This window comes from Mycolicibacterium nivoides, from assembly GCF_003855255.1.
Taxonomy (GTDB): Bacteria; Actinomycetota; Actinomycetes; order Mycobacteriales; family Mycobacteriaceae; genus Mycobacterium; species Mycobacterium nivoides.
The window spans coordinates 2,595,906-2,824,808 of record NZ_CP034072.1; the positions used below are offsets into that span (position 1 = coordinate 2,595,906).

At 67.0% G+C, this 228,903-nt stretch carries 212 protein-coding genes, 1 tRNA gene, 3 rRNA genes and 6 pseudogenes; 87 read left to right on the plus strand and 135 right to left on the minus strand.

Annotated elements, in window-relative coordinates; translation table 11 throughout:
* Positions 1–10 precede the first annotated feature (10 nt).
* The 4 genes from rrf to murA form a co-directional block, all read right to left on the minus strand.
* Positions 11–124 (minus strand): 5S ribosomal RNA (gene rrf / locus EH231_RS12295).
* A gap of 155 nt (positions 125–279) precedes the next feature.
* Positions 280–3,400 (minus strand): 23S ribosomal RNA (locus EH231_RS12300).
* Between the two features lie 368 nt (positions 3,401–3,768).
* Positions 3,769–5,286: ribosomal RNA gene (locus EH231_RS12305) — 16S ribosomal RNA — on the minus strand.
* The 16S, 23S and 5S rRNA genes sit together here, the layout of an rRNA operon.
* A 462-nt stretch (positions 5,287–5,748) precedes the next feature.
* On the minus strand, positions 5,749–7,005 hold the full coding sequence (gene murA / locus EH231_RS12310) for a UDP-N-acetylglucosamine 1-carboxyvinyltransferase (protein WP_044519620.1): 1,257 nt from the start codon (positions 7,003–7,005) through the stop codon (positions 5,749–5,751).
* A 97-nt stretch (positions 7,006–7,102) separates the two neighbouring features.
* On the opposite strand from murA, the gene EH231_RS12315 reads away from it, so the two are divergent.
* Complete coding sequence (locus EH231_RS12315) at positions 7,103–7,675, plus strand: cob(I)yrinic acid a,c-diamide adenosyltransferase (protein ID WP_090428642.1); 573 nt, start codon at positions 7,103–7,105, stop codon at positions 7,673–7,675.
* Here the strand turns inward: EH231_RS12315 and EH231_RS12320 are convergent.
* The 16 genes from EH231_RS12320 to fadD1 form a co-directional block, all read right to left on the minus strand.
* A complete protein-coding gene (locus tag EH231_RS12320; RefSeq protein WP_164480865.1) occupies positions 7,669–8,115 on the minus strand; it encodes a DUF2550 domain-containing protein in 447 nt (148 codons plus the stop codon). The genes EH231_RS12315 and EH231_RS12320 overlap by 7 nt on opposite strands.
* 15 nt (positions 8,116–8,130) lie before the next feature.
* On the minus strand, positions 8,131–8,496 hold the full coding sequence (locus EH231_RS12325; RefSeq protein ID WP_090428637.1) for a F0F1 ATP synthase subunit epsilon: 366 nt from the start codon (positions 8,494–8,496) through the stop codon (positions 8,131–8,133).
* A gap of 27 nt (positions 8,497–8,523) precedes the next feature.
* On the minus strand, positions 8,524–9,951 hold the full coding sequence (atpD, locus tag EH231_RS12330; protein WP_090428634.1) for a F0F1 ATP synthase subunit beta: 1,428 nt from the start codon (positions 9,949–9,951) through the stop codon (positions 8,524–8,526).
* Positions 9,952–9,992: 41 nt separating this feature from the next.
* Positions 9,993–10,916, minus strand: a complete 924-nt coding sequence (locus tag EH231_RS12335; protein WP_090428631.1) for a F0F1 ATP synthase subunit gamma — start codon at positions 10,914–10,916, stop codon at positions 9,993–9,995.
* 7 nt (positions 10,917–10,923) lie between these two features.
* Complete coding sequence (atpA, locus tag EH231_RS12340) at positions 10,924–12,573, minus strand: F0F1 ATP synthase subunit alpha (RefSeq protein WP_124712496.1); 1,650 nt, start codon at positions 12,571–12,573, stop codon at positions 10,924–10,926.
* A gap of 58 nt (positions 12,574–12,631) precedes the next feature.
* On the minus strand, positions 12,632–13,966 hold the full coding sequence (locus tag EH231_RS12345) for a F0F1 ATP synthase subunit B/delta (protein WP_090428628.1): 1,335 nt from the start codon (positions 13,964–13,966) through the stop codon (positions 12,632–12,634).
* Complete coding sequence (locus EH231_RS12350) at positions 13,967–14,485, minus strand: F0F1 ATP synthase subunit B (RefSeq protein WP_090428625.1); 519 nt, start codon at positions 14,483–14,485, stop codon at positions 13,967–13,969.
* Between the two features lie 9 nt (positions 14,486–14,494).
* Positions 14,495–14,755: a F0F1 ATP synthase subunit C gene (locus EH231_RS12355; RefSeq protein ID WP_003888102.1), complete on the minus strand. Its 261-nt coding sequence runs from the start codon at positions 14,753–14,755 to the stop codon at positions 14,495–14,497.
* An 81-nt stretch (positions 14,756–14,836) separates the two neighbouring features.
* Positions 14,837–15,613 (minus strand): F0F1 ATP synthase subunit A, encoded by a 777-nt coding sequence (gene atpB / locus EH231_RS12360; protein WP_164480866.1) that lies wholly within the window; start codon positions 15,611–15,613, stop codon positions 14,837–14,839.
* Positions 15,614–15,623: 10 nt separating this feature from the next.
* Positions 15,624–16,070, minus strand: a complete 447-nt coding sequence (locus EH231_RS12365) for an ATP synthase subunit I (protein WP_090428622.1) — start codon at positions 16,068–16,070, stop codon at positions 15,624–15,626.
* Positions 16,071–16,363: 293 nt separating this feature from the next.
* Positions 16,364–17,584 carry a glycosyltransferase family 4 protein gene (locus tag EH231_RS12370; RefSeq protein WP_090428619.1) on the minus strand — a complete coding sequence of 407 codons (1,221 nt, stop codon included), beginning with the start codon at positions 17,582–17,584 and terminating at the stop codon, positions 16,364–16,366.
* A 7-nt stretch (positions 17,585–17,591) separates the two neighbouring features.
* On the minus strand, positions 17,592–18,254 hold the full coding sequence (locus tag EH231_RS12375) for an L-threonylcarbamoyladenylate synthase (protein ID WP_090428616.1): 663 nt from the start codon (positions 18,252–18,254) through the stop codon (positions 17,592–17,594).
* Between the two features lie 30 nt (positions 18,255–18,284).
* Positions 18,285–19,130, minus strand: coding sequence for a peptide chain release factor N(5)-glutamine methyltransferase (gene prmC / locus EH231_RS12380; protein WP_124712497.1), 846 nt, complete (start codon positions 19,128–19,130; stop codon positions 18,285–18,287).
* Positions 19,127–20,203, minus strand: coding sequence for a peptide chain release factor 1 (prfA, locus tag EH231_RS12385; RefSeq protein WP_090428608.1), 1,077 nt, complete (start codon positions 20,201–20,203; stop codon positions 19,127–19,129). Before prfA ends, prmC begins: the two co-directional genes overlap by 4 nt.
* Positions 20,204–20,287: 84 nt before the next feature.
* Positions 20,288–20,530 (minus strand): 50S ribosomal protein L31, encoded by a 243-nt coding sequence (rpmE, locus tag EH231_RS12390; RefSeq protein ID WP_003885332.1) that lies wholly within the window; start codon positions 20,528–20,530, stop codon positions 20,288–20,290.
* A gap of 136 nt (positions 20,531–20,666) precedes the next feature.
* The gene (gene fadD1, locus EH231_RS12395; RefSeq protein ID WP_124712498.1) at positions 20,667–22,220 is read right to left on the minus strand and encodes a fatty-acid--CoA ligase FadD1; all 1,554 of its coding nucleotides are present in this window, start codon (positions 22,218–22,220) and stop codon (positions 20,667–20,669) included.
* A gap of 85 nt (positions 22,221–22,305) precedes the next feature.
* Here fadD1 and EH231_RS12400 point away from each other — a divergent pair, with 85 nt between their 5' ends.
* Positions 22,306–22,950 carry a TetR/AcrR family transcriptional regulator gene (locus EH231_RS12400; RefSeq protein ID WP_090428602.1) on the plus strand — a complete coding sequence of 215 codons (645 nt, stop codon included), beginning with the start codon at positions 22,306–22,308 and terminating at the stop codon, positions 22,948–22,950.
* Between the two features lie 53 nt (positions 22,951–23,003).
* Here the strand turns inward: EH231_RS12400 and rho are convergent, their stop codons facing one another.
* The 6 genes from rho to argS form a co-directional block, all read right to left on the minus strand.
* Complete coding sequence (gene rho, locus EH231_RS12405) at positions 23,004–25,043, minus strand: transcription termination factor Rho (RefSeq protein WP_124712499.1); 2,040 nt, start codon at positions 25,041–25,043, stop codon at positions 23,004–23,006.
* Positions 25,044–25,354: 311 nt separating this feature from the next.
* Complete coding sequence (gene thrB, locus EH231_RS12410; RefSeq protein ID WP_090428596.1) at positions 25,355–26,302, minus strand: homoserine kinase; 948 nt, start codon at positions 26,300–26,302, stop codon at positions 25,355–25,357.
* Between the two features lie 5 nt (positions 26,303–26,307).
* Positions 26,308–27,408 (minus strand): threonine synthase, encoded by a 1,101-nt coding sequence (thrC, locus tag EH231_RS12415; protein ID WP_090428593.1) that lies wholly within the window; start codon positions 27,406–27,408, stop codon positions 26,308–26,310.
* A complete protein-coding gene (locus tag EH231_RS12420; RefSeq protein WP_090428590.1) occupies positions 27,405–28,724 on the minus strand; it encodes a homoserine dehydrogenase in 1,320 nt (439 codons plus the stop codon). Before EH231_RS12420 ends, thrC begins: the two co-directional genes overlap by 4 nt.
* The gene (gene lysA, locus EH231_RS12425) at positions 28,721–30,145 is read right to left on the minus strand and encodes a diaminopimelate decarboxylase (RefSeq protein WP_124712500.1); all 1,425 of its coding nucleotides are present in this window, start codon (positions 30,143–30,145) and stop codon (positions 28,721–28,723) included. Before lysA ends, EH231_RS12420 begins: the two co-directional genes overlap by 4 nt.
* A complete protein-coding gene (gene argS, locus EH231_RS12430; RefSeq protein WP_124712501.1) occupies positions 30,142–31,791 on the minus strand; it encodes an arginine--tRNA ligase in 1,650 nt (549 codons plus the stop codon). Before argS ends, lysA begins: the two co-directional genes overlap by 4 nt.
* A gap of 105 nt (positions 31,792–31,896) precedes the next feature.
* Between argS and EH231_RS12435 the strand changes: the two genes are divergently transcribed.
* Positions 31,897–31,969: transfer RNA gene (locus tag EH231_RS12435), tRNA-Arg, on the plus strand.
* Positions 31,970–32,003: 34 nt separating this feature from the next.
* Here EH231_RS12435 and EH231_RS12440 read toward each other — a convergent pair.
* On the minus strand, positions 32,004–32,417 hold the full coding sequence (locus EH231_RS12440; RefSeq protein ID WP_124712502.1) for a YybH family protein: 414 nt from the start codon (positions 32,415–32,417) through the stop codon (positions 32,004–32,006).
* A gap of 119 nt (positions 32,418–32,536) precedes the next feature.
* Here EH231_RS12440 and EH231_RS12445 point away from each other — a divergent pair, with 119 nt between their 5' ends.
* The 3 genes from EH231_RS12445 to EH231_RS12455 all read left to right on the plus strand — a co-directional run bounded on the left by EH231_RS12445 (position 32,537) and on the right by EH231_RS12455 (position 34,911).
* Complete coding sequence (locus tag EH231_RS12445) at positions 32,537–33,694, plus strand: acyl-CoA dehydrogenase family protein (protein WP_205264256.1); 1,158 nt, start codon at positions 32,537–32,539, stop codon at positions 33,692–33,694.
* Positions 33,695–33,702: 8 nt separating this feature from the next.
* Positions 33,703–34,374 carry a GntR family transcriptional regulator gene (locus EH231_RS12450; protein WP_124712503.1) on the plus strand — a complete coding sequence of 224 codons (672 nt, stop codon included), beginning with the start codon at positions 33,703–33,705 and terminating at the stop codon, positions 34,372–34,374.
* 198 nt (positions 34,375–34,572) lie between these two features.
* Positions 34,573–34,911 carry a hypothetical protein gene (locus tag EH231_RS12455; protein ID WP_124712504.1) on the plus strand — a complete coding sequence of 113 codons (339 nt, stop codon included), beginning with the start codon at positions 34,573–34,575 and terminating at the stop codon, positions 34,909–34,911.
* A 61-nt stretch (positions 34,912–34,972) separates the two neighbouring features.
* Here EH231_RS12455 and EH231_RS12460 read toward each other — a convergent pair whose 3' ends face one another.
* From EH231_RS12460 to EH231_RS12485, 6 genes are all read right to left on the minus strand, one after another.
* Positions 34,973–35,716 (minus strand): ABC transporter ATP-binding protein, encoded by a 744-nt coding sequence (locus tag EH231_RS12460; protein ID WP_124712505.1) that lies wholly within the window; start codon positions 35,714–35,716, stop codon positions 34,973–34,975.
* Complete coding sequence (locus EH231_RS12465; protein ID WP_124712506.1) at positions 35,692–36,573, minus strand: ABC transporter permease; 882 nt, start codon at positions 36,571–36,573, stop codon at positions 35,692–35,694. The genes EH231_RS12460 and EH231_RS12465 overlap by 25 nt, the downstream gene beginning before the upstream one ends.
* The gene (locus EH231_RS12470; RefSeq protein ID WP_241177947.1) at positions 36,570–37,628 is read right to left on the minus strand and encodes an ABC transporter substrate-binding protein; all 1,059 of its coding nucleotides are present in this window, start codon (positions 37,626–37,628) and stop codon (positions 36,570–36,572) included. The genes EH231_RS12465 and EH231_RS12470 overlap by 4 nt, the downstream gene beginning before the upstream one ends.
* A gap of 13 nt (positions 37,629–37,641) precedes the next feature.
* A complete protein-coding gene (locus EH231_RS12475) occupies positions 37,642–38,997 on the minus strand; it encodes an LLM class flavin-dependent oxidoreductase (RefSeq protein WP_090428567.1) in 1,356 nt (451 codons plus the stop codon).
* Positions 38,998–39,168: 171 nt separating this feature from the next.
* Positions 39,169–39,540 (minus strand): hypothetical protein, encoded by a 372-nt coding sequence (locus EH231_RS12480; protein ID WP_090428564.1) that lies wholly within the window; start codon positions 39,538–39,540, stop codon positions 39,169–39,171.
* Between the two features lie 383 nt (positions 39,541–39,923).
* Positions 39,924–40,805 (minus strand): LLM class flavin-dependent oxidoreductase, encoded by an 882-nt coding sequence (locus EH231_RS12485; RefSeq protein ID WP_124714263.1) that lies wholly within the window; start codon positions 40,803–40,805, stop codon positions 39,924–39,926.
* A gap of 42 nt (positions 40,806–40,847) precedes the next feature.
* On the opposite strand from EH231_RS12485, the gene EH231_RS12490 reads away from it, so the two are divergent.
* From EH231_RS12490 to EH231_RS12505, 4 genes are all read left to right on the plus strand, one after another.
* Positions 40,848–41,270 (plus strand): VOC family protein, encoded by a 423-nt coding sequence (locus tag EH231_RS12490; RefSeq protein WP_420891963.1) that lies wholly within the window; start codon positions 40,848–40,850, stop codon positions 41,268–41,270.
* A gap of 83 nt (positions 41,271–41,353) precedes the next feature.
* Positions 41,354–42,664, plus strand: coding sequence for a sensor histidine kinase (locus EH231_RS12495; RefSeq protein ID WP_164480867.1), 1,311 nt, complete (start codon positions 41,354–41,356; stop codon positions 42,662–42,664).
* The gene (locus EH231_RS12500; protein ID WP_090428555.1) at positions 42,652–43,296 is read left to right on the plus strand and encodes a response regulator transcription factor; all 645 of its coding nucleotides are present in this window, start codon (positions 42,652–42,654) and stop codon (positions 43,294–43,296) included. Before EH231_RS12495 ends, EH231_RS12500 begins: the two co-directional genes overlap by 13 nt.
* 32 nt (positions 43,297–43,328) lie before the next feature.
* A complete protein-coding gene (locus EH231_RS12505; protein ID WP_124712507.1) occupies positions 43,329–44,219 on the plus strand; it encodes a DUF4097 family beta strand repeat-containing protein in 891 nt (296 codons plus the stop codon).
* On the opposite strand, the gene EH231_RS12510 is transcribed toward EH231_RS12505, so the two are convergent.
* Together EH231_RS12510 and EH231_RS12515 are read right to left on the minus strand one after the other, a co-directional pair.
* Entirely contained in the window at positions 44,216–45,238 is a 1,023-nt protein-coding gene (locus tag EH231_RS12510; protein ID WP_164480868.1) for a nitronate monooxygenase, read from the minus strand. The genes EH231_RS12505 and EH231_RS12510 overlap by 4 nt on opposite strands.
* Positions 45,238–45,762 (minus strand): GNAT family N-acetyltransferase, encoded by a 525-nt coding sequence (locus tag EH231_RS12515; RefSeq protein ID WP_124712509.1) that lies wholly within the window; start codon positions 45,760–45,762, stop codon positions 45,238–45,240. Before EH231_RS12515 ends, EH231_RS12510 begins: the two co-directional genes overlap by 1 nt.
* Positions 45,763–45,817: 55 nt before the next feature.
* Between EH231_RS12515 and EH231_RS12520 the strand changes: the two genes are divergently transcribed.
* A complete protein-coding gene (locus EH231_RS12520) occupies positions 45,818–46,201 on the plus strand; it encodes a VOC family protein (protein WP_090428543.1) in 384 nt (127 codons plus the stop codon).
* Positions 46,202–46,210: 9 nt separating this feature from the next.
* On the opposite strand, the gene EH231_RS12525 is transcribed toward EH231_RS12520, so the two are convergent.
* From EH231_RS12525 to EH231_RS12550, 6 genes are all read right to left on the minus strand, one after another.
* Positions 46,211–46,681, minus strand: a complete 471-nt coding sequence (locus EH231_RS12525) for an Rrf2 family transcriptional regulator (protein ID WP_124712510.1) — start codon at positions 46,679–46,681, stop codon at positions 46,211–46,213.
* A gap of 71 nt (positions 46,682–46,752) precedes the next feature.
* Positions 46,753–47,349: a cysteine hydrolase family protein gene (locus tag EH231_RS12530; protein ID WP_090428538.1), complete on the minus strand. Its 597-nt coding sequence runs from the start codon at positions 47,347–47,349 to the stop codon at positions 46,753–46,755.
* 18 nt (positions 47,350–47,367) lie between these two features.
* Positions 47,368–48,111: a 3'(2'),5'-bisphosphate nucleotidase CysQ gene (locus EH231_RS12535; RefSeq protein ID WP_124712511.1), complete on the minus strand. Its 744-nt coding sequence runs from the start codon at positions 48,109–48,111 to the stop codon at positions 47,368–47,370.
* Positions 48,108–49,952, minus strand: a complete 1,845-nt coding sequence (cysC, locus tag EH231_RS12540) for a sulfate adenylyltransferase subunit CysN (RefSeq protein ID WP_124712512.1) — start codon at positions 49,950–49,952, stop codon at positions 48,108–48,110. The genes EH231_RS12535 and cysC overlap by 4 nt, the downstream gene beginning before the upstream one ends.
* Positions 49,952–50,890 carry a sulfate adenylyltransferase subunit CysD gene (gene cysD, locus EH231_RS12545; protein WP_090428529.1) on the minus strand — a complete coding sequence of 313 codons (939 nt, stop codon included), beginning with the start codon at positions 50,888–50,890 and terminating at the stop codon, positions 49,952–49,954. The genes cysC and cysD overlap by 1 nt, the downstream gene beginning before the upstream one ends.
* Before the next feature lie 93 nt (positions 50,891–50,983).
* A complete protein-coding gene (locus EH231_RS12550) occupies positions 50,984–52,318 on the minus strand; it encodes an MFS transporter (RefSeq protein ID WP_164481192.1) in 1,335 nt (444 codons plus the stop codon).
* Between the two features lie 122 nt (positions 52,319–52,440).
* Between EH231_RS12550 and EH231_RS12555 the strand changes: the two genes are divergently transcribed.
* Positions 52,441–52,854, plus strand: a complete 414-nt coding sequence (locus tag EH231_RS12555) for a PaaI family thioesterase (protein WP_090428526.1) — start codon at positions 52,441–52,443, stop codon at positions 52,852–52,854.
* Positions 52,855–52,857: 3 nt separating this feature from the next.
* On the opposite strand, the gene EH231_RS12560 is transcribed toward EH231_RS12555, so the two are convergent.
* From EH231_RS12560 to EH231_RS12585, 6 genes are all read right to left on the minus strand, one after another.
* Positions 52,858–53,349 carry a beta-class carbonic anhydrase gene (locus EH231_RS12560; RefSeq protein ID WP_044519667.1) on the minus strand — a complete coding sequence of 164 codons (492 nt, stop codon included), beginning with the start codon at positions 53,347–53,349 and terminating at the stop codon, positions 52,858–52,860.
* 125 nt (positions 53,350–53,474) lie between these two features.
* Positions 53,475–55,424 carry an ArnT family glycosyltransferase gene (locus EH231_RS12565; RefSeq protein ID WP_241177957.1) on the minus strand — a complete coding sequence of 650 codons (1,950 nt, stop codon included), beginning with the start codon at positions 55,422–55,424 and terminating at the stop codon, positions 53,475–53,477.
* The gene (locus EH231_RS12570) at positions 55,421–56,707 is read right to left on the minus strand and encodes a bifunctional glycosyltransferase family 2/GtrA family protein (protein ID WP_090428520.1); all 1,287 of its coding nucleotides are present in this window, start codon (positions 56,705–56,707) and stop codon (positions 55,421–55,423) included. Before EH231_RS12570 ends, EH231_RS12565 begins: the two co-directional genes overlap by 4 nt.
* Before the next feature lie 55 nt (positions 56,708–56,762).
* Positions 56,763–58,643 (minus strand): glycosyltransferase family 39 protein, encoded by a 1,881-nt coding sequence (locus EH231_RS12575; protein WP_090428516.1) that lies wholly within the window; start codon positions 58,641–58,643, stop codon positions 56,763–56,765.
* Between the two features lie 22 nt (positions 58,644–58,665).
* On the minus strand, positions 58,666–60,273 hold the full coding sequence (locus EH231_RS12580) for a sensor histidine kinase (RefSeq protein WP_090428513.1): 1,608 nt from the start codon (positions 60,271–60,273) through the stop codon (positions 58,666–58,668).
* The gene (locus EH231_RS12585; protein ID WP_164481193.1) at positions 60,251–60,955 is read right to left on the minus strand and encodes a response regulator transcription factor; all 705 of its coding nucleotides are present in this window, start codon (positions 60,953–60,955) and stop codon (positions 60,251–60,253) included. The genes EH231_RS12580 and EH231_RS12585 overlap by 23 nt, the downstream gene beginning before the upstream one ends.
* Positions 60,956–61,133: 178 nt before the next feature.
* Here EH231_RS12585 and EH231_RS12590 point away from each other — a divergent pair, with 178 nt between their 5' ends.
* On the plus strand, positions 61,134–61,550 hold the full coding sequence (locus EH231_RS12590; protein ID WP_090428505.1) for a hypothetical protein: 417 nt from the start codon (positions 61,134–61,136) through the stop codon (positions 61,548–61,550).
* Here the strand turns inward: EH231_RS12590 and EH231_RS12595 are convergent.
* From EH231_RS12595 to EH231_RS12605, 3 genes are all read right to left on the minus strand, one after another.
* Positions 61,547–61,783, minus strand: a complete 237-nt coding sequence (locus tag EH231_RS12595; protein ID WP_164480869.1) for a hypothetical protein — start codon at positions 61,781–61,783, stop codon at positions 61,547–61,549. The genes EH231_RS12590 and EH231_RS12595 overlap by 4 nt on opposite strands.
* 75 nt (positions 61,784–61,858) lie before the next feature.
* Positions 61,859–62,128: a hypothetical protein gene (locus EH231_RS12600; RefSeq protein ID WP_090428502.1), complete on the minus strand. Its 270-nt coding sequence runs from the start codon at positions 62,126–62,128 to the stop codon at positions 61,859–61,861.
* 66 nt (positions 62,129–62,194) lie between these two features.
* Entirely contained in the window at positions 62,195–62,449 is a 255-nt protein-coding gene (locus EH231_RS12605) for a hypothetical protein (protein WP_090428499.1), read from the minus strand.
* A 161-nt stretch (positions 62,450–62,610) separates the two neighbouring features.
* Here EH231_RS12605 and EH231_RS12610 point away from each other — a divergent pair, with 161 nt between their 5' ends.
* Genes EH231_RS12610 through EH231_RS12630 form a run of 5 tightly spaced genes read left to right on the plus strand, consistent with a single transcriptional unit; the run spans position 62,611 to position 68,623 of the window.
* Positions 62,611–63,588, plus strand: coding sequence for an oligopeptide ABC transporter permease OppB (locus EH231_RS12610; RefSeq protein WP_090428497.1), 978 nt, complete (start codon positions 62,611–62,613; stop codon positions 63,586–63,588).
* Positions 63,585–64,523: an oligopeptide ABC transporter permease OppC gene (locus EH231_RS12615; protein WP_090428495.1), complete on the plus strand. Its 939-nt coding sequence runs from the start codon at positions 63,585–63,587 to the stop codon at positions 64,521–64,523. The genes EH231_RS12610 and EH231_RS12615 overlap by 4 nt, the downstream gene beginning before the upstream one ends.
* Positions 64,520–66,364 (plus strand): oligopeptide ABC transporter ATP-binding protein OppD, encoded by a 1,845-nt coding sequence (locus EH231_RS12620; RefSeq protein ID WP_090428492.1) that lies wholly within the window; start codon positions 64,520–64,522, stop codon positions 66,362–66,364. Before EH231_RS12615 ends, EH231_RS12620 begins: the two co-directional genes overlap by 4 nt.
* Positions 66,365–66,406: 42 nt before the next feature.
* Positions 66,407–68,098, plus strand: a complete 1,692-nt coding sequence (locus tag EH231_RS12625; protein WP_090428489.1) for an oligopeptide ABC transporter substrate-binding protein OppA — start codon at positions 66,407–66,409, stop codon at positions 68,096–68,098.
* A 21-nt stretch (positions 68,099–68,119) separates the two neighbouring features.
* Positions 68,120–68,623, plus strand: a complete 504-nt coding sequence (locus EH231_RS12630) for a hypothetical protein (RefSeq protein ID WP_090428486.1) — start codon at positions 68,120–68,122, stop codon at positions 68,621–68,623.
* Positions 68,624–68,647: 24 nt separating this feature from the next.
* Here the strand turns inward: EH231_RS12630 and EH231_RS12635 are convergent, their stop codons facing one another.
* Genes EH231_RS12635 through EH231_RS12660 form a run of 6 tightly spaced genes read right to left on the minus strand, consistent with a single transcriptional unit; the run spans position 68,648 to position 72,567 of the window.
* Positions 68,648–68,920: a hypothetical protein gene (locus tag EH231_RS12635; protein ID WP_090428483.1), complete on the minus strand. Its 273-nt coding sequence runs from the start codon at positions 68,918–68,920 to the stop codon at positions 68,648–68,650.
* A complete protein-coding gene (locus EH231_RS12640; RefSeq protein WP_124712513.1) occupies positions 68,920–70,185 on the minus strand; it encodes an alpha/beta hydrolase in 1,266 nt (421 codons plus the stop codon). The genes EH231_RS12635 and EH231_RS12640 overlap by 1 nt, the downstream gene beginning before the upstream one ends.
* Positions 70,186–70,210: 25 nt before the next feature.
* Positions 70,211–70,477, minus strand: a complete 267-nt coding sequence (locus tag EH231_RS12645) for a cytochrome C oxidase subunit IV family protein (protein WP_090429020.1) — start codon at positions 70,475–70,477, stop codon at positions 70,211–70,213.
* A 2-nt stretch (positions 70,478–70,479) separates the two neighbouring features.
* Positions 70,480–71,076, minus strand: coding sequence for a cytochrome c oxidase subunit 3 (locus tag EH231_RS12650; protein ID WP_164480870.1), 597 nt, complete (start codon positions 71,074–71,076; stop codon positions 70,480–70,482).
* 4 nt (positions 71,077–71,080) lie between these two features.
* On the minus strand, positions 71,081–71,803 hold the full coding sequence (locus tag EH231_RS12655; RefSeq protein ID WP_090428475.1) for a hypothetical protein: 723 nt from the start codon (positions 71,801–71,803) through the stop codon (positions 71,081–71,083).
* Positions 71,800–72,567, minus strand: a complete 768-nt coding sequence (locus EH231_RS12660; RefSeq protein ID WP_090428473.1) for a hypothetical protein — start codon at positions 72,565–72,567, stop codon at positions 71,800–71,802. The genes EH231_RS12655 and EH231_RS12660 overlap by 4 nt, the downstream gene beginning before the upstream one ends.
* A 122-nt stretch (positions 72,568–72,689) precedes the next feature.
* Between EH231_RS12660 and EH231_RS12665 the strand changes: the two genes are divergently transcribed.
* Positions 72,690–73,286, plus strand: a complete 597-nt coding sequence (locus tag EH231_RS12665) for a TetR family transcriptional regulator (RefSeq protein ID WP_090428470.1) — start codon at positions 72,690–72,692, stop codon at positions 73,284–73,286.
* 66 nt (positions 73,287–73,352) lie between these two features.
* Positions 73,353–74,573: an acyl-CoA dehydrogenase family protein gene (locus EH231_RS12670; protein WP_124712514.1), complete on the plus strand. Its 1,221-nt coding sequence runs from the start codon at positions 73,353–73,355 to the stop codon at positions 74,571–74,573.
* Here the strand turns inward: EH231_RS12670 and EH231_RS12675 are convergent.
* Genes EH231_RS12675 through EH231_RS12685 form a run of 3 tightly spaced genes read right to left on the minus strand, consistent with a single transcriptional unit; the run spans position 74,564 to position 79,899 of the window.
* A complete protein-coding gene (locus EH231_RS12675; RefSeq protein ID WP_124712515.1) occupies positions 74,564–76,093 on the minus strand; it encodes a GMC family oxidoreductase in 1,530 nt (509 codons plus the stop codon). The genes EH231_RS12670 and EH231_RS12675 overlap by 10 nt on opposite strands.
* Positions 76,094–76,099: 6 nt before the next feature.
* Positions 76,100–78,742: an AAA family ATPase gene (locus EH231_RS12680; RefSeq protein ID WP_124712516.1), complete on the minus strand. Its 2,643-nt coding sequence runs from the start codon at positions 78,740–78,742 to the stop codon at positions 76,100–76,102.
* Positions 78,739–79,899, minus strand: coding sequence for a metallophosphoesterase family protein (locus EH231_RS12685; RefSeq protein WP_090428459.1), 1,161 nt, complete (start codon positions 79,897–79,899; stop codon positions 78,739–78,741). The genes EH231_RS12680 and EH231_RS12685 overlap by 4 nt, the downstream gene beginning before the upstream one ends.
* A gap of 128 nt (positions 79,900–80,027) precedes the next feature.
* On the opposite strand from EH231_RS12685, the gene EH231_RS12690 reads away from it, so the two are divergent.
* Positions 80,028–80,549 carry a SixA phosphatase family protein gene (locus tag EH231_RS12690; protein ID WP_175538006.1) on the plus strand — a complete coding sequence of 174 codons (522 nt, stop codon included), beginning with the start codon at positions 80,028–80,030 and terminating at the stop codon, positions 80,547–80,549.
* On the opposite strand, the gene EH231_RS12695 is transcribed toward EH231_RS12690, so the two are convergent.
* Both EH231_RS12695 and EH231_RS12700 read right to left on the minus strand, forming a co-directional pair.
* On the minus strand, positions 80,546–81,100 hold the full coding sequence (locus EH231_RS12695; protein WP_090428457.1) for a DUF3558 domain-containing protein: 555 nt from the start codon (positions 81,098–81,100) through the stop codon (positions 80,546–80,548). The two genes, EH231_RS12690 and EH231_RS12695, sit on opposite strands and share 4 nt — an antisense overlap.
* Positions 81,100–81,693, minus strand: coding sequence for a DUF3558 domain-containing protein (locus EH231_RS12700; protein ID WP_044519687.1), 594 nt, complete (start codon positions 81,691–81,693; stop codon positions 81,100–81,102). The genes EH231_RS12695 and EH231_RS12700 overlap by 1 nt, the downstream gene beginning before the upstream one ends.
* A gap of 116 nt (positions 81,694–81,809) precedes the next feature.
* On the opposite strand from EH231_RS12700, the gene EH231_RS12705 reads away from it, so the two are divergent.
* The 3 genes and pseudogenes from EH231_RS12705 to EH231_RS12715 all read left to right on the plus strand — a co-directional run.
* Complete coding sequence (locus tag EH231_RS12705) at positions 81,810–83,555, plus strand: ABC transporter ATP-binding protein (RefSeq protein ID WP_124712517.1); 1,746 nt, start codon at positions 81,810–81,812, stop codon at positions 83,553–83,555.
* Positions 83,552–85,444 carry an ABC transporter ATP-binding protein gene (locus EH231_RS12710; RefSeq protein WP_164480871.1) on the plus strand — a complete coding sequence of 631 codons (1,893 nt, stop codon included), beginning with the start codon at positions 83,552–83,554 and terminating at the stop codon, positions 85,442–85,444. The genes EH231_RS12705 and EH231_RS12710 overlap by 4 nt, the downstream gene beginning before the upstream one ends.
* An 83-nt stretch (positions 85,445–85,527) precedes the next feature.
* Positions 85,528–85,905 (plus strand): annotated as a pseudogene (locus EH231_RS12715) (molybdopterin dinucleotide binding domain-containing protein); the annotation flags it as partial.
* Here the strand turns inward: EH231_RS12715 and EH231_RS12720 are convergent.
* The 4 genes and pseudogenes from EH231_RS12720 to EH231_RS34780 all read right to left on the minus strand — a co-directional run.
* Positions 85,902–86,438, minus strand: coding sequence for an ATP-binding transcription factor AbmR (locus EH231_RS12720; protein WP_090428448.1), 537 nt, complete (start codon positions 86,436–86,438; stop codon positions 85,902–85,904). The pseudogene EH231_RS12715 and the gene EH231_RS12720 sit on opposite strands and share 4 nt — an antisense overlap.
* A gap of 77 nt (positions 86,439–86,515) precedes the next feature.
* Positions 86,516–86,719: a hypothetical protein gene (locus tag EH231_RS12725; RefSeq protein ID WP_090428445.1), complete on the minus strand. Its 204-nt coding sequence runs from the start codon at positions 86,717–86,719 to the stop codon at positions 86,516–86,518.
* A gap of 27 nt (positions 86,720–86,746) precedes the next feature.
* Positions 86,747–87,031, minus strand: a complete 285-nt coding sequence (locus EH231_RS34255) for an MDR/zinc-dependent alcohol dehydrogenase-like family protein (RefSeq protein WP_234927240.1) — start codon at positions 87,029–87,031, stop codon at positions 86,747–86,749.
* Between the two features lie 187 nt (positions 87,032–87,218).
* Positions 87,219–87,746: pseudogene (locus EH231_RS34780) on the minus strand (alcohol dehydrogenase catalytic domain-containing protein); the annotation flags it as partial.
* Between EH231_RS34780 and EH231_RS12735 the strand changes: the two are divergent.
* Positions 87,642–88,511 carry an AIM24 family protein gene (locus EH231_RS12735; RefSeq protein WP_170856308.1) on the plus strand — a complete coding sequence of 290 codons (870 nt, stop codon included), beginning with the start codon at positions 87,642–87,644 and terminating at the stop codon, positions 88,509–88,511. The pseudogene EH231_RS34780 and the gene EH231_RS12735 overlap by 105 nt on opposite strands.
* Here the strand turns inward: EH231_RS12735 and EH231_RS12740 are convergent.
* The 6 genes from EH231_RS12740 to EH231_RS12765 all read right to left on the minus strand — a co-directional run bounded on the left by EH231_RS12740 (position 88,492) and on the right by EH231_RS12765 (position 94,692).
* Entirely contained in the window at positions 88,492–89,754 is a 1,263-nt protein-coding gene (locus tag EH231_RS12740; protein ID WP_124712519.1) for an MFS transporter, read from the minus strand. The genes EH231_RS12735 and EH231_RS12740 overlap by 20 nt on opposite strands.
* Entirely contained in the window at positions 89,751–90,839 is a 1,089-nt protein-coding gene (locus tag EH231_RS12745) for a PLP-dependent cysteine synthase family protein (RefSeq protein ID WP_124712520.1), read from the minus strand. Before EH231_RS12745 ends, EH231_RS12740 begins: the two co-directional genes overlap by 4 nt.
* 99 nt (positions 90,840–90,938) lie before the next feature.
* Positions 90,939–91,331, minus strand: coding sequence for a putative copper homeostasis (lipo)protein LpqS (gene lpqS / locus EH231_RS12750; protein ID WP_124712521.1), 393 nt, complete (start codon positions 91,329–91,331; stop codon positions 90,939–90,941).
* A 100-nt stretch (positions 91,332–91,431) separates the two neighbouring features.
* Positions 91,432–93,606, minus strand: a complete 2,175-nt coding sequence (locus tag EH231_RS12755) for a heavy metal translocating P-type ATPase (protein WP_170856333.1) — start codon at positions 93,604–93,606, stop codon at positions 91,432–91,434.
* Between the two features lie 38 nt (positions 93,607–93,644).
* Complete coding sequence (locus tag EH231_RS12760; protein ID WP_090428426.1) at positions 93,645–94,472, minus strand: DUF8832 domain-containing protein; 828 nt, start codon at positions 94,470–94,472, stop codon at positions 93,645–93,647.
* Between the two features lie 13 nt (positions 94,473–94,485).
* The gene (locus EH231_RS12765; protein WP_090428424.1) at positions 94,486–94,692 is read right to left on the minus strand and encodes a heavy-metal-associated domain-containing protein; all 207 of its coding nucleotides are present in this window, start codon (positions 94,690–94,692) and stop codon (positions 94,486–94,488) included.
* Between the two features lie 99 nt (positions 94,693–94,791).
* On the opposite strand from EH231_RS12765, the gene EH231_RS12770 reads away from it, so the two are divergent.
* Positions 94,792–95,508: a response regulator gene (locus tag EH231_RS12770; RefSeq protein WP_090428421.1), complete on the plus strand. Its 717-nt coding sequence runs from the start codon at positions 94,792–94,794 to the stop codon at positions 95,506–95,508.
* Positions 95,505–96,593 carry a HAMP domain-containing sensor histidine kinase gene (locus EH231_RS12775; protein ID WP_090428418.1) on the plus strand — a complete coding sequence of 363 codons (1,089 nt, stop codon included), beginning with the start codon at positions 95,505–95,507 and terminating at the stop codon, positions 96,591–96,593. The genes EH231_RS12770 and EH231_RS12775 overlap by 4 nt, the downstream gene beginning before the upstream one ends.
* Here the strand turns inward: EH231_RS12775 and EH231_RS12780 are convergent.
* From EH231_RS12780 to EH231_RS12800, 5 genes are all read right to left on the minus strand, one after another.
* On the minus strand, positions 96,590–97,270 hold the full coding sequence (locus EH231_RS12780) for a DUF305 domain-containing protein (protein WP_090428415.1): 681 nt from the start codon (positions 97,268–97,270) through the stop codon (positions 96,590–96,592). The genes EH231_RS12775 and EH231_RS12780 overlap by 4 nt on opposite strands.
* Positions 97,271–97,333: 63 nt before the next feature.
* A complete protein-coding gene (locus EH231_RS12785; protein WP_090428412.1) occupies positions 97,334–98,440 on the minus strand; it encodes an adenylate/guanylate cyclase domain-containing protein in 1,107 nt (368 codons plus the stop codon).
* Positions 98,440–99,726: a GAF domain-containing protein gene (locus EH231_RS12790; protein WP_170856307.1), complete on the minus strand. Its 1,287-nt coding sequence runs from the start codon at positions 99,724–99,726 to the stop codon at positions 98,440–98,442. Before EH231_RS12790 ends, EH231_RS12785 begins: the two co-directional genes overlap by 1 nt.
* 45 nt (positions 99,727–99,771) lie before the next feature.
* Positions 99,772–100,551, minus strand: coding sequence for an acetoin reductase (locus EH231_RS12795; protein WP_090428408.1), 780 nt, complete (start codon positions 100,549–100,551; stop codon positions 99,772–99,774).
* Positions 100,548–101,603, minus strand: a complete 1,056-nt coding sequence (locus EH231_RS12800; RefSeq protein ID WP_090428405.1) for a 2,3-butanediol dehydrogenase — start codon at positions 101,601–101,603, stop codon at positions 100,548–100,550. The genes EH231_RS12795 and EH231_RS12800 overlap by 4 nt, the downstream gene beginning before the upstream one ends.
* A 128-nt stretch (positions 101,604–101,731) precedes the next feature.
* On the opposite strand from EH231_RS12800, the gene EH231_RS12805 reads away from it, so the two are divergent.
* From EH231_RS12805 to EH231_RS12815, 3 genes are all read left to right on the plus strand, one after another.
* Positions 101,732–103,561: a flavin-containing monooxygenase gene (locus EH231_RS12805; protein ID WP_090428402.1), complete on the plus strand. Its 1,830-nt coding sequence runs from the start codon at positions 101,732–101,734 to the stop codon at positions 103,559–103,561.
* Positions 103,562–103,648: 87 nt separating this feature from the next.
* Positions 103,649–104,353, plus strand: coding sequence for a polysaccharide deacetylase family protein (locus EH231_RS12810; RefSeq protein ID WP_090428399.1), 705 nt, complete (start codon positions 103,649–103,651; stop codon positions 104,351–104,353).
* Positions 104,350–104,838 carry a DNA-deoxyinosine glycosylase gene (locus EH231_RS12815; protein WP_090428396.1) on the plus strand — a complete coding sequence of 163 codons (489 nt, stop codon included), beginning with the start codon at positions 104,350–104,352 and terminating at the stop codon, positions 104,836–104,838. Before EH231_RS12810 ends, EH231_RS12815 begins: the two co-directional genes overlap by 4 nt.
* 24 nt (positions 104,839–104,862) lie before the next feature.
* Here EH231_RS12815 and EH231_RS12820 read toward each other — a convergent pair whose 3' ends face one another.
* Positions 104,863–105,138, minus strand: coding sequence for a ribosomal protein L7/L12 (locus EH231_RS12820; RefSeq protein WP_090428392.1), 276 nt, complete (start codon positions 105,136–105,138; stop codon positions 104,863–104,865).
* An 84-nt stretch (positions 105,139–105,222) separates the two neighbouring features.
* Between EH231_RS12820 and EH231_RS12825 the strand changes: the two genes are divergently transcribed.
* The 3 genes and pseudogenes from EH231_RS12825 to EH231_RS12835 all read left to right on the plus strand — a co-directional run bounded on the left by EH231_RS12825 (position 105,223) and on the right by EH231_RS12835 (position 110,375).
* Positions 105,223–108,390, plus strand: a complete 3,168-nt coding sequence (locus EH231_RS12825) for an ATP-binding protein (RefSeq protein ID WP_090428389.1) — start codon at positions 105,223–105,225, stop codon at positions 108,388–108,390.
* Between the two features lie 46 nt (positions 108,391–108,436).
* A pseudogene (locus EH231_RS12830) lies at positions 108,437–109,982 on the plus strand (HNH endonuclease signature motif containing protein).
* Positions 109,983–110,081: 99 nt separating this feature from the next.
* Positions 110,082–110,375, plus strand: a complete 294-nt coding sequence (locus EH231_RS12835; RefSeq protein ID WP_090428385.1) for a CDGP domain-containing protein — start codon at positions 110,082–110,084, stop codon at positions 110,373–110,375.
* On the opposite strand, the gene EH231_RS12840 is transcribed toward EH231_RS12835, so the two are convergent.
* Positions 110,344–111,201, minus strand: a complete 858-nt coding sequence (locus EH231_RS12840) for an AraC family transcriptional regulator (RefSeq protein WP_090428383.1) — start codon at positions 111,199–111,201, stop codon at positions 110,344–110,346. The genes EH231_RS12835 and EH231_RS12840 overlap by 32 nt on opposite strands.
* A gap of 26 nt (positions 111,202–111,227) precedes the next feature.
* Here EH231_RS12840 and EH231_RS12845 point away from each other — a divergent pair, with 26 nt between their 5' ends.
* From EH231_RS12845 to EH231_RS12855, 3 genes are read left to right on the plus strand one after another with little or no spacing between them, the layout of a single operon-like run.
* Positions 111,228–111,698, plus strand: a complete 471-nt coding sequence (locus EH231_RS12845) for a VOC family protein (RefSeq protein ID WP_090428381.1) — start codon at positions 111,228–111,230, stop codon at positions 111,696–111,698.
* Between the two features lie 9 nt (positions 111,699–111,707).
* Positions 111,708–112,145: an HIT family protein gene (locus EH231_RS12850; protein ID WP_044519724.1), complete on the plus strand. Its 438-nt coding sequence runs from the start codon at positions 111,708–111,710 to the stop codon at positions 112,143–112,145.
* Between the two features lie 10 nt (positions 112,146–112,155).
* Positions 112,156–112,599: a nitroreductase family deazaflavin-dependent oxidoreductase gene (locus EH231_RS12855; RefSeq protein ID WP_044521456.1), complete on the plus strand. Its 444-nt coding sequence runs from the start codon at positions 112,156–112,158 to the stop codon at positions 112,597–112,599.
* A 9-nt stretch (positions 112,600–112,608) separates the two neighbouring features.
* Here the strand turns inward: EH231_RS12855 and EH231_RS12860 are convergent, their stop codons facing one another.
* Together EH231_RS12860 and EH231_RS12865 are read right to left on the minus strand one after the other, a co-directional pair.
* Positions 112,609–113,670, minus strand: coding sequence for an LLM class flavin-dependent oxidoreductase (locus tag EH231_RS12860; RefSeq protein WP_090428378.1), 1,062 nt, complete (start codon positions 113,668–113,670; stop codon positions 112,609–112,611).
* Between the two features lie 16 nt (positions 113,671–113,686).
* A complete protein-coding gene (locus tag EH231_RS12865) occupies positions 113,687–114,517 on the minus strand; it encodes a uracil-DNA glycosylase (protein WP_241177959.1) in 831 nt (276 codons plus the stop codon).
* A gap of 68 nt (positions 114,518–114,585) precedes the next feature.
* Between EH231_RS12865 and tap the strand changes: the two genes are divergently transcribed.
* Complete coding sequence (gene tap, locus EH231_RS12870) at positions 114,586–115,812, plus strand: multidrug efflux MFS transporter Tap (protein ID WP_090428375.1); 1,227 nt, start codon at positions 114,586–114,588, stop codon at positions 115,810–115,812.
* Here tap and EH231_RS12875 read toward each other — a convergent pair.
* Positions 115,802–116,452, minus strand: coding sequence for an HxlR-like winged helix-turn-helix transcriptional regulator (locus EH231_RS12875; protein ID WP_090428372.1), 651 nt, complete (start codon positions 116,450–116,452; stop codon positions 115,802–115,804). The genes tap and EH231_RS12875 overlap by 11 nt on opposite strands.
* A gap of 76 nt (positions 116,453–116,528) precedes the next feature.
* On the opposite strand from EH231_RS12875, the gene EH231_RS12880 reads away from it, so the two are divergent.
* Genes EH231_RS12880 through EH231_RS12890 form a run of 3 tightly spaced genes read left to right on the plus strand, consistent with a single transcriptional unit; the run spans position 116,529 to position 119,096 of the window.
* Entirely contained in the window at positions 116,529–117,218 is a 690-nt protein-coding gene (locus tag EH231_RS12880) for a maleylpyruvate isomerase family mycothiol-dependent enzyme (protein WP_124712523.1), read from the plus strand.
* Between the two features lie 11 nt (positions 117,219–117,229).
* Positions 117,230–117,718, plus strand: a complete 489-nt coding sequence (locus EH231_RS12885) for a DUF3237 domain-containing protein (protein WP_090428368.1) — start codon at positions 117,230–117,232, stop codon at positions 117,716–117,718.
* A gap of 22 nt (positions 117,719–117,740) precedes the next feature.
* A complete protein-coding gene (locus tag EH231_RS12890) occupies positions 117,741–119,096 on the plus strand; it encodes an FAD-binding oxidoreductase (protein ID WP_090428365.1) in 1,356 nt (451 codons plus the stop codon).
* Between the two features lie 3 nt (positions 119,097–119,099).
* On the opposite strand, the gene EH231_RS12895 is transcribed toward EH231_RS12890, so the two are convergent.
* Positions 119,100–119,972 (minus strand): rhomboid family intramembrane serine protease, encoded by an 873-nt coding sequence (locus EH231_RS12895; RefSeq protein ID WP_164480873.1) that lies wholly within the window; start codon positions 119,970–119,972, stop codon positions 119,100–119,102.
* Between the two features lie 93 nt (positions 119,973–120,065).
* Between EH231_RS12895 and EH231_RS12900 the strand changes: the two genes are divergently transcribed.
* From EH231_RS12900 to EH231_RS12910, 3 genes are read left to right on the plus strand one after another with little or no spacing between them, the layout of a single operon-like run.
* Positions 120,066–121,304, plus strand: a complete 1,239-nt coding sequence (locus EH231_RS12900; RefSeq protein WP_090428359.1) for a cytochrome P450 — start codon at positions 120,066–120,068, stop codon at positions 121,302–121,304.
* Positions 121,304–121,894, plus strand: coding sequence for a TetR/AcrR family transcriptional regulator (locus EH231_RS12905; RefSeq protein WP_090428356.1), 591 nt, complete (start codon positions 121,304–121,306; stop codon positions 121,892–121,894). Before EH231_RS12900 ends, EH231_RS12905 begins: the two co-directional genes overlap by 1 nt.
* A 45-nt stretch (positions 121,895–121,939) precedes the next feature.
* Entirely contained in the window at positions 121,940–122,776 is an 837-nt protein-coding gene (locus EH231_RS12910; protein WP_090428352.1) for a DUF5995 family protein, read from the plus strand.
* A 10-nt stretch (positions 122,777–122,786) separates the two neighbouring features.
* On the opposite strand, the gene EH231_RS12915 is transcribed toward EH231_RS12910, so the two are convergent.
* The 3 genes from EH231_RS12915 to EH231_RS12925 are packed head-to-tail and all read right to left on the minus strand — an operon-like array spanning position 122,787 to position 126,475.
* Positions 122,787–123,497 carry a siderophore-interacting protein gene (locus tag EH231_RS12915; RefSeq protein ID WP_090428349.1) on the minus strand — a complete coding sequence of 237 codons (711 nt, stop codon included), beginning with the start codon at positions 123,495–123,497 and terminating at the stop codon, positions 122,787–122,789.
* A 51-nt stretch (positions 123,498–123,548) separates the two neighbouring features.
* Positions 123,549–124,709 (minus strand): acyltransferase family protein, encoded by a 1,161-nt coding sequence (locus EH231_RS12920; protein ID WP_090428346.1) that lies wholly within the window; start codon positions 124,707–124,709, stop codon positions 123,549–123,551.
* Complete coding sequence (locus EH231_RS12925) at positions 124,706–126,475, minus strand: DEAD/DEAH box helicase (protein ID WP_090428343.1); 1,770 nt, start codon at positions 126,473–126,475, stop codon at positions 124,706–124,708. Before EH231_RS12925 ends, EH231_RS12920 begins: the two co-directional genes overlap by 4 nt.
* A gap of 111 nt (positions 126,476–126,586) precedes the next feature.
* Between EH231_RS12925 and EH231_RS12930 the strand changes: the two genes are divergently transcribed.
* The 3 genes from EH231_RS12930 to EH231_RS12940 are packed head-to-tail and all read left to right on the plus strand — an operon-like array spanning position 126,587 to position 131,934.
* Positions 126,587–127,123, plus strand: coding sequence for an LppP/LprE family lipoprotein (locus EH231_RS12930; protein ID WP_090429002.1), 537 nt, complete (start codon positions 126,587–126,589; stop codon positions 127,121–127,123).
* A 40-nt stretch (positions 127,124–127,163) separates the two neighbouring features.
* The gene (locus EH231_RS12935) at positions 127,164–130,589 is read left to right on the plus strand and encodes a TM0106 family RecB-like putative nuclease (RefSeq protein ID WP_090428340.1); all 3,426 of its coding nucleotides are present in this window, start codon (positions 127,164–127,166) and stop codon (positions 130,587–130,589) included.
* Positions 130,582–131,934, plus strand: a complete 1,353-nt coding sequence (locus EH231_RS12940; protein WP_090428337.1) for an FAD-binding oxidoreductase — start codon at positions 130,582–130,584, stop codon at positions 131,932–131,934. The genes EH231_RS12935 and EH231_RS12940 overlap by 8 nt, the downstream gene beginning before the upstream one ends.
* Positions 131,935–132,018: 84 nt before the next feature.
* On the opposite strand, the gene EH231_RS12945 is transcribed toward EH231_RS12940, so the two are convergent.
* Both EH231_RS12945 and EH231_RS12950 read right to left on the minus strand, forming a co-directional pair.
* Complete coding sequence (locus tag EH231_RS12945; protein ID WP_090428334.1) at positions 132,019–133,722, minus strand: DHA2 family efflux MFS transporter permease subunit; 1,704 nt, start codon at positions 133,720–133,722, stop codon at positions 132,019–132,021.
* 79 nt (positions 133,723–133,801) lie between these two features.
* Positions 133,802–135,088 (minus strand): multidrug effflux MFS transporter, encoded by a 1,287-nt coding sequence (locus tag EH231_RS12950; protein WP_090428331.1) that lies wholly within the window; start codon positions 135,086–135,088, stop codon positions 133,802–133,804.
* A gap of 123 nt (positions 135,089–135,211) precedes the next feature.
* Between EH231_RS12950 and EH231_RS12955 the strand changes: the two genes are divergently transcribed.
* The 3 genes from EH231_RS12955 (at position 135,212) to EH231_RS12965 (ending at position 141,332) form a co-directional block, all read left to right on the plus strand.
* Positions 135,212–136,021: a hypothetical protein gene (locus EH231_RS12955; RefSeq protein WP_090428327.1), complete on the plus strand. Its 810-nt coding sequence runs from the start codon at positions 135,212–135,214 to the stop codon at positions 136,019–136,021.
* Between the two features lie 105 nt (positions 136,022–136,126).
* Complete coding sequence (locus tag EH231_RS12960; RefSeq protein ID WP_090428324.1) at positions 136,127–139,870, plus strand: multifunctional oxoglutarate decarboxylase/oxoglutarate dehydrogenase thiamine pyrophosphate-binding subunit/dihydrolipoyllysine-residue succinyltransferase subunit; 3,744 nt, start codon at positions 136,127–136,129, stop codon at positions 139,868–139,870.
* A 151-nt stretch (positions 139,871–140,021) separates the two neighbouring features.
* The gene (locus EH231_RS12965) at positions 140,022–141,332 is read left to right on the plus strand and encodes an MFS transporter (protein ID WP_090428321.1); all 1,311 of its coding nucleotides are present in this window, start codon (positions 140,022–140,024) and stop codon (positions 141,330–141,332) included.
* 15 nt (positions 141,333–141,347) lie between these two features.
* Here EH231_RS12965 and map read toward each other — a convergent pair whose 3' ends face one another.
* Complete coding sequence (gene map, locus EH231_RS12970; RefSeq protein ID WP_090428998.1) at positions 141,348–142,109, minus strand: type I methionyl aminopeptidase; 762 nt, start codon at positions 142,107–142,109, stop codon at positions 141,348–141,350.
* A gap of 69 nt (positions 142,110–142,178) precedes the next feature.
* On the opposite strand from map, the gene EH231_RS12975 reads away from it, so the two are divergent.
* On the plus strand, positions 142,179–142,466 hold the full coding sequence (locus EH231_RS12975; protein WP_090428318.1) for a helix-turn-helix domain-containing protein: 288 nt from the start codon (positions 142,179–142,181) through the stop codon (positions 142,464–142,466).
* Between the two features lie 43 nt (positions 142,467–142,509).
* A complete protein-coding gene (locus tag EH231_RS12980) occupies positions 142,510–143,334 on the plus strand; it encodes an SDR family NAD(P)-dependent oxidoreductase (protein ID WP_044519757.1) in 825 nt (274 codons plus the stop codon).
* Positions 143,335–143,415: 81 nt separating this feature from the next.
* Here the strand turns inward: EH231_RS12980 and EH231_RS12985 are convergent, their stop codons facing one another.
* Both EH231_RS12985 and EH231_RS12990 read right to left on the minus strand, forming a co-directional pair.
* Entirely contained in the window at positions 143,416–144,267 is an 852-nt protein-coding gene (locus tag EH231_RS12985; protein WP_090428315.1) for a glycine betaine ABC transporter substrate-binding protein, read from the minus strand.
* Positions 144,268–144,275: 8 nt separating this feature from the next.
* Complete coding sequence (locus EH231_RS12990; RefSeq protein ID WP_409544416.1) at positions 144,276–145,511, minus strand: NAD(P)-dependent malic enzyme; 1,236 nt, start codon at positions 145,509–145,511, stop codon at positions 144,276–144,278.
* Between the two features lie 109 nt (positions 145,512–145,620).
* Here EH231_RS12990 and corA point away from each other — a divergent pair, with 109 nt between their 5' ends.
* Positions 145,621–146,724: a magnesium/cobalt transporter CorA gene (gene corA / locus EH231_RS12995; protein ID WP_090428309.1), complete on the plus strand. Its 1,104-nt coding sequence runs from the start codon at positions 145,621–145,623 to the stop codon at positions 146,722–146,724.
* Between the two features lie 6 nt (positions 146,725–146,730).
* Here the strand turns inward: corA and EH231_RS13000 are convergent, their stop codons facing one another.
* The 6 genes from EH231_RS13000 to EH231_RS13025 form a co-directional block, all read right to left on the minus strand.
* Complete coding sequence (locus EH231_RS13000) at positions 146,731–147,351, minus strand: suppressor of fused domain protein (protein WP_124712524.1); 621 nt, start codon at positions 147,349–147,351, stop codon at positions 146,731–146,733.
* Positions 147,348–148,661, minus strand: coding sequence for an ABC transporter ATP-binding protein (locus EH231_RS13005; protein ID WP_090428303.1), 1,314 nt, complete (start codon positions 148,659–148,661; stop codon positions 147,348–147,350). The genes EH231_RS13000 and EH231_RS13005 overlap by 4 nt, the downstream gene beginning before the upstream one ends.
* Before the next feature lie 4 nt (positions 148,662–148,665).
* Positions 148,666–149,490, minus strand: coding sequence for a carbohydrate ABC transporter permease (locus EH231_RS13010; protein WP_170856331.1), 825 nt, complete (start codon positions 149,488–149,490; stop codon positions 148,666–148,668).
* Between the two features lie 37 nt (positions 149,491–149,527).
* Entirely contained in the window at positions 149,528–150,424 is an 897-nt protein-coding gene (locus EH231_RS13015) for a carbohydrate ABC transporter permease (protein ID WP_090428296.1), read from the minus strand.
* A complete protein-coding gene (locus tag EH231_RS13020; protein ID WP_090428293.1) occupies positions 150,421–151,818 on the minus strand; it encodes an ABC transporter substrate-binding protein in 1,398 nt (465 codons plus the stop codon). Before EH231_RS13020 ends, EH231_RS13015 begins: the two co-directional genes overlap by 4 nt.
* Positions 151,819–151,977: 159 nt before the next feature.
* A complete protein-coding gene (locus EH231_RS13025; protein WP_090428291.1) occupies positions 151,978–152,484 on the minus strand; it encodes a YflT domain-containing protein in 507 nt (168 codons plus the stop codon).
* A gap of 128 nt (positions 152,485–152,612) precedes the next feature.
* On the opposite strand from EH231_RS13025, the gene EH231_RS13030 reads away from it, so the two are divergent.
* Positions 152,613–153,230 carry a DUF4190 domain-containing protein gene (locus EH231_RS13030; RefSeq protein ID WP_090428286.1) on the plus strand — a complete coding sequence of 206 codons (618 nt, stop codon included), beginning with the start codon at positions 152,613–152,615 and terminating at the stop codon, positions 153,228–153,230.
* 41 nt (positions 153,231–153,271) lie between these two features.
* Here the strand turns inward: EH231_RS13030 and EH231_RS13035 are convergent, their stop codons facing one another.
* Complete coding sequence (locus EH231_RS13035; protein ID WP_090428995.1) at positions 153,272–154,237, minus strand: HpcH/HpaI aldolase/citrate lyase family protein; 966 nt, start codon at positions 154,235–154,237, stop codon at positions 153,272–153,274.
* 25 nt (positions 154,238–154,262) lie between these two features.
* Here EH231_RS13035 and EH231_RS13040 point away from each other — a divergent pair, with 25 nt between their 5' ends.
* From EH231_RS13040 to EH231_RS13055, 4 genes are all read left to right on the plus strand, one after another.
* Positions 154,263–155,549 carry a magnesium transporter MgtE N-terminal domain-containing protein gene (locus EH231_RS13040; RefSeq protein ID WP_090428283.1) on the plus strand — a complete coding sequence of 429 codons (1,287 nt, stop codon included), beginning with the start codon at positions 154,263–154,265 and terminating at the stop codon, positions 155,547–155,549.
* A 61-nt stretch (positions 155,550–155,610) separates the two neighbouring features.
* Positions 155,611–156,156, plus strand: a complete 546-nt coding sequence (locus tag EH231_RS13045) for a DUF1003 domain-containing protein (protein WP_090428279.1) — start codon at positions 155,611–155,613, stop codon at positions 156,154–156,156.
* Positions 156,157–156,295: 139 nt separating this feature from the next.
* Positions 156,296–157,618: a lytic transglycosylase domain-containing protein gene (locus EH231_RS13050; RefSeq protein ID WP_164480874.1), complete on the plus strand. Its 1,323-nt coding sequence runs from the start codon at positions 156,296–156,298 to the stop codon at positions 157,616–157,618.
* 61 nt (positions 157,619–157,679) lie between these two features.
* Positions 157,680–158,822: an Mrp/NBP35 family ATP-binding protein gene (locus EH231_RS13055; RefSeq protein WP_164480875.1), complete on the plus strand. Its 1,143-nt coding sequence runs from the start codon at positions 157,680–157,682 to the stop codon at positions 158,820–158,822.
* On the opposite strand, the gene tatB is transcribed toward EH231_RS13055, so the two are convergent.
* The 4 genes from tatB to sigE form a co-directional block, all read right to left on the minus strand.
* Positions 158,819–159,247, minus strand: coding sequence for a Sec-independent protein translocase protein TatB (gene tatB, locus EH231_RS13060; RefSeq protein ID WP_090428269.1), 429 nt, complete (start codon positions 159,245–159,247; stop codon positions 158,819–158,821). The two genes, EH231_RS13055 and tatB, sit on opposite strands and share 4 nt — an antisense overlap.
* A gap of 2 nt (positions 159,248–159,249) precedes the next feature.
* Positions 159,250–160,746: a serine protease HtrA gene (gene htrA / locus EH231_RS13065; RefSeq protein ID WP_124712526.1), complete on the minus strand. Its 1,497-nt coding sequence runs from the start codon at positions 160,744–160,746 to the stop codon at positions 159,250–159,252.
* A gap of 78 nt (positions 160,747–160,824) precedes the next feature.
* On the minus strand, positions 160,825–161,223 hold the full coding sequence (gene rseA / locus EH231_RS13070) for an anti-sigma E factor RseA (protein ID WP_090428263.1): 399 nt from the start codon (positions 161,221–161,223) through the stop codon (positions 160,825–160,827).
* A gap of 77 nt (positions 161,224–161,300) precedes the next feature.
* A complete protein-coding gene (sigE, locus tag EH231_RS13075; RefSeq protein WP_241177965.1) occupies positions 161,301–161,999 on the minus strand; it encodes an RNA polymerase sigma factor SigE in 699 nt (232 codons plus the stop codon).
* A 255-nt stretch (positions 162,000–162,254) separates the two neighbouring features.
* Between sigE and EH231_RS13080 the strand changes: the two genes are divergently transcribed.
* From EH231_RS13080 to EH231_RS13105, 6 genes are all read left to right on the plus strand, one after another.
* The gene (locus EH231_RS13080) at positions 162,255–162,899 is read left to right on the plus strand and encodes an O-methyltransferase (protein ID WP_090428257.1); all 645 of its coding nucleotides are present in this window, start codon (positions 162,255–162,257) and stop codon (positions 162,897–162,899) included.
* Positions 162,900–163,021: 122 nt separating this feature from the next.
* Positions 163,022–163,693 carry a TetR/AcrR family transcriptional regulator gene (locus tag EH231_RS13085; protein WP_090428254.1) on the plus strand — a complete coding sequence of 224 codons (672 nt, stop codon included), beginning with the start codon at positions 163,022–163,024 and terminating at the stop codon, positions 163,691–163,693.
* The gene (locus tag EH231_RS13090) at positions 163,690–164,583 is read left to right on the plus strand and encodes an ABC transporter ATP-binding protein (RefSeq protein ID WP_090428251.1); all 894 of its coding nucleotides are present in this window, start codon (positions 163,690–163,692) and stop codon (positions 164,581–164,583) included. The genes EH231_RS13085 and EH231_RS13090 overlap by 4 nt, the downstream gene beginning before the upstream one ends.
* Positions 164,580–166,196, plus strand: coding sequence for an ABC transporter permease (locus EH231_RS13095; protein ID WP_124712527.1), 1,617 nt, complete (start codon positions 164,580–164,582; stop codon positions 166,194–166,196). The genes EH231_RS13090 and EH231_RS13095 overlap by 4 nt, the downstream gene beginning before the upstream one ends.
* A 20-nt stretch (positions 166,197–166,216) precedes the next feature.
* The gene (locus EH231_RS13100) at positions 166,217–166,891 is read left to right on the plus strand and encodes a methyltransferase family protein (protein WP_124712528.1); all 675 of its coding nucleotides are present in this window, start codon (positions 166,217–166,219) and stop codon (positions 166,889–166,891) included.
* 10 nt (positions 166,892–166,901) lie between these two features.
* Positions 166,902–167,576, plus strand: coding sequence for a methyltransferase family protein (locus EH231_RS13105; protein WP_124712529.1), 675 nt, complete (start codon positions 166,902–166,904; stop codon positions 167,574–167,576).
* Here the strand turns inward: EH231_RS13105 and EH231_RS13110 are convergent.
* Positions 167,564–168,133: a TetR/AcrR family transcriptional regulator gene (locus EH231_RS13110; protein WP_090428238.1), complete on the minus strand. Its 570-nt coding sequence runs from the start codon at positions 168,131–168,133 to the stop codon at positions 167,564–167,566. The two genes, EH231_RS13105 and EH231_RS13110, sit on opposite strands and share 13 nt — an antisense overlap.
* Before the next feature lie 72 nt (positions 168,134–168,205).
* Here EH231_RS13110 and EH231_RS13115 point away from each other — a divergent pair, with 72 nt between their 5' ends.
* Together EH231_RS13115 and EH231_RS13120 are read left to right on the plus strand one after the other, a co-directional pair.
* Entirely contained in the window at positions 168,206–169,060 is an 855-nt protein-coding gene (locus tag EH231_RS13115) for a lysophospholipid acyltransferase family protein (RefSeq protein WP_090428236.1), read from the plus strand.
* Between the two features lie 46 nt (positions 169,061–169,106).
* On the plus strand, positions 169,107–169,751 hold the full coding sequence (locus EH231_RS13120; RefSeq protein WP_090428233.1) for a DUF4126 domain-containing protein: 645 nt from the start codon (positions 169,107–169,109) through the stop codon (positions 169,749–169,751).
* A 23-nt stretch (positions 169,752–169,774) separates the two neighbouring features.
* Here the strand turns inward: EH231_RS13120 and glgC are convergent, their stop codons facing one another.
* Positions 169,775–170,989: a glucose-1-phosphate adenylyltransferase gene (glgC, locus tag EH231_RS13125; RefSeq protein WP_044519796.1), complete on the minus strand. Its 1,215-nt coding sequence runs from the start codon at positions 170,987–170,989 to the stop codon at positions 169,775–169,777.
* Positions 170,990–171,089: 100 nt separating this feature from the next.
* Here glgC and glgA point away from each other — a divergent pair, with 100 nt between their 5' ends.
* Positions 171,090–172,253, plus strand: coding sequence for a glycogen synthase (glgA, locus tag EH231_RS13130; RefSeq protein WP_124712530.1), 1,164 nt, complete (start codon positions 171,090–171,092; stop codon positions 172,251–172,253).
* Positions 172,254–172,273: 20 nt separating this feature from the next.
* Here the strand turns inward: glgA and EH231_RS13135 are convergent, their stop codons facing one another.
* The 7 genes from EH231_RS13135 to EH231_RS13165 form a co-directional block, all read right to left on the minus strand.
* Positions 172,274–172,441 carry a DUF3117 domain-containing protein gene (locus EH231_RS13135; RefSeq protein ID WP_011211259.1) on the minus strand — a complete coding sequence of 56 codons (168 nt, stop codon included), beginning with the start codon at positions 172,439–172,441 and terminating at the stop codon, positions 172,274–172,276.
* A gap of 184 nt (positions 172,442–172,625) precedes the next feature.
* The gene (locus EH231_RS13140) at positions 172,626–173,192 is read right to left on the minus strand and encodes a DNA-3-methyladenine glycosylase I (RefSeq protein WP_090428226.1); all 567 of its coding nucleotides are present in this window, start codon (positions 173,190–173,192) and stop codon (positions 172,626–172,628) included.
* A complete protein-coding gene (locus EH231_RS13145; RefSeq protein WP_090428223.1) occupies positions 173,189–173,590 on the minus strand; it encodes a DivIVA domain-containing protein in 402 nt (133 codons plus the stop codon). The genes EH231_RS13140 and EH231_RS13145 overlap by 4 nt, the downstream gene beginning before the upstream one ends.
* A 30-nt stretch (positions 173,591–173,620) precedes the next feature.
* The gene (locus tag EH231_RS13150; RefSeq protein ID WP_090428220.1) at positions 173,621–174,571 is read right to left on the minus strand and encodes a glucosyl-3-phosphoglycerate synthase; all 951 of its coding nucleotides are present in this window, start codon (positions 174,569–174,571) and stop codon (positions 173,621–173,623) included.
* Entirely contained in the window at positions 174,568–175,392 is an 825-nt protein-coding gene (gene folP / locus EH231_RS13155) for a dihydropteroate synthase (RefSeq protein ID WP_090428992.1), read from the minus strand. The genes EH231_RS13150 and folP overlap by 4 nt, the downstream gene beginning before the upstream one ends.
* A gap of 133 nt (positions 175,393–175,525) precedes the next feature.
* Entirely contained in the window at positions 175,526–177,304 is a 1,779-nt protein-coding gene (gene fadD6 / locus EH231_RS13160) for a long-chain-acyl-CoA synthetase FadD6 (protein WP_124712531.1), read from the minus strand.
* 92 nt (positions 177,305–177,396) lie between these two features.
* Positions 177,397–177,957 carry a cytokinin riboside 5'-monophosphate phosphoribohydrolase gene (locus EH231_RS13165; RefSeq protein WP_090428988.1) on the minus strand — a complete coding sequence of 187 codons (561 nt, stop codon included), beginning with the start codon at positions 177,955–177,957 and terminating at the stop codon, positions 177,397–177,399.
* A 117-nt stretch (positions 177,958–178,074) separates the two neighbouring features.
* Between EH231_RS13165 and EH231_RS13170 the strand changes: the two genes are divergently transcribed.
* The 4 genes from EH231_RS13170 (at position 178,075) to EH231_RS13185 (ending at position 182,188) form a co-directional block, all read left to right on the plus strand.
* Complete coding sequence (locus tag EH231_RS13170; protein ID WP_338134356.1) at positions 178,075–178,764, plus strand: TetR/AcrR family transcriptional regulator; 690 nt, start codon at positions 178,075–178,077, stop codon at positions 178,762–178,764.
* Positions 178,765–178,809: 45 nt separating this feature from the next.
* A complete protein-coding gene (locus EH231_RS13175; RefSeq protein WP_090428214.1) occupies positions 178,810–179,199 on the plus strand; it encodes an STAS domain-containing protein in 390 nt (129 codons plus the stop codon).
* 10 nt (positions 179,200–179,209) lie between these two features.
* Complete coding sequence (locus EH231_RS13180; protein ID WP_124712532.1) at positions 179,210–181,285, plus strand: AAA family ATPase; 2,076 nt, start codon at positions 179,210–179,212, stop codon at positions 181,283–181,285.
* A 75-nt stretch (positions 181,286–181,360) separates the two neighbouring features.
* Positions 181,361–182,188, plus strand: a complete 828-nt coding sequence (locus tag EH231_RS13185) for a type VII secretion target (RefSeq protein WP_090428209.1) — start codon at positions 181,361–181,363, stop codon at positions 182,186–182,188.
* Here EH231_RS13185 and EH231_RS13190 read toward each other — a convergent pair.
* The 3 genes from EH231_RS13190 to dapE form a co-directional block, all read right to left on the minus strand.
* On the minus strand, positions 182,169–183,791 hold the full coding sequence (locus EH231_RS13190) for an ABC-F family ATP-binding cassette domain-containing protein (protein ID WP_124712533.1): 1,623 nt from the start codon (positions 183,789–183,791) through the stop codon (positions 182,169–182,171). The genes EH231_RS13185 and EH231_RS13190 overlap by 20 nt on opposite strands.
* A 184-nt stretch (positions 183,792–183,975) precedes the next feature.
* Complete coding sequence (locus EH231_RS13195; protein WP_090428204.1) at positions 183,976–184,341, minus strand: Hsp15 family ribosome-associated heat shock protein; 366 nt, start codon at positions 184,339–184,341, stop codon at positions 183,976–183,978.
* The gene (dapE, locus tag EH231_RS13200; protein ID WP_090428201.1) at positions 184,338–185,402 is read right to left on the minus strand and encodes a succinyl-diaminopimelate desuccinylase; all 1,065 of its coding nucleotides are present in this window, start codon (positions 185,400–185,402) and stop codon (positions 184,338–184,340) included. The genes EH231_RS13195 and dapE overlap by 4 nt, the downstream gene beginning before the upstream one ends.
* Before the next feature lie 34 nt (positions 185,403–185,436).
* On the opposite strand from dapE, the gene dapD reads away from it, so the two are divergent.
* Complete coding sequence (gene dapD, locus EH231_RS13205; RefSeq protein WP_124712534.1) at positions 185,437–186,381, plus strand: 2,3,4,5-tetrahydropyridine-2,6-dicarboxylate N-succinyltransferase; 945 nt, start codon at positions 185,437–185,439, stop codon at positions 186,379–186,381.
* 9 nt (positions 186,382–186,390) lie between these two features.
* On the opposite strand, the gene EH231_RS13210 is transcribed toward dapD, so the two are convergent.
* The 3 genes from EH231_RS13210 to EH231_RS13225 form a co-directional block, all read right to left on the minus strand.
* The gene (locus tag EH231_RS13210; RefSeq protein ID WP_124712535.1) at positions 186,391–187,647 is read right to left on the minus strand and encodes a glycoside hydrolase family 27 protein; all 1,257 of its coding nucleotides are present in this window, start codon (positions 187,645–187,647) and stop codon (positions 186,391–186,393) included.
* Between the two features lie 368 nt (positions 187,648–188,015).
* Complete coding sequence (locus tag EH231_RS13220) at positions 188,016–188,363, minus strand: VOC family protein (RefSeq protein WP_090428193.1); 348 nt, start codon at positions 188,361–188,363, stop codon at positions 188,016–188,018.
* On the minus strand, positions 188,354–189,760 hold the full coding sequence (locus tag EH231_RS13225; RefSeq protein WP_124712536.1) for an acyl-CoA synthetase: 1,407 nt from the start codon (positions 189,758–189,760) through the stop codon (positions 188,354–188,356). The genes EH231_RS13220 and EH231_RS13225 overlap by 10 nt, the downstream gene beginning before the upstream one ends.
* 78 nt (positions 189,761–189,838) lie before the next feature.
* Here EH231_RS13225 and EH231_RS13230 point away from each other — a divergent pair.
* From EH231_RS13230 to EH231_RS13240, 3 genes and pseudogenes are all read left to right on the plus strand, one after another.
* Positions 189,839–190,306 (plus strand): annotated as a pseudogene (locus EH231_RS13230) (DUF309 domain-containing protein); the annotation flags it as partial.
* Between the two features lie 3 nt (positions 190,307–190,309).
* On the plus strand, positions 190,310–190,864 hold the full coding sequence (locus EH231_RS13235) for an NUDIX domain-containing protein (RefSeq protein ID WP_124714268.1): 555 nt from the start codon (positions 190,310–190,312) through the stop codon (positions 190,862–190,864).
* 34 nt (positions 190,865–190,898) lie between these two features.
* Positions 190,899–191,930 carry an isopenicillin N synthase family dioxygenase gene (locus EH231_RS13240; protein ID WP_124712537.1) on the plus strand — a complete coding sequence of 344 codons (1,032 nt, stop codon included), beginning with the start codon at positions 190,899–190,901 and terminating at the stop codon, positions 191,928–191,930.
* Positions 191,931–191,939: 9 nt separating this feature from the next.
* Here the strand turns inward: EH231_RS13240 and EH231_RS13245 are convergent, their stop codons facing one another.
* Both EH231_RS13245 and pruA read right to left on the minus strand, forming a co-directional pair.
* Complete coding sequence (locus tag EH231_RS13245; RefSeq protein ID WP_124712538.1) at positions 191,940–192,899, minus strand: proline dehydrogenase family protein; 960 nt, start codon at positions 192,897–192,899, stop codon at positions 191,940–191,942.
* Between the two features lies 1 nt (position 192,900).
* Positions 192,901–194,529, minus strand: coding sequence for an L-glutamate gamma-semialdehyde dehydrogenase (gene pruA / locus EH231_RS13250; RefSeq protein WP_124712539.1), 1,629 nt, complete (start codon positions 194,527–194,529; stop codon positions 192,901–192,903).
* 83 nt (positions 194,530–194,612) lie between these two features.
* Here pruA and EH231_RS13255 point away from each other — a divergent pair, with 83 nt between their 5' ends.
* The 4 genes from EH231_RS13255 (at position 194,613) to EH231_RS13270 (ending at position 199,576) form a co-directional block, all read left to right on the plus strand.
* Entirely contained in the window at positions 194,613–196,184 is a 1,572-nt protein-coding gene (locus tag EH231_RS13255) for a PucR family transcriptional regulator (RefSeq protein ID WP_124712540.1), read from the plus strand.
* 87 nt (positions 196,185–196,271) lie between these two features.
* Complete coding sequence (locus tag EH231_RS13260) at positions 196,272–197,756, plus strand: carotenoid oxygenase family protein (RefSeq protein ID WP_124712541.1); 1,485 nt, start codon at positions 196,272–196,274, stop codon at positions 197,754–197,756.
* Between the two features lie 9 nt (positions 197,757–197,765).
* Positions 197,766–198,962, plus strand: coding sequence for a sensor histidine kinase (locus EH231_RS13265; RefSeq protein ID WP_241177967.1), 1,197 nt, complete (start codon positions 197,766–197,768; stop codon positions 198,960–198,962).
* Positions 198,959–199,576, plus strand: coding sequence for a response regulator (locus EH231_RS13270; protein WP_090428171.1), 618 nt, complete (start codon positions 198,959–198,961; stop codon positions 199,574–199,576). The genes EH231_RS13265 and EH231_RS13270 overlap by 4 nt, the downstream gene beginning before the upstream one ends.
* Positions 199,577–199,582: 6 nt before the next feature.
* Here EH231_RS13270 and dapC read toward each other — a convergent pair whose 3' ends face one another.
* A complete protein-coding gene (gene dapC, locus EH231_RS13275) occupies positions 199,583–200,683 on the minus strand; it encodes a succinyldiaminopimelate transaminase (RefSeq protein ID WP_090428168.1) in 1,101 nt (366 codons plus the stop codon).
* Positions 200,684–200,712: 29 nt separating this feature from the next.
* Positions 200,713–201,036 carry a ferredoxin gene (gene fdxA / locus EH231_RS13280; RefSeq protein ID WP_044519824.1) on the minus strand — a complete coding sequence of 108 codons (324 nt, stop codon included), beginning with the start codon at positions 201,034–201,036 and terminating at the stop codon, positions 200,713–200,715.
* A gap of 263 nt (positions 201,037–201,299) precedes the next feature.
* On the opposite strand from fdxA, the gene EH231_RS13285 reads away from it, so the two are divergent.
* Positions 201,300–203,315, plus strand: coding sequence for an NADPH-dependent 2,4-dienoyl-CoA reductase (locus tag EH231_RS13285; protein WP_124712542.1), 2,016 nt, complete (start codon positions 201,300–201,302; stop codon positions 203,313–203,315).
* 83 nt (positions 203,316–203,398) lie between these two features.
* Here the strand turns inward: EH231_RS13285 and EH231_RS13290 are convergent, their stop codons facing one another.
* On the minus strand, positions 203,399–203,947 hold the full coding sequence (locus tag EH231_RS13290; protein ID WP_124712543.1) for a YceI family protein: 549 nt from the start codon (positions 203,945–203,947) through the stop codon (positions 203,399–203,401).
* Positions 203,948–204,175: 228 nt separating this feature from the next.
* On the minus strand, positions 204,176–206,767 hold the full coding sequence (locus EH231_RS13295) for a bifunctional FO biosynthesis protein CofGH (protein ID WP_164480876.1): 2,592 nt from the start codon (positions 206,765–206,767) through the stop codon (positions 204,176–204,178).
* 202 nt (positions 206,768–206,969) lie between these two features.
* On the opposite strand from EH231_RS13295, the gene EH231_RS13300 reads away from it, so the two are divergent.
* Positions 206,970–208,367 carry a hypothetical protein gene (locus EH231_RS13300; RefSeq protein WP_124712544.1) on the plus strand — a complete coding sequence of 466 codons (1,398 nt, stop codon included), beginning with the start codon at positions 206,970–206,972 and terminating at the stop codon, positions 208,365–208,367.
* A gap of 1 nt (position 208,368) precedes the next feature.
* On the opposite strand, the gene EH231_RS13305 is transcribed toward EH231_RS13300, so the two are convergent.
* Together EH231_RS13305 and mshB are read right to left on the minus strand one after the other, a co-directional pair.
* The gene (locus EH231_RS13305) at positions 208,369–208,791 is read right to left on the minus strand and encodes a hypothetical protein (RefSeq protein ID WP_164480877.1); all 423 of its coding nucleotides are present in this window, start codon (positions 208,789–208,791) and stop codon (positions 208,369–208,371) included.
* A 112-nt stretch (positions 208,792–208,903) separates the two neighbouring features.
* Positions 208,904–209,761 carry an N-acetyl-1-D-myo-inositol-2-amino-2-deoxy-alpha-D-glucopyranoside deacetylase gene (mshB, locus tag EH231_RS13310; RefSeq protein WP_090428151.1) on the minus strand — a complete coding sequence of 286 codons (858 nt, stop codon included), beginning with the start codon at positions 209,759–209,761 and terminating at the stop codon, positions 208,904–208,906.
* Between the two features lie 104 nt (positions 209,762–209,865).
* Between mshB and EH231_RS13315 the strand changes: the two genes are divergently transcribed.
* From EH231_RS13315 to EH231_RS13325, 3 genes are all read left to right on the plus strand, one after another.
* The gene (locus EH231_RS13315; protein ID WP_090428147.1) at positions 209,866–211,101 is read left to right on the plus strand and encodes a chloride channel protein; all 1,236 of its coding nucleotides are present in this window, start codon (positions 209,866–209,868) and stop codon (positions 211,099–211,101) included.
* 521 nt (positions 211,102–211,622) lie between these two features.
* A complete protein-coding gene (locus EH231_RS13320) occupies positions 211,623–212,981 on the plus strand; it encodes a hypothetical protein (protein ID WP_124712545.1) in 1,359 nt (452 codons plus the stop codon).
* 578 nt (positions 212,982–213,559) lie between these two features.
* Positions 213,560–214,804 (plus strand): hypothetical protein, encoded by a 1,245-nt coding sequence (locus EH231_RS13325; RefSeq protein WP_090428141.1) that lies wholly within the window; start codon positions 213,560–213,562, stop codon positions 214,802–214,804.
* A gap of 51 nt (positions 214,805–214,855) precedes the next feature.
* On the opposite strand, the gene EH231_RS13330 is transcribed toward EH231_RS13325, so the two are convergent.
* On the minus strand, positions 214,856–216,724 hold the full coding sequence (locus tag EH231_RS13330) for an ABC transporter family substrate-binding protein (RefSeq protein ID WP_124712546.1): 1,869 nt from the start codon (positions 216,722–216,724) through the stop codon (positions 214,856–214,858).
* Positions 216,725–217,369: 645 nt separating this feature from the next.
* Here EH231_RS13330 and EH231_RS13335 point away from each other — a divergent pair.
* Both EH231_RS13335 and EH231_RS13340 read left to right on the plus strand, forming a co-directional pair.
* Positions 217,370–217,873: a hypothetical protein gene (locus EH231_RS13335; protein WP_124712547.1), complete on the plus strand. Its 504-nt coding sequence runs from the start codon at positions 217,370–217,372 to the stop codon at positions 217,871–217,873.
* A 102-nt stretch (positions 217,874–217,975) separates the two neighbouring features.
* Positions 217,976–218,227, plus strand: coding sequence for a hypothetical protein (locus tag EH231_RS13340; protein WP_124712548.1), 252 nt, complete (start codon positions 217,976–217,978; stop codon positions 218,225–218,227).
* A gap of 51 nt (positions 218,228–218,278) precedes the next feature.
* On the opposite strand, the gene EH231_RS13345 is transcribed toward EH231_RS13340, so the two are convergent.
* From EH231_RS13345 to typA, 3 genes are all read right to left on the minus strand, one after another.
* Positions 218,279–219,295: a hypothetical protein gene (locus EH231_RS13345; RefSeq protein ID WP_124712549.1), complete on the minus strand. Its 1,017-nt coding sequence runs from the start codon at positions 219,293–219,295 to the stop codon at positions 218,279–218,281.
* 3 nt (positions 219,296–219,298) lie between these two features.
* Positions 219,299–220,060, minus strand: a complete 762-nt coding sequence (locus EH231_RS13350; RefSeq protein WP_124712550.1) for a hypothetical protein — start codon at positions 220,058–220,060, stop codon at positions 219,299–219,301.
* A gap of 938 nt (positions 220,061–220,998) precedes the next feature.
* On the minus strand, positions 220,999–222,900 hold the full coding sequence (gene typA, locus EH231_RS13355; RefSeq protein ID WP_090428977.1) for a translational GTPase TypA: 1,902 nt from the start codon (positions 222,898–222,900) through the stop codon (positions 220,999–221,001).
* A gap of 286 nt (positions 222,901–223,186) precedes the next feature.
* Here typA and EH231_RS13365 point away from each other — a divergent pair, with 286 nt between their 5' ends.
* Positions 223,187–223,453: a hypothetical protein gene (locus EH231_RS13365; RefSeq protein ID WP_044519838.1), complete on the plus strand. Its 267-nt coding sequence runs from the start codon at positions 223,187–223,189 to the stop codon at positions 223,451–223,453.
* Here EH231_RS13365 and EH231_RS13370 read toward each other — a convergent pair.
* From EH231_RS13370 to EH231_RS13395, 6 genes and pseudogenes are all read right to left on the minus strand, one after another.
* Entirely contained in the window at positions 223,450–223,887 is a 438-nt protein-coding gene (locus EH231_RS13370) for a pyridoxamine 5'-phosphate oxidase family protein (protein ID WP_090428128.1), read from the minus strand. The genes EH231_RS13365 and EH231_RS13370 overlap by 4 nt on opposite strands.
* Positions 223,888–223,889: 2 nt before the next feature.
* Positions 223,890–225,275, minus strand: a complete 1,386-nt coding sequence (locus tag EH231_RS13375) for a WS/DGAT/MGAT family O-acyltransferase (protein WP_124712551.1) — start codon at positions 225,273–225,275, stop codon at positions 223,890–223,892.
* Positions 225,276–225,371: 96 nt separating this feature from the next.
* A pseudogene (locus EH231_RS13380) lies at positions 225,372–225,671 on the minus strand (respiratory nitrate reductase subunit gamma); the annotation flags it as partial.
* A complete protein-coding gene (gene narJ, locus EH231_RS13385; protein ID WP_124712552.1) occupies positions 225,671–226,321 on the minus strand; it encodes a nitrate reductase molybdenum cofactor assembly chaperone in 651 nt (216 codons plus the stop codon). The pseudogene EH231_RS13380 and the gene narJ, both read right to left, overlap by 1 nt.
* Positions 226,321–226,734, minus strand: a pseudogene (narY, locus tag EH231_RS13390) (nitrate reductase subunit beta); the annotation flags it as partial. The gene narJ and the pseudogene narY, both read right to left, overlap by 1 nt.
* A gap of 136 nt (positions 226,735–226,870) precedes the next feature.
* On the minus strand, positions 226,871–227,275 hold the full coding sequence (locus EH231_RS13395) for a (deoxy)nucleoside triphosphate pyrophosphohydrolase (RefSeq protein ID WP_090428971.1): 405 nt from the start codon (positions 227,273–227,275) through the stop codon (positions 226,871–226,873).
* A 27-nt stretch (positions 227,276–227,302) separates the two neighbouring features.
* On the opposite strand from EH231_RS13395, the gene EH231_RS13400 reads away from it, so the two are divergent.
* Positions 227,303–227,596, plus strand: coding sequence for a 4a-hydroxytetrahydrobiopterin dehydratase (locus EH231_RS13400; protein WP_090428124.1), 294 nt, complete (start codon positions 227,303–227,305; stop codon positions 227,594–227,596).
* Here the strand turns inward: EH231_RS13400 and EH231_RS13405 are convergent.
* On the minus strand, positions 227,593–228,801 hold the full coding sequence (locus EH231_RS13405) for a mannosyltransferase (protein WP_090428122.1): 1,209 nt from the start codon (positions 228,799–228,801) through the stop codon (positions 227,593–227,595). The genes EH231_RS13400 and EH231_RS13405 overlap by 4 nt on opposite strands.
* Positions 228,802–228,903: the final 102 nt, after the last annotated feature.

Sequence of the window (228,903 nt, forward strand, 5' to 3'; positions counted from 1 at the left end):
CTTAATTTGTGTTCGGCGGTGTCCTACTTTTCCACCCGAGAGGGTAGTATCATCGGCGCTGGCAGGCTTAGCTTCCGGGTTCGGGATGGGACCGGGCGTTTCCCTGCCGCTATGGACCGCCGTAACTCTATTCACTCGTTGTTGAGTGTACATCTTGTGTTTTGGTGGTGGGGCATGGGGATCCATGTCCCGACACAAGTGTCGTGTGTGGTTTGTGGTGTGGTTGCGTAGCAGATGTGCGTCTTACTGAAACCCATTCAAACATTGGTGTTTGTTGGTTGTTGTAAGTTTTCGGCCGGTTAGTGCCAGTTCCCTGCACCTATTACTAGGCTTCCAGGTCTGGTCTATCAATCCCGTGGTCTGCGGGGGGCCTTATCCCTCTAAAAGGGTGAGAAGCCTGGTCTTGGAGGGGGTTTCCCGCTTAGATGCTTTCAGCGGTTATCCTGTCCGAACGTGGCTATCCAGCGGTGCTCCTGGTGGAACAACTGGTATACCAGAGGTTCGTCCGTCCCGGTCCTCTCGTACTAGGGACAGATTTCCTCAAGCTTCTGACGCGCGCGGCGGATAGAGACCGAACTGTCTCACGACGTTCTAAACCCAGCTCGCGTGCCGCTTTAATGGGCGAACAGCCCAACCCTTGGGACCTGCTCCAGCCCCAGGATGCGACGAGCCGACATCGAGGTGCCAAACCATCCCGTCGATATGGACTCTTGGGGAAGATCAGCCTGTTATCCCCGGGGTACCTTTTATCCGTTGAGCGACACCCCTTCCACTCAGAGGTGCCGGATCACTAGTCCCGACTTTCGTCCCTGCTCGACATGTATGTCTCGCAGTCAAGCTCCCTTGTGCACTTACACTCAACACCTGATTGCCGTCCAGGTTGAGGGAACCTTTGGGCGCCTCCGTTACATTTTGGGAGGCAACCGCCCCAGTTAAACTACCCACCAGGCACTGTCCCTGAACCGGATATACGGTCCGAGGTTAGAGGCCCAATACGATCAGAGTGGTATTTCAACAACGACTCCACCCACACTGGCGTGTGAGTTTCACAGTCTCCCACCTATCCTACACAAACCGTATCGAGCACCAATACCAAGTTGTAGTGAAGGTCCCGGGGTCTTTTCGTCCTGCCGCGCGTAACGAGCATCTTTACTCGTAGTGCAATTTCGCCGAGTCTATGGTTGAGACAGTTGAGAAGTCGTTACGCCATTCGTGCAGGTCGGAACTTACCCGACAAGGAATTTCGCTACCTTAGGATGGTTATAGTTACCACCGCCGTTTACTGGGGCTTAAATTCTCTGCTTCACCCCGAAGGGTTAACAGGTCCTCTTAACCTTCCAGCACCGGGCAGGCGTCAGTCCGTATACATCGTCTTGCGACTTCGCACGGACCTGTGTTTTTAGTAAACAGTCGCTTCTCACTGGTTTGTGCCACCCCCTCCCGCTGCCGGCCGCAAGAGCCTTGACGATATGGGGGTCCCCCTTCTCCCGAAGTTACGGGGGCATTTTGCCGAGTTCCTTAACCATAGTTCACTCGTACGCCTTAGTATTCTCTACCTGACCACCTGTGTTGGTTTGGGGTACGGGCCGTGTATGTCCTCGCTAGAGGCTTTTCTTGGCAGCATAGGATCACCGAATTCGCCTCAAACGGCTATGCATCACCTCTCAGGATTAATGTCAGACGGATTTGCCTATCTGACTCCCTACCGGCTTACCCCAGTACAACCACTGACTGGTACGGCTACCTTCCTGCGTCACCCCATCGCTTGACTACTACCCACCGGGGTCCCACGCAGCCCCGTCAACGCCTCACCCCGAAGGGATCGGTCACGACGGTTTTGGATGGTTAGCACAATGGATTCATCATGGACGCACATACACGGGTACGGGAATATCAACCCGTTGTCCATCGACTACGCCTGTCGGCCTCGCCTTAGGTCCCGACTCACCCTGGGAGGACTGGCCTGGCCCAGGAACCCTTGGTCTTTCGGCGGGCAAGGTTCTCACTTGCCTATTCGCTACTCATGCCTGCATTCTCACTCCCACACCCTCCACAGCTAGATCACTCTGCTGCTTCACCGGATGCAGGACGCTCCCCTACCCAACGATAAATCGTTGCCGCGGCTTCGGCGGTGTACTTGAGCCCCGCTACATTATCGGCGCACAATCACTTGACCAGTGAGCTATTACGCACTCTTTCAAGGGTGGCTGCTTCTAAGCCAACCTCCTGGTTGTCTTCGCGACTGCACATCCTTTTCCACTTAGTACACGCTTAGGGGCCTTAGCCGGCGATCTGGGCTGTTTCCCTCTCGACGCACGGAGCTTATCCCCCGCCGTCTCACTGCCACATTCTTGGACTTGTCGGCATTCGGAGTTTGGCTGACGTCAGTAACCCTGTGGGGCCCATCGGCCATCCAGTAGCTCTACCTCCAACAAGAAACATGTGACGCTGCACCTAAATGCATTTCGGGGAGAACCAGCTATCACGGAGTTTGATTGGCCTTTCACCCCTACCCACAGCTCATCCCCTCAGTCTTCAACCTAAGTGGGTTCGGGCCTCCACGCGGTCTTACCCGCGCTTCACCCTGGCCATGGGTAGATCACTCCGCTTCGGGTCCAGAACACACCACTACACCACACACTGTTGTGTGGATACGCCCTATTCAGACTCGCTTTCGCTGCGGCTACCCCACACGGGTTAACCTCGCGACATGTCCCTGACTCGCAGGCTCATTCTTCAAAAGGCACGCCATCACCCCACCACGAAGGAGGGCTCTGACGGATTGTAAGCGCACGGTTTCAGGTACTATTTCACTCCCCTCCCGGGGTACTTTTCACCATTCCCTCACGGTACTAATCCGCTATCGGTCACTGGGAAGTATTCAGGCTTACCGGGTGGTCCCGGCAGATTCACAGCAGATTTCACGGGCCCGCTGCTACTCGGGAACACCATTAAGGTAGATGTCAGGTTTTCACGTACCGGGCTCTCACCGTCTACGGCAGGTCATCCCAAACCATTTCCGTTAACCACGACATTTTCTCACTACCCTCCAGTCGAGTAGAACTGGAAAAACAGGTCCCACAACCCCGCACACACAACCCCTACCCGGTATCACATGCATACGGTTTAGCCATCCTCCGCTTTCGCTCGCCACTACTCACGGAATCACTTTTGTTTTCTCTTCCTACGGGTACTGAGATGTTTCACTTCCCCGCGTTCCCTCCTGCACCCTATGTATTCAGATACAGGTAACACGACATCACTCGTGCTGGGTTTCCCCATTCGGACATCCTCGGATCAACGCTCGGTTGGCAGCTCCCCGAGGCATATCGCAGCCTCCAACGTCCTTCATCGGCTCCCAGTGCCAAGGCATCCACCATGCGCCCTTAAACACTTACAACACAAAAACCAAAAAATGAGTTTCAAAAGAAATTGCACATCAACACACAAAACCAGCCCCACCCACAAGGAGTGAGACCACACATTTTGCGTGCTAGATGCTCGCAACCACTATCCACAAATCAAACACCACACCCCACCACCAAAGTGTGAGGCAACAACACGCCGACACCCCCAACGGGATGCCACCCCCCGAAAGGGGCACGGGCCTGTTGTCTCAAAGCCCAATAGTGTGTCTGGCAGTTCTACACGTTTGTTGTGCACCAGACCCCCACCCACTACAGGTGTGAGGCCATCCAACGAATCGCCTGAAAGCTCAGCTGATCCCGCGATTTACGGGGCCGGCCCAGGTCTCGTGGTGCTCCTTAGAAAGGAGGTGATCCAGCCGCACCTTCCGGTACGGCTACCTTGTTACGACTTCGTCCCAATCGCCGATCCCACCTTCGACGGCTCCCTCCACAAGGGTTAGGCCACCGGCTTCGGGTGTTACCGACTTTCATGACGTGACGGGCGGTGTGTACAAGGCCCGGGAACGTATTCACCGCAGCGTTGCTGATCTGCGATTACTAGCGACTCCGACTTCACGGGGTCGAGTTGCAGACCCCGATCCGAACTGAGACCGGCTTTGAAAGGATTCGCTCCACCTCACGGCATCGCAGCCCTTTGTACCGGCCATTGTAGCATGTGTGAAGCCCTGGACATAAGGGGCATGATGACTTGACGTCATCCCCACCTTCCTCCGAGTTGACCCCGGCAGTCTCTCACGAGTCCCCACCATTACGTGCTGGCAACATGAGACAAGGGTTGCGCTCGTTGCGGGACTTAACCCAACATCTCACGACACGAGCTGACGACAGCCATGCACCACCTGCACACAGGCCACAAGGGAACCAATATCTCTACTGGCGTCCTGTGCATGTCAAACCCAGGTAAGGTTCTTCGCGTTGCATCGAATTAATCCACATGCTCCGCCGCTTGTGCGGGCCCCCGTCAATTTCTTTGAGTTTTAGCCTTGCGGCCGTACTCCCCAGGCGGGGTACTTAATGCGTTAGCTACGGCACGGATCCCAAGGAAGGAAACCCACACCTAGTACCCACCGTTTACGGCGTGGACTACCAGGGTATCTAATCCTGTTCGCTCCCCACGCTTTCGCTCCTCAGCGTCAGTTACTGCCCAGAGACCCGCCTTCGCCACCGGTGTTCCTCCTGATATCTGCGCATTCCACCGCTACACCAGGAATTCCAGTCTCCCCTGCAGTACTCTAGTCTGCCCGTATCGCCCGCACGCCCACAGTTAAGCTGTGAGTTTTCACGAACAACGCGACAAACCACCTACGAGCTCTTTACGCCCAGTAATTCCGGACAACGCTCGGACCCTACGTATTACCGCGGCTGCTGGCACGTAGTTGGCCGGTCCTTCTTCTATAGGTACCGTCACTTGCGCTTCGTCCCTATTGAAAGAGGTTTACAACCCGAAGGCCGTCATCCCTCACGCGGCGTCGCTGCATCAGGCTTGCGCCCATTGTGCAATATTCCCCACTGCTGCCTCCCGTAGGAGTCTGGGCCGTATCTCAGTCCCAGTGTGGCCGGTCACCCTCTCAGGCCGGCTACCCGTCGTCGCCTTGGTAGGCCATTACCCCACCAACAAGCTGATAGGCCGCGGGCCCATCCCACACCGCAAAAGCTTTCCACCACACACCAGGAAGTGCGCGGTCATATTCGGTATTAGACCCAGTTTCCCAGGCTTATCCCAAAGTGCAGGGCAGATCACCCACGTGTTACTCACCCGTTCGCCACTCGAGTACCCCGAAGGGCCTTTCCGTTCGACTTGCATGTGTTAAGCACGCCGCCAGCGTTCGTCCTGAGCCAGAATCAAACTCTCCAAACAAAAACCCCTCATCCAAAGACAAGGCAGAATTCAATCAGAAAAATCCGATTACAAACAAAAGACACCAAAAACTGGCATCAAAAAAACAACCACCCACCATGATCGGAAGACGGGGAGTCCCCCAAGATGAGTGGCAAAAAACAACAAACAAAAACCACCAAACACACTATTGAGTTCTCAAACAACAGGCTTTTTCTGCTTTGTCACCCTGTTTTGGGGCAACCCCACCAGCTTAATCGTAATCTTGCCGGCAAGTCAAGTTGCTTCATTTTGGCTTGTTTCATCCGGTCTGAGGCAACCTCGCCAGCTTAGTACGTTCTCGGCTGGCTTGTCAAGCCGCTCCGGTCCGGGGTGTTTCACCCGCTCCGTGGCGACTTCAAAAGATTAGCCCGGGTCGGCATGCAAGGTCAAATCGGCTGGTCAGCGCGATTTCGAGGCTGCAGACAGGCCCGAACGTGCTCCCTAAGAGCCTACGCGTTCGATCTCGGCTCCGAGGCTCAACAGGTTTTCCACGAACAACGGGTAGCCGCGATCGATGTGGAACACGTCATGAACCTCGGTCTCTCCATCCGCGACCAAGCCGGCGAGCACCAGGCCGGCGCCGGCCCGGATGTCCGACGACCAAACCGGCGCACTCGAAAGCTGCGGGATTCCACGCACCACGGCATGGTGACCATCCGTCCGGGCGTCAGCACCCAGCCGGATCATCTCCTCGACGAACCGGAAGCGAGCTTCGAACACGTTCTCGGTGATCATCGAAGTGCCGTCGGCCACCGAGGCCAGTCCGATCGCCATCGGTTGCAGGTCGGTCGGAAATCCCGGGAACGGCAGCGTCGCCACATTGACCGCCTTGGGTCGCTCGTACTGCACCACCCGGAAGCCGTCATCGTTCTGGGTCACCGTGGCGCCGGCGTCGTGCAGCTTGTGCAGCACCAGCTGCAGGTGCTGCGGGTCGACGCCCGTCACGGAGATGTCGCCGCGCGTCATCGCCGCGGCTATCCCCCACGTCGCCGCCACGATCCGGTCACCGATCACCCGGTGTTCGGTGGGATAGAGCCGATCGACACCGGTGATCGTCAGCGTCGACGTACCCGCGCCGCTGACCTTGGCACCCATCTGGTTGAGCATCGCGCAGATGTCGACGATGTCGGGCTCGCGTGCGGCGTTGTGGATGGTGGTGACACCTTCGGCCAGTACGGCGGCCATGAGGATGTTCTCCGTCGCCCCCACCGACGGGAACTCCAGCTGGATCTCGGCACCCCGCAGATGGTCGGCTTCGGCCACCACGCAGCCGTGCTCGATGTTGCAGGTCGCACCGAGTTGGCGCAGCCCGGCCTGGTGCATGTCGAGGGGCCGCGACCCGATCGCGTCACCACCCGGCAGCGCAACCTTGGCCTTCCTGCAGCGGCCTACCAGTGGGCCCAGCACACAGACCGACGCGCGGAACTGACGCACCGCGGCGAAATCGGCGTCGTACTTGGGTTCGTCGGGCGACGTGATGCGCACTGTGTCGCCGTCCAGCTCCACCGTGGCACCCAATCCCCGGAGGACCTCTGCCATCAGCGGGACGTCCAGGATGTCGGGGCAATTGGTGATCGTGCTGGTGCCCTCGGCCAGCAACGAGGCGGCCATCAGTTTCAGCACACTGTTCTTCGCGCCGCCGACAGCAACTTCGCCTGATAACCGGTTTCCTCCGGTCACCAAGAAACGCTCGCTCACGCCGGTTAGTGTAAACAGCCCGCCGTCGAGTTTCTGCCTGCTCGGACAGATCCGGCGGCCCCGGCGAGCCTGTCCTCAAGCCCGGTACGGTTCAGCTATGGCGGTTCATCTCACGCGTATCTATACCCGCACCGGCGACGACGGCACGACCGGGCTGAGTGACTTCAGCAGGGTTTCCAAGAATGATTCGAGGTTGGCAGCCTACGCCGACTGTGACGAAGCCAACGCCGCCATCGGCGTCGCGGTGGCCCTGGGCGAACCCGATCAGCAAATCCTGGCGGTGTTGCGTCAGATTCAGAACGACCTGTTCGACGCCGGCGCAGATCTGTCCACACCGGTCGTGGAAAACCCTGAGCACCCGCCGCTGCGGATCTCGCAGGCCTACATCGATCGGCTGGAGAAGTGGTGCGACGAGTTCAACGAAGCGCTGCCTGCCCTGAATTCGTTCATCCTGCCGGGCGGCACTCCCCTGTCCGCGCTGTTGCATGTCGCACGCACTGTGGCTCGCCGCGCTGAACGGTCGGCATGGATCGCTGTGCAGGAGCACGGCGAATCGGTCAGCGTCCTGCCGGCGAAGTACCTCAACCGGCTTTCGGATCTGCTGTTCATCCTGTCGCGGGTGGCCAACCCGGACGGGGACGTGCTCTGGAAGCCCGGAGCCACTCAGTAATTGCGCCGCCGGGCCCGCGGCGATGGCCGTGACTCGAGCCAGGACGTGAACGCCGTCAGGGCGCCCCGGTCCAGGGCGATCTCGTAGCCTTGCCGGCGTTCGGGGCCGTTGTCGCGCAGTTCGAGGATGACCGTTGCATCGGTCATGATGTCGAACTCGTCGCCACGCGGGGCGCGGCGCGACACCACTTCCAGCCCCCGACGGCTCAATCGTCGGTCAGGCCACCACCGGATGCTGGACAGCCGGTAGAAACCGGCCTCTCCTCCGCGGTAGCGCATCACGCCGTGGCGCCAGCCGCTACCGCCATCGGCGGGAATGTCGCGCAGGATGGCGGCTGTTCCGCCAACCTGACGTAGCTTCCACAGCCGGTAGCTCAAGGCGCCGGCCAAAAGGGCCAGAACGCAGACGAGCGCGACCATGCCAATCATGGGCGCGCTCATCTGTCGTCTCTGTCGTCAGTCGATCTGGCCGAGAGCGCGCAGGCGCGCCCGACCCCATGCCGCTGTCTGCTCGTCGTCGGACTCGGCGTCCTGCTTGGCCGAATCCGCGTCGATCTCGGATTCGAACTGAGCGTTCTCCACCAAGATCCGCACCGTCTCCTCCGTCACCGACAGGAAACCGCCGTCGACGGCGATACGCAGATCGTCCTCGCCTTCACGCTCGACCCTCACCATGGCGTCGTCGACCAGCTGCGCCACCAACGGGATGTGGCGGGGCAGGATGCCGATCTCACCAGCGGTGGTCCGGGTGAAGACGAACGTAGCGGTGCCGGACCAGAGCTCACGCTCGACGGCAACGATCTCGACGTTCAAATCAGCCATTCCACACCACCTTTCGGGCTAGAGCGATCACAGCTTGGCGCCGAGGCTTTCGGCCTTCTTCGCCAGGTCGTCCAGACCACCGATGAGGAAGAACGCCTGCTCGGGCAGGTGATCGAACTCGCCCTTGGCCAGCTTGTCGAAGGCCTCGATGGTCTCCTTGAGCGGCACGGTCGAACCCGGCTGGCCGGTGAACTGCTCGGCCGCCATCATGTTCTGGCTCAGGAAGCGCTCGATCTTACGGGCGCGGTACACCAGAACCTTGTCCTCTTCCGACAGCTCGTCGATACCGAGGATGGCGATGATGTCCTGGAGATCCTTGTAGCGCTGCAGGATCCGGATGACTTCCTGGGCGACGCGGTAGTGCTCGTCGCCGACGACGCTGGGGTGCAGGATCGTCGAGGACGAAGCCAGCGGGTCCACCGCCGGGAAGATGCCCTTGGAGAACACCGCACGAGAAAGCTCCGTGGTGGCATCCAGGTGGGCGAACGTGGTGGCCGGCGCCGGGTCGGTGTAGTCGTCGGCGGGCACGTACACGGCCTGCATCGAGGTGATGGAGCGACCACGGGTCGAGGTGATGCGCTCCTGCAGCTCACCCATCTCGTCGGCCAGCGTCGGCTGGTAACCCACGGCCGAAGGCATACGACCCAGCAGGGTCGAAACCTCGGAACCGGCCTGGGTGAACCGGAAGATGTTGTCGATGAAGAGCAGCACGTCCTGGTTCTGCTCGTCGCGGAAGTACTCGGCCATGGTCAGGGCCGACAGGGCGACGCGCATACGGGTGCCTGGCGGCTCGTCCATCTGGCCGAACACCAACGCGGTGTCCTTGAGCACGTTGGCGTCGGCGAGCTCGACCCAGAGGTCGTTGCCCTCACGGGTGCGCTCACCCACGCCGGCGAACACCGAGGTACCACCGAAGTTGCGGGCAATACGGTTGATCATCTCCTGGATCAGAACCGTCTTACCCACACCGGCGCCACCGAACAGGGCGATCTTGCCACCACGCACGTACGGCGTGAGCAGGTCGACGACCTTCAGACCGGTCTCCAGCATCTCGGTGCGGGGCTCCAGGTCGGCGAAGGCCGGCGGCTTGCGGTGGATCGACCAGTGATCGAAGTCCTTGCCGTAGCCGGGCTCGTCGAGGCAGTCGCCGAGGGCGTTGAACACGTGGCCCTTGACGCCGTCGCCGACCGGCACCGAGATCGATGCACCGGTGTCGCGGACGTCGGTGCCACGCACCAGGCCGTCGGTGGGCTGCATGGAGATGCAGCGCACCAGGCTGTCGCCGAGGTGCTGGGCAACCTCAAGCGTCAGGGTCTTGGCGAGCGCGCCATACGTGATGTCGGCATGCAGCGCGTTGAACAGCTCGGGCACGGCACCGCGCGGGAATTCAATATCCACCACCGGGCCGGTGATGCGGACTACGCGGCCCGCGGTCTTTTCTGCAGTAGCAGTCATTCTCTCTTCGCTTTCCTACGAGGCTTTCGTCTTTGGTCCGGCTAACGCGCGTCGGCCAGCGCGTTCGCGCCGCCCACGATCTCGCTGATTTCCTGGGTGATCTGCGCCTGGCGTTCGCGGTTGGCCGCGAGCGTGAGTGCCTTGATCAGATCGTCGGCGTTGTCGGTGGCCGACTTCATGGCGCGCCGGCGCGATGCCGACTCCGAGGCCGCTGCCTCCAGTAGCGCCGCATACACGCGGGTTGCGATGTAGCGCGGCAGCAACGCGTCGAACAGGTCCTCGGCATTCGGCTCGAACGAATACAGCGTGTGCGGACCGGTTTCCGGCTCCCCGACGTACTCGACGACCAACGGTGCGATCTGATGGGCCACCGCGGTCTGCGAGAGCATCGAACGGAATTCGGTGGAGACGATGTGGAGTTCGTCGACACCCAAGATGCCGTCGGCTCCCGCGTCATCGCCCTCATCGTCAACACCGGACATGAACGCGTCCACCAGGGTGTCGGCGATCTCCTTGGCGTTCTCGTAGGTAGGCCGCTCGGAGAAGCCGGTCCACGACTGGGTGACCGTCCGTTGCCGGAAGCTGTAGTAGCCCAGGGCCTTCCGGCCGACGACGTAGAGCACCGGGTTCTTGCCCTGTTCCCGCAGCAGCGAGAACAGTTCTTCGGCCCGGCGCAGCACGTTGGCGTTGTAACCGCCGCAGAGACCGCGGTCCGAGGACACCACGAGCACACCGGCCCGCTTGGGGTTCTCCCGCTGCACGAGCAGCGGGTGATCCAGCGCGCTGGCGCCCGCAAGCTCGGTGAGCATGTTGGTGATCTCGGTGGAGTAGGGCCGGGCCGCGTCGACCCGGGCCTGCGCCTTGGCGATCCGCGACGTGGCGATCAGCTCCTGTGCCTTCGTGATCTTCTTGATCGACGAAGCGGAGCGGATACGCCCGCGTAGCTCGCGAAGTGTGGCTGCCATTGGTTACCTAGGCCTTCTTCGGAGCCGGCTTGCGGACCTTGACCGATTCCTTCTCCAGGTCCTCGGGGTCCAGTGCGTCAGCATCGGCCTCCTTGACAACCACGGAGCTGCCGTCGGTGGCGGCGAAGCCCTTCTTGAACTCGTTGATGACCGAGACCAGCTTCTCCTCGTTCTCCTCGGAGAGCTTCTTCGTCTCCTTGATCCCGGTGAGGATGTCGGAGTGGCTGGCCTTCACGTGCTCCAGCAGCTCGGCGGAGAAGCGCGAGACGTCCTCGGCGGGAACCGAATCCAGGTGGCCCTGGGTGCCGAGGAAGATCTCGATGACCTGGTCCTCGACTGCCAGCGGGCTGTACTGCGCCTGCTTGAGCAGCTCGACCAGGCGGACACCGCGGTCCAGCTGGGCCTTGGAGGCCGCGTCCAGGTCGGAGGCGAAGGCCGCGAAGGCCTCCAGCTCGCGGTACTGCGACAGATCCAGACGCAGCGAGCCCGCGACCTCTTTCATGGCCTTGATCTGCGCGGCGCCACCGACGCGGGACACCGACACACCGACGTTGACGGCCGGGCGCACACCCTGGTTGAACAGGTCGGACTCCAGGAAGCACTGACCGTCGGTGATCGAGATGACGTTGGTCGGGATGTAGGCCGAGATGTCGTTGGCCTTGGTCTCGATGATCGGCAGACCCGTCATCGAACCGCCACCCAGCTCGTCCGAGAGCTTCGCGCAACGCTCCAGCAGACGCGAGTGCAGGTAGAAGACGTCACCCGGGTATGCCTCGCGGCCCGGCGGGCGACGCAGCAGCAGCGAGATGGCGCGGTAGGCCTCGGCCTGCTTGGTGAGGTCGTCGAAGACGATCAGCACGTGCTTGCCGTCGTACATCCAGTGCTGGCCGATGGCCGAGCCGGTGTACGGCGCCAGCCACTTGAAGCCGGCCGGGTCGGAGGCGGGGGCAGCGACGATGGTGGTGTACTCCATCGCGCCACCCTCTTCCAGCGCGCGCTTCACGCTGGCGATGGTGGTGCCCTTCTGGCCGACGGCGACGTACACGCAGCGCACCTGCTGCTTGGGGTCACCGGTCAGCCAGGCCTCGCGCTGGTTGAGGATGGTGTCGACGCAGACCGCGGTCTTGCCGGTCTTGCGGTCACCGATGATCAGCTGACGCTGGCCGCGGCCGATCGGGGTCATGGCGTCGATGGCCTTGATACCGGTCTGGAGCGGCTCGCCGACGCCCTGACGCTGAACCACCGAAGGGGCCTGCAGCTCGAGTGCACGCCGCTCTTCGGCGGCGATGTCGCCCTGGCCGTCGATCGGCTGACCGAGGGGGTTGACGACGCGACCGAGGAAGGCGTCGCCGACCGGCACGGAGAGCACCTCGCCGGTGCGCTTGACCTGCTGGCCTTCTTCGATCTTCTCGAACTCACCCAGGATGACGGCGCCGACGCTGTGCTCGTCGAGGTTGAGTGCCACACCCAACACACCGCCCGGGAACTCGAGGAGCTCCTGGGTCATGACCGAGGGCAGGCCCTCGACGTGAGCGATGCCGTCACCGGCGTCGACGACGGTGCCGATCTCTTCACGCTCGGTGTCGGCGGAAAACGAGGATACGTAATCCTCGATGGCACCTTCGATATCAGCAGCCGAGATTGTCAACTCTGCCATGGTTTTTCGTCTTCCTACCTTGTTCTTGGGGTGGTTCTGGGGTTGCCAGCGCCGTCGGTCAGTCCGGCAGCTGGGTGGCCGCTGCGGCCAATCGGGACGAGATCGAGCCGTCGATCACTTCGTCACCGACGGTGATCGACAGACCGCCGAGCAGTTCAGGGTCGACGTGCAACTGCACTGCCACCGGGTGTCCGTAGATGCGGGTGAGCACCTCCGACAGCCGGGTCCGCTGGGCATCGGTCAGATCAGCCGCCGCAGTCACGTGAGCGACCACCTCGCCGCGGCGGGACACCGCGAGCTCGGCGAGGTCGATGACTGCCTCGTCGGCACGCTCGCCGCGCAGCAGTCCCACAGTCTGGGCCAGCAGCGCAGCCGCCGTCCCGTTCCCACCCGCGTCGCCAAGCACCTTGTCCAGCAAGGCAATCCGGCCATCGACCGGGGTGGTGTAGTCACTGAGCAGGGCCGAGAGCTTGGGCTCGGCGTCGAGCAGGCGGCCGAACCGGAACAGCTGGTCCTCCACCTCGTCGACCTCACCGGCGGTCTCGGCGCGCTTGAGCAGCGCCAGACGTGCGGTGTGTTCAATCGCGTCGACCAGGTTCGACTCGGTCGACCAGCGCTGCGAAACAGCGGTCCGCAGCACGTCCAGAGCGGTGCTGCTGACCTTGCCGGACAGCAGGCGGTCGACCAGCTGCACCTTGGCGGCGCCTTCGTCGGTCGGCTCGCCCAGATGCCTGATGAGCACCGGCTCCGACAGCAGCAGCTTGGCCACCGAGGTCAGGTCGTCGGCCAGCGTGGTCAGGTCGTCGGCAGCGAGACCGCTTGCGACGGAGTCGAACTTGTCGACCACGACGGCCAGCGACTCGCGGCTGGCGGCGCGCAGCTTCGCGGATGCGGCGGTGTCGATCACCACCGCCGACGGGGCCATCTGGTCGAGCTCGGCGAGGAACCGGTCGACGGTGGCCGCCTGCGCGGCCGGGTCGGCGACGTGCGCCCGCACCAGAGCGTCGGCCTTGGCCACCGACTCCGATCCGAGACCGGTCCGCAGCTGGCGGATGAGCTGCTGGCGCATCAGCTGAACCTGCTGAATACCCTGCGCCTTGATCCGCTCGGCCTCCGTGCCGGCCTGCTCGGCCAGCTGAGCGGTGATCCGCTCGGAGTCCTGCGAGGCCTCATCGGTCACCTTGGCCGACTCGGCCTTGGCGTCGGCGAGTGCCTTGGCATGCATCTCATCGGCTTCGGCGAGCTTCTTCGCCGCATCGGCGCTCTCGGCGAGGGCGACCCGCACGGCTTCCTGCTGCTTCTGCATCAGGCTCCGCACTGGCGGCACCACCCACTTGATGATGATGTAGGCGATGACGGCAAAGCCGATCAGCTGCCCGATAAATATCGACATCTACTGCGTCCCACCTGATTTCACGTCGACGCCCAAAATTCGGCTGGCCAGGGTCTGCGAGAGTCCGTCCACCGACGACTCCAGGCCCGACCGCACCTCGGCGCTCTGAGCAGCAAGCTGCTCATCGGCCTGGCGCACATTCTCGGCCACCTCGGTGCTGGCCTCGGCGCGCTTGGCATCGACCACCTCGCGACCCGCTGCGCGGGCCTCGTCACGGATGGCCGACGCCTGGGTACGCGCCCCGGCCATCGCCTCGTCATAGTCGGCCTGCGCTGCGGCCACCTGCTCGGCAGATTTCCGATTGTCAGCGGCGGTCTTCGCCAGCATCGCTTCACGCTCTGCCAGCACCTTGCCGACCGGTGGCACAACCCATTTCGCGATCACGGCGAGCGTGATCAGGAAAATGATCAACACGGCGAAGAAGGTGCCGTTGGGGACCAGGAAGTTGCTCTGGCCCCCACCGCCTTCCTCCGCCGCTGCCTGGCTTGCAGCCAGGATCGTTGCGCTCAGTTCACCCATGCTGATGGACTACTGCAGGCCCGGGGTGGCGAAGACGAACAGCGCCATGAAGGCCAGGTTGATGAAGTACGCGGCCTCCACCAGACCGACGGTGATGAAGAACGGGGTGAACAGACGGCCCTGGGCCTCGGGCTGCCGGGCGATGCCCGAGATCAGCGCGTTACCCGCGATACCGTCACCGATACCAGCGCCGATGGCGCCGCCACCCATGATCAAACCGCCACCAATCAGAGCGCCGGCCGTGATGAGGGCGTTGGGGTCGAGTTCCATTCCTTTTATCCTCCTTGATAACTGGTGGCTGTGCCGCCAGAGGTTCGTGTCGTGCAGTTGTAGGGATCTAGCCGGTCATGCTCAGTGGTCTTCGTGGTCCAGCTCCATCGACTGGCTGAAGTACAGGATCGTCAGCAGCGAGAAGATGAAGGCCTGGATCAGGCCGACGAACAAGTCGAAGGTCTTCCAGATGGCGTTGGGTGCCCACTGGATGTACCAGGGGAACATCGCGATCAGCGCGACGAGGATGCCGCCGGCGAAGATGTTGCCGAAAAGACGGAGGGCCAGCGAGATCGGCTTGGCGAGTTCCTCGACGATGTTGATCGGCAGCAGCGCGGGGACGTGACCCTTGAGCACCTTGACCGGGTGGCCGATGATGCCGCGCCGCCAGATGCCCGCCGCGTGGTAGCAGACGAACACGAACAGGGCCAGCGCCAGCACGAAGTTGATGTCGGAGGCCGGCGGCTTGTACCACTCGGCGGCGGCACCGTCCGGTCCCCCGTACTGCAGCGGCAGCACCGACAGCCAGTTCGAGACCAGGATGAAGACGAAGATCGTCACCGCCAGCGGCAGCACGAACGGCGCGACCTTCATGCCGATCGCGGCCTCGATCTGGCCGCGCATCTGGATGGTCAGGGCCTCCCAGAACAGCTGCACACCGCCCGGCACGCCGGTCGAGGTGACCTTCGCGCGCAGGACGAACGCCAGGGCGATCACGATCACCGCGGTGACCGCAGTGGCCAGGATGGTGTCACCGTTGAACGTCATCCCGAACAGCTCGAACACCATCGTGTGGTGGCCGACGTGGATGGCGGCGCCACCCTCTTCGGCGGCGAGCACGGTCGTCGTCTGAGTCATATAGGTCAGCTCAACCCTTCGATTCCGTATCCAAGACATCCAGGCCGTTCGAGCGGATCTTCCGCAGCACGGGGATGCTGGTGCTCATCACCAGCAGAGCCTGGAAAATCGCCAGCCCGAACAGCACCGCGATGCCGCCCGAGGTTTTGAAGACAAATGCGATGCCGAGGGCGATCGCGGTGATGATCAGCAGCCGTGTCGCGGAATTCACGGCCATCTTCTTCTTGAGCGGGTGATCTTCGGCCGTGATCGATTCGACGGCCCGGCGCACCAGCAAGGCGTTGACCAAGCCGAGGCCCAGGCCGACACCGAAGAAGACGCCGAAGAAAATGTGTCCGGTGAATGCGGCGGCAACTACGGCCAGCGCGGTCAGTACGACGCAAACGATCAGGAGACGCAGCGGCCGGAAGGCCACCGACGGAAACACCAACGGCGCGTCTTGCGCTGGCGTCGTCACTGCTTCACCCCAATCCCGCTGTCACGAAAAGCTGCACCCTCGGAGGTGCCAACGGTTGCTATCCCCTGGCAAAAGCCTGTGCATGCCCGCCGAGAATATCGGAGGGCTGCGGGCGGGCTCGAATCACCCACGGGGTAGCTCCCTTTGTCGGTCGTTGATCGGCACCTGACGGTTCGTCGAACCGATGGGCCGGGCCGGCAACCCGCGAGGTTTTTCGGGTTCTGGCAGCACCCTAACACATGGTAGGCACCCCTAAACGTGGCCTACTACTTTTCGTCGTACTTAGCCCGGCGCTAGTCCTCGGACCCTTCGCTCCCCCGTTGCAACAGCGGAATCAGAGTCACCACGATCGCGACCAGAATGGCCGCCGCGACGACCGCTCCGGTGTAGCGCGGATCGAAGAAGATCGTGGCTGCCGCACCGAAGGCGATGATGCCCACCCACAGGTAGATCAGCAGCACGGCGCGGCGATGCGAATGCCCGATCTGCAGCAACCGGTGATGCAGGTGCATCTTGTCCGGGCTGAGCGGGCTGCGGCCGGCCCGGGTCCGCCGCACGATGGCCAGCAACGTGTCCAGTGCGGGCACCAGCATCACGGCGATCACCAGTAGGAACGGCGACATCAGCGCGAAAACGTCGCGGGCACCGTAAGCGTTCTGCGAGATCGGTCCGGCCGCCGTGGTCGACGCCGCACCCAACATCAGGCCGATCAGCATCGACCCGGAGTCGCCCATGAAGATCTTGGCCCGGTGGAAATTGTGCGGCAGGAAGCCCAGACAGGCCCCGGCCAGAACCACCGAGATCACCGCGGGCGGGTAGAACAGCACGTCGCCACCGTGGTCGCGCAGCAGTCCGACCGAGAAGATGCAGATCGCCAGGGCCGTGATCAGCCCCAGGCCGGCGGCCAGACCGTCCAGCCCGTCGACGAAGTTCATCGCGTTGACGATCGACACCGTCAGCGCGAGCGTCAACAGGATCGAGGACACCTGGTCGAGCACGATGGTGCCCACGCCCCCGATCGGGATGTAGAGCACGCTCCAGGCCACACCCATGGTGACCAGCACGCTGGCCGCGGTGATCTGCCCGGCGAACTTGGTCAGGGCGTCCAGCCCCCAACGGTCGTCGATCAACCCGATGGCCATGATCAGCCCGCCCGCCACCACGACGGCGGGCATACCGGTGGAGTAGACGAAACCGCGTGTGAGTGCGGGCAGTTGGGAGGCCAGCAGGACCGCGGCGGCCACCCCGATGTACATGGCCAACCCGCCCATCCGCGGTATCGGTTGTACGTGCACATCACGTTCGCGCGGATAGGCGACGGCTCCGATCCGGATGGCCAGCACGCGCACCCAGCCGGTGGCGAAGTACGTGATGATGGCGGCGGTCAGCCCGACGAGCGCGAGTTCGCGCAGCGGTACTCCGGCACCCCGGTCCGACAGGGCAAGAAGCCCGGTTTGACTCGCGGAGATCAATTGGTCGCCGGCCGTCATCACCGATGAACCGTACTGCAGCAAGCTGAGATCACTCCGTAGGTGTTGTTGTGAGCGTGGATGTTTCCACGCCGACCACCCTGGCGATGTCGGCCGCGCTGATCGGGCCGGTCCGCAGGATGCGCGGCTGGTCACCGGTGAGGTCGACGATGGTGGAGGCGGCCTGTTGTTCGGCGGGCCCGCCGTCGAGATAGACCTCGACCTTGTCACCGAGTTGCTCATGGGCCTGAGCCGCGGTGACCGCGGCGGGCCGGCCCGAGACATTCGCACTGGACTGAGCCATGGGCCCGACCTCCCGCAGCAGCTCGATGGCCACCGGGTGCAGCGGCATCCGGAGCATGACGCTGCCGTTGGCATCCCCGAGATCCCATTGCAGTGACGGCGCCTGCGTGACCACCAGGCTCAGCGCGCCCGGCCAGAATGCGCGGATGAGTTCGCGGGCGGCCGGCGGTACCGAATAGACCAGCCCGTCGATGGTGTTCCACGAGCCGACGAACACACCGACAGGCATGTTGCGGCCACGGCCTTTGGCGGCGAGCAGACTGCCGACCGCATCCCGATCGAAGGCGTCCGCACCGATCCCGTAGACGGTGTCGGTCGGCATCACCACAAGCCGGCCGCCCTTCACCGCGCTGATCGCCGAGGCGATACCGGTCACGCGCTGATCGGCATCGGTGCAATCGAAGATGGTCATGTCGGCTCCCCGGTCGGTGCGCGCATCAGCTCAGCTTCTCCCAATCCGGGTCGCCGTGACAAAGCGGGGTCGCCCGGCGAGGTCACGGCGCGCGGTGACCTCACTGAAGTGTCCGTCGTGGGCGAAGGCCTCGACGGACAGCTCAGAGGTGGTGTCGTCGTGCTCGACGGCGCACGGCGCACCGTCGCGCAACCACCGGGCGGCCAGCGCGACGATCGGCCGGATCACCGACATGCCGTCGGCGCCACCGAACAGGGCCTCCGCTGGATCGTGTTCGGCCACTTCGGGTTCCAGGACGGCAGCCTCGGGGATATAGGGCGGGTTGGACACTAGGAGGTCCACCCGGTCATCGAGTTCGGGCAGCAGATCCGGGGCGGTGACGTCGGCGTCCAGGATTTCGACGCGCGTCCCGGCCGCGTTGCGACGCGCGAATTCCAGGGCCGCCGGCGAGTTCTCCACCGCCATCACCCGGGCATCGGGCCACTGCGCGGCCAGCGCCAGCGCGAGCGCACCCGAACCCGTGCAGAGGTCGACGATCAGGGGGTTTGACGGAAGTCGCTGCGCGCAAGCCCACTCGAGCAGCGCCTCGGTCTCGGGCCGGGGAATGAACACCCCGGGACCGACCGCGAGCGTCAACGGGCCGAACGGCGCGGTGCCGATCAGGTGTTGCAGGGGAATCCGGCGGGACCGGGCGGCGACGAGTTCTTCGTACGCCTGCTCGAACCGTTCATCGGGGTCACCGAGAAACATCAACCGGCTGCGGTCGACGCCCGCGACGTGCGCGGCGAGCAGTTCGGCGTCGATACGCGGGGAGGCCACGCCGGCGGCGGCCAGACGTGCCGTTGCGGCCGCGACCGCCTGCCGCACGGGGGTCATGACTGCTGCTGCAGCCGGGCCTGTTTGTCGGCGGTACCCAGTGCGTCGAGCAGCGCGTCCATATCCCCGTCGAGCACCTGGTCGAGGTTGTGCGCCTTGAAATTGATGCGGTGGTCCGCGATCCGGTTCTCGGGAAAGTTGTAGGTGCGGATCCGCTCGCTGCGGTCGACCGTGCGGATCTGGCTGGCGCGATCGGCCGAGGCGTCGGCCGACGCCTGCTCCTCCGCGAGTGCCTGCAGCCGGGCGGCGAGCACCACCATGGCGCGGGCCTTGTTCTGCAGCTGCGAGCGTTCGTTCTGGCAGGTCACGACGATGCCCGTGGGCAGGTGGGTGATGCGCACCGCCGAGTCGGTGGTGTTCACGCCCTGACCGCCCTTACCGGAGGACCGGTACACGTCGATGCGCAGATCCGATTCGTCGATCTGCACCTGCTCGACGTCTTCCGGCTCGGGATAGACCAGCACGCCGGCAGCCGAGGTGTGCACGCGGCCCTGTGATTCGGTGACGGGCACCCGCTGCACGCGGTGAACGCCACCCTCGAACTTCATCCGCGACCACACGCCGTCGGCGGAATCGCCCTTGCTGGCGATGGTGATGGTGGCGTCCTTGTAGCCGCCGAGGTCAGACCACGTCTCGTCGAGCACGGTGACCGTCCAGCCGTGCCGCTCGGCGTACCGGATGTACATGCGCGCCAGGTCGGCGGCGAACAGTGCCGACTCCTCCCCGCCTTCCCCGGACTTGACCTCCAGCACGATGTCATCGGCATCGTGCGGGTCGCGGGGTGCAAGCTGGTCGGTCAGCTGGGCGTCGAGTTCGGCGACCTTGGCGGTCAGCTCGTCCACCTCGGCGGCGAAGCTGGCGTCGTCGGCGGCGAGTTCGCGGGCGGCCTCGAGGTCGCCGCGGGCGGCCTCCAACTTGCGGTAGGTACCCACGACCGGTGACACCTGGGCGAACCGCCGGCCCACCTTGCGGGCGGCGGAGGCATCGGCGTGCAGGTTGGGATCGGCGAGCTGGCGCTCCAGGTCCGCGTGCTCAGCGAGCAGCGCCTCGATCGCAGGTGCGGTATCCGTCACGTCAGCCTCCTCCAACTTTCTCCGGAAACGAGAACAGCGCCCAGATCTGACGCATATGCGACAGATCGGGCGCCGTTGACGTAGCTACTTGTCGGCTGTAGCAGCCTGATCACCGGCAGGCTTGCGCTTGCCGTACCGCTTCTCGAAGCGGGCCACGCGGCCGCCGCTGTCGAGGATCTTCTGCTTGCCGGTGTAGAACGGGTGGCACTGCGAGCAGACCTCGACCACGATCTGGCCGCTCTGCTTGGTGCTACGGGTCTGGAAGGTGTTGCCGCAACCACAGTGCACCGTGGTCTCGACATACTCCGGATGAATGCCTGTTTTCATGGTTCCTCTTCAATAGTTGGCCCGGGTCGCCCACACGGACGTGAACCGGGACCGAGGGTCGGCGGTCCATTATGCCAGGTCAACCGCCAACCTCCTAAACGCGCGATGACCGGCCGGTATTCCTGCCCGGGACTCGTCAGATGGCCGCGTACGCCGTGCCGTCGCGCTTCCACACCACCCGGCCGGCCGGATCGGCGCCGAGGGCGACCAGTTCGCGCTTGAGGATCTTGTTGGTCGCGGTGCTGGGCAGATCTTCGGCGAGCCAGACGTACCGAGGCCAGGACTTGGGCGACAGATCCGCCTGACCGGCGAGGAATTCGGCAAACGCTTCCGGGGTGAGCTCCTGGTCGTCGCGCAGCACGATGGCGGCCATCACCTGATCGCCGACGAATTCATCGGGTACCGGGTAGACCGCCACCCGGCTGATCACCGGCTGCCGCAGCAGGATTCGCTCGATGGGGGCGGCGGTGATGTTCTCGCCATCCACCCGCATCCAATCAGCGGTTCGGCCGGCCAGGTAGATCCAGCCGTCGGCGTCGCGGTAGGCCAGGTCACCCGACCAGTACATGCCGTGCCGAAGTCGCTCATCGGTCGCGCCCTGATCGTTGTGGTAGCCGCGGAACATCCCGCTGCCGTTGGTGTTGACCAGCTCACCGGTGGCAACGTCGGCATTGACCAGGGCTCCGGTGGCGTCGAATTCCGCGATTGCGCACTCTTCGACGGTCTCCGGGTCGTAGATCGCCACCCCGGGGAAGCCCTGGCCGACGCTGCCTGCCGGTGTGCCTTCGGAGCGGGTGATGATGATCGCCAGCTCGGTCGACCCGAAGCCGTCCCACACGCTGCAGCCGAACCGGCGGCTGAATTCGTCGATGTCACGGTCGGCGGCCTCGTTGCCGAACGCCACCCGCAGCGGGTTGTCGTGGTCGTCGGACTGCTCGGCGGTGGCCAGGATGTAGGCCAACGGCTTGCCGACGTAGTTCATGTACGTCGCGCCGTAGCGGCGGATGTCCGGCAGGAAGCCGGACGCGGAGAACTGTGCCGGCGCCATGGATGCGCCCGAACTGAGGGCGACGCCCCACCCCGCGTACACCCCGTTGGAGTGGAACAACGGCATGGCCAGGTAGCAGGTGTCCGCTTCGGTGAGGTCGTAGCGCTGCACCAGCGCCGCAGCCGAGAACAGCACGATCGAGTGGGCCACCTCGACAGCCTTGGGCTCGCCGCTGGTGCCCGAGGTAAAGATCATCATGAAGGTGTCGTCGGGCCCGACCTCGCGGTGCGGGGTGAGTTCCCTCGGCGACCAGGTGGTATCGGAAACGTCGATGACGGTGACGTCCGGCAGGTCGACGCCGTCGAGCAGCCGGCGGTGCTGGTCGTCGACCAGGACGACCTGACACTCGACCCGGGCGATATCCCGCGCCAGCGCATCGCCGCGCCGGGTGTTGTTGATACCGCACAGCACGTAGCCGCCGAGCGCCGCGGCGGCGAGCGCGGTCAGCATGTCGGGGGTATTGCCCAGAAGCGTGCCGACATGCAGTGGACGCTGCGGATCGGCCATCGCGATCAACGTGGCAGCCTGAGCTTTCGCCTCGGCCACGTGCTCGCGCCAGGTCCAGGTGCGGTCGCCGTACTTGACGGCGACCGTGTCGCCTCCTTCGCGCTCGCGGAGCAACTGCTGCAGCGTTTCGGCCATCCGATAATTCCCCAAGGATCAGTGAACAGAATTAGAAATCTGTCTACCATGGTTGTGGCGCGACGGATACACCCTTGGCAGAATCATGTACCTAACCCCATCAGAAGACCAGGAGACACCACAGTTGACCAGCACCACCTCTCCGCGCAGCGTGCGAGATCGACTGATAGACGCTGCCGAAGAATGCCTGCGCACCAAGGGCATTCGCGCGACCACGGTCTCGGAGGTGGCCGAGGCCGCAGGTGTGTCCCGCGGGTGGCTGTACCGCCACTTCCCCGACAAGGTGACGCTGCTGGGCGCCGTGATCGTCCGGCTCACTGACACGTTCTGGTCGGAAGCGCAGGCCGTGCTCGAACAGATCGACGGCCTGGATCGGCAGATCGCCTGGGGTGTGGGCAACGGCCTGCGGGCGTACGACGACCCAGGTGCGGTGGTGATGAAACTCCGCACCGAGGAGCCCGAGGAATTCGCCGCCTGCGCGGGCGCCGGCGTGCAGGGCATGATCCCCGACCTGGCCGAATTCTGGTCGCCTTACCTGGCGGCCGCGCGCGACCGCGGCGAGGTCCGCGCCGACATCGACATCCCCGAGGCATCGGAATGGGTTGCGCGAGTGTTGATCTCGCTGGCGACCGTACCGGGCAACACGCTCGATCCCAGTGACGGGGACGCAGTGCTGGCCCAGGTTCGGCGCTACTTGATGCCCGGGTTGCGCCCCGATCCAACCGCCTGACGGTACGCAAAAGGCCCCCGAACAATCGGGGGCCTTTCGCGTGTCGACAGCGCTCAGTCGACGTCCATCGAGCCTGGGGTGGTCTTGGAGACCTGCACCAGGAACTCGTAGTTGGTCTTGGTCTTGCGCAGCTGGCTCATCAGCAGGTCGATGGCCTGGTGTGAATCCAGTCCGGACAACACCCGGCGCAGCTTGTGCACGATCGCGAACTCATCCGGGCTGAGCAGCAGCTCGTCCTTGCGGGTGCCGGACGGGTTGACGTCGACCGCGGGGAAGACCCGGCGCTCGGCGATCTTGCGGTCCAGCTTGAGCTCGGCGTTGCCGGTGCCCTTGAACTCCTCGAAGATCACGGTGTCACCGGTCGAACCGGTCTCGACCATGGCCGTGGCGATGATCGTCAGCGAGCCGCCGTGTTCGATGTTGCGCGCCGCGCCGAGGAACCGCTTCGGCGGGTACAGCGCGGTGGAGTCCACACCACCGGACAGGATGCGGCCCGAGGCCGGCGACGCGTTGTTGTACGCGCGGCCCAGGCGGGTGATCGAGTCGAGGAGGACGACCACATCTTTGCCCTGCTCGACCAGGCGCTTGGCCCGCTCGATCGCCAGCTCGGCAGCCTGGGTGTGGTCTGACGGCGGACGGTCGAAGGTCGAGGCGATGACCTCACCCTTCACCGAGCGCTGCATGTCGGTGACCTCTTCCGGACGCTCGTCCACGAGCACCACCATGAGGTGGCATTCCGGATTGTTCTTGGTGATCGCGTTGGCGATGTCCTGCATGATCGTGGTCTTACCGGCCTTGGGCGGCGACACGATCAGGGCACGCTGGCCCTTACCGATCGGCATGATCAGGTCGATGACGCGGGTGGTCAGCCGATCAGGCGTGGTCTCCAGGCGCAGCCGCTGGTTCGGGTACAGCGGGGTCAGCTTGGTGAAGTCAGGCCGGTTCTTGGCCGCTTCGACCGGACCGCCGTTGACACTGTCCAAGCGCACCAGCGGGTTGAACTTCTGCCGCGGGTTGTTGCCGCCGCTCTCACCACCCTCGCGGGGCACACGGACCGCACCGGTGACCGCGTCGCCGCGGCGCAGACCGTTCTTGCGCACCATGTTCATGGACACGTAGACGTCGTTCGGCCCGGCCAGGTAGCCCGAGGTACGGACGAAGGCGTAGTTGTCGAGGACATCGAGGATGCCGGCGACCGGCTGGACGACGTCGTCCTCACGCAGCTCGGTCTCGTTACCGCCCTCGGCGCCACGCTCTCCGCGGCGGCGACGGTCACGGTCACGGAACCGGCGGCCGCGGCGGCCCTGGCGGCCATCGCCATCGCCGTCGTCATCGTTGTTGCCCGACGAGTTACCGCCCCGGTTCTGCTGGTTGTCCTGCTGATCGGACTGGTCGCGGCCCTGACCCCGGTCCTGCTTCTGGTCGCGGTCCTGCTTCTGGTCGCGCTTGTCGTCCTGCTTGGTGTCGGTCTTGTTCTCGGCCTTGTTGTCGGCCTTGTTCTCGTCGCCGGACTGCTCGCGCTTCTCGCGTCGTTCCTGACGCTCACGCTTGGCAGGCTTTTCCTGCTGCTCGGCGGCGGGCTCGGTGTTCTTGGTGTCGGCCTCGGCAGCGGCTTCCGCCTTCGCCTCAACCTTCACGGCCTCGTTGCCCGCGTCGTCCTGGACGGCGTCGGCGGCAGGAGCGCCGGCCTGGCGCGAGGAACCCCGGCGCTCACGGCGACGGGTCGCGGGCTGCTCAGCAGCCTCGGCACCGGCGTCCGACTGGGCGTCGGCGGGGGCGTTCTTGGGGGCCTCGGTGGCTCCGTTGGATTCGCCACGATGGGCGCGAATAGCTGCGATCAATTCACTCTTACGCAAACCGGACGCGCCTTCAACACCGATTTCCTTGGCCAGCGCTCGCAGCTCAGGCAGCACCATGGTCGACAGCGACGCGGGACGGGCGCTCGAAGCGCGCCGCGCGGTGTCCGTTCCGGGCGCAGAGGCAGCAGCCGGCGCCGCGGTGTCAGCGGTCGCGGTGCTTTCAGATGTCACGGCGTTCGGTAAATCCCCAGTGCCATTGGCGCTGTCAGCCGTGAAGAGGTCCGTATCTGTCACGGATTTCCTTTCTTTCCCTCGCTCATCAGGTCGTGCGAGGGGTTCCCCAAAGGTCGATGCGCGTTCAGCTGAACCGCTGAGCGCGTAGCTCACACCGTCGCCTGCGCAACGGCGATCGCCAGGATTCGCCGAGATGGCGAACCGTCAGTCCACGAGTAGAACACAAGAAGATTGGGTGGTCGTCCTGGTGTCGACGCAGGCAGAGACCCTGCGAGTGCTGGACGAGAGCGAGAATATCTCGCTTTGGTGAAGTAATCAAGCAACGTCGACGCTGGGCGTGTGGCGTTTGCTTCTTCTTGTGTCACTCATCATCAGTTCCTGGCGGCCACACCCGACGTCCAGCGGACGCCCGCTCCGACCGACATCTCCCTGACGGTGAACCCATTGGCAGTGCCGTAATCCAGGGCCTCATCAGGCAATCCCACCTGGGAACTCATCCCCAGAACCGTAGGCCCGGCCCCGGACAGCACTGCTGCCACTCCACAACGCCGCAGGAGTTGCAGGTATTCCGCCGAGGCCGGCATCGCCGCGGCGCGTTGTGGCTGATGCAACACATCCTGCGTGGCGGCCATCAGCAGATCCGGACGCTCGCTCAACGCCACGACGAGCAGGGCTGCGCGGCTGAGGTTGAATCGCGCATCGGTGTGACTGACCTGCTCGGGCAGCACCGCACGAGTCTCGGCGGTGGACGACCGCTGCTGCGGAACCGCGGGAAACAACCGGATGTCCGGATGCACCTGAATCGGCGCCGCACGGTAGCGCGGCCGCCCTTCGTCGTCGGCCTCGGTCCAGGACACCACGGCTCCGCCCAGCACCGCCGCCGCGGCGTTGTCGGGATGCCCCTCGAACTCACTGGACAGCTGAATCAGCTGTTCTTCGCTCAACGGATCCGAACCAGCCTGTGCGACAAGGCCATTGACCACAGCCAGACCTCCGACGACCGCGGCGGCCGACGATCCGAGCCCACGCGAATGCGGAATCTCGTTGCGGCAGCGCACGATCAGTCCGGCGGCGCGATGGCCGGTAGCCTGCAAACCCGCCTCGATGGCCCGCACCACCAGGTGCGTCGCATCGAGCGGCACCTGGCCCGCACCCTCACCCTCGACCTCCAGCTGAAGGCCGGATTCGGTTGTCTCGACGATGATCTCGTCGTACAGGCTCAACGCCAAGCCCAGGCTGTCGAAGCCTGGACCGAGATTGGCGCTGGACGCCGCGACGACAGCGGTGGCCGTGAGTCCGGCGGGCAGGGTGTTGTTCACCAGGCTCAGACCAGTCCGAGCTTGGCGACGACGGCAACCGGATCCACCGGCACCGCGGTGACGGTGGGCATGTCCTTGAGCGCGGTATCGGGGTCCTTGAGGCCGTTGCCGGTGACGGTGCAGACCACCGTCGAGCCACGCTTGACCCAGCCGTCCTCGATCGACTTGAGCAGACCGGCCACGCTGGCCGCCGACGCGGGTTCGACGAACACGCCTTCGTTGCGCGCGATCAGGTGATACGCCGCCAGGATCTCCTCGTCGGTGGCCGCCAGGAACCGGCCCTTGGACTGCTGCTGGGCCTCGACCGCGCCGGACCACGAGGCCGGCGACCCGATCCGAATGGCGGTGGCGATGGTCTCGGGCTCCTTGACCGGCTCACCCAACACCAGCGGGGCAGCGCCGGCGGCCTGGGTGCCGAGCATGCGCGGGAGCCGGTCCGACAGACCGTCGCGGTGATACTCGTTGTAGCCCTTCCAGTAGGCGGTGATGTTGCCCGCGTTGCCCACCGGCAGCGCGTGCACGTCGGGAGCGGTGCCCAGCGCGTCGACGATCTCGAACGCGGCGGTCTTCTGCCCCTCGATGCGGTACGGGTTGACCGAGTTCACCAGGGCGATGGTCGGGAAATCCGCGGTGATCTTGCGGGCCAGCTCCAGGCAGTCGTCGAAATTGCCGTCGACCTGAATGATCTTGGCCCCGTACATGACGGCCTGCGCCAGCTTGCCCATCGCGATCTTGCCCTGCGGGATCAGCACCGCACAGGTGATGCCGGCCCGAGCGGCGTAGGCCGCAGCCGAGGCCGAGGTGTTGCCGGTGGAGGCGCACAGCACGGCCTCCTGCCCACGGGCCAGCGACTCGGTGACCGCCACGGTCATGCCGCGGTCCTTGAAGGATCCGGTCGGGTTGAGCCCCTCGACCTTGAGATGCACCGTGCAGCCGGTGAGTTCGCTCAGCCGCTTGGCGTGGATGAGTGGGGTGCCGCCCTCGAGCAAGGTGATCGGCGTCCAGTTGTCGCCCACCGGCAGCCGATCGCGGTAGGCCTCGATCAATCCCGGCCAGGGCCGGTGCACCGGCCCTGCGCTGGTCTTTCCTTGCGTCCCGGGGTTCATGCGTTCGTTCCTTCCATACGCAGCACGCTGTTGATGGTCTGCACCACGTCGAGATCGGCCAGCGCCTCAACTGTTTCCGACAGCGCGGCATCGGTGGCCTGGTGGGTGACGACCACGATGCGCGCGCCGCACGGCTGCCCGCCCTCGTCGACCATGCCTTCCTGGCGCACCTCGGCGATGCTGACCTCACGCTTGGCGAATTCGGCTGCCACGGCGGACAACACACCGGGCCGATCCGAGACGTTCATGTTGACGTAGTAGCGGGTGGGGATGAATCCGATCGGGGCGATCGGGAGCTTCGCGTACTTGGATTCCCGCGGGCCACGGCCACCCTGGACCCGGTTGCGCGCGGCCATCACGACGTCACCCATCACGGCCGATGCGGTCGGCGCTCCCCCGGCGCCCTGGCCGTAGAACATCAGCCGACCGGCTGCCTCGGCCTCGACCACCACAGCGTTGAAGGCACCGTTGACGGCGGCCAGCGGGTGCGTCAACGGCACCAGCGCCGGGTAGACGCGCGCCGAAACACGTTGCTTGCCTTCGTCACTGGTCAGCCGCTCGCAGATGGCCAGCAGTTTGATGGTGCAACCCAGTGCCCGGGCCGACTCGAAGTCGGCGGCACTCACCTTGGTGATGCCTTCGCGATAGACGTCGTCGGCGGTGACCCTGGTGTGGAAGGCGATCGAGGCCAGAATCGCCGCCTTGGCCGCGGCGTCATAGCCCTCGACATCGGCGGTCGGATCGGCCTCGGCGTAGCCCAGCGCACTGGCATCGGCCAGGGCTGAGTTGTAATCGGCTCCGGTGCTGTCCATCTCGGACAGGATGTAGTTGGTGGTGCCGTTGACGATGCCCGCCACCCGCAGCACCGAATCACCGGCCAGCGACTGGGTCAGTGGGCGGATGACGGGAATGGCACCGGCCACCGCGGCCTCGAAATACAGGTCGACGCGCGCCTTTTCGGCGGCCTGCGCCAGTTCACCGGTGGACTGTGCCATCAGCGCCTTGTTGGCGGTGACCACCGACTTGCCCTGTTCGAGTGCGGCCAGGATGGCCTTGCGGGCCGGCTTCACCGGGCCCATCAACTCGACCACGATGTCGACGTCGTCGCGCGACACCAACTCGACGATGTCGTCGGTGAGCAGCTCCTTGGGCACCCCACGGTCGCCGGAGACCTTGCGCACGCCGATGCCGCGCACCTCGAGCGGGGCGCCGATGCGGGCTGCCAGGTCGGCGGCGCTCTCGTTGATGATGCGCACCACTTCGCTGCCGACGTTGCCCAGCCCCAGTACCGCTACGCCGATGGGCTTCTCACTCATTGACCACTCACCTCCAGGCTCAAAAGATCGTCGACGGTCTCCCGACGGAGCACCAACCGCGTCTTGCCGTCCTTCACAGCCACCACCGCGGGTCGGCACAGCAGGTTGTACCGGCTCGACATCGAATAGCAGTAGGCGCCGGTCGCGGCGACTGCCAGCAGGTCGCCCGGCGCGATGTCATCGGAGACCCAGGTATCGCGAACGACGATGTCGCCGGTCTCGCAGTGCTTTCCGACGATGCGCGCCAGGGTCGCGGATGCGTCGCTGACCCGGGACACCAGACGCGCGTCGTACTCGGCGTCGTACAGGGCGGGGCGGATGTTGTCGCTCATCCCGCCGTCGACACTGACGTAGCGCCGCAGCGCGGTGGCGCTGACCGCGACGTCCTTGACGGTGCCGACCTCGTAGAGGGTGATGGTGCCCGGCCCGGCGATGGCGCGGCCCGGCTCCACCACGAGCTTCGGCGTCGGCAGCCCGACGGCCTCGGACTCGCTGCGCACGATGGCCAGCAGTTTGTCGGCCAGTTCCTGCATCGGCGGCGGATCATCTTGCGGCACATAGGAAATGCCCAGGCCACCGCCGAGGTCGATGATCGACATCTGCGAGGTCTTCTCGACACCGAACTCCGAAACGACGTCACGCAGCAGGCCGATCACCCGGTGGGCGGCCAGTTCGAAGCCGGCCACGTCGAAGATCTGGCTGCCGACATGGCAGTGCAGGCCGACCAGCCGCAGGTTGTCGGTGGCGAACACCTTGCGCACCCCGTCCATCGCCGCACCGCTGGCGAGCGACAGGCCGAACTTCTGGTCCTCGTGCGCGGTCGAGATGAACTCGTGGGTGTGCGCCTCCACGCCCGGGGTCACCCGGACCAGCACGTCCTGGACGATGCCCGCCGCTCCGGCGACTTCGTCCAGGCGCTCGATCTCGATCAGAGAGTCGACCACCACGTGGCCGACCCCGGCCTTGACCGCGGCGGTCAGCTCGGTGACGGATTTGTTGTTGCCGTGCAACGTGATTCGTTCCGGCGGGAACTCCGCGTGCAACGCGACGGCAAGCTCTCCCCCGGTCGCGACGTCGAGCGAGAGGCCTTCCTGGTTGACCCAGCGCGCGATCTCGCTGCACAGAAACGCCTTGGCCGCGTAGTGCACGTGATCGCCGCCGCCGAAGGCCGCGGCGATCTCGCGGCAGCGCGACCGGAAGTCGTCCTCGTCGATCACGAAGAGCGGAGTGCCGTACTCGGCCGCCAGTGCGGTGACCGGCACTCCGGCGATCGACACCACGCCGTCGGCGCCGCGAACCAGGTTGCGCGGCCACACATTCGGCGCCAGCAGCAGGATCTCATCGGGAGACTGCGGCTTGGCGGGTGCGCCGGGGTGGTGGATCTCTTCGGCGTGCCGGGGCCCGGCGGGGTGCGCGTTCACATCCGCTCCGGGGCAGTGACACCGAGGATGGCCAGACCGTTGGCGATCACCTGGCGGGTGGCCTCGCACAGCGCCAACCGTGCCGCGTTCAGGTCGCCCGGCTCCTCATCGCCCTGCGGCAGCACGCGGCAGGCGTCGTAGAACCGGTGGTAGTCGCCGGCCAGGTCTTCCAGGTACCGGCACACGCGATGCGGCTCACGCAGCGCGGCAGCGGCTTTGAGCACCCGGGGGAACTCACCCAGGTTGCGGATCAGGATGCCCTCTTTGTCGTGGGTCAGCAGATCCAGGTGCGCGGTATCGGCGGTGACGCCGAGGTCGGCCGCGTTGCGGGCCAGCGCCGACAGCCGGGCGTGCGCGTATTGCACGTAGTAGACCGGGTTTTCGTTGGACGCGCTGGACCACAGGGCCAGGTCGATGTCGATCGGGGTGTCCACCGAGGAGCGGATGAGTGAGTACCGGGCGGCGTCGACGCCGATCGCCTCGACCAGATCGTCGAGCGTGATGACGGTGCCGGCGCGCTTGCTCATCCGGACCGGCTGGCCGTCGCGGACCAGGTTGACCATCTGGCCGATCAGCACCTCGACGGTGTCCGGGTTGTCCCCCAGCGCCGCGGCGGCGGCCTTCAGTCGCGCGATGTAGCCGTGGTGGTCGGCGCCGAGCATGTAGATGCACAGGTCGAACCCGCGCTGGCGCTTGTCCAGGTAGTAGGCGAGGTCGCCGGCGATGTAGGCCGCGTTGCCGTCGCTCTTGATGACGACACGGTCCTTGTCGTCGCCGAATTCGGTGGTGCGCAACCAGGTTGCGCCGTCCTTCTCGTAGATGTTGCCGGTCTCGCGCAGCTTGGCGATGGCCTGGTCGACCCGGCCGGACGTGTGCATCGAGTCTTCGTGGGTGTACACGTCGAAGTCGGTGCCGAACTCGTGCAGCGATTCCTTGATGTGGGTGAACATCAGGTCCACGCCGATCTCACGGAAGGTTTCCTGTTGCTCGTCGGCGGGCAGGCTCATCACATCGGGCCGCTTGGCCAGCACGGCCGCGGCGATGTCGTTGATGTAGCTGCCGGCGTAGCCGTCCTCGGGGGCCGGTTCTCCCTTGGCCGCGGCGACCAACGAGCGGGCGAACCGGTCGATCTGGGCGCCGTGGTCGTTGAAGTAGTACTCGCGGGTGACGTCGGCGCCCTGAGTGGTCAGCAGTCGGCCCAGCGCGTCGCCGACCGCGGCCCAGCGGGTGCCGCCGATGTGGATCGGTCCGGTCGGGTTGGCCGAGACGAACTCCAGGTTGACCTTCTCGTTCAGCTCGGCGGAGTTGCCGTACGCCGCGCCCGCGTCGAGCACGTTGGTGACGATGACGCCCTGCGCGGAGGCCTCGATGCGCAGGTTGACGAAGCCGGGGCCGGCGACCTCGGCGGCGGCGATGCCGTCGGCCGCGGCCAGCGCGGTGGCCAGCCAGCCGGCCAGCTCGCGCGGATTGACGCCGACCTTCTTACCGAGCTGCAGCGCGAGGTTGGTCGCGTAGTCGCCGTGCTCAAGGTTGCGCGGGCGCTCGACCGTGACGGTGTCGGGCAGCGCGGCGGTGTCCAGGTCGTGTTCGGTCAGCACTGCGGCGGCAGTAGCCTTGAGCAGCTCTGCGAGGTCGGCGGGGGTCACGAGGGTCCATCCTATGGTCTGGGGTCCCCGCGCCCCGAATCCGTATTCGCTCTTCCATGCGCTACGCTATGCAAGCCCAATCGGCGCAGCTGATCTTCAGCCCGCGCCCCCGTAGCTCAGGGGATAGAGCGTCTGCCTCCGGAGCAGAAGGCCGCAGGTTCGAATCCTGCCGGGGGCACTCTTCAAAATCCGGCTCTACCTGGGCAAACGGGTCACGCGGGGCTGTTACTTCCCCTCGACCACGCCCATGCTGTCAGTCGCCAACCGTCGTCACCGTTGCGGAGGGCGACCGTGAAGACTCCCCCGTTCTGCACGATCTGCTGACCCTTGAGGTCGAATGTCATCGTCGTCGGGACGACGACGTAGCCGCAGTCCCCGTTGACATCGACGTGCCGAGGATCGCCGAGCGCTACGTAATAGCCCGACGCACCGACATGCTCACCTTCAGCAAGGACGTCACGCCACCAGTCCTGACTGGCCGTCGGCCCCTGCCATACATGCGGCGCCATTCCGTCGAGAATCTGCATCGGCTCTGCGCACGCCGCTGCCAACGCATCCACGTCACCCCGATTGAACGCGTCGATGTACTCGCCGACCGCCGCCATCGGATCATTCGGTCGAGACATCGCAGGTCCTCCTCGCGGTGGTTGCTACTTCAGGAACGCTAGGCCCCACCGTCCGCGGGCGCGTCGGAACGAGAGCTCTATAGAATATTTTCTATAGAGCTTGAGGGAAGGATGCCGCCGTGATCACCTTGTCCGCCGAGGAGCAGGCCATTGTCAGTACCGTCCGCGACTTCGTCGACAAGCAGGTCCGGCCCGTGGTCCGTGAACTCGAGCACGCCAACACCTATCCCGAAGCGCTGATCGAGGCGATGAAGGAATTGGGCATCTTCGGCCTCGCGATCCCGGAACCGTATGGCTTCGCCGCTGTTTCGATGCCGTGCTACGCACAGGTCACCGAGGAGCTGGCGCGCGGCTGGATGAGCCTGGCCGGCGCGATGGGCGGGCACACCGTGGTCTCCAAGCTGCTGTTGCAGTTCGGCACCGAGGAGCAGAAGCAGACATACCTCCCCCGGATGGCCACCGGTGAGCTCCGCGCGACGATGGCCCTGACCGAACCCGGTGGCGGCTCCGACCTGCAGGCCATGCGGACGGTCGCCACCAAGGACGCATCCGGCTATGTGATCAACGGGTCGAAGACCTGGATCAGCAATGCCCGCAAAGCCGGCCTCGTCGCGCTGCTGTGCAAGACCGATCCGGCCGCGACCCCCGCACACAAGGGGGTGTCGATCCTGTTGGTGGAGAAGGTCCCCGGCTTCACGGTCTCGAAGGACCTGCCGAAATTGGGCTACAAGGGCGTCGAGAGCTGTGAGATCAATTTCGTTGACTGCCACGTGGATTCGGATGCGCTGCTGGGCGGTGTCGAAGGACGCGGCTTCGCGCAGATGATGAAGGGGCTCGAGGTCGGCCGGATTCAGGTCGCGGCCCGGGCAACCGGGGTGGCCCGCGCCGCCTTCGACGACGCACTGCAGTACGCGCAGGACCGGGAGAGCTTCGGGGTGCCGATCTGGCAGCACCAATCGGTCGGCAACATGCTCGCCGACATGGGCACCAAGCTCTACGCCGCCCGCAGCCTCCTGCTCGATGCGGCGGAGCGGATCGACGCCGGCGGACGCTGCGACATGGAGGCAGGCATGGCCAAGCTGTTCGCCTCCGAGACCGCGATGGAGATCGCCCTCAACGCGGTGCGGATCCACGGCGGCTACGGATACTCCACCGAATACGACGTCGAACGTTATTTCCGCGACGCGCCGCTGATGATCGTCGGTGAAGGCACCAACGAGATCCAGCGCGGCGTGATCGCCAAGCAGTTGGTCAAACGCGGCGGACTCGACATCTGAGGCGCGCCATGACCGGAAACTCGAAGAGACCCGTGCCGATGCGGTTGTCCGACGTCGTCTCGGCCCACGTTCGCGAACTCATCGTTTCGGGACAGCTGCACTCCGGAGAGTTCATCCGACCGGAGACGATCGCCGATGAACTCGGGATCAGCGCCACCCCGGCGCGCGAAGGCCTGCTCCAACTGCAGACCGAAGGCTTTTTGTCCGTGGAGCCTCGGCGCGGTTTCATGGTGACCGCGCTGTCCAGCGACGACATCCGCGACATCTATGACGCCCAGGCGCTGTTGGGCGGTGAGCTGACGGCCCGTACCGCCGCCACGATCACGCCGACCGCGGTCGGCGAACTCGAACGCATCCAGGAGGCGCTCGAACGTGCCGCTGCCGCTGACGATTTCGATGAGGAGGAACGCCTCAACCATCAGTTCCACGCCCTGATCTATCAGCTGAGCGGATCGCGCAAGATGCGCTGGCTGATCAAGACGACGCTGGCATACGCACCGCGGAAGTTCTTCGCCGCGGTGGAAGGGTGGCCCGAAGCCTCGGCCCAGGATCACCGCGCCATCATCGAGCACCTGCGGACCAACGACCCTGAGAAGGCCCGTGCCGCGATGGCCCGGCACATCCGCAATGCCGGCGCATTGCTCGCCGAGCACTTGGCGCAGAACGACGACTCCGCCTGATCGCCACGTCACCGGACCGTGCGGTTTTGGCAAACGAGACGTTTGAATCCATCGGTGGCCCGATTTCAGGCGTCCTGCCTGCCCTGAACGCAAGGTCGAGCCCGCATCCAAAACAGCGGAAGAAAAGTCTTTAGCAAACTGCCCCAAAGGTATACAGTGGCCCCAACGTTTCGGCATTCCTTCAGGGGGGACACAAGCATGCAGAAGTTCGTCGCAGCGGCGGTGGCCGCCGGTGCCTTGAGCGCCGGACTCGCACTCGCCGCGCCGGCCGCGGCGGCACCGAACTGCTCCGACATCGTCGACAAGATCAACAGCGAGGACGGATACACGCCGACCAGCGGTGAGAAGTGGTCCTGCGCCACCGAGATCCAGGCGAACAAGTGGGCCACCTTCCCGGGCAGCATCACCGGCAAGTGGGGCAGCTTCCCCGCCGACACCGCCGATAAGTGGGCCAACGCCCCCGCCGATGTCGCCAAGAAGTGGAACGACTTCCCCGGCAAGCTGAAGGAAAAGTGGTCTGGCGGTGGCGAGGAGTAAACCTCCGAACGCCGCCTCGCATCAGTGGTGATCCGTTTACAGCGGGTCACCACTGATCTGTTTACGGCCCTTCGCCTGCCCCCACCCCGAGCGCGGCGAGCAGCGCCTCGCGGTGCGCGACGAACTCAGGGTTCCGGTAGGTGCGGGCACCCGGTGTCTGGAAGTCCAGGTGACGATCGACGACGAACGATCCGCCGTCGAGGACGAGCACGCGATCAGCCAACGTCACGGCCTCGTCGACATCGTGGGTCACCAGAAGCACCCCGGGTTCGTACTTCGCACGTAGTTCCTTGAGCAGGTGGTGCATGCGAACCCGGGTGAGCGCGTCGAGCGCCCCGAAAGGTTCATCTGCCAGCAGCAGCGCGGGATTGCGCACCAGCGACCGGGCCAGCGCCACCCGTTGTTGTTCACCGCCGGACAGCTCGTACGGCCAGGCCCGGTCGCGTCCAGCCAGGCCGACATCGGCGAGCACCGTGCCTGCCCGTTGTCTGACCTCGCGACCGGACAAACCGAGCGCGACGTTGTCGAGCACCCGCGCCCACGGCAGCAGCCGGGAGTCCTGGAACACCACCGAAACATCGCGGGCGACGAACAGGTCCCCAGTTCCGGCGACCCCGTGATCCAGCCCGGCCAGCGCCCGCAGCAGCGTGCTCTTGCCAGAGCCGCTGCGCCCCAGCAGGGCCACGAACTCACCCTTGCGGATGGTGAGGTCCACCGCATCGAGAATTGTTGTGCCACTGAATGATCGGCTCAGTTGCCGGACAACGGCGACTTCCTCGGTCAGGTTCCCAGTGCGCGCCGCCACGACAACGCTCTCCTCTCGATGGCCCGGACCGCGTAATCGCCGGTGAGTCCGAACACCGCGTAGACCAACAGGCCGACCACCACGACGTCCAGCTGCCCGTACAGCCGGGCCTGGGTCATCAGATAGCCGATGCCACTGGTCGCATTGACCTGTTCGACGACCACCAGCGCGGTCCACGAGATGGTGACCGCGAGCCGCAGCCCGGTGAAGAAACCGGGCAGGGCACCGGGGATGGCCACCTTGCGGATGAACTGACTGCGGGAAAGCCCAACGGTTTCAGCAAGTTCGACGTGGCGCAGGTCGACACCCTTGAGCTGTGCGGTGGTGTTGATGTAGACGGGGATCAGCACGCTGGTGGCGATGATGATGATCTTCATGGTGTCGCCGATGCCGAACCAGATGATCGCGAGCGGGATGATGGCCAGGGTCGGCACCGCGCGCTTGACCTGGATGGGCCCGTCGACGATGGCCTCGCCGATGCGGCTCAGCCCCGAGATCAACGCGAGCACCAGACCCAATGCCACGCCGATCGCCAACGAGATCGATGCCAGCTTGAGTGAGGCGAGGATGTTCGTGGGCAACCGGCCGTCCGACCACATCTCGCCGATCGTGCGCACGATGTCCAGCGGGTGCGGCAGGGTACGCGGATCGAGGATGCCCAGCTGCGAGGTGACGATCCAGATGACCACCAGCAGAAGCGGTCCGATGGCCAACGACGCGGGGATGGCCCGGCCCGGCCCCAGCCGCCGGCGGCGTTCACTGCCCGACCGGTGTTCCAGATGCGGATAATCCTGGCGGCCGGCGGCACCCGCCCCCGCTGTCACCGCCGAAGCGGGCGCCGTCTGGACCGCGGTCACTGTTTACCCGTCGACGTCGCGTTGAGATCGGCGAACCGGGAATCGAATTCGTCCTTGGCGTGCAACTCTTTCCCGGAGAATGCGCCCGCCTGCTGCAGCAGGTCGATGGTCTCCTGCTGGGTGTTGATCAACTCATCGGTAAAGCCCGGCACCGAGGACTTTCCGTCGGCCGCGGCGATGGCCTTGGCGTCTTCCGGGCTGACCTTCTGATCCTTGATCAGGTACTCGTCGATCCAGGTCTGCTTGTTGTCGTTGAGCCATTGTTCGGCGCGGTACCAGGCGATCACGAATTCGCGGATGGCCGCCGCGCGAGCCGGGTCGGACAACGCTTCCTGGCTCGCGTAGACGTAGTACAGGCCGGGGTAGGCGCCTGGGGCGTTGGGGATTTCGATGCTGCCCTCCCCCTGCGTGGAGGCGAGGTACCGCACGCGGTCGGGTTGCTTGAGCACCGCGGCGTTGACCTGCTCGGCACGCAGGCCGTCGGCGAACTCGGCCAGGCCCAGATTGATCGGCTGCACGTCCTTGATGCTCAAGCCGGCGGACTTCAGGTTGCGCAGCACGACCGCCTGCTGCGCGGTGCCCTCGTTGATCGCAATCTTCTTGCCGGCCAGGTCTTTCAGCGATTTGATGCCCGAGCCCGGTGAGGTTGCCAGCACGAGCCCGTTCCCGTCGTATTTCACCGCCCCGACGATGGGCACCCCGGCGTCCGAATACTGCGCGAGGATCGGCGGGACATCACCGACCCGGCCCAATTGCGCGTTGCCCGACCGGATCGCCTCCAGGCGCAGCGGTCCGCTGCTGAAGTTGGCGTAGGTCACGTCGGCGCTGAGCCGGTCCTGCTCACCGGAGAGTTTGAACAATGTCTTGAGCCGGTTCGCATCGTCGGCCACCACCAGGCTGGTTCCCGCCGGAACCGCGACCGGAAGCGGTGCGTCGGCGGACAGTCCGCCGCCGCCCTGCGTCCCGGATCCAGACGACTGGCAACCGGCCGCCACGACCGCGACGAGGCCGGCGGCCAGGATCACCCGGGTCAAGCGGGTCAACGGATTACGCATGTCTGGTTCCCTGTCAGCTCGCGGCCGACACGGAAGCGTCCGCGCCGGTGGTGAATCGGTTGGCCGGCCGGTCCAAACCGAGGTGGTCACGGAGCGTGCTGCCGGTGTATTCCTCGCGGAAGATGCCGCGGCGCTGCAACTCTGGGACGACGTGGTCGACGAACTCGGTCAGTGAGGACGGCAGCGCGGGCGGGATGAGGTTGAAACCGTCAGCGGCGCCGGTGGTGAACCATTCCGCGATGGTGTCGGCCACCTGTTCGGGCGTGCCGGCGAACAATCGATGTCCCCGACCGCTGCTTAGCCGCAGCAACAACTCCCGGACGGTGAGGTTGTCCGTCTCGACCAACCGCTTCACCAGGGAGAGCCGGCTCTTGATGAATGTGTCGCCCGGATCCTCGGACGGGAAGCTCAGTTTCCGGTCGAGATCGTCCTTGGTGACCGCGAATCCGACGATGGCGCTCAGTTGTTCGAGCCCGTAGTCGGGCACGGTGAGTTCTTCGAACTCGCGTTGACGCTCGCGCGCCTCGGCTTCGGTGCCACCGATGATCGTCGACAACCCGGGCAGAATATGCACCTGCTCCGGGTTGCGACCGAACCGGCGGATACGGGCCTTGACGTCGCGGTAGAAGTCGCGGGCCTCATCCAATGTCGGCTGCGCGGTGAAGATGGCCTCGGCGTACCTGGCCGCGAGATCCTTACCGGGCTCGGACGATCCGGCCTGGAAGAGCACTGGATGCCCTTGTGGGGAACGCGGCACCTCCAGCGGCCCGGCCACGTCGAAATGCGGGCCGGAGTGGTTGATCGCGTGGATCTTCGCCGGATCCACGAACCGTGGCGCGACCTTGTCGCCGACGATGGCGTCGTCTTCCCAGCTGTCCCACAACTTCAACGCGACCTGGAGGAATTCGTCGGCGCGCTGGTACCGAGCCGCCGGATCCGGGTGGTTTGGCACCCCGAAGTTGGCCGCGGCCGAGGCATTGGCGGTCGTCACGACGTTCCAGCCGGCCCGGCCGCGGCTCACGTGGTCGAGTGTGGCGAACCGCCGAGCCAAACCGTACGGGTCGTTGTAGGTGGTGGACGCTGTCGCGATCAGCCCGACGTTGGTGGTCGCCCCGGCCAGGGCCGAGACCAGGGTGATCGGGTCGAGCGCGTCGAACGGGCGAAACTCGGTCTGGTCCTTGAGAACTGGATGGTCGGCGAAGAAAACCGCGTCGAGCTTGCCGCGCTCGGCGATGCGGGCCAGTTCGATGTAGTGGCCGATGTCGGTGATGCCCGACAGATCGGTCTCGGGGAGACGCCACGCCGCTTCGTGCTGGCCGATGTTGCGCAGGAATGCGTTGAGGTGCAACTGCCTTGCGGGCGCAGCCATTGCGACGAGCTCCTTTGGTCGGTAAACCGGGTTGCGTCTATTTCAGGGGGACGGGCTGCGCTCCGAGAACAGTTAAGATCAGCGAAATTCCAGCTAACCCGCAGACAGCACACGAGCGTGCGGCTTGTCTGCCGCACGCTCGTGAGTGAGGTTGGTGCCGTCAGTCGGGGTTCAGCCCAGGCCGGTCCACTTCTTCAGGACCTTGCCCGGGAAGCCTCCCCATTTCTCAGCGGTCTTGCCGGGGAACGTCGCCCACTTCTCGGCGGTCTTGCCAGGGAAACCCGTCCACTTCTCGGCGGTCTCACCCGGGAATTTGGTCCATTTGTCGACAACGGGAATGTCGGGCAGATCAACCCCGCCGGTCAGGGATTTCTCGGCGGCATCGGTGATGGCATCGGTGACCGACGAAGACACGCGGTCACACGGCGAGCACCCGACGGTGCTGTTGCCCTTGGAATCGGCCGACGCCGGCGCGGACAGCGCCACCGCGGCGCCGACAGCCCCCGCGGCGAGGGTCGTGGCGATCAAACTCTTCTGGATCATAGGGTCCCCAACTGTCGTGTCCGACGCCGCCTGACGGCGACGCCAATCTGACACGCTAGTCCCAGAACCCCGCTGACGTCCTGCCATGCCGGAGGCCCGAGATCGTTTGCTGTAGCTGCGTCTGCCTGGGGTGGCCCCTGGCCGCAGCCCATTGCACCCGACCAGACCGGTCAACGAAACCGAACACCAGGTAACCGCCGGGTTAACAGTCTCGCGAGATGCCCATCTACCTTGCGCTTCACCGGCATTCGAGAGCACTGCAGGCAGATCACCTCCAAGACGACAACACCGGGAAGCGCATCGGGATTTCGAGACCCAGGCTACGTCGCGGGCCCCGGAATGATCTTGCTCACTTTTTGCCGGGGTGACCTGGCCGGGACATCTCAGGCAAAGACCTTTGCCACCTCGGCCACCCGGCGCAACTGGTCGATATCGGAGCTGGTGGGAATCAGGTGCACCTCGTCGGTACCGATGTCCTCGAACTTGCCGAGCACCTCGATCAGTTGCTCTTCGGTACCGGCCCACCCGGTCATGGGAGCCATGGCATCGACGTATTCGGCCGGGATCCAGTTCATGTACCGGCGCAGGTGCCGGTGGACCTGGGCGCGGGCCTCCTCGGGCTTGCCGAGCGCGAACCAGAAGGAGGTCGCCAGGTGCGGCTTGGGTTTGCCGGCCTCGGCCCAGGCGGTGCGGGCGACGTCGAACAACTCGGCCTGGCGGGTCAGATCCAGGTCCAGTGTCGTGCCTGCCACGCCGTCGGCCCAGGCCGCGGCGTCACGGATGGTCTTGGGCCCGATGGAGCCGATCTGCAGGGGCGGCCCGCCGGTCTGAACCGGAGATGGCCCGACCGGAAGCACCGATTCGGTGACTTTCTCCCCTGCCCAGACCCGTTTCATCACCGCGACGCGCTCTGCCATACCCCGCCGGGTCTGGGACGCCGGGTCGGCGCCGACCGCGTGGTAGTCCTCGTGGCGGCCGCCGACGCCGATGCCCACGGTCAACCGCCCGCCGCTGAGCAGATCTCCGGTCGCCAGGCCTTTGGCCAGCATCACCGGATCGTGCAGCTGCGGCACCACCACCGTGGTGACCAGCCGCACGCGGTCGGTCCACGCCGCCAGGGCGCCCAGCAGCGTCAGGCTGTCGGGATTGTCGAAGGCGATGCGCTCGCCCCAGCACAGCGACGAGAACGGGCCTCCGTCGATGACGTGCGCCCAGGACCGCAGCGTCGTCGCATCCAACTGAGGTTCCATGACCGGCATCGTCATACCCACGCGCACGCAGGGATTCTGTCACGTCCAGGTGGCAGCATGAACCTTATGGCCATCACCACGTCCTCGGTCGCCCACGTGCGGCTGACGGTCACCGATATCGAACGATCCCGGCAGTTCTACGAGAGCGTTTTCGGCTGGCCGATTCTGATCGAACTGCCGCAGGACGCCGACGCCACCACCCGCGCCCGGCTCAGTTTCCTGTCCGGCGGGGTCATCTACGACGCCGGGGCAACGCTGATCGGCCTGCGCCCGGTCGGGCGCGACGCGTTCGACGAGAACCGAACGGGGCTGGACCACTTGGCCTTCCGGCTCAAGAGCCTCGACGAGCTGAACGACGCCGCGCAACACCTCGACGATCTGGGCGTCGCGCACGAACCCGTCAAGGACATCGGCCCGTCCTACATCCTGGAGTTCCGCGACCCCGACAACATCGCCTTGGAGCTCACCGCGCCGAAGTAGATCCCCGGCCCGGGGGATATCCCCCACCCGGGTCTGGGGAAAACGCTGTGTCGCCGGGCCGCGCAACTTCGTAGGTTGAAGGCATGGTCGCAACAAGCGAAACCGCCCTGCCCGCCCCGGCCGAGCCGGCTGCTGAGCCCGTGACAGCACCACGCAACATCGGCCTCGTGCCGACCGCGTCGATGATCACCGGTGCCGCGGTGGCACTGGTGTGGTTCTGGATTCCGTTGTCCATCATGGTCATCGGTGTCTCCTCGATTCCTTCGGTGATCGGATTCCTGCTCTCCGGGGTGGTCTTCATCTACCTGATGCGCGGTGTCGAGTGGGTCGAGCGAACGCGCAGCGAGGCGGTGTTCGGCCTCGGTATCGGGATTCCGCCGCGCCAGCTGTCACCTCACACGGGGTTTCAGGGCTGGGCGCATCAGCTGTGGCTGGACATCAGCAGTACCCGGTTCTGGAAGGGCGTCTGCCACCACTACCTGCGGATGACCTACGACATGCTGGCCACCGGCGTCGCGTTCGCATTACTCGCCTTCGCGTTCGTGGGCCCGGCCGCGGCCATCGCGATCCGGCAGAGCGACAACGATGCCGGTCTGATCTTCCTCTCGCCACCGATCGCCGTGCTGCTGGCGATCGTCGCCGTCGCCGCCGCGGTGGCCATCCTGATCTTCGCCCCGGCCATGGATGCCGCGATCGACCGATGGCTGTTGTCCCCCTCCTCCACCGCGGCCCTGGAGTATCAGGTGAACGCGCTCGCCGATGCCCGGCAGGGCGCGGTGTCCTCGGCGCAGACCGAGCGCCACCGCATCGAACGCGATCTGCACGACAGCGTGCAGCCCCGACTGGTCTCCCTGGCGATGACGATCGGGTTGGCCCAGACCAAGCTGGATTCGGATCCGCCCGCCGCCAGGGCGCTGATCGCCGAGGCACATGACGACGCGAAGAGCGCATTGGTGGAACTACGCAACGTGGTGCGCGGTATCGCCCCGACGATCCTGTCGGACCGAGGTCTTGACGCCGCGTTGTCCTCGGTGGTGCAGCGCACCGAGACCTCCGGAGTACCAACCACATTGCACATCGATCTGCCTCGCAGGCTGCCCGACGAAGTGGAGTCGGTCGCCTACTTCGTGGTCGCCGAGGCCTTGACCAACATCGCCAAACACGCCAGAGCCTCTCAGGCCGTGGTCACCGTCCGGTTGGACGACACCGCCGACGTGCTGCACGTTTCGGTGTTCGACGACGGTCAGGGCGGCGCGGTCATCGACGCCGGCGAGAACGCCACCGGCCTGCGCGGGCTGGACGAACGGGTACGCGCGGCAGGCGGGACCTTCGCGGTGTCCAGCCCGGCCACGGGCCCGACGATCATCACGGCGGTGCTGCCATGCGGATCGTGATCGCCGAGGACTCGGCACTGCTGCGGGCAGGCATCGAACGGATCCTGGCCGACGCCGGGCACGAGATCGTCGCCGGGGTGCCCGACGCCACCAACCTGCTGCGACTGGTCAACGAGCATCACCCAGACCTGGCCATCCTCGACGTCCGGATGCCGCCGACGTTCACCGACGAGGGCATCCGGGCAGCGGCGCTGTTGCGCAGTCAGAACCCCGAGTCCCCTGTGCTGGTGCTCTCCCATTACGTCGAAGAGCGCTATGCGGCCGATCTCATCACCTCGGACACACGAGGATTCGGCTACCTGCTCAAGGACCGGGTCGCCGATGTGCCGGCATTCCTCGACGCCGTCTCCGTGGTGGGCGGCGGAGGAACGGTGCTCGATCCCGAAGTGGTGTCACAGATCTTGGTACGTTCGGCCCGCCGCAGCGCCCTGAACCAGCTGACCCCGCGTGAGCGCGATGTCCTGCAACTGATGGCCGAGGGCAAGACGAACTCGGCGATCGCTGCCGCCCTGCACATCTCGGTCGGCTCGGCCGAGAAGCACATCGCCTCGATCTTCACGAAATTCGACCTCGCCCCAGACGAGAGCGAGAACCGCCGCGTGCTGGCGGTGCTGCGCTACCTCGAGACCTAGACCGAACACCCCAACCGGGAAGGACTTTCATCGTGACAACCATCGCCGCTCCCCCACCGGTCAATCCGCCGCCCCAGTTGAACCCCGGTGGCCGCACCACATTCCGCCTCGTCCTGATCTCCTCGGCCGTGCTGCTGGTGGTCGGCACCGTAGCCGCGCTCGGCGTGGCGGCCTGGGCCGTGAGCACTGTCCGGGTCGTCACCGATCACCAGGCATTGCCCGCGACGATGCGGTCTCTGGTTATCGACACGGCGCAGATCCCCATCGAGATCCGCATCACCGCCGACCGCGAAACCCGCGACGCCACAGCGGATCTGCGTCTGGTGAACACCACGCACAGTGGGGCGCACCGGCTGCAGGTAACCACCGACCAAGACAGCACCCGGATCACCATCGCGGGCAACCCCTCCCCCATGCTGGAGTGGGCTCGCGGCGGGGAGATCACGATCGCCGTGCCGCCCGAGCAGGCCCGGCGCCTGACGGTACGCACCGAGCAGGAGCTCGGCACGGTGATCGCACAAGCCGATGTGGACCAGTTGATCTCCCGGGTCTCCGACGGGTCGATCATCCTGCGCGGCGCCGCCCGCCGCGTCGAGGCCCACACCGTCGACGGCGAGATCGTCTCGCGCGACCCGGTCGCGGTCACCGAAGAATTCAGCGCCACCACGTCCGACGGGGACATCACCGTCGACTTCCGCGACGCCGCGCCGCGTCGCGTCGACGCGGTGAGCCGCAACGGCGACGTGGTGATCGGACTACCGGAGCGGGGACCGTATCTGGTGCACGCACAGTCCGGGGCCTCGACAGAGGTCCGCGTGGCCGAGACCAACGATCCCGACGTCGCTGCCGCCGAGGTCACCGTCCGCTCCGACGATGGCGACGTGGTCGTGGAGCGTGTCGGCCCGGGGCGCGGGCGGGGCTAGACCGGGGCCACCCGGTCGATGATCTCCGCCACCGTCCCGGTCCGGGCCTGGCGCCATCCGGTTCCGGCCCACACGTTGGTGGCCTGCGGATCACCCGCGGCCGCCGAGGCCTTGCGCACCGGGCTGGTCAGGTAATGGATCTCGGGATAGCCCAGCGGGGCCTGCGCATCGTGCTCGACGATGAAGCGGTTGCGCAGCCCGCGGGCGTACCGGCCGGAAAATGCCCGGGTTACAACGGTTTCGGTGAACTCAGGGCTTTGCAGCGCGGCACGGTGTACTGGGCTGCTGCCGGCTTCGTCGGCCAGTAGGAACGCGGTGCCGAGTTGGGCGGCCACCGCACCGGCGGCCAGCACACCCGCCACGTCGCCTGCGCTGACCAATCCGCCCGCCGCCACGACGGGAACGTCCACCGCCGCCAGCACCTCGGCCAGCAACGCCTCCAGCGGTTGCGATGCGGGAGCCGCGGCCGGGTCGAACGTGCCGCGGTGCCCACCCGCGGCGGGCCCCTGCACGGCGAGCGCATCGACGCCGCGGCCCACCGCCAGCCGCGCCTCGTCCACGGTCGTCACAGTCCCGACGGTGGCGATGCCGGCGCCGCGGAGCCGGGCGATCTCCGCCTCGCTGGGCAATCCGAAGGTGAACGAGACCACTTCGGGCCGTAAGTCGAACACCGTATCCAGCTTGGCCGCCCATGCGTCGTCGTCGTAGCGCGGGTCACCCAGGGCCACGCCGTAGCGCTGCGCCTCACCGGCCAATTGCGCGGCGTAGGCCTGGATCTGTTCGGGCGTACCCGCACTGGGTTGCGGCGCGAAGAGATTCACGCCCAGCGGTTCGGTGGTCAAACCGCGTGCGGCGGTCAATCTTTCGGCAAGTCCGTCTGCGGTCAGATACCCGGCCGCGAGGAATCCCAGCCCTCCGGCGTTGCTGCCCGCCGCGGCCAGCTCCGGGGTCGAGGGGCCACCGGCCATCGGCGCCACGACCACCGGACGCCGCAGCCCACGAATATCGAATGTGCCCATCACCGCACCGCCTTCCCGAACAACAGCACGTCCTGTGGTTCGTCACTGATATTGGGGAACATCGCGTACCGCGCGAGCCTTCCCTCCAGTGACAGACCACACCGCCGCAGCACCCCGGCAGAGCCGGCATTGTCGGCATGGCAGTACGCCGTGACCCGGTACACCGTGGGATCGGACTGCAGATCGGTCAGCATCAACGAAACCGCTTCCGACATCAGGCCGCGCCCCCACCACTGCCGGGCCAGGCAGTAGCCGAGTTCCACCGCGTACGGCTGCGGGCGTCGCCGCGCGCACAGCCCGGCCACCTCGCCGTCGACTTCGACCAACCAGGTCTGCTCGTCACCGACGTTGAACAACGTCGTGATGACCCGGCGCGTCTCGGCCACCCCCGAATGGGGACACCAGGACAGATACCTCGTCACCTCGGGATCGGAGGCGATGCGGGCGTACAGGGCCTCGGCGTCCTCGACGACCGGCGGCCTCAGCCGCACCAGTGGCCCGGCCAGGATCTGGGTGTTGGGCATGGCCCCATCCTGCACCGTTGCCGGGGCAGCCAGTCCAGCGGTTTACTGGATTGATATGGCTATCACCTTCAACCACACCATCGTCGCCGCCAAGGACCGGCGGGTCTCAGCCGAGTTCTTCACCGAGTTGTTCGGCCTGCCCGGCCCGCAGGAGTTCGGTCCGTTTCTCGCCGTGACCATCAATCACGGAGTGAGTCTCGATTACGCCCAGGTCGGTGCCGACGAGGACATCCGGCCACAGCACTACGCATTCCTGGTGTCCGAGGACGAGTTCGACTCGATCTACGGCAAGATCCGCGACCGCGGCATGCAGCACTGGGCCGATCCACACGGTGAGCACCCGGGCGAGATCAACCACAACGACGGCGGCCGCGGGGTCTACTTCCAGGACCCGTCCGGGCACTACCTGGAGATCATCACCCGCCCGTACGGGGGCTGAGCACAGCGACTAGCGGTGCCCGCGCTTGTGTTCCTGATCGCGGTAGGCGTCGGCCAGGGTGTCGACGTGACCGGGCAGCTTGCCCGCCGCCACGTCGGCCAGGCTGGTCTCCTCCAGCACCGAGCGCATGCTGGCCCGCAGCGCACGCCAGACGTCGGTCAGCGCCGCCGTCGGACCGGAGTACGGCAGATCCCCAAGGCCGATGTCACGCACACTGGCCAGCGGTCCGTCGATGCAGCGCAGCACGTCGGCGATGCTGATCTCGCCCGCCGGACGGGCCAGCTCGTAGCCGCCGTCGCGGCCTCGATGGCTGCGGACCAGGCGATCGGTACGCAAGGCCGTGAGGATGTCGACGAGGAACTGCGCCGGGATGCCCTGTGCCTTGGCCAAGTCGTCGGTTTTGACCAGCTCGCCGCCCTCGACCGTGGCGAGCTGGACCATGGCGCGGACGGCATACTCCGCCTTCGCCGACATCCGCATGCTCAGGATTGTGCCAGTTCACTCATCGCCCGCACCGATGCGGGAAGCCGTGGGCCGTCGCGTCGGCGTGCCTAATCAGGGATCCCCGCAGCATCCGGCACGACGACGGCGAACAGGTCTGACATCGCGGCCAGGCTCGCCGACTGCATGACCGCGGCCGGCACGGGGGCGCCTTCAGGGCCGGCCAGTGTGCGGGTGGCGGTGGCAGCGGCCACCACGGTCGGGGCGTATCCGAGGTTGAAGGCGCCACGCGCGGTGGAGTTGACGCACATGTGCGTCATGAATCCGGCCAGCACCAGGTTCGACGCGTTGAGGCCTTTCAGCCGATCATCGAGATCGGTCTGTACGAACGAATTGGGGAACTGCTTGACCACCACCGGTTCTCCCTCGCGCGGCGCCACCGATGCGACGATCGCACCGCTCTCACCGTCGATGTCATACAGCGAACCCGGGCCGTCGGAGTGCTGGATGTGAATGATCGGGATGCCCGCGCTGCGGGCCCGGTCGAGCAGTTGCGCCGTCTGTTCGAGGGCGGCCTGCACACCGTCGAGCTCCATGATTCCCTGGGTGTAGGTGTTCTGACAGTCGATGAGAACCAGGGTGGAATCGGCGAGGCGGGCCGGTGCGGCGGGCAGGCTGGCCAGTTCGCGCAGCGTGGGGCGGCTCATCTGGTCAGCCTAGTGGTGCTACCCCGCCGTGACGGCCAGTACCTGTTCGGCAAGCTCAGGCCGGCACACGATCAGGTCGGGCAGCGTCGGATCGGCCGAGTTGTAGACCAAAGGCGATCCATCGATGCGCGAGGTGTGCAGGCCGGCCGCGCGGGCCACCGCGACGGGCGCGGCCGAATCCCACTCGTACTGGCCACCGGCATGCACGTACACATCGGCGATCCCGCGGATCACCGCGGCCACTTTGGCCCCGGCCGAACCCATTTCCACCAGCGTTCCGCCGAGTGCCTCCCGTACCGCCAGCGCCACCGCGGGCGGGCGGGTGCGCGACACCACGACCCGGGGCGGGCCGTCGAAGGGCCGCGGTGCGGCCACGTCGGGTGTGGACAGCGTGGTGTTCTGGGCGGGCAGTGCGACCGCCCCCGCCATGAGTTCGCCCGCACTCCACAGCGCCACGTGCACGGCCCAGTCGTCGCGGCCGAGTTCGGAGAACTCCCGGGTGCCGTCGAGCGGGTCGACGATCCAGACCCGATCGGCGCTCAGCCGTGCCGGGTCCGCCCGCTGATCGGCCGTCGCCTCCTCCGACAGCACTGAGTCACCGGGACGCAGTGCGGCCAGCTCGGCCATCAGGAAGTCGTGGGACTGCTTGTCGCCTGCGGCCTTTCGCTCGGCGGCCGGGGCATCGGCGTAGTCTGCGCGGACATCGAGCAGTAGATCCCCGGCCCTGGTGGCCAGCCGGGCAGCCAGTTCGTGATCGTTCACGACGGTAATTCCAACAGCTCGATCACCATGTCGGCCAGTTCAGCGGTGCTGTGGTCCGGTGTCAGCCGCAGATCCGGGTTCTTCGGCCGCTGGTACGGGCTGTCGATACCGGTGAAGTGGGTGATCTCACCGGCCCGCGCCTTGGCGTACAGGCCCTTGGGGTCACGGCGTTCGCAGTCTTCCAGCGGGGTGTCGCAGAACACCTCGTAGAAGTCGACGCCGCCCTCGTTGGCCACCTTTCGCGCCAGCTCACGGTGCTCCTCCAGCGGGCTGATCGCCGGCACCAGCACGATCTGGCCGGAGTCGGCCAGCAGCGAGGCGACATGCGCCAGCCGGCGCAGGTTCTCGGCCCGGTCGGCCATCGAGAAGCCGAGGTCGGCGTTGAGGCCGTGGCGCAGGTTGTCACCGTCCAGAACGTATGCCGGCACGCCCTTTTCGAGCAGCTTCTGCTCGACCAGCATCGCCACCGAGGACTTGCCCGAACCCGAAAGGCCGGTGAACCACACGGTGCGCCCGCGGCTGAGTCGATCGCCGGGGGTGACCAGAGATTCGTGCCGCACCGCATTGGGGCTCGCGGTCTCGTTGCGGGTGTCGCGCAACACCATGCCGGCGCCGACGGTGCCGTTGGTGTTGGGATCGATCAGGATGAACGATCCGGTGGCCGCGTTGCGGCTGTACTCGTCGAGCAGCAACGGGGCCTGCGTACGCAGCGAGATACGGCCCAGCTCATTGAGTTTGAGCGCGCTCGCGGACTTGTCCCGATGCAGGGTGTTGACGTCGAGGCGGTAGTCCAGACCGGTGACCTTGACCCTGGTGGTGCGGGTCGTGTGCTTGATCAGGTACTCGCGCCCGGGCTCCAGCGACGACTCGTCGGCCATCCAGCACACCGTGGCGTCGAAGTCCTGGGTGACGCGGGGCTGGTTGTTGGGCCGGGCGATCATGTCGCCGCGCGAGATGTCGATGTCGTCGGACAGGCTGATCGACACCGCCATCGGAGGGAACGCCTCGTCGACGACGCCGCTCGGGCCGTCGATCTGGGTGATGCGGGTGGGCTTTCCGGCCGGCAGCACGATCACGTCGTCACCGGGACGCAGCACACCGCTGGCGACGGTGCCGGCGTAGCTGCGGTGGTCGGCGTGCTCATGGGTCTGCGGGCGGATGACGTACTGCACCGGGAAGCGCACGTCGACCAGGTTGCGGTCACCGGCGATGTAGACGTCTTCGAGGTGGCTCAGCAGCGACGGTCCCTCGTACCAGGGCGTCACATCGGATTTCGTCACCACGTTGTCGCCGTTGAGTGCCGACATCGGGATCGTCGTCACGTCGTGGACGTCCAATCGCGCTGCGAACGCGTGGAACTCGTCGCGGATCGCCTCGAAGCGTTCCCGGTCCCAGTCGATCAGGTCCATCTTGTTCACGGCCAGCACGATGTGCTGGATGCCCAGCAGCGAGGCCAGGAACGCGTGCCGGCGGGACTGCTCGAGCAGACCGTGGCGCGCGTCGACCAGCACGATGACCAGCTGCGCGGTGGAGGCACCGGTCACCATGTTGCGGGTGTACTGGATGTGCCCCGGGGTGTCGGCGATGATGAATTTTCGCTTGGCCGTGGCGAAGTAGCGGTAGGCGACATCGATCGTGATGCCCTGCTCACGCTCGGCACGCAGGCCGTCGGTGACCAGTGCCAGGTCGGTGTAGTCGTGGCCGCGTTCCTTGGAGGTCCGCTCGACGGCGGCCAGCTGATCCTCCATGACCGCCTTGGAGTCGAACAACAGCCGGCCGATCAGCGTGGACTTACCGTCGTCGACGGATCCCGCGGTGGCGATGCGAAGAAGCGTCGACATCAGAAGTAGCCCTCTCGCTTGCGATCTTCCATTCCGGCCTCGGAGATCCGGTCATCGGCGCGGGTGGCGCCACGCTCGGTGAGCCGGGACACCGCGGTCTCCGCGATGACCTCCGAAACCGTTGCGGCCGTGGACTCCACGCATCCGGTGCACGTGACGTCGCCGACCGTGCGGAACCGCACGGTCTTCTCGATCACCGGTTCGTCCTTGCGGGGCTGCAAGTACTTGTGCACCGCGAGCAGCATGCCGTCGCGCTCGAACACCTTGCGCTGGTGCGCGTAGTAGATGGACGGCAGCTTGATCTTCTCGGCGCCGATGTAGGACCAGATGTCGAACTCGGTCCAGTTGGAGATCGGGAAGGCACGGATGTGCTCGCCCTTGTGGTGCCGGCCGTTGTACAAGTTCCACAGCTCGGGGCGCTGGGCCTTGGGGTCCCACTGGCCGAACTCGTCGCGGAAGGAGAACACCCGCTCCTTCGCGCGGGCCTTTTCCTCGTCGCGCCGGGCACCGCCGAAGGCGGCGTCGAACTTGTTCTCCCGGATGCCGCGCAGCAGCGTGACGGTCTGGATCGGGTTACGCGACGGGATGGTCTCCACCACGCGGCCGGCGTCGATGTCGTCCTGCACCTTGGCGACGACCAGACGTGCACCGTAGTGCTCGACGAGTTCGTCGCGGGCCTGGTAGACCTCGTCGAAGTTGTGACCGGTGTCGACGTGCATGACCGGGAACGGCAGCCGTCCGGGCGCGAACGCCTTGACCGCCAGGTGCAGCATGACGATCGAGTCCTTGCCGCCGGAGAACAGCAGCACCGGCTTCTCGAACTCGGCGGCCACCTCGCGGATGATGTGGATGGCCTCGGCCTCCAGGGACCGCAGGTGGCTCAGCTCGTAGTGCCCGGCACGGCCGGACTGCTGATCGGATTTCTGCGCGGTGGTCATCACTTCCCCATTAAGTTGGTAGGAATGGCCAGAATTGCAAGCATGGCCAGGAATCTATCCGCCGGTCGCCACGGTGTCAATGGAGTCTGATGGTCAGTCCCGGTGCCCCGTGACGTGGGCGCCCGCCCGCCTGGGCAACCGCACCGTTGCGACCAGGGTCAGCGCCAGCAACGCACCGAGGACCAGATAGGTCACCGGATACGAGGTGAGTTGACTGAGCAGCAGCGCTGCCACGGCGACCCCGAGCCCGGCCGCCAGTTCCTGCACCGAGGCATTGAGTGTGTTGGCATGCGTCAGCTCCTCTCCGTCGACGTCGGAGAAGGCCAGGCTGTTGTAGGCGGTGAAGCCGATCGACCGCAGCGCCCCGCTCAGGTAGAGGACGACGGCCATCACCGCCACCGGCAGCCCCGGCTGCAACAGGGCCAGCAGGCCGAAGCACGCAACCGAGGCCAGCCCGTTGACCAGGAGCACGGTGCGGATGCCGAATCTGCGCATGAGCGGCGTGGTGGCAGGTTTGATGGTCAGATTCCCGGCGAACAGTGCGGCCACCATGGCACCCGCGGCCAGCGGCGTCCAGCCGAACTCCAGCTGGAACTGCAGCGGCAGCAGGAACGGCACCGCGGTGATCACCAGTCGATACAGCGACCCGGCCACCACGGTGATGCGCAGCGTGTGCACCCGCAGCACCCGCAACTGCACCAGCGGGGCCGCCGCGGAGAGCAGCCTCCACACCGCGCCGGCGAGCAGCAGTACGGCTGCGACACCGCACCCGGCGACCAGCCCCCAATCGGTCCCCGACACCCGGATGCTCTCCAGGGCGATCAGCGCCGCAGCAATCCCCGAGCCGAGCGCCAGCAGACCCGGCCAATCCAGGGATCGGGTCGTGGGCTGCGGCTCGCCACGGACGAGTTTGAGGGCGAGAACAATTCCGATCACGCCGATCGGAATGTTCACCGCGAAGATCCATCGCCAGCTGCCCAGCGTCGCGATGGCCCCGCCCAGCACCGGCGCCAACACCGGTGCGGTCAGCGCCGGCCAGGTCAACAACGCGATGGCACGAACCAGATCCGCCTTGCCGCTCTGACGCAACACCGCCAGCCGGCCGACCGGCACCATCATGGCGCCGCCGACCCCCTGCAGTATCCGCATCAGGACCAACATCGGCAGCGACGCGCTCACCGCGCAGCCGACCGAGGCCAGGGTGAACACCGCGATGGCCCCGATGAACACCCGGCGCGTGCCGAACCGGTCGGCCAGCCATCCGCTGGCCGGGATCAGCACCGCAACCGTGACCAGATAGGCCGAGATCGCCACATTGACGTCGATGGCCTCCACCCCGAACGACGTGGCGATCAGCGGGATGGCCGGCGCGATGATCGTCGCGTCGAGGATCTCCATGAACAGGCTGCCGGCCACCAGCAGCGCCATGCCCCGCGGGAACGGCGGGTTCGCGGGTGCTGACATCACACCGGCCCGCGCCGGCCGGCGACCGCAGTCGTTACCCCGCAGGTAATTGAGACGCTGACCACCGGCGGCACACACTGGCGGCCATGAGTATCCAGACCGGCCCGGACGTGATGGCGCAGTTCCTGCCCCAGTCGCCCTTTGTGACCAAGCTCGGGATCATCGCCGAGACACTGGAAAGCCCCGAAGTCCGGCTGCGGCTGCCGTGGGATCCCTCGAACATCACGATCGCCGACATGGTGCACGGCGGTGCGATCGCGGCGTTGGCCGATGTCACGGTGATGGCCGCGGCCTGGGCTCAGGCCGAGGTTCCGGATTCGCTTCGCGGAGTGACGGTCTCGATGAGCATCAGCTACCTGGCGCCGGCGCGGGCCACCGATCTGATCGGCATCGGGCGGGTGCTGCGCCAGGGCAGGTCCCTGGTGAACTGCGACGTCGATATCGTCACGCCCGACGGCGAGGCGGTGGCCAAGGCCCTCGGGACGTACAAGGTGGGGTGAGCCTCACAGCGTGACCTCGTTGAGCTTGCCGGTGGCGACGTCGAAGATGAAGCCGCGCAACGATTCGTGCTTCGTGACGAACGGACTTGCCTCGATCCTCCGCAATGACTGGCGCACATCCTCTTCGAGGTCGATGAATGACTCGGCTGCCCAGTTCGGCTTGATACCGGTGTCGTCCTGGATCTGCTGTTTGAACCCGTCATCGGTGAAAGTCAGCATGCCGCAGTCGGTGTGGTGGATCAGGATGATCTCCTTGGTCCCCAGAAGCCGCTGACTGATGGCCAGTGACCGGATCTCGTCGTCGGTGATGACACCGCCCGCGTTGCGGATGACATGCGCCTCGCCGTCACCCAGACCGAGGATGCGATAGACGTCCAGCCTGGCATCCATGCACGCCACCACCGCGACATGCTTGCTCGGCGGCAGGGGCAACGGCCCGGTGAAGGTCGTGGCGTAGACCTCGTTGTTGGCCAGGTACTGGTCGGTGACAGACATGATTCGACGCTAACCCCGCAACGGGTGGCCCCGCCAGCGGCAGAATCAGGCTGAGTCGATGGGTGCATGAACGAGCGACGGCCGTCCTGCCGGGGGGTTGCAGGACGGCCGTCGCGGTCAGATGGTCAGTTATGTGGTGCCGACAGGTTGTACACCGGGACGTCACCCACCATCGTCTTGGTGAAGTTGGCCTTGACCCAATCGGTGATCTGGGCGGCACTACCGTGCTCTTCGCGTGGCGGACCCGGAGGCCCGCCACGGCCACCCTCCTGCCGATCCAGGAAGTACCGGACCTGTCCGTCGGCGACATACTGCTGGAACTGCGCGAGTGTCGGCGAGTTGTCGCTGCCGGTGAACCCGCCGATCGCCATCAACGACTCTCCCGTCTTGAGTTCGAGGTCGCTGACCATCATCGACCCCACACTCGCTGCGGCCCAACGGCCGTCGGCGCCCGCGATGAGCTCCGCCAGCGCCGGGTCATCGGCCCGCCCGAAGCCAGGAGGCGGCCCGTCCGGCCCACCGGGTCCGCCTGGTCCTCCAAAGCCGTTGTCCCGCTTGGGTCCCGAGGTGGCGATCGGTCCACCGCTGTGACCGGCGGCCACCGTCTCGACGGTGTAGGCCGCGGTGGCACCCAACCCGAAGACCATGGCGGCCAAGGCCACCACCGCGGTCAGCTTGCCCGGGCGATGGGCAACCATGACCAGGACCACCGCAGTCAACACCGAGCCGATCAGCACGATCCAGCGCAGCGCCGGTAGCCAGTCGGGGGTCCGGTTGAGCAGTACGAATGCCCACACCCCGGTGCCGGCCAGCATCACCGCGAGCACCAGCCGCGACGCCAGTCGTTCGCGCACCCGCCACAGTTCGGCGACGGATATGCCCACCAGCGCAGCCACGGCAGGCGCCAGCGCCACGGTGTAGTACGGGTGGATGATCCCGTCCATGAAGCTGAACACCACGGCGGTGACCAGCATCCAGCCTCCCCACATCAGCAGGCCGGCCCGCAGCCCGGCTGTCCGCGCGGTACGGCGCGTCAGCCAGAGCGCGGCCAGCAGGCCGATCAGTGCTGCGGGCAGCAGCCACGATGCCTCGGTGCCCATGGACAACCCGAACATCCGGCCGATACCAGGATCGCCGCCGAACATCAGGTTGGCACCGCCGCCCGGCCCGTGACCGGGTCCGCCGGGGCCAGGACCGTGGCCGGGTCCCGGGCCCTCCTGCCCCAGGATGCGCTGGAGGCCGTTGTAGCCGAATGCCAGCTGCAGCAGGCTGTTGTCGGTCGAGCCGGCGATGTACGGCCGGGAGCCCGCCGGCCACAGCGCCACCAGCGCGATGTACCAACCCGAAGAGGCGATCATCGTCGCCGCGCCGATCAGCAAGGTGCCCAATCGTTTCCACACGCTCACCGCGGGTGCGGCGACCAGGAACATCAAGGCCAGGCCCGGCACGATCAGGAACGCCTGCAGCATCTTGGTCAGGAAGGCGAAACCCAGCGCACATCCCGCCAGTGCCACCCACCCCGCGCTGGCCCTGGCCGACACCGGCCCGACCGCGCGCACCATCAAATAGGCCGCCAGCACCAACAGCAGCACGAGGAGCGCATCGGGATTGTTGTAGCGGAACATCGAGGCCGCCACCGGTGTCAACGCCAGCGCGACCCCGGCGATCAGTGCGGCAGCCGGGCCGCTGGTCCGGCGCACCGTAGCATAGAGCAATGCCACCGCACCGACGCCCATCAATGCCTGCGGCAGCAGCATGGTGAACTCGTTGAAGCCGAACAGCCGGCCCGACAACCCCATCGCCCACATGGCGGCCGGCGGCTTGTCCACCGTGATGGCGTTGCCGGCATCCAGCGATCCGAACAGCCAGGCCTTCCAGGACTGGGTCCCGGCCTGGGCCGCGGCGGCGTAGTAGCTGTTGGCCCACCCCGACGAGCCCAGACCCCACAGGTAGAGCACCGCGGTGCCGGCCAGTAGAACCCAGTAGGAGGGTCGAACCCAGCGCGTGCTCACCGGCTTCGGCGATTCCGCGGGCTCTGCCGCGGCGCCGGGTGCCGTCTCGACGATGGTCGTCACAGTCCTGTCTCCTGGTTCGGCCCGGCGGCACGCTGTGTCCGCGAGGGATGGAATACCCATCCTCGCAACAACACGAAGCGCACCACGGTGGCCAGCAGGTTGGCTGCCACCAGTACCCCGAGTTCGATGCCGCGGTGCGGCACGGGCGCCACGGCGTGCAGTAGTCCCAGCGATCCGCTGGTGATCGTCAGCGCGATGGCGAATACGGTCAGGCCCTCGAGATGATGGCGGGTGACGTTGCCCGCCCCGGCGATACCGAACGTGAACCGCCGGTTGGCGGCGGTGTTTCCGATCGCGGTCACCAACAGGGCGATCAGGTTGGCGGCCTGGGCGCCGACCCCGGCCCGCAGCGCGGTGAACAGCAGCAGGTAGGCCAGGGTGGAGACGACGCCCACAGCGCCGAACCGCACCACCTGGCGCAGCAGGGACCGGGGGGCAGCCGATTTCCGCGACGATCCGAGTTGCGCGGCGATGGTGTTCACCGGGATCGAGCCATTGGCGAATCCGCGTAGCAACCGGCCGATGCCCTTGAGATCGGCGGTGGCAGTGGCGACGATGTCGACCCGGCTGTCCGGATCGTCCACCCAGTCCACCGGCACCTCGTGAATGCGCAGGCCACTGCGCTCGGCCAGCACCAGCAGCTCGGTGTCGAAGAACCAGCCGGTATCGGTGACATGAGGCAGCAGCCGCCGGGCGACGTCGGCGCGGATCGCCTTGAAACCGCATTGTGCATCCGAGAACCGCGCTGCCAGAGTCGACTTCAGGATCAGGTTGTAGCAGCGCGAGATGAATTCGCGCTTGGCACCGCGGACCACCCGTGAGCCGCGGCCCAACCGGGTGCCGATGGCCAGATCGGAATGACCCGAGATCAGCGGCGCCACCAACGGTGCGAGCGCGGCCAGGTCGGTGGACAGGTCGACGTCCATGTAGGCCAGCACCTGCGCGTCCGAGGTGGACCAGACCGCGCGCAGTGCCCGTCCGCGGCCCTTCTCCTCCAGTCGCACCACCCGCACACCGTCGAGTTCGGCAGCCAGTTCGGCGGCGATGCGCGGGGTGTCGTCGATGCTGGCGTTGTCGGCGATGGTGATGCGCACCGGCACGGCGAAGTTCTCTTCGAGGTAGCGGTGCAGCCGCCGCACCGAATGGGCAAGTGCGGCCTGCTCGTTGTACACCGGCACGACAACGTCGAGCACTGGAACCCCGGCCTCCCGGGCGGCCAGTGCGGCGTTCGGCCGGGACGCGAATCGGAATCGCTGCTCGGGGGTTTGGACCAAGGTTGTCATGACTTCATCGTTCTCCCGCGGCTTGTGATCTGGGTGGGGCGAAGCTATGCGCCTGCTATGTGTTCGTCGCACGTTGAGTCAGGTCGTAGATGGTGGCGTCGTCGACGGTGATCGGGTTGTAGTGGGCCTGCACCCATTCCGCGATCTCGGTGGCCGCCTGGCTGCCGCTGGGTGTGTGTCCGCCGAAGCCGTCCGCCATGATGTGGGAACGGATGAAGAAGTGGATCGCACCGTCGTCGACCAGCTGCTGAAACTCCTGAAGCGTCGGCGCCGGATCGGTGCCGTTGAAACCGCCGACGGCCATTACCGGTGCACGGGTGGCCAATTGGTATCCCGCGGCGTTCGAGGAGCCCACCACTGCCGCCGCCCATTGGTAACGGTCGGCATCGGCGGCCAGGGTCGCGGTCAAGGTCGGCCCCGGTTCAGGAGCTCCGAACAGTCCGCCGAATCCACCGCCGCGCGACGGGCCGACGGACGGTATCGCCCCGTTGTGCGGGCCGGCCGCGGTGGCGATCGAGTATGCGGCCGGGCCCGCCAGGCAGGCGGCGATGGCCAGCGCCACGGTCGCCCGAACCATCGGGCGGTCCAACCGCGCGACCACGAGCAGGAGAACCGCCGCACCCACTCCGATCACCCCCACTGCAGCCCGCAGCCACGGATACGGATCGTCGTTGCGGGCCAGCAGTATCGCCGCCAGGATCGCGGTGACCAGCACCGCGCCCGACATCGCCGTGGCGGCACGGATATCGGACCGGTGCTGCCACAGCAGCGTGGCGCCGATCCCGATCACCGCGCCGAGCGCAGGGGCGAGCGCCACGGTGTAGTAGGGATGCACGATGCCGTTCATGAAGCTGAACACCACGGCGGTGACCAACAGCCAACCGCCCCACAGGATCAGAGCGGCACGGGTCGGGTCGGTGCGGGCGGCCCGGCGGGTCAGGTAGAGGCCGGCCGCAAGGCAGATCAGGGCTGCCGGCAGCAGCCAGGCGATGTGGGCGCCCATCTGCGATCCGAACAACCGGCCCGGTCCCACATCGAAGTTGAGGTTGCCCAAACCGCCTGTCTCATCGCCGGTCAGTCGCCCCAAACCGTTGTAGCCCAACGCCAATTCGACGATGCTGTCGTTCTGCGAACCGCCGATGTAGGGCCGCGCCGAGCCCGGCCACAGCTCCACCAGCACCAGATACCAGCCACCGCTGAGGACCATGGTGGCCCCGGCCGTGACGACATCGAGCACACGCCGGCCCAGCGGACGGTCACCGGCGATCAGGGCCGCCCCGGCGAAGGCGGGCAGCACCAGGAACGCCTGCAGCATCTTGGCCAGGAACCCGAAGCCGACCGCGGCTCCCCCGGCGACGAACCACCAACGGCTGGCATCCTTTTCGATTCCGCGCTGAATGCAGTACGCCGCCGTGACGAGCAGCAGCACCAGGAGTGCGTCGGGATTGTTGAACCGGAAGATCAACGCGGCCACCGGCGTCAGCGCCAGTACGGCGCCGGCCAACAGACCGGACCATGGGCCGGCCGCCCGGCGCACCGCGGCGTAGAGCACCGCGACGGCGCCGACCCCCATCAGCGCCTGCGGCACCAGCACGCTCCACGAGCTCAGCCCGAACAGGCGCACCGAGATGTCGATGACCCACAGTGCCGCGGGCGTCTTGTCCACGGTGATGGCGTTGCCCGCGTCGCTGGATCCGAACAGCATCGCGGTCCAGTTCTCGGCCCCCGCCTGCGCCGCGGCCGAGTAGAACGCATTCGCCCACCCACTGCTCGACAGGTTCCACAGGTAGAGAAGGGCGGTGCCCACCAGCAAGACGGCGAGCGCGATGCGTTGGGCTACCGGGCCGGCGAGGTCGGGCTTCGTATGGACAGGCCCCGAGGCGGCCGGCGTTGCCGTCTCCACCTCGGCAGCGGGATCTGCGGCAACCAGGGTCACCCCTACATCGTTGCCGCGGCCGCTAGGTATGCGATTGGTCCATCCTGTGTGTGCCCTGTGAGCCCGGCCCAGGCAAGCGCACCACGAACTCGGTCGAACCCGCGGCACTGCTCACCTCGATGGTGCCGCCGTGCGCCTTGACCACCGCGGCGACGATCGCCAGGCCAAGCCCGGTGCTGCCCTCACGGCGTGAGCGCGACGAATCGCCGCGGGCAAACCGTTCGAACACATCGGGCAGCAGCGTCGCGGGTATGCCGGGGCCGTCGTCGGCCACGCTCAGCAGTACCGCGCCCCCGTCTTCGCCGTCCACGTTCAGCGACACCGTCACCGAGGTACCCGTCGGAGTGTGGGTCCGCGCGTTGGCCAGTAGATTCGCCAGCACCTGATGAAGTCTGGCCTCATCGCCCTCGACCAACACCGGATCCTCGGGCAGGTCCAGCGACCACTGGTGGTCCGGGCCTGCGATGTGCGCGTCGCTGACCGTGTCGACCACGAGCCGGGACAGATCGACGCTGTCCCGCTCCAGCGGCCGCCCGGCGTCGAGGCGGGCCAGCAACAGCATGTCCTCGACCAGTTGCGTCATCCGTGTCGTCTCGGACTCCACCCGGTTCATCGCGTGGGCCACATCCGGGGGCAGGTCGTCACGCTTGCGCTGGGCCAGCTCTGTGTAGCCGCGGATCGCGGCCAGCGGCGTCCTCAATTCGTGGCTGGCGTCGGCGACGAACTGGCGCACCCGGGTCTCACTGGCGTGCCGGGCCGAGAGCGCACTTGCGATGCGGTCGAGCATCCGGTTCAGCGAGGTGCCGAGCTGGCCGACCTCGGTATGGGCGCTGGCCGGGTCCACCCGGACGATCGGCGTGGGCAATTCCACCTCGCCACGGTCGAGTTCGAGATCGGCCACCTTCCGCGCCGCAGCCGAAACCCTTGACAGCGGGGCGAGTTGACGCCGGATGATCAGCGTACCCGCGGTCGTCGCGACGATCAGCGCGATGGCCGCCAGCACACAGAACATTCCGAGCACCCACAGCAGGGTGTCGTCGACGACGGCGGTCGGCAGGCCGGTCACGATGGTCTGGGGGCCGCCGTGGCGCGAATGCAGGCCGATCAGCCGGTAACGGCCAAGTCCGTCGAGCTCGACGGTTTCGGGGATTCGGTTCGGCGGAATCTGGGAAAGCTGCTCGGCCGCAGCGCCACTGACCTCGATCCGCTCCCCTTCGGCGGTGATCACGCCCGCGTCCACGGGCCGGTTCGGCGCCACCACGGCCCCGACCGTGCGCGCGGCCTGCCCCGGTGCGTTGAGGAATCCGGGGCCCGGCCCCTCCTCCGGGTCGAAGGGGAAGCGATGGTGACCGTGCATCCCCGGCGGCGGCGGGGATCCCGGTGGTGGAGGCGGTAGATCGAAGATGGCGGCCGAGCGCCGGCCCGCCTCGATCAGTTGATCGTCGAGCTGGTTCATCAGAAACCGTTGCAGCGCAAACTCTGTCGCCACTCCGATGATGGCGCACACCACGGCTAGGAGTGCCACCTGGGTGACCACCAGGCGGGCGCGCAGCGACCAGGTCCGCGGTGACCACCACCGAGTGGCGCTTGCGGTCCCGGCCGTCACCTCAGCGCGCGGGCCGGAGGACATAACCCGCACCGCGCAGCGTGTGGATCATCGGTTCCCGTCCGCTGTCGATCTTCTTGCGCAGATACGAGACATACAGCTCGACGATGTTGGACCGGCCGCCGAAGTCGTAACTCCACACCCGGTCCAGGATCTGCGCCTTGCTCAACACCCGCTTGGCGTTGCGCATCATGAACCGCAGGAGTTCGAACTCGGTGGCGGTCAGCGTGATCGGGTCGCCGCCGCGGGTCACCTCATGACTGTCCTCGTCGAGCACCAGATCGCCGACGACGATCTTGGCGCCGCCGTCCTCGCTGGTCACCCCGGTGCGCCGGAGCAGGGCCCGCAACCGCAGCACCACTTCCTCCAGGCTGAACGGTTTAGTGACGTAGTCGTCGCCGCCCGCGGTGAGTCCGGCGATGCGGTCCTCCACGGAGTCCTTGGCGGTCAGCAGCAGCAAGGGCAGGCCGGGGATCTGTTCGCGCAGCTTTCGCAGGACGTCCAGACCACTCATATCGGGCAGCATCACATCGAGGACGACCACGTCCGGCGGGTTCTCCCGGGCCGCGGCGATCGCACTCGCGCCGTCCCCCGCCGTCGCGATGTCCCAACCCTCGTAGCGCAGCGCCATCGACACCAGTTCGGCCAGTACGGGCTCGTCGTCGACCACCAGGACCTGGATCGGGTTGCCGTCGGCACGCCTCATGACGGCGCGCCCGGACTCTGAATCGGTGCCGTTGGTGGTCATACTCACGCAGTCATTATTCGTCGCGCCAATAGGCCCAGACTGTGCCCTGTCTATGCGCAAGCTGTGAAAGATCGCCATATCCCCCGCAGAGGGGCTACACAGCGGACTCACAGACAACACCTGCACCGTGGACCGCATGAGCATCCGACACACGGCCGCTGCGCTGGGCATTGCGGCGGCGATTGCCGGGCTCGGCGGCGCGGCGGTGTATGCCGCCACCGACAGCCAGGGCCCCGGCTCTCCACCCGGGATGAACGGCCCACGGGACCGGCCCGCACCGGCCACGCTGCACAGCGAGGCCGTGCTGGCCGACCGCGACGGCGGATACACCACCGACCTGACCCAGACCGGCACGATCACCGTACTGACGGCAACCTCGGTCACGGTGCGCAGCAACGACGGGTTCACGCAGACCTACGTTCTGCCCGCCTCCGTCAAGGCCTCGTTCGGCGTCGATGACCGGGTCCAGATCAAGGCCACTCGCACCGGGCCGGCGCCGACTGCAGAGCCGACCGTCACCAGCATCGGCGAAGCGACCAACCCCCGACGCTAGTTGCCGTAGCCGTCGGGCAATTCGACCTTCACCGTAGGTTTCGCGAATGAGGTTTCCAGCTTGGCGGGAGCCGTTGTCTTCGTTACTGTTTCGCCGACGTTGACCGCCGGCACCGCCCCACTGCTCGGCGCCACGGCCATCGTCGTGCCAAACGCCCCCATTGCCGCCAGTGCGATCGCTCCCACACCGGCCATCACGTACTTGGTCCGCTTGTTGCGTTCGTCTCCTGTCACACCAACCTGCCTACCGCGAACCGACGGGCGAGGAAAACCAGCCGGCCGCCGGCTCCGCGGCGAGATCAGCCGTGATCAGTGCGGTGTGGCAAACCCGGGCGGAGTCGTCGCCGAAACCGTCGGTGAGGCCTCGGACGTCTCAGGAGCACTCGGCGCAGTCGTCTCGGTGACGGTCTGCCCTGTGGTGATGGCCGGCGGTTCGACCCGCTGCTGGGCACCGATGTGGCCGCCACCCATCCCTACACCGAGCACGGCCGTGGCTAACCCGCCGACGGCTCCGAGCCCGGCGGCGATGAACTTCAGATTTCGCTGATTGTTTCCCTGTGCGCTACTCAACGCGCTCACCTCCCGCAGCCTCGTATAACCGCTGCGGCCGGAGGTGAAACCGTTACCCGGTGCCTCGACCGGCGATCAATGCGTGACGGCGAACCCGGACGGCGGCGTGTAGCCCCTCATCGCAGGCACGGCCATCGACACCTCCGGCGCGGTCGGAGGCGTCGTCTCCGTGCTGGTCTGGCCGACGTTCATGTGGGATCCGGACGCCAGCGCCGGTGAGCCGGCCCCGGCGCTGTCGGAAATGGCTCCGATGACTCCCAGTCCCACCACTGCCGCGCCACCGGCTATCGCAGCGATCACTTTCACATTCTTGAGCCCGCTGACCTTCATGTATTTCAGTGAACCCCTGATTTCTATGCCGAGGCTGTGGCTCCACTGTCAGTTACCCACCGAGTGCGGGCGCGCCGAAACATCACATCGCGTGCTGACCGGATTCCGGTTCCCGGCTGCTCTACCCTGTCTGGCATGCAGCGGTGGGCAGGAACAACCGGATGACGCGCTTTCTGGCGCGCCGGCTGCTCAACTACATCGTGTTGCTGGCCCTGGCATCGTTCCTGACGTTCACCCTGACGTCCTTGAACTTCAAACCCCTCGACAGCCTCGAGCAGCGCAATCCACGGCCCCCGCAGTCCGCGATCGACGCCAAAGCCGCTGAACTCGGCCTCGACCAGCCCATTCCGCTGCGCTATGCGAACTGGGCCGCCGGTGCGGTCCGCGGCGACTTCGGCACCACGGTGACCGGACAGCCGGTGGCCGACGAGTTGTGGCGACGGATCGGGGTGACCCTGCGGTTGCTCGTCATCGGCGCGATATCGGGTGCCGTGATCGGCGTGGTGGTCGGGGCCTGGGGTGCGATCCGCCAATATCGGCTGTCGGACCGCGTCATCACCGTGTTGTCCCTGCTGGTGATCAGCACACCATCGTTCGTGATCGCCAACATGCTGATCCTGGCCGCGCTCAATGTGAACTCGGTACTGGGCGTTCAGATCTTCGAGTACACGGGGGAAACCGCGCCCGTGCCCGTCGGCGGCGCCTGGGACCAGTTCGTCGACCGGCTACAGCACCTCGTGCTGCCGACGTTCACGCTGGCACTGATGGCCATCGCCGGCTACAGCCGCTACCAGCGCAACGCGATGCTCGATGTGCTCGGCCAGGACTTCATCCGCACCGCGCGGGCCAAGGGGCTGACCCGGCGTCACGCCTTGTTCAAGCACGGGCTGCGCACCGCACTCATCCCGATGGCCACCCTGTTCGCCTATGGCGTGGCCGGGCTGGTGACCGGTTCGGTGTTCGTCGAGAAGATCTTCGGCTGGCACGGCATGGGCGAATGGGTGGTGCAGGGCATCGCGACTCAGGACACCAACATCATCGCGGCCATCACTGTGTTCACCGGCACCGTGATCCTGGTCGCCGGCCTGCTCTCCGATGTCATCTACGCGATGCTCGACCCGAGGGTGAGAGTCACATGACCCAGACCTCCGCCCCCACCGGTGATGCCGCCGCGGCCCGCTCGGGTCTGCACACCGAGGAGTTCGCCACCCGGCGCACCCTGGTGTTCCGGCGGTTCCTGCGCAACTGGCCCGCCGTGGTGTCGCTGGCACTGCTCGTGATCATGTTCGTGGCCTGCTACGCGCTGCCGTCGGTGCTGCCGTACAGCTATTCGGACCTCGACTACTACGCGCTGCAAGAGCCGCCGTCGGTCGACCACTGGTTCGGCACCAACGCACTCGGGCAGGACATCTTCGCCCAAACCTTGCGCGGCATGCAGAAATCCATGCTGATCGGTGTCTGCGTGGCGTTCATCTCGACCGTCATCGCCGCCACGGTCGGCTCGGTGGCCGGATACTTCGGCGGCTGGCGCGATCGCACGCTCATGTGGATCGTCGACGTGCTGCTGGTGGTGCCCAGCTTCATCCTGATCGCGATCGTCACGCCGCGGTTGAGCCAGTCCGACCGGGTGTTCTGGCTGATCGTGCTGCTCTCGGCGTTCAGCTGGATGATCAGTTCGCGCATCGTGCGCGGGATGACCCTGAGCCTGCGGGAACGCGAATTCGTGTTGGCTGCCCGCTATATGGGTGTCAGCAGCTGGCGCATCATCGTGCGCCACATCCTGCCCAACGTGGCATCCATCCTGATCATCGACACCGCGCTCAACGTCGGGGTGGCGATCCTTTCCGAAACCGGTTTGAGTTACCTGGGATTCGGCATCCAAGCACCCGACGTATCGCTGGGCACGCTGATCGCCGATGGCACCAAATCCGCCACCACGTTCCCCTGGGTGTTCCTGTTCCCGGCCGGGGTGCTGGTACTGATCATCTTGTGCGCCAACCTGATCGGTGACGGCCTGCGGGACGCACTCGACCCGGGAAGCGGCCGGCTGCGACGCAAGAAGGCACGCCGATGACCCGGCTGCTCGAAGTATCCGATCTGACGGTGGACTTCCCCACCGACACCGACGCGGTACACGCGGTGCGGGGCCTGAACTTTCACGTCGACGCCGGTGAGGTGGTCGCGCTCGTCGGCGAATCCGGTGCCGGGAAATCCGCCAGTGCCATGGCCGTGGTCGGGCTGCTCCCCGAATTCGCCGAGGTGTCCGGGTCGGTACGGCTGCGTGGCGAGGAACTGGTCGGCTTGTCCGACGCCCAGATGTCACAGGTGCGGGGCAACACCATCGGCACGGTGTTCCAGGACCCGATGTCCGCCCTCACCCCGGTCTACACCGTGGGCGACCAGATCGCCGAGGCCCTCACCGTCCACAACCGCGACCTGGGCAGGCGTGCGGCCCGTACCCGGGCGGTCGAGCTGCTCGAGCTGGTGGGCATCGCCCAACCCGAGCAGCGTGCCCGGGCCTTCCCGCACGAGTTGTCCGGCGGTGAACGCCAGCGGGTGGTCATCGCGATCGCCATCGCCAACGACCCCGATCTGCTGATCTGCGACGAGCCCACCACCGCCCTCGACGTCACCGTGCAGGCCCAGATTCTCGAAGTGCTCAAGACCGCGCGCGACGTCACCGGCGCCGGCGTGCTGATCATCACGCACGATCTCGGCGTGGTGGCCGAGTTCGCCGACCGGGCCATGGTGATGTACGCCGGGCGGGCCGTCGAGGACGCCCCGGTGGCCCGGCTCTACGAGAAGGCCCGGATGCCCTACACCGTCGGCCTGCTCGGCTCGGTGCCACGCCTGGATGCCCCGCAGGGCGCCCGCCTGGTGCCGATCCCCGGTGCACCGCCGTCGCTCACCACGACGCCGCACGGTTGCCCGTTCGCCCCGCGCTGCCCGCTGGCCATCGACGAATGCGAGGCCGCCGAACCCGAGCTGATCGAGTTGGCGCCGGGCCACGGCGCCGCCTGCATCCGCACCGACCAGGTCAGCGGGCGCAGCGCCGCTGAGATCTACCAGGTGGCCGACACCGGCGCTGCCGCCCCCGAGACCCAGCCCGCCGAGGCCGATGTGGTGCTGCGGGTGCGCAATCTGTCCAAGACCTACAAGCTGACCAAAGGGGTGGTGCTGCGCAGACAGGTCGGTGAGGTCCGGGCCGTCGACGACGTCAGCTTCGACCTACGCGGCGGCCGCACCCTCGGCATCGTCGGCGAGTCCGGGTCGGGCAAATCCACCACCCTGCACCAGATCCTGAATTTGTCTGCCCCGCAATCGGGTTCGATCGAAGTACTCGGCTCTGACGTGGCCACCCTGAACCGCAAGACGCGCCGCGCCCTGCGCACCGACCTTCAGGTGGTGTTCCAGGATCCGGTGGCGTCACTGGACCCGCGGCTACCGGTGTCGGATGTGTTGGCAGAGCCGTTGACCGCCAATGGTTTCGACAAACCGCGGATCGACGAACGGGTGGCCGAGCTGCTCGAGTTGGTGGGCCTGGGCCGTGCCGACGCCGGCCGCTACCCCGCCGAGTTCTCCGGCGGGCAGAAACAGCGCATCGGGATCGCCCGCGCCCTGGCCCTGCAGCCCAAGATCATCGCCCTCGACGAACCGGTCTCCGCGCTGGACGTCTCCATCCAGGCCGGAATCATCAACCTGCTGCTGGACCTGCAGGACCAGTTCGGCCTGGCCTACCTGTTCGTTTCCCACGATCTTTCAGTGGTCAAGCACCTGGCCCACGATGTCGCGGTGATGTACAAGGGCGCGGTCGTCGAACAGGGCTCCGGCGACGAGGTGTTCGCCAACCCACAGCACGCCTACACCCGCAAGTTGCTGGCCGCGGTTCCGCAACCAAAGCCCGTCAACGGTTAGGTATTGCCGCATCCACCGGTGTCGGCATCTAGCATCGACGGGGTGAACGGGTTCAAGCGGTTCAAGTTCCAGCGTTTCGCCGTCGTCGCAGCCGTCACCGCACTGGCCCTGGCCGGATGTTCGGGCGGCGACCGGGAAGCCCCGTCGGCCGGCGGTAACGCCGAACTCGGTACCACCAACGACATCAATCCACAGGACGTCGCGAATCTGCGCCAGGGCGGCAACCTGCGCCTGGCCCTGACCGAGTTCCCGTCGAACTTCAACCCGCTGCACCTGGACGGCAACACCGGCGATGTCGGCTCGCTCACCAGGCCCACGTTGCCGCGCGCGTTCGTGATCGCCGCCGACGGATCGGCGACGGTGAACACCGACTACTTCACCAACGTCGAGCTGACCAGCGCCAACCCGCAGGTGGTCACCTACACGATCAACCCCAAAGCCGTGTGGACCGATGGCACGCCGATCACCTGGGAGGACATCAAGTCCCAGTCCGAGGCCAACAGCGGGAAGAACCCCGCGTTCGTCATCGCCGCGCCCAACGGCTTCGAGCGGGTCGCCTCGGTCACCCGCGGCGTGGACGACCGCCAGGCCGTGATGACCTTCGCCAATCCGTATGCCGATTGGAAGGGCATGTTCGCGGGCAACGGCCGGCTGCTCCCCAAGAGCATGACCGCCACCCCCGAGGCGTTCAACAAGGCTCAGCTCACCGAGCCCGGGCCGTCGGCGGGGCCGTTCCTGGTCTCCAACATCGACCGAGGTGCCCAGCGGATCACGATGAGCCGCAACCCGAAATGGTGGGGCGCCCCGCCGCTGCTCGACACCATCACCTACCTGGTGCTCGACGACGCAGCGCGCATCCCCGCGCTGCAGAACAACACCATCGACGCCACGGGCACAGCGTCGTTGGACGAACTGACCATCGCGCGCAAAACCGCGGGGATCAGCATCCGACGGGCACCGTCGGCCAGCTGGTACCACCTGACCTTCAACGGCGCGCCCGGCTCGATCCTGGCCGACCCGGCGCTGCGCAGTGCGGTCGCCAAGGGCATCGACCGTCAGGCGCTGGCCAACATCACCCAGCGGGGCCTCACCGACAACCCGGTGCCGCTGAACAACCACATCTTCGTCGCGGGCCAGCAGGGCTACCAGGACAACGCCGCGTCGGTGGCGTTCGACCCCGAGAAGGCGAAGGCCGAGCTGGACGCCCTGGGCTGGAAAGTGCCTGAGGGACGGCAGTTCCGGGAGAAGGACGGCAAGGAACTCGTCATCCGCAATGTGTTCTACGACGCGGGCAGCACCCGTCAGGTGGCCCAGATCGCGCAGAACATGCTCGGCCAGATCGGGGTGAACCTGAAGCTAGACACCAAGCCCGGCACCGGGTTCTTCACCAATTACATCATCAAGGGCGACTTCGACATCGCTCAGTTCGCCTTCCTCGGTGACGCTTTCCCGCTGAGCTCGCTGACCCAGATCTACGCGCAGGACGGGGCCAGTAACTTCGGCAAGATCGGCAGCCCGGAGATCGATGCCAAGATCGAGCAGACGCTGGAAGAACTGGACCCGGTCAAGGCGCGCACGCTGGCCAACGAGCTCGACCAGATGCTGTTCGAAGAGGTGTTCAGCCTGCCGCTGTTCCAGTCACCCGGAAACGTCGCGGTGCGCAGCAGCCTGGCCAATTTCGGGGCCTTCGGCCTGGCCGACGCCGACTACTCGAAGATCGGTTTCCTCAAGTAGTTTCCGGGGGCGGGAACGCACATGGAGCTCGTTGACGAGACGCGGGTGCGCATGGCCCCGGGGATGTACAGCTGGTGCATGCTGCTGACGTTCACCATCGCGCCCACGGCGCCCGCAGCCGATCTGATCGGCAGCCTGCTGGCCCACCCCCGTTATCGCCACGACTGCATCTCGCCATGGTCCGGGGCGACCGAGCCGGTGCACGGCCCGTATCGACTCGAGGCCCTCAAACCTGATGGCTTCCAGCGATGTTCACGGGCGCATGCGGTCGCATCCCTATGGTCGTGGCCTGCGACCAACCTGAACCCGTGGGGCAGCTCAGAATTCCTACTATCGCGTGAATTGGTGATGGCATGGACAGCACCGATCATGACTGCCGCCGATGAGATCTATCGGCTCAGCGTGCCGAGGGAGGGCAACGAGCACTCATACGGATGGGTTATCGGCCTCAACGGGTTCCACGAGTTCGTCGCCATCTGCCGCGAGCGCGCCACCGCCACCGCCATCATCGCATCGGACGATTGAGGTAGCGGAGTCGAACGAGGCCGTTCAGACCGCCGATCCACGGTTGGGGGGCGGCGGCACAATCAGGCGGTCGTCGCACTCGCGACGCCGACACCCGTCCGCCAACGGGATCGCCGAAGCAGGGTCGCCGACAAACGCCCGGTACTCGGTGTCGTCGATCGCGTAAAACTCCGTGTAGTCGGCGATCTGGAGGCTCACCGGTATCGACAGGTAATGGCCGCCCGTGGACGTATCGATCCCCAGCGAGAACCAATGCTCCCGATAGACGTGCGTCGTCTCGAAGCGCTTGGCGCTCATCAAGTTCTCCCATCGCCGGAGTGGCGCCCCGGCGAAAGGCCGGTGGGCAGCGCCGTCTCCACGACAGTGGCGACCGAGATCGCAGACACCGCCACCCGGATCACCGGACGCGCAGGCAGGGCGTCCAGCTCGGCGGCGGTGGCCGAAAGCTGTTCGGCCACACCGTCGCGTACCGCACGTATCACCGCGAATGCGGCACGTTCGCGGGTGTCGATCACGCTGTGTACCACCGTCGGCATCCGAACCAGCACCGCCCCGGGCACCAGCGCCGCGATCCGCTCCGCCACAGCCGGCGGTGTGGTCAGATCCCGGCCACCGGACAGCACGACGGTGGGCCAGTGAAAGTCCGGTAACTCAGCGAGCAGGTCGAAAGGCTCGGCTTCGAACGGTTCGTAGAACTTCGCACTACCGATCATGTCGGCCATCTCCAGCGCGGGATCCAGCGGCAGGCCGTCGGGCACCCCGGCGTAGTTCAACTCGCGGAACGCGATCCGCCCGACCAGATCTACCTCGTTGCGGTACGGCGCTTTTCGCGTCGAGAGCCGGCTCAGCCGGGCCAGCCCCGACCACACCACGGTGCGCCCGCGGAGCAGCAGATCGAGTTGGCGGTCCAGCAGTGCGGCACCGCCCAGCCCGTACAACAGGCCGGCCAGTTCTCCCCCTTTGGTGGCCAACGCCCCATCGGCCACCAGGCGTCGCACCTTGGGCGCCAGGTCCGCGGTCTCCGGGTCCGTGCCCTCCCACAGCAGCCCGCGGATGGCACTGCGCATGGCTTCGATATCGGCGGTGGACAGCAGCGGCGAGTCCAGCACCATCGCCGCGACCCGGTCAGGATGACGCACCCCGAAACCGGCGGCGATGTAGCTTCCGTACGAGGTGCCGTACAGCACTGCCTCGTGTACGCCCGCGTCGTCGAGCACCGCGGCGATGTCGTCGACCACCTGCTCGACGGTGATGGCCGCCGGCGGCAGATCCGCGCCCGCATCGGTGTGCCGCGACATCCCGATACCCCGGTGCTCGATCATGATCACGTCGAATCCGGCCGCGGTCGCACGTCTGCGGAGCGCACGGTAGGGCTGGATCGACGCGACGCCGGGGCCTCCCGGAATGATCACCACCGGGTGCGCCGACTTGCGGCCGGCCCGCACGTAGAACAGGTCGAACAGCTCGTCGGAACCGGGACTGACCGGGCGTCGCACGGCCCGCACTCCCGGTAGTGCGGCCAGCTTGTCGTGCGCGCGCCGACGCTTGGCGTTCATCGTCATTGCGCTCCATTGTGCCGCGCAACGCTCAGATCAGATAGATGGTGAAGACCGCTCCGAACAGCGCCACCAGCCACCCGTCGGTGGCGAGTTTGAGCCAGCGTGGCGCGGTCCGGACCTCCATGAACTGCCGGATGATCAAGCGAGACTTGATCAGCGTCAGCGCGAGCACCAGCGCGGTGATCGGCACACTGGCCCGCAGAGCGTCCGAGTACTGGGCCGGTGCCAACCACCAGGATCCGACGGTGATGGCGACCAGCACCAGCCACGTCTGAGTCACAGCCTTGTCGGTCATGATCACCTCACCACGTAGAGCAGTCCGAAGATGATCACCCAGAGCAGGTCGACCATGTGCCAATAGACCGCGCCCGCCTCCACCACCGACGCCCGGCGCCGCGACGGGTTGCGCAGCTCCCGCACGATCACGCCCAGCACGATGAGCCCGATCAGCACGTGGATCAGGTGCACACCCGTCAGCACGTAGTAGAACGAGTAGAACATCTCGGAGTTGGTGTGCCCCGCCCGGATCTTGACCACCCACTCATAACCCTTGCAGGCCATGAAGATCAGGCCGCCGACGCCGCCGGCGTAGGTCAACCGGATCGCCGCTTCGTGACGTCCGGCCCTGGCGGCCAGCACCGCGCGGGCCACCAGCCACGAACTGGTCAGCAGGATCACCGTGTTGGCAACACCGACGGTGATATCGAGATGCTGCTGGGCACGCAGGAATTCGTCCGGGTGCATGGTCCGGTAGATCATGAAGACGATGAAGTAGCCACCGAAGATAACCAGGTCGCCCAGCACCATCACCCACATGTGCCCGTCACCCGGCAGGTGGGCAGGCGTCGCCTTCGTCGATGAGTCCGATTGCGTCAGCACAGGATTAGTCGACATTCACTCACTCCAGTCCCGGTTCTTCCGCTGCCTCACGCATCGCGGCCTGCCGCAGCAGGACGATCAGAGCCGACAGCCAGACGGAGAAGACGACCACCGCCAACCAGAAGGCGATCGAGCCGTTCCAGGCGAACGGCCCCGACGGGAACAGGAACATCTGGGTGGCGATCACCTCGGTGATGATCTGCCAGATGGTCACGTAGGCGAACCAGGCCGGGAAGACACTGTTCTTGTCGTAGAGGATGGCGATCGCCAGCACCAGATAGGCGGCCGTGAAACAGCCCAGCGAGCCGTTGTACGACAGCATTCCGAGGTCGTAGAGCAGGCTGATCAGTTCCGGGTCACGGTCGGGCCGAAAGGCCGCGGTGAGGAAACAAACCGAGACCAGCAGGAACCCGGGCACCGCTCCGACACCCATGCCGCCGATGTAGCCGTAGGCGAACACCGACCCCACTGACATACGTTTGATCTGGTAGGCGACCAGCCCGTTGGTCATCGCCGCACCGCCCAGCAGAATCAGCAGCAGGCAGAAGCCGATCTTTATGGTCAGGCCGTGTTCGGTGAAGAACGCCACCTTGTCGGCCGCGGTGACATCGGGCCGTGGTGGCGGCGTCACCCGGGTCAGGATGCAGATGATGACGCCGAAAGCCCCGTACCAGATCGGGAAGAACCAGGTCATCAACCGCACATCGGGCTTGCCCGGAGGCGCTTCAGTCAAAACTGTCATGCGCCGGTGCCTTCTTCCAAGCCCTCTATTACGCCCTCTTCGACGGCCTGGCTGAGCACCGCACGGCGCAGCACGAAGAACATCACCACGACGAAGACCGCGAAGGCGCCGTTGCGCAACCAGAAGGTCAGCACGCCGTCCCAGGCCAGCGGCCCGGTCTGGAACACCGCCGCGCCGGCGGCCGGGATCATCGCCACCGCCGTGGCCAGCGAGTAATGCCCTACCCAGCGGGGAAACACCGGGGCCGGCCCGTTGTCGAAGTACACCGCGACCGCCAGCAGGGCGAACTGCGACACCACCATCCCCACCGGGGCGACGAACACGATCCAGGCCAGGTCGTTGAGCAGCATGATCAGCTCGGGATTGCGGTCCGGACGGAACGCGGCCACCAGGAAGAAGACATTGGACAGCGCGAAGATGGTGGCGCCACTGACCACCGCGGTCAGATAGCAGTAGGCGAACACATGGCTCTGGGTCTTCATGCGCTTCATCTGGACGACGATCACCATGAAGAACGGCAGGATCAGGATCCCGCAGAGGTTGAACGTCACCTGGCTGAATCGGATCCACGCGGTGTGATCGGCGTAGAACTCGGCGACCTGTTGCGCGTTCCAGGTCGGCGCCATCGGCGGCCAGAAGCCGGGAAACGCCAGCATCGCCACCAGCAGCACCGCGCCGACGACGGGCCCGGTCCACAGGCTCACCCACTGGGCCTTGATGTTTCCGGCTTTCGGCAGGTCTTGTACCTGCTCCAGGATCTGCACGCCAACCTCCAAAAACTGACTCAAGTCAGAACCTTATGCCCTCGAAACCGTAATGGCACGAGCGACGAAAGGAAAGAGCAAAACTGAGTGCAGTCAGTTTGTTGATGTCGTAGCATCGGGCCGTGCTCACTGGCCCGCCGCGCAGCCGCAAGGGCCTGCAGACGCGGGAACGGCTGTTGGGGGCCGCGATCTCCGAGTTCAAGCGCGACGGCATGGCCGCGGCCGACACCGCTGCGATCGCGTCGGCCGCGGGTGTCGCCCACGGCACCTTCTTCTTCCACTTCCCCACCAAGGAACACGTCCTGGTGGAACTGGAACACCGCGAGCAACTCCGCATGGCCACCGAGCTCGGCCGACTCTTCGCCACGCCACACGACGTGCGCACCACGCTGACCGAATCCGTACGCGTCCTGGAGAAACTCGAACGGCGCCTGGGCGGCCGATTGTTCAAAGATTTTCTCGCCCTGCACTTTTCCACCACGCGGCCGCCGTCGGAGGAATGGGCCCGGCACCCCGTGATCGTCGCCGTGGTCGAGGAACTGCAACGGGCCCAGGACCGTGGCGAGATCCCGGCCGAAGTGGACGTGATGTACAACGGCGTGTCATTCCTTGTCGGGCTCTACGCGCTGCTGATCACCATCCCGGACGCGGCCGAGGTCCGGGCACCGGTGATCGCCGAATACCTGACCACGTATCTGTACGGCTTGCGGGTCGTCTAGGCGGCTTAGGTTCGGGCTGATCCAAACGCGTGCCCTCCCATAGCCGGTGCGGCTACAAACGGTGCCATGACCACCGTCGAGAACGTGACCCGTGTTTTGCCCGGTACACCGGAATGGGATGACCTGCTGGCTTCGATCGCCGCAGGCGCCAAGGACCGCGACCTCAACGACGAGAATCCCTTCGATCAGGTCTCCGCGCTCAAGCGCGCGGGGTTCGGCACCCTGCGCCTGCCCGAGTCCCTCGGTGGTGCCGGATTCACTGTGCCGCAGCTGTTCTCCGCGGTGATCGACGTGGCCAAGGCCGATCCCATCGTGGCCCACATCTTCCGGACCCACTTCTGGTTCACCGAGGAGCGGCTGCGTAGCGCCGACGATCCGGTGTCCCGGCACTGGTTGGGCAAGATCGCCCAGGGAAAGATCTTCGGGAACGCCTTCAGCGAGAAGGGTTCACTGGCGGTGGGGAGCCTGGTGTTCAACACCCGGCTGCTGGCCGACAACGCGAACCCGGGTGCGTTCCGGCTGGCCGGCGAAAAGTACTACAGCACCGGCACCCTGTTCTCGGACTATCTGACCGTCACCGCCACCACCGATCACGACTCGGTGGCCAACGTCCTGGTCCCCACCGACCGCGAGGGAGTGCGGCTCGTCGACGACTGGGACGGCTTCGGCCAGCGCCGCACCGGAACCGGCACCACGACGTTCACCGACGTCGCGGTGGCCGCCGACGAAATACTCACCGACACCCCGTATGACGCCGAACCGGTGCCGACCGTGCAGTACGCCTCGCTGCAGTTGTTCATCCACGCGGTGGTCGCCGGCATCCTGGCCAACGTCGTCGACGACGGCGTCGCGCTGCTGCGCTCCCGCGAACGCAACTTCAGCCACGCCGTCACCGAGCGGCCCGCCGACGATCCCCTGCTGCAGCGCCAGCTCGGGGTTCTCGCCAGCACGGCCTATGTCGCGCGGGCCGCGGTGCTCGATGCGGCCGCGGCGATCGGGGCTGCCACCGATTCGGCGGTCGACGGGGTACCCGATCCTCGACTGGCTGCGGAAGCCCAGCTCAAGGTCGCCAAGGTGAAGGTGCACCTCGACGACGTCGCCCCCGAAGCCGCCACCCGGCTGCTGGAACTCGGTGGGGCCAGCGCGGCCTCCAGGCAGCGCAACCTGGATCGGCACTGGCGCAACATCCGCACGATCACGTTGCACAACCCGGTCGCCTATAAGGCGCGGGTGATCGGCCAGAACCTGTTGCACGGCACGCCTGTTCCGGCCAACGCCTACTTCTGAGTGATCAGCTCGGCCGCCTTCTCACCGACCAGAACACTGGGCGCGTGCGTGTGGCCACGGATGAGCGTGGGCATCACCGATGCATCGGCGACCCGCAACGCCTCGACTCCCCGGACTCGTAGTTGCGGGTCGACCACGCTGTCCTCGTCGCTTCCCATGCGACAGGTGCCGACGGGGTGATACAGCGTGTGTGACACTGAATTTATTGCCCGCGTGAATGTTTCGTCGTCCAGATCGGCCGCGTCAAGTGGCCTGGCCACCTTGCCGACCACGTTCGCCAGTGCCGGCGCCCGCGCGATGTCGGCGGTTATCCGCAGCCCTGCCATCAGTGCGGCGCGGTCGGCTTCGTCGCTCAGGTAGCGCGGGTCGATGATCGGTTTGTCCGTCGGATCGGCCGACCGCAGCGTGATGGTGCCCTGGCTGCGGGGCTTGAGCAGGATAGGGCCCATCACGACGGCGTGACCGTACGGGTCACCGATCCCTTCGTCGAAGAAGGGGGCCGGGGCGAAGATCAGTTCGAGGTCAGGGAGATCCAGTTCCGGCCTGCTGCGGACGAATCCGTACGCCTCGCCGACGTTGGAGGTCAGCATGCCGCGACGGCGAGCCAGATAGTTGACCAGTTCGAGCGGCTTCTCGGCGGCGAACAGGCTGTCGTCGCGGACGTCGAACCCCAGCGGGACCACCAGGTGGTCAAGGAGATTGGTGCCGACAGCGGGCGCGTGCCGGGTCACCTCGATCCCGTGGCGCGCCAGCTGGTCCCGGTCTCCGATTCCCGACAGCATCAGCAGGTGCGGGGAATTGATCGCGCCTCCGCACAGGATGACCTCGCGGCGTGCCGTCACCACATCCCGCACGCCGCCCTTGTCGAACTCGACGCCGACGGCCCGGTTGCCCGCGAAGACGATCCGCGTCGCGGTGGCCTCGGTGAGCAGGTCGAGATTGGGGCGCCGCAGCGCGGGCTTGAGGTACGCGTCGGCGGTGCTCCACCGGGCGCCGCGGCGCTGGGTGACCCTGGTCTCGCAGAAGCCGTCGTGTCCGCACTCCTTGGCCGCGGCCAGCCACGCCGCCGTCGAACTGCGCGGGCTGCGTTGCGCCTCGATCACCAGCGGCCCCGCCTCGATCCGCTTCAGATACTTCTCCAGGCCGGCGTAGTTCCAGTCCGCGCCGGCATGATCGCCCCACTCGTCGTAGTCGGCGGGGAAGCCCGGGACCCACATCATCGCGTTCATCGACGATGAGCCGCCGAGTGTTTTGCCACGCGGCCAATAGATCTGGCGGCCGTCGAGTTCCGGTTGCGGCTCGGTCAGGTAGTCCCAGTCGACCTCGCTGCGGAACAACTTCGAGAATGCCGCCGGGATGTGGATGAACTTGTTGCGGTCGCGCGGCCCGGCCTCCAGCGCCAGCACCGACACATCCGGTCGTGCACTCAGCCGGTTCGCCAGGACCGCGCCTGCCGAGCCGGTCCCCACCACGATGTAGTCAGCCTCCACGTGGCGGAGTGTATGGTCCGGCGCGGCCATGCGCGGCTAATTCGATGTGGCGGTCAGTTCGATGTGGTGTGCGCCGGCGACGCTGGCGTAGCGGTCTGGGCTGCAGGTCAACACGATGACCTGACCGTCTCCGCCAACCGCGTCGAACACCGCGCCCATCTTGGTCAGCCGGTCCGGATCGGTGAAGCCGAGCGCGTCGTCGATGATGACGGGCACGCTGTCCTCCTTGGCCACCATCGTGGCACCGGCCAGCCTCGCGACGATGGCCAACTGCTCCTTGGCACCGCCGGACAGCGATTCGTACGGGACCGTCCGACCGGACAGCGTGCGGGTCCTGATGTTGAGATCGCTGTCGACGTCGACCTCGAAATCCTCACCGAACACGAGCCGGCCCAGCCGCTGCACCTCGAGGCGGAACGGATCGGCGTAACGCTGCCGGGTGGCGTCACGGTGGCGCGCCATCACCGACCGCAGCGTCTCGGCCGCGCGGGCCCGACGGTGCACCCGTAGATACTCGGCGTGGGCGTGCTCGCGTTTGGTCTCGGCGGCATCGAGATGCCCCTTGCGGCCCTGGGTGCCGTACACCTTCAGTTGCGCGGCCACCTCCCGCAGCCCCTCGACCGCAGCCTCGTGACGGGTATTCAGCAGTTCCGCGCGGCGCACCGCCTCGTCGAGCGCGGCCTTCACCGAATTCGGTTCGGTCGCCGACAATTCGGTCCGCAGCGCGGCCACCCGGCCCGCGGTGGCGGCGGCCTCCTCGTCGGCGGCCTGGGCCTTCACCGCCAATTCGTCATCGCCGGTCTGCGCGCGCTGGACTTCCAGCCGGCCGCCGGCCACCGTCAGCTCGGCCTGCGCCGTGGTGAGCTTGTCGCGCAGCACGCTGCAACGGGTCGACTTCTCCGACAGCTTCTTGGCCGCTGCGACGATCACCTTGCGGCTGGTCTCACTGTCGGCCACCGCTTTGCGGTGCGCCCCCACCGCGGCCTCGAGCTCGGTTCGGGCGGCGCCGATGTCGGTGGGGCCGGCCAGCTCGAACAGGCCCGCTTCATCGGGCTGACCGGCTTGCAGTTGTGTCAGCCGTGATCGCAGATCCGCCAAGGCATCATCACCGGTGAGGGCATCCACCGTGGCGCGCAACCGATCCCGGCCGCCGAGCAGCTCCCGGCGACGGGCGTCGAGGACACGCGCGCCATCCACATCGTCTACCCCGGCTTTGGCCAGCGCGGCGGTCAGCGCGTTCAGCGCCTCGTCGAGACGGGCCTGCGTCTGTGCGGCAGGCGTGCCCGGCACCACGCGCACCGTGAGCACCCCGGGCACGTCGATCTCGGTGTCGGCCGTGGTGTTGACCGACCACGGTCGCCCCGCTTCCAGGGACACCTGCGCATCGTCCACCCGGACATCGAAGTCGGTCACCGCCACGAGTTCGATTCGCGCCGAGGCGAGTTCCGCCTGTCCCGCGGCGCGTTCCACCGCTACCGCGGCGGTCTCGATGGCTCGCATCCCCGCATCGTCGAGGGTGATCTCGGCGAGTTCGCGATTGACCCGGTCGAGTTCACGCACACCTGCGTCGATCTTGCTCAGCCGGGTGGCCAGCCGGTCGGCCTCGTCACGATCCGTCATCCGCGTCAGCGTGGTGCGGGCCGCCTCCACCCGGGCTTCGAGCTCCTGAGCTGACACTCGCGCCTCTTCGGCCGCGACCTCGGCGGCCTCGTGAACCTCACGGGCCGTGGCGGTTTCGCCGTCGGCCACGGTCAGCGCCGCCTGCAATTCGGTGATGGTGGTGGCGCGCTCGTCGAGCTCGGCGCGCAGCCTTCGGCGTTCGGTGAGCGCAGCGGCCGATGCGGTCCGGGCCACCCGGGCGGCCTCGGCCACCACCTCGGCCTCCTTGAGCCGCTGGACCAGCGCGGCGACCTCATCGGCAGCCTTGCGGGCCGCGGCCAGGCCGGCCTGGGCCTGTTCGCGTTGACCGGACACACCGGTGACCTCGGCGGTGAGCTCGGCGTGCCGGCGCACCGCATCATCGACCTCGGCCACAGCGGCCGCGCGCTGCGCCACCTCGCCCTCGGCGGCGGCGAGCCGCTTGGTCACCGCCGCCCACTCGCCGGTCGGCCGGCCGGTGGCGGTGAAGTAGCGCAGATACTCCGCGTCGATCCGCTCGATCAGCAGGGGCTCGTCCCCGGAGAGCGCGACCGCCTCGCCCGCGGCCACATCCAGTGCGCGGGCAAGTGCATCCGATCCCGACAGATCGACCGGTGCCGTCGAGCTCGACTGCAGCACCCGCTGGGCCTGCCACAGATTGGTGTCCACGGTCTCGGCGAGCATGGCCAGCACCCGCTCATGCGCTTCGTCGCCGCTGAGCTGCTCGCGGACCGGCGCCAGCACCGTCAGCTGGGTCTCGGCACGCTTGTGAAAGCGCTTGCGGTACATGAACCGGTAAGGGCCGGTGGAGATTTCGGCCATCACCTCGGCACCGACATCGGCATGGGTCGGCTTGACCTGCTTGACTTCCTTCTTGCCCGAGCGGTCCTTGGCCTCGAGCAGCAGATCCAGCGCCTCGATCATCGAGGATTTGCCGATCTCATTGGCGCCGCTGACGACCACCACACCGTGATCGGGGAATTCGATCTCGCGGTGAGTGATGCCGCGATAGTTGGTCAGGACCAGGCGGTGCAGTTTCATGCCGCACTCCCCCGGTCGACCAGGCGCAGCAGAAGCCCCAGCGCGGCCCGCGCGTCGTCGGCGCCGGCGCCGTCGGTACGGGCGGTGGCCACCAACTCGTCCACCGCGGCCGCCGCGAACCCGCCGATTCCCAGGTCGTCGAACTCACCGTCGGCGGGCAGGACAGCGATCTCGGTGTGCCGCTCCCACAACGTCAGCGCGGCGAACAGTCGGGCGTAGCGGTCCAGGCAGGCATCCAGCGCGGCCTTGTCCGTCACCGTCAACGAGCCCGTCAGCGCCAGGCGTACCACAGTGCGTTCCTTGTCCTCCAACAGATCCAGATTCAGATCCAGATCGGCCACGTCGCGGTCGGTGTCCACCTCACGGCGCAGCGTGATGAACCGCCAGCGGCCCACCCGTTCGGAGTCGACCCGGACGCCGCGGTGCGGATCGGTCTCGTCGATCTCGACCAGCAGGACATGTCCCGGATCGGATTCGATGTCGTCGTAGTTCGTCACCTCGGGTGAGCCCGAGTACCAGACCCGGCCGGTCGACCCGACCTCGGTGCGGGAGTGCTTGTCCCCCAAAGCAACATAGTGAACTGCGCCGCGCGCCAGGGCGTCCTCGACGGCGGCCAGCCGGATCAGCGACGGCTTGTCCTTGTCCGGATCGAGGATGTCGACACCGCCGTGGCCGACGACGACGCGGGTGACACCGTCGGCGGGTAGATCGGCCAGCACGTCCCCGATCAGATCCGAGGTGGGCGCCTTGGAACGCCACGGCGCCGCGACGATCTCCAGCCCCGGCCGCACCTCGTGCACGCCCGCACGGTCGAGGACCACGACGTTGTCCGGGCATTCGGCGGTGAACAGCGCACTGGTGTAGATCGACGCGGCATCGAGCGGGTCATGGTTGCCGGGCAGCAGATACACCGGCACGCCGATGGCACGCATGGCCTCCAGCGACAAGCTGACCTCGCGCGGGGCCAGCTGGTTGTGCTCGAACACGTCCCCGGACACCACGACGAACTCGGCACCCGAGGCCGCGGCCACCGGGCCCAAGGCCGCGACGGCCTCCCGGCGCGACGCCGAGTAGCGGGGCTGGGCCTCCCCGTCACCGGCACTGAGGAAATGACGGGTCATGCCGAGTTGCCAGTCGGCGGTGTGCAGAAAGCGCATCGGCCCCGTCCCTTCTGTGTCCGTTCCCCGTGGGTTCATCCCGGAAGCAAGGCGAGTCTAAAACCGGGGGCCGACAAGTCCGGGGACCTGCGACGGCATGGCCCCGGTTTGCCGATACCGTATGAAGGATGGCCAGTCCGATCAGTCCGATCAGAACCCTGCTGCTGATGCGCCACGCCAAGTCGGACTATCCCGACGGGGTGGCCGACCACGACCGCCCGCTCGCCGCGCGCGGCATCAGAGAGGCTGCGCTGGCCGGAGACTGGATCCGGGCCAATTTTCCTGTGGTGGACGCTGTGTTGTGCTCGACGGCGACGCGGACCCGTCAGACGCTGGAGCGCACCGGCATCGAGGCACCCGTGCAGTTCGCCGAGCGCATCTACGACGCCCGGCCGGGCACCGTCATCGACGAGATCAACGGTGTGTCGTCACGTTTCGGCACCGACCCGTCCACGGTGTTGGTCATCGGCCACGAGCCCGCCATGTCGGCCGTCGCGCTCGGGCTGGCCGACGGATCCAACCGCACTGCTGCGGAGAGCATCTCGCTGAAATTCCCGACCTCGGCGATCGCGATGCTGCGCACCAGCGACCCGTGGGACCAGCTCGCCCTGGGCGGCGCGACGCTGGTGCGTTTCCACGTACCCCGCTAGGAGTTGGTGGCCAGCGTCAGTTCCATGAGCTTGATGGCCATGGGGCAGGCGTCGATGCCTGGCCCTTGCGGATTGACCCACCAGCCGACCACACCGGCCGCGTCGCTGGCCACGCCGCACGCACCGTTGAGCCCGTTGGGCCGCATGATGATCGAATCGACACCGGCGATCCGGCGTTGCTCGATCGCGTACTGCAGCTTCTCGGCGGTCTGGCGCTCGTTGGCCAGGCTGCCCTGCTCGTACCAGAACCGGGTGATGTCGACCAGGCCGGCCGGGTTGGCCGCCTGCCAGCGGCACACCGCGCCGACGAACGTGCTCTGGATGTCCAGCGGGTCCGCACCCACCGTCTTGGCCAGGATGTCTGTGGTCAGGACGTCACATTCCTTGAGCAGGTTGGGGTAGGTCTTCTCGGACTTGTTGTTGCTGGGGCCGCCACTGGACCCCTCCTTGGCCGCGGTGCCCTCCACCGTGCTGGTGCACCCGGTCAGGCCGACGAACACGGCCAGCCCAGCCAGCGCTGCCATCGGTCCTCTGATCCCACGTCGCGTCATCATTTGGAGTTCACAATCGACTGGCGGGTCAGCTCTTTGGCGACCTCGCACGGATCGGGATAGGGCTTCTGGTCGAAGCTCACGGACCACTCGATGAAATCGTCGTCGAACTGGATGCCGATCTCACACAGATTCACGTCGCCGGCCTTGAGCGGGTTCTCCCCGATGGCGATGAAACCGCCGTGGCCCTCGATGTTGATGTCCTCCACGCTGGTCCGCGACAGCTCCTCGGTCTTGCGCTCCCGGCCGATCGGGCTGCCCCGGAACCAGGTGAAGGAGAAGTGCGGTCCGAGGATGCTGCCGCCCTGCAGCCACTGGCAGCCAGAGGAATTGGTCGCGGTGTTGACCAGCCCCTGCACCTGGGTCAACTCGGTCACCGTCTGATCGGTGACGCCGCCGCAATGCGGGAAATGCGGGCCGTGCTTCCCCGAGGCATCGGCGCTCGGCGTCTCAGTCTGGGGAACCTGCGGAGACGCGGGCTCGCCGGACGAGCAGCCGGCGAACACGGGAACCACTGCGGCAGCCAATACCGCAAAGGCTCTGGCGTGGGCGAATCGTGCCTTGGCGGCCGTGCGGACAGTCACGCCATGCACTGTAGCGGCAACACCTATGTCCTATCCCTGCATACCGACTGACCTGGACTTTCGGCAACGCGGACACGACGGCCTCAGGAAAGCACTCCACCGGGCCGGTATGCGAGAGTAGCCAGATGCTCTGGGCGCTGCTGCGACAGTACGCGCGGCCGTACCGGCGGCTGCTCGCGGTCGTCGCGACGCTTCAGGTGATCAGCACCCTGGCCTCGCTGTACCTGCCCACGGTCAACGCGGCCATCATCGACGACGGAGTGGCCAAGGGCGACACCCGGCGCATCGTCGAACTCGGCGGCGTGATGCTGGGCGTCACCGCTTTGCAGGTGGCCTGCGCCATCGGAGCGGTGTTCTTCGGGTCGCGCGCGGCCATGAGTTTCGGCCGCGATCTGCGCTCGTCGGTCTTCCGCCACGTCACCACGTTCTCGGCCGAGGAGACCGCCCGGTTCGGCGCGCCGTCGCTGCTGACCCGCACCACCAACGACGTCGGCCAGATCCAGCAGCTGCTACAGATGACCGCGACGATTCTGATCACCGCTCCGATCATGTCGGTGGGCGGAATCCTGATGGCGGTCCATCAGGACGCGGGCCTGTCCTGGCTGCTGCTGGTCAGTGTCCCGGTCCTGGCGCTGGCCAACTACTGGGTCATCACCCACCTGATGCCGATCTTCCGTCGTATGCAGCGGTTGATCGACGGGATCAACCGGGTGATGCGCGATCAGCTGTCCGGCATCCGCGTGATCCGGGCGTTCGCCCGCGAACCCGTGGAACAACGACGGTTCGCCGAAGCCAACCAGGCCCTGTCGGCCACCGCCCTGGAGGCCGGGCAGTGGCAGGCACTGATGCTGCCGGCCACGACCCTGGTGATCAACATCTCCAGCGTCGCGCTGATCTGGTTCGGCGGGCTGCGCATCGACGCCGGGCACATGCAGGTGGGCTCGCTGATCGCGTTTCTGGCCTACTTCATGCAGATTCTGATGGCCGTGCTGATGGTGGCCGTCCTGGCGGTGATGCTCCCGCGCGCGACGGTGTGCGCCGAGCGCGTCACGGGTGTGCTGGCCACCCGGCCCCAGATCACCAGCCCCGAGGACCCGGTCCGGCCGCAGACGCTGGCCGGCGAGATCACCTTCGACGACGCATCGTTTCGCTACCCCGGCGCCGATCGCCCCGTGCTGCAGCAGGTTACGTTGCGGGCACACCGCGGCACCACCACCGCGCTGGTCGGCTCCACCGGCTCAGGCAAGTCCACCCTGCTCGCCATGATCTGCCGGTTCTACGACGTCACCACAGGGGCAGTGCGCATCGACGGCAACGACGTCCGGGAACTCGACCTCGAACAGCTGTGGGCGTCGATCGGTCTGGTCCCCCAGCGCGGCTACCTGTTCTCCGGAACCATCGCCGAGAACCTGCGCTACGGAGCTGCGCCGGGACAGGAACTCACCGACGAACAGATGTGGGAGGCACTGCGCATCGCGGCGGCCGACGACTTCGTGGCCGCCCACCCCGACGGACTGGAGCGCCCGGTGGCCCAGGGCGGCATCAATTTCTCGGGCGGACAGCGACAACGGCTCGCGATCGCCCGTGCGGTGATCCGCAGGCCCGCGATCTACCTGTTCGACGATGCGTTCTCGGCACTGGACGTGCATACCGACGCCCGGGTACGGGCCGCCTTACGCGAGGTATCGGCCGATGCCACCGTGGTGATCGTGTCGCAACGGATCTCGACGGTCATCGAGGCCGACCAGGTGGTCGTGGTGGAGGACGGCCGCATCGTCGGCACCGGCACCCATGAGTCGCTGCTCGCGGACTGCCCCACCTATGCCGAGTTCGCCGCATCGCAGGCGGTAACCGCCGGAGACCCGCGATGACCGGCCCCGTATTGCGCCGCAGCGGAACCCCGGCCGCCCCGGTCGAGCGCACCCGCGACTTCCGCGGATCGGCCCTGCGACTGGCCAGACGCCTGGTGCCGCAACGCGGTCTGGCGATCTCGGTGATGCTGCTCGGCGTGGCCGGGATCGCGATCGGGGTGATCGGTCCGCGGATTCTCGGGCACGCCACCGACCTGTTGTTCAACGGCGTGATCGGGCGGGAACTGCCCGCCGGCCTGACCAAGGAGCAGGCCGTCGAGGCCGCCCGGGCCCGCGGCGACACCAGGTTCGCCGACCTGCTGTCCGGGATGAACGTGGTCCCCGGCCACGGGGTGGACTTCGCGGCGGTGGCCCGCACGCTGGCGCTGGCACTGGGCCTGTATCTGCTTGCCGCCGTGCTGGTTTGGCTGCAAGCCCGGCTACTCAACGTCACGGTGCAACGCACCATGGTGGCGCTGCGGGCCGAGGTGGAGGAGAAACTGCACCGACTTCCGCTGTCCTACTTCGACTCCCGCCAGCGCGGCGAGGTGCTCAGCCGGGTCACCAACGACATCGACAACATCCAGACCTCGGTGTCGATGACCATCAGCCAGCTGCTGACCTCGGTGCTGACGGTGTTCGCGGTGCTGGTGATGATGCTGACCATCTCGCCACTGCTGGCGCTGCTGACCGTCGTCACCGTGCCGCTGTCGCTGTGGGTGATCCGCTGGATCACCCGTCGGTCGCAGCCGTTGTTCGTCGCGCAGTGGCGCAACACCGGCCGGCTCGCGGCCCACATCGAGGAGACCTACAGCGGTTTCACGATCGTCAAGACCTTCGGGCACCGGGAGGCGGCACAGCGACGCTTCGATGAGCTCAACGACGAGGTCTACCGGTCGGCCGTCGGGGCGCAGTTCTTCTCGGGTCTGGTCGGCCCGGCGACGATGTTCATCGGGAACCTCAGCTATGTGGCAGTCGCGGTTGTGGGCGGCCTGCAGGTGGCCGGAGGGCAGATCACCCTTGGCAGTATCCAGGCGTTCATCCAGTACGTGCGGCAGTTCAACCAGCCGCTGGGCCAGGTGGCCGGGATGTACAACACGCTGCAGTCCGGGATCGCCAGCGCCGAACGTGTTTTCGATCTGCTCGACGCGGAAGAGCAGAGCCCGGAACCGGCCACCGCACTCCAGATCCGTGCCGGCCGCGTCGAATTCGACCGGGTGAATTTCGGTTACCTCCCGGGCACCCCGGTGATCGAGGACCTGTCGCTGGTGGCCGAAGCCGGCAGCACCGTGGCGATCGTAGGCCCCACCGGTGCGGGAAAAACGACGTGCGTCAACCTGCTGATGCGGTTCTACGACGTCGATTCCGGCCGGATCCTGATCGACGGTGTGGACATCTCCACGGTGAGCCGGGAGTCGGTGCGATCCTCGATCGGGATGGTGCTGCAGGACACCTGGCTGTTCGGCGGGACCATCTACGACAACATCGCCTACGGTCGGCCGGACGCTTCCGAGGACGAAGTGCTCGAGGCGGCCAGGGCGGCGTACGTGGACCGGTTCGTCCACACCCTGCCGGACGGATACGCCACCCGCGTCGACGACGACGGCGGCGCCATCAGCGCCGGTGAGAAGCAGCTCATCACGATCGCCCGGGCGGTGCTGGCGCGACCCCGGGTCCTCGTGCTCGACGAGGCGACCAGCGCGGTGGACACCCGGACCGAACTGCTGATCCAACACGCGATGGCCGAGTTGCGCCGGGACCGGACGAGTTTCATCATCGCCCACCGGCTCTCGACGATCCGCGATGCCGATCTGATCCTGGTGATGGATGCCGGCCGGATCGTCGAACGCGGTACCCATGACGAGCTCGTGGCGCGGCATGGGCGGTACTGGGAGATGACCCAGGTTTAGCGCCCAGCGCGCCGAAACTACGGGTTTTGACGTGAAATGCGTGAAAGTTCGTCATAAGCCGTAGTCTCGGCGGGATTTGGGGTCTGGGTAACCGGCGCCGACGGCACTCGATGAACTCGTGGCTCAACGAGTTGCCGGGCCTGCATCCGGCAGGCAAGGGCAACGAGGTACTGCTGCACCCCGATGGCGCCGCAACGCTGGGTATCGCGAGCGGCGACCGGGTCCGGGTGTTCTCGCCGGTCGGGCGGTTGGAGGTGACGGCCGCACTCAGCGACCGGCCCCGCCGCGGAGTCGTGGTACTCGACCATGGCTGGGGCTCACGGGTATTCGACCCGCGCCACGGCGGCGCACCGGATTCCTACGGGGTCAACCGCAACCTGCTGGCCGACCGCGCGGCGATCGATCCGCTCTCGCAGACCTCGACGCTGGGCTCGGTGTACGTCGGGATCGAGCGGGTCTAGGCGCCGGGGCCTTCGGCACGCAGATCGTCGACCGCCTTCATGGCGTCGCGCAGCTTGTCCAGCCACTCCTCGGTGTGCTCACCCACCAGGCGCACCGACCAGGCCAGCGCGTCCGAGCGCGACCGCGCCACGCCCGCGTCGACCAGGGTGTCGAGCACCTGCCGTTCGGGCTGCTTGAGCCGGGTCATCACGGGTACGGCGATGTGGGTGAACAGGATTCGCTCCGGCTCAGCGGAACTGACCCCCGTGCTTACTTCGACGCCCCAGGACACCTTCCGGTCGAAACGGCCCTGCGCCTCGTCGGCGATACGCATGCGCTCACCACGAGTCTCCTCGCGGAACCGGGCGGCCCGCCCGGAGGCCCGTGCGGTGGACTCTTCTTCGGAACCCTCGGGGAGCCTGCCGATGACGGTGATCTCTTCACGGTCGACGATCACGGTCGGGTCGCCGGTGAACCAGGTATCGGGCAGGCGGCCCGCGAACCATTCGGCGGCCTCATCGGCAGACCGGCGATGGTGCTGATGTTTGTTCATGATTACATGATTACACCGTTACATCGCAGATGGGACGGCGTTCACCACCGGCGAACGTCATTTTCGCCGCTGAGTGATCAGTTGCGCTTGAGCAGCAGCGCAGCGCCGCCGGCCAGCACCAGGGCGACCAGCAGCAGCCCCGCCCAGCCCGGGCCGGCGATCCACCACACGGCACCCAGCAAGATGATCGCCGGCGACACCGCGAACAGCACCATGCCGGGGTGCTGCTTCAAGACCGCGAGCGCACCCTGGGCGCGGATCGGGTCGATTTCCTTTGCCATGGCACCAGAATGCCAGCTGACCGCCGGTTAGGAAGGCAGCAGCAGAATCTTGCAGTGTCTGTCGGGCTGCCGGAGTTCATCGAAGGCCTCCGTGGCCGCCTCCAGAGGCAAGGTCGCCGTGACGAACGGCCCCACATCCACCGTGCCGGTGACGATCCAGTCCAACGCCCTGGCGAACTCGTCGGGGCGGTAGGCGAACACGAAACGGATCGAGAGTTCCTTGGTGATGCCGATCACCGGCGTGATGATGTCCGGTTGCTGGCACACCCCGACCACCACGATCCGGGTGTGCGGGGGCACCGAATCCATCACGGTCGCGAGAATTCCTGGTACACCCGAGGACCGCGTCGCCGGGCTGCAGGTCTGCCGCGGCCACGGCGTGCACGCCCACCGCCAGCGGCTCCGCAACCGCCGCGTAGCGCAGGGGGATGTCCCCCGACACCGGCAGCAACCGCTTCTCCTGCAGAACAAGGCGTTCGGCCAGCCCGCCCGTCACCGCCGGGGAGAGCCCCACCAACTGCGGTCCGTCGCCGGTGTCCAAGTAGGGAACGGAGGTGACCGGCGTTCCGATCGGGATGGAGCGGTCAGTGCCCGGACCGTAGTCGAGCAGTTCGCCCACGAACTCGTGCCCGAGCACGATGGCCGGCACCAGATCCGGCATCGCCGCCTGCGAGGACACCAAATGCAGATCCGAACCGCAGATCCCGCAGGCCAGCGGGGCGACGAGTACCTGCCCGGTCCGGGAACAGGGTCGGGGATGCTCTCGACCTTCACCGACCCACGCTGCGCGACAACGGCTTTCATCAACCACCGAACCTCTCGCGGATACCCTGGGCGGAGCTACCGTAATCATTACAGTACTTGGCGGACACCACGACTTGTAACCTGGTGTCGATTTCTCCCCCACCCGACGATTCGAGGATTGACTGTGAACGGAAACTGGCAACCCGGCTGGCTGCCCGATCCTGAAGGCCGCTACGAATACCGCTGGTGGGACGGACAATCCTGGACCGATCAGATCTCTCATCAGGGCCAGGCCGGCAGGGCGCCGCTCAGCGCTTCCCCACAGCCGCCGCAGCAGCCACAGCAACCGCAGGTTCAGGCCCAGCCCACCGGCGACGGGTTCAACGGCATCAGCGGGGATCTCGTCGACGGACGGTTCAGCGAGAAAGAGGCGACGCCGATCGCCAACCAGAACAAGAAGATGCTGCGGGTCCGCCTCGGCGAGCCCTTCATGGCCCGGCAGGGCTCGATGGTCGCGTACCAGGGCAACGTCGACTTCGCCTTCGAAGGCGGCGGCGCATCGAAGTTCATCAAGAAGGCCCTCACCGGTGAAGGCCTTCCGCTGATGCGCTGCCAGGGGCAGGGCGATGTGTTCCTGGCCGATCAGGGTTTCGACGTACACCTGCTGCAGCTGTCCAACTCGGGTCTGTCGATCAGCGGCAAGAACGTGCTGGCCTTCTCATCCAGCCTGGACTGGAACATCGAACGGGTCCGCGGCGGCAGCATCGCCACGGGCGGCCTGTTCAACACCACCCTGCGTGGCACCGGATGGGTGGCGCTGACCACCGATGGCCCGCCTGTGGTGCTGAATGCATCCGAGGCCCCGACCTTCGCCGACACCAATGCGGTCGTGGCGTGGTCGGCGCACCTGCAGACCCAGCTCAAGACCAGCTTCAAGGCGAGTGCCCTGATCGGCCGGGGCTCCGGCGAGGCCCTTCAGGTCGCGTTCCACGGCAACGGCTTTGTGATCGTGCAGCCCTCGGAGGGTGTCACGGTTCCGATGCAGTGAGCGACGCGCTCGGCGCCAGCTTCCCGCCATCCCGGGTCAGCCCATAAAGCGCCGCCGCGGACACCAGCCCGATTGCCGTGAGGCCCAGCCACACCAATTCGGCCAGGTCCGCGGCGCGCGCCGCGCCGATCAGCGAGCCGGTGGCCACATTGCCCAGCAGGATCCCCACTCCGACGACGGTGTTGTAGAACCCGTAGTGGGTTGCCACCAGCCGATCGCCCGACAGCGCCACGACGGTGTCCATCTCGAACGGGAACACCGCGGCCGAGCCCAGGGCCAGCAGTGCGGACGAGCCGAGCAGTGCGGCCACCGCGGCGGCGGTACCGAATCGGTCCGCGTCGGGTACCACGGCCATCGGAACGAAGGCCGCCGCCAGCACCAGCAAGCCGACCACCAGGCTGCGGCGCGGACCCCAGCGGTTGCCGAACCATCGCGTGATCCGCAACTGACCGCCCACCGCGATCAGCCCGGACACCACGAACACGCCTGCCACCAGAGCGGTTTCGTTCCCGGGGCGCAGTGCCGCAGCCTGTAGCGGCAACGCCAGATAGACCTGGAAGGACAGCACGTACGAGCCGATCATCGCCACCGCGAACAACAGGAACCCGCGATTGGCGACTACGCTGCGCCAGTCGTCGAGTACCGAGCTCCGCTGTTCGACGGGTTGGGCGCGCTGCCGCGGCAGGGCGAGCAGCTGAGCTACCGTCAGCACCGCGAAGACACCGGCCGCGGCGGCCGCGGTCACCCGGAAATCGAAGGCCAGCAACGCCATTCCCGCCAGCGGGCCCAACAGGATCCCCGCCTGGTAGAACACGTTGAACGTCGCGAAGGCCTCGACCCGGCGATCACCGGCGTCGGCAGCCAGGTAGGCCCGCACCGCGGGGTTGAACAGTGCCCCGGCGAATCCTGTTGCCGCCGAGGCGATCAGCATCGCCGGCAGGGAGTCCGCGACGACGAGCAGGCCGAACCCGGCGGTGCGCAAAAGACACCCGGCGACGATCAGCGGCTTGTAGCCCAGCCGGTCGGCCAGGGTGCCGCCGACGATGAACATGCCCTGCTGGGAGAAGTTGCGCACGCCCAGCACCAGGCCCACCGCCCATGCCGCCAGACCCAGCGGCCCGGCCAGATAGCCGGCCAGGTACGGCATCAGCATGTAGAAGCCGAGATTGATGCCGAACTGGTTGACCATCAACAACCGGCTGGGCAGGTCGAAGCTGCGGAACTGCGTGATGAGTGCGCTCATCGGGCCACGGCCGTCGGGTCGGCGACCGTCTCGCAACGGGTCCAGGTCTGCACCACGCGGTCGCCTGCGTTGGCGATCGTCTCCGGTTCGTCGGCCGGTTGGTGATCGAGCAGACCGAGGTCACGGCAGTAGTCGTCGTTGTACACCGTGTCGAAGTATCGCTGCGGTCCGTCGGGGAACACCGCGGCAATCGTGGTGCCGGCCGGGTGGTTTCGCGCTGCCCAGCCCGCGACCAGACCGACTGCGCCGACGCTCCATCCCCCGCTCGCGTAGTACGTCGACGCCAGCGTCCTGGCGGCCCACACCGCGTCGGCCGGTGCGACCCAGTGCACCTCGTCGAACGCGGCGTAATCCACGTTGCGGGGATAGATGCTCGAGCCAAGGCCGCGCATGACGCGGGTCGCGGCGGGTTGACCGAAGATCGTCGAGCCGATGGTGTCGACCCCGATCAGCCGCAGGTTCGGGTTGAACTCACGCAGCACCCGTGCCACTCCGGCCGAATGCCCGCCGGTGCCAACGGAGCAGACCAGCACGTCGACATGGCCGATCTGGGCATTGAGTTCCAGTGCCAGCGGCCGGTAAGCCTCGACGTTGTCCGGGTTGTTGTACTGGTCCGGGTACCAGGCGTTCTCGTCAGCGGCGAGCAGTTCGGCCACCCGGTCCCGCCGGGCCTGCTGCCACCCCCCGGTGGGATGCGGTTCGGTCACCGTCGACACCTGGGCACCGTAGGCGGTCAACATGCGCTCGATGATGGGTTCCAGACCCGGATCGGTCACCAGGGTCACCGGGTGGTGGTAGATCGTTCCCGCGAATGCGAGCCCCAGACCCAATGTGCCACTGGTCGATTCGATGATGTGGCCGCCGGGTTTCAGGTCGCCGCGGGCCCGGGCCTGTTCGACCATGTGCATGGCGGGCCGGTCCTTCATACCGCCGGGGTTGAAACCTTCGAGTTTCGCCCAGAATCCGCGCCCGGCGTCGGCGAACGGAGTGGACACCCACAGCGTGGGAGTGTGACCGACCATGGTGTTGGGACCGCGGTTTCGGCGCAGTACGTGGAATGAACGGGTGGACAGGGCATGGTTCATGGATTTGCCGTTTCTGTATCCGCCGCGGCTGCGCGCGGCAACTGACCTGGACAGCGTTGGGGCAACGGCGCATTGAGCGCAGGCACCCGCGCTGACAGATCAGCGGCGCGCGATACAGATCCGGACCAGAAGCTCCTGCCCGGCGAGTAGGACACCATGCTGGTCTGGGGGACCCCGCTGCGCGCGTACCGCGGCACACGCGCACACCACCGTGCAGCCGAGGACGAGCGCCACAACCGAAAGCGCTACGGGGGTGACCGAGGGCCTGGGCAGAACGGCAGCGGTGAAGCCCTCCGGCATGTGTGAAGGCGAACCATCACTGACGTGCGGGTGATCCAGCATCATCAGATCCGCGCCCTCGCCGATCGCTGCCGAGACCGCGTGCGGCAGATGTGTCGGGTGATCGCGGCTCGTCGCCTGCCACTGCCCGGTGAGTACCCCAGCCCACAACACAATCGCCATCATGGCTGCCAGCCGTGACAGTGAGTGCATGCGAGAGCTGCGCGACATCACGATGTTTCCAACTGTAGCCGCGCGATGCCCACGATTCTGGTTGTGCGTGAATCGAATCCAGCCTGTGATCGATATGCGATCATCGGAATCGTCTCAGCCGCAGGCTGTTACTGACCACGAACACCGAGGAGAACGCCATGGCGGCACCGGCCAACATGGGGTTGAGCAGTCCGGCCGCGGCCAGTGGCAACGCGGCGACGTTGTAGGCGAATGCCCAGAACAGGTTGCCCTTGATCGTGGCCAGCGTGCGCCGGGACAACCGGATGGCATCGGCGGCCGCCCGCAGATCACCGCGGACCAGGGTCAGGTCACTGGCCTCGATCGCCACATCGGTGCCGGTACCCATGGCCAGGCCGAGATCCGCCTGGGCCAGCGCCGCGGCGTCGTTGACGCCGTCGCCGACCATGGCCACCACCCGGCCCTCGTCCTGCAGGCGTTTGATCACATCGACCTTGTCCTGCGGCAGCACCTCGGCGTAAACCTCTTGGACACCAACCTGTTCGGCGATCGCCTGCGCTGCCGCCTCGTTGTCGCCGGTCAGCATGATCGGATCCAGACCGAGGGCGCGCAGCTGCTCGATCGCCTCCTTCGAGGTGGGCTTGACCGCGTCCGCGACCACCAGCACCGCGCGCGCCTGCCCGTCCCAGCCCACGGCAATCGCCGTGCGGCCCAGGGCCTGGGCCTCGCGCATCGCGGTATCCAACTCCGGGGGCAGACTCTGCGACCAGTCGGCCAGCAACTGGCGCCGGCCCACCACGAGGGCATGGCCGTCGACGACGCCCTGCACCCCGAGTCCCGCCACATTGGCGAAATCCTCCACCGGAGGCAGCTCCCCGACCTTGTCGCGGGCGCCCTTGGCGACGGCCCGCGCGATCGGGTGCTCGGAGCCGTCCTCGACCGCACCGGCCAACCGCAGCACCTCGGCGGCATCCTCTCCGGCAGCCGCGATCACGTCGAGCAGCGTCATCGCCCCGGTGGTCACCGTCCCGGTCTTGTCCAGCACCACGGTGTCCACGCGACGGGTGGACTCCAGCACCTCGGGCCCCTTGATCAGGATGCCGAGCTGGGCACCGCGGCCCGTCCCGACCAACAGCGCCGTCGGAGTGGCCAGGCCCAGCGCACACGGGCAGGCGATGATCAACACCGCCACCGCGGCCGTGAAGGCCGCGGCCACCGGGCCGCCGGTACCCAGCCAGAAACCCAGGGTGCCCACCGCGAGCGCGATGACGATCGGCACGAACACCGCGGAGACCTTGTCGGCCAGCCGTTGCGCCTGTGCCTTGCCGGATTGCGCGTCCTCGACCAACCGGGCCATCTGGGCCAGCTGGGTGTCGGATCCGATTCGCTTGGCCCGCACGACGAGCCGGCCGCCGACGTTGACGGTCGCGCCGACGACCTGGTCCCCCGGGGCGACTTCGACCGGCACCGATTCGCCGGTGAGCATCGAGGCATCCACCGCGGACGAACCGTCGACCACCTCACCGTCGGTGGCGATCTTCTCTCCGGGCCGGACCACGAACTCGTCGTCCACGGCCAGCGACTCGATGGGAATGCGTTGTTCCACACCGTTTCGCAGCACCGCGACGTCCTTGGCGCCGAGCTCGAGCAGCGCGCGCAGTGCCGCCCCGGCACGCCGCTTGGACCGCGCCTCGAAATACCGGCCGGCCAGGATGAAGGTGGTGACACCCGCGGCGACTTCCAGGTAGATGTTGCCGGTGCCGTCGGATTGCGAGATGGACAGCGAGAACGGATGCGTCATACCCGGCATCCCGGCGGTACCCCAGAACAGCGCGTACAGCGACCAGCCGAACGCCGCGATGGTGCCCATCGAGATGAGCGTGTCCATGGTGGCGGTGCCGTGCCGAAGGTTGGTCCAGGCGGCCCGGTGGAACGGCAGCGCGCCCCACACCACGACCGGCGCGGCCAGGGTCAGCGAGAGCCACTGCCAGTTGGTGAACTGCAGCGCCGGGATCATCGCCATGGCCACCACGGGAATGGTCAGCACGGCCGACACGATCAGCCGGGTGCGCAGTGCGGCGGTCGGATCGTCCTCGGCATGAGTCTCGCCCGGTTCGGTGGCGGGCAGTTGTGCTGTGTAGCCCGCGGTTTCGACGGCCTCGATCAGCTCCTCGGGCGTCACTTCACCCGCGACGTCGACGGTGGCCTTCTCGGTTGCGAAGTTCACCGTCGCCGTGACGCCGTCCAGGTTGTTGAGCTTCCGTTCGATGCGTCCGGCACACGAGGCACACGTCATCCCGCCGATCTCGAGTACGACGTGTCCGGTGGCGGTGCTCACGGTGCCTCCTCAACGGTGAATTCGGCGGTGTGCACCGCATCGCGGTGCTTGAAGTCCAGGAACAGCCGGTACTCACCGGCACTGGGAAGTGTGGTGTGGAACGCGATCTGCGGACCGGGCGCGGTGGCCGGGTCGGCCGCATCGCTCATCGGGTGGACGTGGAGGTAGCTCAGATCCGACGCGCGCACCGCGACCAGGTGCCCGTATGCGCCCAGGTAGGGCTGCAGATCGGTGACCGGCTTGCCGTCGCGGCTGACCGAGAGCGTCAACTCCGAGGGCCGGCCGGCGTCGGCCACCCCGGCGAGAGTCACGGTGTAGCCGTCGACCGTGGCCGTGCCCGACGGTGCGGGCAGCGGCCGCGGCTGATACCTGCCGGCAACGGTCATGTCCGCGCCGAGCGTGACCGCACGGCCGTCGGCCGGCACGAAATCGGCGAATACCCGGTAGTCGCCGGGCTCTGTCAGGTTCAGCGGAACGCTCCAGGTGCCGGAATCGTCGAGCACCGGATGCGCATGCTGGTAGTCGGCGAGATCGCGGCGCACCACGATCAGGTGCAGCAGCTTTTCGTGGCTCTCGACGTACTGGGTGACCGGGGCGCCGGTGCCGTCGGCGATACGGAACCGCAGCGGTACCGCGGGGCCGGACGGCAGTGCGGCCGATTCGAGTTGAAGCGTGTACGCGGACCCATGGTCCGCGACATGGCCGGCGTCATGGCCTTCGGCCGGGACGCTGTCCAGCGTGACCGCGGAACCGATCCCGAAGGACACGGCGAAGATCACGGCGAGTCCGACGACGAACCCGACGAGCTTCTGCGGCGCACTCATGATCGACCCCCGCTCAACCCGCGACGGCGTAGCCGGCCTCGGCGACCGCGTCGCTGATGGCGGACGGATCGAGCTGACTGTCGCTGTCGATGGTCACCAGCCCGGTCGACAGGTCGACCTCGACGGCGCGCACACCGGGAAGGCCGCCGACCTCTTCACGCACCGACGTGACGCAGTGCCCGCAGGTCATGCCAGTGACCGTGACAGTCTGGGTACTCATGCAGTTTCCTCCTGAGCCGGATTCGTTGTTGCCTCATACTATACCCCCCTAGGGTATGAAATCCCTATGCCCCCTGTCCCACTCCTGCACTATGGGCTGATGGAGCACATTCCGGGCGGCTACCGAGCCCTGGTGGTCGACGACGAAGCCCCGCTCGCCGAGGTCATCGCCAGTTATCTGACCCGCGAACAGTTCGAGGTCACCCTGGCCCACGACGGACCGGAGGCACTGCGGCTGGCCCGCGAGGTCGACCCCGACGTGGTGGTTCTCGACCTCGGCCTGCCCGGCATCGACGGCGTGGAAGTCTGTCGATCGCTGCGCACGTTCTCCGACGCCTATGTGGTGATGCTGACCGCCCGCGACACCGAGGTGGACACCATCGTCGGCCTGTCGGTGGGCGCCGACGACTACATGACCAAACCGTTCAGCCCGCGGGAACTGGTGGCCAGGATCCGGGCCATGCTGCGCCGGCCGCGCGTCTCCTCCCCCGCGTCGGCCGGCGGCCGGGTGTTCGGTGCGCTGCGCATCGACGTCGACGGCCGCCAGGTGTTCCTCGACGGCGACCCGATCATGCTGACGCGCACCGAATTCGACGTGCTCGCCGCCCTCTCGGCCCGCCCCGGAGTGGCGCTCAGTCGTCGTCAGCTGCTGGAATCCGTCTGGGAGACCACCTATGTCGGCAATGAACACCTCGTCGACGTCCATATCGGTCACCTCCGGCGCAAGCTCGGCGACGATCCTGCCGACCCGCTGTATGTGATCACGGTGCGCGGCGTCGGATACCGGATGGGTACCGGGCAGGACGGCCAACGGTGAGCGCCGGCCTGCGTACCCGACTGCTCTCGGCCCAGGCCCTGGTGCTGGTCGCCGGCGCGGGCACCACCGGACTCGTGGCTGCCATCGTCGGTCCCCCGCTGTTCCGCGAACATCTGCACCGCGCAGGGGTATCCGGCGACTCGGCCGAGCAGATGCACGCCGAAGAGGCCTACGTCTACGCCACGATGATCTCGATCGGGGTGGCATCCTGCGTCGCGATCCTGGCGGCGCTCATCGTCACCTGGTACGTCGGCAGGCGGCTGCAGAAGTCGCTCACCCAGGTGTCGCAGGCCGCGACGGCCATCGCCGACGGCCACTACGATTCGCGGGTTCCTCCGGCCCATCTCGGTGACGAGTTCGACTCCCTGGCAAATTCTTTCAATCAGATGGCCGGGAGGCTGGAGGCTGTCGACGCCGGCCGTCGCAGATTGTTCAGCGATCTTGCCCATGAGATCCGGACTCCGGTTTCGGTTCTGGAGGCCTACTTCGAGGCCATCGAGGACGGCGTGAGAACTCTTGACCCCGAGACTGTTTCGATGCTGCGCCAGCAGACGCACCGCCTGGTCCGGTTCGCCGACGATGCCGGTGCCCTGGCCAAGGCCGAAGAAAGCCCTGCCACGGTCACGCCGGTCCCGGTGGCGACGGACGCCGTGGTGGCCGCCGCGGTCGCCGCGGCCCAGGATCGGTTCGACGACAAGGGCGTGACGCTGGCCTGGCGGGCGGACGAGAACCTGCCGTCGCTGTGGGCGGACCCGCACCGGCTGGCCCAGATCCTGGGCAACCTGCTCGACAACGCGCTGCGACACACTCCGGCCGGTGGCCGGGTGACGATCGATGCCAGCATGGCTGCCGACCGGAGCGTCACGCTGACGGTGACCGATACCGGCGAGGGCATCCCTGCCGAGCACCTGCCCCATGTCTTCGAACGGTTCTACCGGGCCGACACCGCGCGCGACCGCGACCACGGCGGCTCCGGGATCGGACTGGCGATCGTGAAAGCCCTGGTCGAAGCGCACCGTGGCCGCATCACCGTGAGCAGTTCGGGCGCTGGGACCACCTTCACGATCATCCTGCCGACCGGTTAGAGCGAACCCAGGATCTCGCGCATGGTGTCGATCTCCTGCTGCTGCGTCTTCACGATGGTGCGGGCCATCTCGACCGCGGCGGGATACTGACCGTCCTTGATCTCATCCTGCGCCATGGTGATCGCGCCCTCGTGGTGAGCGATCATGTGCGTCAGGTACAGCTTGGCCGCCTCGGCGCCCTGGGCATTGCGCAGCGCATTCATGTCGGTCTCCGACACCATGCCCTGCATGGCGGGCATGTCACCCTGACCCATGTCACCCTGGCCCATGTTGCCGTGGCCCATGTCGCCGTGGCCCTGCTGCGGCATCGGCGGCATCGGCGGCATCGGGGGGTTGCCCCACTGTTTCAGCCAGCCCTGCATCTGCTCGATCTCCGGGGCCTGGGCACCCTTGATCTGAGTGGCCAGATCAGTCACCCGCGCGTCGATGCCCTGCTTGGCCAGCAGCACATCGCTCATCTCGACCGCCTGCTGGTGGTGCGGGATCATGTGCTGGGCGAACATCACGTCGGCATCGTTGTGAGCCTCACTGGCGACCGGTGAGCTCGCTGCCGCCGAGGTGCTCTGGGTGTTGGTCATTTCCAGATCGGCAGTCCTGTCGGCCTTGTCGTTGCTACAACCGGCCACCAGGGCCGCCGCGACCACCGCGCCGGCGCTCAGCATCATCAGTTTCGTCATGTCTCAAGCCTTACGAGAGTCCATGTGGCTGCCCTAGTCGTTCGATGAAGATTCGATAAAGGTCTATGCGGGCCTGGCCCGGAACAGCTTCACGTCACTCTTGACGCCCTTGAGGTGACGGGCTCCGGCAAATGACCACCCGAACCGGTCGTCGGCCCCGGCCTCGGCGATCGCCGCGCGGGCGGACTCGGCCACCAGCACGGTGCCGGGCCGCGCCGCCCCGGTGACCCGGCTCGCCAGGTTGACCGAGCTGCCGAACCAGTCACCGGCCCGGCTCACCGCAGGCCCGGTCGCCAGCCCGACCCGCAGCCGCGGGAAGTCCTCGTCGGTTTCGGTGGCGGCCACCAACTTCAGGGCCGCGTCGAGCAGTGCCGCCGGATCGGGGCTGACGAACATCACCGCATCGCCGATCGTCTTGATCAGCCGTACCGGGCCGACCGCCACCTCGCGTGCCGCGTCGGCCAGCCGGTTCGCCAGCCGCTCAAGGTCTTCGGGCTGCACGACCTCGCCCAGCCGGGTGAACCCGACGATGTCGGCGAACGCGATGGTGACCGACCGCGCACCGGGCAGCGGAAGCCCCTCGGCCCGCTCGGAAGCGTTGACCGCCTCGGTCTCCATCGCATGGCGCAATTGCACGAACAGCATGTCCCGGATCATCGGCCCGATCAGCGGGGCCGCCTCGGCAACCAGCGCCTCGCTCGCCTTGGCGGTTTCCAGTTCCGTCGCTCCCGGCGTCAACACTGCCGCCAGCGCGGCATAGCGCATCACCTCGGCGGCCCGACCGAGCCCCTCGGAGAGCACCCGCGTGATCAACACGAGCTGGTCCGGGGCGATGCCCAACTCGAGGAAACGCTCGGCGAAGCCCACCGCCTCGGCATCGGCCCGCAACAGCACCGCGGCATCGGGGTCGTCGACGGTCGCCAGCCCCATCGCCCGTTGCAGTCGCTGCACGAGCGCGACGTCCAGTCCGGTCTGCTCGCTGATCTCGCGAGTCGACACATAGGTGCCGTCGTCGCCTGCCACCCGGCGCGAGGCCAGCAACATCGGGGTGACGGCCTGGCGGATCTGGTCGGCGGTGATGCCGCGGGACAACAGCCATTCGACCAACTCGGCACGCTGCGCTCCGGCTTCGCCGTCGAGTCCGTCCAGGAGTGTGGGGTCTGCCACCATCAGGTCAAGGTATACCGACGAGCCGCATGAACGGCCGGAGCCGTCGAGGACGCGAGCAATGAGGACATGTCCTGGGGATAACGGACATCCACGACCACAGAATCCCCGAAGCGGTACGGCTTACCGGCGACCAGACCGACGAACTGCTTACGCAGCCGCGACATCTCGGCCCGCACCGTCACCACCCTGGACCGATCGCCGTACAGATCCTCCGCCAGCTCCGGTGCCGACCGGCCCTGCCTGCTGGTCGCCAAGACCAACAGGATCTCGGCGTGGCGGCTGGAGATGCTGCGCCGCCAGCTGCCGAACTGGCCGGACATCTCCAGCGACGGTTCGCCGTCCCGGAGGTCGAGGATGACCCGCGACGGCGCCGCACTGGGCTCGGCATCGTCGGCCACCCGGACCAGCCACCCGCCGGGCAGCCCCTCCACATCGCACATGCCCAGCGGCGGAATCCACACCCGGCCGGGTAACCCACTCTCGGGCAACAAGATCCGATTGTGCAGCGGCAAGCAGTCCACCGCCGCCACCCAGCCCTCGGTATCCACTGCCAGCGCCGGGCTGCCCACTCTGGCCAGGATGGGCGCCGCCACCGCACGCAAGCGGTTCAACGTTCTGTCATGCGCCTCGCGCAGGTGCGATTCCGCGAGCCGCGCCACCAGGTCCACCAGGGCGACCGTCGTCGGATGCACGGTGGAGGCCGGGCCGGACACGTCCACGATGCCGATCACCTGACCGGTCCGGGGATCCCGGATCGGCGCACCGGCACACGTCCACGGGTGGTGGGTGCGCAGGAAATGCTCGGCCGAGAAGATCTGCACCGCACGATGCGAGGCGAGCGCGGTACCGATCCCGTTGGTGCCCACCGCGTTCTCGCTCCACGTCGCCCCCTCGATGAAACCGAGGCGGTCGGCGAGGCTGAGTACGCGCGGCGAGCCCGAGCGCCACAGCACCCGGCCCCTGGCATCGGCCACCACCAGGATGTTGTCGCCCTCTTCGATCACCGAGTCCAGCCCGCGCGACACGTCGTCGAGCACGGCGATGAGTCCGGACTGCTGCCGCAGCAAGTCCAGGCCGGACGTATCGACTTGCGGCGGAATGTGATGATCCGGGTTTATCCCCTTGGCGCGCAGCCTGTTCCAGGAGTCTTCGATCACCGCCCGAGGGCGCGCAGGCGCGCGGTCACCCGACATGGTCGCGTCGTACACCGCCGACAGGAGCATGGCGTACCGCCGCGGATCCTCACCAGGTGAGACCGCGGGCTCAGGTATCGACGAACCGGCCATCATCGCCGATTGTGCTCCACATCACATCGGGACGCCAATCTCGGGCTACCGATAGACCAACCCCCCGTCGATCAGACCTGCCTGACCAGTCATGTAATCGGCATCCGGTCCGGCCAGATACGCAACGAATCCGGCCACGTCCTCGGGTGTTTCCGGACGCCCCAACGCGATGCCGCCCGCGTACTTCTGGAATGTCTCCCCCTCGGCGGCGCCGGTCAGCTCGGCGAACCGCTTGTCGATCTCGACCCACATATCGGTGCCGACGATGCCGGGACAGTAGGCGTTGACGGTGATGCCCGCCGACGCGTACTCCTTGGCCGCGGCCTGGGTCAGGCCGCGCACCGCGAACTTCGTCGCGCTGTACACCCCGAGCATCGCGAAGCCATCATGACCGGCGATCGACGAGGCGTTGATGATCTTGCCCGGCCTGCCCAGCTCGATGAACTTGGCTGCGGCAGCCTGGATTCCCCACAGCACGCCGTCGACGTTGATCGACCACACCCGGGCGACGTCTGCGGGCGTGACCTCGGCGATCGGTCCGACCAGCGCGACCCCGGCGTTGTTGACCATGATGTCGAACCCGCCGAGGGCGGTCGCGGCGTGCTCGACCGCCGCGTACACCGAATCGCGGTCACTCACGTCGGTGACGAAAGTGGTTGTTTTCGACCCGATTCCGGCGATCTCCCCGGCCACCTCGTTGATGCCGTCCGGTACCACGTCGACCAGTGCGATGTCGGCGCCTTCCCGTGCCAGCCGCAGCGCGATGCCCCGCCCGATCCCGCGGCCCGCGCCTGTCACCAGCGCCACCTTGCTCTGCAATGTCACGATGCGCCTCCGCTCGGGTCGACCAGAACCTTCATCTTCTTGCCTGCGTGCAGGGCTTCGAATCCCTCGTCGATCACGTCGTCGATGGCGATGGGAGTGACCCATCCCCTCGTGTCGTACACCCCCTGCGCCATGAGATCAATGACTGCCTCGAAGTCCGCCGAGGTGTAGCACAGCGAACCCTGGATCCTGGACTCGTTCATCACCAGGTTGAGCAGCGGTGTCGTCAGCGGCTTCTCGTAGATCGCGACACTCACCGTCGGCTTGCGTGCACCCACACACGCGGTGGCCGCCTCGATCGCCGGGGCCACCCCAGCCGCGTCGAAGGCCGCGTCGGCCCCGCGTCCCCCGGTCTGATCGGCGATGAACGCCGGGACGTCGAGTTCCGTCGGGTCCAGGGTCCTGGCGCCGAGTGTCTCGATCGCGGACCTGCGGGTGGGTGAGGGTTCGACGACGAACACATCGTCGAGCCCTTTGCCCCGCAACGCGAACCACAGGCCGATGCCGATCGGCCCGGCCCCGAAGATCACCGCGGTGTGTAGCGGTCCGACCTCGCCGAGCGTCGCGGCGTGGTAGGCCACCGACATCGGCTCGACCAGCGCGCCGAGCTCGAGGGAGACGTTGTCGGGAAGCCGGTGCAGCATGTCGGTCGGCACCACGGTGTACTCGGCCATGCCGCCGTCGGACATCAGGCCGTGGAAACCGATCTGCTGACAGATGTTGTAGGTGCCCGCCCGGCACGGTGCGCAATTGTCGCATCGGTAAATCGGCTCGACGGCAACCCGGTCGCCCGGGGCGAAGCCGGTGACGCCCGCGCCCACATCGGTGATGGTGCCGGAGAACTCGTGGCCCATGGTCAGCGGCAGCTGCCTGCCGGTCAGCGGATGCGGCTCGGTCGGCACGAAGATCGGGCCCGCATAGTATTCATGCAGGTCAGTGCCGCATATTCCATTGAAGCCCACTTTGATCTTGACGGTGCCGGGGCCAGGGTCGGGCTCGGGGACGTCGGCGACTTCGACCTTGTTCGGTCCGTAGTACACGGCTGCTTTCATAGGGCCGTTGTAGGCGACCTGCCGGGTGCGCCGTAAGGGTTGCAAGACGTTGCGGTCTCAAACGCCAGGTCGGTTGCAACCCCGTGCAACCCTTGTTGCGGTGTTTGACACGGTGTGGGCTGGGCCACATGACGCAGACCACCGCCGCACCGCTGGCCACATTGTCACCACAGGAACGGGTTGACGCCTGGCTGGCCGATTTCGAATCCGCACTGGCCGACCGCGACATCGAGCGCGTCGTCGGAAAGTTCGCAACGGACAGCTTCTGGCGTGACCTGGTCGCCTTCACCTGGAACCTCAAGACCCTCGAGGGGCGCGACAGCATGGCCGACATGCTGACCACTCGACTCGCGGACACCGACCCGTCCGGGTTCCGGACGGCGGAAACCCCGACCGAGGAATTCGACGGGGAGCACGTCGTCACCTCGGCGTTCATCGAGTTCGAGACCGCGGTGGGCCGCGGCAAGGGGCACCTGCGCCTGCGCGACGAGCTGGGCTGGACCCTGCTGACCACCCTGCAGGAGCTCAAGGGTCACGAGGAGCGCAAGGGCGCCAACCGGCCACTGGGCGCCGTGCACGGCTCCGACCCGGACCGGCGGTCCTGGGCCGAGAAGCGCCTCGACGAGGACCTGACGCTGGGCTACACCGAGCAGCCCTACATCGTGGTGATCGGCGGGGGCCAGGGCGGCATCGCACTGGGTGCCCGGCTGCGCCAGCTCGGCGTGCCCGCCATCGTCGTCGACCAACACGAACGCCCCGGCGACCAGTGGCGCAAGCGCTACAAGTCGCTGTGCCTGCACGACCCGGTCTGGTACGACCACCTGCCGTATCTCCCGTTCCCGCCGAACTGGCCGGTGTTCGCACCCAAGGACAAGATCGGCGACTGGCTGGAGTTCTACACCCGGGTCATGGAGGTGCCGTACTGGAGCTCGACCACCTGCCTGTCGGCGTCCTATGACGAAGACGAACAGCGGTGGACCGTCGAGGTGAACCGCAACGGTGAGCCCGTGACGCTGCGGCCGGCCCAGCTGGTGCTGGCGACGGGCATGTCGGGCAAGCCCAGCATCCCGACGCTCCCGGGCCAGGAGGTGTTCCGCGGCGAGCAGCACCACTCCAGCCACCACCCCGGCCCGGACCGGTACACCGGCAAGCGAGTCGTGGTGATCGGCTCCAACAACTCCGCCCACGACATCTGTAAAGCGTTGTACGAGAACTATGTCGACGTCACGATGGTGCAGCGCTCCTCGACACACATCGTGAAATCGGACTCGCTGATGGAGCTGGGTCTCGGCGACCTGTACTCGGAGCGGGCCGTCGCTGCCGGAATGACCACCGAGAAGGCCGATCTGACCTTCGCGTCACTGCCCTATGCCATCATGGCCGACTTCCAGCGGCCCATCTACGATGCGATCCGCCAGCGCGACAAGGACTTCTACGCGCGACTGGAAGCCGCCGGATTCGATCTGGACTTCGGCGACGACGACTCCGGACTGTTCATGAAGTACCTTCGCCGCGGCTCGGGCTATTACATCGACGTCGGTGCCTGCGAGCTGATCGCCGACGGCAGCATCAAACTCGCGCACGGCGAGGTGGACCGCCTGACCGAGGATTCGGTGATCCTGGCCGACGGCACCGAGCTGCCCGCCGATGTGGTGGTGTACGCCACGGGGTTCGGCTCGATGAACGGCTGGGCGGCCGACCTGATCAGTCAGGAAGTCGCCGACCGGATCGGCAAGGTGTGGGGCCTCGGCTCGGGCACCACCAAGGATCCCGGGCCGTGGGAAGGCGAACAACGCAACATGTGGAAGCCCACCCAACAGCCCAACCTGTGGCTGCACGGCGGCAATCTGCACCAATCCCGGCACTATTCGCTGTATCTGGCGTTGCAGCTCAAGGCCCGCTATGAGGGCCTGGCAACGCCGGTGTACGGACTGCAGGAGGTCCATCACCTGAGCTGACGACTCACGACATGGCGCCCCGAACGTGAATCCCCCACCGCCGTTCGGGGCGCCCGCGTGTATGCGGGGCTTGGTATACATGCTGGGATGCGCCGATGGATGTGGAGCCTGGTTGTCCTGCTCGTCGTGGCGGTGACTGTGCTCGCCAGTGGGTACCGGGTGATGAACTCGCGGACCTTCGCACTCGCCGGGCATCTGGTGCCCCGAGTGGACACCTCGGCCAAAGTCGTCGCACTGACCTTTGACGACGGCCCTACCGGCCATACACCGGACGTGCTGCGGATGCTCGACACCGCAGGAGTTCGGGCCACGTTCTACCTCACCGGCGCGGAGTTGACCGCCGCGCCGCAGTTCGGCACCGCGATCGCCGCGGCCGGCCACGAGATCGGGAATCACAGCTACTCCCACCGGCGGATGGTGCTGATGTCGCCGGCCACCGTCGCCGACGAGATCGAACGGACCGACGCAGCCATCCGGGCCACCGGGTACACAGGCCCGATCACCTTCCGCCCGCCCTACGGAAAGAAGCTCTGGACCCTGCCGCGCTACCTGTCCACCCATGACCGAACCATGGTCACCTGGGACATCGAACCCGATTCGGCCAGCGGAGCCGGTGCCGATGCGATCGTGGCCGAAACCGTCTCCGGGGTGCGGCCGGGCTCGATCGTCCTGCTGCATGCCATGTATGACAGCCGCGCGGCATCGCGGGCGGCAGTCCCCCGCATCATCGACGAATTGCGCTCGGCCGGTTACCGGTTCGTCACCGTGTCCGAACTGCTGGCGAACCCATGACCGAGCTGCTGCACGGGCTGGATCCCATCGCCGGTGAGGCGCCGCAGGTGCTGATCCTGGGGAACATGCCCAGTGCGATGTCGCTGGCGTCCGGTCAGTACTACGGCAATCCGCGCAACGCGTTCTGGCGCATCACCGGTGCGCTCTTCGGATTCAGTGCCGATGCGCCCTATCCGGAGCGGGTGGCGTCACTGTGCACCCACCAGGTCGCGGTATGGGATGTGCTTCGGTCCTGCCGCCGGGTGGGTAGCCTGGACTCCGCGGTTGAGCGGGACAGCATGGTGCCCAACGACTTTGCGGCATTCTTCGCCCGTTGTCCAACGCTGGAGCGAGTGGTGTTCAACGGGGCCGCCGCCGAGGCCAACTACCGGCGCCTGGTCGGCACTCCCCCGCTGCCCAGCGTGCGGGCCCCGTCCACCAGCCCCGCACAGACCATGCGCTACGAGGACAAACTCGAGGCGTGGCGCCGCGCGCTCACCGGCTAGCGATTTGTACGGCCCGCCGGGCGGTTAGGCCAGCCGGTCGACGATGTCCTTGGCCTCCTTGAGCCGCAGCCCGGTCTCATCGCGCAACAGTTTGATGGCGGCGATCTTGTTGCCCTGGAGGGCGAGCTGGCGGACCATCTGGCTGGCCATCATCTCGCTGGGCTGACCCGTCGGCGGCATCGACACCGGGTGCCCCGCCGCCGATGCCGAGCGTTCCAGTGCCGCGACCCGGCGCTCGAGTTCCTCGACGCGTCGGCGCAGGTCGTTGCTCGATTCGTCACGCCCGGCGAAAAGTCCCATCGTGCCAGTGTCGCATCACTGTCCTTTCTGCATTGCTGCGTTCTATCCTCGTTGCAGCAGGTTCTCCGATGGCGGGGGCTTCGAATGACGGAAACTGCAACGTGCCGTGCATGTGGCACCGAGCCTCGGGCAGGCGCCCGGTACTGCGACGCGTGCGGCGCGCCCGTCACATCGACACCGGGTGCCGAATACAAGCAGGTCACCGTGTTGTTCGCCGATGTCGTGCGGTCCATGGACATCGCGGCGACCTTGGGCGCCGAACGGCTCCGCGAAATCATGAGCGATCTGTTCAACCACTCCGCGGCCGTGGTCCGCCGATACGGCGGCACCGTCGACAAGTTCACCGGCGACGGCATCATGGCCATCTTCGGGGCACCTGTTGCGTTGGAGGACCACGCTTTTCGCTCCTGCCTGGCCGCGCTGGAGATCCAGCAGCAGACCGCCGGTCTGGCGCTGCAGGTAAAGGCCCGCGACGGCCTCGACCTGCAGTTGCGCATCGGACTGAGCTCCGGCCAGGTCATCACCGGCGAGGTCGGCACCGACACGATGAGCTACACCGCGATCGGCGAGCACGTGGGCATGGCGCAACGCATGGAATCGGTCGCCCCGCCCGGCGGGGTGATGCTCACCGAATCGACCGCACACCTGGTCGAAGACACCATGATGCTGGGCGAGCCTGAGATGGTGCAGGTCAAGGGCACCGACCACCTGATTCGGGCGCGCCGGCTACTGGAGCTCAATTCCGCACACAACCTGCTGAATGTCGGCGAATCGACCCTGGTCGGCCGAGGCTGGGAATTGTCGGCGGTGGAGGGCATCCTGGAGCGCTCGATCCAGGGGCACGGCAGCATCGTCCTGCTGGTCGGCGGGCCCGGCATCGGCAAGAGCCGGCTGGTCAGCGAGCTGGCCGCGAAGGCGGCCGCTCGCGGTGTGCCGGTGAACTCCACCTTCTGCGAGTCCCACACCAGCGAGATCCCATTTCATGCCATCACGGGCCTCCTGCGGGCGGGATTTGGCGTGGCGGACCTTGACCGCGATGCTGCCCGCGCGAAGCTTCGAGCCCAGGTTCCCGACGACACCGAGGAGAGTCTGGAGCTACTCGACGACCTGCTGGGTATCGGCGACCCCGATGTCGTTCTGCCGGTGATCGACCCCGATGCCCGGCGGCGCCGGCTGACCACCCTGGTAAACGCGGCATCGCTGGCGCGGAGCACCCCCGCGGTCTATGTCGTCGAGGATGCCCACTGGATCGACAGCGTCAGCGAATCGATGCTGGCGGACTTCCTGTCGGTGACGCCGCAGACTCCGTCCCTGGTCGTGATCACCTACCGCCCCGAATACCACGGGGCATTGAGTCATGTCCATGGCGCCCAGACCATTGTGCTTGCACCACTGGATGATTCGGAAACCGCGACCTTGATCACCGAGCTGCTGGGGACCGGTGACGGAGTGGCCGACCTGACCGACACCATCGCCGACCGGGCGGCCGGGAACCCGTTCTTCGCCCTCGAGATCGTCCGGGATCTTGCCGAACGCGGTCTGCTGCGCGGCGAACGGGGCGCCTATGTACTCAACGGAGGCCATGGCCGGGTCAGCGTGCCCGCGACGCTGCAGGCCACCATCGCCGCCCGCATCGACCGGCTGGATCCGGCGGCCAAACGGACGCTGAGCGCCGCCGCGGTGATCGGGTCCCGGTTCAGTGCCGGGTTGTTGGCCTGCCTGGACACCGAGCCGGTCTTCGAGGATTTGATCGAAGCCGAACTGATCGACCAGGTGCAGTACACCCCGTATGCGGAATACGCCTTCCATCACCCGATGGTGCGGACCGTCGCCTACGAATCGCAGCTCAAGTCCGATCGCGCCGAACTGCATCGGCGGCTGGCCGACACCATTGCAGAACGCGAACCCGAACTGGCCGACGAGAACGCGGCCTTGATCGCCGAACACCTGGAAGCCGCCGGCGACCTGCACGCGGCCTACAACTGGCACATGCGCGCCGGAGCGTGGACGAACACCCGGGATACCGCCGCAGCCCAGATGTGCTGGGAGCGTGCCCGTCAGATCGCCGACTTGTTGCCCACCGACGATCCTGACCGGCCCGCGATGCGGATAGCGCCGCGCACCCTGGTGTGCGGCAACGGCTTCCGCAGCAACGTGAAGGTTTCCGGTGCCCGATTCGAGGAACTGCAGGAGTTGTGCGAGGCCGCCGGAGACAAAGCCTCACTGGCCATCGGCATGGCCGGACTCACCGGCGAACTGATGCTGCAGGGTCGGGTGCGCGACGCGTCACGGCAGGTGTCGGAGCATATGACCCTGATCGAGTCCATCGGCGACCCCGCCCTCACCGTCGGATTGTCGGCCACCCCGATCGCGCTCAAGATCGAGAGCGGCGAAATGGGCGAGGTGCTGCGCTGGTCGCAGATGGCCATCGACCTGGCCGACGGCGACACCACCAAGGGCAACTTCATCGTCGGCTCACCACTGGCAGCGGCCTTCGCGGCGCGCAGCATCGCCAAATGGGCTCTGGGCCTTGAGGGTTGGCGCGCCGACCTCGATCATGCACTCGCGATGGCACGCAACACCGACAGGTTCACGCACGCACTCGTCATCACCTGGACGTACTTCACCACGGTGTCCTGCGGAGTACTGCTCGCCAGCGACGATGCGCTGCGCGACATCGACGGGGCGCTGCAGATCACCGAAGGGGCCGGCGACGACATCGCGCTCGGCCTCGCTCGGGTGACCATGGGATACGCCTTGCTGAACCGAGATTTGCCTGCGGACCGCGAGCGGGGACTGGCCATCCTCGGCCAGGTGCGCCAGATGTGCGTGAGCGGACGGTTCTACATGTCCGAGCTGATCGGCATCGACGTGTACACCGCGCGCGAACGGGCCAAGCGCGGTGATCGGGCCGGGGCCATCCGGGTGCTGCGCGAAGCGATCGACGACCTCTTTCACAGCGGCCAGCTTCCGTACAACATCTTGGCGACGGGAATCCTCGCTGAGACCCTGCTGGACCGCGGCGCGCAAGGCGACGTGGCCGAGGCCGAGGCGGCGATCACCAGACTGGCGGCGACCCCGGCTGAGGACGGCTTGGTCATTCGCGACATCACCCTGTTGCGAACGAATGCGCTCATCGCGCGCGCCAAGGGTGAGGATGCGAACTACCGCGAATTCCGGGACCAGTACCGGGACCTGGCTACCCGACTCGGCTTCGAGGGGCATACGGCGCTGGCCGCGGCAATGCCCTGACGGATTCACCCCTGGCGTGTCGGTGGGTAGTGGCATAATCGAACGTATGTTCGACACTGAGGCTGATGTGGCCCTGATCGACAGGATCAGTGCCGCGGCGCGGGCGGAGTCGGTGGCGATCGCGGCCCGGTTGGCGGCGATCGGGGCGTTGGACACGCTGCGGGAACAGGAGCTGATCGAGTCGATCTTCTGGCGTACCGATCCGTTCGAGGAGGTCGCGGCCGAGGTGTCGGCGGCGTTGCGGATCAGCCGGGGCCGGGCGGGCACGCAGGTTCACCGGGCGCGGGTGTTGCGCGACAAGCTGCCGTTGGTGGCGGCGCGGTTCGCGGCCGGGGAGATCGATTATCGGGTGGTGTGCATGATCATCGCCCGTACCGGCATCGCCGATCCGGAGGTGTGGGCGGTGTTGGATGCGGAGTTGGCGGCGCGGGCGCATCGGTGGATGCGGCTGTCGGAACCCAAACTGCGGGATCGGGTGGATCAGTGGATCGCCAAACTCGATCCGAACGGGGAGCGGGTGCCGCCGAATCTGGTCGAGGAGCGGTTCGTGCAGATCGAGCCGCACAGCCCGGGTAGGGCTTCGGTGTGGGGCAACGTCGATGCCGCTGACGGCGCGGCGCTGAATCAACGCCTGGATGCCCTGTCCGCGACGGTGTGTGAGAACGATCCGCGCACCCAGCAGCAGCGCCGCGCCGACGCCGTAGGTCCGCTGGCCCGCCTGGAATCCCACCTGCCCTGCCTGTGCGGACTACCCGACTGCCCCGCAGGACAGAAACGAGCCGCCGCCAACGCCGCGGTGATTCACGTGCTGGCCGACCAAGCCACATTGGACGGCACCACCGATGATCCGGGCTATCTACCCGGCCATGGGATCCTGCCCGCCCAAAGCGTGCGCGACCTGGCCGCCACCGCCAAACTCAAGCCACTGCCGATACCGACCGTCCCTACCGCTGAGCCGACCGAGCCGGGCGAGCCGGCTGACATACCCGAACAGACTGAACCCACCACGGTGACAGAATCCGGCAAGGCCGCTGATACAGGTGAGCTGACCGAACCCGCTGAGCCGGGGTATCGCCCCTCGGTAGCGCTCTCGGAGTTCATCCGGTGGCGTGACCTGACCTGCCGGTTCCCGGGCTGTGACGCCCCGGCCGCACGCTGCGACATCGACCACACGATGCCCTATCCACTGGGCCCGACCCACCCGTCCAACACCAAGCTCTACTGCCGCACCCATCACTTGGTCAAAACGTTCTGCCCCGGATGGTCGGATCGCCAATTACCTGATGGCACCGTCGAAATCACCGCACCGACCGGGCACACCTACGTCACCGAACCCCACGGCGCCGCCATGTTCCCCACCCTGAGTCAGCCGACCGGGGAACTCAACCTCCCCGAACCGCCGGCCGCGAGCCCGCACCGCACCGCACCGCACCGCGATGATGCCCACCCGCCGCCAAACCCGCGAACAAGACCGCAAAGACCGCATCACCGCCGAACGCCGTCAACGCGCCGAACTCAACAACGACCTCGAAGTCGAACGCCAATACCAAGCCTGGCTCGCCGAAGAATACGGACCGCCACCACCATTCTGATGACGTAGACGCTGCCTGGCCGCGGCTGAAGGTACAAACACGCCACCAATGAGTTGCGCGGGCGGTAGCGTTCGTGGGTACCGGCAGACGGGAGAACCCATGAAGCTCTTCATCATCGGAGGCTTGGCCACCGTGCTGACGGTGGGCGGGCTGATCACCTCGGCCCCGCCGGCCAGTGCCGGCTGCCTGTACGGCGGCAACGTCATCAGCAAGTGCGACGGACCCATCCAGCCCGATGGCAGTTGGCAGCGGTGCATCGGGACTTGGGGCTACGTGCCCAGCGGTTTCAGTTCCCACTTGGTCCCCGTCAAGCGCTGTGACCCGATGGGTCCCGGCCATGACTATCCGTTGGATTTCACCTTCACCGACCCGCCGACCCATATCGACGACTAGTCGCGACCGCGTACTCCCCCGGCGTGCTGCCCAGCATGGACCGGAAGTCATTGATGAAATGGGCCTGGTCATACCAGCCGAGTCGTACTGCGAGATCGGCGAAATCGACGTCTGGCGCACTCTCGATCTCCAGGGCGGCCTGTTGTAACCGGTACCGGCACAGCACCCACTTGACCGTCACCCCGACATAGCGCCGGAACACCCGCTGCGTTGTCCGCGTGCTCCACGGCGAGAGCGCCATGACCTGATCGACCCGGTGCAATGTCGCGTCGTCACGCATCCGGTCGATCAGCGGCCTCAACGCACAGTACGTCGGGTCCACCTCGCCGGCCATCGCGCCGATCGCCGCATCCAGCCCGAGCCGGACCGCCGTCACGTCGTCCCCGAGAACGACTGGTGCGCCCAATAGCTCGTCGTCCACCGTTATCACCCGCCCGGTCATCGCAGCGGCGTCCCCGCCGAACCGGGCGGTGAAACCGCCGGGCCGAAATCGTGCCCCGACCACGGCCCCGCGCCCGCTGATGGTGATGCGGAAGACCTGGGGCACCACACCGTGCAGCAACGTGCAGGGCAGCCGATGGCCATGGCGCACAACATCATCGCCCCACTCACGGGTCAGATGCATGGCCGGGAAGGTGATCACCGTGCTCTCGAACGGACCTTCGCCGTGCCGGTCCCAGGTCACCGACCAGAAGTGCTCGACGAATCTCGCGGCCTCCTCCGACGGCGCCCACCGGTGGAGGTCGAACGCCGAGACATTGCCTGCGCGGCCGACCACGCCCCGCACGGGCGCGTTTTGCTCTGGCGCATTTTTCCAAGCGGGCATCGCCCTAAGCCTACGAAACTGGTGACATGAGTGTCACACCCATTCCGGAGGGCTACACCAGCCTGACCCCGTTCATCTGCGTCGACGGAGCTGCCGAGGCGATCACGTTCTACCACAACGTATTCGGCGCTGAGGTCATCGAGCGGATGGACGGACCCGACGGCACCGTCGCGCATGCGGAACTGGACTTCGGTACCGGTCGGCTGCAACTCGGAGACCCGCAGGAGGCCTATCAGATCGCCGCCCCCGCGCCGGGAGCCGCCGCAACACATTCGATCGGGTTGTACTGCGCCGACGTCGATGAGGTGGTGGCCCGAGCCGAGAAGGCGGGTGCCACGATCCGCGAGCCAGCCCAGACCTTCGTCACGGGCGACCGGTTCGCCTCCATCCTCGACCCGTTCGGCCAGCGCTGGACCGTGATGACGCGCGTCGAGGACTTCACGCCGCAGGAGCGCGAACGCCGCGTCGCCGAGTGGGCGGCCACCGCCGGGGGTTAACGTGGCGGCATGTCTTGCGTGTTCTGCGCCATCGTCGCCGGGGAAGCGCCGGCCATCCGTATCTACGAGGACGACGACTACCTGGGCATTCTCGACATCCGGCCGTTCACCCGGGGACACACCCTGGTGATCCCGAAGCGGCACACCGTCGACCTGACGGATACACCACCGGAAACCGTGGCCAAGATGGCAGGCATCGGCCAGCGCATCGCACGTGCAGCCCGGCTGTCCGGGCTGCACGCCGATGGGAACAACATCGTGATCAACGACGGCAAGGCCGCGTTCCAGAGCGTGTTCCACATCCACCTGCACGTGGTGCCACGCCGCTCCGGCGACAAGTTGTCGTTCGCCAAGGGCATGATGCTGCGCCGTGACCCGGACCGTGAGGAGTCGGGACGCCTCCTACGTGCGGCGTTGGCGCAGCTCGACGAATCCGCGCAGGATTGAGCGCATGAGCATGCCCTGGTGGGAGCGCTATATCGGCCTCCCGATGTTGATGTTGCACGACAAGATCTACAAAGCCACGGATGGCCGGATCGGGCACACGATCCCGGGTGGCCCGTCGACGCTGATCCTGCATACCGTCGGCGCCAAAACCGGCCAGCAGCGCGCGAATTCGCTGGCCTACGCAAAGGACGGCGCCGACTACCTCGTGGTGGCATCCAAGGGCGGCGAGCCCACGTCACCGGGCTGGTATCACAACCTGAAGGCCAAACCGCAGGTCGAGATCAACGTCGGCCCCAAGCGATTCGGCGTCACGGCCAAGCCGGTGCTGCCCGGAGATCCCGACTACCCACGGCTGTGGGACATCGTGAACGACATGAAGGGCAACAAGAACCGCTACATCGGCTACCAGAAGCGGACGACGCGCCCGATTCCGGTGGTCGTGCTGACGCCCTAGAAGACAGCCTTAGAACAGCTCTTTGGCGAGCAGTTCCAGCGTGGTGTCGCGCGCCGTCGCAGTGGCCGGGTCCGCACCCCGGCGGGCCGAGCCCACCGGGTTGACCATGACCTCGTCCACGTCGAATTCTTCGGCCAGGGCCCGGACCTGGTCGGCCGCCTCGGTGGGCGAGCCGACCACCGCGCGGGCCAGCCCGGAGGCCACGACGGCCTGCGCCTGCGGAGAGAGGCTCCCCGACTGTGTCACGGCCTCGGCATCCTCGACCAGGTCGAGCGCGCCGAGCGGCTGGCCGGTGCGCAGCCGGCCCATCATCTGCAGCTGCGGCAGGATCAATGCCTTGGCCTCTTCGGTGGTCTCGGCCACCGACGCGTTGACGGTCAGGAAGGTCACGGGCTCGGCCGCCAGATCACTGGGCTGGAACTCGTCGCGGTAGACGGCCAGCGCCTCGGCGGTGCCGTGCCCCGAGAAGTGATGGGCGAACACGTACGGCAATCCCTTGGCCGCCGCCAGGTGCGCCGAGTACATCGAAGAGCCGAGCAGCCACATCCGTGGCTCGCTGAGCGCGGCGGGCGTCGCCTTGAGCACATAGTTCTCGCGCATCAGATCCCGCGGCAGCGGCACCCGCACCCCGCGCGCACTCATCAGCGCCACCACGTCGTCGAGGTACTGCGGGAACGCCTCGATATCGCGATCATCTCGGCCTGCGGCACCGCGCAGCGCCAGCGAGGTGACCGGGTCGGAACCCGGGGCCCGGCCGATGCCGAGGTCGATGCGACCGGGATTGGCGGCCTCCAGCAGCGCGAACTGCTCGGCCACCGCCAGCGGTGCATGGTTGGGCAACATCACCCCGCCCGAACCCAGCCGCAGCTGCGTGGTGTGCGCGGCCAGATGGGCGATCAGCACCGGCGGGCTGGTGGCAGCCACCGCGGGCATGTTGTGGTGCTCGGCGAGCCAGTAGCGCGTGTATCCGAGCCGGTCAGCGGTCTGCGCCAGGTGAGTCGTTGCCGTCAGGGCATCGGCAGTGGACTGATCGGTACGCACCGGGACGAGGTCGAGGACAGAAAGCCGCATGACAGCGTCAACGTCATCAGCCGGCGGGTTCGTTCCCGAGACGCCGGGCGGTGACGAAGAGGTCGTCGAGCATGGCCTCGGTAAGCCGGCCGGTGAAGGTGTTCTGCTGGCTCGGGTGAAAGCAGCCGAGCAACGTGACCGGGCCGAAATCCGAGGTCAGCGTCACCGTCGCACCGTGCCCGAACTTGGGTGCGGGTTTGATGGTCGAGCCGAGCAGCTCCAGGGCCGCCCGCCACGCGAAACCGCCCAACGCGATGACCACCCGCACCGACGGCCCGACCAGTCGCCATTCAGCCTGCAGCCACGGCGCACAGGTGGCCCGCTCGGCCGGGGTGGGTGCGTTGGCCGGCGGTGCACAGCGGACCGCCGCGGCCATACGGGTGTCGATCAGCTGCATGCCATCGCCGGCATCGACGCACACAGCCTGGTTGGCCAGCCCGGCCCGGTGCAACGCGGCGAACAGGAAATCCCCGGACCGGTCCCCGGTGAACACCCGCCCGGTGCGGTTGGCGCCGTGGGCGGCCGGGGCCAGCCCGACGATGAAGATGCCGGGCGCCTCCGCACCGAACCCGGTGGCCGGCCTGCCCCAATATGGTTGATCGGCAAAGGATTTCCGCTTTTCCACGGCCACTTCTTCGCGCCATTTGACCAGCCGGGGGCAGGCCCGGCACACCGAGACCAGCGCGTCCAGTTCCGAAACTGTGGATACCCGGGCAGCCAGTCGCCGCACCTGCGCGGCGGTCTTGGCCACCGGCGTCGTCGCATCCGCCGGATCACCGGGCCAGCCCGAACCGGGCGGCACCGGCGACGTGAACCGAACCCCCGTCCTGGGATGAGGCAATCGCACCAACTCACTGTGCCGGAAATTCCGTCGCGGCGGGTGCGGGCGCGCTGTTAGATTCGCCGCGATACCCCATGACGAACACCAAGCGCGGCCCATTGCTGCTGATCCTGTTCGCCGCTTTGATGGCCGGTGCGGGCAACGGCATCACGATTGTCGCGTTCCCGTGGCTGGTGTTGCAGCGCAACGGATCCGCTATCGACGCGTCCATCGTCGCGATGGCCGGGACCCTGCCGCTGCTGGTGGCCACCTTGATCGCCGGGGCCGCCGTCGACTATCTGGGCCGCCGACGGGTCTCGATGATCTCCGATCTGCTCTCGGCACTGTCGGTCGCGGCGGTGCCGATGCTGGCCCTGATATTCGGGGTGGACGCGGTCAACGTCGCGGTGCTGGCGGCCCTGGCCGCACTGGGTGCTTTCTTCGACCCGGCCGGGATGACCGCGCGGGAGACCATGTTGCCCGAGGCGGCCGGCCGGGCCGGCTGGACGCTGGACCACGCCAACAGCGTGTACGAGGCGGTGTTCAACCTGGCCTACATCGTCGGCCCGGGCATCGGCGGCCTGCTGATCGCCACCCTCGGCGGGATCAACACCATGTGGGTGACCGCCGGGGCGTTCTGCTGCTCGATCCTGGCCATCTCCGTGCTGCGGCTGGAGGGCGCGGGCACCCCGGATCGCTCGATGCTGCCCGAAGGCGTGCTCGCGGGCATCCTCGAAGGGCTGCGATTCGTCTGGCACACACCGGTATTGCGCACGCTGGCGATTGTCGACCTGGTGGCCACCGGCCTCTACATGCCGATGGAATCCGTCTTGTTCCCGAAGTACTTCACCGACCGCAACGAGCCCACCGAACTGGGCTGGGTGCTGATGGCGTTGAGCATCGGCGGGCTGCTGGGCGCACTCGGCTACGCGGTGATGTCGAAGTACATGAGCCGACGGGCCACCATGCTGACCGCGGTGATCACGCTCGGTGTGGCGATGACGGTGATCGCCTTCCTGCCGCCGCTCCCGCTGATCCTGGTGCTGTGCGCGATCGTCGGGTTCGTCTACGGGCCGATCGCACCCATCTACAACTACGTCATGCAGACCACCGCCCCGCAGCATCTGCGGGGCCGGGTGGTCGGGGTGATGGGTTCACTGGCCTACGCCGCGGGCCCGCTCGGGCTGATCCTGGCCGGGCCGCTGGCCGACGCCGCCGGGCTGCACGCGACATTCCTGGCGCTGTCCCTGCCGATGCTGCTGCTCGGCTTGGTCGCGGTGTTCCTGACCGCGCTGCGTGAGCTGGACCGGCCTAGCTCCTGATCCGCGGTGGGGCAAAGACTTTCGCCAACTGCCTGACCGCGGCGGGATCTCCGTCGATCACCAGGCTGCCATCGGCGACCAGGGCCGGGACCTGCGCCGGGTCCATCGCCGCACCCAGCACCTCGGCCTCGCCCGTGAGTGTCACGTCGGCCGCCGTCCCGTCCTCGCAAGCGTCGATGCGGTCCGGTCCGATCTCGACGGTCGCCTGCCCCTCGGGCGTCACCAGACACACGATGACCGGTGGCCCGTCACGGTCCGCACTCACGAAGGCACGCACCGCGCGGATCAGCCACTCGGGACGCACCGCGTCTCCGGGTGCGCGGGTCTCGATCAGATGCCTGCCCCACCGGGAGTAGGCGTTTATCACGTCCTCTAGCGCCCGGCCGTCGTCGGTGAGCTCGTACACCGCGGTGGATGCGGGCTTGGGCAGCAACCGCTTGCGCACCAGCCCGTTCGCCTCCAGGTCGCGCAGCCGCCCGGCCAGCATGTCGGTGGAGATCGGGGCCAGCGAGCTCAGCAGATCCCCGTACCGCAGCGGACCTTCCAGCAGGTCCCTGACCACCAGCAGGGTCCAGCGATCCCCAACCATGTCGAGGCTCTTCGCCAGTGCGCAGTGCTGCCCGTAGGACCGTGACGCCATACGGCCAGCATAACCGCAATTGGAATTTCCAACTTAATACTTGTTTTTTCCAAGTTAATGGGCCTACCGTGACGGCATGACCCTCGACAACCTGCTCACCGCCGCCACCGACGAAGCCCTGGCCTTCGCCGACCTGCTCGAAAGCCTCGACGCGGACCAGCGCCGCTCCCCCACCCCCTGCGCGGAGTGGGCCATCGACGACCTGGCCGACCACGTGGCCGCCGTCTGTTTCCGCGACGCCGAGGCCTACCACCGCGCACGGGCCCAAATCGCCACGCCGCCAGGAGAACTCACCCTGGCCAACCCCGACCTACCGGCGGTCATCCGGCTGGCGGTCGGACATCTGCGGGCCGCGTTCGATCAGGCACCCAGTCAGTGGCCGGTGATACCGGCACCGTTCGGCGACTTCCCGGTGGCCGCCGCACTGCGCTCGCTGATCCTGGAATTCGGGGTACACCTGGACGATCTGAAGGTGGCCACCGGCGACCGCCGCTCGACGTTCTCCCCGGCCACCATCGAAGCGATCCTCGGATTCGGCGAGTTGTTCCTGTTGCGTCAGGCCCAGCCGCTGGAGAGCGGACCCGTCACCCTGCGACTGACCGCACCGTCGAAATCCATGGCGATCACCTGGACCGGGAAGGACTGGGCACCGGGTGCCGGCGCCGAGGAGCACCGCGTCGAAGGCTCCGACGACGCGATGCCCCGGCTCATGCTGCGCCGGGGCGAAGCCGACGACCTGGTTGCCGCAGCGATTCGCCCGCTCTAGGAGGAACCGAAATGACAACACTGACAACGCCTCTCGTCGATATCGATGCCACCCCGGTCTTCGACCACTTGCTCGACATCCGTATCGCCTTCGAGGCTGTACATGTTTTTTCCACCCCGTTGGGCACTCGCATGACCTACGTCATCAAGCAGGGCCGGTGTGTCGGGCCGCGTATCGCGGCCGACGTCCTGCCCGGCGGAGGAGATTGGGTCCTGCTCGGCACCGACCGGGTGGCACGCCTGGATGTGCGCGCCACCCTGCGCACCGACGACGGCGCCCTCATCTACCTCACCAACACCGGCCGGGTCCAGATGGACAAGGCGACCGCTGACCGGTTCACGGCCGGAGAACTGATCCGTCACGACGAGATGACAGCGAGGTCCAGCCCGCTCTTCGAGACCGGCGACGAGCGCTATCGATGGCTGAACGCCGTGCACACCGTTGCCATCAACCAGGTATCGCTCAGCGAGGTGCACTACCGGGTATTCGCCGTCGGCTGACACCCGCTCGTAGGATCGCGGTGTGCTGTCAGAGCTGATCGCCGAACTGCCCGAAGGTGTCGTCGTCACCGACCCCGACATCCTGGCCTCCTACCGCCAGGACCGGGCTGCCGATCCGGCCGCGGGCACACCGCTGGCAGTGGTCCGGCCCACCCGCACCGAGGAGGTGCAGGCCGTGCTGCGCTGGGCCAGCGCGCACCGGGTGGCGGTCGTGCCGCGCGGCGCGGGGACCGGGTTGTCCGGCGGTGCGACAGCCCTCGACGGCGGCATCGTGTTGTCCACCGAGAAGATGCGGGACATCACCGTCGACCCGGTCACCCGCACCGCCGTGGTGCAGCCCGGCCTGCTCAACGCCGAGGTGAAGAAGGCCGTTGCCGCACAGGGACTCTGGTACCCACCCGATCCTTCGTCCTTTGAGATCTGCAGCATCGGCGGCAATGTCGCCACCAACGCGGGCGGGCTGTGCTGCGTCAAGTACGGCGTGACCACCGATTACATTCTGGGCCTGCAGGTGGTGCTGGCCGACGGCACCGTCGTGCGCCTGGGCGGTCCGCGGTTGAAAGACGTTGCGGGCCTGAGCCTGACCAAACTGTTCGTCGGCAGCGAGGGCACCCTTGGCGTGGTCACCGAGGCGACACTGCGACTGCTGCCGCCACAACACTCCCCGTGCACCGTGGTGGCCACGTTCGATTCGGTGGAAGCCGCATCGAACTCGGTCGTGAAGATCACCGGAAAGATCCGGCCGTCGATGCTGGAGTTCATGGACTCTGTGGCGATCAACGCGGTCGAGGACAAGCTCAAGATGGGGCTGGACCGCAACGCCGCGGCGATGATGGTGGCGGCCTCCGACGATCGAGGTGCCGCGGGCGCCGACGACGCCGAATTCATGGCTCAGGTGTTCACCGAATGCGGTGCCACCGAAGTGTTTTCCACCTCCGACCCGGACGAGGGCGAGGCCTTCGTGGCGGCGCGCCGTTTCGCCATCCCGGCCGTGGAGGCCAAGGGGTCACTGCTCCTGGAGGACGTGGGGGTGCCGCTGCCCGCACTGGCCGAACTGGTCAGCGGGGTGGCGGCGATCGCGGCCCATCGGGATCTGCTGATCTCGGTGATCGCCCATGCCGGTGACGGCAACACCCACCCGCTGATCGTGTTCGATCCGGCCGACGCCGACATGGCCGCGCGGGCCCAGTTGGCATTCGGGGAGATCATGGATCTAGCCGTGGGGCTGGGCGGCACCATTACCGGTGAGCACGGTGTGGGCCGGCTCAAGCAGCCCTGGCTGGCCGGCCAGATCGGCCCGGACGCAGTCGAGCTCAATCACCGGATCAAGCGGGCACTGGACCCGCAGAACATCCTCAATCCAGGCGCGGCGATCTAGGCCTCAGGCCATGCCGAAGCCGGCGAGCAGACTGCTTGTACGCCAGGCGATCAATGCGGCGAACAGCACCAGCACCGCCACCGAGACCCCGGCCTGAATCGCGTTGCGGCGCTCGCGCGGGGCGTACACGAAGGCCGCGGCGATCAACGCACCGGTGACCAGGCCGCCGATGTGGCCCTGCCAGCTGATCGCCCCTGTCCCGAGCGCGGGCCCGGCGAAGGTGAACACCAGGTTGATGATGACGACGGCAGCGATCGAGCGGACATCGAGGTTGAGCTTGCGGGCCACCACGAAGATCGCGCCGAACAGGCCGAAGATCGCACCGGATGCCCCGGCCGTCGCGCTGTTCAGCGGGGACAGCAGATACACCAGCACCGAGCCGCCGAGCCCGCTCAGCGCGTACAGCGTCCCGAACCGCAGCCGGCCCAGCCACTGTTCCAGCGGCGGCCCCACCACGTAGAGCGCCCACATGTTGAACAGCAGGTGCATCGCGCCGTAGTGCAGGAACATCGAGGTCACCAGGCGGTAGTACTCGTCGTGCGCGGCGACGCCGGGCGGCCACAGCGTGAGTTCCTGCTCCAGGTTCTTCGAGGTCATCTGCAGCACGAACATCAGCACGTTCACCGCGATGAGCGAGTAGGTCAGGATCGGGGCTCCCGTGCGCACCTTCCCGCCGAACTGGGTACGCGGTGCCTGAATCGACCTGGCTCCCTCGTTCACGCAGTCCACGCACTGATGGCCCACCGCCGCCGAGCGCATGCACTCCGGGCAGACGGGACGCTGGCAGCGCGTGCACCGCACGTAGGTGGGACGGTCCGGATGCCGGTAACACGTCGGTGTCTGGGCAGGTAACTGCGGCGCGCCAGGGGTGCTCATCACGCCCGAGCCTAATGCGGGCCGCCGGACGGCGACGACGGCCCGGCCAACCGACTATTGACACTATTCCTCTCGATGTCGTACGAATAAGACATGGCAGCGACTTTGTCTCACAGCCCCGCCCGGTTCGTCCCCGCAGATGCCGATACCTGGCCCAACCCGTGGCCCATGTACGCCGCGCTGCGCGACCACGACCCGGTGCACCACGTGGTGCCCGACGAGGACCCCGAGCAGGACTACTACGTGCTGTCCCGGCACGCCGACATCTGGGCCGCCGCCCGTGACCACGGCACCTTCTCGTCGGCACAGGGCCTGACGGTCACCTACGGCGAACTGGACATGATCGGCCTGGCCGACAATCCGCCGTTCGTCATGCAGGACCCTCCGGTACACACCGAGTTCCGCAAGCTGGTCTCCCGCGGATTCACCCCGCGTCAGGTGGAAGCCGTCGAGCCGAAGGTTCGGGACTTCGTTGTCGAGCGCCTCGAGGGATTGCGCTCGAACGGCGGAGGCGACATCGCCGCCGAGTTGTTCAAGCCACTGCCCTCGATGGTCGTCGCGCACTACCTCGGGGTGCCCGAGGAAGACCGGGACCAGTTCGACGGCTGGACCGATGCGATCGTCGCGGCCAACAGCTCGGCCGGCGGCATCACCGCGGCCATGGGCACCGCCGGCGCCGCCGTGGCGTCGATGATGGCCTACTTCTCGGAGCTCATCGAGCGGCGCCGCAGCGAACCCGGCGACGACACCATCTCGCACCTGGTGGCCGCGGGCGTCGGAGCCGACGGCGACATCGCCGGCGTGCTGTCGATCCTGGCCTTCACCTTCACCATGGTCACCGGCGGCAACGACACCACCACCGGAATGCTCGGCGGCGCAGTGCAACTCCTGCAGCAGCGGCCCGATCAACGCAAGCTCCTGATCGACGATCCCGAGCTGATCCCGGAGGCGATCGACGAATTCCTGCGCCTGACCTCCCCGGTCCAAGGCCTGGCCCGCACCACCACCCGCGAGGTCACCATCGGTGACACCACCATCCCGGCCGGACGCAAGACTCTGCTGCTGTACGGCTCGGGCAACCGTGACGAGCGCGAATTCGGCGCCGATGCAGCCGAACTCGACGTGCGGCGATCCCCGCGCAACATCCTGACCTTCAGCCACGGCGCACATTTCTGCCTCGGCGCGGCCGCCGCCCGGATGCAGTCCCGGGTCGCGCTGACCGAACTGCTTTCGCGTTACCCCGATTTCGAGGTCGACCTGGACTCGGTGACGTGGGCAGGCGGCAGCTACGTGCGACGGCCGTTGTCCGTGCCGTTCCGGGCAGGGACCTGATGCCCCGCGACTGGTTGTCGGCCCGGCGGTCCGAAGTGGCCGCCGACCACATCCTCGATGCCGCCGACGCCCTGTTCACCCGGCAGGACGCGGCGACCGTCGGCATGCACGAGATCGCGACTGCCGCAGGTTGTTCCCGCGCCACGCTGTACCGCTACTTCGAGAATCGCGACGCGCTCTACACCGCCTACGTGCACCGCGAAGCGCGCCGGCTGTACGAAGAGGTCAGCGAACAGGTGGCCGCGGTGAAGGATCCGGCGCAGCGACTGATCGAAGGTGTCATCACGGCGCTGAACGCGGTGCGCGACAGCCCGGCCCTGTCGTCGTGGTTCGCCACCGCGCAGCGGCCGATCGGCGGCGAGATGGCCGAGCACTCCGAGGTGATCCGGGCGCTGGTCGAGGGCTTCGTCGGTTCGCTCGCCGGCGGAGCAACGCAAGCCGACGACCAGGTGGGCCGGCGGGCCAGGTGGTTGGTGCGCGTCATGGTGTCGCTGCTGGTCTTCCCCGGCGGCGACGAGACCGACGAGCGCACCATGCTGGCCGAGTTCGTCGCCCCTCTGGTCATCCCGGCACAACTACCGGTGGAGTAGCCGATTGCCGGGCGGAACAGGCTCACCTGCCCCATACTTTCGACTATGGCCAGTCACCCGACGCCACTACCGCCGATACCGCCGGTCACCAGCATTGCCGAGGTCGTCTCGGCCACCGACACGGTCACCGACTGGGCGGTGGAAAACTCAAGTCGGCTGGGCTATTTCGCAGCCCTGTACAAGCGGATCACCATCGCCGTCGGCGTCGCGGTCGAGGACGGGGCATTCGAGGACGGCCCGCGGATGGACCGGCTCGACGCGGCGTTCGCGCAGCGCTACTTCGATGCGCTCAACGGGTACTTCCACCCCGACCGGTACTCGAAGCCCACCCGGTCGTGGCGGGCCACCTTCCAGTGGGCCGACAAACCCGGGCCGATCCTGGTGCAGCACATGCTCGCCGGGGTCACCGCCCACATCGTCCTGGACCTCGGCATCGCGGTACAAGGTCTCGTCGGCCCGGGCCACCTGCCCTCGCTGCACAAGGATTTCGACACCATCAACGCGGTGCTGGCGAGCCAGATCGGCGGGGTGGTCAACGACATCAACGAACTCTCCCCGGCACTGGCCGACATCTATGCCGTGCTCCAACAGCATCAGATCTTCGTCCTCAACGAGGCGATCCGCTCGCTGCGCGACAGCGCCTGGCGGTTCGCCACGGTCCTGGCCCTTGAGCCCGGATTCGCCCGGCCGGCGACGATCTGGGCGCGAGACATACAGGTGAGCCGGCAGGCGCAGGCCGTGTTCGACCCGCCCAGCCTGGTCGGCGCATTCGATCTGGCGATCAAAGAGATCGCGGCGCGCGAGAGTCGCGACGTGGCCCACAACGTGCAAGTGCTCGACGAGATCGCGGCGACACCCGCCCCGATTCAAACCGCGCTGTGATCCGGCTGGCTCAGGCCACCCAGTACGCCTGTGCCTTGATGGATCTACGCGGGATCCTGTACTCCTCGCGGAAGACGCGCGCCACGGCCCGGGTGGTGCGGTTGTTGCAGGCGACCCAGCCGAAGTGGTCGGAGGCGTCGAAAGCCGATGCGCTGAGGGTCTCCAGCAGATCCTCGTCGAATCGGTCCACCCAGATGATCTCCGCGCCGCCGTTGACCGGTAGTTCACGGTCGTCGTCGTGACCCGCCTCCAGGAAGACCCACGCCGGGGCATCCCCGATCGCGTCCAGCAGCGAGTTGATGGCCGGAAGCGACGCGGTGTCGCCGACGATCAGGTAGCCGGCCGGCGCGGGTTCGGGCAGCGTGAAGTTGCTGCCGAGGACCGTCACGTCCAGAACGTCGCCGGGCTGGGCCGCGCGTGCCCAGCGGGTGGCGATGCCGTCGTGCATGGCGAAATCGATGTCCACGGTCCCGGCCTCAGGATCAGCGTTGACCAGCGTGTAGCCGCGTTGATGGGCCTTGCCCTCGTCAGGGAACCAGCCCCGCACCCACATCGTGGGGTGCACCCGTTGTTCGGCGAGCAAGCGCTCGGCACCGAAATGCAGCCTGAGGTAATTCGGGGTGAGTTCGGTACGGCCCGATACCGTCAGCTCGTAATCACCGCCCCGGCAGAGTTTGACCAGGGCTCCTTCCAGCCCGCGCGACGCCTTCTGCTCGCCCATACGTACCTCCCGTGACCATCTTCGTTAGGTAAGCATACCCTAACTAAATACTCAGGAGCGAACGCGCGTGAACCGGTGCAGCAGCCAGGCCGCCGGGATGGTGAACACCATCGTGAGCACGAACAGGTTGAACATCGACCCCGTGTAGACCGGATCGCGCATCACCTCGACCATCACAAGTTCCATGATCATCAGGTGGATCAGGAAGATCTCGTAGGAGATCTCACCGAGGAAGACCATCGGCCGAGAAGCGAGAAATCGGTTGTACCAACCATGGTCACCCAGCGCGGGCGGCGCCACCAGCAATGCCGCGATCACCGCGTAGAAGAACGTCTTCACCAACGCCTCGCTCAGCTTGGCGGGCGACGTCGTCGGCTCCCCCGCGATCGGCGTCGACGCGATGAAGTAGCAAACCACGGCCAACGGCACACACACCATCCCGTAGCCGCGCACCTTGAGCTGACCCAGCACCGTCAGTGCCATACCCGCCACGAACCAGGCCATGTAGGTGGGCAGCCAAAGCCGGGCACCATCAGGCAGATTCGTGGAATCGTGCACGATCCACAGCCACACCGGTGACACCGCGGCCAGCATGGCCAGGCCGAGGAACAACAAACCTGGCCGCCAGCGTCGCCGGCACAACACCACCAGCAGCAGATAGGCGATCAGCGGCAGGACCACGTAGAACGCCGCCTCCACCGCCAGGCTCCACATCTGGGTCAACCCCTGATGCAGAAAGGAGAAAAGGTAGTCGTCGGTGTAGATCTGGGTCAGAGTGAGGTTGCGGAACAGGCCGATCCAGGTGTGGCCGGGGTTCGGACCTGCGGTGCGAAAGTGGTAGAGCAGATAGGCGAGCAGCACCGTCACCACATAGGCCGGCATGATGCGTCGTACCCGGTGCCAGGCGTACCGGCGCACCGACGGCGCACGTCCTTCCGTCGCGGCGGCCTTCACCCAGGGCCGGAACAACAGGAAACCACTGAGCACAAAGAAGATCGGCACACCGATCTCGGCGCGTGAATACACCAGCCCGAGGTAGCCCTGCCCGTATTTGCCGGTGGTGTAGGCCGCATGTGTCAGCACCACCAGAATGGCGGCCACCGCGCGGATCCCGGTCAGTGACGCAACCCGAGTCGACGCGGAAACTGGTGCGTCTATCGACTCAAGGCCACCCTGATCCGACGGCCCCTTGACGCTCCTGGAGACCGTCACTTGGTCTTCCGGTGCGGCTTCCCCGAGCGGTCTTTGTTCTCGGATCGGCCCTTGTACTCCGAACGGCCCTTGTATTCGCGGCGCGGCCCACGGTCACCCCGGTCGGCGCGCTCGCCATGCTCCCGCTCCAGATTGATGAGCATGCCCGAGATCCGGGTGTTCTCCAGGGCTTTGAGCGTCTTGCTGGGCAGCTTCTCCGGCAGCTCCACCAGCGAATAGTCGCCGCGAATGGTGATGTGGCCGAATTCGTTGCGGTGCAGGCCGCCCTCGTTGGCGATGGCGCCGACGATGTGGCCGGGCCCCACCTTGTGTCGCTTGCCCACCGAGATCCGGTACGTCGCAAGGCCCTCGCGCGGCGGGCGCTCCTTGTGCGCGGGCCGCTCGCCCCGATCGTCACGGTCACGCTCGCGGCGCTTCTCCGGCGGCGGTTCCGTCATCAGGAACTCTTCGCCGTTGCGCGACTGCAACGCCAACGCCGCGGCGATATCGACCATCGGCACGTCGTTCTCGCGCTCGTAGTCCTCGATGATCCGACGGAACAACTCCAGGCCCGGACCGTTGAGCGAGTCGGTGATGGAGTCACGGAACTTGGACACGCGCTGCGCGTTGACATCGTCGACGCTGGGCAGCTCGGCCTCGATGACCTTCGACCGGGTGTGCTTCTCGATCGACTTGAGCAGGTGACGTTCGCGCGGGGTGACGAACAACAGTGCATGCCCGGAGCGTCCGGCCCGGCCGGTGCGGCCGATGCGGTGCACGTACGACTCGGTGTCGTGCGGGATGTCGTAGTTGACGACATGCGAGATGCGTTCGACGTCCAGACCGCGCGCGGCGACGTCGGTGGCGACCAGGATGTCGATCGAGCCGTCCTTGAGCGCGGTGATCGTGCGCTCACGCTGGGCCTGGTTGATGTCACCGTTGATGGCCGCAGCCGCGAAACCGCGGGCCTTGAGCCGCTCGGCGACCTCCTCGGTGGCCTGCTTGGTGCGGACGAACACGATCATCGCGTCGCCCTCTTCGACCTCGAGCACCCGCGTCAGCGCGTCCAGCTTGCGCGCACCGGCCACCTGGATGAACCGCTGCGTGATGTTCTCGGCGGTGGCGGTCTTGGCCTTGACCGTGACCTCGACCGGATCGTGCAGGTACTTGGTGGTGATCTTGCGGATGGCCGGCGGCATGGTGGCCGAGAACAGCGCCACCTGCTTGTACTCCGGGGTGTCGGCGAGGATCCGCTCGACCTCTTCGGCGAAGCCCATGGTGAGCATCTCGTCGGCCTCGTCGAGCACCAGGTAGTCCAGGTTCGACAGATCCAGCGTGCCGCGCTCGAGGTGATCGATCACCCGGCCCGGGGTACCCACCACCACCTGCGCTCCGCGCCGCAGGCCCGACAGCTGAACGGTGTAGGACGCCCCGCCGTAGATGGGCAGCACGTTGATCGCGGGCAGATGCGCGCCGTACCGGCCGAATGCCTCGGCGACCTGCAATGCCAGCTCACGAGTCGGTGCCAGCACCAGCGCCTGGGTGGCGCGGCTGGTGGTGTCGATCTTGGACAGGATCGGGATGGCGAAGGCCGCGGTCTTGCCGGTACCGGTCTGGGCCAGCCCGACCACATCGGAGCCCGCGAGCATGGCCGGAATGGTCGCGGCCTGAATCGCCGACGGCGACTCGTAGCCGACATCAGTCACTGCCTTCAACACCGCAGGGTCAATCTGCAGGTCGGCAAACGTTGGGGCGGTATCCCCCGAATCCGGGTCTGGCGAGGTCATCGGTTCAGAAGTCTAGTGCCAATCGAAGGGAATCCCGGCCGCGCGCCTGCACAAACCCGCCACGGGGGCGCGGTAGGTTGCCCAACTGTGAATCGGGTCGCAGTGTTCGCCATGGCCCCCGGGGTCGTTGTGACGGCCGTGCTCACGCTCTCGGGGTGCGGATCGGGCGATTCCACCGTCTCCAAAACCCCCGACGCCAGACCCGGCCCTGCCCCGACCTCGGTGTCGGCACCCGCCGCGCAAGCCGCCCCGACACCGGCGCCACCACAGGCCGATCCCTGCGCGGTGAACCTGGGCGCCCCCGAGATCGCCAAGGCCGTCTCGGAGCTGCCCCGGGACCCGCGCAGTAATCAGTCCTGGAGCCCCGAGCCGCTGGCGGGCAACTACAACGAGTGCGCGCAGCTGTCGGCGGTGATCGTGCGGGCCAACACCAACTCCGAACACCCCAACACCCGGGCCGTGCTGTTCCACCTGGGCAAGTTCATCCCCACCGGCGTGCCGGACACCTATGGCTTCAACGGCATCGACAAGGCAGCCAGCACCGGCGACACCGTGGCACTGGAGTACTCCGGCGGATTCCACGGACTGGCCAGCACGGTGAAGTTCCGCTGGAACGGCGGCGGTGTGGAATTGATGGGCAACATCTAGCTTCACCCGCGATGTCGGTGCCCTCACCTACAGTGGCAGCGTGTTCGTCACCGACGACGGCGCGTCGGGTCCGACGGTCATCTACAGCGCCTCGGATCTGGCCGCGGCCGCCCGCTGTGAGTACGCCCTGCTGCGTTCGTTCGACGCGCAGCTCGGTCGTGGCCCGGCGGTGTCGTCCGACGACGAATTGCTGGCTCGCACCGCACAACTCGGCGGTGACCACGAGCAGCGCCATCTCGAGGACCTGCGCGCCGACTGCGCGGTGACGGTGATCGGCCGGCCCACCTACACGGCGGCCGGGCTGACGACCGCGGCCGAGGCCACCCTGGAAGCCGTGCGGCGCCGCGACCCGGCGATCTATCAGGCCGCGATGTTCGACGGACGGTTCGCCGGGTTCGCCGATTTCCTGATCTGGGACGGTCAGCACTACCGCCTGCGGGACACCAAACTGTCCCGCTCGGTGAAAGTGGAGGCGCTGCTCCAGCTGGCCGCCTACGCCGATGTGCTGTCGACCGCCGGGGTGCCGGTCGCCGACGAGGTCGACCTGGTCCTCGGCGACGGCGCGATGTCCAGCTACCGCGTCGACGAACTGCTGGCGGTGTACCGGCCACGGCGCACCGCGCTACAGGCGCTGCTCGACGGCCACCTCGCCGCCGGTACCGCGGTGCGCTGGTCCGACGACTCGGTGCGGGCGTGTTTCGGCTGCAGTGAATGCGAGCAGCAGATCCGCGCCACCGACGACTTGTTCCTGGTGGCCGGGATTCGGGCCGGCCAGCGCGCCCGGCTCATCGAGGCCGGTGTCACCACCACCCATCAGTTGGCCGGCCACACCGATGCGGTACCCGGGTTGGCCCAGCGCAATCTGACCGCGCTGAGGGGGCAGGCCCGCCTGCAGGTGGCACCACAGCCAGATGGCAGGCCGCCGTATGAAGTCGTCGACCCGCAACCGCTGATGCTGCTGCCGGATCCGGACAAGGGCGACCTGTTCTTCGACTACGAAGGCGACCCGTTGTGGACGGCCAACGGCCAGGACTGGGGACTGGAATACCTGTGGGGCGTCCTGGGCGCCGAAGGGAACTTCCAGCCATTATGGGCGCACGACCGGGCCAGCGAACGCCAGGTTCTCATCGACTTCCTGGACCTGGTCCGTAAGCGGCGCAAGCGTTTTCCCAAGATGCACATCTACCACTACGCGCCCTATGAGCGCAGCACCCTGCTGCGCCTGGCCGGTCGCTACGGCGTGGGCGAGAACGATGTCGACGACCTGCTGCGCAACGGTGTCCTCGTCGATCTGCTTCCGTTGGTACGCAAGAGTATTCGCGTCGGCACCGAGAACTACAGCATCAAATCGCTGGAACCGCTGTACATGGGTAACGAACTGCGCGGCGGTGAGGTGACCAAGGCCACCGATTCGATCACCGAATACGCGCGCTACTGCGCACTGCGCGATGCCGGCCACCACGACGAGGCCGCCACGGTGCTCAAGGAGATCGAGGACTACAACCGCTACGACTGCCGGTCCACCCACCGGCTGCGGGACTGGCTGATCAATCGGGCGTTCGAAGCCGAGGTGCCGCCGCGTGGCCCACAACCGGTGCGCGACGGAGCACCGATCGAGAAGGCCGACGCCGTCGACCGCAAGCTGCTGCGCTTCGCCGGCGACGGAGTGGAACCCCGAACGGCCGAGCAGCAGGCCGTGGCACTCATCGCAGCGGCCCGCGGTTTCCACAAACGCGAGGACAAACCGTTCTGGTGGGGCCATTTCGACCGGCTCAACAATCCGGTCGACGAATGGGCCGACAGCACAGGCGTTTTCGTAGCAGAGAAGGCGCAGGTCGTCGCCGACTGGCACACCCCGCCGCGGGCCCGCAAACCGCAGCGGCAGGTGCTCTTGACCGGCGCCATCGACGCCGGGGAACTGGGTTCCGAGGTCTACGCGCTGTACGCCCCGCCGGCGCCGGCAGGCCTGTCCGACGATCCGGACCGTCGCGGCTTCGGCAGCGCCGCGGTCGTCGGCTGTGACAATCCGGAGGCTCCCACCGAGGTGCTGATCACCGAACGCCAGCCCAAGAACGGTGACACGTTCACCCAGGTGCCGTTCGCGCTGACCCCCGGGCCGCCGATCAACACCAAGCCCCTGCAGGCCTCCATCGACAGCACGGCAACCACCGTCTCCGCCGGTCTGCCGAAGCTGCCCACCGACGCGGTGACCGATGTCCTGCTGCGCCGCCCACCCCGCACAGTCAGCGGCCGGGCACTGCCCCGCGGCGGGGCGACCGCCGCCGATATCACCGCGGCGCTGCTGGACCTGGATTGCTCGTACCTCGCGGTGCACGGGCCGCCGGGCACCGGCAAGACCCACACCTCGGCGAAGATCATCGCCCGGCTGGTCAACGAATATCACTGGCGGATCGGCATCGTCGCGCAGTCACACGCGGTGATCGAGCATCTGCTGGAGCAGGTGATCGACGCCGGGGTGGACGCGGCGCTGGTTGCCAAGAAGCGCAAGGGCGCCGACCCTCGGTGGACTGAGATCGACCAGAATCAGTACGCCTCGTTCATCGCCGATCATCCCGGATGCGTGATCGGCGGCACCGCATGGGATTTCGCGAACGAGGCGCGGGTCCCACGCCTTTGCCTCGACCTGCTGGTGATCGAAGAGGCCGGCCAGTTCAACCTGGCCAACACCATCGCGGTGGCCCCGGCCGCGCGCAATCTGCTGCTCCTGGGTGATCCGCAGCAATTGCCCCAGGTCTGCCAGGGCACCCACCCGGCACCGGTCGACGATTCGGCATTGGGCTGGCTGGTCGAGGGTGCGCACACGCTGCCGGCCGAGCGCGGCTACTTTCTGGACTGCTCGTTTCGGATGCATCCGGCGGTGTGCGGCCCGGTGTCGCGACTGTCCTATGACGGCCGCCTGCAGTCACACGAAAAGGTCAGTGCCGCACGCACACTCGACGGTATCGAACCCGGAGTTCGGGTACTCGAGGTCGCCCATCTGGGCAATTCGACCGACAGTCCCGAAGAGGCCGACGCGATCGTCGCGGCCATCACCGGCCTGATGGACACCACCTGGACCGACGAGCACGGCAGCACGCCGCTGGGGCAGGACCACTTCCTGGTGGTGACGCCCTACAACGCCCAGGTGACCGCGGTGCGGCGAGCTCTCGACGCGGCGGGCCTGACCGAGGTGCAGGCCGGCACGGTGGACAAGTTTCAGGGCAGGCAGGCGCCCGTGGTGTTCGTGTCGATGACGGCCTCCTCGGCCGCCGATGTGCCCCGCGGGATCGGATTCCTGCTGAACCGCAACCGGCTCAACGTGGCGATCAGCCGGGCCAAGTACGTCGCATACATCGTGCGCTCACCCCAGCTCACCGACTACTTGCCATCTCAGCCGGACAGCCTGATCGCACTCGGTGCATTCCTGGCCCTGACCGATCCTGTGGTACACCCGACCGGTGACTGAAACGCTTACCGAAACGCTTGCCGGGATCGTTGGTGCCGGATACGTCACCACCGATCCCGACGTGTTGGACGGCCGCTGCGTCGACCACACCGGGCGCTACCGCGGACAGGCAACGGCGCTGGTCCGCCCCGGCAACGCCGACGAAGTGGCCGCGGTGCTGCGGGCCTGCCGCGACGCGGGAGCGTGTGTCACGGTGCAGGGCGGCCGAACCTCATTGGTGGCCGGGACGGTGCCCGAGAACGACGACATCCTGCTGTCCACCGAGCGGCTCACCGGGATCGGTGCCGTCGACACCGTCGAGCGCCGGGTCACCGTCGGTGCCGGGACTCCCCTGGCCGCCGTGCAGCGTGCCGCGGCCGCCGCCGGTCTGGTCTTCGGCGTGGACCTCGCCGCCCGCGAATCGGCAACGGTCGGCGGGATGGCCTCCACCAACGCCGGGGGTCTGCGCACGGTGCGCTACGGCAACATGGGCGAGCAGGTGCTGGGTCTGGACATCGCGCTACCCGACGGGTCGGTGGTGCACCGGCACAGCCAGGTCCGCCGCGACAACACGGGCTACGATCTGGCCTCCCTCTTCGTCGGCGCCGAGGGCACCCTCGGCGTGATCACGACGCTGGACCTCCGGCTGCACCCCACGCCCTCCCACCGGGTCACCGCGATCTGCGGGTTCGCCGACCTGGACGCACTCGTCGGCGCAGGCCGAATCTTCCGTGACCTCGAGGGCATCGCCGCGCTGGAGTTGATCGACGCCCGGGCCAGTGCGCTGACCGCCGAGCACCTCGGCGTGGCCGCCCCGGTCGACGGCGCCTGGCAGTTGCTGATCGAATTGGCCGGCGACAGCGACCAGACCGAACGCCTGGCCGACGCGCTGGAAGGCGCCGAGCTATGCGGCGAGCCCGCCGTCGGCGTCGACACAACCGCGCAGCAGCGGTTGTGGCAGGTCCGCGAGTCGGTGGCCGAGGTGCTCGGATTATTCGGCCCGCCACTGAAATTCGATGTCTCCCTGCCGCTGTCGGCGATCCGGGGTTTCGCCGACGCATCGGCCGAATTGATCGCCGACCATGCGCCAGAAGCGATCCCGGTGCTGTTCGGGCACATCGGCGAGGGCAATCTGCACCTGAACGTGCTGCGCTGCTCCACCGATTCCGAACCCGCGCTGTACGCCGCGATGATGACGCTGATCGCCGACTGCGGCGGCAACGTCAGCTCTGAACACGGCGTCGGCTCACGTAAACGCGACTATGTGGCGATGTCACGCACCGAGGCCGACATCGCGGCCATGCGCACCGTCAAGGCCGCGTTCGATCCGGGCGGTTACCTCAATCCCGCGGTGCTGTTCCGCTGACTTTCCTTGCGCGAGAAGACGCGTAGGTACCCGAAAACGCGCGTTGTCGGGTACCTACGCGTCTGTTCGCCGTAGAAAAAGTAATCACTCATCGCGCTCGGCCATGAACTCGGCGTAGATGTTCTCCCACTTTTCAGGGTCCTCGGCCAGCGGCAGCGCCCGGAACGAGTCGGTCGCCGCATCGGCCAAGTCGCCATCGGTGTCGTGATGGCTCACGGTGAACTCGATGTAGTCGTCGTCATCGTCGTCACGGGGATCCAGGTAGGGCTCGGGGTTCGCGCCGTGCCCGGACACGGCCGCGAAGGTCGATTCATTGCCGAAACCGAGCAGGAACAGGGCGGCCACCACACCGAACAGCGCGACGAACGCAGGCAGCAGCATGGACTGCGACATCGCCGCGGCGAACGGCACGTGCAGGAACTCGGGCAGTTCGGCGGCCGCACCCTCCCCGCGGGGCGCCGCGCTTGCCGCCCCCGGCAGTTCGGCGCCGATGCGCGACGTCATGTACGCCGCGATCCCGGCGCTGCCAAGCACCGACCCGACCTGGCGGGTGGCGTTGTACACACCCGACCCGGCCCCGGCCAGGTCCGGCGGCAGGTTGCGCGTCGCTGTCGCCGCCAGCGGGGACCAGATGAACGCCATGCCGATGCCCATCACCAACTGCGGCAGCAGCAGCCGCCAGATCGGTGTCGTCGGGGTCATCTCCACCGCCAGCCAGGTCAGCCCGATCGCCATGGCCGAGAAGCCGAAGCCGATCACCGGCGTCGGATGCGCCCGGTCGACAATGCGGCCGACCACCGGTGCCAGCACACCGCTGGCGATGGCGGTCGGCGCGGTCAACAGGGCCGAGCGGATCGGCGACAGCCCGCACACCGTCTGGGCGTAGAACATCAACGGCAGGATCATCGCCGTCACCGCGAACCCGATCGTCGCAACGCCCACGTTGGCCAGACTGAAATCGCGGTCCTTGAAGATCCGCAGCGGGATCAGCGGCTCGGCGGTGTTGACCGCCTGCCAGCACACGAACGCAACCATCACCGCGATGCCGACCGCACCGGTGGCCCACACCCACGGCGCCCAGTCCCGCGACTGTCCCTCCTGCAGTGCGAACACGATCAGGAACATGCCGACGCCGGACAACACCACGCCCAGCAGGTCGAACCGGTGCGGCTGGGTGGGCAGCACCGGGACCAGCCACACTGCCAGCGCCAGACCCAGGATTCCGATCGGCACGTTGACGAAGAAGATCCACTGCCAGCCCAGACCCCCGACCAGCACGCCACCGGCCAACGGCCCGACCAGGGTGGCCACCCCGGCGGTCGCACCCCACACGCTCATCGCCACCCCGCGCCGCTCGGGCGGGAAGATGCGGGTGATCGTCGACAAGGTCTGCGGCGTCAGCAACGCCGCACCGATGCCCTGCACCACGCGCGCGGCGATCAGCATCTCGATGCTGCCGGCCAGACCACACCACAGCGAGGCCGCGGTGAACACGGCCAGGCCGGCCAGGTAGAGGTTCTTGGGCCCGTACACATCGCCGAGCCGGCCGGCGACGAGCAGCGGCACCGCATACGCGAGCAGGTAGGCGCTGGTCACCCAGATCACGCCGTCGTAGTCGGCGCCCAGGGCTTCCATGATCGTCGGATTGGCGACCGCGACGATCGTCGCGTCGACCAGGATCATGAAGAAGCCGACCATCATGGCCCACAGCGCGTTCCACGGATTCTCCGCACGCGCCGACACATAGCCCTGCGGGCTCGGGGTGCGGGCGTTCAGCACTGGAGACATGTCGAATGTGGTGGGTTGGGCCTCGGGTCCGACCTAGTTGGGTTGTTGGCGGGCCCAGCCGACGCTACCCGGGAGCGGGTCAGGCCGGCTCGACAACCGCCTCCGGGGCGACGTCGAGCGTGTCGCCCGTGTATTCGCTGGGCTCCTCGTCACCGTTACGCCGACCCACCAGCAGTAGCGCCACCAAGGCGATCGCCATGCCTGCAGTCATCACCCACGACAACGCCGGCGCGCCGTTGCCCAGGGCCCCGATGGCGGGCGCCACAGCGGCACCGAGCCCGAACTGTGCCGCGCCCAGCAGCGCGGCCGCCGTTCCGGCCGCGTCGGGATGGCGCGACAGCGCGACCGCGGGCGCATTGGGAAGCACCAGACCCATCCCGGCCAGGATCGCCAGCACCGGCACCAAGAACGCGGACAGCCCGCCCACGTGCGCGACGGTCAGCGCGACGAACACCACGCCGGCCAGCGTCGACCAGCTCAGCGCCGCCACCGTGATGGCCTGCGGCGAGAACCGGCGCAGCAGCACGACGTTGAACTGTGTGGAGCCGATCAGCGCGATGGCGCCCGCGGCGAACACCAGCGCGAACGCCTGCTGGTCGAGACCGTAGTGGCCCTGCAGGACGAACGGCGCGGCCGAGATGTAGGCGAACAGCCCGGACATGCCCAGCGCGGCCACCAGCACCAGGATCACGAACCGGGAGTCCCGCAGAAGCTCGATGTAGGTGCCGATGATGCCGCCCACCGCCAGCGGGCGCCGGTGCGAAACCGGCAGCGTCTCGGGCAGGGCGAGCGCGGCCATCACCAGCAGTCCGCCGGCCACCACCACCAGAGCGACGAACACCCAGTGCCAGGACCCGTGCAACAGCACGGCCGCCCCCAACGACGGGGCCAGCACCGGGGCCACCCCCAGCACCAGCATCAACCGCGACATCACAGTCGCCGCCGCCGTGCCGCTGAACAGGTCACCGACCACGGCGATGGCCACCACCGAGGCGGCCGCCGCACCCATGCCCTGCAGACCTCGCGCCAGGCCGAGGACCGTGATGTTGGGCGCGAGCACGCACAGCACCGAGGCCACCATGTGCAGCACGATGCCGGCCATCAACGGGCGCCTGCGTCCCAGCGAGTCCGACAGCGGGCCGACGATCAGCTGTCCCAGGGCCAGGCCGGCCAGGGTTCCGGTGAGCGTCAACTGGGACATCGAGGAGGAAACCGAGAGCTCATCGGCGATCCGCGGCAGCGCCGGCAGATACATGTCGATGGTCAGCGGCCCCAACGCGACGAGGGCCCCCAGCACCAGGATCATCCGGATCCGGCTCGGCGCGGCTGGCGATGTCGTCTGGTCCACGTCGCGCGATGATGCCATGAAGCTGAATAGCCCCGCACTTCGGTTTTTTGTTCCCAGTGACAGCCGTCACCCCCGGGCACCAGCACCCGGTCGCCGTTCGTTCTCCCGGCGTCAGGTCACGCGTTAGCCTGGCAGTCAACGATGGGTTCACACCTGGGAGGCCCCGAAGTGCGTCTGCGGTCCAAGCCAAATCTGCCGGCGAAGGTCGAGGAGACCGAAGACCCAAGCGCCGCCGCCAAGGTGCTCTCGGCCATCATCGAGGGCAGCTCCCGTGTGCAGGCGCCCGCGGTCAAGGCATACGTGGACCGGTTGCGCAGCCATCAGCCCGATGCCACCCCGGCCGAGATCGTGACCCGGCTGGAGAAGCACTACCTGGCCGCGGTGATGGCCAGCGGCGCGGCCGTCGGCTCCGCGGCGGCGTTCCCCGGTATCGGGACCTTGGTGGCCCTGTCGGCCGTAGCCGGCGAGACAGTGGTCTTCCTGGAGGCGACGTCGGTGTTCGTGCTGGCCGTCGCCGAGGTGCACGGTGTACCCGCCGATCACCGCGAACGGCGCCGTGCGCTGGTGCTCTCGGTGCTCGTGGGCGACGACAGCAAGCACGCCATCGCCGACCTCCTCGGCACCGGACGTACCAGCGGCGCATGGTTGTCCGACGGTGCCGCGACACTGCCGTTGCCCGTGGTTTCGCAGCTCAACTCCCGGCTGGTCAAGTACTTCGTCAAGCGGTATACGCTCAAGCGCGGCGCGATGGCTTTCGGCAAGATGCTGCCGGTGGGCATCGGTGCTGTCATCGGCGGCGTCGGCAACCGGCTGATGGGTAAGAAGATCGTCGCCAACGCCCGCCAGGCGTTCGGTGCGCCCCCGCCGCGGTGGCCTGCAACGTTGCATGTGCTGCCGTCCGCTAAGTCCGCCACCCCCATGCCGACCTCGGGTGGCGCCGAAAGGCGATAGCCTTTATGCGGCGGTCGAACGGGGTCAACCGCCCACAGAAGAACACAAGCGGCGAGCCTGCATGTGACGGCTGGCCGGACACAAGAATCGAGGCGAGTGTCTGCCGTGAGCAGTTCACCTTCACCATTCGGGCAGAACGAGTGGTTGGTCGAGGAGATGTATCGCAAGTTCCGCGAGGATCCCTCTTCGGTGGATCCGAGTTGGCACGAATTTCTGGTCGACTACTCCCCTGAGCCCACCACCGACAACACCGTCGCCAACGGACAGTCGACACCACCGGCAGCGCCGCCGGCGCCTGCGGCAGCACCGGCAGCAACCCCCGCCGCTCCCGCGGCGGCCGCGCCGGCAACTCCCGCGCCGGCAACTCCGGCTCCGGCTCCGGCAGCTCCGGCTCCGGCCGCTCCGGCGAAGGCGGCCCCGGCCAAGCCTGCAAAGGCGGGACCCACCCCAGCCGAGGGTGACGAGACGCAGGTGCTGCGCGGCGCCGCCGCGGCCGTCGTCAAGAACATGAACGCCTCGCTGGAGGTGCCCACCGCGACGAGCGTGCGGGCCATCCCGGCCAAGCTGATGATCGACAACCGCGTCGTCATCAACAACCACCTCAAGCGCACCCGCGGCGGCAAGGTCAGCTTCACGCACCTGCTCGGCTACGCCATCGTGCAGGCGGTCAAGAAGTTCCCGAACATGAACCGGTACTTCGCCGAGGCCAACGGCAAGCCCGCCGCGGTCACGCCGGCCCACACGAACCTGGGCCTGGCCATCGACCTGCCCGGCAAGGACGGCAACCGCTCACTGGTCGTGGCCGCGATCAAGCGCTGCGAGACCATGCACTTCGGCCAGTTCATCGCCGCCTACGAGGACATCGTGCGCCGGGCCCGCGACGGCAAGCTGACCGCCGAGGACTTCTCCGGGGTCACCATCTCGCTGACCAACCCGGGCACCATCGGCACCGTGCACTCGGTGCCGCGGCTCATGGCCGGTCAGGGCGCCATCATCGGCGCGGGCGCCATGGAGTACCCGGCCGAGTTCCAGGGCGCCAGCGAGGAGCGCATCAACGAGGTCGGCATCGGCAAGCTGATCACCCTGACCTCGACCTACGATCACCGCATCATCCAGGGTGCGGAATCGGGCGATTTCCTGCGCACCATCCACCAGCTGCTGCTCGACGACGAGTTCTACGACGAGATCTTCCGCGAACTCGGCATCCCGTACGAGCCGGTGCGCTGGCGGACCGACAACCCCGACTCGATCACGGACAAGAACGCCCGGATCATCGAGCTGATCGCGGCCTACCGCAATCGCGGTCACCTGATGGCCGACATCGATCCGCTGCGCCTGGACAAGACCCGCTTCCGCAGCCACCCCGACCTCGACGTGCTGACCCACGGCCTGACGCTGTGGGACCTCGACCGCGAATTCAAGGTCGACGGGTTCGCCGGCAAGCAGTACATGAAGCTGCGCGACGTGCTGTCGGTGCTGCGCGACGCGTACTGCCGCCACATCGGTGTCGAGTACACCCACATCCTCGAGCCCGAGCAGCAGAAGTGGCTGCAGGAGCGCATCGAGATCAAGCACGACAAGCCGACCGTCGCCGAGCAGAAGTACATCCTGTCCAAGCTCAATGCGGCCGAGGCGTTCGAAACCTTCCTGCAGACCAAATATGTTGGGCAGAAGCGCTTCTCGCTGGAGGGCGCCGAGACCGTCATTCCGATGATGGACGCCGCGATCGACCAGGCCGCCGAGCATGGCCTCGACGAGGTGGTCATCGGTATGCCGCACCGCGGCCGGCTCAACGTGCTGGCCAACATCGTCGGCAAGCCGTACAGCCAGATCTTCACCGAGTTCGAGGGCAACCTGAACCCGTCGCAGGCGCACGGCTCCGGTGACGTGAAGTACCACCTCGGCGCGTCCGGCAACTACATCCAGATGTTCGGCGACAACGATATTCAGGTGTCGCTCACCGCCAACCCGTCACATCTCGAGGCGGTCGACCCGGTGCTCGAGGGTCTGGTGCGGGCCAAGCAGGATCTGCTGGACGGCAGCAGGGACGCCGACGTCTCCGGCGAGTACCCCGTCGTCCCGCTGATGCTGCACGGCGACGCGGCGTTCGCCGGCCAGGGCGTGGTCGCCGAGACGCTGAACCTCGCCCTGCTCGACGGTTACACGACCGGCGGCACCGTCCACATCGTGGTCAACAACCAGATCGGGTTCACCACGGCGCCAACGGATTCGCGGTCCAGCGAGTACTGCACGGACGTCGCCAAGATGATCGGCGCGCCGATCTTCCACGTCAACGGCGATGACCCGGAGGCCTGCGCCTGGGTGGCGCGGCTGGCAGTGGACTTCCGCCAGGCGTTCAAGAAGGACGTCGTCATCGACATGCTGTGCTACCGCCGCCGCGGACACAACGAAGGCGATGACCCGTCGATGACCCAGCCGTACATGTACGACGTCATCGACACCAAGCGCGGCTCCCGCAAGGCCTACACCGAAGCCCTGATCGGCCGCGGCGACATCTCGATGAAAGAGGCCGAGGACGCCCTGCGCGACTACCAGGGTCAGCTGGAGCGGGTGTTCAACGAGGTTCGCGAACTGGAGAAGCACGCGGCCGAGCCCAGCGAGTCGGTCGAATCCGACCAGCAGATCCCGCAGCGGCTCGCGACCGCAGTGGACAAGTCGTTGCTGGCCCGCATCGGCGATGCCCATCTGGCCCTGCCGGACGGGTTCACCGTGCACCCGCGCGTCAAGCCGGTGCTGGAGAAGCGCCGCGAGATGGCCTACGAAGGCAAGGTCGACTGGGCGTTCGCCGAACTGCTGGCGCTCGGGTCGCTCATCTCGGAGGGCAAGCTGGTCCGGTTGAGCGGCCAGGACACCCAGCGCGGCACGTTCACCCAGCGTCACGCCGTGATCGTCGACCGCAAGACCGGCGAGGAGTTCACGCCGCTGCAGCTGCTGGCCACCAACTCCGACGGCACCCCGACCGGCGGCAAGTTGCTGGTCTACAACTCGGCGCTGTCGGAGTACGCCGCAGTGGGCTTCGAATACGGCTACTCGGTGGGCAACCCCGACGCAATGGTGTTGTGGGAGGCCCAGTTCGGCGACTTCGTCAACGGCGCGCAGTCGATCATCGACGAGTTCATCAGCTCCGGTGAGGCCAAGTGGGGCCAGCTCTCCGACGTCGTGCTGCTGCTGCCGCACGGCCACGAGGGACAGGGTCCCGACCACACCTCGGGCCGCATCGAGCGCTTCCTGCAGCTGTGGGCCGAGGGTTCGATGACCATCGCGGTGCCGTCGACCCCGGCGAACTACTTCCACCTGTTGCGCCGGCACGGCCTTGACGGCATCCAGCGTCCGCTGATCGTCTTCACCCCGAAGTCGATGCTGCGCAACAAGGCCGCCGTCAGCGACATCCGCGACTTCACCGAGAACAAGTTCCGCTCGGTGCTGGAGGAGTCCTCCTACACCGATGGTGAGGGCGACCGCGGCAAGGTCACCCGAGTCCTGCTGTGCAGCGGCAAGATCTACTACGACCTGGCGGCGCGCAAGGCCAAGGACAACCGTGAGGACGTCGCGATCGTCCGTCTCGAACAGCTCGCCCCGCTGCCGCGGCGCCGGCTGGCCGAGACACTGGACCGCTACCCGAACGTCACGGAGAAGTTCTGGGTACAGGAGGAGCCGGCCAACCAGGGTGCATGGCCGTCGCTGGGCCTGACCCTGCCCGAGGTGCTGCCGGACTACTTCAACCCGATCAAGCGGATCTCCCGGCGCGCGATGTCGGCTCCGTCCTCGGGGTCCTCGAAGGTGCATGCCGTCGAGCAGCAGGAGATCATCGACCTGGCATTCGGGTAACCCGCTCGGTCTGATCACCGAAATCAACGAAATGGTCGCTGCCGCACGCCGGTAGCGACCATTTCGTTGTTCCGGGGGTCCGGGCGCGCGCATTCGAATCACCGCGCGTACAACCCTGGGCCGCACCAGGGCCGGCGGCTACTCATCTAGGGTGACTATCGAAGCTGACCCGCTCGTAGGCGAGGCGCCGGCACCCACCGCTCCCAACACGGTGCGTACCGCGGTCCTGGCCAGCGTGCTCGGGACGACGATCGAGTGGTACGACTTCTTCCTGTACGCCACGGCCGCGAGCCTGGTGTTCAACCACACCTTCTTCCCGGACCAGAGCTCCTTCGTCGGCACGATGCTGGCATTCGCCACCTTCGCGGTCGGGTTCCTGGTCCGCCCCATCGGCGGATTCGTCTTCGGTCACATCGGCGACCGGATCGGCCGCAAGAAGACGCTCGCCCTGACCATGCTGTTGATGGGCGTGGCGACCGCGCTGATGGGTGTGCTGCCCACCGCGGCGCAGATCGGCGTGCTGGCACCGGTCCTGCTTCTGGTGCTGCGTGTGGTCCAGGGATTCGCCCTCGGCGGTGAGTGGGCCGGCGCGGTGCTGCTGGCTGTCGAGCACAGCCCTCGTCATCGCCGGGGATTGTTCGGCAGCATCCCGCAGGTCGGGCTGGCGCTGGGCCTGGCGCTGGGCACCGGGGTGTTCGTGCTGTTGCAGCTCTGGCTGTCGGCCGAGGCATTCCAGGCCTACGGGTGGCGGATCGCGTTCCTGTTCAGCGTCGTGTTGGTGATCTTCGGCGTCGTGGTGCGGTTCCGGGTGGCCGAGACCCCGGCGTTCGAGAAGCTGCGCGATGACGACGAACGCTCGGCGGTCCCAGTGAAGGAGATCTTCCGTCCCCCGACGCTGCGCTCGACCGTGCTGGGCCTGCTGTCACGCTGGGGCGAGGGCGCCGCGTTCAACACCTGGGGCGTGTTCACCATCTCGTACGCCACCGCGACCCTGCACCTGGGCAAGGTGCCCGTACTGGTCGTGGTGACCGCGGCGGCGCTGCTCATGGCGGTACTGCTGCCGGTCTCGGGTCTGCTGGCCGACCGGTTCAGCCCGAAGGCCGTCTACGCGTCGGGCATCGCCGCGTACGCCGTGGTGGTGTTCCCGGCGTTCGCATTGTTCGGCACCGGCAGCATCGTGGCGTACGCGGTGGGAATGTTGTTGGCGTTCGGCGTCATTCACGCCTGGTTCTACGGCGCGCAGGGCACGCTCTACGCGTCGCTGTTCCCGACCCGCACCCGCTACACGGGCTTGTCGACGGTGTATCAGCTCTCCGGTGTCTACGCCTCGGGCCTGACGCCGCTGATCCTCACGGCGCTGATCGCCGCGGGTGGCGGCGCACCGTGGCTGGCGTGCGGCTACCTGGTGGCCACCGCGGTCATCAGCGTCATCGCCACGCTGTTGCTGCGTCCCGAGCATTAGCGTCGTCAGCAGGGCTTAGCACGTCAATACCAGCGGGCCCGATTCGGTGATCGCCACGGTGTTCTCGGTGTGGGCGGTGCGGGAGCCGTCGGCCGATCGGATGGTCCAGCCGTCGCGGTCGTAGACGATGCGGTTGGTGCCCGCGGCGAGCCACGGCTCGAGCGCCAGGGTCATCCCGGCCCGCAACTTCATGCCACGGCCGGGCTTGCCCCGGTTGGGCACGTGCGGGTCCTCGTGCATGGTCCGGCCCAGACCGTGCCCACCGAATTCGAGGTTGACCGGGTAGCCGTAATCGGCCGCGACGGCGCCGATGGCGGCCGAGATGTCGCCGAGCCGGTTACCGGGCCGGGCCGCGGCGGTTCCGGCGGCCAGCGCCTCCTCGGTGGCCCGGACCAGGCGCACGTCGGCGGCTGCGGGGGTCCCGACGATCACGGTGCGGGCCGCGTCGGCGACCCAGCCGTCGATCGACACCGCGAAGTCCATGCTGAGCACGTCACCGTCACGCAGCCGGTAGTCGTGCGGAAGGCCGTGCAGCACAGCGTCGTTGACCGACAGGCAGATGACGTTGCGGAACGGCCCTCGGCCGAACGACGGGTCGTAGTCCCAATAGCAGGACTCCGCGCCGCGCCGTTTGACCATGTCGCGAGCGTGGTGTTCGAGGTCGAGCAGGTTGACTCCGATCGCGGCGAGCCCGCTCAGCTCGCCGAGCACCTCGGCCACGAACCGCCCGGTGACCCGCATCTTCTCGATCTCGGCCCCGGTCTTCAGCTCGATCATGTCCACATCCTCCTCGGTATTTAAATACCAACACTAGCGGTATACAAATACCGGCGCTACCGTGGTGCCGTGGTCCGCACCCCGCTCACACCCGCACAGATCGCGGCCGGCCGACGGCTCGGCGAGACCCTGCGGGCGGCCCGGGGCACGCGCTCACTCGACGAGGTGGCCCAGCACGCCGGCATCTCCCCGGAGACGCTGCGCAAGATCGAGACGGGACGGTTGCCCTCCCCCGCGTTCGGCACGGTCGTCGGACTGAGCACCGCTCTGGACGTCCCGCTGCAGGTCCTGGCCGATGTGTGGCAGGAAGCCGCCGCAGCGGAGGCCGCCATATGCGAGACCGCCGGTACCGCGTAGCCTCGTAACTCAACACGTGTCGGACTACGCGAGGGAGTGTTCTATGGAGGGCTTCGCCGGAAAGGTCGCCGTTGTCACCGGCGCCGGATCGGGCATCGGGCAGGCGCTGGCCATCGAGCTGGGACGTTCGGGCGCCAAACTGGCGATCAGCGACGTCGACACCGAGGGCCTGGCGGTCACCGAGGAACGCCTCAAGGCGATCGGCGCCGAGGTCAAGACCGACCGGCTCGACGTCACCGAGCGCGAGGCTTTCCTGCTCTACGCCGACGCGGTCAAGGAGCATTTCGGCAAGGTCAACCAGATCTACAACAACGCAGGCATCGCATTCAGCGGCGACGTCGAGGTCAGCCAATTCAAGGACATCGAACGGGTCATGGACGTCGACTACTGGGGCGTCGTCAACGGCACCAAGGCCTTCCTGCCGCACCTGATCGCCTCCGGCGACGGGCACGTCGTCAACGTCTCCAGCCTGTTCGGCATCTTCTCGGTTCCCGGCCAGGCCGCCTACAACTCGGCCAAGTTCGCGGTGCGCGGCTTCACCGAGGCACTGCGCCAGGAGATGGCCCTGGCCAAGCATCCCGTCAAGGTGACGTGTGTACACCCGGGCGGGATCAAGACCGCCATCGCGCGCAATGCCACCGTCGCCGAGGGACTGGATCAGAAGGCGCTCGCGGAGACCTTCGACCGGAAGCTGGCCAACACCACTCCGCAGCGCGCGGCCAAGATCATCCTCGAGGCGGTGCGCAAGGACAAGGCGCGCGTGCTCGTCGGTCCCGACGCCAAGATCCTCGACGTCATCGTGCGGATCACCGGCTCCGGATACCAGAAGCTGTTCGCCTCCGCGATGGGTCGCATGATCCCGCGCTGATCCCTCTGCCCCGCGAGCGACCGCTGAGGTACGCGATGTGCGGCGTGTCTGCGTACAGACACGGTCGCTCGCGGAGCGGGGTTAGTGGCCCAGCGGGTTGGCCTGGAGGAAGGCATCGGCCACCGCACCGGGATCCTTGCCCTCGGCGACCTGCCTGCGCATATCGGCCAGCGACCCCGTGTCGAGGACACCGGCGATCTCGTTGAGCGCCAGGATCTGGCGCTCGTCGAGCGTGTTGCGTCGATACAGCGGCACCACATTGTCACCACGGATCAGCGACGTCTTGTCGGCCAGCACGGTCAGGTCCGACGGGATGGCCGGATCGGCCGTCGTCGACCACGCCGCGTTGATCTTGCCGGCCCGCAGCGCCGCGAACAGACTCTTGTCATCGGGGAACACGAGCGCCTTGGGCAGCGTGCACGAGCCCACCACCGCAGGCACCCGCATCGCCTTCACCGCACCCGGCCGCGCCTGTGCACAGTTGCGGCGCAGCGCGCTCAGATCGGTTCCGCCCCACGCCGTGGCCGTGGCCTCGGTGACCACCAGAGCGGGCTTGTCCTGCGCCGACATGGTGTAGTCACCGGCCGCGACACCTTCGGGTAGCGCCGATACCAGGTCCCGGTAGACCTGCTCGTCCGCGCGGGCCGTCGCGTTCGGATTCAGCTCGGTCAGGAACCGGCCGGTGAACCCCGGCAGCACCGTCACCGATCCGGAATCCAGCACGCTGGGGACACCGTCGGTCTCGGTGACCGCGGCCGGCGTGCCGTAGTAGCGCAGCGCCGCCGCGTACAGATGGCCGAGCAGCGCCGACTCGGGCCCCTGCCCCGCCCCGACCGTGAGAACGGCCGGGGCCGAATTGGCCGCGCATCCCCCCAGCACCGGTGCCAGCAGCGTCAACATTGTCAACAGCGCCGACGCCAGGGTGCGGCGCATCAGTGAGCTCAGGACTCTGCGGGGTCAACCGCCGCTGCGACCGCGGCCGCAACCGCAGGGCCGACCCGCGGATCCAGCGCGCTGGGCACGATGTGGTCGACCGCCAGATCGTCGCCGACGACCGAGAAGATCGCCTCGGCAGCCGCCACCTTCATCTTCTCGGTGATGCGACGGGCACCGGCGTCCAGCGCACCGCGGAAGACCCCGGGGAAGGCCAGCACGTTGTTGATCTGGTTCGGGAAATCGCTGCGCCCGGTCGCCACGACCGCCGCGTACTTGCGGGCGGCGTCCGGGTGGATCTCGGGATCCGGGTTGGACAGCGCGAAGACGATGCCGTTGGGAGCCATCGTGGCGATGAACTCCTCGGGCACGACGCCGGCCGACACCCCGAGGAAGACGTCGGCGCCCTCGAGCGCCTCGGCCACACCGCCGGTGAGCTTGCGCGGGTTGGTGCGCCCGGCCAGCTCCGCCTTGAAGGCATTGAGGTTGTCACGGCCGGAATGCACGATGCCCTGCGAATCGAGCACGACGACGTCGGTGATGCCCTTGTTCAGCAGGATGTTGGCGCAGGCCACACCCGCTGCACCGGCGCCCGAGATGACCACGCGCAGTGAATGGATGTCCCGCTCGAGCACCTTGGTGGCGCCCAGCAGCGCGGCCAGCACCACGATCGCCGTGCCGTGCTGGTCGTCGTGCATCACCGGGCAGTCCAGCGCCTCGATGACCCGGCGCTCGATCTCGAAGCACCGCGGGGCCGAGATGTCCTCCAGGTTCACCGCGCCGAACGTCGGACGCAGCCGGATCAGGGTTTCGACGATCTCGTCGGGATCCTTGGTGTCGAGCACGATCGGGATCGAGTTCAGGCCGCCGAAGGACTTGAACAGCGCGCTCTTGCCCTCCATGACCGGCAGCGACGCCGCCGGGCCGATGTCGCCGAGGCCCAGCACCGCAGTACCGTCGCTGACCACCGCCACCAGGCGGTTGGCCCACGTGTACTTGGCCGCGAGGGTGTGATCAGTGGCGATCGCCCGGCTCACCTGGGCGACCCCGGGTGTGTACGCGATCGACAGCGCACGCTGAGTGTCCAGCGGCTCCTTCAACTCGACCGAGAGCTTTCCGCCTTCGTGATGATCGAAGATCTCGGCGTCTTCGATGACAACTTGCGGGGTGCGCTCCGCAGGCGAGCGCTCGGGCGAGGAGGCGACTGTACTTTCCGACACGGCGCAAGGGTACTTCAATGCCATTTCTCACAGGGCAGGGTTCCCCGCTGGTGAGCGTTACTTAACAGTAGGTACGCGTAGCATTCGTTGTGCTGATCAGGTTGCTGCACACCGCGCAGGAAGGTCGGAGTCCATGCCCTCATTCCGCGCTTTGCCACCGGCCTTGCGGTCGACCGCAAGGCCCCGGCCCGCGGAGCCCGATGCCAAGGCGATCCACGTCCCGGTGGCACGGGCCATGGTGGATTGCGGTGTGTACAGCGGTGGCGACCGGTTGCCCGGCAAATACACCCATGCCGCAGCGCTGAACAAGGTCCGCGAACTACAGGCAGCGGGGCAGAAGGCGTTCGTCTGGATCGGCCTGCACGAGCCCGACGAATTCCAGATGCAGTCGGTGGCGGACGTTTTCGGATTGCACGAGCTGGCCGTCGAGGACGCGGTACACGCACATCAGCGCCCCAAGCTGGAGCGCTATGACAAGACACTGTTCCTGGTGCTCAAAACCATCAACTATGTCGAGCACGAGTCGGTGGCACTGGCCCGCGAGATCGTCGAGACCGGCGAGATCATGATCTTCGTCGGACCGGACTTCGTGGTCACCGTCCGGCACGGCGAGCACGGCGGACTGGCCGGCGTGCGGAAGCGGCTCGAATCCTCGCCGGCCATCCTCAAACTCGGACCGTTCGCGGTCATGCACGCGATCGCCGACCACGTGGTGGACAGCTACCTCGACGTGACCGATCTGATGGAAACCGACATCGACGCGATGGAGGAGGACATCTTCTCCCCCGGCACGCACACCAACATCGAGTGTATTTACCTGCTCAAGCGGGAGGTCGTCGAAATGCGCCGGGCGGTGGCGCCGTTGACCCTCGCGCTGGCACGGTTGCTGACCGACCACAACGACCTGATCTCGGTCGAGGTGCGCCGGTACATGCGCGACGTGCACGACCACAATGTGCAGGCCTCCGATCGCGTCACGAGCTACGACGAGATGCTCAGCTCACTGGTGCAGGCCGCGCTCGGCAAGGTCGCCATGCAGCAGAACGTGGACATGCGCAAGATCTCGGCGTGGGTGGCGATCGCCGCGGTACCGACCGCAATGGCCGGGATTTACGGGATGAACTTCGAGCACATGCCGGAGTTGCAGTGGACGTGGGGCTATCCCGCCGTGCTGCTGACGATGGCCACCATCTGCTTCGTGCTGTACCGCACGTTCCGCCACAACGACTGGCTCTAGCCGGAATCAGCTTGGGCTGGCGGCCCTTCGGGTCGGGTCGAGCACGTCGACCCCGTCGGTCTGCCATGCCTCGCGCATCGCATCCGCACCCTTGAGCCGCACCCAGGCCGCCTCGGTGGCGGTGATCGGCGTGGCCGAGAGCACCGTCACCGGAGACAGCGGGTCGGTCAGGACTACCTCGCCGATATCGCTGGGGCCCAGCAGGAATGCACTGAACGGTGCGGAGTCGAACAACTGCGTCTCCAGGTCGATGAGTGCGTCGGCCTCCAGCACCAGGCCCTCCACGGCGGGCACGGCAGCCAGGACGGCCAGCGACCGGGCCAGCCCGCCCGGGGTCGGGCCCCGCAGCGACAGCACCACCTCGGCCCGCGGACCATGGATCGGGTCGGAGACCAGTTCGGTCGGATCGAACATCGGGTGACGCGAACACCCCAGAGTCACATAGTGATACAGATCCAGCCCGGAACCGTCGGCACCGCCGGCCCGCAGGTCGGGCCCGAACCGCAGCACGTCGATGCGCTCGGTGCCCAGGAAGGTGACGCTGGCGCTGACAGGTTCGGCAGTGATGCCCGCCGCGCCGAAGTACTCGACCACATGGGCGCGAACCGCAGCCAGGACGTCGATCACTCTTCTGTCGGTTCTCCGGCCGCTTCGGCCGACTCGGCTGGCTCAGCGGCCTCGGCTGGCTCAGCGGCCTCGGCTTCCTCGGATTCCTCGGCTTCTTCGGCTTCGTCGGCCTCGGGCTCCTCGGCCGCCACCGGTTCGGTGCGGGTCAGGTTCGCCCCGGTTTCGGCGTCGAAGATCACCAGCTTGGATGTGTCGAACGCCAGCTGGATCTGCTGGCCGTTGGCCACCGTCGATTCTGCCGACACCCGAGCCACGAACTCGTTGACGCCGCCCCCGGAATCGGCGGCCAGCTCGGCCAGCTGCGCCGCCTCGGCACCGGCACCGTCGATGGTGAAGTGCACGTACTTGTCCGCACCGAGCGACTCGACGATGTCGGCATGCACCGGGAAGCTCAGCGCCCGGATCCGCGCGTACCCGTCGAGCAGCGACGCGTCCTCCAGGTGCTCGGGTCGGATTCCGACGATGATGTTGTCGGGCTTGGGCTGACGCGCCAGCAGATCGTGCACCTGCGGGGTCAGGGTGACGTCGCCGAACGGCAGCCGCACCCCGACATCGGTGAACGTGGCCGGGAAGAAGTTCATCGCAGGAGATCCAATGAAGCCGGCCACGAACAGGTTCGCCGGGTTGTTGTACAGCTCGTCGGGCGTGCCGATCTGCTGGATCTCACCGGCCAGCAACACCACAACCCGATCACCGAGGGTCATCGCCTCGGTCTGATCGTGTGTCACGTAGACGGTCGTGGTGCCCAGCCGGCTCTGCAGGCGGGCGATCTCGGCGCGCATCTGCACGCGCAGCTTGGCGTCCAGGTTGCTCAGCGGCTCGTCCATCAGAAATGCCTTGGGGCGCCGCACGATTGCCCGGCCCATCGCCACCCGCTGGCGCTGCCCGCCGGACAGCTGGGCCGGCTTGCGGTCGAGCAGTTCGGTCAGGTCGAGGATCTTGGCGGTCTCCTCGACCTTGGCCGCGATCTCGTCCTTCTTGAGCTTGGCCAGGGTCAGCGGGAACGCGATGTTCTGGCGCACCGTCATGTGCGGGTAGAGCGCGTAGGACTGGAACACCATCGCGATGTCGCGGTCCTTGGGCGCCTTCTCGTTGACCCGCTCCCCGCCGATGCGCAGCTCACCCGACGAGATGTCTTCAAGCCCGGCAATCATGTTCAGGGTGGTGGACTTACCGCAGCCCGACGGTCCCACCAGGATGATGAACTCGCCGTCGGCGATGGTCATCGAGAACTGCTTGACGGCTTCCCTGGTGCCGCCTGCGCCGTCCGGGTAGCTCTTGGTGACCCGGTCCAACACGATTTCGGCCATCCAATTACCCCTTTACCGCACCGGATGTCAGGCCAGCGACGATGCGCCGCTGGAAAATGAGAACAAAGATGATGATCGGGATGGTGATGACCATCGCGCCCGCCGCGATCGACCCGGTCGGCTCCTCGAACTGCGAACTGCCGGTGAAATTCGCGATCGCCACGGGCGCGGTGATCGCCCGCTGCGTCGCGGTCAGCGACAGCGCCAGCAGCAGGTCGTTCCACGCGAAGATGAAGACCAGGATGGCCGCGGTGACGATGCCCGGAGCGGCCAGCGGTGCGATCACCTTGCGGAAGGCCTGCGCCGGGGTGGCGCCGTCCATCTTGGCGGCCTTCTCCAGATCCCATGGGATCTCGCGGAAGAACGCCGAGAGCGTGTAGATCGCCAGCGGCAGCGCGAAGGTGATGTAGGGAATGATCAGGCCGGGCCAGGTGTCGAACAACCCGATGCTCCGCCACAGGTTGAAGATCGGTGTCACCAGCGAGATCTGGGGGAACATCGCGATCAAAAGGGCGACACCCACCAACAGCTTCTTGCCGGGGAACTCCAGCCGTGCGACGGCGTAGGCGGCCATGCCGCCGATCACCACGGCGATGACCGTGGTGATCAGGCCGATACCGATCGAGTTGATCAGCGCCGAGGTGAAGATGTTCCCGGTGAAGATGCCCTTGTAGTTGTCGAACGTGATCTGCGACGGAATCAGCTTGCCGTCCTTGACACTTGACGTCGGCTTCAACGACAGCGACAGGATCCACAACACCGGGATCAGCGCGTAGAGCACCACCAGGATGTTCACGACCGTCCACCCGGTCGCGCGCCGCGCACCCACTCGCTCGGTCATCGTCCTCCGCTCTTCGCGCAAGCGCTCATCGGTGCCCCTCCGCGTCCGCACCGGGCGCCGACGCACCGAAGATCTTGATGAAGACGAACGCGATGATCGCCACCGACAGGAAGATCAACACGCTGATGGCCGAACCCAATCCGAGATTGAAGGCCTTGAACAGGTTGTCATAGCCGAGGATCGACACCGATCCGGTGTTGTTGGCGCCCCCGGTCAGCACATAGATGTTGTCGAAGATCCGGAACGCGTCGAGGGTGCGGAACAGCAGCGCGACCAGGATGGCCGGTTTGATCAGCGGCAGAATGACTCTCACCAGCCGCGTCCAGGCTCCGGCCCCGTCGACCTCGGCCGCGTTGAGCAGATCCTGCGGCACCAGCGCCAGGCCCGCCAGCAGCAGCAGCGCCATGAACGGCGTGGTCTTCCAGACCTCGGCGAGCACGATGATGGCCAATGACGGCAACTGTTCGGTCAGCGGGGCGCTGCCGTCGGGCAGCAGGTTGGCCAGGTAACCGGTGCCCGGTGTCCAGGCGTAGTACCAGCTGTAGGAGGCGGCCACCGTCACGATCCCATAGGGAATCAGCACCGCGGTGCGGACCACGCCCTTACCGAAGATGGTGCGGTGCATGACCAGTGCCAGAGCCATGCCGAGCACGAACTCGATCGTCACCGAGACGACGGTGATCGCCAGCGTCACCACGAATGCCGTCCACCAGTAGCGGTCGGTGAGGATGGTCTGGTAGTTGGCGAACCCGACGAAGGCCGTGTCGTCCGGGGCGGCCAGGTTGTAGCGCTGCAGGCTCAGCCACACCGCGTAGCCGATCGGGTAGGCGGTCACCGCGATCATCAGAATCACCGCGGGTGCGATCAGTCCGAACGCCAACTTGCGTTCGGAGGTGCGGTTGCCGCTTTTCGTGGTGCTCACGGGATCAACCCTTTGCCGTCGATGGCCTTCTGCACCTGTTCGGTCAGCTCATCGGCGGTGTGCTCCGGATCGATGTCGGTGATCGGGGCCAGGGCGGCCGAAATGCGGGTGGACACAGCCTGATACACCGGCGTCGCGGGCCGTACCGCGGCATTGGTCAGCTGCTCGCGGATGATCGCGTACTGCGGATACTTGGTCTGGAATGCCGGATCGTCGTAGAGCGACTCGCGCACCGCGGGCAACCCGCCCTCGACCGAGGTGTAGCGCTGGTTCTCGACGTTGCGCAGGCAGCGGATGGCTTCGAACGCCTCGGCCTTGTGCCTGCTGGTCTTGGCCACCGCGAGGTTCAACCCGCCGAGGGTCACCTTGGCCGGCTCCCCGTCACGCACGCCCGGATAGTTTGCGAACCCGAACACGTCTTTGCTCGCCTCGTACGCCGACTGGAACTGCTCGTCGGTCGGCGAGAAGGTGCCGAGATCGTTGATGGCCCCGGCGAGATCGGCACGTTCGTTCAGCGGCAGGAAGTTCACCCCGCCCTTGACAGCGTTCTCCAGCAGCGAGGGCAGCACGAATGGCCAGTTGACCTCGAGTGCGGCCTTGCCCTGCTCGAGCGCGAGTCGGGCGGTCCCCTCGTCGGTCTGGGTCACCGACGGGTCCGCGCCGGGCGCGGTGGCAACCGACTTGATGATCTGCAGCGCCTTGACCGTCGCCGCGCGATGCTCCGGGGTATCGGTCAGGGTGACCGTCTTGCCGTCATCGGAGAGCACCTGGCCGCCCGCGCTGGCCAGCAGCGTGTTGAACCACACCACCAGGCCCTCGTACTGCTTGGCCTGTACCGCAATCCAACTGGGCTTGCCCGCCGCGTGCAGACGGTTCGCCTCGGAGACCATGCCGTCCCAGGTGGCCGGCGGCTCATCCATCAAATCGGCTCGATACCAAAGCAATTGGGTGTTGGTGGTGATCGGCGATGCGTACAGCTTGCCTTGCCAGCGCGCCGTCTCCAACGGTCCGGGCAGGGTGTTCGACTCCGCATCGGACTCGGCCTCACCCGCCGGATCCTCCGACAGCGGGACGGCCCAGCCGGCCTCGGCGAACTCGGCGGTCCAGACCACGTCGAGCGCCATGATGTCGAGGGTCTTGTCGTTACCGGTGAGGCGCCGGGCCAGCTGCAACCGTTGGTCGTCAGCGCCTTTCGGCAAACTCACCTGTTTGATGGTGAAACGGTCGCCGAGTTCGGTGTTGCAGCGCTCGGCCACGGCGGTGAAAGTCGCCATCTCGTTGGCCGGGGTGTAGTAGTTGATGACGATCCCGTCGTCGCCCTTACCACAAGCCGACACCACCGAGGCCGTCGCCAACGCGGCCACTGCCGCAGCACATAGCCGCCGAGCGCGCACCGCTGTGCCTCCGTCCGAGTAATCTGTCGCCGCCGGAGCGGCTCCCGCGCGCAAACCGTAGAGCTCTGCCCGCGTATGTGCAACAGTTTGGGCGTGCCGCGTCACAATCGTGACCTGCGCACCTTTGCCACCGCGTCCGGCCCGCCGCCGGGCCGCGGGTCAGATCGTCAAGCGCGCCAGCAGGTCCCGGCCCTGTTCGGCACTCTGAGGATCGCACAAGACGTCGTAGCGGCCCGCGACCAGCTGCATCGTCGAACTGAAATCTCTTGTGCCGCGAGCCATCGCATACGGGATGGCCGAGGTGATCAAGCCGAAGAAGACACCGGCGATCAGGCCGGTGAGCAGCGCGCTCCACGGGTTGGGGCTGAAAAAGCCGAGGATCAGGCCGATGAACAGGCCGAGCCAGGCTCCCGACAACACACCGCCGCCGAGCACCTTGGGCCAGCTCAGCCGCCCCGTGACCCGCTCAACCTGCATCAGGTCCACCCCGACGATGGTCACCTGCTGCACCGGGAACTGTTGGTCGGACAGGTAGTCGACGGCACGCTGGGCCTCCGCGTACGTCGGATAGGAACCGATCGGCCAGCCTTTGGGCGGCGTCGGCAACGCACCGCGTGCCGCGGGCGCGGCACCCGGTGTCTGACCGGACTGAAATGGGCTCGTCATGTCGAACTTCACTCTCCTCCGCACCGCCCCCTCGGCGGCTGCTCTCGTTACAGCAACGCCCTCACACCGGATTTGGTGCCGGCGTCACGCGCCCGGGGCGTCGGTGTCCGTGCGCTAGGTTGATCAGCATGACAAACGCGGACGGCAACGCGGGCGAAACGCCGCCATCCGACCCCGGCTCGCAGCCGTCCGAACCGTTGTCCAGCGGCTACGAAGCACCTTCCATCGAGCATTCCCAGGATCTGCCGCATTCCGCCCAGGCGCAACCGTCATACGAGTTCGGGCCGCCCGGCTACGAGGTCAACCCGCCGTATCCGCCCGCGATCGACTATCCCGCGGACATCCCGCCCGACTACCCGCCGCCGGCCGGTTACCCGCCGCCGTTCCCGTACGGCTCGGGCTATCCGCCGCCCTATCCCCCGCCGGGTTACGGTGCGCCGGGATATCCCGGTGTCCCCGGATACCCCGGTGGCTATGGCATGTCGCCGTACAACACCACCAACACGGTGGCCATCGGGGCGCTCGTGGCCTCGATCATGTCGCTGCCCCTGTTCGCGATGTGCGCGATCGGTCTGCTCGCCGCGCTGGTCGGAATCGGGCTCGGGATCACCGCCCTCAACCAGATCAAGAAGACCGGACAATCGGGCCGGGGCCTGGCGATCGCGGGCATCATCATCGGCGCACTGGGCACCCTCCTCAACGGAGGATGGATCCTGCTCTTCGTGATCGGTGTGCTCTCCGCATAGCGGACCGCACCGAATTACGGTGCGGCACTGCACGACCCGGGTCAGCTCGGCGGCCGGAAGGGTTCAGCCAGCCGACTCATCCCCGCCGCACGGCCCTTGCCCGCGATCACCAGCGCCATCTTGCGGCTGGCCTCGTCGATCATCTCGTCGCCCAGCATCACCGCTCCCCTGGCCCCACCGGCCTGCGAGGTGTGCCATTCGTAGGCGTCCAGGATCAGTTCGGCGTGGTCGTAGTCGGCCTGGCGTGGGCTGAAGATCTCGTTGCCCGCCTCGATCTGGTCCGGATGCAGGACCCATTTGCCGTCGTAGCCCAGCGCGGCTGAACGGCCGGCCACCCGGCGGAACCCGTCGACGTCGCGCACCTTCACATACGGCCCGTCGATCGCGTTGATACCGCGGTTGCGCGCCGCGATCAGGATGCGCATCAGCACGTGGTGGTGGGCGTCGCCGATGTCGTAGCCGTCGGGCTGCCCGCCGACCTCAAGGGTGCGCATGTTGAGGCTGGCCGCCATGTCCCCGGGGCCGAGAACCAGCGCCTGCACGCGTGGGGCTGCCGCGATCGCGTCGATGTTGGTCAACCCCTGGGCGTTCTCGATCTGTGCCTCGATGCCGATCCGGCCGGGCTCCAGGCCGTGCGTGGCCTCCAGCTGACTGAGCAGCAGATCGAGCGCCTGGACGTGCGCCACCTCGGTCACCTTGGGCAGCACGATCAGGTCCAAGTTGGTGCCGGCGGCCGCAACCCCGGTGACCACCTCGATCACGTCGGCGTAGGTCCACGGTGTGGTCCAGTCGTTGACCCGCACCCCGCGCAGCTGTCCGGCCCAGCCGTCGTCGGCCAGCGCCTCCGTCACCTGCGCACGAGCCGATTCCTTGGCCTCGGGCGCAACCGCGTCCTCCAGGTCGAGGAACACCTCGTCAGCGGGCAGGCTTCTGGCCTTCTCGATCATCTTCAGGCTGCTTCCCGGAACCGAGAGGCACGTTCTACGGGGTCGATACGTGTTCTCCACGACCACAGTCTCTACCCTTTAATTCATGGCGGCGGTGAACAGGGTCTACGCGGCCCGGCTAGCGGGGATGGTGGTGCTGGGCCCCGACGGGGAGTCCATCGGCCGTGTCCGCGATGTGGTGATCAGCATCAGCATCGTCCGCCAGCAGCCGCGGGTTCTCGGCCTGGTGGTCGAATTGCTCACCCGTCGAAGAATTTTCGTTCCGATCCTGAGGGTGACCGCGATCGAGCCCGGTTCGGTGACCCTGGCCACCGGCAGTGTGTCGCTCCGCCGCTTCGCCCAACGCCCCGGCGAGGTCCTGGTGCTGGGCCAGGTGCTGGAGACCCGCGTGCGGGTCGACGATCCGGATCTGGAACAGCTTGCCGGAATCGACGTCGTGGTAGTCGATCTGGGCATCGAACAGACCCGCACCCGGGACTGGGTGGTGACCCGGGTGGCGGTGCGTCCACAGCGACGTCTGGGGCGGCGCAGCAACATCCACGTCGTCGAGTGGCAGAACGTGCACGGGCTGACCCCGTCGGGCCTCGCGATGCCCGACCAGGGCGTGGCCTCGCTGCTCGAGCAGTTCGAGGGCCAGCGCCCGGTCGAGGTGGCCGAGGCCCTGCGCGAGCTACCGGTGAAACGGCGCTACGAGTTGTTCCGGGCCTTCGATGATGAGCGGCTCGCCGACGTGCTGCAGGAGTTACCCGAGGACGAGCAGGCCGCGGTGCTGCGCCAGCTGAACACCGAGCGCGCCGCCGACGTGCTGGAGGCGATGGACCCCGACGACGCCGCCGACGTGCTGGGCTCCATGACGCCGGCCGACGCCGAGACACTGCTGCGGAAGATGGACCCCGAGGATTCCGAGGACGTGCGACGGCTGCTGTCCCACTCGCCCGACACCGCGGGCGGCTTGATGACCAGCGAACCGGTGGTCCTCGCGCCTGACACCACCGTCGCCGAGGCGCTGGCGCAGGTGCGCGACCCGGACCTGACCCCCGCGCTGGCTTCGATGGCCTTCGTCACCCGGCCCCCCAGCGCCACCCCGACCGGTCAGTATCTGGGCTGCGTCCACCTGCAGCGGCTGCTGCGCGAGCCGCCCGCGGCCCTGGTGAGCGGCATCATCGACACCGACCTGCCCAGCCTGAGTCCGGCCGACTCGCTGGCCGCGGTGACGCGCTATTTCGCCGCGTACAACCTGGTGTGCGGGCCGGTGGTCGACGAAGAGAACCACCTGCTGGGGGCGGTATCGGTGGACGACGTGCTCGACCACATGCTGCCCGACGACTGGCGCGAGCGCGACGAGCCCGAGCTCCCGGTGGCCGGCTCATGAGCCGAACTTTCGAGCGAATGCTCGACGCGGAATGCGGTAACCGAGCCTGCGAGGGGGCCGCATGAGCGAATCGACAGCGCGTCAGCGGTTGGACACCCCCCGTGGCACGCGCGGTTTCGGCCTGCACGTCGACGTCGAGGCGGTCGGTCAGGTCGGGGAGTCCGTCGCCCGGTTCCTCGGCACCGGCCGGTACCTGGCGATCCAGACGATCATCGTGGTGGTCTGGATCGCACTGAACATCGGCGTCTTCGCGTTCCAGTGGGATCCGTACCCCTTCATCCTGCTCAACCTGGCCTTTTCGACCCAGGCCGCCTATGCCGCCCCGCTGATCCTGCTGGCCCAGAACCGCCAGGAGAACCGGGACCGGGTCTCACTCGAAGAGGACCGGCGCCGGGCCGAACGGACCAAGGCCGATACCGAGTACCTGGCCCGTGAGCTTGCATCGCTGCGACTGGCGGTGGGCGAGGTAGTGACGCGCGATTACCTGCGCCGCGAGTTGGAGGAACTGCGCGACCTGCTCGCCGAACTGGTCCCACCCGCCGATACCGACCGAGCCAATCCGAGCAAAGCCGATGTCAGCGAGCGCCGGTCCAAACGCGGTGGTTGATAACGCTGTCGACCATTGTCGTAACAACGGAAACCGGGACTATGTATGGTGACTTGGTTCACAACATGGCCAAAGCTGATTTAAGGACGGGTAAGTGCGCGTAGGGGGAGGAGCGGCTATCGCAACCGCTCGGCGCCGTATGAGCCAGCTCGTGCGCTCGCCCGCACTCGGCGTCGCCGTCCTGGCCCCCATCGTTCTGGTCGCCGGTGCCGGATCGGCCGCCCCGGGCCCCGAGGTGTCCAACGCCGCGGTCACCCCGCTGGCCGCCGTCGCGCCCCGGATCGACCGCTCCGGTCCCGCGGTGGTGGCAGCGACCAGGCCCCCGACGAACTTCCGCATCAAGTCGATGACGACGATATCGGCTCCCCCGCCCGCGTTCGTCGTCAATAGCCCTGGCGCCCTTGGGATTCCAGGAACATCGCTGAAGGCGTACCGCAATGCCGAGAGGATGATGGCCGCGGCCTACCCCGGCTGCGGCATCAGCTGGAACCTGCTGGCCGGTATCGGACGGATCGAGTCGGGGCACGCCAACGGCGGCGCCACCGATGCCCGCGGCACCGCCGTCCGCCCCATCTACGGCCCCGCCCTCGACGGCACCTTGCCCGGCAACGAGATCATCATCCAGAGCGCGCAGGCCGGACGGATCTCGTACGTACGGGCCATGGGGCCGATGCAGTTCCTGCCCGGAACCTGGGCCCGGTACGCCTCCGACGGCGACGGTGACGGCAAGGCCGATGTGCAGAACGTGTTCGACTCGGCGCTGGCCGCCGCCCGCTACCTGTGCAGCGGCGGGCTCAACCTGCGCGAACAGTCCCAGGTCATGACGGCCATCCTCCGGTACAACAACTCCGTGGCCTACGCCCGCAACGTGTTGGGCTGGGCCGCGGCGTATGCCACGGGCGTGGTGCCGGTCGACCTGCCCGAGATCACCGGGTCCATCCCCCCGATCGGCGATTCCCATCTGGACAATCCAGAGGGTCTCGGCCCGGGCCTGCCCGCCGATGCCACCGGGTTGCCCGCGGGTGATCCGCTGGCCCTGATTCCGCTGCTCAACCGCAATGAGACCGGCACGCAGAACGTTCCCGGTTTTGCGCCGGGGCAGGTGCTCGGCCCGTTGCCGGGCCCGGCGCAGGCCATCCCGTCGGAGACCCCGGCCGCCCCGCCCCCATGGGTCCCGCCGTGGGAGCAGCCGCGTCAGCCCGCATGCGTGGTCTTCTGCCTGGGTGAGCAGGCTCCTCCGCCGCCCGCTCCTGGACCGCAGCAGCTTCCCCCGCCCGCTCCTGGACCGCAGCAGCTGCCGCCGCCCGGACCCGGCCCCGGGCCCATTCCGGCACCGCAGCAGGCTCCGCCCCCGGGGCCTGCACCCGCCCCGATCGGCCCGCCGATCGAGGCCGCGCCTCCGGCTCCGGTATTGGGACCGGTACCTGGCCCTGCCCCCGGGCCTGCCCCGGGCCCGGCCTGACGCAGGCCTGAACCCGGTCCTGGATCCGGGGACGTGTGCCGCCGCCGTAGACTCGGCAGTGATGTCCGAATCTGCCACTGAGCTGCAATCCGCGGTTCGCGCCGCGCTGGCCAAGGTGATCGACCCCGAATTGCGGAGACCGATCACCGAACTCGGCATGGTCAAGAACATCTCGATCGAGGCCGACCACGGCGTCCACGTCGAGATCTACCTGACCACCGCGGCCTGTCCGAAGAAGAACGAGATCGCCGACCTGGTGAAGGCTGCCGCCACCGACGTTCCCGGCACCGGCGCTGTCAAGGTGAGCCTGGACGTGATGGACGACGAGCAGCGCGCCGAGTTGCGCAAGCTGCTGCGTGGCGATTCCCGCGAACCGGTGATCCCGTTCGCCCAGCCCAACTCCCTGACCCGGGTCTACGCAGTGGCCTCCGGCAAGGGTGGCGTCGGCAAGTCCAGCGTGACGGTCAACCTGGCCGCCGCGATGGCCGCCCGCGGCCTGTCGGTCGGCTTGCTGGACGCCGACATCTACGGCCATTCGGTGCCGCGCATGATGGGCACCGCCGACCGGCCCACCCAGGTCGACTCGATGATCCTGCCGCCGATCGCCCATGACGTGAAGGTCATCTCGATCGCCATGTTCACCCAGGGCAACACGCCTGTGGTGTGGCGCGGGCCGATGTTGCACCGGGCCCTTCAGCAGTTTCTTGCCGACGTGTACTGGGGCGATCTGGACGTGCTGCTGCTCGACCTGCCGCCTGGCACCGGCGATATCGCCATCTCGGTGGCCCAGCTGATCCCGGGTGCCGAGATCCTGGTGGTGACCACTCCGCAGATGGCTGCGGCCGAGGTGGCCGAGCGGGCCGGCGCGATCGCGTTGCAGACCCGTCAGCGCATCGCGGGCGTGGTCGAGAACATGTCAGGCCTGCAGATGCCCGACGGCACGGTCATGCAGCTGTTCGGCGAGGGCGGTGGCCGTCAGGTGGCCGACTCGCTGACCCGCTCCGTGGGCGCCGAGGTGCCGCTGCTGGGCCAGGTCCCGCTGGACCCGGCGCTGGTTGCGGCCGGTGACTCCGGTGTTCCGCTGGTGTTGTCGGCACCCGAGTCGGCTGCAGGCGCCGAGCTGCGCAAGATCGCAGAGGGATTGTCGGCCCGCAAGCGCGGCCTGGCCGGGATGTCGCTGGGTCTGGATACCGCTCGCCGCTAGGTGGCGTCGGGGTCGAACGTCGTTTCAGCCGGCTTGGCGGCCGGTTTGGTGAGCGGATCTGGCGCGGGCTGCCCGTTGACGGCATCCGCCGGGCGGTCGCCCGGCACCGACGGCTGGTCATTCTTGCGATCGTCGAAGGCACCGGTCAGGAACGAGTCGTCACCATCGAGCAGATGCTTGGTGATCGCGGCCCGCGGAGTCATGCCCCGGAGCTTCTGCAGATCGGCGAGGGGCTGCCGAAGGTCGTCGAACTCCGGGCCGAGGTCCTCGCGCAACTGGCTGGTGGCACCGCTGACGTAGTCACGTGCCTGACGCAGGGCACCCGATGTCCAGCGGATGGCACCGGGCAGGCGCTCGGGCCCCAGGATCACCAGACCGGCGATCACCAGGACCAGCATCTCTCCCCACCCGATGTTCGCGAACATCGTTACTGCGCTTTTTGATCGTCGCCGATCGGCGTGACCATGAATGTCATGGGCCGACCGTCGCGGAGCACCTCGATCGGGGCTTCCTGCCCGATCTTGAGCTGACGCACCGCGACCACCATCTCATCGGCGTCGGCGACCTTGCGGTCCCCGACCTTGACCACGACGTCGTTCTCCAGGATGCCTGCCTTGTCGGCCGGGCCACCGGCGTTGACGTTGCGGACCTGTGCGCCCGAGGCCACGCTGTTGCTCACTGTGACGGCGCTGAGCAACAACGTCGGATGCGCGACCTTGCCGTCCTTGATCAGGTTCTCGACGACCTGCTTGACCTCGTTGACGGGGATGGCGAAACCGAGGCCACTGGCGCTGTCCGACAAGGACTTTCCGGCCGTGTTGATCCCGATCACCTCGGAGGACATGTTGATCAGTGGGCCGCCGGAGTTGCCGTGGTTGATCGAGGCATCTGTCTGGAGCCCGTCGATCACGGTGTCGGTGTCGGAACCTTCACCCGAGAGCGGCACCGGCCGGTGCAGCGCGCTGATGATGCCGTGGGTGACCGTGCTGCGCAGCCCCAGCGGGGCGCCGGCCGCGATGACTTCCTCGCCGACACGCACCTTCTCGGAATCACCCATCCGCGCCACGACGAGGTTGTCGACGTTGTCGACCTTGAGCACGGCCAGGTCGGTCTTGGGGTCACGGCCGACCAGGTTGGCCGGTACTTCCTTGCCGTCGTTGAACACGACGGTGATCTGGTAGTCCGCCGGCTTGCTCGCGGCGTCGGAGATCACGTGGTTGTTGGTGACGATGTAGCCCTTGCCGTCGACGACGACGCCGGAGCCCTGCGAGCCCTCGGTCTTGCTCTTGGCCTCGATGGTCACCACCGAGTCCTCGACCGCCGAGGCGACCGTGGCGAACCGCCCGGCGTCCGGCGACGGGAGGTCTCCGGTCTCCAGCGTCACCTTGGAGGTGGTGAACGCCTGCACGGTGCCTGCTGTCTTCTGCCCGACCCAGCCGCCGATGAAAGCGATCAATCCGGCGACGATGAACAGGATGGCCAGCGACGGCCACGACACCCGGCCGCCGAAGAGCACCTCGCGGGCGCCCAGCTTGCCGATCGGGGCCGCCACGATCACCGGTGCGGCCGGTGCCTGCGCGGGCGTGCCCAGCGCAGGGATGGCGCCCGGATCGCGCCAGGGATCGTCGAAATCGTCGTCACCGGAGCTCTTCTCGTCCTCCAGCGCGCCGGCGTCGGTGGGGTGGCGCTGCAGTGAGTCGCCCGCGCCCCCGGGACGGCCGAAGGCCTCGGCGAGGACGGGATCGGGCGGTTGGTCTTTCGGGGCGTATTCGCCCTGGTCCTGGTACTTATCAGCACCCAGGAACGAGCCGTCGACACCGGCGGGCCGGCCGAATGTGCGCTGCGACAATTGGTCGACAGGTGGCCGATCGACAGGGCGCGGTTCCAGACGGCCGCTCTCGTCGGACTGGTCCTGGTTGGTCACCGGTGTATCACTCTCTGTCAGAGCGCCCGCCCCAGCCAGATAGGCCGACGCCGGTCACTGATCGCCTTGTGGTCAAGCCTACCGGCGCTTGCGCCGGCTCCGCGTCGGGTCATCAGCTAACTGAGGCTGTTCACCGACCTCGGCCGAAGGCTGTGGACTGTGGTGCGGTATCTGCGACAACAGGCCCAACAGGGAATTCGGAATGGCTATCGGACAGGAGTCCCGCAATGCGGCCCGGGCCTGGCCCTGGGCGTCGACCTCGGCCGCGCAATCCGGGCACAGCGACAGGTGATGCGCGGCGCGCAGATGAGCGCTCATCCGCAGCTCACCGTCGACGAAGGCCGCGATGGCTTCCGTCGAGAGATGTTCGGTGGAGCGGAACTGGCGAGGCGCGCCGACGGGCGCATCGCTCTGCGAGGCGAACTGCGCAGGCAACCAGGAGAATGCCCGACGGAACACATGTCCCGGGTCGACCATCGCCCAGCTCCTCTCGCCACGACCAAATGTCCTGACCCGAATGTAGCGCGACCGGGCGCGCTGAACACCAACCACCGCTAGGCGGATTTGGCGGTTTCCGGCGAGTTCTTCGCCAGGTACTCGCGCAACGCCTGCCGACCGCGGTGAATGCGGCTGCGCACGGTGCCGAGCTTCACGCCCAACGTGGCGCCGATTTCTTCGTAGGACAGACCCTCGATGTCACACAGGACCACCGCGGCGCGGAATTCCGGGGCCAGCGAGTCCAGGGCGGCCTGGAGATCGGCTCCCAGCCGCGAGTCGTGGTAGATCTGCTCGGGGTTCGGGTCATCGGCCGGCACCCGGTCGTAGTCCTCGGGCAGCGCTTCCATGCGGATGCGGCCACGGCGGCGGACCATGTCCAGGAACAGGTTGGTGGTGATGCGGTGCAACCACCCCTCGAAGGTTCCCGGCTGGTAGTTCTGCACCGAGCGGAACACCCGGATGAAGGTCTCCTGCGTCAGGTCCTCGGCATCGTGCTGGTTACCCGAGAGGCGATAGGCCAGACGGTAGACGCGGTCCGCGTGTTGGCGCACCAGTTCGTCCCATGACGGCATCGCGGCCTGGTCGCCGGTGGCGTCGAATACCGCCGTACCGGTCAGTTCATCGGACGGCTCGACCCATTCACCGGTGGTGAACTGCTCCAGATGTGCCATGGTCACCGGGGCGGCCTGGGCGGCCGGGTTCGAGGTAACAGCGTTCGCGCTCGTCGGATCCTCCTGATCACAGATTTCACTCATCCCAACACGACTGATCACTTCGTTATTCCGATTGCTGTCCTGGTTGTGCTGGGCAGTGCGCCAGCGGGCGCCGTGTTCCATGCGGATACCGTTCCTGATCCCGGTGAGGCAGAGGTATGAGCAATCTGAACTTTCCCTGAGAATGCCGACGATACGTCCGGTTACCTGCCCGAACCAGCGAATTTCCGGTGGTGATAACCGCCACCCACGGGCGTGTCGCGACAGCGCCCACGGGGTCTGGCCTACGCTGCGGGCATGGTCAGCTCCAACCCCGGTCGCGCCGAGGCGATCGTCACGCATGCCGAACGGTCGATCTCCGAGGACGAGATCGTCGCGGCTGCGCGTGAGCGGGCCGAAGAACTCGGCGCAGGTGCGGTCACTCCGGCCGTGGGAGCGCTGCTGAGCGTCCTCGCGCGGCTCACCGGGGGCCGGGCGGTGGTCGAGGTCGGCACCGGGGCCGGTGTGAGCGGGTTGTGGCTGTTGTCCGGCATGAGCGACGACGGCGTACTGACCACGATCGACGTCGAACCCGAGCATCAGCGCATCGCCAAGCAGGGTTTCACCGAGGCCGGCGTCGGCCCCGGACGGACCCGGCTGATCAGCGGGCGCGCCCAGGAGGTACTGACCCGCCTGGCCGACGCGTCCTACGACCTGGTGTTCATCGACGCCGAACCGATCGACCAGCCGCAGTTCGTGGCCGAAGGGGTGCGCCTGCTGCGTTCCGGCGGTGCGATCGTGCTGCACCGGGCCGCGCTGGGCGGCCGGGCCGGCGACGCCTCGGCCAACGACGCCGAGGTCAGCGCCGTGCGTGAAGCGGCCCGGCTCATCGCCGAGGACGAGCGTCTCACCCCGGTGCTGATCCCGTTGGGCGATGGCCTGCTGGCCGCCGCTCGCGACTGACTTTCCCCGCCCCTTCCGGCCTCACCCCTCGACTGCGGGGTGAGGCCGAATTTCTCTTCTTTACGGATTCCTGACGCGCCACCCCTTGACCGCGGACTGAACGCATGTTTAGCGTATTGAACATGCGTTCAGTCGATGATCGAACAGCGATGGCCCGGATCCGCGACGCCGCGATCGAGCAGTACGGGCAATACGGATTCAGCGTGGGGCTGCGCACCATCGCCGAGGCCGCCGGCGTCAGTGCCGCCCTCGTGATCCACCACTTCGGTTCCAAGGAAGGCCTGCGCAAGGCCTGCGATGCCCATGTGGCCGAGGTGGTGCGCGAGGCCAAGACGGAGTCCCTGCGGAGCAGTGACCCGGCGACCTGGCTGGCCCAGATGTCCGAGATCGAGTCCTATGCGCCGCTGATGGCCTACCTGGTCCGCAGCATGCAGTCCGGCAGTGATCTGGCGAAGACGTTCTGGCGCACCATGGTCGACAACGCCGAGGAATACCTGGAAGAGGGTGTTCGCACCGGGGTACTCAAACCCAGCCGCGACCCGCGGGCCCGGGCGCGGTTCATGGCGATATGCAGCGGCGGCGGGTTCCTGCTGTACCTGCAGATGCATGACGACCCAACGGATCTGCGCCGGGTTCTGCGCGACTACGGCGAGGACCTGATGCTGCCCGCCCTTGAGCTCTACACCGAGGGCCTCATGACCGACTCGACGATGTACGACGCGTTCCTGCACCAACGCGAACAAGGCATTCCGTTCAGTTCCGATCCCACGACCGATACCAAGGAGCCAGCGTGAAGAACTCCGTCGAAATCCGCGGACTGTCAAAATCTTTCGGACACACCAAGGCGCTCGACGGGTTGAACCTGACCGTCTCCCCCGGCGACGTCACCGGCTTTCTCGGACCCAACGGCGCGGGCAAGTCCACCACGATCCGGGTGCTGCTGGGCCTGCTGCGCGCCGACGGGGGCACCGTGCGACTCCTGGGCGGCGACCCGTGGCGCGACGCGGTCGCCCTGCACCGCCGCATCGCCTACGTTCCAGGCGATGTCACGTTGTGGCCCAACCTGACCGGGATGCAGGCGATCGACTTCCTGTGCCGGCTGCGCGGCAACGGCGTCGACACCCGGCGCCGCGACGAACTGATCGAGCGGTTCGAACTGGACCCGCACAAGAAGGCCCGCACCTACTCCAAGGGCAACCGGCAAAAGGTCGCGATCGTCGCGGCGTTCAGTTGTCATTCCGAGCTCTATATTCTCGACGAGCCCACCTCGGGGCTCGATCCGTTGATGGAAAAGGCATTTCAGCAATGCGTCGCCGAGGTAGCCGGTCACGGCGCCGCAGTCCTGCTGTCCAGCCACATCCTGGCCGAAGTCGAGAAGCTCTGCGACAACGTGACGATCATCCGATCCGGACGCACGGTGCGGTCCGGGACCCTGGCCGAATTGCGGCACCTGATGCGCACCAAGGTCATCGCACGCACCCGCTCCGACGGCCGGGCACTGCAGAACACGCCCTACGTTCACGACTTCACCAGTCACGACGGGGCGGTGAGCTTCTCGGTGGACCGCAACGACCTCGAGTTCGCCCTCGAGCACCTCACCGATCTGGGCATCGCGGATCTCACGGTCGCGCCGGCCTCCCTGGAGGACATGTTCCTGCGCGAGTACCAGGGGGCGACCCGATGACGGCAACCGCTGCGGCCCGGCCGTCGGCCCCGCCACGCACGGCCACCTCACCGTTCACCGGTACCGCGACGCTGTTGCGGCTGGCACTGCGCCGTGACCGGGTACGCCTCAGCGTGTGGCTGGGCGTACTGACGCTGATGATGGTGTACGCCCCCAACGCAATTCGGTTGGCCTACCCGGGTGAGGAGCAGAGACTGGCCAGGGTCAACCTGCTCAAGACGCCGGCCGGGATGATGCTCGGCGGCCCCATGTTCGGCGCCAATGAGACCGACCTCGGCGTGATGATGGCCAACGAGCTGACGCTCACGCTGACCATCGCGACCTCGATCCTGGCGATTCTCACCGTGATTCGTCATACCCGGGCCGAGGAGGAGAACGGCAGTGCCGAACTGGTGCTCTCCTCGGTGGTGGGTCGCTACGCCCGGACCGCCGCGGCCCTGATCCTGGTCGGCGGTCTCAACGCCGTTCTCGCGCTCACCATGACCTTGGCCATGGCCTCCACGGGCTTCGCAATCGTCGACACCGCTGCGATGTGCCTGGGCATCACCGGGGTGGCCATGGTCTTCGGTGCCGTCGCCGCGGTGACCGCACAGCTCTGGCGGCAGGCCCGCACGGCGTCGGGCGCGGCGATGGCGACGCTGGCTCTGGCCGCACTGGTCCGCGGGGCCGGTGACGTGATCGACAACTCGGGCAGCGTCCTGAGCTGGTTCTCCCCGATCGCCTGGGCACAGCAGATGCGGCCGTTCACCGACCTGCGCTGGTGGCCGTTCGGTTTGTTGGTCGTCCTGGCCGTCGCGTTGATGGCCGTGGCCGCGGTGCTGGAGCGTCGTCGCCAATACGACGCGGGCACCATCGCATCCGCGGGCGAGAAGCCCGACGCCCCCACCATCACCGGCCCGCTGCGGCTGCACCTCACGCTGCAACGGGGCCAGACGATCGGCTGGGCGGTCGGATTGTTCATGGCCGGGCTGGTATTCGGCTCTATGACGAAGGCGCTGCTGGACGCGGCCAAGACCAACGAGTTGATCGCCCGGCTGCTCTCCACGACCGGCAACGACGGCATCTACACGACCATGACCCAGTTCCTCGCCGCAGCTGCCACCGCCTACGTCGCATCGGCTGTGCTGCGGGTGTACACCGACGAGCAGAACGGGCTGGGCGAGCCGGTGCTGGCCGGGGCGGTGTCGCGCCGGCGCTGGCTGTTGGGCGCGGTCGCCTGCGCGCTGGCGGGAGCGGCGGTCCTGATGTTCTGCGCCGGGCTGGGCAACGGACTGGGCGCCGGACTGACGTTGGGAGAGCCGGGTACGGTCGCTCGCCTCACCCTGGCCGCGCTCGCCTATCTGCCCGCGCTCGCCGTGGTGGCCGCGATCGCGGCGCTGGCCGTGGCGCTGCGTGCGCCGTGGATCGCCTGGCTGGCAGTCACATTCGTGATCACCGCGTTGTACCTCGGAGCGCTGCTGCGCCTGCCGCGCTGGCTGATCGAGCTGTCCCCGGTGGGCCAGACCACCGTGCCGAGCCAGTTCCCCGCCATGGCGCTGGTGGTGATGCTCATCGCCGCAACGGCTTTGGCGGCCGTTGCGGGCTGGATCTATCGCAACCGCGACGCGGTGTGAACCCGAACAGGAGTCAGACGATGAAACTCGCACTTCAGACAATCGCATCGGGCGTGCTCGGCCTGGTGTTCTTCGCCGCCACGCTGTTCTGGCCGGCAGGCACGTTCCACTACTGGCAGGCCTGGGTTTTCATCGCCGTGTTCATGGCCACCACCGTGGTGCCGAGCATGTACCTGGCGGTCAGGGACCCCGCGGCCCTGCAACGGCGCCTGCACGGTGGGCCGACCGCGGAAACGCGCATCGTCCAGAAGATCGTCATCTGGGCGGTCACGGGCTCGGCCGTCGCGGCGTTCGTCCTCAGCGCCCTCGATCACCGGTTCGGCTGGTCCAGCGTGCCGACCGCGGTGGTCGTCCTCGGCAACGTCCTGGTCGCGGTCGGCCTCATCCTGGCGCAGACGGTGGTCTTCCAGAACAGCTTCGCCGGCGCCAGCATTCAGGTAGAGGACGAACAGCAACTCGTCTCGACGGGTCTCTACGGGCTGGTGCGTCACCCGATGTACTTCGGCGCGGTGTTGATGATGTTCGGCACACCGCTGGCGCTGGGGTCCTACTGGGCTCTGCTCGTGTCCATCGTCTCGATACCGGTGTTCGGGATACGGATCACCGACGAGGAGAAGATGCTGCGCGCCGAACTCGACGGCTACGACGAGTACGCCCAGAAGGTCCGCTACCGGCTGTTGCCCTACCTGTGGTGAGAGCAGCGATATGAAGGTCGGTCCGCAAGCCGTCGTGTCCTCCGTCATCGGCCTCGCGGTATTCGTGGCCCTGGTGTTCGCGCCGGCCGGGACGTTCGGCTACTGGCGGGGCTGGGCGTTCATCGCCGTGTTCTCCGCCTTCTCGTTGTTGCCGAGCATCTACCTCGCGCTGCACGATCCGGCGGCACTACGGCGCCGGATGCAGGCCGGGCCGACTGCCGAGACCCGGCCGGTGCAGAAGTTCGCGAGCGCGATGGCCTTCCTGTTGCTCGCGGTCATCATCGTGACGAGTGCACTGGACCACCGGTTTGGGTGGTCGGCCGTACCCGCGGTCGTGTCGGTGCTCGGAAATGTCTTGGTGGCGACCGGGCTTGGCGTCGCGATGCTCGTCGTCATCCAGAACAGCTATGCGGCCGCCAACGTCAGGGTGGAGGCCGGCCAGGCGGTGGTGTCCACCGGGCTGTACGGGCTCGTCCGGCATCCGATGTACACCGGCAACGTGATCATGATGGTCGGCGTACCGCTGGCCCTCGGCTCGTACTGGGCGCTGCTGCTCATCATCCCGGGGTTGGCGCTGCTGGCGGTGCGCATCGTCGACGAGGAGACGATGCTGCACACCGAACTCGACGGCTACGACGAATACACCAGGAAGGTCCGCTACCGGCTGGTGCCCTACGTCTGGTGAGCCACGATGCGGGCGGCGGCTTCGACGGCCGCCGCCCGGCGCGCAGCCAGGACAGCCGGATCATCGGTGGCCACGTCGGGATGCGGTAGGTGAGCCCAGGCCAGGCCGATCCCGAACAACATCGCGATCAGATCGCTCGGGTCCCAGGCCGGGTCGATGTGACCGTCGGCCTGGGCCGCTTCGATCGCGGCGACGGCTTGAGCATGCGCAGGCGGCCCGCCGGTCTCGGGTTCGTCGAGGCTGAACCCCTCGAGTTGGGCCCAGGTGATCATGCGCAGATGTTCGGGCCGCCGGCAGGCCAGGTCGTAGATCTCGCCGACGAATTCGGGGACCGCGTCCGGTCGCAGGGTGACCGACCGGAAGAACTCGGCCGCGTCGGCGGCGAACACCTCGCGGAACAGGGTTTCCTTGTCCCCGAAGTGTGCGTACAGCCGTTCCTTGCTGGCGTGCGCCGCACGGGCGATGCGGTCGACCCGGGCACCGGCCAAGCCGTACTGGGCGAACTCGGCCCGCGCTGCAGCCAGGATCTCATCACGCAGTTCCGTCGTGCTTCTCACAGGAACATTTTAACAGACGAACTAGTTCGTTCGGTAGGATCGGAGTCAACAGCGCCACGAGGAGCACAGTCCATGTCAGTCACCAAGATCGACGAGATCATGAACCAACCCAGCCACGTCCAAACCCTGCGCCGGGCGGTGGAAGCCGTCGCCGACGGCGTCGACCCGCTGGTCAATCTCTACCGGCCCTATGTGGACGGCCTGGAGAACCTGCCCCGCGACGGCCGATTCCTGTTGGTGGGCAACCACACCCAGTTCGGCACCGAGACCATGCTGATCCCGTACGTGGTGCGCCGCGAGATCGGGATGCGGGTACGCCCGCTCACCGACCGCCGCTTCGGTGACATGCCCCGGCCCGTCTCCGATCTCATGGCCGCCTGCGGGGCCGTCGTCGGGTCTCCCGAGGGGGCCGGCGAGCTGATGGAGCACGACGAACCCGTCATGGTCTTTCCCGGCGGCGGCCGCGAGATCGGCAAGTTCAAGGGCGAGCAGTACAAGCTGCGCTGGGAGGGCCGCGCCGGATTCGCACGCGTCGCCATCGAACACGGCTACCCCATCGTCCCCGTCGCGCTGGTCGGCGGCGACGACGTCTACGTGGGCGTGACGACCCGTGACCACTGGCTCGGCCGGCTCAGCCAGACGATCAGCGAGAAGCTGACCGGTCAGCGCGACATGGCCATGCCGCTGGTCCGCGGTATCGGCCCCACCCTGATCCCGCGTCCGCAGCGCATGTACCTACAGTTCGCCGAGCCGATCAGCACCGCCAAACCCGCGCGGGTCTCGGATACGAAATGGGTCGACACCGTCAAGCACCGCACCCAGGATTCGCTGGAACAGAGCCTCGACGACCTGCTGACCGTCCGCCGCGAGGACCCGTACCGCGAACTGAACCCACTGGCCTGGCGCAACGCGGCCCAGAGCGGATAACGGCGAACCGCCCGGACCCGGGCGGAGTTCGCCGCATACTGCAGTAATGGAACTGTTGACCGGCTTTGGCCTGGCCACTGCGGCGGGGCTCAACGCCTACATCCCGTTGCTGGCCCTGGGCCTGCTGTCACGCTTCACCCATCTGGTGTCACTGCCGGCGGGGTGGTCCTGGCTGGAGAACGGCTGGGTCATGGCGATCGTCGCGGTCCTGCTGATCGTCGAGGTGGTCGCCGACAAGATCCCCGCCCTCGACTCCATCAACGACACCATCCAGACCTTCGTCCGCCCGACCGCGGGCGGCATCGTGTTCGGGTCGGGCACCGCTTCGCAGACCGCCGCGGTGGCAGACCCAGGCGCCTTCGCCCAGTCCGGTCAGTGGATTCCGGTGGCGATCGGTGCGGTCACCGCGCTGGTGGTCTCGTTGACCAAGTCGACGGTGAGACCGGCCGCCAATGTCGCCACTGCCGGGGTCGCGGCACCCGTGCTGTCGACTGTCGAGGACGTCACGAGCGTCGGGCTGGTCTTCGTGGCGATCCTGCTGCCGATCCTGGTGCTCGTTGCGCTGCTCGCGCTGATCTGGGGCGCCTTCCGGCTATGGCGGTGGCGCAAGCGACGGGGAGTGGCCAAGATCGGCGCCAACGCACGCACGAATGCAGCCCCCCGGCCCGCCGCGGTAGACCCCTGGGAGTGAACCCGGACTGACGACGCGACGCGTCAGATCCAAACGCCCTTGCCGACGGCGACCACGCCGCCCGCGCTGATCGCGAACCTCTCCCGGTCCTTGTCGAGGTCGACGCCCACCATCTCGCCCGGACCGACCACCACGTTCTTGTCCAGGATCGCGTGGCGTACCACCGCGCCCCGGCCGATCCGCACACCCGGCATCAGCACGCTGCCCTCCACGATCGCGCCGTCGTCGATCGCCACGTTGGAGGACAACACCGAATTGCGCACCGAGGCAGCTGAAATGATGCTGCCCGCACCGACCACCGACTCCTGCGCCGAACCGCCGTTGACGAATTTGGCGGGCGCCAGGTTCTCCGACTCTCCGCGTATCGGCCAGCGCTTGTTGTAAAGGTTGAACACCGGGTGCACCGACACCAGATCCATGTGCGCGTCGTAGAACGCATCCAGGGTTCCCACGTCGCGCCAGTAGCCGTGGTCGCGTTCGGTGGCCCCGGGCACCTCGTTGTTGTTGAAGTCGTAGACCGCCGCCATTCCGTCGGACACCAGCCGGGGAATGATGTCGCCGCCCATGTCGTGGTCGGAATGGTCGTCGTCGGCGTCGGCACGGATCGCGTCGATCAGCACCTTGGTGGTGAAGATGTAGTTGCCCATCGACACGAAGGTCTGCTCGGGGTCGTCGGGCGTACCCGGTGGATCCGCGGGCTTTTCGACGAATTCCCTGATGCGCCCGGAATCGTCGGCGTCGATGCAGCCGAAGGCACTGGCCTCGGCGCGCGGCACCCGGATCCCGGCCACAGTGGCCCCGGCCCCGCTGTCGATGTGGAACCGCAGCATCTGCTCGGGATCCATGCGGTACACGTGGTCGGCTCCGAAGATGATGATGTAGTCCGGATCTTCGTCGTAGATCAGGTTGAGCGACTGGTAGATCGCATCCGCCGATCCGGTGTACCAGCGCGGGCCGAGCCGCTGCTGGGCCGGCACGGGGGTGATGTACTCACCGGCCAGGCCCGAGAGCCGCCAGTTCTGCGAGATGTGACGGTCCAGTGAATGCGACTTGTATTGCGTCAGAACGCAGATCCGTAGGTATCGGGCGTTCACCAGGTTCGACAACACGAAGTCGATCAGCCGGTAGGCACCGCCGAAGGGAACTGCCGGCTTGGCGCGATCGGCTGTCAACGGATACAGCCGTTTGCCCTCTCCCCCGGCCAGAACTATGCCCAGCACATGTGGCAACTCCCTCATGGGTCCAAACCTATCCGCCAACCAGCAACGCGGCCAGCCAATGGCAACAGAAGTGTCCGGCGTGTAGCTGGACCCACCGCGACCTACTACCGTCTCGGATATGCGGGTGGCCATGATGACTCGGGAATATCCACCCGAGGTGTACGGCGGTGCCGGAGTGCACGTGACCGAACTCGTCGCGCAGTTGCGTCAACTGTGCGATGTCGACGTCCACTGCATGGGGGCCCCGCGCGACGGGGCCTACGTGGCGCAGCCCGATCCCGCGCTGCGCGGCGCCAACGCGGCGTTGTCGACGCTGTCCGCGGACCTCAACATGGTCAACTCCGCGGCGGCGGCCACGGTGGTGCACTCGCACACCTGGTATGCCGGGATGGCCGGGCACCTGACCGGGCTGCTCTACGGCATCCCCCATGTGCTGACCGCGCACTCACTCGAGCCGCTGCGCCCGTGGAAGGCCGAGCAACTCGGCGGAGGCTACCGGGTGTCGTCATGGGTGGAGCGCACCGCGATCGAGGCCGCCGACGCGGTGATCGCGGTGAGCTCCGGTATGCGCGACGACGTGCTGCGGACCTATCCGGCGCTGGACCCCGGCCGGGTGCACGTGGTGCGCAACGGGATCGACACCGACGTCTGGTACCCGACTCCGCCGGCCGACACCGACTCGGTGCTCGCCGAGCTCGGGGTCGATCTGAGCCGCCCGATCGTGGCATTCGTCGGGCGCATCACCCGCCAGAAGGGGGTGGCTCACCTGGTGGCCGCGGCCCACCGGTTCAGCCCCGAGGTGCAGTTGGTGTTGTGCGCGGGCGCCCCCGACACCCCCGAGATCGCCGCCGAGGTGTCCTCGGCGGTGGCCGAGCTGGCGCGGGCCCGCTCCGGGGTGTTCTGGGTTCGCGAAATGCTGCCGATCAACAAGATTCGGGAAATACTCTCCGCTGCAACAGTTTTCGTATGTCCGTCGGTGTACGAGCCGTTGGGCATCGTGAACCTGGAAGCGATGGCGTGTTCGACGGCGGTGGTCGCCTCCGACGTCGGCGGTATCCCCGAGGTCGTCGCCGACCACCAGACCGGGCTGCTCGTGCACTACGACGCCACGGACCCGCGCTTCTTCGAGATGCGCCTGGCCGACGCGGTCAACTCACTGGTGGCCGAGCCGGAAACCGCCCGCAAGTACGGCGAGGCCGGACGCCAGCGGTGCATCGCGGAGTTCTCCTGGGCGCACATCGCAGAACAAACCCTGGAGATATACCGCAAGGTGTCCGCCTGAGCGGACACCTTGCAGGTCGATCAGCTGGTGACGGACTTGAGTTCGTCGCCCAGCGCAGCGGCCTCGTCGGGAGTCAGTTCGACAACGAGGCGCCCACCGCCTTCCAGCGGTACTCGCATAACGATTCCTCGCCCCTCTTTGGTTGCTTCCAGTGGACCGTCACCAGTCCGGGGCTTCATCGCCGCCATCGAGTGCTCCCTCCAACAGTGCCGACCCGCGTCAGCGGGCCAGGTTGGGGCCGAAGCCGCCCACTCGCTGGCGGCACCCGGCATTGAACTGCTACTGAACTAACCCCTATTGTTCCTTATCCGCAGCGGTGGTTGTGCAAAGACCCGTCGGATACCGACCGAAGGCATGTTTTACCGGTCACAATTACTGTGCCGGCACCCAGCAGGCCGCGATATGGTCGTCGACCATCCCGGTGGCCTGCATCAACGCATACGCCGTGGTCGGGCCGACGAACTTGAAGCCCCGGCGCTTGAGTTCCTTGGCCATGGCGGTCGATTCCGGGGTCACCGCAGGCACTTGGGCCAGGTCAGCGGGCCGCGGCCGGGCCGGTGGGGCGAACGACCACAGCAGCTCGGCCAAATCGACATCGAGCTCGGTGACCGCCCTGGCGTTGGCGATGGTCGCGAGGACCTTGGCCCGGTTGCGCACGATGCCGGTGTCGGCCATCAACCGCTCGACGTCGTCGTCGGTGTACTTCGCCACCGTGTCGGCGTCGAACCCGTCGAACGCGGCGCGGAAATTCTCCCGCTTACGCAGGATGATCAACCAGCTCAGCCCGCTCTGAAAGGCCTCCAGGCTGATCCGCTCGAACAGGGCACCGGAATCCCGCAGCGGCCGGCCCCACTCCGTGTCGTGGTAGTCGCGGTAGAGCGTGGAATCCCCGGCGGCGCCCACCGCCCAGCCGCACCGGATGCGGCCGTCCTCGGTCATGACTCCTCCGGGGTGCGGACCTCTCCTGCGGTGGCCGACACCTCCTCGTCGTCGGCGGTGCCGACAATCAGGTCGTCGTCGGCGTCCTCGTCGAAGTCGTCGGGCACCCCATAGGCCGCGCGTACCGCGGCAAGTTCCCCGCGGACCGCGTCGAGTTCACGGCCCAGCCGATCGAGAACCCAGTCCACCTCGCTGGTCTTGTAACCGCGGACGACCTGGGCGAACTTGAGCGCGTCCACATCGGCCCCGGTGACGCCCGAGGCGGGCAGGACCGTGGCGGTCGTGCCGCGTGGGAGCGGCGGCAGCGTCTCACCCCGGCCGAAGATGACGCTGCCCAGACCGAACAGCACCGTGGCCACCAGAACCAGCACCACCAGGTACAGCAGTATCAGTGTCACGCCCTCGATACTGCCTCACGCATGTGACACCTAGCGCGGGCGCAGGGTGACCATGGGCGGGCGGTCGGCCAGGGAGACCGACGACACCCGCGGGGTGAAGTCGTCACCGTCGGCGTAGAACTGCGTCAGCCCCACCCCCGAATCGGTGATCCCACAGCGCGACAGCAGGGTCGCGATGACCTGCCGGCTCATCGAGGCGAGCTCGGTCAGCGGACGGTTGCGGTGCGCCCGTACGCCCAGGTTGACCTGCGCGATGGCATCCAGGCCGAGTCGGTCGTAGGTGTCCACCAGCAGGCCGATCTCCACGCCGTAGCCCGGCGCGAACGGCACCGAGGTCAGCAGCTCGCGGGTGCCCGCGTACTCGCCGCCCAGCGGCTGCAGCACACAGTTCAGCTCGGGGCGCAGCGAGGCCAGCAGCGGACGCGCCACCAGCTCGGTGACCCGGCCACCGCCGTTGGCGTCCTCGGCGCCGCTGACCTTGAGCGGACGCCGGTAGAACCCCTTGACCAGGTGCACCCCGTCGGCGGTGAGCAACGGGCCCAGAAGCTTGGGGACGAACATCGGGTCGGGGTCGATCAGGTCGGAGTCGACGAAGGCGATGATGTCGCCCGTGGTGGCGGCGAGCGAGCGCCACAGCACCTCGCCCTTACCGGGCTGCGGCGCGACCTCGGGCAGCGCGACCTCGCGGCTGATCACCCGGGCCCCGGCGGCGACGGCACGGATCTCGGTGTCGTCGGTGGAACCCGAATCGAGCACGATCAGCTCGTCGACCAGCCCGCCCAGCAGCGGGGTGATGGTCTCCACGACGGAGGCGACGGTTTCTTCCTCGTTGAGGGCGGGCAGCACCACCGAGACCGTGCGGCCGGCCTTGGCGGCCTCCAGCTCGGCGATGGTCCAGCTCGGCCGGTTCCAGCTGTGGTCGGTCAGCCAGCGGTGTCCAACGACGCCGTCGGCAACGGACAGTTCAGGCAGTGCAGTCATGCCAGTCCCCTCACTGTTCGTGCGGGTGCCCGCACTCCCTGGATCGACGCGACCATCTCCAGCACGCGCCGTGTGGGTCCGACCTCGTGTACCCGGAACATCGCGGCACCATCCGCGGCGGCCAGTGCCGTCGCTGCCAGGGTGCCCTCCAGGCGTTCGGTCAGATCCACACCCAGAGTCTCCCCGACAAAATCCTTGTTGCTCAGCGCCATCAGGACTGGCCATCCGGTCTTAACAAGATCTTTTACGTGGCGCAACAAACTAAGACCGTGATGAGTGTTTTTACCGAAATCATGGGTTGGGTCGATCAGGATCCGGTCCCGCGGGACTCCCGTTGCTACCGCCCGCTCGGCCGCGGCGGTCACCTCGGCGATGACGTCGTCGACGACGCCGCGTTCGGTGATCCCGTAGTTCACCCGGAACGGCCGGGTGCGCGGCACCGCGCCGCCGGTGTGCGAGCACACCAGGCCTGCGCCGAATTCGGCGGCCACCTCGGGCAGTCCCGGATCCGCCCCCGCCCAGGTGTCGTTGATCAGGTCGGCCCCGGCCGCACAGGCCTGCTTGGCCACCGCCGCGCGCCAGGTGTCGACGCTGATCAGCTGGTCGGGATAGGTGGTGCGCAGCCATTCGATGAACGGCACGACGCGGGCGATCTCCTCGTCGGCGTCGACCATGCTGCCCGGGCCCGCCTTGACCCCGCCGACGTCGATCACGTCGGCGCCCTCGTCGATCACGCGCTGCGCCGCGGCCTTGGCGGCATCGTCGCTGAAGGTGGCCCCGCGGTCATAGAACGAGTCCGGCGTCCTGTTGACGATGGCCATGATCAGCGCACGGTCGCCCGCAACCGGGCGCCCGCAGAACAGGCCGTTGAACGTCGACAACACGCCTCCATAGTGCCTGGTGCGGCATCCGTCCCGTTTTTCCACCTCTGGGTCGGTGCCGCGGCACTCCTGATTACTTGGGCCGTTTACCGGCCGTCACTTCGTCGGGGTACTCCGGGTAGAACGGCACGTAGCCGTCCTCGCGGCTCGCCAGTACGTAGAGCGGATCCTTGATGTCTGATCCGTAGCCCTGCTTGCGCAGGTCGACCTTCTGGCTCTTGAACGTCGAGGTGTGGGCCAGTTCGGTGACGACACGGACGAACAGCGGCACGGCGTAGGACGGCAGATGCCCGTAGAACGCGGCGGCCAGCTCCTTGCCATCGAATTCCTTGCCGTCCTTGAGCTGCACCGCGGCCATCCCGGCGCGGCCGCCCGCACCGGGCACCTCCACGCCGAACACGGTGCACTCCTCGATCAGCGGATTGCTGGCGAGCGCGGCCTCCACCTCGGTGGTGGCCACGTTCTCGCCCTTCCACCGGAAGGTGTCGCCAAGCCGGTCCGCGAACGCGGCGTGGCCCAGCCCCTGGGAGCGCATCAGGTCGCCGGTGTTGAACCAGACGTCGCCTTCCTTGAACGCGTTGCGCACCAGCTTCTTCTCGCTGGCGGCCTTGTCGGTGTAGCCGTCGAACGGCTGCAGCGCATTGATCTTCGACAGCATCAGCCCCGGCTCGCCACGCTTGACCTTGCGCAGCCGGCCGTCGGCGCCGCGGGCGGGTTCGCCGCTGTCGGCGTCGTATTCGACGAAGGCAACCGGGCTAGGGCAGATGCCGGTGGACTTCGAGACGTTGAAGACGTTGACGAAGGCGGTGTTGCCCTCGCTGGCGGCGTAGAACTCGCACACGCGCGGGATGCCGAACCGCTGGGTGAATTCGTCCCAGATGGCCGGTCGCAGTCCGTTGCCGACGATCACCCGCACCTTGTGTGCGCGGTCGGTGGGCTTGGGCGGCTGGTTGAGCAGATAGCCGCAGATCTCGCCGATGTAGACGAACGCGGTGGCGTCGTAGGCGATGACGTCGTCCCAGAACCGCGACGCCGAGAAGGACTTGCCCAGCGCCAGGGCCGCGCCCGAGTTCAGCGCCGATCCGACAGAGACGGTGAGGGCGTTGTTGTGATACAGCGGCAGGCAGCAGTACAGGGTGTCGTCGCTGTGTAGCCGCAGCCCCAGGCCGCCGAATCCGGCCAGGGCGCGCAGCCAGCGGTAGTGCGTCATGACGCTGGCCTTGGGCATGCCGGTGGTGCCCGAGGTGAAGATGTAGAAGGCCTTGTCCTTGGCCAGGACGGCCGAGGTGCTGGCCGGGTTGGTGGTCGGCGCGGTGGCCGCCAGCCGGCGCAGCTCCTCGACCGTGATCAGGCCGTTGGGCTCGGCCCCGCATTCGGTGATGTGCTCGACCAGATCGGACTCGGCCACCACCGCCACGGCCTTGAGCAGACCGAAGCTGTGGGCCAGCACCTTGCCGCGCTGGTGGTAGTTGAGCATGCCTGCGACGGCACCGCACTTGACGATCGCGAGCATCAGCAGCACGGCGTCGGGCGAGTTGCGCAGCATCACCCCGACGACGTCACCGTGGCCGACGCCCTTGGCGGCGAGGACGGCCGCGTAGCGGTTGACCGTCTCGTTGGCCTCGCGATAGGTGATGCGCTCGTCGCCGAACTTGAGGAAAACCCGGTCGGCGTACTGGGCGGCCCGCTCCTGGAACACCTTTCCGATCGAGGTCTTGGCCGTCGGCCGAGCCATCATTCCGGTGAGCACGCCCCGTGCGATGACCGGCGCATCCATCAGCAGACCGGGTACCTGGCTGGCGAGGTCGAGTAGGCCGACGCTGCTCCTGGTGCCCGATTTCTGGTCGGTCATGCGGTCTCCCCCTGCGCGTTGTTATGGGTCTCGAGATGGCTCTCGTGTGGCCAACACCATAACCGCGCTGGTAACCGCCGTTACCGCCGGTTCTATGTAAGCGTCGCGCACACGTCGAGCGCTGCGGCGACCTCGTCGACGACGATCAGCCGGTCGAGGGCCTGGCTACTCACATAGCCAGAGTCGACGAGTCCGCGCAACCAGTTCAACAATCCGTCGTAGTGGCCGAACGGATCGAGCAGCACCACGGGCTTCTCGTGCATCCCCAGATAGCCCGCCGTCCAGGCCTCGAAGAACTCTTCCAGTGTGCCGATGCCACCGGGCAGCGCGATGAATGCGTCGGAGCGGTCTTCCATCTCCTTCTTGCGTTCCCGCATGGTGTCGGTGACCACCAGTTCTGCGGCGTCCACGTCGGCGAGTTCGCGGTGCACGAGCGCCTTGGGGATCACGCCGACCGTGCGGCCGTTGCACGAGCGTGCCGCACGCGCGACCGCGCCCATCGCCGAGACGTTGCCGCCGCCGGAGACCAACGTCCATCCGCGCTTGGCGATCGCCACCCCGACCTCACTGGCCAATGCCAGCAGCTCGGGGTGGGTGGGGCCAGAAGCGCAATAGACACACACCGCAAACTCGCGGTCAGTTTCACCGGACACGTACACACGGTAAAGGTTGCTGGTGAACCGCCGATGTCCGGTGGGCGATGTCGGTTGGGTGATGGACTCAGCCCCGCCGCGCATGGAGACTGAGCGGAACGCGGAAGGGCGAACCTGGTGACTGACGACGTCGATCAACCGGCACGGTTGAGCCGCGAGTTCATTCTGGACACCGCGATCGGGCTGATCGATCGCGACGGTCTGACGAGACTGACCATGCGACGGCTGGGTGCGGCCTGCGGTGTCGAGGCGATGGCGCTCTACCGCTATGTGCACAGCCGGGGCGACCTGCTGAGCGGCGTCGTCAACCACATCGTGGACCGCCTCTACACCGATCAGCTCGCCGCGCGCCGGCAGGAGGACGGCTGGCAGGACTTCCTGCTCCGGCTCGGTCACGGCGTGCGCCAGATCGCCATCGAACATCCCGAGGTGTTCCCGCTGGTGGCGACCGAGGCGCCGGAAGCCCCGTGGGTGCGGCCGCCGCTGCGCAGCCTGCGTTGGATGGAGACGTTTCTGGAGACCCTGATCTCCTATGGGTTCAGCGACAAGGCCGCCGTGGCTGCCTACCGCACGTACACCACGTTCCTGGTGGGCCAGTTGCTGCTGGAGGTGTCCGCGCTCGGTGTCGCGCTCAGCCCTGATGAGGCCGTTCTCGACACCGAGCCTCGACCCGATACCTCGCTGGCCGATTACCCGAACCTGCGGCGACTGCAATCGATGCTGGCCGAGGATCACAGCACCGACGAGTTCGAGGATGCGTTGGAGGCCCTGCTCGACCGTATCGAAACCTGGCTGGGCAGCCCCTGACCAGAACCAAGATCAATCACGTTTACAACGTAAACTTCGGCGGTTATGCTCGGTTTCATCGTGGAATCGACCCAGCAGAATCACGAGCTGCACTGGACAGCTCGTACCGCACCCGAAGGCCTCATCGTTCAGGTCTCCGGACAAGTCGACGCGCACAACGAATCCGTCTGGCAGCGCATGCTCAGCGAGTCGGCAGCCGCCGTTCATGAATCCTCGCTGCTCATCATCGACGCCGGATCCCTTGAATTCATGAGCTGTGGGGCACTGGTCGCGCTGGCCAAACAGAGCGTCGACAGTCGCCAGCAGGGGGTCACGGTGCGTCTGGTCATCCGTCAGCCGAGCATCCTGCGAATCATCACCGAATGCGGCATGGACGACACGGTGTCGGCCCATCCAGACCTCGATTCGGCGTTGAACGGGCACGGCCCCCCATAGGATTCGGTGGATGGCTGTCGACTGGGTGATCGCACCGCGTGACCGCGTACTCGACGGACTGGAGGCCGGCCTGCACGAACGCTGCGGCGCAGCGTTACTCGGCCCAGCGGGTGTCGGGAAGACGTCTGTGGCCCGCACCGCGGCCGAACATCTCGCGAGCGATTTCCGGCGGGTCGTACGGATCACCGGCACCGAATCGGCCGCCGCGATTCCGTTCGCAGCGGTGGCGCACCTGATCGACATCCCCTCGGCGGGCAGAACCGCCGACGTACTACGGGCCGCACGTGAGGCGCTCGGGTCCGAGCTGTTGCTGGTCGTCGACGACGCACATCTGCTGGACCGGTTGTCGGCCGCCCTGGTGTACCAACTCGCGGTGAGCGGCGCGGCCAAACTCATCGTCACCGCCGCCGCGGCACAGGCACCCGATGACGTCGCGGCGTTGTGGGGCGACGGCCTGGTGAGTCGCGTCGAGATGTCACCGCCGGGCCACGATGACGCCCGACTGGCCGATCAGGTGGCCACTTTCCTCGCCGACCTGCCCGACGGTGCCGTCGCCGTCCTGCGGCAACTCGCGGTCCACGACCCGCTGTCACTCGCCGATCTGACGGCATTGACCAGCAACGAGGCCGTGCAGGAGGCGCAACGCTCCGGCGTCGTGCGCGTCGAGGAACCAGTCGCGCGGTGTGTGCATCCGCTGTTTCTCACCGCGATGCGAGCCACGATCGGCGGGCCCGGCATGCGCCGGCTGCGCAGCACTCTGGTCGAACGGTTGTCCGCGGCGCCCCGCCCCAGCGTGGTGGACCGGCTGCGGGTGGCGGTGCTGGCACTCGACAGCGATGCCCCCCTGCCCGCGGACGAGCTTGTCGACGCGGCCGGCGAGGCGCTTCGCCTGGGTGACCTGGAATTGAGTGAGCGACTGGCCCGGGCCGCGACGGCGTCGGGTGGCGAATTCCAGGGGCTGCTCACCCTGGCGTATGCGCTGGCCTGGCAGGGTCGCGGCCGTGAGGCTGATGCCGTCCTCGCGCAGATCGACCCGGCCGGCCTGCCCGAGGACCAGTTGATGGCGTGGGCACTGCCTCAGGCGGCCAACCAGTTCTGGATGCTGTCCGAACCCGAGCGCGCCACCGCCTTCCTGCGCGCCACCCGCCGCCGGGTGTCGACGCCGGCGGCGCAGACCACGCTCGACGCGCTGGCGGCGACCTTCGCAATGAATGCCGGTGCGCCACAACGGGCGCTGAGCCTCGCGCAGGAGGTGCTGGCCTCCCCCGCCGCCGATGACACGGCGCTCGGCTGGGCCGGGTCGACGGCGGCGCTGAGTTGTGCGCGGACCGGGCTTTTCGATCAGGTCGACGCGATGGCACGGCGCGCGCTGGCGGCGGGGCATCCCGGCCTGCTGCGGTTCACCAGCGGATTCGGCCAGACCACTGCGTTGTTGATGACCGGCCGGCTCGACCAGGCCCAGGACATGGCCCGGAGCATCACCGATTTCACCCAAATGCTGCAGCCCGGTCGTGCCATCGGCGAGGTGTTGATGGCCGACGTGCTATTGGTCCGCGGGCAACACGATGAGGCGATTGCGTTGTTGCGCAAGGCAACCGCCGCACTGGCGCCGACCGGATACTCCTGGGGACCACTGGGCTGGATGTTGTTGGCGCAGGCCCTCGGTCAACGCGGAATGCCGGTCGAGGCCGGAAAGGCACTGTCCCGTGCGGAATCCCGGCACGGGCTCAAGTCGATGCTGTTCGCGCCGGAATTGGCGCTGGCGCGAGCCTGGACCTGCCATGCCCGGAAGGATTCGGTGGGTGCGGTGACGGCGGCCCGCGAGGCCGCAAAGGCCGCTGAGCGCGGTTACCAATACGCGGTGATGCTGCGGGCACTGCACGATTGCGTGCGGCTGGGCGACACCCGCGCCGTCGATGCGCTGGTGAGGGTGGATCTGGATTGCGTGTTCGGTCAGCTGACGTTGGACCACGCCCGCGCGCTGACGGCCGGGGATGGCGCGGCGTTGCGGGACGTGTCGGCCCGGTACGAAGCCGTCGGGATGTCGGCCGCTGCCCACGACGCCGCCCGTCAGGCCGCTGGATAACCAACTTGGCGCTCAGCACGCACCCGCGCCGACAGTAGAATGCGCAGTTGGACCGCACGATCTCCAGGGGGCTCGATGAACCAGCTCGTCGCCAACACAGGTGCCATCACCGGCCTGCAGGGCATCGTCGACGGAGTCAGTGGTGACATCGGCAGCTTCAAGAATTCGTTCGCCGGCCCGTCTGATCTCGCGTCCAGCCACGGCGCCATCGGCTTTCCGATGCAGAACGCGTTCGACGGTGCCTCGTCCGCCCGTGAAGGCGCACTGGGCGCGACCCAGGTCGCCGCGGGCAAGATGGCCGAATTGCTCGGCAAGGCCTCGCAGGCATACGCACGCGGTGATACGGAAGCCGCCGAGCGGCTCAAGGCCCAGGCCGATGCGCTCGGTGGAGGAAGCTCCCCGGCGTCCGCGGGCGGCGGTGCCGAAGCCGCGAGCTCGGGAGCCGGCGGTGCGGGCCAGATGATGGGCCAATTCAGCCAGATGGCCGGGCAGATGGCGCAATCGATCACCCAGCCGCTCCAAGGCCTGACCCAGGCCATGACGCAGGTGCCGCAGCAGGTCATGCAGGGCGTGCAGAGCATTGTCGAAGGCGCGACCCAGGCCGCCGGAGGCGGCGGCGATGCTGCCTCGCTGGCGGCCGACGCCGGTGGCACGGGGGCCGAGGAGGCCGTCAAGGCCGCCGACCACCAGGCCCCCGGCGATGGCGCCGGAGGCGACCCGGCCGATCAGCCCGATGGCAAGCACGACGGCAGGGACGACCCGAAGGACGAAGCCGGGGCCGGTGCGGATCGACACACCGAGCAACTCGGCAACCGCGCGTCAGCCGGTGTGGCATCGGATGACGGCTTCGGCGTCGGCCCGGTGCCGACGCAGGTGCACAACATCAACCCGAGGCGGCAGTAGCGCTCAGCGCGCCGCTGTCCAACCGCAGCCACCGGTCGATGCCGATGGCATCCAGGAACCGGTCGTCGTGGCTGACCACAACGAACGCCCCCCGGTAGGCGTTGAGCGCCGATTCCAGTTGGCCCACGCTGACAAGATCGAGGTTGTTCGTCGGCTCGTCCAGCAGCAGCAGCTGGGGCGCGGGTTCGGCATAGAGCACGCATGCCAGCGTCGCCCGGAGCCGCTCCCCGCCCGACAAGGCCGCGACCGGCAGGTGGATCCGGTCGCCGCGAAACAGGAACTGCGCCAACAGATGCATGCGCCGGGTGTGCGACAGACTCGGTGCGGCGGCGGCCAGACTCTCAGCCACCGTGCGGTCCTCGGCAAGCAGGTCCAGGCGCTGAGACAACGAGGCGATGCGCCCGTCTACCCGTTGCACCGCCCCGGAGTCGGGTTCCAGCGAGCCGTCGATGATCCGCAGCAGGGTCGACTTGCCTGCTCCGTTGGGACCGGTCAGGGCAATACGCTCGGGACCTCGAATCGAGAAGTCGATCCCGTTGTCGGCGAACAGTTTCCGGCCACCGCGGCTGATCTGAAGGCCTTCCCCGGTGAACACTGTCCGCCCGGCAGGCACCACGGTGTCGGGCAGGTCCAACGCAATCACCTTGTCGTCACGCAACGCCCGTTCGGCTTCGTCGAGCCGGGATCTCGCGTCGTCGACCCGCCGGGCGTGTACGTCGTCGGCACGGGCCGCCGATTCCTGGGCATCGCGTTTCAGCTTGCCCGCCACGATCTTGGGCAGCCCCGCGTCCTTGACGTTGCGCGCGGCGGTCGACGAGCGTCGGGCGGCCCGCTCACGCGCCTCCTGCATCTGTCGCTTCTCCCGCTTGAGCTGTTGCTCGGCGTTGCGGATGTTGCCCTCGGCCACCACCTGCGCAGCCTCCACGGTCTCCTGATAGGCAGTGAAATTGCCTCCGTAGAAGATGATTTCGCCCCGGTACAGCTCGGCGATCTGATCCATCCGGTCCAGCAGTACCCGGTCGTGACTGACCACCAGCAGGCACCCGGTGTAGCTGTCGATCGCGTCGTACAGGCGGTGCCTGGCCCCGCTGTCCAGGTTGTTGGTGGGCTCGTCGAGCAGGAGCACGCTGGGCCGCTTCAGCAGTTGGGCCGCCAATCCCAGCGACACCACCTCGCCGCCGGACAGCGTTCCCAACCGGCGGTCCAGGGCCAAGCCGTCGAGCCCGAGCCGGTCCAACTGGGCGCGGGACCGTTCTTCGATGTCCCAGTCATCGCCGATGGTGGCGAACACGTCCTCGCCGGCGTCACCGTCGGCCAGCGCCGCCAATGCGTCGAGCACCGGGGCCACCCCCAGTACCGCGGCGACGGTGAGATCGGCGGTGAACGGCAGGCTTTGGGGCAGATAGCCGACGGCGCCGTCGACCGTCACCGAGCCTGCCGAGGGTCGGTACTCCCCGGCAATCAGCTTGAGCAGCGTGCTCTTTCCGGCACCGTTGGGTGCGACGAGGCCGGTGCGTCCCGGTCCGACGGAAAACGACAGGTCCGAGAACAGCTCGACATCATCGGGCCAGGAGAATGACAAATGGGAACAGACAACAGACATGCTGGTACTCCAAGGTGATGCGGGCAGCAGGCACCGCATTGAGGAACAGGAACGCGGATTGAAGAGCCGGGATTACCCGGAGATGACCTCTTCGTTGTCCATGGCTCCCAGCATGTTTTCAGCCCACCTCGGTTGACAGCAGATGCGTTACCCATAGTACGCACCCGTGCAACCGATTTTCGGCTCAGAACGTTCCGCGAAGCCGATCCAGTTGTCGCCGTTCACGTTTCGTGGGCCGGCCGGCTCCTCGATCGCGGACCGGAACGGAAGCCACCATCTCCTTGGGCGGCGGTGGCGGACTGCGGTCGATCAGGCACTCCGATGCGACGGCGGCACCGACTCTCTTGGCGATGGGCCGGATGACCTCCACGATCCGGTCCCGGCCGTCGAGCCGGATCCGCACCTCGTCGCCGGGGCTGACGTGCTGCGCCGGTTTGGCGGGCACGTTGTTGACCTGGACGTGTCCGCCCCGGCAGGCGGCCGCCGCCGCGGACCGGGTCTTGGTGATGCGCACGGCCCAGATCCAGCTGTCGACGCGGACGGTGCTCATGTCAGATAGCGCCGCAACATGTCGGTGACCGCGGTGATCTGGGCGACCTCGACCCGCTCGTCGACCTTGTGGGCGAGGTTGGGATCGCCCGGCCCGTAGTTGACGGCGGGGATCCCCAGCGCGGCGAACCGGGATACATCCGTCCAGCCGTACTTGGCGCGGACCTGTCCCCCGGCCGCGGCGACCAGGGCGGCGGCCGCGGGTTTGGCCAGCCCCGGCAGTGCGCCGGCGGCGGCATCGGTCAGTTCGATGTCGACGTCGAGACCGTCGAACACCTCGTGCACGTGGGCGACGGCCGCCTCGACACTGCGGTCGGGAGCGAACCGGAAGTTGACGGTCACCGATGCGGCGTCGGGGATGACGTTGCCGGCGATGCCACCGTCGATGCGTACCGCCGAAAGCCCTTCCCGGTACACGCAGCCGTCGATGTCGACGCTGCGGGGCTGATAGGCCGTGAGCCGGTCGAGCACCGCGCCGAGTTTGTGAATGGCGTTGTCGCCCAGCCAGGAACGCGCGGAATGCGCGCGGGTGCCGGTGGCGGCGACGACGACGCGGATGGTGCCCTGGCAGCCGGCCTCGATGAATCCGCCGGAGGGTTCGCCGAGGATCGCGACGTCGGCCTTGAGCCAGTCCGGGAGCTCGCGTTCGATGCGGCCCAGCCCATTGGCGCTGGACTCGATCTCCTCGCAGTCGTACATCACCAGGGTGATGTCGTGGCTCGGCTCGGCAATGGTGGCCGCCAGGTGCAGGAACACCGCGTCGCCCGACTTCATGTCCGAGGTGCCGCAGCCCCACATCTCGCCGTTCTTGATGTGGCTGGGCAGGTTGTCGGCAGCGGGCACGGTGTCGGTGTGTCCGGCCAGCAGTACTCGCGACGGGCGGCCCAGATCGGTACGGGCCAGGACTGCGTCGCCGTTGCGGACCACCTCGAACCACGGTGCCTGCGTCCGGAGCGCGGTCTCGATCTCGTCGGCGATGCGCTGCTCGTGACGCGACTCGCTGGGGATGTCCACCAGCGCGGCGGTCAGGGCGATCGGATCAGCACGCAGGTCTAGCCCCATGGTCTCCGAGGCTAGTCCAGTAACCTTGGCCAACGTGACTGCAGCATCTGGCGTCGGCCTGGCCACCATCACCGCCGACGGGACCGTCCTGGACACCTGGTTTCCCGCCCCCGAGCTGAGCGCCTCCGGCGAAGCCGGCACGGTGAAGCTCACCGGTGATGACATCCCCGCCGAGTTCGCGGGTCTGACCGGCCCCGATGCCGACCGCGGTGTCGAGGTGGTGGCGGTGCGCACCACGATCACCGACCTCGCGGACAAGCCCGCCGACGCGCATGACGCCTACCTGCGGCTGCACCTGCTCTCGCACCGGCTCGTGGCCCCGCACGGCGCCAACATGGACGGCATCTTCGGAGCGCTGGCCAACGTGGTGTGGACGAACTTCGGGCCGTGCGCGGTCGAGGGCTTCGAGACGGTGCGCGCCAAGCTGCGTCGCCGTGGGGCCGTTGCGGTCTACGGCGTCGACAAGTTCCCGCGCATGGTCGACTACGTGCTGCCGTCGGGCGTGCGGATCGCCGACGCCGACCGCGTCCGCCTGGGCGCACACCTGGCCGCCGGTACGACGGTCATGCACGAAGGCTTCGTGAACTTCAATGCCGGCACCCTGGGCACCTCGATGGTGGAAGGCCGGATCTCGGCCGGTGTCGTCGTGGACGACGGCTCCGACATCGGTGGCGGTGCGTCGATCATGGGCACGCTGTCCGGTGGCGGCAAAGAGGTGATCTCGGTGGGCAAGCGCTGCCTGCTGGGCGCCAACGCGGGCCTCGGCATCTCGCTCGGCGACGACTGCGTGATCGAGGCCGGGCTGTATGTCACCGGCGGCACCAAGGTGACCACCGCCGACGGGCAGACCACCAAGGCCGTCGAGCTGTCCGGGGCCAACAACCTGCTGTTCCGCCGCAACTCGCTCTCCGGTGCGGTCGAGGTGGTCAAGCGTGACGGCACCGGCATCACGCTCAACGAGGCGCTGCACGCCAACTAGAACCGATTCCTAGTTGGCGCCGCAGTCCGGCGTCACCCGCAGCATCACCACGCCGTGACCGGGCACCTGCCGTTCGATGGTTCCGGTCGCGGTGGTTTCAGTGTGCTGCCACAGGTCGCGCACCGTGGCGCAGCTGTCGTCGGCCACTCCGATCGCGTCCAGGTCGGTGCGGATGGTCTGCGGCCCGTCGGACTGATCGAACAGGGCCAGCGCCACCGCGCCGTCGGTCAACCGTTTGACCACCACGCGCGGATCACCGCTGAGCGGCTGCCCCTGCACCATCAGCGGATCTTGATCCACGGCGATCACGTCCCGGTTGGTCAAGATGTCCCTCGTCCCGTCCGTCATGTCGCGAATATCGTTGCCCGCCAACAGAGGTGCGGCCAGCATCGCCCACAGTGAGAAGTGGGCGCGCTGCTCCGTGTCGGTCAGATCAGGCCGCGGCGCACCCAACGCCATGGTCGGATGCCCGACGACGAACTGATACCAGCCGACCCCGACCACCAGCATGTCGGGGTCATTGACGTGACTCGGTTTGCTCTGCGGCGCAAGCGGACCCGATTGACCGAACGCCTGACTCACCCCGGCCAGACCCTCCCGCCACAACGCGGCATCGCCCCACGCGGGAACCAGGTCGACGGCGTCGCGGGTGATGTCGGCGATATGCGACCAGTCGTAGGCCAGGCCGGCTCCCGGGTCGCCGGAGCTGTTCGGGTTGATGCTGTAGACGATGTGACGACCACTGGCACGCAAGGCATCCCGCATCGCGGTGAAGTACTGCACCTGATCGTCGTGGCCGGCCTCCATCCGGCACCAGTCGTACTTGAGGTAGTCGACGCCCCACCCGGCGAACGTCTTGGCGTCGGCTTGCTCGTGCCCCGCAGCACCGATCCGGGGATCCTGCCCGCAGCCCTGGTTGAACGGGCTGTGGTAGATCCCCAGCAGCAAGCCGCGGTCGTGCGCGTACCGGGCCAACGCGGCGATGCCGTGCGGGAAGCGGTCCGGGTCGGCCCGCAGCGAGCCGTCAGCGCCGCGGATCGGCGCCGCCCAACCGGCGTCCAGGTTGACGTAGCGGTATCCGGCATCGCGCATGCCCGACGAGACCATCGCGTCGATGGTCTCGCGCACGCTCTGCTCGGTCAGCGTGATGCCGGAGTTCCAGGAGTTCCAGCCCAGCGGCGGCAGCTGCGGCTGCGACGGCGGGGCCGGTGCACTGCACGCGGCCAGCACACCGACGCAAGCCACCAGCCGACCGAGTCCGCGCATGCGGTCATGGTGACATCGTTGCCTGGCAACTCACCTTGACGCTCAACCTAGGTGCAAGGAATCCCGTGCGGGCCACCCACCCAGTGACCTGGTGGAGATTGCCACGGGCACCATTTCTTGATCTGTCCGGGCGGGCCCATGTTGACCCCCGGATTCCAGTCAACCCACCCGGGCCCGGGAATCCACGGGATGTTGGGACCCCATCCGGGGTCAGCCTGTGCCGCCCCCGCACCCAATCCGAGGGAGCCAAGGCCAAGCGCACCGGCGATCATCGCCGTTCCAGCGGCTTTCTTGAAATTCATACATGCCTCCAAACCGAGGCAGGGCGCTGACGTGCGATTAACGCCCCGTCAGTAACCAACGTACCCCTACTCGGCGGCGAGCACGCAGAACTCGTTGCCCTCCGGGTCGGCCAGCACCACCCACGTCTCCTCACCTTGGCCGACGTCGACGTGGTGGGCGCCGAGACCGATCAACCGGTCCACCTCGGCCTGCTGATCCTCCGGCGTGAAGTCCGGATGCAGGCGGTTCTTGACCACCTTGTCCTCCGGCACGGCCGTGAACAACCAGGTCGGGCCGGCACCCGGTGGCGGCGTGAGTATCACGTCGCCGTCGGCATCCGTGTGCACGGGCCAGCCGAGCGCTTCTGACCACCAGGCCCCCAACGCTTCGGGGTTGTGTGCGTCGATGCAGATCTCGGAGAACCTCAACCCCATTGCGCCAGTTCCTTTTTCATCACCTTGCCCATGGCGTTCCGGGGCAGGCTGTCCACCAGCCGCACTTCGCGAGGCCGTTTGTGCGCTGAAAGTTGTTGGGCGACAAAATCGATCAGCGTTTCGGGTGCAGCGGTGCCGACGACGAACGCGACGATGCGCTGCCCGAGATCGTCGTCGGGCACACCGACCACAGCCACCTCGTCGACGCCGTCATGGCCCAGCAGCACCGTCTCGATCTCACCGGCGCCGATGCGGTAACCGCCCGATTTGATCAGGTCCACCGACTCCCGCCCGACGATGCGGTGCATGCCGCCGGCATCGATGACCGCCACGTCGCCAGTGCGGTACCAGCCGTCGGGATCGAAGGCGTCGGCGGTGGCCTCGGGCCGGTTGAGGTAGCCGCCGAACACCATGGGGCCCTTGATCTGCAGCCGTCCGACGGTCTCACCGTCGTGCGGCACCGGTGCGCCGTCGTCGTCGACGAGCCGGGTCTGCACCCCGTCCAGGGGCAGCCCGACCCAGCCCGGCCTGCGCTCACCGTCGACCCGGGTGCTCAGCGTGATCAGCGATTCGGTGCTGCCGTAGCGCTCAACGGGCGCATGTCCGGTGAGCCGCACCAGTTCGTCGAACACCGGCACCGGCAGCGGCGCGCTGCCGGAGACCAGCAGCCGGGCCGTGGCCAGGGCCAGCGCCGAGTCGAGGTCTTTGACCACCCGCGACCACACCGTGGGCACCCCGAAGTACAGCGTGCCCTGGGCCTGCGCGTATGCGGCCGGTGTCGGTTTCCCGGTGTGGACGAAGCGATTTCCGATCCGCAGCGAACCGAGCAGGCCCAGCACCAGGCCGTGCACGTGGAACAGCGGCAGCCCGTGCACCAGGGTGTCAGCAGCGGTCCACTCCCACGCCGCCGCCAGCGCGTCGATGTCGTCGGCAATGGCCTGGCGGCTGATCGGCACGCCCTTGGGCGCTCCGGTAGTCCCGGAGGTGTACATGATGATCGCGGTCGAACTGGGCGCCGGCTCGGGATAGCGGTGCCAGGACCGGGCGTGCAGCCGCACCGGGATGTGTGGCAGTCCCTCGGTCTCCTCGGGCCGCTCCCCCAGCCAGGCCTGGGCGCCGGAGTCGGCGAGGATGTGCCGACGCTCTGCCGCGCCGACGTCGGCGGGTACCGGGACCACCGGCACACCGGCGATCAGGCAGCCGATGATGGCGAGGACAGTCGTCGGGGTCGGTGTCGCCAGGACGGCGACACGTTGCGCGACAGCCACCCGCTCGGCCACCGAGGTGGCGGCGCCGACGAGATCACTGCGGCTCAGCACGGCACCGTCGATGGAAACGGCATCGGCGAGTTCGGCGCCGGCGGCGACGGCCGCGGGGTTCAGAGAGGCCAGCAACACTCTTGTGAGGCTACCGGCGTGCCGTCCGGCGATCCCACGCACTCGACAGGACGCGGAGTTGGCGAGAGGCTGGTGCCCATGGGCACAGCTACGCGTGACCGCGACGACTCAGGCCGGCCCCGCAGCACTCGCCCGCGTGACGCACTCGGCCGGCCGTTGCCCTACGGCAGTGAGGGCGTCGCACGGATTCCTGACGACCTGGAGCTCTCACCGGCTGAAACTCTCGCCTACGCCCAGGATCTGCTCGACCGCGGCCAAGCGTTCAGCGCCCACGAAGTACTCGAAGCGGCGTGGAAGAACGGCCCGGAACATGAACGTGGGCTCTGGCAGGGGCTGGCACAGCTGGCCGTGGGCATCACCCATGTCCAGCGCGGCAACCTGGCCGGTGCCGGCGCCCTGCTGAGACGAGCATCGGCGCGGCTGTCGCTGGTCGACCTACCGGCGCCCTATGGCATCGACGTGACCCGCCTGGTCGAGTTCGCCGCCACGCTCGCCGATGAGATCGACGAGGGCGACGTCGACGCAGAGCGCCTGCACATCCGCCTGCGCGTGGACACGATCCGGCGGACTGCGACGCGCGAGGTGTACCGGAACAACTGGTTGACGCTGCGCGAGGACGACATCGTCCGGCCCGACGGCAGCACCGGCGTCTACGCCGTGGTGGACAAACCGACCTACGCGCTGGTGATCCCGTACGACCCCGCTCAGGATCGGTTCCACCTCGTCGAACAGTTCCGCTACCCACTCGGACTGCGGCGCTGGGAGTTTCCCCAGGGCACCGCGCCCGAACAGGAGCATCTGGACGCGACGGCATTGGCCCACCGCGAGCTTCGGGAGGAAACCGGGCTGCGCGCCGAGCGCATGGAACGCCTGGGCCAGCTCGACGTGGCCGCCGGGATGAGCAGCCAGCGGGGGTGGGTGTTCCTGGCGACCGGCCTCACCGAGGGTGAACACGAACGCGAGCACGAGGAACAGGACATGCACAGCGCGTGGTTCTCCCGTGCCGAGCTGGACCGCATGATCCGGGACGGTGACATCACCGATGCCCAGAGCCTGGCTGCGTTGGCATTTCTGCTGTTGCGCGAGAGCGGAATTCAGCGTTGACATCAACTTAGGTTGAGGTTCTAGCGTCGAGCCCGTGAGCCAACCAGAGGTGATAGTCGACCAGGTCGTCCTTCGAGACGGCTTCGTCCCATTGATCGATATCAGCAGCGCCCGCAATGGCGATCCACGCCAGCGTCAGGCGGTGGCCGATGCCATCGGCCGGTGCTGCGAGAGCAGCGGCTTTCTGCTGCTCGTCGGCCATGGGGTGCCCGAAACAGCGATCGAGGACGTCAACCGCGCGCTGCGCGAGTTCTTCTCGCTGCCGCAGGCCGTGAAAGAACAGATCGGAGCGGATCCCGCCGATCCGCTGGCCCGTGGATTCAGCAGCGCAGGCAGCCTCGCGGCCACCAACGACGGTGCCGACCGCGCCACCGAGCACGAGTCTCCGGACCACGTCGAGAAATTCGTGCACTTCCCGCTGGGCAACCCGGAGGGATACGGCGGAGCAGGATGGACCGACGAACGCGTGTTCGTCGCCGAACGATGGCCCGAGGTGCCCGGATTCCGAACGGCCTACCAACGCTACTACGACGAGATGTCCTCCCTCGCCACCGAATTGGCGCGGCTCTTCGCCTTGGCTTTGGGCCTGCGCGAAGATTGGTTCGACTCCTCGATCGACCGGCACAACTCCAACCTGATGGCCAACCACTACCCGGCCGACGACCAGCCGGCAGGCCACATCCGGCTGAGCCAGCACAGCGACTGGGGCAACCTCACGATCCTGTTGCAGGACGAATCCCAGAGCGGGCTACAGGTTCTCAACGATCGCGGTGAATGGCTCGATGTTCCAGTGGTTCCGGGCGCGTTCGTCATCAACATCGGTGACCTGCTGGCTCGGTGGACCAACGACCGGTGGGTCAGCACGGTGCACCGCGTGGTGAGCACCGGAGCACCGACCGCCGAGCGGTTCACCCTTCCGTTCTTCCACCAGCCGAACTACGACGCGGTGATCGAATGCATTCCCACGTGCGCCTCAGCGGACAACCCAGCGCGGTATGAGCCGGTGGTGTCAGGACCGTACCTGCTCAACAAGTTCAAGGTCGCCTACGACCTGAGTCCCGGCTGAGGTTGTGGCTCAATGCCGCTCGGCCAGCGCACGCAGGAAGAACATCAGGTTGGCCGGACGCTCGGCCAGCCGCCGCACGAAGTAGCCGTACCACTCGTTGCCGAACGGGACGTACACCCGCACATGGTTGCCCGCCTCGGCCAGCCTGCGTTGTTCGGCGTCGCGGATGTTGTAGAGCATCTGGTACTCGAAACCGTCTACCCCGCGGCCGAACTCGTCGGCCAGCTCCGGTACCGCGTCGATGATCATCGGGTCGTGTGAGGCAACCATCGGGTAGCCCGATCCGGCCATGAGCACCCGCAGGCACCGCAGGTAGGAGTCGGTGACCTCCTCGGCGTCGCGGTAGGCCACCGAGGCAGGTTCGTCGTAAGCGCCCTTGCAGAGCCGGATCCGTGCTCCGGCTGCGGCGAACTCACGGCAATCTGCCTCGGTGCGGTGCAGGTAGGCCTGCAGTACCGTTCCCAGCCAATCGAATTCGGTACGCAGGTCACGCACGATCGACAGGGTCGAGTCGGTGGTGGTGTGGTCCTCGGCATCCACGGTCACCCAGGCTCCCACCTCACGGGCCTTGGCGCAGATGGTGTGCGCATTCTCGTAGGCGATCTTCTCGCCGTCGCGCGGCAGCGCCTGGCCGAGCGCCGAGAGCTTGAGCGACACTTCGAGCGGCCGCACTGCCGCGTCGGCGTCACCGCGCTGCGCCAACCCCTCGAGCAGGGTCAGGTAGGCCTGCACGGTGCGTTCGGCGTCCTCGTTGCTCGTGGTGTCCTCACCGAGGTAGTCGACGGTGGCGAAGCGACCCGAATCGCGCAGCGCACCAACGGTGTCGAGCGCATCCGGCACCGTCTCCCCCGCGACGAAGCGGTCGACCACCTTGCGGGTGATCGGGAGACGTTCAGCGGTGTGGCGCAGCCGCAGCGAGTGCGAAGCGGCCAGGATCGCCGGGCGGGCAACCCGCTGGAACACACCCATCTCAGGCCTCCATGTGCGGGTAGGTGTGGTTGGTGGGCGGCACGAACGTCTCCTTGATGGAGCGGGCCGAGGTCCAGCGCAGCAGGTTCAGCGCCGAGCCGGCCTTGTCGTTGGTGCCCGAGGCCCGTGATCCGCCGAACGGCTGCTGGCCGACGACCGCACCGGTCGGCTTGTCGTTGACGTAGAAGTTGCCTGCCGCGTTCCGCAGCCGGTCGGCGGCCGTCAGCACTGCCGCGCGATCGTCGGCGATCACCGCGCCGGTCAGGGCGTAGCGGGCGCCGGTGTCGACGACGTCGAGGATCCGCTCGTACTCCGCGTCCGGATACACGTGCACGGCCAGGATCGGCCCGAAGTACTCGGTGGAGAAGGCCTCGTCGGTCGGGTCGTCGGACAGCAGGACGGTGGGCCGCACGAAATAGCCCTCGCTGTCGTCGTATTCGCCGCCGGCCGCGATGGTGACGCCCGCGGCACCCTTGGCCCGCTCGATCGCCGCGACGTTCTTGGCGAAGGCGCGTTCGTCGATCACGGCGCCGCCGTAATTGGTCAGGTCGGTGACATCGCCGTACTTGAGGTCCGATGTGGCCGAGAGGAAGTCGTCACCCATCTGGTGCCACACCGAACGCGGGACGAAGGCCCGCGAGGCCGCTGAGCATTTCTGCCCCTGATAGTCGAAGGCCCCGCGAATCAGGGCGGTGCGCAGCACATCCGGGCGGGCCGAGGCGTGCGCGACGACGAAGTCCTTGCCGCCGGTCTCGCCCACCAACCGTGGATACGTGTGGTACCGGTCGATGTTCGCGCCGACCTCACGCCACAGGTGCTGGAAGGTGGCGGTCGACCCGGTGAAGTGGATGCCGGCCAGTCGCGGATCAGCCAGTGCCACATCGGAAACCGCGATCCCGTCACCGGTCACCAGGTTGATCACCCCTGGCGGCAGCCCGGCGGCTTCCAGCAGCTGCATGGTCAGGTAGGCCGCGAAGGTCTGGGTGGGTGAGGGTTTCCACACCACTGTGTTGCCCATCAGTGCGGGCGCGGTGGGCAGGTTGCCCGCGATCGCGGTGAAGTTGAACGGGGTGATGGCGTAGACGAAGCCTTCGAGCGGCCGGTGGTCGGTGCGGTTCCACACGCCGGGGCTGCTGATCGGCTGCTGGGCCAGGATCTGGCGGGCGAACTCGACGTTGAACCGCCAGAAGTCGATCAGCTCGCACGGCGCGTCGATCTCGGCCTGATAGGCGGTCTTGGACTGGCCGAGCATGGTGGCCGCGGCGATCTTTTCCCGCCACGGGCCGGCCAGCAGGTCGGCCGCACGCAGGAACACCGCGGCGCGTTCGTCGAACGGCATCGCCGCCCACTCGTGCTTGGCGGCCAGCGCGGCGTCGATGGCCGCGCGGGCGTCGGTGTGTTCGGCGTTGGTCAGCGTGCCCAGCCGCGCGCTGCGGCAGTGCGGCTGCACCACGTCGATGCGTGCGCCGCTGCCCATCGTGTGTTTGCCGCCGATGACGTGCGGCAGGTCGATCGGGGCGCCGGCCAGTTCGCCGAGCGCGGTGGCGAGCCGGGTGCGTTCCCCCGAGCCCGGCGCGTAGTCATGGACCGGCTCGTTGGCCGGCGAGGGCACGTCGGTGATGGCATCCATGAATCAAGAATCCCCGACGTGACCCACGCAACACTTGTCCGATCAGACAAGCATTACGTCGCCAGTCAGTAGAATCGGACAACATGCGGACAACGGGCGTCAGCCTGGGCCAACTGCTGTTGGCGCTGGATGCCACGCTGGTACGGCTGATCCAGGCGCCACGCGGCCTGGACCTGCCCGTGGCCTCGGCCGCACTGATCGACTCCGACGATGTGCGCCTGGGCCTGGCGCCGTCCGCGGGGGCCGCCGACGTGTTCTTCCTGCTCGGGGTCTCCGAGAACGATGCTCTGCGTTGGGTCGAGCAACAGACTGTGCGGCGGGCGCCCGCGGCGATCTTCATCAAGGAACCGTCGGCGGCGGTGGTCAGCCACGCGGTGGCGGCGGGCACCGCGGTGGTGGCAGTCGATCCCAGGGCCCGTTGGGAACGGCTCTACCGGTTGGTCAACCACGTCTTCGAGCATCACGGCGACGGCGCGCTGCACGCTTCGGACACCGATCTGTTCGGCCTGGCCCAGTCCGTTGCCGAACGCACCCACGGCATGGTCAGCATCGAGGATGCCCAGTCACACGTGCTTGCCTATTCGGCCTCCAGCGACGAGGCGGACGAGTTGCGGCGGTTGTCGATTCTCGGCCGGGCGGGCCCGCCGGAGCATCTGGCCTGGATCGCACAATGGGGCATCTTCGACGCGTTGCGCTCCCGACCGGAAGCGGTGCGGGTGGCCGAGCGTCCCGAACTGGGGCTGCGCCCCCGGTTGGCCATCGGCATTTTCGCACCCACCGTCGACGAGCGTCGGGCCCCTGCCTTCGTCGGCACGATCTGGGTTCAGCAGGGCAGCCGTCCGCTGGCCGAGGATGCCGAAGACGTCCTGCGCGGCGCCGCGGTGCTGGCCGCGCGCATCATCGCCCGGCTGGCATCCGCCCCGTCGACGCACGCCGTGCGGGTGCAGGAACTGCTGGGGTTGGGCGAGGCCGGCGCTCCGGTCGAAGTCGAGTTGATCGCCAGAGAGTTGGGTGTGGCCGTCGACGGTCGGGCCGCGGTGATCGGCTTCGACAGCCCCGCCGGAGGCACCCGGCTGGCCGATGTGCTGGCGTTGAGCGCCAGCGCTTTTCGTCACGACGCGCAGATGGCGTCGGCGGGGTCCCGCGTCTACGTGTTGTTCCCCAGCACCGGCAAGGCGGTGACCTCGTGGGTGCGCGGCACAGTGTCTGCGCTGCGGGCCGAATTGGGACTGCAGTTGCACGCGGTGATCGCCAGCCCGGTGGCCGGCCTGGCCGGCGCTGCGGGTGCCCGCACCGATGTGGACCGCGTGCTCGACACTGCCGAGCGCCATCCCGGAACGCTGGCCGCGGTCACCTCACTTGCCGAAGCGCGCACCACGGTGCTGCTCGACGAGATCGTCACCGCGATCGCCTCGGATGAGCGGCTGATCGATCCGCGCGTGCGGGCACTGCGCGCCGACGAGCCGGTGCTCGCCGAAACCCTGGGCGTGTACCTGGACTGCTTCGGCGATGTCGCTGCGGCGGCACAGCATCTGCATGTCCACCCCAACACCGTGCGCTACCGGATCCGCCGGGTCGAGCAGTTGCTGGCCACCTCACTCAACGATGCCGACGTGCGACTGCTGCTCTCGCTGAGCCTGCGCGCGACCGGTTGAGGCCGGGCCGCTGTCCATCGTTCGGTTGACAGACGAATCAGCCGTGAAGTCGTCGCGCGGAGGCAACCGGAGGAGCACCGTGGGGGTATGACAACCGAAGCGGTTCAGCAGGAATCCGAGCATCCGTATCTCAGCGGGAACTTCGCACCGGTGCATGACGAGGTCACCGTCACCGACCTCACCGTTACCGGGACCATTCCGGACTACCTCGACGGGCGGTATCTGCGCACCGGACCCAACCCGCTGAAGGCTCCCGATCCGCAGCGCTACCACTGGTTCTTCGGCGACGGCATGGCGCACGGGATCCGGCTGCGCGACGGCGCGGCAACCTGGTACCGCAACCGGTGGGTGCGGTCGTCGTCGGTGGCCCGCGAGCTCGGCGAGAAATGGGCGGGCGGCGCACACGCCGCGGGATTCGATTTCGCCGCCAACACCAACATCATCGGCCACGCCGGCAAGACCTTCGTCCTCACCGAGGCCGGCGTGCGGCCCTACGAACTCACCGAGGAACTCGACACCGTGGGCCCGTCCGACTTCTGCGGCACCCTGTTCGGCGGCTTTACCGCACACCCTAAGCACGACCCGAAAACCGGTGAGCTGCATGCGGTCTCATACAACCCGATGCGCGGCAACCTGGTCACCTACACCGTCACCGGGGTGGACGGAAAGGTCCGGCGTACCGTCGACGTTCCCCTGCCCACCCAGACGATGATGCACGACTTCACCCTGACCGAACACCACGTGGTGCTCTACGACCTGCCGGTGGTGCTGGACCTGTCCGCTGTGGTCAAGAGCGCCCCGGCCCGCACCGCAGCGCGGCTGCTGACCAGGCTCGCCGCCACGCACGCGGCGCCGGACTTCCTGCTGCGTGCCACGATGCGCGGTTCCGAACACCGGGGCCTGCCGTTTTCGGGGATGCCCTACCGGTGGGCACCCGAGCGCGGCGCCCGCGTCGGGGTGATGCCGCGGGAGGGTTCGGCTGCCGACATCCGGTGGTTCGAGGTGCCGACCTGCTATGTGTTCCACGCCCTCAACGGTTATGACCGCGCCGGGGCCGACGGCGAGCAGATCGTCCTCGATGTGGTGCGGCATCCCGCGGTGTTCACCACCGGGGATCAGTTGTTCACCGACTCTGTCACGTTGGACCGCTGGACCATCGACCTGGAAACCGGCCGGGTGCGCGAGCAGCGGCTTCACGACGAGTCACAGGAGTTCCCCCGCGTCGACGAGCGGCTTGTCGGCCTGCCCCACCGGTACGGCTACACCGTCGGTATCAATGTCGGGCCGGACGGAGCGCCGACCTCAATACTGCGCCACGACCTTCGGGATGGCGGCACCGAGCGCGTCGAGTTCGGGCCGGGACGCGAGCCCGGCGAGTTCGTCTTCGTGCCGGCCGGTCCGGACGCCGACGAGGACGAGGGCGTGCTGATGGGATTCGTCTATGACCGCGCCGAGAACCGCAGTGATCTGGTGCTGCTCGACGGCCAGACCCTGGCACCTGTTGGCACCGTGCATATTCCGGTCAGGGTTCCGCACGGCTTCCACGGCAATTGGGTGGCGTCGGACCGTTAGCATCGGCTGATGACCGAGAACGGTCCTGGCCTGCGTGAGCCGTCGAGCTGGCACTGGATGTGGGAGGCCTACGTCTGTGGCCTCTGCATCGCGGCGATGGTGGCGGTGGTAGTGCTGCAGCGGACCCTCGGAGGGAACGTACCGGTGGCCTGTGGCGCGCTCGCCGCCATGGTGGTGATCGTTCTGACGTTCGGCCGCAATGTTATTCGTGATGTGGATCCGTCCGCCGGTCCGGTGAGCGCTCGCGCCGCGGCGTTCGTCGCGGTGATGATCGGACTGTGGCTCGTCGCCATGCTGGCAGCGGACGCGGCGGTCACGGCGATCCCGGCGCTGTACCCACTGATCTTCGCCGCACTCCCGCTCACCGCCGCCCTGACGCTCACCTTCCTGGTCACCCTGCTTCCACTGGCACTGGCCGCGGCCGTTCATGGGCTGGGGTGGTCGAGCCTGCCCGCAGTGGCGGCGATAACGCTGGCGGGGGCGGTGGCGGCCCCGATCATCGGCACCTCGATCATGACCATCATGCGCCAGCGCAGGCAGTTGGAAGAGACAGTCGCCGAACTGGCGGCCACCCGGGCCGAGACCTCCCGGCTCTCGCGGGAAGCCGGGGCGGCCACCGAGCGGGAGCGGCTGGCCCGGGAAATCCACGACACCCTGGCGCAGGGGTTCACCAGCATCGTGGCGCTCGCCCAGGCCGTGCAGGCCGAGAGCGAGAGCGATCCGGCCGCCGCCGCCCGCCATGTCGAACTGATCCGCAGCACCGCGCGGGACAACCTGGCCGAGGCCCGCACGATGGTGACCGGGCTGACGCCCGCCGCGTTGGAGGAGGGCTCGCTGTCCGCCGCCCTGCGCCGCCAGGCCGAGGGCCTGGCCGCCGAGACCGGGATCTCCGTCGACGTCCGCATCGACGACGATCTACCGCAGCTCGGCATGGCCGCCGATGTGGTGCTGTTGCGCAGTGCGCAGGAGGCGATGGCGAACGTGCGCAGGCATGCCCACGCCAGCGTGCTGCACGTGCGGCTGCAACCGGACGCGGACGGGGTGCGGCTTTCTTTGTCCGACAACGGTATCGGCCTGCGACCCGATCACGTCGACGGGTTCGGCCTGCGCGGGATGCGGGCCCGGCTGGACCAGGTCGGAGGCACGCTGACGCTGTCCACACCGGAAGGTGGCGGGGTGCAGGTGGTCGTGGCGGTGCCGACATGACGACCGTCTTGCTGGTCGACGATCACCCGGTGGTCCGCGAGGGGCTGCGCGGCATGATCGACGCCGAGGACGACCTGACCGTGGTCGGTGAGGCCGGCTCCGGGGCCGAGGCGATCGGGCTGGCCCACACACTTCGACCCGACGTCATCCTGATGGACCTGCGGATGCCCGGGATCGACGGTGTCACCGCCACCGCACAGATCCTGGCCGACAATCCGTCGACCCACATCGTCGTGGTCACGACCTACGAGAGCGACACCGACATCCTTCGCGCCGTCGAGGCGGGGGCGACGGGCTATCTGCTCAAGGACGCGTCCCGCGCCGAGTTGGCCCGCGCCGTGCGCGACGCCGCGCGCGGCAAGACGGTCCTCGCCCCGGGCGTGGCCGACCGGCTGGTGAACGCGGTCCGGGCGCCGTCGGTGACACTGTCGACGCGCGAAGCGCAGGTGCTGGCCCTGGTGGGCACCGGGGCCACCAACTCCGATATCGGCCGCGCCCTGCACATCAGCGAGGCCACGGTGAAGACGCATCTGCTGCGGGCGTTCAACAAGCTCGGGGTGTCCGACCGGACGGCAGCGGTCACCACCGCGATGTCGCTCGGGTTGCTCGACTGAGCCGGATCAGGCCAGCCGCTGCACGGCGGTGGCGATCCGCTCGTCTGTCGCAGTCAGCGCGACCCGCACGTACTGCGCTCCTGCCGGACCGTAGAACTCGCCCGGCGCCACCAGGATCCCGCGCTCGGCCAGCCACCTGACGGTGTCGCGGCACGGCTCGCCACGGGTGGCCCACAGGTACAGGCCCGCCTCGGAGTGCTCGACGGTGAACCCGGCCGCCTGCAGGGCGGGCAGCAGGACCGCACGGCGCTTCAGGTACCGCTCGCGTTGGATCGCTTCGTGCTCGTCGTCGTCGAGGGCGGCGGTCATCGCGGCCTGCACCGGCGTCGGCACCATCATCCCGGCGTGCTTGCGCACCGCGAGCAGCTCGGCCACCACGGCAGGATCCCCGGCGACGAACCCGGCGCGGTAGCCGGCCAACGAAGAGGTCTTGGACAGGGAGTGCACGGCCAGCAGGCCGGTGTGGTCGCCGTCGCAGACAGACGGGTGCAGCACGCTGAACGGCTCGGCTTCCCAGCTCAGGCCCAGATAGCACTCGTCAGACGCGATCAGTACGCCACGATCCCGGGCCCAGGCCACCACCTTGCGCAGGTGGTCCACCCCGAGCACGCGGCCGGTGGGGTTGCTGGGCGAGTTCAGGTAGATCAGCGCGGGACGTTGCGGCCCCAGCTGGGTCAGCGAATCGGCACGCAGCACCTGCGCCCCGGCCAGCAGGGCGCCCACCTCGTAGGTGGGGTAGGCCAGTTCGGGAACGACGACGGTATCGCCGGGGCCGATCGCCAGCAGTGTCGGCAGCCAGGCGATCAGCTCCTTGGTGCCGATCACCGGCAGCACCGCGTCCGGTGCCAGGTCGGTGATGCCGTAGCGGCGTTGCAGCGCGGCCAGGGCGGAGGCACGAAGGGCCGGGGTACCGGCGGTCGTCGGGTAGCCCGGAGCGGAGCTGGCGGCGGCCAGCGCATCCCGGATCACCGGCGCCACCGGATCAACCGGAGTACCTACCGAAAGGTCGACGATTCCGTCGGGGTGCGACCGGGCCAGGGCCGTGACGTCGGCCAGGGTGTCCCACGGGAACTCTGGCAGTACCGCCGAACGACGCTGTCGCACCACGTCAGTCTCGAAGCCGGTCTCGACTGTGCTCAGTCCTCGGCCTTGGCCGGCAGATCCTTGATCACCTGCGGATCGTTGTCGGTCTCGCCGACCTTGGAAGCGCCGCCGGGTGAGCCCAGTTCGGAGAAGAAGTCCGCGTTGGCCTGCGCGTAGCTGCTCCACTGGTCGGGCACGTCATCTTCGTAGTAGATGGCCTCGACCGGGCAGACCGGTTCGCACGCGCCGCAGTCCACACACTCGTCGGGGTGGATGTACAGCATGCGTGCACCCTCGTAGATGCAATCGACCGGGCATTCCTCGATACATGCCTTGTCTTTGACGTCGACGCAGGGTTCGGCAATGACGTACGTCACTGATGTCTCTCCTGTCCAGTGGGCTGCTGGGCTCGGTGGTCGGGACTCTGATGAGTTCGACGTCACAGTATGCGTTGCCCATACTTGGACGCTCGTCTCAGTGTGCCCTAACTTCACGCACCACCCATTTAAGGGTGGCGCGTAGTAACTGATACTAAACGTCGCAGATACACCTCGCCTAGTCGCCACGGCCTATTACTTGACTCTCGGCAACGCCATACAACTAGTTGCATAGGACCGCCGGTCCCACCTACTCTGCCGACATGGGGTTGGCCTATCCGAACCTTTTGTCACCGTTGGACCTCGGGTTCACCACGCTGCGCAACCGGGTGGTGATGGGCTCGATGCACACCGGCCTGGAGGACCGTGCCGGTGACACCGCGAAACTGGCCGAGTACTTCGCCGAGCGGGCTCGCGGCGGCGTCGGGCTGATCATCACCGGCGGCTATGCACCGAACAAGACCGGCTGGCTGCTGCCCTTCGCCTCTCAGCTCGTGTCCTCGTCAGAGGCGCGGCGGCATCGCCGGATCACGGGCGCCGTACACGAGGCCGACGGCAAGATCCTGCTGCAGATCCTGCACGCCGGACGCTATGCCTACCATCCACTTTCGGTGAGCGCGTCCGCGATCAAGGCCCCCATCAACCCATTTAAGCCGCGACGACTCCGTGATATCCAAGGCACCATCGACGACTTCGTCCGCTGCGCGCTGCTGGCCCGCGAGGCGGGTTACGACGGTGTCGAGATCATGGGCAGCGAAGGCTATCTGCTCAACCAGTTCCTGGCACCGCGCACGAACAAGCGCAACGACGCTTGGGGCGGCACCCCGGAGAAACGTCGCCGCTTCCCGGTCGAGATCGTGCGCCGGGTGCGCGAGGCGGTGGGCTCCGATTTCATCATCTGCTACCGGATGTCGATGGCGGATTACGTCGAGGACGGCCAGAGCTGGGACGAAATCGTCGCGCTGGCAACCGAAGTCGAAGCAGCTGGAGCGACGATCGTCAACTCGGGATTCGGCTGGCACGAGGCACGCGTGCCCACGATCGTCACCTCGGTACCCAACAGCGCGTTCGTTGACATCAGCAGCGCGCTGGCCGAGCACATCTCGATCCCGGTGGTGGCCTCCAACCGGATCAACATGCCGCAGACCGCCGAACAGACGCTGGCCGATACGCACGTCCAGTTGATCTCGATGGCCCGGCCCTTCCTCAGCGATCCGGACTGGGTACTCAAGGCCGCCGAGGAGCGCGTCGACGAGATCAACACCTGCATCGCCTGCAATCAGGCCTGCCTCGACCACGCCTTCGTGCACAAGAAGGTCTCGTGCCTGCTCAACCCGCGGGCCGGGCGGGAGACATCGCTGGTGCTCAGCCCGACGCGCCGGGCCCGGTCCGTTGCCGTCGTCGGCGCCGGGCCGGCCGGGCTGTCCGCCGCGGTCAGCGCCGCACAGCGCGGTCACCGGGTGACACTGTTCGAGGCGGGGTCGGCGATCGGCGGCCAATTCGACTTGGCCAGAAGGATTCCCGGCAAGGAAGAGTTCAACCAGACCATCCGGTACTACACCACGATGCTGGACAAGCTCGGGGTCGACGTGCGGCTGGGGATCCGGGCCGGAGTCGACGATCTGGCCGGTTTCGACGACGTGGTGCTGGCCAGCGGGGTCACGCCGCGGCTGCCCGCCATCCCCGGCATCGACCATCCGAAGGTCCTCACCTACGCCCAGGCCATCACCGGCGCGCCCGTCGGCAAGTCGGTGGCGGTGATCGGCGCGGGCGGGATCGGTTTCGATGTCAGCGAATTCCTGACCACCGACGAGTCACCGACGCTCAACCTCAAGGAATGGAAGGCGGAGTGGGGCGCGGCCGATCCTCAGGAAACCCGCGGAGCGCTCACCACTCCCCTGCCCGCCCCGGCCGTCCGCGAGGTGTACCTGCTGCAGCGCACCAAGGGCGCACAGGGCCGCAACCTCGGTAAGACCAGCGGCTGGGTGCACCGGGCCTCGCTGAAAGCCAAAGGGGTACATCAGCTTTCCGGGGTGAACTACGAGCTCATCGATGACGAGGGGCTGCACATCAGCTTCGGCTCCGAACACCGCGATCGACAGGTGCTCCCCGTCGACAACGTGGTGATCTGCGCCGGGCAGGAGTCGGTCCGCGATCTCGAGGATGCGTTGCGCGGTGCCGGCATCGAGCCGCACATCATCGGAGGCGCCGCTGTCGCAGCCGAACTCGATGCCAAGCGGGCGATCCGTCAGGGCACCGAGTTGGCCGCTCGCCTGTAGGCCACCCTGCACCGCGAGCGACCGCGTCTGTACGGAGACACGCCGTATTTCTTGGCATTTTGCGGTCGCTCACGGTGCCGGCATCAGGCCTGCTTGAGGGCTTCGATCTCCAGGGTGACGGTGATCTTGTCGCCGACGACGGTGCCACCGGTCTCCAGCGGCATGTCGATGTCGATGCCGAAGTCCTTGCGGTTCAACACCACCGAGGCCTCGAAACCGGCGACAGCGCCCTGACCCATGCCAGGGTTCACGCCGTTGAACTCGAGCTTGAGCGAAACCGGCTTGGTCACACCCTTGAGGGTGAAGTCGCCGTCGACCACGTAGTCGTCGCCATCGGGGCGCACCGCGGTCGAAACGAAGGTGGCGGTCGGGTAGTGCTCGGCGTCGAAGAAGTCTGCGGACCGCACGTGGGCGTCGCGCTGCTCGTTGCGGGTGTTGATCGAGTTGACGTCGATGGTGGCGCTGACCGACGGAGTGCCGTCCTCGGCAATCGTGACAGCGCCGCTGAACGTCTCGAAGCTGCCGCGGACCTTGCTCACCATCAGGTGGCGGACCGAAAAGTTGATCGACGAATGGACCGGGTCGATGGCCCAGGTGCCTGCGGTCAGGTCGGTGGCTACTGCGACGGTCATGGTGTCTCCTTGGTTCGAGAGCCGGTCGGTCCGGCACCTTCACCAAGCACTAACCGGACTGTGGTCCGATTCAATTCCCGAATTTCAGAATTTTTCTGCCGATCGTGAAAGCAGGGCGCATCACGCCCTGTCATGGCTCCGCGAGCGACCGGCCAGGTACGCAAAATGCGGCGTGTCGGCGTACAGACACGGTCGCTCGCGGTGCAGAGGCGCTACTTATGCCGCGAGTTATGCCGCCAGGGGCGAGTAATCAGTGGTGCGCTGACGGGCCGGGCGGCCGATGCCCTCGGCGATCGCGACGAGTTCGGCCACGGTCTTGGCCGAGCCGTTCTCCGAGCCGGCCATCCGGGAGATGGTCTCCTCCATCAACGTGCCGCCCAGATCGTTGGCGCCACCGCGCAGCATCACCTGCGTGCGCTCGATACCGAGCTTGACCCAGCTGGTCTGAATCGACGGGATCCGGCCGTGCAACATGATCCGGGCCAATGCGTGCACGGCCCGGTTGTCGCGGTGCGTCGGCCCGGGACGCGCGCCCCCGGCCAGGTACAGCGGCGAGGACTGGTGCACGAAAGGCAGCGGCACGAATTCGGTGAATCCGCCGGTCTTGTCCTGGATGCCGCGGAGCACGTTGAGGTGCCCCACCCAGTGCTTGGGCGTGTCCACGTGGCCGTACATCATCGTCGACGACGAGCGCAGGCCCACCTCGTGCGCGGTGGTCACCACATTGATCCACTCCGACGTCGGCAGCTTGCCCTTGGTGAGCACCCAGCGCACCTCGTCGTCGAGGATCTCGGCGGCCGTGCCCGGGATGGTGTCCAGACCGGCCTCGCGCAGGCTGGTCAGCCATTCACGGACGGACAGCCCGCTGCGGGTCACGCCGTTCGCGATCTCCATCGGGCTGAACGCGTGCACGTGCATCGACGGCACCCGCGCCTTGACGGCACGCACCAGATCGGCATAACCGGTGACCGGAAGCTCGGGGTCGATGCCACCCTGCATGCAGACCTCGGTGGCACCGGCGACGTGGGCCTCCCAGGCGCGGTCGGCCACCTCGTCGGTGGACAGCGAGTACGCGTCGGCGTCGCCCTTGCGCTGCGCGAACGCGCAGAACCGGCAGCCGGTGTAGCAGATGTTGGTGAAGTTGATGTTGCGGTTGACGACGAACGTCACGTCATCCCCGACGACATCGCGGCGCAACGAATCCGCCAGTGCGGTAACGGCTTCCAGCGCCGGCCCGTCTGCGGTGGCCAGCGCGAGATACTCGTCGTCGCTGCAGCCGCCCGGATCGCGTTCGGCGGAGCGCAACGCGGCCAGCACATCGGTGTCGATACGTTCGGGTGCACGGGCAGCTAGCTCGTGCACCTTGGCGCGGATCGACTCCCAGTCGCCGAATGCACTGTCCAAATCGCTGCGGGTCTCGGTCAGCCGGCCCTCGGAGTCGATCGCGGAGTGCAGATCGATGCGGCCCAGCGATTCGGACGCCTCGTCAGGCTCCTGCCACGGCCGTCCGACCGGGTTGACGTCCAGCGCGAACCCGGTGTCGGGATCGGCCAGCGCGTCGACATGCCCGCGCACCCGCGGATCGATCCAGGCCGCACCCGCCTGCACGTACTGCGGTTGCGCGGTCAGCCGCTGGACCAGGTCGTAGCCGGCCTCGGCGGTCACATCGGCCAGGTCGTCCAGCGCCGGCCAGGGCCGCTCGGGGTTGACGTGATCGGGGGTCAGCGGTGAGACGCCACCCCAGTCGTCGACGCCGGCGCCGATGAGCGCCAGGCATTCGTCACGCGACACCAGATTCGGCGGGGCCTGGATGCGCATCTTGGGCCCCAACACCAGACGCGTCACCGCGATCGTCGCCAGGAAGTCGTCGATCCCGGCATCGGGCGTCGACGCCATCGCGGTGTGGTCCTTGGCCCGGAAGTTCTGCACGATCACTTCTTGAACGTGACCGAATTCCTTGTGGGACTTGCGGATCGCGTGCATGGTCTCGGCACGCTCAGTCAGCGTCTCACCGATCCCGACCAGCAGCCCGGTCGTGAACGGGACCGACAACCGGCCGGCATCGTCCAGCGTGCGCAACCGCACCGCGGGATCTTTGTCCGGGCTGCCGTAGTGGGCCTCGCCCTTGACCTCGAACAAGCGACGCGACGTGGTCTCCAGCATCATGCCCATCGACGGTGCGACGGGCTTCAGCCGCGACAACTCCGACCAGCTCATCACGCCCGGATTCAGATGCGGCAGCAGACCGGTCTCCTCGAGCACCCGGATGGCCATGGCCCGCACATAGTCCAGCGTCGAGTCGTAGCCGCGCTCGTCGAGCCACTGCTTGGCCTCGTCCCAGCGGTCCTCGGGGCGGTCGCCGAGGGTGAACAGCGCTTCCTTGCAACCCAGCTCGGCACCGCGGCGCGCGACGTCGAGAATCTCGTCGGGCTCCATGTACATACCCATGCCCTGCGCACGCAGCTTGCCGGGCACGGTGACAAAGGTGCAGTAATGGCAGGTGTCGCGGCACAGGTGCGTCACCGGGATGAACACCTTGCGCGAGTAACTGACCGGCAGCCGGCCATTCGCTCCACGCCGGCCTGCCGATTCCAGCCCGGCGTCACGCACCCGGGCGGCGCTGGCACACAGATCGGCCAGATCTTCGCCGCGGGCCGTCATCGCGATGGCGGCCTCGTCGACGTTGAGGGTCACGCCGTCGCGAGCCCGGCGCAATACTCGCCGTAGGGCAGCCGAAGTCGTCGGCGCGCTGGGCACCGTTGATTTCGATGGGACGGCCGGGATGGGCAGATCGGCGCCGCGCTGGGGGTTCAGAGCCACTCCCGTGTAACCCCGTCGTTGTGCACAATCATCCACGCGTCTCACATTCTGAAACCAATGCGCCCGGCATACCGGCCACGATAGCCCCAGCATGTCAGGACAGTGTGAGGCCCTTAGTGGACACACAATTTAAAGAAGCGACTATCGGCCTACCGACCACGTAAGTTATTTCCGTCGGGAAGGGGATACCGGAGGAGTCGTGATGTCTACAAGTGTTCGTTCGTATCTGGTCGCGGGAGCCGCCGCGGCCACAGCCACAGCCATCGCCCTCACCCCGGTACAGGCAGCTCCTGCTGATATCGCCGTCCCCGCACACCCGACCTCCACCCAACCGCAACTGACGCAGGCCATGGTCGATCTGCTCGCCGCGGCCAGCCGGATGACAGCTGCGGTAGCCCCGAAGCTGCCCGACCAGACGGGTCCCGCCCCAGCACTGGGGGTCGCGCCGTCGGGGGCCGTCACGACCGGAGAGATCGGCGTCCAAAACGCGGCGGGCAATTTCGTGGAGTCCGCTTACCTGGGCATCCAGGCCTGGGTCGACTGGGCTGTCGATTACGGCACCGACCTTGCCTACTGGGTTGGGCAATGGGTTCCGTTCGTCAGCCCCATCACTACCCAGGTCGACATCTTCTACTGGCAACTGATCAGACCGATCGCGAACGCCGTTGCTCTCACCTTCCTGGTCCCGGTGATCAATGATCCGCTGAATCTCGGGGTGTGGGTCAACTCGGCGGGTGCGGCGATCATCCAGTCGGTGCAGGCCGCGGTCAACTTTGGTGTCGCTGAGTTCAACCAGTTCTTCGGCTGGATCATCCCGCCGCTGCCGCCACCATTTCCGACGGTTGCATCCGTGGCGGCGACCGAATCACTGGCCACACCGTTGGCCTCCAGCCTGCGTGAGCTGGTGGGCGATCTCGTGCGGCCGTCGACGGATTTCATGACCAACCTTGCTGCGCCCGCGGCGATCGCTGAGGGAACTACCCAGCGCCCGCTGAGTAGTGTGGCCGCCGCGCTCTCCAAGGCTGGCGAGAACTTCGCGACGACGTTCGAGAAACTGGCCGAGGGAACCGGCCTCGCGGCCCTCACCGACCGGCTCAAGGCGCAGGCGGCGGCGGACGGAGAGAATCCGGTCACCGAGCTCGTCGGAAGCACGGTCGAAAAGGCCCTCGAAGGCACCGTCGAGACCACCAAGGAAGCATCGGAGAACCTCGCCAACGGCCTGAACGAGACCGTCAAGGCCGTCTCGAACGACGCCGAACCGCAGGAGATCACGACGGCACAGAAAGACGACATCAGCGTCGTCCCGAAGTCGGTGCGCCAGTCGCTGCGGAATGCTCAGGACGCAACCGCGGTAGACAAGACAGAAGCGGCCGACAAGGCACCAGGCCGAACCGTCGTCTCAGGCAAACAGGACATCCGCGCTGCCGTCGACAAGTCGGCGGCGGGTGTGAAGAAAGCCGCGGACGACACCCGTGAAGCGGTCAAGAACGCCGTCAAGAACGTGGCACCGAAGCCCAAGGTCAAGAAGGAAAAGACCGTGTCGGCCAAGGATTCCCAGCAGTCCAAGGACAACGGTAAGTCGGACAGCGACAAGAAGTAGGTCAGCGGCGGTAACGCAGTCGCAGCATCGCCGCCGGTGGTAACGCACCGGCGGCGATGAATATCAGCGAGCCGTAGGCCATCAAGCCTCGGCCGGCGAAAATGATGTCTCCGCCCGGACCACCGAACGTCATCGCCACGACAGTGGCCAGCCAGGTCCACAACGGCAGCGCCGCCATCCGCATGGAATCTGTCCAGTACATGGCCGCCCACACGAGAGCGGTGTTGACCGCTCCGGCCGCCAGCGCGCTCACCGGAAACGGGATCGACCCAACATATGACGGCAGCAGTAATGCGCCTACGACGGCCGAGATGACGCCGTCAACCGCGAGCAGTGCCAGGACAACACGACCCAGCACAAGGTCCGAGGGCGGGGTCAGGTCGGGATGCTGTCGAGCAGACCGACAAGCGAACCCACCACCCACTGGAAGTTGTCCGCGCGGTCCTGCCAGTGCTGCAGGTTCGGATCCAGATCGGGGTCCATGAATGTCCCTTCGACGCCTCTGATTCACCGGAGCTTACCGCGTCCAGTTTTGGCTATTGCAGATTCAGTCCGTGCAGCAGGTCGGTTTCCCACCCACGCGCGTCCCGCTCCCCCGCGTTGCCCGACACCAGCACGTAGTGCTCCTCACCGAGCAGCGGCAGGGCAAGGTTGTTGGACAGTGCGAATGCGCTTCCGTCGGCAGCGACGGTGACCTGGGTGGCGTGGGCCCGCATCGCGGCGACCTTGGCCGGAAGCTGTGCGGTGGCGTCGACGACGGCATCGATCTGATCGTCGGTGTACCCGAACGGAACATCCCCGACGTCGATCCGGATCCAGTCCTCGGGTACGTCCTGCAGACCCTTGAGGCCGGCCCGCATCGCGGTGCTCGCCATGACCGTCCAATAGAACTTGGGGACGTCCCAGCCGGCTGCCGCGACAGCCGCGGTGGTGACGCGGTGCGCCTGCTTGTGATCGGGGTGCCCGTACCCGCCGTCGGGGTCGTAGGTGACGACGACATGCGGTCGCAGGTTCTCGATGATCTGCACCAGTTCGCCGACCGCCTCGTCGAAGTCGGCGTCAATGAAGCGCTGCTGCTTGCGCGCCGGTGAACCCTCCATGCCCGAGTCGCGCCACCGACCGGGGCCGCCGAGGAACTGCGGTGCGCCGATGCCGAGTGCGCTCAGCGCCTTGGTCAGCTCGCTGATCCGGTAACCGCCGAGTTGATCGGCGTGGTCGACGGCCAACCGCGCGTAGCGGTCGCCGATGACCTCACCCTCCTCGCCGAGGGTGCACGTCACCACATGCACGTCGGCACCGAGCGCGGCGTAATGCGCGATCGTGGCGCCGGTGGTGAGGGTTTCGTCGTCCGGATGGGCGTGGACGAACAGCAGACGGGGCGTTTCGCTGGGCATCGTGAGCGACGATAGCCCTGCATCGACGGCCCCGCCGCAAGACCCGCTCCACCAGCGTTTTCCACAACGCTGACGAAACCGCGTATCCCGCATACATTCACGGAGTGACCCGGCGCGAGCTCGAGTTCGGCTGCAGCATCATCGTCGTCGGGTTGCTGGCGGGCCTGGCGGGTATGGCGACGACGGTTCTCCTGCACTTCGTAGAACACCTCACCTACGCCTATTCGTTCGGCTCGTTGCTCGAAGGTGTCACCGGCAGCAGCCCGGTGCGCCGCGCGGTCGGGCCGATGATCGGCGGGGCGCTGGCCGGGTTCGGCTGGTGGATTCTGCGTCGGCACTACGCCGTTCCCGGGCTTGCCTCGACCATCGCCGAACACCGGCCCATCCCGCGGGTTTCACTGACGCTCGACGCGGCGCTGCAGGTCCTCGTGGTGGGTTCCGGCGCATCTCTTGGCCGCGAGGGTGCACCCCGCCAGGTGGCCGCGGTACTCGGCGATGCCGGAACGTCACGGTGGGCGCTGACACCCAATGACCGCGAGATCCTGCTCGCCTGCGCCGCGGGGGCCGGGCTCGGAGCGGTCTACAGCGTGCCGATCGGCGGCGCCTTGTTCGCGATCCGGATCATGCTGCACACGTGGCATCCGCGGGCCGTCGGCGCCGCGTTGATCACCTCAGCCCTCGCGGTGGCGGTCGCCTCGCCGGTGACACATGTTCGGGCTCCGCTGGATTGGCCGGACCCGAGCCTGTCTTACCTGTTGACCGGTTTCGCTTTGGTCCTGGCGCCACTGGCCCTGGTGGTTGGCATGGCCTTCGACCGGATCATGGCGCTGGCCCGGCCGGCGGCACCGGTCACGTCGTGGCTGATCATCCCGGGCATTGCCGCGGCGGGCCTGCTCGTCGGTCTCGGTTCGGTGTGGTGGCCGGAGCTTCCGGGCAATGGGAAGAGCATTCTGACCGTCAGCCTCGACAGCGGGATGACGCTGGGATCCGCGGCGGTGATCCTGCTCCTGAAGCCCTTGCTCACCGCGGTCTTTCTGCGCGCCGGCGCGGTGGGCGGCATGCTGACGCCCGCGTTGGCGACCGGCGCCGCGCTCGGTTCACTCGTGGCGCTGGCGATCAACACGCTGGGTCTTCACCCCGTCAGCGTCGCTGCCGTGTCCTTGACCTGTGCTGCCGGCGTGCTTGCGGTGACACAGCGTGCGCCGATCTGGGCGGCGCTGTTCGTGTGGGAGTTGGCGCGGCCTCCGCTGTGGGTGTTGCTGCCCTTCCTGGCCGCTGCGCTGGCCGCGTACGGACTGCACGCGCTGCGCGAGCGGCGCACCGAAGCGCCGGACGAGTGACCCGACGGCGGGCAAACCCGGCAACGAAATCCGTCGTTTTTGAAACTGACCGAGCCTGCCACTTCGTTGCCAACGCAAAGACTGGGACGGATACCGAGACTGACGGTCTCACTAGTGTCGGGTGCCGCATTCGAGGGGTGCTTGTTTTACAGATCACACCGTGATGTCCACTGTGTGCGCGCTAACTCTCCGGCCGGCGCCACGCCGACATTACCGCTGGGTAACCTAACCGCACTTATCGCCGAGGGCTTCGCTGGCAATTGAATGACCAGCCCTGCCATATGTTTGCTACGTCAGGCTTAGCACCGGCCCAAATATCGCTACTTTCGGTATCGCAACCACGTACCACGACCACGGTAAATCCGTACTACCAGCAATATCCCAGATACCCGAAGTTCATTTGCGGAGCCGCCAGAAGGGTCAGTCGGCCTGAAAAATTGCTTAGAAAATTTGCAGACAACGCAACTTACTTTGGGGTAACTTCTGCGCCGACCTTAGTTACGCTCCCGTAAGGAGATTCAATGCAACTCGCTGCTCGGTCGTACATGGCCGCGGGGGTGGCACTCGTCGGTGCCAGTGCCATCGCAGTCAGCCCGATGGCTCCGCCCGTCCCAGAAGCGCACATGCCCGTAGCTCTGACGGCTGCCATCGAGAACCCAGTGACCGTCTTCGAGCCGGCGATCGCCGCAACGCAGACGTTGTTCAGCAACTTCATCGAACGCCAGACCACCAATCCGCTGCCGGTCCTGCGGCAGCTCGCCACCAATGTGGCCACGGGCGTCCAGGTGTTCGCAAACACAGATCCCGTCCTGGTTGTAGCGCTGGCACTGACGCACGGAGTCATCACCGCCCAGGAGATCGGGCCCAACCTGGCCGCGCTCGGGGAGAGCACCTCCTCCGCGATGAACGCGCTCGTCGAGAACCTCGGTGTACTCGCCGCCGGACTGCCGGATGCGCTGCAGGCCGCGGGTGCCCTGATTGCCGCCGGCGATCCCAACGGTGCCATCAACGCGATCATGGGCCCGGGTGTGCAGCCGATCATCAACATCATGCTCGAAACCGTGAACCCCCAGATCAACGCTGTCGGTCACGTGCTCGGCGTTCCTCAGCCGATTATCGACGCTGCGACGGAGTCCACCCTGGGCGTCTTGATCGCCGTGGCCTCGGCAACGGTGGGTATCGGATTCGACCTCCCCGGTTACCCCCTGCCCCTGGTGAAGCAGGTCATCGCCGGCACCCAGAGCGTGCTGGCCGCTGCCGCTTCCGGCGATCCGGGCACCTTCGTGAATGCCGTGCAGCACAGCGTTGCCGACTTCGTAGCCGATGTCGCGTACCAGGTCGATCAGACGATCAGCATGGGCAACTACATCGCGGATTCGTTCACCAACGCCCTCAAGCAGATCACCCCCAAGCCGGTCCCCTTCCCGGATATCGAGCTCCCCAAGGCTCTGGCCGCACCGGCCCACGCCATCGCGGCCACCACGGCAGTCACTACAGCGCTCGAGCCGGCGGCCACGCCGGTTGAGAAGACCGAGTCTGCTCCGGCCACCGAGGCGGACAACGCTTCTGGCGCCGGGACAGATACTTCGGCCGCACCGACCACCGGCGCCACGGAGACCGACGCCAAGGCCGATACCGGTGCAACCGCGACCGACAGCGACGACGCCACCAAGGCGACCACCGAGCTGTCGGCCAAGGAATCACCCAAGGCTGCAAAGGGATCGGAAAAGGCCGGCTCCGTCAAGGCGGTCCGCTCCCAGGTCAAGTCCGCCGTCAAGAAGCTGACCGACGGCCTGAAGAAGGACAAGACCGCCCCCAAGAAGAGCGCCGAGAAGAAGGCCGAGTCATCCAGCGACTCCACCAAGGGCTCCGACAAGTAACCCACAGCACCACCGGCAGGCCCCCTCCATCAACACCATGGAGGGGGCCTCCGGCTTCTATGGAAGTTCTCAGCCTCCACTCAGGCCCCCGCCCCGGCAACTACGTGAACCACTCCGGTGACGCAAGGTGGCGACCTCCGACACTTGATTGCCATTACACCGACACAGCAACTTCCGGTCAGCCCGCCCCCAACGAGGGCCGCCGGGTCTGGCCCACAACCGTTCAACCGGCCAAACGGCGCCGACGCGCAGCATCCGCGGATGCTGTCGACGCAAAATCCCGACGCCACCGCGTCACCGCGATTGACGCGTGTTTCCACCCGGAAGCGCATATCGAGCGAACAGTCGGTGTTCGGAGCCAGTCCCATTCGATCGGCGACTCCCTCCGTCGCATCCGACCACCGAATGATCTTGAAGCACACCTAACTACCGCACGTCACCAGCTAGTTCACCTTGCTCATGACCTGATTAGCCACTCGCGCGGCATTGAATGCAACTTTTCAAAAATGCAAATTTGTAAAGTTACTCTCAGGTAGCTTCAGCCTCGTCGGGGATCGGATCGATCTAGAGGAGAAGCAATGCAAGCCGCAGCCCATCCGTATCTCGCCGCTGGCGTCGCGCTCGTCGGAGCCAGTGCCATCGCGATAAGTCCGGTCGCTCCGCCGATGCCGGACATCACGATTCCGGCGGTGTCATCGGCCGAGGTGAGCCTGTCGGCAGCAACCGATCCGATTCAGGCCTACGCGGACCTGTTCGCGAACACCATCGCCAACGTGTCGACCCTGATCGGCAACGAAGTGACCGATCCCGCGCCTGTCCTGCTGCAGGTGATCACGAATCAGCTCAGCACCGCGGGTTCGCTCTTCATCGCCTTGGAGGGCTCCGCCACCGCGCTGGGCAATGCGCTGGACCCGTCGAATCCGTGGAGCATCCCGTCCTTGCTGCAGGCCTCTCTCACCGATCTCCTCGCGGGCAACATCAACAGTGCGGTGGCCAACCTCTGGAGCGCATTCCTCACCCCCGTCGCCGGCGCCGCCCTTCCGCTGCTCGAGCCTGCCATCAACGCCATCAGGCAGCCGGTGCAGAACCTGGCCAACGTGCTGAGCAACCCGGCGATCGTGGCATTGCCCGCCCTCGGCCTGATCAACGTCGCCTACCGGACGATCACCGTGGCGGGAACCGTCGGCCAGGAGATCGTTGATTCTGCCAGGGCGGGCGATCCGCTCGGTGTCGTCAACGCGATGCTCAGCAGTCCAGCCGTCATCGCCGATGCGTTCCTCAACGGCGACGAGCTCGGCGGCGGCGTGTTCGGTCCCAGTCTCGGCCTGCTGTCGACCCTTCGGCAGGCCCGCGACATGATCGCTGCCGCCATCACTCCCCCGCCCGTGGAGACCGCACGCTCGGCTGCGGACGCGACCCTGGCGTCTGCGGCGAAGGTCGTGACGGTGGATGTCAGCCCGAAGGCCGCCGCTGTCTCGCCGGCACCGGCCGCCGTTTCGGTTGCGCCGGCATCGGCTGCCGAATCCACTTCTGCTGCAGATGCTTCAGCTGCCGCGGACACATCGGCCGCCGTCACCACCCCGGTGGTGAAGGACAGCCTCAAGGCCGAGCCCGGAAAAGCCCTGTCCACCAAGCGCTCCCCTGCCGCCAAACAGGTCCGCGACGGCATTCAGGGATCGGTCAAGAACGTGACCGACGGACTGAAGAAGGCCGCCGAGGGGCTCAGCGGCAAGAGCGCGAAGGCAGGCAAGCACGCCGCCGGCAAGTCCGGCGGTGCGTCAGCATCGTCAGGTTCGAGCGCAGGATCGAGCGACGCGGACTGATTCACCACCACCCAGTGGGCCTTCTCGCGCGAGAGGCCCACTGGGCGCTTTCTAGCGCCCCTTCGTCCAGCTGCCCGCGTCGCCGACGATGCCGACCGGCACGGCGCCGGTCAGGCTGACGTTCTCGACGCTCGGTCCGGCTGCCACGATCGTCGTGTCCTGCAGGATCGGAAGAACCGTCGACATGCTCCACAGCCGAGGCTCGACGGCCTGGATCACCTCGGCGATGTTCTGCGAACCATCCAGCGCCCCATCGATTTTCGGTTGGATGCTGTGGTCACAGATACCGGTGATATTGCTTGGCGCCTGCACCAGGGCACCCGAGTCAGGAGCTGGGATCGGCTGTGTCGACGTCGGTGTCGTGGCCGGAGCCGGCGAGGCGCTGGTGGTCGGCTTCGTCGACGGCGTCGGAGCGACGCCGGGAACAGCCGTCGAGACGGCCGTGGCTTCCAATGCGCGGCAGCCATAGCGTGAGGCGAGGCTGGTTGCCAGGTCTCCCCCGGCCTGATGCCAGCCGACGACGGCGTCGACCCGGTTGTTGGTCAACGCATCACCGTAGAGCGCAACAGGATCCAGTGCCAGCACCGAGGCATCGATGCCGACGTTGCGGAGTTGATCGGCGGCGGTATTGGCCACGGCGACCGAGGTCGGATCGTTGGACGCCACACCCAGCACCAACGACAACGGAGCGCCGTCCTTGGTGATGTGCTGCCTACCGTTGTCGGGCGCCGGCGGCTCGCCGGGCGCGGGCGGCTCGGCCACAGGCTCGATCTGGTAGCCCGCGCCGCGCAACAGATCCAGCGCGGCCTCCCGCGACATCGCCGGAGGCGCTGTCGGTACGTAACCGGGATCCGATGGAGAGCGCACCTGTGCCTGCGCCAGCGTCACGGTGTTGTCGTCACCCGCACCCACCGACGCCAGCAGGTCGACGTCGATCAAGCCAAGGATCGCCTTGCGCACCTGGGCTTGCTCCAAGGTCGGCTGCCCACCGCGCAGGGTCAACTGCATCACTCGCGGGGTCACGATTCTGGCAGTGCGGACATCCGGGATCGCGCTCAGCTGCGCGAAAGTGGCCGCGCCACCGTGTACCTGGGCGACCTGGGTGTCGCCGTTGCGGATGGAGTCAGCGAGCGCGGCCGGTGCGCCACCCCGCCGGAACAGCACCAGATCGGGCTTGGCCGGCACGCTCCAGTACCGGTCGTTGCGGGCCAGCAGGATCTCGTCACGTTGCGGGTCAATGCTTTCCACCCGGAACTGACCTCCGGTGACCGGCATCGCGCGGGCCAGACCGGCGCCGAAGCCACCGGGAATGTCCTTGACGATGTGGGCCGGGAGGATGTCGTTGAACAGCTCCCGCCACGCCGGATAAGGCTGGGAGAAGGTCACCACAGCCTGCTTGCCCCCCTCGACGGATTGCACACCCGTGATCAGGTCATAGCCAGCAGGGTCGACAACGCCTGGCTGGCTGACCATTTGGCGCCACAGGTACCAGTAGTCGTCGGCAGCGATCGGCGCGTTGTCGGTCCACTGCGCCTCCGGACGGATCTTGTAGGTGACCGTGAAGGGGTTCTCACTGGTCACCTCGGCCGATTCGAGCAGGGTCGGATCGAGTTCCCAACGCGATCCGGTCGGCGACTTCGGGTCGGGCACCGGCCGGAACGAACTGGGCAGCACCATCGACGCGACCGCCGCGTTCACCGGGGACTGGTCCGACAGCAGATGCGGGTTGAACCCCGGGCCGATCGAGTCGATGGCCATGATGATCTGCGTCGCCTTCATCGGGGGCGGCGGCGTCGTCTCGGTGGTCTCGGTGCTCTGCGGGGCAGGCGGCGGACTCACCGTACAGCCGCTGAACAGTAGCGCCGGCACCGAAACGAGCGCCCCGATCGTCAGACGGGCGCGGCGGAGGGGTGTCGGCACGCTACTCAGAGTATCGAGCCTCCCGCGCCGCCACCGCCGCGCACCGGAACTGCGAGACGCACGGCCATGGAGCTACTCCAGCCGCTTGGATCGATCCAAGTATTTCAAGGCGCAACAAACAGGCGTCAACCAGTTATTTCAGTTTTGAACTGCGCATATGACGGCTGCCCACTGGGCCGCCGACAGCGAACTGAGCGTTGTTCGCGTTTTTGCATCTATCTCAGTTGATTCTCAGATACCGTCTGCCGTCAGCCGGAGTGACCGGCATCACACATCGGGAAGGGGACCGCGTTGTCACAAGCATTGCGGCCCTACGTAACGGCGGAATCGCGATCGCAGGAGCCGGCGTCATCGCCATCACCCCGCTGTACATGCGACGTATTCGACCGCGTCGGCGTCGAGCTGTCAGGCCGCGAGAATCGCAAGGAACCGACCAAACGAAGCAGTGACCTACTCCTGCGCGTCATCTACTGCAGCGTGTGCGACCGGCCCGGTTATCGACCCAAGGGAGGCGCAGGACGTAAACCTCGGGATCGCTATTCCTCCGCCCAATACTCCTCCGCCCAATACAAGGACCAGTGCTCGAATCGGACAATCTCGCTCGAATGGGCAGAGTCCGAAGTTGAGCGTCGCATCCTCGCGAACATGGGTCCGCTCGAACGCCGGCAACGTGTGCGGTTCTCCGGAAAGGACCACACCGACGAGCTGGCCGAAGTGAACGAACTACTCGCTGACCTCACCGACCAACTAGGTACGGGAATGTTCAAGCGCGGCACCCCGCAGCGCGCGAAGCTCGATCACAGGACAGCCGCACTGAGCGAGCGTCAGGCCGAATTATCATCGACGCCCAGCGAGCCCGCAGGATGGCGGTACGAGCCCACCGGCGAGATATTCGCCGACTGGTGGGAGGCGCAGGACACCGAGGCCCGCAACGTCTGGCTCCGACAAATTAACTTTCGCGTCGTGTGGAAATCCCACACCGAGGGCAGCAGGACAACGGTCGATGAGTTCCGACTCGATGACAACCTGGCTATGGACCTCGACGCCGACCAGCTGTTCGGCCCGGTGCGGCACATCGTGAACGCACTGTCGGACCCTGACGCGACAGCCGCGTACAACGCACTCCCACCCGACGACGCCGACTCCTGATCGAGCCAAACACGCTGTAGCGCAAAAGATCCTACTTTGGACTCGCTCGCGCGAAGTCTTACGATCTTTTTCACTAGCTGGACTAATGAAAAGACCGCTCCGATGACCACACCCGCACCCGCCCTGAGCACCAAGGATGTCGCCGACAAGGTCGGCACTGACCCGAAGACGCTGCGCATATTCCTGCGCGCCTCCGACGACTACGAAGCTGTTGGCTCAGGTTCGCGCTACTCGTTCACCGCCAAGGACGTACCCACGCTCAAGACCCGGTTCAACAAGTGGCAAGCCGAGCGCGAAGCCGCAAAGAACGCGAAGGCCGACGAGAAGGCCAAGCTCACCGTCGTTGAAAACTGACCACACCGGTCCGTCCGCCTCACGCCTTCGGGCGTGAGGCTTGCCGGTGGGCTATCCATGCAGCGTCCGGCCAGAAGCCCCGATGACTGTTACATCCATCACTTGTTTCAAAAGTCGTTCACAAACCGAGTTGGCGGTCTGAGAATCATCAGAACCTACCATTTTTAGGCTGTGCATCCAATTGTTCCGCGCTCTGCGGATAGTCGCAATTTCGTTGTACGTTTCTAGATCCAAATATCCCTGAAATGACAGCATTTCTGACATCACTGCTGCGGTGAACGTACGCCCATCATTCAGTCTCTTGCTCCGCTTACCGTCGATGAATTCGACACTATCGCGAGTTCTATTCTCGCTTTGCATCCGCTGCCATAACCGGTTAATAAGACGTTCGATAATCGTCCAGTAACTAATAAGACTCAAGCTATGATTGTGATCTTGATATGCTTTGGCGGCCCGGAGGAAAAGGTCCACAATCACGACGCCTTCGTCGTCATCGTTCTCGATTAACCGCGACAAATCGTCGACTGCAGCCTGTAGGCAATCTAGTGCCACTGCAGGGCTCTGAACCCTGTGACTGAGCCTACTGTCAAAGTCTGCAGGAGGGCCAATCATGTAGGTACCGGGGTACCTCGACATCACGAGGTGGCTGACGCGGGGATTGCCGAACCCGGCGCCCGATGTTCCGTCAAGATTGTCCATTGCTATGGTCATGTCGGGAGTGACCACCATGCGTTCGACGCCTCGTTGTTCCACAGTAATTAGGCGTGTGTAGAAGAAGGCCAAGAAGGCATTCATCACATTAGTTCGCGCTACAACGCTTTCCGCCAATGCATCAAAGTCGTCATGATCCGCGGGTTCGGCGCCAAGGCTAGATTTGACAACTTCAGAAAAGTCGAATCCAAACTGTCCGTCGATCGTGGCGTTCATCTCTATGCCCTGCGCTACCTGTGAACGAAACGCTACGAGGGCGAAACGGTCGAATAAAGCAAGGCGTCGAGCTTCGTCAAATGGAACTTCGTGGATAAACAAAGGCGGGTCGAGGTAGAACCCCGTCACTGTTCTAGCCATAGCTCACCTATTGCCCATCTCCGCTTCTACTGTCTTGAGGTCAACAGCGAAGTGCTTGCGCGCGAGGTTCAAATGCTCCTCGCGGTTGCGTAAAATGGCATTCCATTTCGCACTGAATGTGGAGACGTCAGGCCGTCGTCCCATCATCTCCACGTTCATAACTTTTTTCAGCTCGTTCTCCATCAGATCGCGGATACCCGCATTGATTTCTTTCATTGGCTCGTCCATCGGTGTGTTCTTCACCAAGGCGAGCGCCACGAAAAGCGGTGGCTCAACAAGCTCTCCCCACTTGGTGAAGAAGCTCATGGCTCGTTCGCCGATGTCGTACGCAATCGCCTCGCCAGGGTGATCAGGTGGCACGTTGTCTTGCCTGGGCAGGTTCCCATCAAACCTCACCGGCAGGTTCTCTAGGTAATCGGTGAACGACAAAAAGGGAAAGACCATTTGAGCTAGACCTGTCCACACGTCGCCGACGGCCTTCAGGCATTCCCGTCGCCTGGCGACCTCGTGGTCAACAGCTCTCGCATGTTGCCCTCGAAGCGACTCGCGAAGTGCGACGACTACGGCACCGAGGGTGAGGGCACCAACAAGCCAGTCGGCGAACGGACCCCATTGCTGAGCGCCCCAACGCTGCCCGAATCCGACGCCCAGCCAGAAGATCAGGACGATGGCGGCGACAATGCCTAACACGATGACTTTCCAATGTCGCGTGGAATCGTCCCTGTCGCCTTCAGGCGGGACAGGTGCAGGCGGCGGCGTTGACACAATCGTCAGTGAATCACGGAGGTAGGACACTCCCTGCTTAGCGACACGTGCGGCGTCTACGCATACGCGCGTGACACATCCACGCGGGGGCGATGCGTGTGGATGCGCACAGGCGCATACAGCGCGGGTGATGCGGAGGTGATGCGGTGTCCCCCATCGCATCGCTGGCCGCATCAGTTGAAGCCTTCATGTCACAGCTCGACCGGGTTCAAGAAATCGAAGATGACCTCGTTCATCTTGGAGTCAGTGAAGCTGACGCCGTTCGACTTCGGCCACGCGCGTGCCCTGCTCACCCTGTCCAAGTCGCGCACGTGATTCTCATTCGCCTCCAACAGCTTCCGCGGTGCTTTCGCTTCTTGTCCATTGATTCTCGTGCACCCGCGATCACGTCCTCGGTGACCACGAGTTCAGAAGCCCGCATCGAGAACTCATGTCGGATGTACGGCAACGGTGCGCCGTGGCGAGTGACCCACAGACGCGGCACCAACGCACCGGACCTGTTCTTGTCCGGTGTCATCTCGATCTTGCTGATTCCCGTATTCGTGTTGCGGGTGTTCCAGTTCCCCCGACGGCCAAGGCGCCGACGACGAGCCGGATCTCCGGCATCACAGCCGAAATCGCAACGGACACGGCAACACCCGCCGATACCGATCAGGCCGCAACGCCGAAATCGGGGCAAAGCCGGAGGCGAAGCCCACACTCGTCCACAACAGCGCGAAGGCTGTAACGGGACGGATTGGACCTGCCGGCAAGCGCGGCAGTGAGGCACCCAAACTGGCGAAGTCGATCAGCAACCGGATTACGGCCACACTCGACAAGATCGGTGCAGACGTCAAGAAGGCCCTCGCCAAACCTGACAAGCACGCGTCGGGCGAGAGCGGATAACTCCGCATCCACTCTGCGGCATGGGCACCGAGGCGACGAGCAAGAACGCGAAACTAGCCGCGCGCCTTGGCCCGCGCCTTCGCCCGTGCGCGCAGCGAGGCCGTCAGCTCCACCTTGCGCACGCGGACGACCTCGGGGGTCACCTCGACGCACTCATCCTCGGCACAGAACTCCATGGCCTGCTCGAGACCCAGGTCCAGCGGCCGCGCGAGCGTCTCCATGACGTCGGCGGTCGAGGACCGCATGTTCGTCAGCTTCTTCTCGCGGGTGATGTTGATGTCGAGATCCTCGGCACGCGGGTTGATGCCCACGACCTGGCCCTCGTAGGTGTCCTCGCCCGGCTCGACGAAGAATTGGCCGCGGTCGGACAGCTGGATCATCGCGAACGGGGTGATGGAGCCGGACCGGTCCGAAACCAGCGAGCCGGTGTGGCGGGCCCGGATCTCGCCGGCCCACGGCCGGTAGCCCTCGAACACCGCATTGGCGATGCCGGTGCCGCGGGTCTCGGTGAGAAAGTCGGTGCGGAAGCCGATCAGCCCGCGGCTGGGCACCACGAAGTCCATCCGCACCCACCCGGCGGCATGGTTGGTCATCTGTTCCATCCGGCCCTTGCGGTTGGCCATCAGCTGGGTGATGGACCCGACGAACTCCTCAGGGCAGTCGATTGTCAGCTCTTCGAACGGCTCGTGCAGCTTGCCGTCGATGTTCTTGGTGACCACCTGCGGCTTGCCGACGGTCAGTTCGAAGCCCTCGCGGCGCATCTGCTCGACCAGGATGGCCAGCGCCAGCTCACCGCGGCCCTGCACCTCCCAGGCGTCGGGGCGGCCGATGTCGACCACCCGGATCGACACGTTGCCGATCAACTCCGAGTCGAGCCGGTTCTTGACCATCCGGGCGGTCAGCTTGTGCCCGGACACCCGACCGGCCAGCGGTGAGGTGTTGGTGCCGATGGTGACCGAGATGGCGGGCTCGTCGACCGTGATGCGCGGGAGGGCGTGCGCGTGCTCGGGGTCGGCCAGGGTATCGCCGATCATGATCTCGGGGATGCCCGCGACAGCGACGATGTCGCCTGCGACGGCCTCCTCGGTGGGGGTGCGGTCGACGCCCTCGGTGGCCAGCAGCTCGGTGATCTTGGCGTTGGTGATCACCGGAGCCCCGTCGACCTCACGCATCCAGGCGACCTGCTGGCCCTTCTTGAGCCGGCCGTTGTAGATGCGGATCAGCGCGAGGCGGCCCAGGAAGGCCGACGCGTCCAGGTTGGTGACGAGCGCCTGCAGCGGCGCCTCCGGGTCACCCGAGGGTGCCGGGATGTGCTCCATCAGCACGTCGAACAGCGGATCCAGGTTCTCGCCGTCAGGGTTCTCGCCGTTGGGGGGCTGCGTGGTGGAGGCGATACCGGCACGTCCCGACGCGTACAGCGTCGGCAGGTCCAGCGCCTTCTCGGCAGCAGCCTGCGCCTCGTCGTCCAGATCGGAGGCGACGTCGAGCAGCAGGTCGTGGCTTTCCTCGACCACTTCGGCGATACGTGCGTCGGGCCGGTCGGTCTTGTTGACGACCAGGATCACGGGAAGGTGCGCGGCCAGGGCCTTGCGCAGCACGAACCGGGTCTGCGGCAGCGGGCCTTCCGAAGCGTCCACCAGCAGAACGACGCCGTCGACCATGGACAGGCCACGCTCCACCTCGCCACCGAAATCGGCGTGACCAGGGGTGTCGATGACGTTGATCACCGTCATGGTGCCGTCGGCGTGGTGCCGGTGCACCGCGGTGTTCTTGGCCAGGATGGTGATGCCCTTTTCCTTCTCAAGGTCACCGGAGTCCATCAAGCGCTCGACCGCGTCGTCGCCGCGGTGCGTCAAGGCACCGGACTGCCGCAGCATCGCGTCGACTAGGGTCGTCTTGCCGTGGTCGACGTGGGCGACGATGGCGACATTGCGAAAGCTCGGGCGTGAATCCACACCGACATTCTCGCAGGCACGCCGGTCGATCACGAAAACGAGAGAGCCCCGTCACGTTGAAGTCCGCAAAGATCGCCGGCCTGAAGCCCAAGAAAAAGTGCTGCAAGAGCAAGCCTAGGTGCAAACGATGCCCCCTGGTGCTGCACAAGGTCCGCAAGGCCGAACTCAACGGATTACGCGGTAAAGAACTGGACAAGGTCTTCAAACGGGCCAGGAAAACCTAAGGTTCGCGAGTACCGTTTTAGGTATCCGTCACGTTGCGATGGGCGTGCTTGGAGGTGCCGGGATGACGGTTTATGAAGCGCTCACAGTCGCTTTGATCATGGTGCTCGCGCTGGGAACCACAGTCGCGATCTACGTGGGCATGGCCAACTGGATCGGCGCCTGCTACATGGTCCGCTGCAGCGAATGCCACCACCTCACCTTCGCGTCGGCGAACCAGCCGCAGGCCTCCTGCGCGCATTGCCGCCACCCGATGCTGCTGCACCCGCTGTACGCGACCCAGCACCCGGGCCACGCCGTGCGGGTCGTCGACGACCGGCTGCGGTACTAGCCCTCGCCGCTACCCGTGTAGTGCGGCATCGCGTGGTCCCGGAGCTCGCGCCCGGTGACCTTCTCGGCCCGTATCCGCACGAAGTGGTCGCGCCGCCCCTCCGCCCACGGCTGCACGAACGTCCCCGCGACCTCCACCTGCTCGTCCACGTCGGTGATCGGCTCGGCGTGCCCGACGATGGTCACGCTCCAACCCGTCCGTAGATCGGCGTCGAGCTCGTCGGCCTGGAACGCCACCACCTGATGGTCGATGGCGGCGGTCAGCTTGGGCCCACCGGCCACCCGGATCACCACGTCGTCGTGCCACACCCGGAAGTTGACCGGCTGTACGGCCGGCAACGCATCCTCGGTGAACACCAATCGTCCGACGCGTACCCGCTCCAACAGATCCAGGCACTGCCTGCGGGTGAGAACGCCGAGCTCTTGTCCCTTCATGGTCAACCTCCCTGTACGAGTTGCAGAGTTCCCACCGGGGTGGAGCGCCAGTGGCCGACGCTGATGTCGACCAGCCGGGCAACGGCACGTTCGATGCCGTGGGCGAGTTCGTCGACATCGGGGGTCGTGTCGTAATCGCCGATGACGCCGAAGACGAGGCGGTCGGCGTAGCTCATGATGGCGATACCGGTGCGCAGCTGCAGCGCGAGCGGCGGGATCGGAAGAAGTCGCACGATCTCGCGGCCCATGACGCGCAACCGGTTTCGCGGTCCGGGCACGTTCGTGGCGACGGTGACGACGCCACGTTGCGGCAGCCGGGTCAGCGCCCGCACCGTCCAGGCGGTGAGCGGGAACGGGATCGCGTTCGCCGCCGACACCAGGATGTTGCCCGCCTCGCGCTGTCCACTGGCCTTGGCCCTGGACAGCCGCGCATGCACGGTGCGCAGCTGCTGCACGGGATCGGCCTTGTCGACCGGAAGGTACGGCAACATCACCGAGACTCGATTGTCGGTCCGGTCGTGGGCATCCCCGGACCGCACCGACACCGGCACCAGGGTGCGCAGCGCGTCACGCCTCGGCTTCTCTCCGCGGCGAATGAGTGTGTTGCGGAAACTGTCGGTGATCGCCGCGAGCGCAACATCATTGACCGTCACGCCGAATTCCCGGCACACCGAGTCGACGTCATCCAACGACACTTCTCCGGTGGCGTAGCGCCGCATGCTGGTCACCGGGCCCGTCAACGAGGTCCGCGCCGCCGGACGCAGTAGGCCGGTGACGATGCCGAAGGCCCCGTGGACGGCCTGCAGCGCGGCGCCGGGCAGTCCACTCGAGATCCGCCATGCTTTGCCGACCCAGTCGACAGGGCTGAAAGCAGCTGTCCCGCTGGCGGCTTGACGTTCTCCACCATCGCCGGTCACGCCACCGTCGTCGCACAGCCGGCTCAACAGTCGAGTCGCGGCGATCCCGTCGGCGATGCAATGGTGGACCTTCAGCAGGATGGCCCACCTTCCGTTCTCCAGGCCGTCGACGATCCAGCACTCCCACAACGGCCGGTCCCGGTCGAGGCGGCGTTCCATGACGTCGGCGGCCCACCGGTGCAGCGCCGCATCGTCACCGGGCTGGGGCAGCGCGGCGTGGCGAATGTGGTGCGCGGCATCGAAGTTGGTGTCTTCCACCCATTGCGGCGCACCGAGGTCTAGCGGCTGCGTGTGCAGCAGCTGGTGGAGGCGGGGCGCGGTCAGCACACGCTCGGACAACGCGGCCGTGACGGCCTCCGGGCTGGGCATCGGCCCGTCCAGCACGGCGATCGCTCCGATCGCCAGGCTGGCGTGGCGATCGGAGTCCTCGGCTTCGAGGAACCCCGCGTCAAGTGCGGTCAACTGCTCCATACCTGCAATCCTCCGCCTGCTGTCCATCCCCGGGCAGGGTCAAAGGTCCCTAGTTCCGCTGAATACCAGTGCTCACCAGCCCCGACGCTGCGGTCGTGACCCGATACCGGCGATACCGCCAAGAATCACCGCCTGCAGGTGGTACACGTGGTCGCTCATCACCAGGTCCATCCACTATTCGGGGATGAACAGGCCGATGACATGTCCGATGAACACCACGAGCATGCCGAAGTGGAACATCGGGCTGGCGATCCGCAGCAGCCGCGACTCGTAGAGCTGCGACGAGCGCGTGGTCCAGCCGAACTTGTCGTAGCGGTACCGCCACCAGGTGCCGACGGCAACCACCGCCAGCGTCACGTACGGCACCACGTCCCAGAAGATCTCCCAGCCCGACATCAGAGAACCTCCTGCCCACGGCGGGGCGGAACGGTCAGCTGAAACGGCTGTAGTCCCACGGATTCCGCGGGCGGCCCGGACACCATCAGTCGCGACACGTCGTCGACGGAGGCCAGGGACGGCAGGGTCGCGTCCACCGCTGCCACGACGGGCGCATACGGCGACCTCTGCTCGGCCAACGCGCGGGCCACCACACCGATCGGCACCCGGTACTTGGCGAGCAGCCGCCGCCCCGCGGCCGGGTCGACGGTGGCCGCGAACTCGAGTACGACCGGAAGATGATCGGGTGCTTCGCCTTTCGGGATCTCAACGCCGGCGGCACGGTAGGTCTGGGTGAATTCGACCATGTCCGCGCCGCGGTTTCGGGTATCCCCGGACGTCCAGTAGGTCAGGAGCATGGTGCACCGCTTGTGCAGGTCGAAGGTCTCGACATACTCCTGCGCCAGCTCCATGGTAGGTCGAAGGCTCAGCCCGACGACGGTTTCGCCGAGCAGCGCCCGGGCCTCGCCGGTGACGTGGTCCAGCAGGCGTGCCGCGGTCTGTAGCCGGTCGGCATGGCCGTCGTCCGGGTAGGCCAGCATCAGCGACGCCGCCTGCCACACCAGGCGGTCCTGCATCGTGTTGTCTCGGTTTCGGTTGCGACGCTTCATCACTGACCTCCACCCGGGAACATGCCCGACGGAACGCCCCTGCCGTCCCAGTTGAGCAGGTTGACCCGCGACGGCCGTTCGGCGTTGGCGGCCATGCCGCCGCTGGTCTGCCGGTGTTGCAGCGCGTGGAAGTTCTCCACCGCCACCGGTACGGGACCGCCGCTGGCCTCGCCGAACGGACCCGACTCGGACATTCCGGATCCCCCTTCGAAGGACAGTGAGCAGCCGGGTTCCTCGGCCCCGGGTATCGATTCCGAGCTGTACGCGGTCGGAATGACGTAGCGCTCCTCGTATTTCGCCAACCCCAGCAGCCGGTACATCTCGTACATGTGTTCCTCGGTCATACCGACGGCGGCCGGAATGTGCGGCTGGGTCTCACGCCCGAGGTTGATGTCGCGCATGTAGCAAAACATCATGTTCCTGCGGTCGCGTCACTTTCCCGGAAACGTTGCAGGCGGTTTCATGGAAATGTAATCCGCAACATCAATATGCCGAAAACAACCCTATTGCGGAATGACAATTGACCCGTTGCGGGAAAGTCGCTTTCGGCTAATCCAGCGGGGCACCCGATCGCAGCGCATCGGCCAGTTCCGCGAGCCAGGCCCGATCGGCGGGTACCCATGGCAGGTCGTCGAGTTCGTCGACCGTCACCCAGCGCAGCGCCCGGTGATCGTGTGGGTGCGGGCTACCCGACGTCAATGTCGCCCGATAGGCGCGCAGCGTCATCCCCGCCTTCAGCGCGACATCCGCACCCAGGCGGGCACCGACACTCACCTCGACGCCCAACTCCTCGCGCAGTTCGCGTGCCAACGCCTCGGCATCACTCTCACCGGCGGCCACCTTGCCTCCGGGCAGTTCCCACAGCCCCGCGAGCTCTGGCGGCCGTTGCCGTTGGGCAACCAGCAGCCCGGCCTCCGAGAACAGTGCACCAGCCACGACGATCTGCTCATCCATCGCGCCCGACGGTATACCGTCGGGCATATGGCCGTGTTATCGAACGATCAGGTCGACGCCGCACTGCCCGATCTGCCGGGTTGGGAACGCGCGGCGGGCGCCCTGCGCAGATCCACCAAATTCCCGACGTTCCTCGACGGCATCGACGCGGTGTGCCGCGTGGCCGAGTTCGCCGAGGAAAAAGACCATCATCCTGACATCGACATCCGCTGGCGCACAGTCACATTCGCACTCGTGACCCATTCCGCCGGCGGGATCACGGAGAAGGACATCCAGATGGCCAAGGAGATCAACCGGATCCTGGCCGACCAGCCAGGTTAGCCGCCCTCGGTGCGCTCGGCGGTCGTCGCGATCCAGGCCAGCGTCGCCAGCGTCGCGACGACGTAGACGAGCCCGGCCCAGGCCAGGTACCAGGGACGGCTGATCTCCCAGATCGTCGGCTGGGCGAAACTGAGCAGCCACGGCACCCCGATCAGTGTCAGCGCCAGCCAGCCCCAGCCCAGGACTCGCGCCCCGAGGCGATCCGCCAACGGTCCGTGCAGCAACCAGATCATCAGCGGGATCAGCCAGACCCAGTGGTGCGTCCACGAAATCGGTGAAAGCAGCAACCCGAACAAGCTGACGATCACGATCGCGCCCAGCCGGTCGGCACTGCCGCCGATGGCCCGCCACGCGAGCAGGGCGAGGACCGCGGTGACGGCGATACCGACCAGCACGGCCGGGCCGTATCCGGCGTCATGGCCGAGGATCCGGGAGATCGCACCGCGCCAGGATTGGTTGAACGACGTGCCGATCGGCCCGATCCGGTCGGCGTCCCCGAGTAGTTCGGTGAAGTAGCGGCGCCCCTCATCACCGATCACCAGCACCGAGAGCGCGACCGTCCCGAAGAACACGACGGCCGCGAACACCGCCGTGGCCCACCGGCGCGCGCCGACGAAGTACAGCCCCGACACCGCCGGCGTGAGTTTCACCCCGGCGGCCAGGCCCACCAACAACCCCGACAGCCACCAGCGATTGCTGTAGACGGCGTACAGCACGGCCAGCACCAGGACGACGTTGACCTGCCCGTAGTCGAACGTGCTGCGCAGCGGCTCGGTCCAGATGCCCACGGCGGTCCACAACATCGCGACTCGCCGCGGCGCCGGGCCGCCGAGCAACAGTTGGCTGACCCGTACGACGCCGTACAGCGCGGCGATGATGCCGATCTGCCAGCAGAACGCGACCAGCCCGAAGGGCAGCAGATGCAACGGATAGAACACCACCGCGGCGAACGGCGGATAGGTGAAAGGCAGTGGGAAATCCGGTGTCTGGTCCGGGTAGACGTAGTCATAGAGCGCGCCCGCGTGCCCGTCCAGGGTGGCGGCGCCGCCGACATAGACGTGCAGGTCGACGAAGTTGGCACCGTTGGGGACGAGGTAGGTCCAGGCCAGGCGCGCCGCAATGCTGAGGATCAGCAACACAGGCGCCAGACGGTAGAGCCGCGCGGTTGCTGAGACGTGGGTGGCCGGTTCGGTGTTAACGGACACGACTTTAGCGACCCGCCTGGTGCGTCACGCCGGCTGGGCGCGGCCGGCGCATCACGCCCAAGGCACTGCGCGATAACGAATTCGCCAGGTGCAGTAACGGTT

Coding starts and splice junctions, on each gene's coding strand:
- EH231_RS13135 (WP_011211259.1), bottom strand. CDS start 172,441: ATGGCGGCGATGAAGCCCCGGACTGGTGACGGTCCACTGGAAGCAACC.
- EH231_RS12450 (WP_124712503.1), top strand. CDS start 33,703: ATGACCGGAAACTCGAAGAGACCCGTGCCGATGCGGTTGTCCGACGTC.
- EH231_RS12530 (WP_090428538.1), bottom strand. CDS start 47,349: ATGAGCCGCCCCACGCTGCGCGAACTGGCCAGCCTGCCCGCCGCACCG.
- EH231_RS12680 (WP_124712516.1), bottom strand. CDS start 78,742: ATGAAACTGCACCGCCTGGTCCTGACCAACTATCGCGGCATCACTCAC.
- thrC (WP_090428593.1), bottom strand. CDS start 27,408: ATGAACCCCGGGACGCAAGGAAAGACCAGCGCAGGGCCGGTGCACCGG.
- EH231_RS12560 (WP_044519667.1), bottom strand. CDS start 53,349: ATGTCTGTCACCGACCAGTACCTGGCCAACAACGAGGTCTACGCCACG.
- EH231_RS12420 (WP_090428590.1), bottom strand. CDS start 28,724: ATGAGTGAGAAGCCCATCGGCGTAGCGGTACTGGGGCTGGGCAACGTC.
- EH231_RS13290 (WP_124712543.1), bottom strand. CDS start 203,947: ATGACCGTCGCAGTAGCCACCGACCTGACCGCAGGCACCTGGGCCATC.
- narJ (WP_124712552.1), bottom strand. CDS start 226,321: ATGAAGCGTCGCAACCGAAACCGAGACAACACGATGCAGGACCGCCTG.
- EH231_RS13050 (WP_164480874.1), top strand. CDS start 156,296: ATGAGCCAGCTCGTGCGCTCGCCCGCACTCGGCGTCGCCGTCCTGGCC.
- EH231_RS12780 (WP_090428415.1), bottom strand. CDS start 97,270: ATGACGAAACTGATGATGCTGAGCGCCGGCGCGGTGGTCGCGGCGGCC.
- EH231_RS12350 (WP_090428625.1), bottom strand. CDS start 14,485: ATGGGTGAACTGAGCGCAACGATCCTGGCTGCAAGCCAGGCAGCGGCG.
- EH231_RS13265 (WP_241177967.1), top strand. CDS start 197,766: ATGACCGAGAACGGTCCTGGCCTGCGTGAGCCGTCGAGCTGGCACTGG.
- EH231_RS13335 (WP_124712547.1), top strand. CDS start 217,370: ATGGGTCCGCTCGAACGCCGGCAACGTGTGCGGTTCTCCGGAAAGGAC.
- EH231_RS13395 (WP_090428971.1), bottom strand. CDS start 227,275: ATGGATGAGCAGATCGTCGTGGCTGGTGCACTGTTCTCGGAGGCCGGG.
- EH231_RS12315 (WP_090428642.1), top strand. CDS start 7,103: ATGGCGGTTCATCTCACGCGTATCTATACCCGCACCGGCGACGACGGC.
- EH231_RS12990 (WP_409544416.1), bottom strand. CDS start 145,511: ATGGCATTGAAGTACCCTTGCGCCGTGTCGGAAAGTACAGTCGCCTCC.
- atpB (WP_164480866.1), bottom strand. CDS start 15,613: ATGACTCAGACGACGACCGTGCTCGCCGCCGAAGAGGGTGGCGCCGCC.
- EH231_RS12555 (WP_090428526.1), top strand. CDS start 52,441: ATGAGTATCCAGACCGGCCCGGACGTGATGGCGCAGTTCCTGCCCCAG.
- EH231_RS12525 (WP_124712510.1), bottom strand. CDS start 46,681: ATGCGGATGTCGGCGAAGGCGGAGTATGCCGTCCGCGCCATGGTCCAG.
- EH231_RS12825 (WP_090428389.1), top strand. CDS start 105,223: ATGACGGAAACTGCAACGTGCCGTGCATGTGGCACCGAGCCTCGGGCA.
- mshB (WP_090428151.1), bottom strand. CDS start 209,761: ATGCCCAGCGAAACGCCCCGTCTGCTGTTCGTCCACGCCCATCCGGAC.
- EH231_RS12915 (WP_090428349.1), bottom strand. CDS start 123,497: ATGGGCGAGCAGAAGGCGTCGCGCGGGCTGGAAGGAGCCCTGGTCAAA.
- EH231_RS12580 (WP_090428513.1), bottom strand. CDS start 60,273: ATGTCCTCCGGCCCGCGCGCTGAGGTGACGGCCGGGACCGCAAGCGCC.
- EH231_RS12895 (WP_164480873.1), bottom strand. CDS start 119,972: ATGAGCACCCCTGGCGCGCCGCAGTTACCTGCCCAGACACCGACGTGT.
- EH231_RS13345 (WP_124712549.1), bottom strand. CDS start 219,295: ATGGCTAGAACAGTGACGGGGTTCTACCTCGACCCGCCTTTGTTTATC.
- EH231_RS12910 (WP_090428352.1), top strand. CDS start 121,940: ATGGCCAGTCACCCGACGCCACTACCGCCGATACCGCCGGTCACCAGC.
- EH231_RS13375 (WP_124712551.1), bottom strand. CDS start 225,275: ATGGAGCAGTTGACCGCACTTGACGCGGGGTTCCTCGAAGCCGAGGAC.
- EH231_RS12635 (WP_090428483.1), bottom strand. CDS start 68,920: ATGAGCGCCAAGCGCTTCGAGACGACGCACGTCTATCGGGAGCATTGG.
- EH231_RS12725 (WP_090428445.1), bottom strand. CDS start 86,719: ATGGCAAAGGAAATCGACCCGATCCGCGCCCAGGGTGCGCTCGCGGTC.
- EH231_RS13040 (WP_090428283.1), top strand. CDS start 154,263: ATGGCGGCGGTGAACAGGGTCTACGCGGCCCGGCTAGCGGGGATGGTG.
- EH231_RS13325 (WP_090428141.1), top strand. CDS start 213,560: ATGCAAGCCGCAGCCCATCCGTATCTCGCCGCTGGCGTCGCGCTCGTC.
- EH231_RS13030 (WP_090428286.1), top strand. CDS start 152,613: ATGACAAACGCGGACGGCAACGCGGGCGAAACGCCGCCATCCGACCCC.
- EH231_RS12875 (WP_090428372.1), bottom strand. CDS start 116,452: ATGGCGTCACGGTCCTACGGGCAGCACTGCGCACTGGCGAAGAGCCTC.
- EH231_RS13005 (WP_090428303.1), bottom strand. CDS start 148,661: ATGGCCGAAATCGTGTTGGACCGGGTCACCAAGAGCTACCCGGACGGC.
- EH231_RS12645 (WP_090429020.1), bottom strand. CDS start 70,477: ATGACCGACAAGGCTGTGACTCAGACGTGGCTGGTGCTGGTCGCCATC.
- EH231_RS12695 (WP_090428457.1), bottom strand. CDS start 81,100: ATGACGCGACGTGGGATCAGAGGACCGATGGCAGCGCTGGCTGGGCTG.
- EH231_RS12850 (WP_044519724.1), top strand. CDS start 111,708: ATGTCTTGCGTGTTCTGCGCCATCGTCGCCGGGGAAGCGCCGGCCATC.
- glgC (WP_044519796.1), bottom strand. CDS start 170,989: ATGAGGGAGTTGCCACATGTGCTGGGCATAGTTCTGGCCGGGGGAGAG.
- EH231_RS12880 (WP_124712523.1), top strand. CDS start 116,529: ATGACCCTCGACAACCTGCTCACCGCCGCCACCGACGAAGCCCTGGCC.
- EH231_RS12815 (WP_090428396.1), top strand. CDS start 104,350: ATGACCGAGCTGCTGCACGGGCTGGATCCCATCGCCGGTGAGGCGCCG.
- EH231_RS12675 (WP_124712515.1), bottom strand. CDS start 76,093: ATGGCCGCGCCGGACCATACACTCCGCCACGTGGAGGCTGACTACATC.
- EH231_RS13365 (WP_044519838.1), top strand. CDS start 223,187: ATGACGGTTTATGAAGCGCTCACAGTCGCTTTGATCATGGTGCTCGCG.
- EH231_RS12510 (WP_164480868.1), bottom strand. CDS start 45,238: ATGGGCACATTCGATATTCGTGGGCTGCGGCGTCCGGTGGTCGTGGCG.
- EH231_RS12955 (WP_090428327.1), top strand. CDS start 135,212: ATGGGTTCACACCTGGGAGGCCCCGAAGTGCGTCTGCGGTCCAAGCCA.
- tap (WP_090428375.1), top strand. CDS start 114,586: ATGACGAACACCAAGCGCGGCCCATTGCTGCTGATCCTGTTCGCCGCT.
- EH231_RS12500 (WP_090428555.1), top strand. CDS start 42,652: ATGCGGATCGTGATCGCCGAGGACTCGGCACTGCTGCGGGCAGGCATC.
- EH231_RS12495 (WP_164480867.1), top strand. CDS start 41,354: ATGGTCGCAACAAGCGAAACCGCCCTGCCCGCCCCGGCCGAGCCGGCT.
- EH231_RS13120 (WP_090428233.1), top strand. CDS start 169,107: ATGGAACTGTTGACCGGCTTTGGCCTGGCCACTGCGGCGGGGCTCAAC.
- prmC (WP_124712497.1), bottom strand. CDS start 19,130: ATGACCCCCGTGCGGCAGGCGGTCGCGGCCGCAACGGCACGTCTGGCC.
- EH231_RS12810 (WP_090428399.1), top strand. CDS start 103,649: ATGCGCCGATGGATGTGGAGCCTGGTTGTCCTGCTCGTCGTGGCGGTG.
- EH231_RS12745 (WP_124712520.1), bottom strand. CDS start 90,839: ATGAACCATGCCCTGTCCACCCGTTCATTCCACGTACTGCGCCGAAAC.
- sigE (WP_241177965.1), bottom strand. CDS start 161,999: ATGAGTGAAATCTGTGATCAGGAGGATCCGACGAGCGCGAACGCTGTT.
- EH231_RS12900 (WP_090428359.1), top strand. CDS start 120,066: ATGGCAGCGACTTTGTCTCACAGCCCCGCCCGGTTCGTCCCCGCAGAT.
- EH231_RS12770 (WP_090428421.1), top strand. CDS start 94,792: ATGGAGCACATTCCGGGCGGCTACCGAGCCCTGGTGGTCGACGACGAA.
- EH231_RS13285 (WP_124712542.1), top strand. CDS start 201,300: ATGGGGTTGGCCTATCCGAACCTTTTGTCACCGTTGGACCTCGGGTTC.
- rseA (WP_090428263.1), bottom strand. CDS start 161,223: ATGGTCGACCCGGGACATGTGTTCCGTCGGGCATTCTCCTGGTTGCCT.
- EH231_RS12800 (WP_090428405.1), bottom strand. CDS start 101,603: ATGAAAGCAGCCGTGTACTACGGACCGAACAAGGTCGAAGTCGCCGAC.
- EH231_RS12455 (WP_124712504.1), top strand. CDS start 34,573: ATGCAGAAGTTCGTCGCAGCGGCGGTGGCCGCCGGTGCCTTGAGCGCC.
- EH231_RS12690 (WP_175538006.1), top strand. CDS start 80,028: ATGGCCAGTCCGATCAGTCCGATCAGAACCCTGCTGCTGATGCGCCAC.
- EH231_RS12550 (WP_164481192.1), bottom strand. CDS start 52,318: ATGGCGCTGCTGGTGGCCGGCAGCCTGTTCATGGAGATCCTCGACGCG.
- EH231_RS13115 (WP_090428236.1), top strand. CDS start 168,206: ATGTCAGTCACCAAGATCGACGAGATCATGAACCAACCCAGCCACGTC.
- EH231_RS13195 (WP_090428204.1), bottom strand. CDS start 184,341: ATGAGCACCGTCCGCGTCGACAGCTGGATCTGGGCCGTGCGCATCACC.
- fadD1 (WP_124712498.1), bottom strand. CDS start 22,220: ATGGCCGAAACGCTGCAGCAGTTGCTCCGCGAGCGCGAAGGAGGCGAC.
- EH231_RS13025 (WP_090428291.1), bottom strand. CDS start 152,484: ATGACGAGCCCATTTCAGTCCGGTCAGACACCGGGTGCCGCGCCCGCG.
- EH231_RS12490 (WP_420891963.1), top strand. CDS start 40,848: ATGAACCTTATGGCCATCACCACGTCCTCGGTCGCCCACGTGCGGCTG.
- EH231_RS12980 (WP_044519757.1), top strand. CDS start 142,510: ATGGAGGGCTTCGCCGGAAAGGTCGCCGTTGTCACCGGCGCCGGATCG.
- EH231_RS12945 (WP_090428334.1), bottom strand. CDS start 133,722: ATGTCTCCAGTGCTGAACGCCCGCACCCCGAGCCCGCAGGGCTATGTG.
- EH231_RS12345 (WP_090428628.1), bottom strand. CDS start 13,966: ATGTCGATATTTATCGGGCAGCTGATCGGCTTTGCCGTCATCGCCTAC.
- EH231_RS12740 (WP_124712519.1), bottom strand. CDS start 89,754: ATGAGCGCACTCATCACGCAGTTCCGCAGCTTCGACCTGCCCAGCCGG.
- corA (WP_090428309.1), top strand. CDS start 145,621: ATGCCCTCATTCCGCGCTTTGCCACCGGCCTTGCGGTCGACCGCAAGG.
- EH231_RS12440 (WP_124712502.1), bottom strand. CDS start 32,417: ATGTCTCGACCGAATGATCCGATGGCGGCGGTCGGCGAGTACATCGAC.
- fadD6 (WP_124712531.1), bottom strand. CDS start 177,304: ATGACCGACCAGAAATCGGGCACCAGGAGCAGCGTCGGCCTACTCGAC.
- EH231_RS12570 (WP_090428520.1), bottom strand. CDS start 56,707: ATGACAACCTTGGTCCAAACCCCCGAGCAGCGATTCCGATTCGCGTCC.
- EH231_RS13220 (WP_090428193.1), bottom strand. CDS start 188,363: ATGGGGTTGAGGTTCTCCGAGATCTGCATCGACGCACACAACCCCGAA.
- EH231_RS12640 (WP_124712513.1), bottom strand. CDS start 70,185: ATGACGATGAACGCCAAGCGTCGGCGCGCGCACGACAAGCTGGCCGCA.
- EH231_RS13400 (WP_090428124.1), top strand. CDS start 227,303: ATGGCCGTGTTATCGAACGATCAGGTCGACGCCGCACTGCCCGATCTG.
- EH231_RS13055 (WP_164480875.1), top strand. CDS start 157,680: ATGTCCGAATCTGCCACTGAGCTGCAATCCGCGGTTCGCGCCGCGCTG.
- EH231_RS12950 (WP_090428331.1), bottom strand. CDS start 135,088: ATGGCATCATCGCGCGACGTGGACCAGACGACATCGCCAGCCGCGCCG.
- EH231_RS12605 (WP_090428499.1), bottom strand. CDS start 62,449: ATGAAGGTCAGCGGGCTCAAGAATGTGAAAGTGATCGCTGCGATAGCC.
- EH231_RS12760 (WP_090428426.1), bottom strand. CDS start 94,472: ATGAGTGCGCCGCAGAAGCTCGTCGGGTTCGTCGTCGGACTCGCCGTG.
- EH231_RS13045 (WP_090428279.1), top strand. CDS start 155,611: ATGAGCGAATCGACAGCGCGTCAGCGGTTGGACACCCCCCGTGGCACG.
- EH231_RS13340 (WP_124712548.1), top strand. CDS start 217,976: ATGACCACACCCGCACCCGCCCTGAGCACCAAGGATGTCGCCGACAAG.
- EH231_RS12790 (WP_170856307.1), bottom strand. CDS start 99,726: ATGGCCGGTTCGTCGATACCTGAGCCCGCGGTCTCACCTGGTGAGGAT.
- pruA (WP_124712539.1), bottom strand. CDS start 194,529: ATGGATGCCATCACCGACGTGCCCTCGCCGGCCAACGAGCCGGTCCAT.
- EH231_RS13100 (WP_124712528.1), top strand. CDS start 166,217: ATGAAACTCGCACTTCAGACAATCGCATCGGGCGTGCTCGGCCTGGTG.
- EH231_RS12855 (WP_044521456.1), top strand. CDS start 112,156: ATGCCCTGGTGGGAGCGCTATATCGGCCTCCCGATGTTGATGTTGCAC.
- EH231_RS13105 (WP_124712529.1), top strand. CDS start 166,902: ATGAAGGTCGGTCCGCAAGCCGTCGTGTCCTCCGTCATCGGCCTCGCG.
- EH231_RS12670 (WP_124712514.1), top strand. CDS start 73,353: ATGACCACCGTCGAGAACGTGACCCGTGTTTTGCCCGGTACACCGGAA.
- dapE (WP_090428201.1), bottom strand. CDS start 185,402: ATGGGGCTAGACCTGCGTGCTGATCCGATCGCCCTGACCGCCGCGCTG.
- EH231_RS12475 (WP_090428567.1), bottom strand. CDS start 38,997: ATGGCTGCGCCCGCAAGGCAGTTGCACCTCAACGCATTCCTGCGCAAC.
- EH231_RS12590 (WP_090428505.1), top strand. CDS start 61,134: ATGAGCATCCGACACACGGCCGCTGCGCTGGGCATTGCGGCGGCGATT.
- rpmE (WP_003885332.1), bottom strand. CDS start 20,530: ATGAAAACAGGCATTCATCCGGAGTATGTCGAGACCACGGTGCACTGT.
- EH231_RS12610 (WP_090428497.1), top strand. CDS start 62,611: ATGACGCGCTTTCTGGCGCGCCGGCTGCTCAACTACATCGTGTTGCTG.
- EH231_RS12835 (WP_090428385.1), top strand. CDS start 110,082: ATGAAGCTCTTCATCATCGGAGGCTTGGCCACCGTGCTGACGGTGGGC.
- EH231_RS13190 (WP_124712533.1), bottom strand. CDS start 183,791: ATGTCTGTTGTCTGTTCCCATTTGTCATTCTCCTGGCCCGATGATGTC.
- EH231_RS12480 (WP_090428564.1), bottom strand. CDS start 39,540: ATGATCCAGAAGAGTTTGATCGCCACGACCCTCGCCGCGGGGGCTGTC.
- EH231_RS12685 (WP_090428459.1), bottom strand. CDS start 79,899: ATGCGCTTTCTGCACACCGCCGACTGGCAACTCGGCATGACCCGTCAT.
- EH231_RS13140 (WP_090428226.1), bottom strand. CDS start 173,192: ATGACCGAGGACGGCCGCATCCGGTGCGGCTGGGCGGTGGGCGCCGCC.
- EH231_RS12925 (WP_090428343.1), bottom strand. CDS start 126,475: ATGACCTCGCCAGACCCGGATTCGGGGGATACCGCCCCAACGTTTGCC.
- EH231_RS12845 (WP_090428381.1), top strand. CDS start 111,228: ATGAGTGTCACACCCATTCCGGAGGGCTACACCAGCCTGACCCCGTTC.
- EH231_RS12375 (WP_090428616.1), bottom strand. CDS start 18,254: ATGACCATCTTCGATTGCACCGATGCCGATCAGCGCGTGACCGGTATC.
- EH231_RS13255 (WP_124712540.1), top strand. CDS start 194,613: ATGCGGACAACGGGCGTCAGCCTGGGCCAACTGCTGTTGGCGCTGGAT.
- EH231_RS12885 (WP_090428368.1), top strand. CDS start 117,230: ATGACAACACTGACAACGCCTCTCGTCGATATCGATGCCACCCCGGTC.
- cysD (WP_090428529.1), bottom strand. CDS start 50,890: ATGACCACCGCGCAGAAATCCGATCAGCAGTCCGGCCGTGCCGGGCAC.
- EH231_RS12620 (WP_090428492.1), top strand. CDS start 64,520: ATGACCCGGCTGCTCGAAGTATCCGATCTGACGGTGGACTTCCCCACC.
- EH231_RS13085 (WP_090428254.1), top strand. CDS start 163,022: ATGCGTTCAGTCGATGATCGAACAGCGATGGCCCGGATCCGCGACGCC.
- EH231_RS13270 (WP_090428171.1), top strand. CDS start 198,959: ATGACGACCGTCTTGCTGGTCGACGATCACCCGGTGGTCCGCGAGGGG.
- EH231_RS12650 (WP_164480870.1), bottom strand. CDS start 71,076: ATGTCGACTAATCCTGTGCTGACGCAATCGGACTCATCGACGAAGGCG.
- EH231_RS13300 (WP_124712544.1), top strand. CDS start 206,970: ATGTCTACAAGTGTTCGTTCGTATCTGGTCGCGGGAGCCGCCGCGGCC.
- EH231_RS12470 (WP_241177947.1), bottom strand. CDS start 37,628: ATGCGTAATCCGTTGACCCGCTTGACCCGGGTGATCCTGGCCGCCGGC.
- EH231_RS13095 (WP_124712527.1), top strand. CDS start 164,580: ATGACGGCAACCGCTGCGGCCCGGCCGTCGGCCCCGCCACGCACGGCC.
- EH231_RS12985 (WP_090428315.1), bottom strand. CDS start 144,267: ATGCGCCGCACCCTGGCGTCGGCGCTGTTGACAATGTTGACGCTGCTG.
- EH231_RS12765 (WP_090428424.1), bottom strand. CDS start 94,692: ATGAGTACCCAGACTGTCACGGTCACTGGCATGACCTGCGGGCACTGC.
- EH231_RS13260 (WP_124712541.1), top strand. CDS start 196,272: ATGACAACCGAAGCGGTTCAGCAGGAATCCGAGCATCCGTATCTCAGC.
- EH231_RS12805 (WP_090428402.1), top strand. CDS start 101,732: ATGACGCAGACCACCGCCGCACCGCTGGCCACATTGTCACCACAGGAA.
- EH231_RS12585 (WP_164481193.1), bottom strand. CDS start 60,955: ATGAGGCGTGCCGACGGCAACCCGATCCAGGTCCTGGTGGTCGACGAC.
- EH231_RS12485 (WP_124714263.1), bottom strand. CDS start 40,805: ATGACGATGCCGGTCATGGAACCTCAGTTGGATGCGACGACGCTGCGG.
- EH231_RS12860 (WP_090428378.1), bottom strand. CDS start 113,670: ATGCGGCTTTCTGTCCTCGACCTCGTCCCGGTGCGTACCGATCAGTCC.
- EH231_RS12930 (WP_090429002.1), top strand. CDS start 126,587: ATGGCCCCCGGGGTCGTTGTGACGGCCGTGCTCACGCTCTCGGGGTGC.
- EH231_RS12720 (WP_090428448.1), bottom strand. CDS start 86,438: ATGAACAAACATCAGCACCATCGCCGGTCTGCCGATGAGGCCGCCGAA.
- EH231_RS12520 (WP_090428543.1), top strand. CDS start 45,818: ATGGCTATCACCTTCAACCACACCATCGTCGCCGCCAAGGACCGGCGG.
- EH231_RS12785 (WP_090428412.1), bottom strand. CDS start 98,440: ATGGTGGCAGACCCCACACTCCTGGACGGACTCGACGGCGAAGCCGGA.
- EH231_RS13150 (WP_090428220.1), bottom strand. CDS start 174,571: ATGACTGCACTGCCTGAACTGTCCGTTGCCGACGGCGTCGTTGGACAC.
- EH231_RS12355 (WP_003888102.1), bottom strand. CDS start 14,755: ATGGAACTCGACCCCAACGCCCTCATCACGGCCGGCGCTCTGATTGGT.
- map (WP_090428998.1), bottom strand. CDS start 142,109: ATGATCGAGCTGAAGACCGGGGCCGAGATCGAGAAGATGCGGGTCACC.
- EH231_RS12615 (WP_090428495.1), top strand. CDS start 63,585: ATGACCCAGACCTCCGCCCCCACCGGTGATGCCGCCGCGGCCCGCTCG.
- EH231_RS12840 (WP_090428383.1), bottom strand. CDS start 111,201: ATGCCCGCTTGGAAAAATGCGCCAGAGCAAAACGCGCCCGTGCGGGGC.
- EH231_RS13180 (WP_124712532.1), top strand. CDS start 179,210: ATGGCTGTCGACTGGGTGATCGCACCGCGTGACCGCGTACTCGACGGA.
- EH231_RS12705 (WP_124712517.1), top strand. CDS start 81,810: ATGCTCTGGGCGCTGCTGCGACAGTACGCGCGGCCGTACCGGCGGCTG.
- glgA (WP_124712530.1), top strand. CDS start 171,090: ATGCGGGTGGCCATGATGACTCGGGAATATCCACCCGAGGTGTACGGC.
- EH231_RS13245 (WP_124712538.1), bottom strand. CDS start 192,899: ATGGGTGTGTTCCAGCGGGTTGCCCGCCCGGCGATCCTGGCCGCTTCG.
- atpA (WP_124712496.1), bottom strand. CDS start 12,573: ATGGCAGAGTTGACAATCTCGGCTGCTGATATCGAAGGTGCCATCGAG.
- EH231_RS13370 (WP_090428128.1), bottom strand. CDS start 223,887: ATGAAGGGACAAGAGCTCGGCGTTCTCACCCGCAGGCAGTGCCTGGAT.
- EH231_RS12400 (WP_090428602.1), top strand. CDS start 22,306: ATGTACCTAACCCCATCAGAAGACCAGGAGACACCACAGTTGACCAGC.
- EH231_RS12655 (WP_090428475.1), bottom strand. CDS start 71,803: ATGACAGTTTTGACTGAAGCGCCTCCGGGCAAGCCCGATGTGCGGTTG.
- EH231_RS12630 (WP_090428486.1), top strand. CDS start 68,120: ATGGAGCTCGTTGACGAGACGCGGGTGCGCATGGCCCCGGGGATGTAC.
- EH231_RS12820 (WP_090428392.1), bottom strand. CDS start 105,138: ATGGGACTTTTCGCCGGGCGTGACGAATCGAGCAACGACCTGCGCCGA.
- EH231_RS13320 (WP_124712545.1), top strand. CDS start 211,623: ATGCAACTCGCTGCTCGGTCGTACATGGCCGCGGGGGTGGCACTCGTC.
- atpD (WP_090428634.1), bottom strand. CDS start 9,951: ATGACTGCTACTGCAGAAAAGACCGCGGGCCGCGTAGTCCGCATCACC.
- EH231_RS13175 (WP_090428214.1), top strand. CDS start 178,810: ATGCTCGGTTTCATCGTGGAATCGACCCAGCAGAATCACGAGCTGCAC.
- EH231_RS12335 (WP_090428631.1), bottom strand. CDS start 10,916: ATGGCAGCCACACTTCGCGAGCTACGCGGGCGTATCCGCTCCGCTTCG.
- EH231_RS12325 (WP_090428637.1), bottom strand. CDS start 8,496: ATGGCTGATTTGAACGTCGAGATCGTTGCCGTCGAGCGTGAGCTCTGG.
- lpqS (WP_124712521.1), bottom strand. CDS start 91,331: ATGCACTCACTGTCACGGCTGGCAGCCATGATGGCGATTGTGTTGTGG.
- EH231_RS13210 (WP_124712535.1), bottom strand. CDS start 187,647: ATGCGCGGACTCGGTCGGCTGGTGGCTTGCGTCGGTGTGCTGGCCGCG.
- EH231_RS12755 (WP_170856333.1), bottom strand. CDS start 93,606: ATGACGTGTGCCTCGTGTGCCGGACGCATCGAACGGAAGCTCAACAAC.
- EH231_RS13080 (WP_090428257.1), top strand. CDS start 162,255: ATGGTCAGCTCCAACCCCGGTCGCGCCGAGGCGATCGTCACGCATGCC.
- folP (WP_090428992.1), bottom strand. CDS start 175,392: ATGGCCATCGTCAACAGGACGCCGGACTCGTTCTATGACCGCGGGGCC.
- EH231_RS12710 (WP_164480871.1), top strand. CDS start 83,552: ATGACCGGCCCCGTATTGCGCCGCAGCGGAACCCCGGCCGCCCCGGTC.
- EH231_RS12905 (WP_090428356.1), top strand. CDS start 121,304: ATGCCCCGCGACTGGTTGTCGGCCCGGCGGTCCGAAGTGGCCGCCGAC.
- cysC (WP_124712512.1), bottom strand. CDS start 49,952: ATGTCGACGCTTCTTCGCATCGCCACCGCGGGATCCGTCGACGACGGT.
- EH231_RS12320 (WP_164480865.1), bottom strand. CDS start 8,115: ATGAGCGCGCCCATGATTGGCATGGTCGCGCTCGTCTGCGTTCTGGCC.
- EH231_RS13185 (WP_090428209.1), top strand. CDS start 181,361: ATGAACCAGCTCGTCGCCAACACAGGTGCCATCACCGGCCTGCAGGGC.
- tatB (WP_090428269.1), bottom strand. CDS start 159,247: ATGTTCGCGAACATCGGGTGGGGAGAGATGCTGGTCCTGGTGATCGCC.
- EH231_RS12515 (WP_124712509.1), bottom strand. CDS start 45,762: ATGCCCAACACCCAGATCCTGGCCGGGCCACTGGTGCGGCTGAGGCCG.